The 164,426-nt window shown below is 64.0% G+C and carries 107 protein-coding genes (1 of these 107 only partly in view); 52 read left to right on the top strand and 55 right to left on the bottom strand.

Annotated features, from left to right (window positions below):
• The 6 genes from D7S89_RS02015 to D7S89_RS01990 form a co-directional block, all read right to left on the bottom strand.
• A partial coding sequence (locus D7S89_RS02015; protein WP_121275110.1) for a type VI secretion system Vgr family protein occupies nucleotides 1-1,889 on the bottom strand: 1,889 nt, incomplete at its 3' end.
• 71 nt (nucleotides 1,890-1,960) lie between these two features.
• Nucleotides 1,961-3,055, bottom strand: a complete 1,095-nt coding sequence (locus tag D7S89_RS02010; protein ID WP_121275108.1) for a type VI secretion system protein TssA — start codon at nucleotides 3,053-3,055, stop codon at nucleotides 1,961-1,963.
• A complete protein-coding gene (gene tssG / locus D7S89_RS02005; protein WP_121275106.1) occupies nucleotides 3,052-4,143 on the bottom strand; it encodes a type VI secretion system baseplate subunit TssG in 1,092 nt (363 codons plus the stop codon). The genes D7S89_RS02010 and tssG overlap by 4 nt, the downstream gene beginning before the upstream one ends.
• Nucleotides 4,143-6,032 (bottom strand): type VI secretion system baseplate subunit TssF, encoded by a 1,890-nt coding sequence (tssF, locus tag D7S89_RS02000; protein ID WP_121275105.1) that lies wholly within the window; start codon nucleotides 6,030-6,032, stop codon nucleotides 4,143-4,145. Before tssF ends, tssG begins: the two co-directional genes overlap by 1 nt.
• A 27-nt stretch (nucleotides 6,033-6,059) precedes the next feature.
• The gene (gene tssE, locus D7S89_RS01995) at nucleotides 6,060-6,572 is read right to left on the bottom strand and encodes a type VI secretion system baseplate subunit TssE (RefSeq protein WP_245982671.1); all 513 of its coding nucleotides are present in this window, start codon (nucleotides 6,570-6,572) and stop codon (nucleotides 6,060-6,062) included.
• 55 nt (nucleotides 6,573-6,627) lie between these two features.
• The gene (locus D7S89_RS01990) at nucleotides 6,628-7,380 is read right to left on the bottom strand and encodes a TagK domain-containing protein (RefSeq protein ID WP_121275101.1); all 753 of its coding nucleotides are present in this window, start codon (nucleotides 7,378-7,380) and stop codon (nucleotides 6,628-6,630) included.
• Nucleotides 7,381-8,099: 719 nt separating this feature from the next.
• Here D7S89_RS01990 and tssB point away from each other — a divergent pair.
• The 7 genes from tssB (at nucleotide 8,100) to tssM (ending at nucleotide 18,093) form a co-directional block, all read left to right on the top strand.
• Nucleotides 8,100-8,654, top strand: a complete 555-nt coding sequence (gene tssB / locus D7S89_RS01985; protein ID WP_121276009.1) for a type VI secretion system contractile sheath small subunit — start codon at nucleotides 8,100-8,102, stop codon at nucleotides 8,652-8,654.
• A 33-nt stretch (nucleotides 8,655-8,687) separates the two neighbouring features.
• Nucleotides 8,688-10,187: a type VI secretion system contractile sheath large subunit gene (gene tssC, locus D7S89_RS01980; RefSeq protein WP_121275099.1), complete on the top strand. Its 1,500-nt coding sequence runs from the start codon at nucleotides 8,688-8,690 to the stop codon at nucleotides 10,185-10,187.
• 115 nt (nucleotides 10,188-10,302) lie between these two features.
• On the top strand, nucleotides 10,303-10,788 hold the full coding sequence (locus D7S89_RS01975) for an Hcp family type VI secretion system effector (protein WP_121275098.1): 486 nt from the start codon (nucleotides 10,303-10,305) through the stop codon (nucleotides 10,786-10,788).
• A gap of 111 nt (nucleotides 10,789-10,899) precedes the next feature.
• Complete coding sequence (gene tssJ, locus D7S89_RS01970) at nucleotides 10,900-11,403, top strand: type VI secretion system lipoprotein TssJ (protein ID WP_121275096.1); 504 nt, start codon at nucleotides 10,900-10,902, stop codon at nucleotides 11,401-11,403.
• Between the two features lie 21 nt (nucleotides 11,404-11,424).
• On the top strand, nucleotides 11,425-12,771 hold the full coding sequence (gene tssK / locus D7S89_RS01965) for a type VI secretion system baseplate subunit TssK (protein ID WP_121275094.1): 1,347 nt from the start codon (nucleotides 11,425-11,427) through the stop codon (nucleotides 12,769-12,771).
• Between the two features lie 87 nt (nucleotides 12,772-12,858).
• On the top strand, nucleotides 12,859-14,130 hold the full coding sequence (gene tssL, locus D7S89_RS01960; RefSeq protein ID WP_425470729.1) for a type VI secretion system protein TssL, long form: 1,272 nt from the start codon (nucleotides 12,859-12,861) through the stop codon (nucleotides 14,128-14,130).
• Between the two features lie 27 nt (nucleotides 14,131-14,157).
• Nucleotides 14,158-18,093, top strand: a complete 3,936-nt coding sequence (gene tssM, locus D7S89_RS01955; protein ID WP_121275092.1) for a type VI secretion system membrane subunit TssM — start codon at nucleotides 14,158-14,160, stop codon at nucleotides 18,091-18,093.
• Between the two features lie 39 nt (nucleotides 18,094-18,132).
• Here the strand turns inward: tssM and bamE are convergent, their stop codons facing one another.
• On the bottom strand, nucleotides 18,133-18,438 hold the full coding sequence (gene bamE, locus D7S89_RS01950) for an outer membrane protein assembly factor BamE domain-containing protein (RefSeq protein WP_121275091.1): 306 nt from the start codon (nucleotides 18,436-18,438) through the stop codon (nucleotides 18,133-18,135).
• 154 nt (nucleotides 18,439-18,592) lie between these two features.
• Here bamE and D7S89_RS01945 point away from each other — a divergent pair, with 154 nt between their 5' ends.
• The 7 genes from D7S89_RS01945 to D7S89_RS01915 all read left to right on the top strand — a co-directional run bounded on the left by D7S89_RS01945 (nucleotide 18,593) and on the right by D7S89_RS01915 (nucleotide 64,805).
• Nucleotides 18,593-19,969: a TolC family outer membrane protein gene (locus tag D7S89_RS01945; RefSeq protein ID WP_183085073.1), complete on the top strand. Its 1,377-nt coding sequence runs from the start codon at nucleotides 18,593-18,595 to the stop codon at nucleotides 19,967-19,969.
• 248 nt (nucleotides 19,970-20,217) lie between these two features.
• Nucleotides 20,218-21,777, top strand: coding sequence for a GAF domain-containing protein (locus D7S89_RS01940; RefSeq protein WP_183085072.1), 1,560 nt, complete (start codon nucleotides 20,218-20,220; stop codon nucleotides 21,775-21,777).
• Nucleotide 21,778: 1 nt separating this feature from the next.
• Entirely contained in the window at nucleotides 21,779-23,923 is a 2,145-nt protein-coding gene (locus D7S89_RS01935; RefSeq protein ID WP_121275086.1) for a zinc metalloprotease, read from the top strand.
• Nucleotides 23,916-25,889, top strand: coding sequence for a preprotein translocase subunit SecA (locus D7S89_RS01930; protein ID WP_121275084.1), 1,974 nt, complete (start codon nucleotides 23,916-23,918; stop codon nucleotides 25,887-25,889). Before D7S89_RS01935 ends, D7S89_RS01930 begins: the two co-directional genes overlap by 8 nt.
• Nucleotides 25,890-26,150: 261 nt before the next feature.
• On the top strand, nucleotides 26,151-26,969 hold the full coding sequence (locus tag D7S89_RS01925; protein WP_121275083.1) for an efflux RND transporter periplasmic adaptor subunit: 819 nt from the start codon (nucleotides 26,151-26,153) through the stop codon (nucleotides 26,967-26,969).
• Nucleotides 26,970-27,112: 143 nt separating this feature from the next.
• Nucleotides 27,113-63,706 carry a pesticin C-terminus-like muramidase gene (locus D7S89_RS01920; protein WP_121275081.1) on the top strand — a complete coding sequence of 12,198 codons (36,594 nt, stop codon included), beginning with the start codon at nucleotides 27,113-27,115 and terminating at the stop codon, nucleotides 63,704-63,706.
• A 271-nt stretch (nucleotides 63,707-63,977) separates the two neighbouring features.
• Nucleotides 63,978-64,805 carry a hypothetical protein gene (locus tag D7S89_RS01915; protein ID WP_183085071.1) on the top strand — a complete coding sequence of 276 codons (828 nt, stop codon included), beginning with the start codon at nucleotides 63,978-63,980 and terminating at the stop codon, nucleotides 64,803-64,805.
• A 6-nt stretch (nucleotides 64,806-64,811) separates the two neighbouring features.
• On the opposite strand, the gene D7S89_RS01910 is transcribed toward D7S89_RS01915, so the two are convergent.
• A complete protein-coding gene (locus D7S89_RS01910) occupies nucleotides 64,812-65,549 on the bottom strand; it encodes a fascin domain-containing protein (RefSeq protein ID WP_147426578.1) in 738 nt (245 codons plus the stop codon).
• Between the two features lie 26 nt (nucleotides 65,550-65,575).
• Between D7S89_RS01910 and D7S89_RS01905 the strand changes: the two genes are divergently transcribed.
• The 13 genes from D7S89_RS01905 to D7S89_RS01845 all read left to right on the top strand — a co-directional run bounded on the left by D7S89_RS01905 (nucleotide 65,576) and on the right by D7S89_RS01845 (nucleotide 77,014).
• Nucleotides 65,576-66,298 (top strand): response regulator transcription factor, encoded by a 723-nt coding sequence (locus tag D7S89_RS01905; protein ID WP_220702114.1) that lies wholly within the window; start codon nucleotides 65,576-65,578, stop codon nucleotides 66,296-66,298.
• Between the two features lie 212 nt (nucleotides 66,299-66,510).
• Nucleotides 66,511-66,693, top strand: a complete 183-nt coding sequence (locus tag D7S89_RS01900; protein ID WP_121275076.1) for a Flp family type IVb pilin — start codon at nucleotides 66,511-66,513, stop codon at nucleotides 66,691-66,693.
• Nucleotides 66,694-66,796: 103 nt separating this feature from the next.
• On the top strand, nucleotides 66,797-67,270 hold the full coding sequence (locus D7S89_RS01895) for an A24 family peptidase (RefSeq protein WP_121275074.1): 474 nt from the start codon (nucleotides 66,797-66,799) through the stop codon (nucleotides 67,268-67,270).
• A gap of 19 nt (nucleotides 67,271-67,289) precedes the next feature.
• Nucleotides 67,290-68,285, top strand: a complete 996-nt coding sequence (cpaB, locus tag D7S89_RS01890) for a Flp pilus assembly protein CpaB (RefSeq protein WP_121275073.1) — start codon at nucleotides 67,290-67,292, stop codon at nucleotides 68,283-68,285.
• 110 nt (nucleotides 68,286-68,395) lie between these two features.
• Nucleotides 68,396-69,709 (top strand): type II and III secretion system protein family protein, encoded by a 1,314-nt coding sequence (locus D7S89_RS01885; protein WP_121276006.1) that lies wholly within the window; start codon nucleotides 68,396-68,398, stop codon nucleotides 69,707-69,709.
• A 25-nt stretch (nucleotides 69,710-69,734) separates the two neighbouring features.
• On the top strand, nucleotides 69,735-70,124 hold the full coding sequence (locus D7S89_RS01880; RefSeq protein ID WP_121275071.1) for a CpaD family pilus assembly lipoprotein: 390 nt from the start codon (nucleotides 69,735-69,737) through the stop codon (nucleotides 70,122-70,124).
• A gap of 27 nt (nucleotides 70,125-70,151) precedes the next feature.
• A complete protein-coding gene (locus D7S89_RS01875; protein WP_121275069.1) occupies nucleotides 70,152-71,357 on the top strand; it encodes a CpaE/TadZ family protein in 1,206 nt (401 codons plus the stop codon).
• A gap of 27 nt (nucleotides 71,358-71,384) precedes the next feature.
• Nucleotides 71,385-72,722, top strand: a complete 1,338-nt coding sequence (locus D7S89_RS01870) for a TadA family conjugal transfer-associated ATPase (RefSeq protein WP_425470728.1) — start codon at nucleotides 71,385-71,387, stop codon at nucleotides 72,720-72,722.
• On the top strand, nucleotides 72,719-73,693 hold the full coding sequence (locus tag D7S89_RS01865; protein ID WP_245982592.1) for a type II secretion system F family protein: 975 nt from the start codon (nucleotides 72,719-72,721) through the stop codon (nucleotides 73,691-73,693). The genes D7S89_RS01870 and D7S89_RS01865 overlap by 4 nt, the downstream gene beginning before the upstream one ends.
• A complete protein-coding gene (locus tag D7S89_RS01860; protein ID WP_183085069.1) occupies nucleotides 73,690-74,673 on the top strand; it encodes a type II secretion system F family protein in 984 nt (327 codons plus the stop codon). The genes D7S89_RS01865 and D7S89_RS01860 overlap by 4 nt, the downstream gene beginning before the upstream one ends.
• On the top strand, nucleotides 74,670-75,521 hold the full coding sequence (locus tag D7S89_RS01855) for a tetratricopeptide repeat protein (RefSeq protein WP_121275065.1): 852 nt from the start codon (nucleotides 74,670-74,672) through the stop codon (nucleotides 75,519-75,521). The genes D7S89_RS01860 and D7S89_RS01855 overlap by 4 nt, the downstream gene beginning before the upstream one ends.
• Nucleotide 75,522: 1 nt before the next feature.
• Nucleotides 75,523-75,951 (top strand): TadE/TadG family type IV pilus assembly protein, encoded by a 429-nt coding sequence (locus D7S89_RS01850; RefSeq protein WP_121275064.1) that lies wholly within the window; start codon nucleotides 75,523-75,525, stop codon nucleotides 75,949-75,951.
• A gap of 4 nt (nucleotides 75,952-75,955) precedes the next feature.
• Entirely contained in the window at nucleotides 75,956-77,014 is a 1,059-nt protein-coding gene (locus D7S89_RS01845; protein ID WP_121275062.1) for a TadG family pilus assembly protein, read from the top strand.
• Nucleotides 77,015-77,018: 4 nt separating this feature from the next.
• Here the strand turns inward: D7S89_RS01845 and D7S89_RS01840 are convergent, their stop codons facing one another.
• From D7S89_RS01840 to D7S89_RS01810, 7 genes are all read right to left on the bottom strand, one after another.
• Nucleotides 77,019-78,182, bottom strand: a complete 1,164-nt coding sequence (locus D7S89_RS01840; protein ID WP_245982590.1) for a glycosyltransferase family 87 protein — start codon at nucleotides 78,180-78,182, stop codon at nucleotides 77,019-77,021.
• A 68-nt stretch (nucleotides 78,183-78,250) separates the two neighbouring features.
• Nucleotides 78,251-79,324, bottom strand: a complete 1,074-nt coding sequence (locus tag D7S89_RS01835) for a glycosyltransferase family 2 protein (RefSeq protein ID WP_121275058.1) — start codon at nucleotides 79,322-79,324, stop codon at nucleotides 78,251-78,253.
• 125 nt (nucleotides 79,325-79,449) lie between these two features.
• Nucleotides 79,450-80,634, bottom strand: coding sequence for a thiolase family protein (locus D7S89_RS01830; protein WP_121276000.1), 1,185 nt, complete (start codon nucleotides 80,632-80,634; stop codon nucleotides 79,450-79,452).
• Between the two features lie 51 nt (nucleotides 80,635-80,685).
• Complete coding sequence (locus D7S89_RS01825; protein WP_121275057.1) at nucleotides 80,686-82,107, bottom strand: efflux transporter outer membrane subunit; 1,422 nt, start codon at nucleotides 82,105-82,107, stop codon at nucleotides 80,686-80,688.
• Nucleotides 82,108-82,119: 12 nt separating this feature from the next.
• The gene (locus tag D7S89_RS01820) at nucleotides 82,120-83,697 is read right to left on the bottom strand and encodes a DHA2 family efflux MFS transporter permease subunit (protein ID WP_121275055.1); all 1,578 of its coding nucleotides are present in this window, start codon (nucleotides 83,695-83,697) and stop codon (nucleotides 82,120-82,122) included.
• A gap of 17 nt (nucleotides 83,698-83,714) precedes the next feature.
• Nucleotides 83,715-84,794 carry an HlyD family secretion protein gene (locus D7S89_RS01815; RefSeq protein ID WP_121275053.1) on the bottom strand — a complete coding sequence of 360 codons (1,080 nt, stop codon included), beginning with the start codon at nucleotides 84,792-84,794 and terminating at the stop codon, nucleotides 83,715-83,717.
• Between the two features lie 184 nt (nucleotides 84,795-84,978).
• Entirely contained in the window at nucleotides 84,979-85,887 is a 909-nt protein-coding gene (locus tag D7S89_RS01810; protein WP_121275051.1) for a LysR family transcriptional regulator, read from the bottom strand.
• A gap of 88 nt (nucleotides 85,888-85,975) precedes the next feature.
• Between D7S89_RS01810 and D7S89_RS01805 the strand changes: the two genes are divergently transcribed.
• The gene (locus tag D7S89_RS01805) at nucleotides 85,976-86,404 is read left to right on the top strand and encodes a MarR family winged helix-turn-helix transcriptional regulator (RefSeq protein ID WP_121275049.1); all 429 of its coding nucleotides are present in this window, start codon (nucleotides 85,976-85,978) and stop codon (nucleotides 86,402-86,404) included.
• 313 nt (nucleotides 86,405-86,717) lie between these two features.
• Complete coding sequence (locus D7S89_RS01800; protein ID WP_121275047.1) at nucleotides 86,718-88,379, top strand: tannase/feruloyl esterase family alpha/beta hydrolase; 1,662 nt, start codon at nucleotides 86,718-86,720, stop codon at nucleotides 88,377-88,379.
• Nucleotides 88,380-88,461: 82 nt separating this feature from the next.
• On the opposite strand, the gene D7S89_RS01795 is transcribed toward D7S89_RS01800, so the two are convergent.
• Complete coding sequence (locus D7S89_RS01795; protein WP_121275045.1) at nucleotides 88,462-89,004, bottom strand: GNAT family N-acetyltransferase; 543 nt, start codon at nucleotides 89,002-89,004, stop codon at nucleotides 88,462-88,464.
• 312 nt (nucleotides 89,005-89,316) lie between these two features.
• Here D7S89_RS01795 and D7S89_RS01790 point away from each other — a divergent pair, with 312 nt between their 5' ends.
• The 3 genes from D7S89_RS01790 (at nucleotide 89,317) to D7S89_RS01780 (ending at nucleotide 94,237) form a co-directional block, all read left to right on the top strand.
• Nucleotides 89,317-90,543, top strand: a complete 1,227-nt coding sequence (locus tag D7S89_RS01790) for an MFS transporter (RefSeq protein WP_121275043.1) — start codon at nucleotides 89,317-89,319, stop codon at nucleotides 90,541-90,543.
• 207 nt (nucleotides 90,544-90,750) lie between these two features.
• A complete protein-coding gene (locus tag D7S89_RS01785; protein WP_245982588.1) occupies nucleotides 90,751-91,686 on the top strand; it encodes a TetR/AcrR family transcriptional regulator in 936 nt (311 codons plus the stop codon).
• A gap of 49 nt (nucleotides 91,687-91,735) precedes the next feature.
• Nucleotides 91,736-94,237, top strand: a complete 2,502-nt coding sequence (locus tag D7S89_RS01780; RefSeq protein ID WP_121275998.1) for an acyl-CoA dehydrogenase — start codon at nucleotides 91,736-91,738, stop codon at nucleotides 94,235-94,237.
• Nucleotides 94,238-94,251: 14 nt separating this feature from the next.
• On the opposite strand, the gene D7S89_RS01775 is transcribed toward D7S89_RS01780, so the two are convergent.
• The gene (locus D7S89_RS01775) at nucleotides 94,252-94,659 is read right to left on the bottom strand and encodes a hypothetical protein (protein WP_147426577.1); all 408 of its coding nucleotides are present in this window, start codon (nucleotides 94,657-94,659) and stop codon (nucleotides 94,252-94,254) included.
• A gap of 49 nt (nucleotides 94,660-94,708) precedes the next feature.
• On the bottom strand, nucleotides 94,709-96,286 hold the full coding sequence (locus D7S89_RS01770; RefSeq protein WP_121275996.1) for an FAD-binding oxidoreductase: 1,578 nt from the start codon (nucleotides 96,284-96,286) through the stop codon (nucleotides 94,709-94,711).
• Between the two features lie 233 nt (nucleotides 96,287-96,519).
• Between D7S89_RS01770 and hfq the strand changes: the two genes are divergently transcribed.
• Nucleotides 96,520-97,056, top strand: a complete 537-nt coding sequence (hfq, locus tag D7S89_RS01765) for an RNA chaperone Hfq (RefSeq protein ID WP_121275039.1) — start codon at nucleotides 96,520-96,522, stop codon at nucleotides 97,054-97,056.
• Between the two features lie 46 nt (nucleotides 97,057-97,102).
• Here hfq and D7S89_RS28220 read toward each other — a convergent pair whose 3' ends face one another.
• Complete coding sequence (locus tag D7S89_RS28220) at nucleotides 97,103-97,480, bottom strand: hypothetical protein (RefSeq protein WP_342766885.1); 378 nt, start codon at nucleotides 97,478-97,480, stop codon at nucleotides 97,103-97,105.
• 178 nt (nucleotides 97,481-97,658) lie between these two features.
• Nucleotides 97,659-97,982 (bottom strand): antibiotic biosynthesis monooxygenase family protein, encoded by a 324-nt coding sequence (locus D7S89_RS01755; RefSeq protein ID WP_121275035.1) that lies wholly within the window; start codon nucleotides 97,980-97,982, stop codon nucleotides 97,659-97,661.
• Between the two features lie 71 nt (nucleotides 97,983-98,053).
• Here D7S89_RS01755 and D7S89_RS01750 point away from each other — a divergent pair, with 71 nt between their 5' ends.
• Nucleotides 98,054-98,707 (top strand): GntR family transcriptional regulator, encoded by a 654-nt coding sequence (locus D7S89_RS01750; protein WP_121275033.1) that lies wholly within the window; start codon nucleotides 98,054-98,056, stop codon nucleotides 98,705-98,707.
• Nucleotides 98,708-99,007: 300 nt separating this feature from the next.
• Here the strand turns inward: D7S89_RS01750 and D7S89_RS01745 are convergent, their stop codons facing one another.
• Nucleotides 99,008-99,754: a DUF2968 domain-containing protein gene (locus D7S89_RS01745; RefSeq protein ID WP_121275032.1), complete on the bottom strand. Its 747-nt coding sequence runs from the start codon at nucleotides 99,752-99,754 to the stop codon at nucleotides 99,008-99,010.
• A gap of 224 nt (nucleotides 99,755-99,978) precedes the next feature.
• On the opposite strand from D7S89_RS01745, the gene D7S89_RS01740 reads away from it, so the two are divergent.
• Together D7S89_RS01740 and D7S89_RS01735 are read left to right on the top strand one after the other, a co-directional pair.
• Entirely contained in the window at nucleotides 99,979-100,698 is a 720-nt protein-coding gene (locus D7S89_RS01740) for an SDR family oxidoreductase (RefSeq protein ID WP_121275030.1), read from the top strand.
• Between the two features lie 253 nt (nucleotides 100,699-100,951).
• Nucleotides 100,952-101,464: a DUF2147 domain-containing protein gene (locus D7S89_RS01735; protein ID WP_121275028.1), complete on the top strand. Its 513-nt coding sequence runs from the start codon at nucleotides 100,952-100,954 to the stop codon at nucleotides 101,462-101,464.
• Between the two features lie 121 nt (nucleotides 101,465-101,585).
• Here D7S89_RS01735 and D7S89_RS01730 read toward each other — a convergent pair whose 3' ends face one another.
• From D7S89_RS01730 to typA, 8 genes are all read right to left on the bottom strand, one after another.
• Nucleotides 101,586-101,996, bottom strand: coding sequence for a transposase (locus tag D7S89_RS01730; protein WP_121275026.1), 411 nt, complete (start codon nucleotides 101,994-101,996; stop codon nucleotides 101,586-101,588).
• Between the two features lie 98 nt (nucleotides 101,997-102,094).
• Complete coding sequence (gene zapE, locus D7S89_RS01725) at nucleotides 102,095-103,192, bottom strand: cell division protein ZapE (protein WP_121275024.1); 1,098 nt, start codon at nucleotides 103,190-103,192, stop codon at nucleotides 102,095-102,097.
• Between the two features lie 96 nt (nucleotides 103,193-103,288).
• Nucleotides 103,289-104,719: a dihydrolipoyl dehydrogenase gene (gene lpdA, locus D7S89_RS01720; protein WP_121275022.1), complete on the bottom strand. Its 1,431-nt coding sequence runs from the start codon at nucleotides 104,717-104,719 to the stop codon at nucleotides 103,289-103,291.
• Between the two features lie 95 nt (nucleotides 104,720-104,814).
• Nucleotides 104,815-106,077 carry a 2-oxoglutarate dehydrogenase complex dihydrolipoyllysine-residue succinyltransferase gene (gene odhB / locus D7S89_RS01715; RefSeq protein ID WP_121275020.1) on the bottom strand — a complete coding sequence of 421 codons (1,263 nt, stop codon included), beginning with the start codon at nucleotides 106,075-106,077 and terminating at the stop codon, nucleotides 104,815-104,817.
• Between the two features lie 134 nt (nucleotides 106,078-106,211).
• Nucleotides 106,212-109,067, bottom strand: a complete 2,856-nt coding sequence (locus D7S89_RS01710) for a 2-oxoglutarate dehydrogenase E1 component (protein WP_121275018.1) — start codon at nucleotides 109,065-109,067, stop codon at nucleotides 106,212-106,214.
• Between the two features lie 283 nt (nucleotides 109,068-109,350).
• A complete protein-coding gene (locus tag D7S89_RS01705) occupies nucleotides 109,351-113,775 on the bottom strand; it encodes a two-partner secretion domain-containing protein (protein WP_183085068.1) in 4,425 nt (1,474 codons plus the stop codon).
• A gap of 317 nt (nucleotides 113,776-114,092) precedes the next feature.
• On the bottom strand, nucleotides 114,093-115,757 hold the full coding sequence (locus D7S89_RS01700; RefSeq protein WP_121275014.1) for a ShlB/FhaC/HecB family hemolysin secretion/activation protein: 1,665 nt from the start codon (nucleotides 115,755-115,757) through the stop codon (nucleotides 114,093-114,095).
• Between the two features lie 236 nt (nucleotides 115,758-115,993).
• The gene (gene typA / locus D7S89_RS01695) at nucleotides 115,994-117,820 is read right to left on the bottom strand and encodes a translational GTPase TypA (protein WP_121275012.1); all 1,827 of its coding nucleotides are present in this window, start codon (nucleotides 117,818-117,820) and stop codon (nucleotides 115,994-115,996) included.
• Between the two features lie 325 nt (nucleotides 117,821-118,145).
• Here typA and D7S89_RS01690 point away from each other — a divergent pair, with 325 nt between their 5' ends.
• From D7S89_RS01690 to D7S89_RS01675, 4 genes are all read left to right on the top strand, one after another.
• Nucleotides 118,146-118,637 carry a MarR family winged helix-turn-helix transcriptional regulator gene (locus D7S89_RS01690; protein WP_121275010.1) on the top strand — a complete coding sequence of 164 codons (492 nt, stop codon included), beginning with the start codon at nucleotides 118,146-118,148 and terminating at the stop codon, nucleotides 118,635-118,637.
• Between the two features lie 96 nt (nucleotides 118,638-118,733).
• A complete protein-coding gene (locus D7S89_RS01685) occupies nucleotides 118,734-120,245 on the top strand; it encodes an efflux transporter outer membrane subunit (RefSeq protein ID WP_121275995.1) in 1,512 nt (503 codons plus the stop codon).
• 91 nt (nucleotides 120,246-120,336) lie between these two features.
• Nucleotides 120,337-121,590, top strand: coding sequence for an HlyD/EmrA/EmrK family protein (locus D7S89_RS01680; RefSeq protein WP_121275008.1), 1,254 nt, complete (start codon nucleotides 120,337-120,339; stop codon nucleotides 121,588-121,590).
• 46 nt (nucleotides 121,591-121,636) lie between these two features.
• Entirely contained in the window at nucleotides 121,637-123,196 is a 1,560-nt protein-coding gene (locus tag D7S89_RS01675; RefSeq protein WP_121275006.1) for a DHA2 family efflux MFS transporter permease subunit, read from the top strand.
• A 135-nt stretch (nucleotides 123,197-123,331) separates the two neighbouring features.
• Here D7S89_RS01675 and truB read toward each other — a convergent pair whose 3' ends face one another.
• The 7 genes from truB to scpB all read right to left on the bottom strand — a co-directional run bounded on the left by truB (nucleotide 123,332) and on the right by scpB (nucleotide 132,872).
• Nucleotides 123,332-124,282, bottom strand: coding sequence for a tRNA pseudouridine(55) synthase TruB (gene truB, locus D7S89_RS01670; RefSeq protein WP_121275004.1), 951 nt, complete (start codon nucleotides 124,280-124,282; stop codon nucleotides 123,332-123,334).
• A 48-nt stretch (nucleotides 124,283-124,330) separates the two neighbouring features.
• A complete protein-coding gene (gene rbfA / locus D7S89_RS01665; protein WP_121275002.1) occupies nucleotides 124,331-124,699 on the bottom strand; it encodes a 30S ribosome-binding factor RbfA in 369 nt (122 codons plus the stop codon).
• Nucleotides 124,700-124,822: 123 nt separating this feature from the next.
• Nucleotides 124,823-127,768 carry a translation initiation factor IF-2 gene (infB, locus tag D7S89_RS01660; protein WP_121275000.1) on the bottom strand — a complete coding sequence of 982 codons (2,946 nt, stop codon included), beginning with the start codon at nucleotides 127,766-127,768 and terminating at the stop codon, nucleotides 124,823-124,825.
• A 94-nt stretch (nucleotides 127,769-127,862) separates the two neighbouring features.
• Entirely contained in the window at nucleotides 127,863-129,338 is a 1,476-nt protein-coding gene (gene nusA / locus D7S89_RS01655; RefSeq protein WP_121274998.1) for a transcription termination factor NusA, read from the bottom strand.
• Nucleotides 129,338-129,793 (bottom strand): ribosome maturation factor RimP, encoded by a 456-nt coding sequence (rimP, locus tag D7S89_RS01650; protein ID WP_121275993.1) that lies wholly within the window; start codon nucleotides 129,791-129,793, stop codon nucleotides 129,338-129,340. Before rimP ends, nusA begins: the two co-directional genes overlap by 1 nt.
• 315 nt (nucleotides 129,794-130,108) lie before the next feature.
• Nucleotides 130,109-131,866: a 23S rRNA pseudouridine(2605) synthase RluB gene (gene rluB, locus D7S89_RS01645; protein WP_121274996.1), complete on the bottom strand. Its 1,758-nt coding sequence runs from the start codon at nucleotides 131,864-131,866 to the stop codon at nucleotides 130,109-130,111.
• Between the two features lie 61 nt (nucleotides 131,867-131,927).
• The gene (gene scpB / locus D7S89_RS01640; RefSeq protein WP_121274994.1) at nucleotides 131,928-132,872 is read right to left on the bottom strand and encodes an SMC-Scp complex subunit ScpB; all 945 of its coding nucleotides are present in this window, start codon (nucleotides 132,870-132,872) and stop codon (nucleotides 131,928-131,930) included.
• Between the two features lie 747 nt (nucleotides 132,873-133,619).
• Here scpB and D7S89_RS01630 point away from each other — a divergent pair.
• Both D7S89_RS01630 and D7S89_RS01625 read left to right on the top strand, forming a co-directional pair.
• Nucleotides 133,620-134,018: a transposase gene (locus D7S89_RS01630; protein WP_121274990.1), complete on the top strand. Its 399-nt coding sequence runs from the start codon at nucleotides 133,620-133,622 to the stop codon at nucleotides 134,016-134,018.
• A gap of 276 nt (nucleotides 134,019-134,294) precedes the next feature.
• Complete coding sequence (locus D7S89_RS01625) at nucleotides 134,295-134,549, top strand: hypothetical protein (RefSeq protein ID WP_121274988.1); 255 nt, start codon at nucleotides 134,295-134,297, stop codon at nucleotides 134,547-134,549.
• A gap of 224 nt (nucleotides 134,550-134,773) precedes the next feature.
• Here D7S89_RS01625 and D7S89_RS01620 read toward each other — a convergent pair whose 3' ends face one another.
• Complete coding sequence (locus tag D7S89_RS01620; protein ID WP_121275991.1) at nucleotides 134,774-135,091, bottom strand: hypothetical protein; 318 nt, start codon at nucleotides 135,089-135,091, stop codon at nucleotides 134,774-134,776.
• Nucleotides 135,092-135,357: 266 nt separating this feature from the next.
• Here D7S89_RS01620 and D7S89_RS01615 point away from each other — a divergent pair, with 266 nt between their 5' ends.
• The 3 genes from D7S89_RS01615 (at nucleotide 135,358) to D7S89_RS01605 (ending at nucleotide 136,940) form a co-directional block, all read left to right on the top strand.
• On the top strand, nucleotides 135,358-136,077 hold the full coding sequence (locus D7S89_RS01615) for a YdcF family protein (RefSeq protein ID WP_245982585.1): 720 nt from the start codon (nucleotides 135,358-135,360) through the stop codon (nucleotides 136,075-136,077).
• A gap of 175 nt (nucleotides 136,078-136,252) precedes the next feature.
• Nucleotides 136,253-136,519: a hypothetical protein gene (locus D7S89_RS01610; protein ID WP_121274986.1), complete on the top strand. Its 267-nt coding sequence runs from the start codon at nucleotides 136,253-136,255 to the stop codon at nucleotides 136,517-136,519.
• A gap of 163 nt (nucleotides 136,520-136,682) precedes the next feature.
• On the top strand, nucleotides 136,683-136,940 hold the full coding sequence (locus D7S89_RS01605; protein ID WP_121274984.1) for a DNA-binding protein: 258 nt from the start codon (nucleotides 136,683-136,685) through the stop codon (nucleotides 136,938-136,940).
• An 86-nt stretch (nucleotides 136,941-137,026) separates the two neighbouring features.
• Here D7S89_RS01605 and D7S89_RS01600 read toward each other — a convergent pair whose 3' ends face one another.
• The 7 genes from D7S89_RS01600 to D7S89_RS01570 all read right to left on the bottom strand — a co-directional run bounded on the left by D7S89_RS01600 (nucleotide 137,027) and on the right by D7S89_RS01570 (nucleotide 142,479).
• Complete coding sequence (locus D7S89_RS01600) at nucleotides 137,027-137,308, bottom strand: ADP-ribosylglycohydrolase family protein (RefSeq protein WP_245982667.1); 282 nt, start codon at nucleotides 137,306-137,308, stop codon at nucleotides 137,027-137,029.
• Nucleotides 137,309-137,457: 149 nt separating this feature from the next.
• Nucleotides 137,458-138,675 carry an outer membrane protein assembly factor BamC gene (gene bamC, locus D7S89_RS01595; protein WP_121274981.1) on the bottom strand — a complete coding sequence of 406 codons (1,218 nt, stop codon included), beginning with the start codon at nucleotides 138,673-138,675 and terminating at the stop codon, nucleotides 137,458-137,460.
• A 154-nt stretch (nucleotides 138,676-138,829) separates the two neighbouring features.
• Entirely contained in the window at nucleotides 138,830-139,060 is a 231-nt protein-coding gene (locus D7S89_RS01590) for a hypothetical protein (RefSeq protein ID WP_121274979.1), read from the bottom strand.
• Between the two features lie 68 nt (nucleotides 139,061-139,128).
• Entirely contained in the window at nucleotides 139,129-139,539 is a 411-nt protein-coding gene (locus tag D7S89_RS01585; protein ID WP_121274977.1) for a hypothetical protein, read from the bottom strand.
• 204 nt (nucleotides 139,540-139,743) lie between these two features.
• Nucleotides 139,744-141,156 (bottom strand): flagellar filament capping protein FliD, encoded by a 1,413-nt coding sequence (gene fliD, locus D7S89_RS01580; RefSeq protein WP_121275987.1) that lies wholly within the window; start codon nucleotides 141,154-141,156, stop codon nucleotides 139,744-139,746.
• Between the two features lie 331 nt (nucleotides 141,157-141,487).
• Nucleotides 141,488-141,784, bottom strand: coding sequence for a cupin domain-containing protein (locus D7S89_RS01575; RefSeq protein ID WP_121274975.1), 297 nt, complete (start codon nucleotides 141,782-141,784; stop codon nucleotides 141,488-141,490).
• 293 nt (nucleotides 141,785-142,077) lie between these two features.
• On the bottom strand, nucleotides 142,078-142,479 hold the full coding sequence (locus tag D7S89_RS01570; RefSeq protein ID WP_183085067.1) for a GlcG/HbpS family heme-binding protein: 402 nt from the start codon (nucleotides 142,477-142,479) through the stop codon (nucleotides 142,078-142,080).
• A gap of 951 nt (nucleotides 142,480-143,430) precedes the next feature.
• Between D7S89_RS01570 and D7S89_RS01565 the strand changes: the two genes are divergently transcribed.
• A complete protein-coding gene (locus D7S89_RS01565) occupies nucleotides 143,431-144,891 on the top strand; it encodes an amidase (RefSeq protein ID WP_121274971.1) in 1,461 nt (486 codons plus the stop codon).
• Complete coding sequence (locus D7S89_RS01560) at nucleotides 144,876-145,517, top strand: TetR/AcrR family transcriptional regulator (RefSeq protein ID WP_121274970.1); 642 nt, start codon at nucleotides 144,876-144,878, stop codon at nucleotides 145,515-145,517. Before D7S89_RS01565 ends, D7S89_RS01560 begins: the two co-directional genes overlap by 16 nt.
• Nucleotides 145,518-145,558: 41 nt before the next feature.
• On the opposite strand, the gene D7S89_RS01555 is transcribed toward D7S89_RS01560, so the two are convergent.
• The 4 genes from D7S89_RS01555 to D7S89_RS01540 form a co-directional block, all read right to left on the bottom strand.
• Nucleotides 145,559-147,070, bottom strand: a complete 1,512-nt coding sequence (locus tag D7S89_RS01555; protein WP_121275985.1) for a trypsin-like peptidase domain-containing protein — start codon at nucleotides 147,068-147,070, stop codon at nucleotides 145,559-145,561.
• Between the two features lie 171 nt (nucleotides 147,071-147,241).
• Complete coding sequence (locus D7S89_RS01550; RefSeq protein ID WP_183085066.1) at nucleotides 147,242-148,639, bottom strand: FUSC family protein; 1,398 nt, start codon at nucleotides 148,637-148,639, stop codon at nucleotides 147,242-147,244.
• A gap of 84 nt (nucleotides 148,640-148,723) precedes the next feature.
• Nucleotides 148,724-149,740 (bottom strand): class A beta-lactamase, encoded by a 1,017-nt coding sequence (gene bla / locus D7S89_RS01545; RefSeq protein WP_121274966.1) that lies wholly within the window; start codon nucleotides 149,738-149,740, stop codon nucleotides 148,724-148,726.
• Nucleotides 149,741-149,798: 58 nt separating this feature from the next.
• The gene (locus D7S89_RS01540; protein ID WP_121274964.1) at nucleotides 149,799-150,686 is read right to left on the bottom strand and encodes a LysR family transcriptional regulator; all 888 of its coding nucleotides are present in this window, start codon (nucleotides 150,684-150,686) and stop codon (nucleotides 149,799-149,801) included.
• Between the two features lie 100 nt (nucleotides 150,687-150,786).
• Between D7S89_RS01540 and D7S89_RS01535 the strand changes: the two genes are divergently transcribed.
• The gene (locus D7S89_RS01535; protein ID WP_121274962.1) at nucleotides 150,787-151,767 is read left to right on the top strand and encodes a zinc-binding dehydrogenase; all 981 of its coding nucleotides are present in this window, start codon (nucleotides 150,787-150,789) and stop codon (nucleotides 151,765-151,767) included.
• A 74-nt stretch (nucleotides 151,768-151,841) separates the two neighbouring features.
• Nucleotides 151,842-152,150, top strand: coding sequence for a YciI family protein (locus tag D7S89_RS01530; protein WP_121275983.1), 309 nt, complete (start codon nucleotides 151,842-151,844; stop codon nucleotides 152,148-152,150).
• A 15-nt stretch (nucleotides 152,151-152,165) separates the two neighbouring features.
• Here D7S89_RS01530 and D7S89_RS01525 read toward each other — a convergent pair whose 3' ends face one another.
• From D7S89_RS01525 to D7S89_RS01495, 7 genes are all read right to left on the bottom strand, one after another.
• Nucleotides 152,166-152,813, bottom strand: coding sequence for an ABC transporter permease subunit (locus D7S89_RS01525; protein ID WP_121274960.1), 648 nt, complete (start codon nucleotides 152,811-152,813; stop codon nucleotides 152,166-152,168).
• Nucleotides 152,800-154,431 carry a transporter substrate-binding domain-containing protein gene (locus D7S89_RS01520; protein WP_220702113.1) on the bottom strand — a complete coding sequence of 544 codons (1,632 nt, stop codon included), beginning with the start codon at nucleotides 154,429-154,431 and terminating at the stop codon, nucleotides 152,800-152,802. The genes D7S89_RS01525 and D7S89_RS01520 overlap by 14 nt, the downstream gene beginning before the upstream one ends.
• Nucleotides 154,428-155,228 carry a class I SAM-dependent methyltransferase gene (locus D7S89_RS01515; protein ID WP_121275981.1) on the bottom strand — a complete coding sequence of 267 codons (801 nt, stop codon included), beginning with the start codon at nucleotides 155,226-155,228 and terminating at the stop codon, nucleotides 154,428-154,430. The genes D7S89_RS01520 and D7S89_RS01515 overlap by 4 nt, the downstream gene beginning before the upstream one ends.
• A 57-nt stretch (nucleotides 155,229-155,285) precedes the next feature.
• Nucleotides 155,286-156,530 (bottom strand): TAXI family TRAP transporter solute-binding subunit, encoded by a 1,245-nt coding sequence (locus tag D7S89_RS01510; protein ID WP_121274956.1) that lies wholly within the window; start codon nucleotides 156,528-156,530, stop codon nucleotides 155,286-155,288.
• A gap of 377 nt (nucleotides 156,531-156,907) precedes the next feature.
• On the bottom strand, nucleotides 156,908-158,023 hold the full coding sequence (gene ald / locus D7S89_RS01505) for an alanine dehydrogenase (RefSeq protein WP_121275979.1): 1,116 nt from the start codon (nucleotides 158,021-158,023) through the stop codon (nucleotides 156,908-156,910).
• Between the two features lie 389 nt (nucleotides 158,024-158,412).
• Nucleotides 158,413-158,811 (bottom strand): 2-oxoglutarate dehydrogenase, encoded by a 399-nt coding sequence (locus D7S89_RS01500; RefSeq protein WP_121274955.1) that lies wholly within the window; start codon nucleotides 158,809-158,811, stop codon nucleotides 158,413-158,415.
• 48 nt (nucleotides 158,812-158,859) lie between these two features.
• Nucleotides 158,860-160,647 carry a S10 family serine carboxypeptidase-like protein gene (locus D7S89_RS01495; protein ID WP_121274953.1) on the bottom strand — a complete coding sequence of 596 codons (1,788 nt, stop codon included), beginning with the start codon at nucleotides 160,645-160,647 and terminating at the stop codon, nucleotides 158,860-158,862.
• Nucleotides 160,648-161,371: 724 nt separating this feature from the next.
• Between D7S89_RS01495 and D7S89_RS01490 the strand changes: the two genes are divergently transcribed.
• The 3 genes in view from D7S89_RS01490 to D7S89_RS01480 are tightly spaced (each overlapping or abutting the next) and all read left to right on the top strand, a layout consistent with a single transcriptional unit that may run on beyond the window.
• Complete coding sequence (locus D7S89_RS01490) at nucleotides 161,372-161,884, top strand: putative pterin-binding protein (RefSeq protein WP_121274952.1); 513 nt, start codon at nucleotides 161,372-161,374, stop codon at nucleotides 161,882-161,884.
• On the top strand, nucleotides 161,881-163,707 hold the full coding sequence (locus D7S89_RS01485; protein WP_183085064.1) for an ATP-binding protein: 1,827 nt from the start codon (nucleotides 161,881-161,883) through the stop codon (nucleotides 163,705-163,707). The genes D7S89_RS01490 and D7S89_RS01485 overlap by 4 nt, the downstream gene beginning before the upstream one ends.
• Nucleotides 163,704-164,426 carry the 5' portion of an SDR family oxidoreductase gene (locus D7S89_RS01480; RefSeq protein ID WP_121274950.1) on the top strand. Its footprint extends 72 nt past the window's final position, so 723 of the gene's 795 nt are visible here — the first part of the coding sequence; it begins with the start codon at nucleotides 163,704-163,706; the stop codon falls past the right edge of the window. Before D7S89_RS01485 ends, D7S89_RS01480 begins: the two co-directional genes overlap by 4 nt.

Below are 164,426 nucleotides of genomic sequence, written 5' to 3'. Positions count from 1 at the left end.
CTCGCCGCAGCAGGACTCGCCGCAGCAGGACTCGCCGCAGCAGGACTCGCCGCAGCAGGACTCGCCGCAGCAGGACTCGCCGCAGCAGGGCTAGCCGCAGCAGGACTCGCCGCAGCAGGACTCGCCGCAGCGGGACTCGGCGCGCGCCCCCGCCGCAATAGCTGCGTCAGCCGCTTCAACGGCGACTGCGTGGACGGCACCGATAGCAGATCCAGTCCCACCAGGGTCAGGTGTTTGCCCTTGACGGCGATCGACGAGTCCTGCTCCACCGACACGTCGTAATTGCGCTCCGCGTGCAGCTTGACCTGCTCGGAGCCTGCCTTGTCTTCGAAGCGCAGCATGTTGGCGTTCTCGCCGCTGCCTGTCGGCGTGCGAGTCAACATCCCGCTTTGTGTTGCGTTGTCCGGCAGCGGCCACGGCGGCATGTGCAGCGCGTTGTAGACCTGCCCTGTCACGATCGGCCGGTCCGGATCACCGTTCTCGAAGTCGACGATGACCTCCGAACCCACGCGCGGGATGCTGACGCCCCCGTAATTGTTCCCCGACCACGGATACGACACCCGTACCCAGCACGACGAGTTCTGGTCGCGAATGGGTGAGCGATCCCAGTGAAACTTCACTTTGATCCGCCCGTATTGATCGGTCCAGATCGGCTGTCCTGGCGGACCGGTCACGATCGCCGTCTGCGGCCCGCGCGTGCGGGGTTTGCTTGCCGTGCGCGCAGGCCGGAACACCGTGGTGGCGGGCTGCACGACAAACGAGGCGCTGATCCGGTATGCCTCGGGCCCCGTCGCTCCGCTCGCTTCCGTCGCCGCGAATGACGCGCCGAGCACCAGGTACTCCCGGTTCGCGGCAGCGAGCGGATAGCCCTCCAACGCAAACGTCGTGCCGCATACGACGTTGCGCACATTGCCGCTGCCCGATGAGCGCTCCCCTTGTGCCCGCACCTCCTCCATCCGCACCTGGGCAAACTGTTCGCCGTGCTCCCGTTCCGTGTAGTCGCCAGGCCACTCGTATCGTTCGAGCCCGTTGTGCGCCGTGTCCTGCGGCAAGGCGTTCTCGACGCCGAGATCCGCTTTCGGCTTTTCGAAGTCGAAGTCGCTCGTGGTCCAGCGGCCCGGTTGGATGCGCTCCTCCGTCTTGAACCTGTCGATATATTCGATATCGATCTTGTGTCCGGGCGGGTAGTACCACAGCGTGTGGTACGCCATGCTGTCGACCGGCTTGTGCGCGCCCAGATGATCCACGAGCACCATCCGGTGCACCTTGTTCGAGTGCTCGAAGAACCAATAGATGCCGTGCTCCTGCATCAGCCGCTGGATGAAGGCAAAATCCGTCTCTCCGTACTGCACCTGGTAGACCCGCTTCGGATACCCGCCGCTGAGCCGCTTGTCGTACGAGTACGAGTACGCGTTCAGGACTTCGTCGATGATCTCTTCCACCGTCCTGTTCTGGAAAATCCGATAGTCCGAGCGCTGGTCGGCCAGATAGATCCACGGCTGTAGGGTCAGCCGGTATCGGCACTGCCGGTTCAACGGCCCCTCGAAGCTCGCACCGGTCACGATGCCGCTGATCTCGCGCTTGCCTTGCCCGATATTGGCGGCGCCGGACATCCCCGGCATGCTGGGCACGAACGAGCCCATCCCTTCGAGCTGGATGGTCACGGTCAACGCCTTGCCGATCATCGCCTTGAGATCGAGGTTGGCGGCCTGCTCGTCCGGTAGCGTCAGGTCCGGCGGCGTGAGGCAATCGAGCGTATAGGTGTAGATCTCCGACAACGCTTCGTTGCCATGGATGGCGCTCAGCGCAAGCGCAGGGTCGCCTGCGGGCGACATCGGCAACGCGGGACCGCTGATCGTGATGGTACGAGCGGTGAGAAAAGTAGCCATGACCGAATCCCTCGAGAAACTGCATCCATCGGTGAGTCGCACCGACCTGTGTTCGTCGCGCCCATTGGCGATCAGGGCGCTTCGCCGCCCCAAGCTGCCAGCAGTTCGACCGGAATCGCGTGCACGACTTCCGCATAGCGTCTTCCTACGAAATATTCTGCACGCCTAAGCAATAATGGAATCGGGCTGCTCGGCTCATGCTGCTCGAACCACTCGCGTGCTTCGCGGATCAACTCGCGTGCGGCGTAACGATCTTTCTGTGTCGCGACCGTTCCGCGCTCGATCGAGTCGGCAATCGGATCTGCGGCGCTTGCCTCCTGCGTCGGCAGCGATTCGTCTGCTCGCGTACCTGCCGCTTCCTGCGGCGGCGGCTCGTCGGTCCGCTCGGCCACCGGGTCGGCACCACCCGAGCGCTCGCTCCGGCCCGCCACATGCCGCAGCAGCCCTTCGAGCGCCGACAGATCAGGCGCATACTCACCGAGATGCTCGCGACTCCATCCGTCGATTGCGGCGAGGCTCGTGAGCGCTTCGCGCAAGCCAGCCAGGGTGGCCGGCTGCTGTGCTTGCAGATCCGCGAGCTGCCGCACGACCGAGTCCGGCGCAAGCGCATCGCTCGGGCGCGGTTGCGCCAATGCGCGCTCTACGTCGCGCACCTGCAAGCGCATCGCGGTCGACTTGGTCAGCTCGATCTCACGCACGTCCGCCATCAAGCCATCGTGATCGGTCAGCGCCTGCAGTGCGTTCTTCCGGATGTCCAATGCGGCGTCGCGATCCGGATCGACGTCGGCTTGCGGGTGGATCGCGTCCGGAAAGGCGGCCAGCCACGCGGCCAGCAGGCCGGTGCCTTCCGCCAGTCCCGCTGCGCCGCCGAGGCGCGTGCGGCACCGCGCGAACAGCACGGCAAGGCGCATGTCCTTGCTGCGCATCATCAGCCGCCGGCAGTCGCGCTCGACGTCGCTCCAGTTCGCCGGTTCCGGCGCGCCGACGAAGTTGCCATATTGGGCTTCCGTCCGAGGGGCGACCTTCGCCGACAGCAGCACGAATTCGGGATCGTATTCAAGATCCGCGCCGCACGGCGCAACGGGATCGACCGGCGCCATCCAGTCGTGCGTCTTTTGCGTCCGACCGGCCGAGGATTTGCCCGCTGATTTTCTGCTCTCGCTCATCGTCTCTCCCCCACGCCCGGTGACCGGGCAGATCGATCGGCATCGTGCGCGAATCGGTCCGCATACCGCTCGGGTTCGAAACGCATCCCCGTGACGGGCTCGCCTAGCGGCGAACAGCCCAGCCAACCGGACCAACCGAGCTGATGCGTCCCGCCCATCACCGCGGGCGGCGCGGCGTTCGGCTTGATGCGCAGTTCCAACTCCCATTCGAATTCATAGCCGACGAAGGCTCTCACCCACTCGACGAGCCGCGGCAAATCTTCGCCTTCAGGCGTGAAGCGCAGGTATGCGTCGATATCGAGCGGCCCGATCGAGAGGCGGAATTTGTGCTGCCGGTCCGGCACCAGCTCGCCGAGCATCGCGCCTTCGGCCATGGTCGAGGCAGCGCCCGGCTTGCCTAGATAGCTGTGTTCGAGCGGATCCACGGCAATCCAGTGGAACACGTTTTCCTCGATCGTCACCGGTACGCCGAAATACCGCTCGAGCGTCATGCGCAGGCCATCGGGGTTACGCGCCTCGCGCACCAGATGCGGGGACGCCGACAGGCGCGCATGCGCGGGCAACGGACGGCCGCCAATCTCGCCGACATCCTGCCCGGTGAGACTGGCGATATAGAAGGAAAAGCGTTCGTCGCCGGGCCTGTCGAGACCTGCCGCCGCCTGCGCCGAGGCCCAGGCGCGATACAGCAGCGTCAGATAGCGATGGTGGAACAGGTCGAGGAAATCGCCGAGCGTGGTGTCGCGCCGGCTCTCTTCGCGGTCGCGCGCGATCTCCGTGACGTGGATCGGCAATGGCCCGTTCGGCCCCAACATGCCCAAACCGAAGAGGCGCACTTTGAGCCGCCCGTTCGCTTCGCCGGCACTCGCGATCTCGCGCGGCGAGAACGCCAGGCTCGGCTGTTGTCCGAGTCGAAACGGCTCCGCCTGCGGGCGTCTCGCCGTGCCGACGGGATCGATGCGGGGGTCCGCGCCGATGCGCCGTACGAGCGCGAGGAACCCATAGCGCCACGGTTCGTCCCGCAGGCGCGCGAGCATCTGCGGAGAAAGCGCGGCGTCGCGCACGACGGCCTCGAGCGTGTCGCGTTCCATCAGGCCGCTCCCCGCACGCCCATGCGCACCGGCCAGCGAGCGATGCGCCCGCGCTGGATCGTATTGAGCTCGGTCTGCGTGAAGACGTTGATCGAGACATGCCGCGCCAGGTAATGTTCGAGCACCAATCCGAACAGGTACGGACTGACGCCGGAAAACCCCTGCTCGTCGACGGTCAACGAACATTCGATCCCGCGTCCGAAGACAAGCGGGCCCGCGCCGGGCAGCTTCCTCGTCACCGGCCGCGTCTTCACGCCGATCAGGCTTTCGATTCTCCGCCGGTTGTCGGCCTCGTCGCCGCTCAGGAACAGCCGCAGCAGATCGCGCAAGCCCTGGCCACCGGCACGGTGATCGAGTTCGTCGAGCGGCAGGTAATTGAAGTTCAACTGGCGAATCAGCCGCCAGGCCATCTCGCGCTCCGCATACGGCGCCTTCGGCATGGTCGGCGCACGGATCAGGCCGACGCTTTCGAGCGGTGCGGATTCGACCACCGTCAGGTCGCGCACGCCGTCGCGCGGCACGAGGCTCGGCAGATCGCGGTTCGTCACCAGCGCATCGACCGACAGGTAGCGAATGTCTTCGCCATAGGGCGCCTCGTTCTGATCGACCAGCGACACGAACATCTCCGTCCCGACATACGGCGTACGCGTGCCGTAACGGCGCGCCGAGTCCGAAACGAGCCGCTGCTCGCGCCGCGTCGAGAAATATCGGCCGTGATTGTGCTCATCGTTGTTCAGCGTCTGGTATAGCGGCCGGAACTCGACTTCCCTGGACGTGGCCGCGACCTGCCCAACCATCGCTTCGACCGAAAACACCTCGTAGTCGAGCGGCGACAGACGAGCAGGCACCAGGTGAAACTCGGTCTGTCGCGTCGACAGCTCGACCCGGTCCATGTGGCGCGGAAACAGGTTGATCACCGGCGTGCAGAACAGCGCAAAACGCGAGGCGTCGACGAGGTTCGCGAGCCGCTCAGGCGACTGGTCGAGCAATACGACGATCTCGACCTCCTGGCCCGTCACGCGATGCAGCCCCTCTTCAAGCCCGGTCAACGCGACGAAGTAGAACCGTGCCGGACAGGCGAAGTATTCATGCAACAGGTTGTGTCCATGGAACGTCGACCATGTGAGGGGCAGCAAGCCCTCGTCGACGCCAAGCCCTTCGTGTGCGATCGCATCGACCGTGACCGCGGAGAGCGGCCGTCCGGGTGTGGCGAATTCGCCGGGCGTGCCCGTGATCGTCGCGACACCGGCCACGTGCAACAGCTCGAACAAATGCGAGGCCACCTGGTCGTCGCCCGCCAGATACAGCGGCAACCGGTCGAGCCCCTTGAGATCGGCGATGCGGACGTTGCCGGTCGTACGCAGTCGCAGACGCAGCGCGCCACGCACCTGGGTGTTGGCCGGGACGTAGCGGTCGAGCGCCGGGATGTCGGGCGGAATGCCCGTCAGCCGTGCCTCGACGATCTCCAGCGGATAGAGCGTCACATCCTGGCCGCTGCGGAACTGACAAGCGGTCTTCTCGCCAGCTGGCACGCGCGCCGTAAAGGCCGTGCCGCGTGCGATGCGAAAGCCCTCTGCGAGATTGCCTTCCGTGCGGCTCGGATAAAGGCGTGCGACCGCCATCGACGGCGTGGGCGCCACGTAGTTCGGGTAGAGCACTTCCAGCAGCCGGCCCGTGAAGCGCGGAAACTCCGCGTCGAGCTTGATCTGCATGCGCGCGGCCATGAAGCAGAACGACTCGATCAGCCGTTCGACGTAGGGGTCCGCCACCTCACCCGCCTGCATGCCGAGGCGCCGTGCAATCTTCGGATGCGCCTGCGCGAACTCGGCAGCAAGCTCACGCATGTAGATCAGTTCCTGGTTGTAGTAGTCGAGCAGTCGCGGGTCCACTGGATATCCCCTTGGTCGGCCCGCGCGTCAACTCGCGCGCATGCCGGTAATGTTCACCTGGCTCGTTTCGAGATCGAGCGCGCTATGGACCATGAATTCGATCGGATAGGGGTCCATGCGGACCATGCCTCGCACCTCGAACGACAACACGTTGGCACGCTCGCCGGACTCGACATCCTTCGATGGCGCGACGACGAGCGTTTCCGCCATGAGACGCGGCTCGAAGTCGTGGATGACGCGGCGGATGATCCGCTCGATCTCGGCCCAATTGCGCGAGGCCATGAACGCGCCGGCGAGCGGCGGCGTGCCGAAGTTGACGGTCGACGCCGCCGCGTCCGGATACCGCTCCCGGTCGATGTGCTCTTCGATGTTCGTCGTATTCAACAGATACGCGAGATCGCGCTGAACGATGCCGCGCATTTGCATGCGCGTCACCGCGTATTCACCGGGTGCCTCTGTCTGGCGTTGGGGCGCATCGTCGCGCAGGCGGTCGAGCAGCGTGGGTAGCAGGTGCGTGTTCGGACGACGCGGCGGCCTCATGCCTTCGCTGCCCGGGCGCGTGCCGTTGCTGACGTCCGGCACCGGCGTCCCCTTCTTATGCCTGTCCATCGGCGTCCTCCTCATGCATCGGTTCATGCGTCACAGTGCCGATCGCGTCGACGGTGGCCAACGTGGAGCCCAACGCCGGCGCCGGGCTATCGATGGCAAGCGCCAGGTGTTCGCGCCGCGCGAGTTCAGGCGGCAAGTTGCTGGGGCGACGCGTCGTCGTTGCAAAGTATTCGGTCGGCGCAAAAAGCCGCAGGACCTCCGGAATCGGGTCCGCGGCTGCCGGATCAGGCATGTCGTCCGGTCCGAGCAAGTCGAAGACGTCGCCAAAAACGCGCGCATCGGATAGGAGTCCGTTGATCGAGTCCGTACTCTCAGCATCCTTGTGCCGCTCGTCGCGCTGATCCGGCAGCGGTCGGTATGACATCGCCGCATAGGCTGCCCCGTCGCTCTGCAGCGACGCCTGCGGATCTTCGAGTGCCCGGCAATACTGCTCATACAACGCTTGCATGAGGCTCCGGGCAGGGACCGAACCGTCGACGGTCGCCACACCCTCGTCAGTTGGCCCTTCCCCCCCGGGAGCGAACGCTTGTGCCGCTATCGCCGTGCCGATCAGGCCGAACACCGCGTTGTCGTCGCGCGTGCCGTCATGCAAGCCCGCTTCCGGGGAACGGGTCGGCAGCCACTCGAGGCGTGGCGCGCGCTCGTCGCGGGCAGCCGGGGGCAAAGCATCGGCGCGCGGCAGCGCCGCCGCGTATTTCGCGCCCGGTTCGTTTCGACGAAACAATTTAAAAGCACGCATGAGAACCCGATCGATAAAAGGGGTAGCGAGAAATCCATGTCGACGCATATCGCGCCGATTCACTCATTTCGATTCGAATACGGCACACCTACCAATTTTCGTAAAGCCAAGCACCACCCTCACGAAAACACATAACCGCTTAATCAAATCTTTTTAAGAATTCCATGATCCGGTTTTATTTTCATCTAGCGCCATGTGCTGCACGATGCGCCCCTGAAACATGAAACCAGTGTGTACCGGATGCTTGCGACTGTCCAGGATCGACCGAGGCGGCTTTGCAATTGTTAACACTTCCCCATTTCATCCACCACAAATGTCTTTTCAATTGTTAACACTTCCACATTTCCCCTCACATAAAAATAATTTGCATGCGAACGAATTACAGGAAAATGCGCGACGACTTGCACGCCTCCGCAATCAAGAGAATGCAAGAGCAGAAAGGGGAAAAATCATGGCGATTTCGTACCGGTGCACGGATGCCAATCGGCTTCATCGCGCGGCATGTGCTGCCGCGCCTCTCCGCGCTGTGGCTCGACGCGTTTTCCTCGAAAGAAGTGCTCGCGCGTATCGACATCGGCTTGGCAGATCAGGTCGCACCGGCTGCGGTGGGACTTGTCGTCCATCCCGGTCGCGCGAACCAGGCGCCGTCCCCGGCGACGCCATTTCCCGTGATGCAGGCCAAATCACCCTGCCCCCTTCCCACTCTCATGGAGTCAGGCATGTCCACATCCAGCAGTTCACAGAAATTCATTGCACGCAATCGCGCGCCGCGAGTGCAGATCGAATACGACGTCGAGGTTTACGGCTCGGAAAAGAAGGTCGAGCTGCCGTTCGTCATGGGCGTGCTAGCCGACCTTTCCGGCAAGCCCGAGGTGCCGCTGCCAGCCGTGGCCGACCGGCAATTTCTCGACATCGACATCGACAACTTCGACGAGCGCATGAAAGCCATCCGGCCGCGCGTCGGGTTTGCCGTCGAGAACACGCTCACGGGCGACGGACAACTGTTGGTCGACATGACCTTCGAGAGCATCGAGGACTTCTCGCCGGCCGCCATCGCCCGCATGGTGGAACCGCTGCGGCGGCTGCTCGAGGCGCGCACCCAGCTCGCCAACCTGCAAACGTACATGGACGGCAAATCGGGCGCCGAAGCGCTCGTGAACCACTTGCTGCAGGACCATGCGCTGCTCGAATCGCTCGCGGCTGCACCGAAACCCCAGCTCACGAGCGAGACGGACACGAACGACGCCGCGCATCGCGAGGACGACGCTAACTGATCGGCCGAACAGGGCAACCCTGAGGAAGGAATCATGAAAAAACAGCAAACGCAGACAGGCGGCGTTGAAATGCAACTGCAACCGCAATCGGACTTCGCACTCCTGCTCGCCCAGGAATTCAAACCGAAAACGGAGCAGGCCCGCGAGGCCGTCGAGTACGCGGTCCGCACGCTCGCCGAACAAGCCTTGCAGCAGTCGATCACGATCAGCGACGATGCCTACAAGAGCATCGCCGCGATCATCTCGCAGATCGATCACAAGCTCTCCGAGCAGATCAACCTGATCCTGCATCACGACGATTTCCAGAAGCTCGAGTCGGCGTGGCGCGGCCTGCATCACCTGGTGTCGAACACCGAAACCGACGAGCGCCAGAAGATCCGCTTCATGGACATCTCGAAGGAAGAGCTGCGCCGCTCGATGAGGCGCTACAAAGGTCAGTCGTGGGACCAGAGCCCGATCTTCAAGCAGATCTACGAAGAGGAATACGGCCAGCTCGGCGGCGAACCGTACGGTTGCCTCGTCGCCGACTACTACTTCGACCATACGCCGCCGGACGTCGACCTGCTCGGCTCGATCGCGAAGGTGGCCGCCTCCGCGCACACGCCCTTCATTTCCGGCTCGTCGCCGTCGGTGCTGCAGATGGAGTCGTGGCAGGAACTGGCGAACCCGCGTGATCTCACGAAAATCTTCACGCAGAACCTCGAATACGCATCGTGGAACTCGCTGCGCAGCATGGACGACGCGCGCTATATCGGGCTGGCGATGCCGCGCTTTCTGTCGCGTCTGCCGTATGGCGTGCAGACGAATCCGGTCGACGAGTTCGATTTCGAGGAGGACACGAACGGCGCCGATCACCGCCGCTATGCATGGACGAACGCAGCCTATGCGATGGGCGTGAACATCAACCGGTCGTTCACGCTGTACGGCTGGTGCTCGCTGATCCGGGGCGTCGAGTCCGGCGGTACGGTCGAGAACCTGCCGTGCCATACGTTTCCGACCGACGACGGCGGCGTCGATATGAAATGCCCGACCGAGATCGCGATTTCCGACCGGCGCGAGGCAGAGCTCTCGAAGAACGGCTTCATTCCGCTCGTGCACCGCAAGAACACCGATCACGCAACGTTCATCGGTGCGCAGTCACTGCACAAGCCGGCCGAATACGACGACTCCGCCGCGACGGCCAATGCGAATCTGTCGGCCCGCCTGCCGTATCTGTTCGCGTGCTCGCGCTTCGCGCACTACCTGAAGTGCATCGTGCGCGACAAGATCGGTGCCTTCAAGGAGCGCGAGGACATGCAGCGCTGGCTCAACGAATGGATCATGAACTACGTCGATGCCGATCCGGCCAACTCGTCGCAGGAGACGAAGGCCCGCCGACCGCTCGCCGCCGCCGAAGTCGTCGTCGAGGAAGCGGCAGGCAATCCCGGCTACTACCAGGCGAAGTTCTTCCTGCGGCCTCACTTCCAACTCGAAGGCCTGACCGTGTCGCTGCGTCTGGTGGCGAAGCTGCCGGCGATCAAGGAAGCCGCCTGAGCCGCTGCAATTGCTGGCGGGCCTCATCAAGCTGGCCGGAATCGCAGCTTTAATCCGCGCGTGGCGCTCCGCGAGACCGGCTGTTTTTTTGTCATCCCCATGAGAGAGCAACGAAATGGCTCAGGACATTTTTTTGAAGATCGACGGCATCAACGGCGAGTCGCTCGACGGCAGTCACAAGGACGAAATCGAAGTCCTGAACTGGGACTGGGAAATCGAGCAGGAATCGACGATGCATACCGGCAGCGGCGGCGGCGCAGGCAAGGCGACCGTCAAGGATCTCACCTTCGAACACGCGATCGACCGCGCGAGCCCGAACCTGATGAAGTACGCGCTGACCGGCAAGCATGTCGACCAGGCCGTGCTCGTCATGCGCAAGGCTGGCGGCAATCCGCTCGAGTACCTGAAGCTCACGATGAGCGACGTGATCGTCACGCGCGTGAAGCCTTCGGGCAGCCGGGTCGATACGGAGCGCAGCCGCGAAACGGTGTCGCTGTCGTTCGCGAAGATCAAGCAGGAGTATGTCGTGCAGAACGCGCAGGGCGGCAGCGGTGGCGCCGTGACCACCAGCTTCGACATCAAGGGCAACAAGGAAGCCTGAGCGGCGATGGCAATGGCGGTGGCGGTAGCGCGAACCCGGCGGACGTCGACGACTTCCGCCGGACAGCGCCCGCCTTCGATCGATTCTCTTTTCCACGAACGGTGTACCCGAATGCGCCCGATCACTCCCGTTGGTGTCCTTGCCTGCTCGCTCGTGCTCGCCGCCTGTGCGAGCGGCGCCCCCACGCAGCAGGAGGCGGCCTGGCTCGACCTGGGCGTGAACGCCGCGCCCACGGTCAATCCGGACGATCGAAACCGCGCGGCGCCGATCGTGGTGAGCCTCTACGAACTGAAGACCGACGGCGCGTTCAACGCCGCCGATTACTTCACGCTGCAGGACAAGGACAAGGCCGTGCTGGCCGACGACCTCGTGACGCGCGAGCAGTTCCAGCTGCGCCCGGGCGAGCACCGGACGATCCGGCGCAAGGCCGACAGCCAAGCCACCGCGCTCGGCATCGTCGCGGCCTACCGCGATCTGCCGAACTCGGTCTGGCGCGCGGTCTACCCGTTGCCGCCCGCACGGAACGCAGCGTGGTATCGCTTCTCGTCGCCGAAGCTGACGTTGACCATCGATCTCGACACCCACGCGATCCGCGTGACAGAAACCGGTAAATGACCCGAACGGCGGAACTACACCATGAGCTGGCATAACAAGGTTGTCTGGAGCGAGGGGCTGTTCATGCGTCCGCAGCTGTTCCAGCAGCAGGAGCGCTACCTCGAGCACTATGCGCACAAGCGCGCGGCCCCTCTCTCGCCGTTCTTCTTCGGCTTCAGCCACTACAGCCTCGATACCGAAGCGCCCGCGCTCGGCAAGATCATCGTCAAATCGGCCAGCGGCGTATTCGCCGACGGCACGCCGTTCGACGCGCCGGGCAGCACGCCCCCGCCCGCGCCGCTGACGATCCAGCCCGAGCATCTGGATCAGGTGATCTATCTCGCGGTGCCGATCCGTGTGCCCAACGGCGAGGAGACCGCGTTCGATCATGGCGCCGAGTCGCTGGCCCGCTATGGCGTGTTCGAAACCGATCTGCGCGACACGAACTCGATCGGGCAAGGGCCGAAGACCGTCCAGCTGTCGAGCCTGCGTCTACGGCTGCTTTCCGAGAAGGAGCTGACCGACGCATGGATCGGCCTCGCCTTGACGCGCGTCAAGGCGATCCGCGCCGATGCCAGCATCGAACTCGACGACACGCTGATTCCGCCGGTGGTCGGCTACGGCGCGAGCGATACGCTGGCGAGCTGGCTCGCGAAGATCCACGATCTCACGCGCCTGCGGGCGAACGCGCTCGCCGAACGCCTGACCGGTGCCGACGGCAAGGCCGGCACGACGGCCGAAGTGTCCGATTACCTGCTGCTGCAAACGCTCAACCGTTACGAGCCGCTGCTGCGGCATCTGCAGCGGGTGCCGACCACCTCGCCTGCCGATCTGTACGCGCTGCTCGTCAGCATGGCGGGCGAGCTGTCGACCTATGTGCGCACCGACACGCGCCGACCGCTCGACTCGCATCCACCGTATCAGCACGTCGCCCCGCACCTGTGCCTGAAGCCCGTCGTCGACGATACCCATCGGCTGCTGAACGCGGTGCTCGTGCGTAGCGCGCAGAGCATCGTGCTCGTCGATCAAGGACACGGGATGCGCAATGCCGTGGTCGACCCGACCGACATGCAGAGCTTCACCGCGGTCGTGCTCGCGGTGCATGCGCAGATGCCGCCCGACACGCTGCAGCAACAGTTTGCCGCGCAGGCCAAAGCCGGGCCGTCCGAGCGGCTCCCGGACCTCGTGCGCAGTCATCTGTCCGGCATCGCGCTACAGGCGCTACCGGTGCCGCCGCGGCAGATTCCGTTCAACGCGGGCTACGTCTATTACGAACTCGCGCGCACCGGGCCGCTGTGGGACGAAGTCGCGCGGCACGGCGGGCTGGCATTGCACGTCGCGGGCGAATTTCCGTCATTGAAGCTGGAGCTCTGGGGCATTCGCGGATAGCGGCCAGCACAGGCAGCGCTGACTCGCGCGTACGAATTGCCTCGATCAACCACACGAACCGGGGGACTACCCGTGACCACAGAAGCCCTGCATCGTCCGGACAGGTCCGTTCCGGAACCGATCGATCCCGCCGCCATGCCGTTTGCGCAGCGCGCGAGCGCGAGCCCCGCGGCCGCCGAACCACCCGCCGCCCGCCTCGCCTTGATCAAGGCCGCCCGCAACCCGCTGCTCGAAGCGGCCCGGCCTCTGCTGCGGGCGTTGGCCGACATGCCGGATCAGCTCGATCGCGAAGGCATCCAGCAGTTGCGCCTGCTGCTCGAACAGGAAGTGCGCGTGTTCCAGCGGCTCTGCGAGCAGGCGAACCTGCGCCGCGATCATATGCTGGGCGCGCGCTACTGCCTTTGCACCGCACTCGACGAAGCCGCCATGCAAACCTCGTGGGCCCACTCGGCCGACGGCCACCTCGGCGCCTGGATCAGTGACGGGCTCGCTACATCGTTCCATGAGGACAGGCAAGGTGGCGACAAGGTGTATCTGCTGATCGGGCGGCTCATGAGCTCGCCGCAGGAACACCTCGATCTGCTCGAAGTCGTGTACCGGCTCCTGAGCCTCGGCTTCGAGGGCCGCTATCGGTACGAAGCCGACGGCCAACGCAAGCACGAAACCGTGCGCCAACGGATCTACAACGAGCTTGCGTCTCAGCGCGGCCCGGTGTCCGTCGCCCTTTCACCGCATTGGCAAGCCAACACCAAAGGCCGGCATGCGTCGTTCTACGACTTCCCCGTCTGGATCACGGTCGTCGTGCTGTCGCTGATCCTGCTCGGCCTGTTCGGCTACTTCAAATTCGTGCTTTCGACGCGCGCCAGCGACGTGCAAACGAGCATCGCCGACATCGGCCGCATGACGCCACCGCCCACTCCGCCTGCGCCTCGTCTGCTGCGTCTCAAGACGCTGCTCGCGAGCGAGATTAGCGCCGGTACGGTCAGCGTCGATGAAGACGACCGCCACAGCTCGGTGACGTTTCGCGGCGACGCGATGTTCCATCCGGGCTCGGCAGCCGTGAACGCGTCGATGGCGCCGCTGATCGCGAAGATCGCGGGCGAAATCGCGAAGGTGCCGGGCAAGGTGACGGTGCTCGGCTACACCGACGACGAGCCGGTCAAGAGCCGGCAGTTCGCCTCGAACGAAGCGCTGTCCGAAGAGCGCGCCACCCAGGTCATGCAGATGCTGCAGAGCGCCGGCGTGCCTGCGAATCGCCTGGAGGCGATCGGCAAGGGCAAGGCGGACCCGATCGGCGACAACCGAACCGTGCAAGGCCGCGCGCTGAATCGCCGCGTCGCAATCACGGTTGCGCCCTAACCCTCACCCGACCATCGAGGCCCAGACGTGAACAAGTTCCTGTCCTTTCTGGTGTCGCGCCAGTTCCTTTCCTTCCTCGCGCTGCTGCTCGTCGCGCTGCTGATCTGGTTCGTGGGTCCGTTCGTCTCGTTCGGCGGCCTCAAGCCGCTCGCGAGCACCGGCATGCGAATCCTCGTGATCGCGCTACTGCTGGCGGGCGTCCTGCTATGGCTCGCGGGTTGGTCGACCAGCGCCGTGTTCGTCGCGCTACTGTGTCTGCTGATCTGGTACGCGTCACCGCTGCTTGCGTTCGGCAGCGCCACCCCCTTCGTGTCGGAATCCGTGCGCGCCATCGCGATCGCAGCCGTGCTCACCGTGTTCCTGATCTACCTGGCGCTCCGGCTCCTGCACAAGATGCGCACGGACCCGGATTTTCTGAAAAGCCTGCTCGAGTTCGGCGGCAAGCGGCAGCCATCGCCCGCAGCCAGCCAGCTGGCCAAGGTCCATGCGGTGGTCGCCGGCGCGCTGGCGCGCCTGAAGGCGATGCGCACGGGCGCCCACGGTCTCGCGCGTCTCTTCCAGGGCAAGCGCTATCTCTATGAATTGCCGTGGTACCTCACGCTCGGCTCGGGCGCCTCGGGCAAGACCAGCGCGCTGCTCAACGCCGGACTGTCATTCCCCGTGGCCGCGCAGATGCAACGGGCGACGAGCATCCTGGCGAACCAGAGCGAGTCCGTCGACTGGTGGCTGACCAACTCCGCGGTGCTGATCGACACGGCGGGCCATTACACGCGTCACGGCACGTCGCGGTATGCGTTACCGCAACCACCTGCGCAAGCCAAGGAGAGCCCCTGGCGGCAGATCGTCGACCAGGCCGAGTGGCTCGGCTTTCTGCGCATGCTGCGCAAGCACCGTCCTCGTTCGCCGATCAACGGCGCGCTGCTCACCGTCGACGTGGCCGTACTGACGAGCGCCGACGACGATGCGCGTCACGCCGAAGCCGCCGCATTGCGCGCGCGGCTTGCCGATCTGCGCACGGAGCTCGGCATCCGCTTCCCCATCTACCTGCTGATCACGAAGACGGACCGGTTGTCGGGCTTCAACGAATACTTCAGCTCGCTGACCACGGAAGGCCGCGCCCAGACATGGGGTTTCACGCTCCCATACAGCACGGAGACCATTGCAAGCGAAGGGATTCGTGCCCGCTGCGCCGAAGAACTGGGACAACTGACCGAGAGGCTCGCCGCCGGTGTCAATACGCGCCTGCTCGAGGAGCACGATACGCCGAAGCGCCGCACGCTGGCCGCCTTTGCCGAAGAGTTCCTCGTGCTGACGCACGCGCTCGTCGAACTGATCGACGATGTGTTTCTCGATTCGCGCTACGACGACACGCAGCGCCACTCGACGCTGCGCGGCGTGTATTTCACGAGCGCCGCCCAAACCGGAAGCGATGTCGTGGTGGAAAGACGCACCGTGGTGCAGCGCCTCGCGGCCGCCATCGGACACGTGCCGCTCGTGCCCGCGCTCGCGCCCCGGCACGAAGGCAACCATAGCTTCTTTCTCCACGACCTGTTGACGAAGATCGTGGTTCCGGACGCCTCGCTGGTACAGCCCAATCTGCGATGGGAGTACCGCTCGCGCACGCTCTCGCTGATCGGTCACGCGCTGGCGTTGTGGCTGTTCGTGTGGCTCGCGATCGGCTTGCGCGTCAGCATGGGCAACAACGGCGATTATCTGGACGCGATCGGGCACAAGAGCGCGGCGCTCGCCTCCCGGGTCGGTCAGCTGTACAAGACGCCCAAACCCGAAGCCGTGCCCGACACGCTGACCGAAGCGCGCTATCTGCCCACCTACCCGGGGCTCGACCTGTCGGCCCCGGACAGCGGCTGGCGCTTTGGCCTGTACACGCCGCCCGGCATCGTGGCCGAAAGCCGTCGCACCTACGATGCACTGGAAGACAACCTGCTGCTGCCGCAGATCGTGAAGCGCATTGAAACCGTCCTCTCGCAGGCGATCGCCAACAAGGATCCGAAGGCCGCCTACGATGCCCTGCGCGTCTACCTGATGCTGTACGACAAGGCAAAGTTCGACGCCCCGCAAGTCGAGGCGTGGGTGCTCGACGACTGGGCCCACACCGACAGCGCCGCGATCTTCGGTGGCCGCGCGTCGATGATCGCCCACCTCGAGCAGTTGTTCTCCGGCGAGCGTATCGTGCAGTCCCCGCTGATCCGCAATGACGCACTGATCCAGCAGGCACGTGATTTTCTCGGCGGCAGCAATGCCACTGAGCGGCTCTACGAACGTGCCAAGGCCGCCATGCAGAAAGAAGCGCCGGACGAGTTCACGCTCGAGCGCGCGGTCGGCCCGCAAGCCGGAACGGTCTTCACGCGCGCGAGCGGCGCGCCGCTTTCGCGCGGCGTGCCGGGCCTCTTCACGTTCGACGGCTATCGGCTCGTGTTCGACAAGCGCTTGAGCGAATTCGTGCAGGTCGCACGCATGGATGACGCGTGGGTCATGGGCCGCAGCTATCCGGGAGAGGCTCAAAAAAAAACGGCGGCCATGGCGAATGGGCTGACGGGTAGCATCGATCCCCTCAGTGAAGCCATCCGTCGGCGATACCTGATGGAATACGCGCAGCAATGGGATGACTTTCTCGGCGACATCCGCACGGTGACCGGCACGAGCCTCGCATTCAACTTGCTGGTGCTGCGCAGCTTCGCGGCACCCGATTCGCCGCTCGTCCGTCTCGCCCACGCAGCGGTGCGTGAAACGACACTCACGCAACCCGTCTCCGAGGAAGATCATTCGTTCCTGCAAAAGGCCTCTGACCGGTTGAGCCAGGCTGCGGACAAAACACTCGGCATTCGTGCCGAGGAGCGCGTCGAGCGCGAGCTCGTCGACGATCATTTCGCGGCGTTGCGCGAAGTGGTGACGGGCAGCGCGCAAGCGCAGACAGCGGCACAACCCGCCGCCCCGCAGGCGGGCAAGACCGGCCTCGACAGCGTGGCGAACCTGCTGAACGACTACTACACGGCACTGACCGTCGCGGACGATGCCCTTTCCAACAACAGCATGCCGCCGGCAAGCGATACGGCGGCGAAACTGAAGATGACGGCGGACACGATGCCGGTGCCTTTTCGCGCGGTGTTGCTCGACCTCGCGGCGCAGGGCTCGCGAGAGGTCAACCGAGGCATCGGCCAACTGCTGTCCCGGCAGCTGCAAGCGCAGGTCGGCGACGCCTGTCGTCTCACGATCGAAGGCAACTATCCGTTTGCCGCCGACAGCCAACGCGACATCGGCATCGACGACTTCACGCGGGTGTTCGCGCAGGGCGGCATCATCGACGACTTCTTCACCAAGTCACTGGCGCCGTTCGTCGACACCTCCACGAAACCATGGCGCTACAAGACGCTGCCCGGCGCGACGGAACCCGTGCAAGGCCCGGATCTCGAACCCTTCGAGCATGCCAAGGCGATCCGCGATATCTTCTTCGGCGATCCCGGACAGAAGCAGTTGGCGTGGAAGACCGACATCCGGATTCCCGAATTGGATCCTACGATCACGAGCCTGATGATCGATGTCGACGGACAGACGACGCTCTACCAGCACGGTCCCGTTGCTCCGTTCAAAGTGAGCTGGCCAGGGCCGCGCGGGGGCGCGCATGTGGAGATCACCGCGAATCCGCGTATCCGGCCTGACACGTCGACCGTGTCGAAGGACGGCCCCTGGGCGCTGCTGCGCCTGTTGCAGAAAGGGCACGTGATCGAAACGGCAACGCCCGGGCGCACCCGCGTCGCGCTCGACTTCGATGGCCGCAAAGCGGTACTCGACATCGACAGTACGGGCAGCGTCGCCAACCCACTGACCAGCGACGTGCTGAAGACGTTCAAGTGTCCCGGCTCGATGCCGATGTTCAATCTGGCGGACACGGGAGCCCCCCCAGGATTGCCGCCGGGATTGCCCCCTGCAAAACGAGAAAAATAAGGCGGCGAATCCGAAGCCGCCGCTATTTCTCCGAGCGGCTCAGCGCTCCACGGGCTGCGCGATCACCACGTTGTGCAGTCCTTCTCGCTGCGGGAGGCCCGGCCCGAATTCCACGACATGACCGTCCTTCAGGATCACCGTGTAATCGGTATTCCCGAGCGACAGACGCGTGCGCTTACGCGCGAGATAGGTAAAGGCCTCGAAATCGCCGACCGTGCGCATGGCATCGGGTCGACCGAGTACGTCGAGCACGGTGTCACGGCTACTGCCAGGATCGAGGCGGGTGATGAGTTGGCCGGTGGTTTGGCAGCCTGCGACTGCGGCCGCCAGTACGGCCGCTCCCATGATTCGTTTCATAAGTCCCTTTGAGACTGGAGACACCACGCCTGCGGCGCGGTTTCGGCGCGGGATCATAGCGCAAGTTTCCGGTCATGGAACGGGATAGCCCCGGGCGCCATGTAGAATATGGGGTCAAAATATAAAAAGACCACGTGCAATGATGGGGTACTCGAGAACGACAAGCGCGCTGGCCCTCTGCATCACCTCACTGCTTGCCCTGCCCGCCTACGCAACCACGCCGGTGACATCGCTCGGCGAGTTGTTCGCGATTGCGCACGAGAGTGAACCGGGCTATCTCGCGGCCATGGCCAATGTGGAAGCGTCCAACGCCCGGACACGCCAGGCGTTCGGCGCCATGCTGCCTCAGATCACGGCCACCGCCAGCACCAATGGCAATCGGCGTCGCTACGACACCGTGGGCGACGACACGCCCACGATGCACGATCGCTATCACGCCGACAGCAATCAACTGAGTCTTACCCAACCGATCTGGCACGCCGCCAACAACGCCGCGCTGCGCCAGGCGCACGAAGCCGCCCAACAAGCCGAGTACCAGCTCGAGGACACCGAGCAGCAGCTCTACGTCAAGCTCGCCACCGCGTGGTTCGACCTGATGCAGGCACGCGACGAAGTGGCCTTCACCACCGCACAGCGCGACGCGTTGCGTGCCCAATGGGAGATCGCGCAACGCGCGCAAGCGCTGGGCGTACAAGGCGAACCCCAGGCGGAGGAAGCGCATGCCAAATACGAAGAGGCCAGTGCCGACGAGGCTTCTGCCGAGCTGGACATGTCGACCAAGCTCGCCGCAGTGGAGCAATGGGTCGGGCCGGCCGAAGACCTGCAACAGCCTTACTACAAGGACGACGCCGAACTACCGGAGTTGATCGGCGACGATCTCGATGCGTGGCTGGCACAGATCACGACGCGCAGCCCTGCCGTGCTCGCCGCTGCACGCGCCATCACGGCCGCCGACGAAGAGATCGCCAAGCAGGAGGCCGGCCATCAGCCCACACTGGACCTGGTCGCGAGCTACGGCCAGAACGCGCAGGCGGTGGGCAATTTCCCCGGCCAGGCCGGCTACAACATTCGCACATCGACGATAGGTCTGCAATTGAACATCCCGCTTTATTCGGGCGGCACGCAATCGGCCAAGGTGACCGAAGCCTTGGCGATGCGCGACAAGGCGCGCGACGACATGGAAGCCGCCCGTCGCCAGGCGATCCTCAACGTCAAGGATGCGTTCTATGGCTGGCGTGCCGGCCAGGCCAAGGCGCGCGCGGCGCATATTGCGGTGGCGTCCGCCGAAAAGACGTTGGCCGCTGCAACTCAGGGCACCGAGAAAGGCTTGAAAACCGAAGCCGACATCCTCGCCGCGCGGCAGCAGATGGCCGGCGCACGCCGCGACATGTGGAAGGGCAACTATCAGCAGCTCGTGTCCTACCTCAAGCTGAAAGCCACGCTGGGCGAGCTCAGCATCACCGACGTCGACGAATTGGATGCCTGCTTCGTCGCGCAAAAGCAGGAAGCCAAGCGATGAGTGCCTTGCCTGCCGAAAACGCCGGCCCGTGGGAGCGTTTCGTCACAGCCAACAGCGCCGCGGCGTTCTGCGATGCATGGCTGGCGCTGCTCTGCGAAAAGTGCCCTGGCGTGACGCAAGCCGCGGTCCTGGTGGAATCCAACGACGGCAAGAGCTTCGTACCGATCGCCGTATGGCCCGAGGCGAAAACCGACATGGCGCGCATGGGCGATGCGGTACAGCGTGCGATCGGCGAAAAGCAAATCGTCGTGCAGCCGCTGAAGGACGAGCCGGAACTCCACCATATCGCCACGCCCGTCGCCGTCCACGAACGCATCGCCGGCGCCATTGTGCTGGAGACGCGTCTCGCCGACGGCACCTTGCCCAACCTGTTGCGCGAATTGCATTGGAGCACCGCCTGGCTCACCAACCTGCTCGGCAAACGCGAACACGATGCGGCACTGGAAGCCAGCGAGCGTTCGCTGAGCATCCTGGAAACCGTCGCCACCACGCTGCGGCATGCACGCTTTCAGCAGGCGCTGTTCGAGCTTTGCAACGAACTGCGCCGCCGCTTCGCGTGCACGCGCGTCGCGATCGGCCTGGTGCGCGACGCCAAGGTCACCCTCGCCGCCTTGTCCGAAGCGGCCATGTTCGAAACATCCTCGCCGCTGGTGCAGGCCTATCTGGCGGCGATGGGCGAAGCCTGCGATCTGGCGCAACCGATCGAAGCGCACGGCGAAGCGCCCGAAAGCTATCGCGCGCACACTGCACTGCTGCAGCGTACCGGCGCCAGCAGCGCGCTGTCGCTGCCGATAGCGCAGCAGGCGCAGTGCGTTGCCATGCTGACGCTGGAGCGCAGCGACGATCGACGCTTCACCGATGCCGAACGCCGCTGGCTGGAAACCTTTGCCGCCCTGCTCGCCCCCGTGGTGGCGCAGCGTCGCGATGCCGAACGCAATTCGCTGCAACGGCTGCGCGATGAAGCGCAGCGCTTTCTCGACGCACTGCTCGGTCCACGCCATCTGGTGTGGAAAGTCGCGGGTGCCGTGAGCCTCGCTGTGCTGGCAGTGCTGGTCTTGCTGCCGGTGTCGTATCGCGTCACCGCCAAGACGGTGACGGAAGGCGAAATCCAGCGTGTCGCCGCGGCACCGTTCGAGGGCTTTCTGGCGGCCGGATTCGTGCGCGCGGGCGATACCGTCACCAAGGGCGAGGTCTTGGCGCAACTGGACGACCACGACCTGCAGGTGGAGCGCGCCAAATGGGCCAGTGATCGCGATCAGTACGAGAACAAGCTGCGCGAAGCGATGGCAGAGCACGATCTGACCGCGATCCAGGTGGTCGGCGCGCAGCGTGACGAGGCGCAAGCCCAGCTCGACCTGCTCGACGACAAGCTGGCGCGGACGAAGGTCCGCGCCCCTTATGACGGCGTGGTCGTCAGCGGCGATCTCAGCCAACAGATCGGTGCGCCGGTCGAGGCCGGCAAGAAGCTGTTCGAGATTGCGCCCTTGCACAGCTATCGCCTGATTCTGCAGATCGACGAACGCGATATCAACGAGGTCCAGGCAGGACAGCCGGGCGTGCTGGTGATGAACGGACTCGCCGGCGAGCCGATGCCGTTCACCGTGGCGAAGATCATGCCGGTGGCTACCGTGCAGGATGGCAAGAATTTCTATCGCGTGGAGGCCAGGCGGCAGCACGAGTCACTGGCATTGCTGCCCGGCATGGAAGGCGTAGGCAAGGTCAGCGTCGGGCGGCGCAAGTTAGGTTGGGTGTTGCTGCATAGCCTGTTCGATTGGCTGCGTCTGAGCCTCTGGAATTGGGGGCTGTAAGGTGGCACGCAACCCGTTCAGTCCTTCCTGGCACAGCGTCGCCGCGCTCAAACCGCGGCTGATGCCTTACGCCACCGTGCAACGCGTGATCTTCCGCGGCCGCCCCTGGTACGTCGTGCAAGACCAGACCGGCGGCCGCGTCTATCGCCTCACCACGGCGGCCTACGCGCTGATCGCCGGCATGGACGGCCGCACCACGGTGCAAACGCTGTGGGAGCGCGCCAACGCCTCCGAATCGCGCGATGCCTGCACGCAGCCGGAAGTGGTGGACCTGCTCACCCAACTGCACGCGGCCGACCTGCTGCAAACCGACGTCGCGCCCGATTCGGCCGACACGCTCGACCGTCACCGCCGCAAGCGCCGGGAAATCATCAAGCAATGGCTGCTCAATCCGATGAGCCTGAAGCTGCCCTTGCTCAATCCCGATCGATTCCTGACGGCACTCAGTCCCTATGTGGCCTGGTGCTTCGGTCCAATCGGCGCCCTGCTCTGGCTGAGCGTGGTGCTGCCCGCCGCCGTACTCGCCGCGCAACATTGGAACGACCTGACGCACAACCTCTCCGACCGCGTGCTGTCGTCGAGCAATTTGCTGGTGATGCTCGCCGTCTATCCTGTCGTGAAGTTGCTGCACGAACTGGGACACGGCTTCGCGGTGAAGCGCTGGGGCGGCGCGGTGCGCGAACTGGGGCTGATGTTTCTGCTCTTCGCACCGGTGCCTTATGTGGAGGCCTCCGCGTCGGCCGCCTTTCCGTCCAAATACCGCCGAGCCCTCGTCGCGGCGGCCGGCATGCTGGTGGAAATAGGGCTCGCCGCCCTCGCCTTATACGTCTGGCTGCTGGCCGAACCCGGCGTCGTCCGCGCGCTGGCCTTCAACGTGATGGTGATCGGCGGCGTCTCCACCTTGGTCGTGAACGGCAATCCCCTGCTCCGCTACGACGGCTACTACATCCTCAGCGACCTGATCGAAATCCCCAACCTCGCGCAGCGCGGCCAGGCCTGGTGGACGTATCTGCTCGATCGCTACGCCTTCGGTTCCACCGATGCGGTGAAGCCCGAGGAAACACTCGCCGAACAGCGCTGGCTGACCGGGTATGCACCGCTGGCCTGGTGCTATCGCACGTCCGTCACGGTCTCCGTGATTTTTATGGTGGCGGGCAAGTTCTTCGTCTTCGGCGTGGCGATGGCCTGCTGGAGTGCGATCGGTCTGTTCGTCATGCCGTTACGCAAGGGTTGGAAGCATTTGCGCAGCGCCCCATCGCTGCAGCGCTGCCGCGAGCGCGCCATGAAGCGCACGTTCGTGGCGATCGGTGCATTGCTGCTGCTGGTGCTCTGCGTACCGGTGCCGCTGTACACGCAATCGCTCGGCGTGGTGTGGCTGCCCGACCAATCCTTGTTGCATGCACGCGAGAACGCTTTCTTCACGAAGTGGCTGGTGGCGCCGGAACACACCGTACAAGCGAATCAGGCCGTTTATCTGCTGAGCAATCCGCAGTTGCAAGCCGAACTGACGGTGGATCGCGCGAAATACGCGCAAGCGAAAGCGCGCTACGACGCCGAGCAATTCACCGATCCGGCCAAGGCCGCCGTCTCCGGCCGCCAGTTGCAGGAAGCGCAGGAGGTCTTGCAACGCGCTCAGGAGCGTGTGCAACGGCTCTTGGGCAGCGTGGAGAGCGACGGCCGCTTGATGGCCGCCACGCCGCAGGACATGCCGGGCCGCTATTACAAGAAAGGCGATCTGCTCGGCTATGTATTGAGCGAAAAAGCCTTGATCGTGCGCGTGGTGGTCCAGCAGGACGATATCGAACTGGTGCACGAACGCCTGACCGGTGTGAAGCTGCGGCTCAGCGATGCGCTCGATCGGGTTTATCCGTCGCGAGTCGTGCGCAGTTTTCCTGGCGGTGTCGAAGAGCTGCCCACCGCGGCGCTGGGGCTCAATGCCGGTGGCATGGTGCCGACGCAGCCCAATGACCCGAATGGACTCAAGACCTTGCAGCGCGTGTTCATCGTGGACCTCGCCTTGCCCGAAGGCGTGACGCCGGCATTCGGCGAGCGCGTGCACGTGCGGTTTGCCCATGGATCGGAGTCGTTGGCCAAGCAAGGATGGCGGCGGCTGCGGCAAGTGTTCTTGAGTCATTTCAATGTCTGACGTCCGCGCCCTGCTGGCCGGTCGCGACGCGGCGCTCGGCGACGGCCCCTATCTGGAACGGCTCGACCCCACACGCTCCGCGTGGGAAGAGCGCCTGCGCGGATGGTTCGGCCAACTGCCGCGGTTCGATCGCACCAGAACGTTCCTGGAGGCCACTGCCGCGTTGGAAAACGAAGCCCGCGCTTGCAGCGACCAAGCGCTACGCGAACGTCTCCATCAGATCGCGCAGCAGATGCATCGTCACGGCTTCACCGATCCGTTGCTGGCGCAGGCCTTCGCGCAGATTCGCGAAGCCTCGCGCCGTACGCTGGGCATGCGCCATCACGACGTGCAATTGCTGGCCGGCCGTGCCCTCATGCAAGGCCGTCTGGCGGAAATGGCCACCGGCGAAGGCAAGACCCTCGCCGCCACGCTCGCCGCCGTCACGGCGGCGATCACCGGCGCCGCGGTCCACGTCGTCACCGTCAATGACTACCTCGCCGAACGCGATGCCGAACACAACGCGCCGCTGTTCGCGTTCCTGGAGCTGAGCATCGGCGTCGTGCTGCAAGACATGGACATCGCCAAGCGCCGCGAAGCCTATGCCTGCCACATCACCTACGTCTCCAACAAAGAACTCACCTTCGATTACCTGAAGGACTGCATCGCGCTGGGCGAGGCCTCGCGCACGCAGCAGCAACTGCGCGAACTGGCTGGCGGCCGGCATGCGGAACCCCCGATCATGCGCGGCCTCCATATCGCGATCATCGACGAAGCCGACAGCGTGCTGATCGACGAGGCGAGCACGCCGCTGATCATTTCCGAGACCTTGCCCGACGATCTCGATCCGGCGATCTATACACAGGCGATCGACATCGCTCGCACGCTGCAGGCCGGCGCGGACTTCCAGCTCGGCACCCACCGCGACATCTGGCTTACCGCGACCGGCAAACAACGCGTGCGCGAACTCAGTCGCGACTACGGCGGCCTGTGGCGCTCCGCGCTTTGGCGTGACGAATTCGCGCAAAAAGCGCTGTCGGCGGTGTACTGCTTCGAGCGCGACCAGCATTACATCCTGGCCGAAGACAAAGTGCAGATCGTCGACGAATCGACCGGGCGCGTGATGCCCGACCGCACCTGGGAACGCGGCCTGCATCAGATGATCGAATCCAAGGAAGGCTGCGAGATCACCGGCCAGCGCCGCACGCTGGCGCAGATCACCTATCAGCGCTTCTTCGGGCGTTATCTGCATCTTTGCGGCATGACCGGCACCGCGCAGGAGGTCGCCGCGGAGATCAAGCGCAGCTACGACCTGTCCATCACGCGTATTCCCACGCACAAGCCGAGCAAGCGCAAACGCCTGACCGATTCGCTGTGCCGAGATACCGAAGAACGCTGGGCCGCGGTGGCCCGGCGTGCCGGTGAATGGGCGGCGCAAGGCCGTGCCGTGCTGGTGGGCACACGTTCCGTGGAAGCCTCGGAACGCCTGAGCGCGGAATTGGAGCACGTAGGCCTCGCGCACACGGTGCTCAACGCGCGCCAGGACAAGACCGAGGCGGAGGCGGTGGCGCATGCCGGGCAAGCCGGGCAGATTACGGTCGCCACCAACATGGCCGGACGCGGCACCGATATCAAATTGGTCGATGAAGTCAGAAACGCCGGCGGCCTGCACGTGATCCTTACCGAATTCCACGAATCCGCCCGGGTGGATCGCCAGCTGTTCGGCCGTTGCGCGCGTCAAGGCGATCCAGGCACGACCGAAGCTATCGTCAGCATCGACGATGAATTGTTCCGCCGCTTCGCCCCCGCCCCAGTGCGCGCTTTGTTGCGTGTCATGGCCGGCAAGCAGCAACGCAGCTTGCGCTGGATCGTGCCGTGGGTGCAGAACCGCGCGGAACGCCATTACCGCAAGCAGCGGCTGGATACGATGCAACGCGATGATCAATGGCGACGCGCATTGGGATTCGTCGGCAAGACGATGAAATAAATGTGAAATCAGCACCTGCTAATTCATGCGCATCGCTATTTAAGTGACGCCGCGCGCAATATTTACAAAAATCTTTCGAATAAAAAGCTAATTAGTACCCTCTCTCGGTTTCTCTCCTCGCATTTACACAGTAATACACAGTAATTTATTGCGCGCCATGAAAAAATCACATCGAATGGTTCGATGCTCATGATCGCGTGACACGGGGAGAAGTGGATGTTTCGGGGGTTGGCTTTTGCAGAACAAGAGAAACAAAGAAGGATGCGGTGGCTCATCACCGCAGCCGTATGGGGTAGCTGGCTCGCGGCCTCCCCTGCTTTGTCGCACGCAGCGGAAACTTACGAATGCCTGATCGAGCCGACCCAAACCGTGGAGCTCGGCACGCCGGTCGGTGGCCAGATCGAGCGCGTCACCGTCAAGCGCGGCGACAAGGTCACACACAATCAGGTACTGGCCACACTGGAATCGCACGCTGAACAAGCGGCAGCCGATCTCGCGCGCTACAAATCCCAATTGGCCGGCCCCACCCAATTGGCGCAAAGCAAGATCGACTTCTCGCAACGCAAATTCGCCCGTCGTCGCGAGATGGCCGACGCCCATTTAATGGCCAAGCAAGACAGTGACGACGCCGAGTCGGAATTGAAACAAGCCCAAGCCGAGCTGACCGAAGCCAAGGAAAATCGCGAAGTCTCACGGCTCGAATACGTTCACGAAACGAGCCAGCTCAATCTGCGCACCATCCGCAGTCCTTTCGACGGCGTCGTGGTGGATCAGATGATGTGGCCCGGCGAAATCGTCGAACCCGGCGCCACCAAGCACACAGTGCTGAAAGTCGCCCAATTGAATCCGCTGCGCGTCAGGATGGTGTTGCCCTTGCGCGCTTTCGGGACCACGCATATCGGCATGACCGCTTCGGTCATCTCCGAAGTCGAGCCGAACACGCCTTACTCCGCCAAGGTCATCAGCGTCGACCGCATCGTCGACGCGGCCAGCGGCACCTTCGTGGTCTTCCTGGATTTACCCAATCCGAAACTTGATTTGCCCGCGGGCGTCAAGTGCAAGGCCACGCTGCGCAACTGAACAACGAAAAAACGCATTGGGCGACGCACCCGCACTAGCGCTCGCCTGACCGTCATGCCGACCTTCGCCGGCATGACCGCAAGAAAACCAAGAACAAACCTTCCGCAGCCAACCCACACTGCGGCAACCAACGGGGAACCCCTATGGAAAACGGCATCATCGGCAACGAGCACAACGCCATCGAGAACAGCGCCGAGCGCGCGACGCCCGCGATCCGCTTCGAAGCACTCGAACCACGCGTGTTGATGTCCGGCGACGTCAACCCCGCCGCCCTCTCCATCACGGGAACCCTGAATCAGCCCGGCCAGCAGAACCACTATCAGTTCACGGTGCAGGGCGAGAAGCATGTCGTATTCGACAGCCTCACGAACCGCAACGACATCAACTGGACGCTGACCGGCCCCAACGGCGCGGTGGCTCAACACCAGTTCTCCGACGATAACCAGCCCTTCCTCGATCTCGCGGCCGGCACTTACACCCTCACCGTCAACGGCACCAAGGATGCGACCGGCAGCTACGCCATGCGCATCGTCGACGCCAGCGCCGCCGCACCACTGACGCTGGACCAGAAAGTGTCGGACACACTGGTACAAGGCAATGAAATCAGCGTCTACCGTTTCGATGCGTCCGCGGGAGAAAAGCTCTACTTCAGCGCGGGTGGCGTACAGGGCGGCAACGTCAACTGGCGACTGATCGATCCCTACGGCCGGCAAGTCGGCGACGTCAACAACCTCAGCAGCGATTTCGGCACCTTCACTGCCACGAGCAACGGTGAATACCTGTTGCTGGTGGAAGGCGCGCAAAACAACACCACGCCGGTCAACTACGCCTTCACGCTGAACCAGATCAAGGACACGCAGGGCACCTTGGCGCTGGATCAGGCCACCAACGGCGCCATCACCCAACCGGGCCAGACCGCCAATTACAGCTTCACCCTGAACACTGCGACGACCGCGATCTTCGATCGACTGAGCAACGCCAATTTCAATTGGTCGCTGACCGGCCCTTACGGCCAGATCGTGCAGGGCCGTCATCTCAACCAGGAACAAGGCGACGCGCTGCATCTGGCCGCCGGCAGCTATACCTTGTCGATCAACTTCGATCAGGGGAGCCAGGGCAATTACGCATTCCGTCTCCTCACCGCCACGCAAGCGCTGACGCCCAATACCGCCACCAGCGGCAGTCTCGACAACCCGGTCGGTTCGCACCTTTACAAGGTGTCGCTCACGGCAGGGCAGAAGCTGTATTTGAGCAGCCAGCCGCCAACGGGTGGCCCAATGACTTGGCGTTTGCTCGATCCGTATGGCGTGCAAGTCGCCACCAGCCCCTTGGGACAGAACAACCCTCCCTTCACGGTGGCCGCCGACGGCGATTATTGGCTGGTGCTCCAAGGCGCGAACGGCAATGCGCCGACGGCGACGGTGAGCTACGGCTTCCAGCTCAACATCGTGCCGGATATCACGGCCGCCTTGAGCCTGAACGCGACCACCAGCGGCACGATCGCATTGGCGGGCCAATCGACGGTCTACAGCTTTCATCTGGCTGCCGCCACCCACCTGGCCTTCGACAGTCAAAGCGCACTCGGCAACATCACATGGTCGCTCAGCGGTCCCGCAGGACAAGTGATCCAGAGCCGTCGATTGACCCAAAGCGACGGTGCCAACTACTACAGCGTGATCGACGCGCCAGCCGGCGATTACACGCTCACCGTGCAAGGTGACGGCAACGCCACCGGTGCCTATGCGTTCGCCTTGAACGATCTGGCCAATGCGACCGGCTTGACTCAGGGCAAAGCCGTCAGCGGCTCGCTGAGCCCCGGCAACGGCTCGGCTGCGTACCGTTTCACCGCCAACGCCGGCGACAACGTCAAGCTGCACAGCATCAGCGTCAGCGGTGGCACCGCAACGTGGCGCATCGTCGATCGCTTCGGCCGCGATGTGGCCGGTGCCGGCGCCAGTGCCGGCAATCTCGCCGGCGACAGCAATGTCATCAGCCTTACGGCGGGTGGCAGCTACACGCTGCTGATCGAAGGCGCCGTGGACAATACGGCCGCCGTGAATTACCAGGTGGAACTGGATACCACGGGCAACATCGCACCCGCGCCCCTGCCGGCCGGTGATGCCTTGTCGTTGGGCAGCGTCACGGCCGGCTCGCTGGCCACTTGGGATGCCACCAAGACCTACCGCTTCACGCTGAGCAACGCCAGTCAATTGCTGCTCGACGCCACGTCGCGCAGCAGCGCGGTGTGGACGCTGATCGGCCCGCGCGGCACCGAACTCAGTCAACAGCAGTTCTCCGGCGGCTCGATCCTGAGCTTGCCCGCCGGCGACTATGCGCTGACGCTGCAAGGCGCACAGGCATCGTGGTCCTACTCGGGCAACGGCGCCTACTCGTTCCGCGTGGTGGATGTCGCCACCCTGCCCTTGCTGTCATTGGGCCAGGCCACCACCGCGAGCCGCTCGCCGGCCAGCGCCACGCTGGCCTATCGCGTGCAAGCCAGCGCGGGCAGCAAGCTGGTGCTCAACGCCACGCAAGTCTGGAATTCGCACTGGGATTTGCTCGACGCCTACGGCCATGTCTTGCCCGCCCAGCAGGACGACACGACCGGCACCGTGTATGCCATCCCCGCCGACGGCACCTACATCCTGCGCAGCATCGGCAATCCCGGCGATGTCAGCGGCTCACGCACCGATACCTTCACGCTGAGCAAGGAGGACGTGACCACCGCGCCGCTCGGCCTCAACAACCTCGTCAGCGGCAGTTTGGCCGGCCGCCAGAGCCTGGCCGAATACAGCTTTACGCTGGACCAGCCGCAGGCCATCGTGTTCGATGCGGCGAAGAACGCAGGCATCGGCGTGCCACCGGGGAACTTGCAGTGGCAACTGCGTTTCAGTAACGGCCAAAACACGGGTTGGCAAGGTTTCGGCAGTAAGGTGCAGTCGCTGCCCGCCGGTCGCTACACCTTGCTCGTGCGCAACACGCTCGACCAGCTCACCAACTTCGCATTCCGTGTCAGCAACCGCGATACCGCGCAGCCGCTCACGCTCGATACGCAAACGCAGGCATCGGTGGCGAGCGATCGATCGACGCTCTACCGTTTCAGCGCTCATGCCGGCGACAACTGCTATATGCAGCTCGCCTCCGCCAATAGCCCGTTCAATACGCAATGGACGTTGGTCGGTCCGGACGGCAACGCCATCGCCGCGGGCAGCACGGCGTATTACGGCTCGCGTCCCAGCGTCGTGCTTCCCAGCACCGGCGAATACCTGCTGGTGCTCTCGCCGAGCAGTTGGTCTTCCAATGGCGTGCCATCCACGACGATTCCCTTCACCCTGGGCCATCGCGTGACCACCAACGCGCCACTGAGTCTGGGCGCGGACATCAGCGGCACGATCGCGCAGCCCGGCCAGACCATCCGATACAGCTTCACGCTCACTGCGCCGGCTAGCTTGCTGATGGATCCGGCAGCGGTCGGAAACAACATGGTGTGGAGCCTCAACGGTCCGAGTGGCGCGGTGGTCTCGTCCATGGCCTTCAGTAACGGCGTCATGCCGCTACAGCTGCCTGCCGGCACCTATGTGCTGAACGTGGGCTACAACGACCTGTCCACCGGCCAATTCGCTTTCGCGCTCAGCGACCTCGCCGCGATGTCGCCGTTGGCGTTCGATCAGCAGACCACGGCCTCGTTCGCGCCCGGCTCGAAGCAGCCGGCTTACCTGTTCACCGTTCCGGCCGACGGCGACTACCGCGTGGAATTGCCGCCGAATGCACCGGCCGTGCAATGGAACATCGAGTCCAGCCTGGGGCGCTACATCAACGGCTCCCAGAGCATGAACGACGCCACGGCGCCCCTGCATCTCGCCGCGGGCCAATACCTGCTGACTTGGACGTATCCCTTTTCCAATCAGATTGCCGTGCCGTTCACGTTGCGGCACGTCGTCACGAATACCCAGCCGCTGACCTTGGGCACGGTCGTCAATGGCAGCATTGCCAGCGTGGCGCAACGTCAGGAATACGACTTCAGCGTCACGGCGCCCATGCAAGTGCTGTTCAATAGCCTCAGCGCGCGCACCGATATCACCTGGCAGCTCATCGGTCCCGGGGGCAATGTCGTCAACGATACCGCCTTGGGCAAGGGATCGAGCGATCCCATCACGCTGAGCACCATCGGCAACTACCGCCTGGTGATCTCGCCGCTTGCACAGGCTACCGGCAACTTTGCCTTCAATCTTCTCGATCTCGCGCAAGCACCGGCTTTGCCGGCAGGCGCCGCGGGCACCACGCAATCGATCAAGCTCAGTCCCGGCAATGCCGCCGTCGCCTATGCGCTCGACGTGCATGCCGGCGATTACCTCAACCTGCACATCGGCAGCCTCAGCGGCGGCAAGGCCACGCTGCAGATCGTCGACGCGGCAGGCAACATCGTCCTCGCCACGACCTCGCTCACCGGCACCGATCGCTTCAGAATGACCTGGCCGCACGACGGACGCTACCGGTTGATCATCCGTGGTGATATCGCCAACACCACTGAAACGGACATCGGATTCGATGCCGTACAAGGCACGCCAAAGCGCGCCACGCTGAGCCTGGGCAGCGACGTGCAAGGCAGCACGAGCACGGTCGGGCTCCCTGATGTCTATCGCTTTACCGTCAACGCGCCAACCTCTGTCATCGTCGATGGCCTAAGCGGCCTCGACCAACATTGGACCCTTCGCGCCTCCGATGGCAGCGTCGTGGCTAGCGGCCAACTGGGCACGATCAATCTGCAACGGCTTGCCGCGGACGCCTATACGCTGGAGATCGAAGCCGGCAGCGCGAATGCACTTGGGGCCTATGGCTTGTGCGTGGTGGATCTCGCCAATGGCATCAACCTGCCATTGGCACAGGCCACGCAGGGCAGCATCGCCGACGGCCACGCGCTGATCTATCGCGTCGCGGCCAGCGCAGACCAGTCCGCCTTGCAATTGCAGGTAACCGCTTCCGCCAATGCGGGGGCATCGATTCGCGTGTTCGACGCAACCGGCAATCTGGTGGCATCGGGCAACAATGCGTTGGCGGCCACCACGATCGCCAACGGCATCAGCACCGGCATCGCACGCTACATCGTCATCGACGGCGGCAGCGCGGCCACTTATACGCTCACCGCCACGCAAACGATCGTGCCGCCGACGGCGCCGTTGAACCTCGGCGCGACGTTCAACGGCACGCTCGCCTCCACCGGCGACAGCAAGACTTATCGCATCACCGTGGGCTATGGCCAGTTGCTGCCCACCGCGCAACTGCTGCGCGATCTGGGCTCCACTTCGGTTCATTGGCGACTGACCGCTGCCAACGCGACGACACTGGCGCCGTGGCAGGACCAGAATCCCGCCTATTACCAAGCGCTCATCGGCGCCGGCGATTACGACCTCACCATCGCCGCCACCGCAGACCATGCCAGCTACGCCTTGCAGTCGGTCGACAGTGCGCAAGCGCCGTTCATCGGGGCCCCCGTCAGCGGCACGCTGGCCGCCGGGCAGCAAGCAGTCGTCTATCGCTACGCCCAGGATCTGCCCGGCGCCCTACACGTCAACCTCAGCGGCGCCGACAGCTGGACGCTTTATGACGCGCACGGCACGCAGCTGGCGAGCGGACCAGCCGGCACGCCGGCCGATACCTCATGGCTCAATACGGGCAGCTATATGCTGCTGGTGAATCGCGCTGCGTCCACCAGCAGCGTGAACTACACGCTCGACGTGCAACACGCGCCCTTGCCGCTCGCACCGCTGAACACGCCGATCAGCGGCAGCTTCAGCAGTAGCCAGACGCTCATCGCGTACCGCGTCGAACTGCCGATCGCCACGCAGATACAACTGCACAACGCCAGTTCCGATCCCGGTGTCCAATGGAGCATCACGGCGGTTGGCGACACGCCCAACTGGAACGCCGTCCCCACCATCGACCCTCAACCGCAGGCGTATGACGCGGGCGAATACCAGCTGTGGGTCAAGGGCGACGGCACCGCTGCGAAGAACTACGCGCTGCAGCTGTTGAATCTCAGCAGCGCCCCTGCGTTGTCGAGCACCGCCACCACAGGAAGCTTGAGCAGCGGACATACCGCTGCCGTCTACAGCGTCGTGCTCGCTCATGACGCGGCTTTGCATTTGAACTTCGGCGTCAGCAACAGCCAGTTGCTGCGCTGGAGCCTGCAAGATAGCAATGGGAACGCGGTAGCCCATAGCCTCAATGGCGCCAACGCCGACACGGCGCCGTTGCACAGTGGCCGCTATGCCCTGGTGCTCGACGGATTGGCATCCGCAGGCACCGCCAGCGATATCGCCTATGCGATCAGCGCCACGCCGTTTACCGCTCCTGCTTGCGCGCTGGGGCAAGCGCTGAACGGCAATCTGGATAGCGGCACCGGCCAAGGCGGCTACCATCTGAGCCTGCCCAATGGCGGGCGAGTCTTGCTGGTGCACGCCCCCTATGGCGGCGTGAATGCGTCCATCCTTCAGCCCGCGCGGCAATTGCATCGCGACTCGACCGGCACGCTATACCAACTGCCGGCAGGCGAATACGACATCGCCCTGAACGGGAACACCGGCGCCGCCTACCAATGCGCGCCGTTCGACTTCGACAACGCGCCGGCCTTGCCGGCAGGCACCTCGACGCCGGCACAGCTGGCCGCGGGACAGTTCGCCGCCTTGTACAGCTTCAGCAGCGACGGCGTAGCGCCGCTGACCTTCGGCGCAGCCACACCCTCCGGCGATGGTCTGTCTTGGGTGGTGTACGACGCCAATGGCAATCAAGTCGCCAACAGCAACGGCAACGCCTCTGCGACGAAGCTGCTCGCGTCCGGCAACTACCGGCTGATGGTGTATCGCTCCGGGCAGAGCATGGATGCCCTGCCCTACACGACTACGCTGAACCCGGTCAGCGTACCCAGTACCGCGCTGACGCTCGGTGCCACGCAGACGCTGAGCCTCGATCCGGCCACGGCCAATGTGGCCGATTACACCTTCACGCTAGCGACGGCGCACCGCCTGGTGCTCGTGGAGCCCGACGGCAATACGCCGCCTATCGGCTACACCATCGTAGATGCGCACGGCAACGTGGTCGCCGGCAGCGGAACGGGCGGTCAGTCTGCCAGCCCCCGCGACTTCGTCTTTGGTGGCCACAAGACCCTGTCGCTGCCTGCCGGCAGCTACACGCTGCGTTTCCAGGGGCGCGATAGTCGTCCCATGTTCGCGGCACGGCCATCGGGAGGCGGTGGCGGCTCATCGGGCGTGTCGACCCATTTCAGCCTGGTCGACATCGACGCCGGCGCGACGCTGGCCGTCGGCACGCCGGCTTCCGTGTCGCTCGCCTCGCGCAACGACGTGCAAAGCCTGCATCTGGCGGCACAAGCCGGCGACAGCTTGAATCTCACCTGCACGGCAAGCAACGGCAATACCGACACCCTCGGTCTGAGCTGGATGGTCGTCGATCAGGACGGCAACATCCTGACCCAAGGCCAGGGCAATCGAGCAGGACTGTCGGCTTCGATCACGCTGAAGCGAGCGGGCAGCTATACCGTCGTCGTCTTCAATGCCAACGAAGCGCTGACCGCATCGTTCAGCGCGGCGTTGCAGAGCCACACCGATATTGCGCCTATCGATACCGCCGCCCTCACGGTGGGGCAGGACACCAAGCTGACGCTCGCCGCCGGTGCCGCCAAGCGCTACACCTTCAGTCTGGCCAGTGCATCCTTGCTTGCCGTCAACGGCAGTGCCACGCAGCCTGGTACGCAATGGCAATTGCGTGATGCCAATGGTCTCGTCGCGAGCGGCGATTTCAACCTTGGCCAGAATTTCGTCAGCCAGGCACCGCTTGCGGCCGGTGATTACAGCCTGCTGCTCAGCGGCCCTCAAGCCCAAGGCAGCGCCTCGAGCGATCTCGATGTCGACGTCATCACCCAGGCACAAGCGACGACGCTTGCCAGCGGCACGGTGGATGTGCCGGCAACGCAAGGCATTTACGCGCTCCCGGTCAGCGCGGGGCAGGACTACTGCTTCAGCAGCGCCTTTGCGCTGAACTACTCGATCTACCGGCAGGATCTCACGCGTGTCGCCCTGAGCTTCGACCAAGGCGTCGCCACGGCTCACGCCGACGGCAGCGGCACCTGGTATGTGGTGTTCAACCAGAGCACAGCCAACGGCTTCCTGCACATCGTCACGCCGAGTACGTTGACACTGGGCCAGACGATCAACGGATCGATCGCGCATGGCGGCGCGGACGTTTACACCCTGCAGGTCAAGAGCGATCAATGGGTCTATTTGGCGGTGCCGCCAGCGCAGTCCGATGTGAGGCTGAGCCTGCACGGCCAAGGCATGGCGCCGATCACCGTGTCCAGCGGCGATGACCCCCGGCCTGTGTTGCTGCATGCAGGCAGCTATTCCGTAGTCATCGGCAATCCGGCCCAGAACACGCCCACCCGCCCCGCAGCGCTCATGGCTGCCGGGCCCGGCCACGACGCGCCGCCGGTCGCCTACACCCTGCTGTTGAACGCGCTGGACAGCACGACTCCCCAGCTCACGCTCGATACCGCCACCCCGCTGTCATTCAACGCATTGGGAACGGCCGCCTTCCGCTTCAACGGCAAGGCCGGACAACAGCTGTACTACGCATCGCTGGACGGTGTGGATAATCAGGCCAGCTGGGCTCTTTACGATGCCAATGGCCGCGTGGTCTACAGCGGCGCATCCAACGACACCGATAGGCTTGCGCCATTGCCGGCAGACGGCACGTATTACATGGTCTGGAGCATCGACCCGACCATTCCTACCAGCGGTTACGGTTTCCGCTTCAACACCACGCCGCCGCAGACCGTCGCCCCGATCACGCTGGGTACGCCGGTCACGCTCAATGCCGGTGCAACCGCCACCACCTCGCTTTACGGCTTCACGCTGAATGCACCGGCACGCCTGTTGTTGAACGCGTCCAGCAGCGCAGTAGGATACGGCTGGCAATTGACCGGCCCTGGCGTCACCCAAAGCGGAACGATCAACCCGGGCGATTCGCCGCTGCAATTCGTCGAACTGCCGGCGGGCACTTATCAGTTCAGCGCCCGCCCCAACAGCAACAGCAGCGGCTCGCTGTCCTTCCAGTTCATCGATACGGCGACCGCGAGTCCCATCGCGCTCGATACGCCGTTCAACGACAGCTTCGTGCCCGGCGCCACCAAGCTCTATCGCTTCGACGGCATCGGCGGCCAGACGCTGCATTTCGCACCGGGCAATATGGGCACGCTGAGCGGCAGCTGGACGCTGTACGCGCCGAACGGCCTGCTCGTCAACACCACCTCGTTCACCAATGGCGTATTCGGGAGTGTCCCCGACATCGGCTTGCCTAATACTGGCCGCTATCTGTGGGCCTGGACCAGCACGGCGACTTCGAGCACCGCACCGATCGCGGTGCAGTTCTCGCTCGGCAGCCAAACCCAAAGCCAAGGTCAGGCTTTCGGCACGCTGCACAATGTCTCTTGGACCGGCCAAAGCTACGCCTTCCATCTATCCGCGCCCACTCATCTGCTGATCAATATCAGTCAGCTGAACAACGGCCAGATGACCTGGTCTATCAGCAGCCACGGGCAGGAGATCACGCGCGGCTATGTTGGTTACGCACAAGACACCGTGGTCGAACTGCCCGCCGGCGATTACCAGTTCAACGCGCTCCCCGTCGACCACAACACGAACTGGAACGACTATTACAACGGCAGCTTGCGCCTGCTCGATCTCGGCACCGCCAATGCCTTGACCTTGGGCACGCCCGTCACCGGCAGCGACAGCCTCGGCAGCGCCGATCTCTATAGCTTCCATGCGAATGCCGGCGATACGGTGACGCTGGCCAGCAGCGACACCCCCTTCAGCTGGTCGATCTACGACGAATTCGGCCGGCTCGTGCAGCGGGTGCAGAACGCAGGCTCGATGAGCAATCTGCCGCGCACCGGTTTGTATTACCTGGTGCGTGACACCAGCCCCGACGGCACCACGACGGCTCATTCGTACGGCTTTACCGTCACCACGTCGCACGTGCTGACGCCAGTCGCGATCGGGCAGTCCGTCACGGCTACGCTTTCCAATGGCTATGCCAGTTACGGCCTGACCGTCCAGCAGGGCACCAAGCTGTGGCTCGACACGATCGATTTCAACCCGAGCGTGCGCGCCGATATCTACGATGCGCAGGGCTTGCTGGTCTACTCCGCCAATCCCACCGATCAGCACTGGCCGATCAACCTGCCTGCGGCCGGCACCTATACGCTGAAGTTCAGCGACACCTACGGTGCCACGCAGACACGCTCGTTCGGCTTCGTGTTGACCGATCTCGCGACGGCCGCGGCACTGACGCCGGACACGGTGATCCATGGCAGCGTCAGCGCCAGCAAGGGCGTGAGCGTGTACCAGCTGAACATGGCGCAGCCGGGCAACTTCGCGCTCAAGGGCCTGGGCGACTATTACGCCAACCGCAGCTTCTCCTGGTATCTGGTCACGAGCTACGGCAAGACCGTCGCGACGGGCCAGTTCAGCGACGGCATCGGCTCATTGCCGCTGGATGCGGGCAATTATTATCTGGTGGTCGCGGCGCCTTACAGCGGCGCCAGTACCCTCAATTACAGCTACGCCGTCGATACATCGCTGCTGCCTTTGTCCACGGACAAACTCATCAGCGGCACGTTGCCCGCTGGCCTCCCGGTGCGCTACACGCTGCATCTGGACGCGCCCGGCGTGTTGACCTTCCACAGCCCGGCCCAGTCCAACAACCAATGGCGATTGGACGGGCCTGGCGGCAAGGTGTTCGATCAGTCGATGTCGAACGACCAGTCGAATCAAACCGGCTTGTTCGCGGCCGGCGACTATGTCCTGACGATCTCGAACGGCAACGCCACCACGCCAGCCCCTTTCAGCTTCTGCGTCCTCGACCAGAATGCGGCGACTCCGCTGAGCGTCAACACGCCGGTGCATACCAGCGTGACCGACGCGCGCGGCATGCAGCTGTACACCATCGATGCCGTCGCAGGCACCCACTACTACCTCGACACCTTGCCCGGCACGCCCTCCGCGAACTTCGGCGCGGTGCCTAATTGGATGCTGCTCGATCCGCAAGGACGAGCCGTGTTCAATCTGCAATCGATGGGTGGCCTGCAAGGACCAGGCGGCCAGTACAGCTTCCAAGGCCAAGGTGGCTTCGACCTGGGCCAATTGGCACTAGGAGGCAAGTACACGCTGGTTCTGGTCAACCCCAACGGCAACACCGGCACGCCCGTCGATGTGGCCTTCAACCTGCTCACGGTGCAAGACCCGCCGACGGTGGTCTTGAATTCGCTCGTCGCCACGCCTGCGCCCGCGCTCTCGGTCACCTCGCTCAACGTCACGCCCAATACCGGCGTGCAGACGGGCCAGACGGTCAGCGTGCAGTGGGTGGACAACAACCGCGGCACGCTGGCGACGTCGGGCAACTGGAACGACCGCATCATCGTGCGCAACACCGCCACCGGCGTGATCGTGGCGGATATCACCGTGCCGTACAACGTGGCCGATAGCGGCAACGGTGCGATCGACATCAACGGCGCGCGCAGTCGCCAGCAGCAGATCCGTCTGCCCGATGGCACGAGCGCGGCGGGCACGCTCAGCGTGACCGTCGTCGCCGACTCGGACAACTTGTTCAAGGAAAACGGCGGCACCACCGCCACCGCTACGCTCGACGTCAAGCTCGCGCCCTACCCCGATCTCACGGTTCAGAACTTCACGCTGCAGCCGGCAAGCAATTTCCAGCCGGGACAGAGCGTCACTGCCACCTGGACCACGCTCAACAAGGGCAATGCCGACGTCACGGCACCCTGGAGCGAAACGCTGCAAGTCACCAACGTCACCACCGGCAAGGTGGTGGCATCGATGACCTTGCGCGATGCGCAAGGCACGCTCGCCGCGAACGGCACGCGCGCGCGCAGCACCACCTTCACCTGGCCGAGTGGGATCGATGCGTCGGGCAACTTCGCGATCAAACTGATCGCGGACAGCCTCAATGAAATTGCCGAAGCCAATGCGGTCAAGACCGACAACACGGCAGAGATCGATGAGGCGGTCGGTCCCGCGCTGCAGGTGAAGAATCTGCAAGTCACCAGCAGCACGATTCGCGCGGGCGGACTGGTCACCATCACCTGGGAAGACTGGAACATGGGCGGCAGCGCCACCGGTGCGCCGTTCAACGATCGCATCCAGGTGACGCGCGCCGACAACGGCATGGCGCTGCTCAACACGAGCGTCGTCTACGACCCTGCCGCCATCACCGGCGGTCAGCTCAACGGCGCGATCGCGGCGGGCGACCATCGTCTGCGCAGCTTCACCTTCCGTCTGCCCGACGGCCTGGCGGGTGCCGGCAATCTCGGCATCACCGTCACCGCCGACAGCAACGAGGCGGGCGTACAGCAGCTGTTCGAAACCAGCGTGCAGAACGGCACCGCGACGACGCCGGTGGTGTCGGCCACCACGCCTTATGCCGACCTGAAGATCGGCAACGTCAGCGTGCCGCCGACGGGCGTGGGCGGACAGCCGCTCACCATCGGCTGGACGGTCACCAACAACGGCCAGGCCTCGACCGGCGATGCGTGGAGCGACGTCATCATGCTCGGCACCGCCGCCACGCCGGGCAGCAACGACATCGTGCTCGGCACCGTGCGTCATAACGGCTCGCTCGCGGTCGGCCAGGGGTATACGCAAACGGCCGCGGTGAATCTGCCGCTGCTCAACGACGGTCACTATTACATCTACGTCGTCAGCGATGCGAAGAACGAGGTGCTGGAGCCCGACACCCGCGTCGATAGCACCAGCGCGATCAACCCGATAGCGATCGCAGCGGCGTATTCCGATCTCAGCCTCACCGACGTAAGCGTGCCCGCGGGCGTGCAGAGCGGCGACAGCATCAAGGTGAGCTGGACGGTGAAGAACACCGGCAACGCGCCAACCAGTTCGCCGATCTGGAACGATCGCATCGTGCTGGCGAAGAACAGCACGCCGTCGCCGGACGATATCGTGCTGGCCGGCGCCATCACGCACACGGGTACGCTCACCAATGGCGACAGCTATACCGGCACCGCGACGCTGACCCTGCCGCGCGATCTGATCGGCGATTACACCATCCTGGTCTACAGCAACAGCGACGGCTCCGTCGCCGAAAACGGCCACACCTCGGACAACCTGCGCGCCAGCAGCCTCATGCATATCGCGCTCTCGCCGGTGCCGAACCTTACCGTCACCAGTGTCTCCGGCCCGGCCGCAGTGCGACCGGGCGACGCGATCACCGTGAGCTATACCGCCAACAACACCGGCAACGCCGCCACGACCGGTGCCTGGCGCGATCGCATCTATCTGGATGCGGGCAACGGCCAGCTGATCGAAGTCGCCAACCAGCTTTACACCGACGGCATTGCAGCGAACGCCAGCGTCAATCGCAGCGTGACGTTCACGCTGCCGCCCGGCTTTGCCGAAGGCACGTACACCTTCGTCGTGCGCGCCAATGCCGACGGCACCGTCTACGAACGCGGCAGTACCGATCACGATATCGGTCGCGGCAACACGGTGACGGTGGCCAAGCCCTATCTCGCCGTCACCAACGTCACGGGCCCCGGTGCTACCGTGCAATCCGGCAGCAATCTGCACGTGCAGTGGAGCGTGACCAACAACGGCGCGATCGCCACGGGCAATTGGGTCGATCGCGTCTACCTGATCCACGACGGTCAGCAGCAACAGATCGCGGAAATCGCCCACAGCGGCCCGCTCGCCGCAAACGGCAACTACACCGCTTCCACCGATTACGCGCTGCCGCTCGACGCCCACGGTGAATACGAGATCCTCGTCGTCGCCGATGCGGCGCACGCCTTGGACGAGCATGCGTTCGACAAGAACAGCTCACAAGCGACGACGACTATCGCGCTGGCGCCGTATGCGGATCTCGCCGTCAGCGCCGTCACGGCACCCCCCCAGGTGATTGCCGATCCCGCCAGTATGGACGTGAGCTGGACGGTCACCAACACGGGTACTGGCGCGGGCACCAGCACGCACTGGGTCGATCGCGTGGTGCTGACCACGCACGACGCCCCCGGCAATAGCGACGACATCGTGCTGGGCGAGCTCGCGCATGACGGCGCGCTGGCGCAAGGTGCCAACTACACCGGTCAACTGCACGTCATGCTGCCGCCCGGCTTCAGCGGCCGCTATAAGCTGTTCGTGATCAGCGACGCCGCCAAGCAGGTGTTCCAGAACGGCCTGACCGCCGTCAACACGGCACAGGCCACGCACACCGTCGACGTGATGCCCAAGCCTTATGCCGATCTGCAAGTGCAAACGGTGACCACGCAAGGCAGCGCCAGCAGCGGTCAGCCGCTGACGGTGAACTGGACCGTGGTCAATCACGGCATCGGCATCACCGACAACGGCGAATGGTCCGACCAGGTGTGGCTGAGCAGCGATGCCGCCGGCAGCAACGTGATCGCGCAGCTCGGCAGCGCCGACCATATCGGCCAATTGCCTGCGAACGGCAGCTACGCGCGCAGCATGACGGTGATGGTGCCCAACGGGTTGCAAGGCACGTACTACGTCAACGTGCGCACCGCCGCATCGGGCATGCCGTACGAGTTCATTTACGGCAACGACAATGTAGGCCATGTCGCCGTGCCGGTGACGCTGTCGCCCTCGCCCGATCTCGCGGTGAAGTCGATCACGCTCCCGCCGAACGCGGTGGAAGGCTCGCTCATCGACGTATCGTGGACGGTCGTCAATCAAGGCCAGGCTGCGGCCACCGGCCCTTGGAACGATGCCTTGAAACTGGTGCCCATCGACGGCAAGGGCGCCGCGATCGATCTGGGCAGTTTCGCCTACGACCAGACCCTGGCCCCGGGCATCACCTACACGCACACGAAGCAAGTGCGTCTGCCCATGCATTTGATGGGTGAATACCGCCTCCAGGTCATCGCCAACGCCGATGGTTCGGTGTACGAAGATTCGGCTGTCCGCAACGACGCCACGCTCACGAGCAGCACCACCTGCACCGTCGCCCTGCAGCCGCGTCCGGATCTGATCGTCAGCAAGGTCACCCTGCCCGATCACGTGAAAGCCGGCACCCACGTCGGCATTCAATACACCGTGCAGAACACCGGCAGCGTGCCGGCCACGGGCCACTGGCAGGACAAGGTGTATCTGTCGCAGAGCGGCCAGCTGGACGCCACCGCGCAACTCGTCGGCGCGTTCGACAACGCCAGTGCGCTGGGCAGCACCGAGAGCTACAGCAACGTCACCGCCAGCATCGACGTACCGATCACCTTCGCCGGCGACTACTATCTGATCGTGGTGGCGAACGGCAACAGCGCCGTCGATACCTTCCCGAACCAGAGCAACAACACCAAGGCGGCGCATTTCACCGTCGACCCGGTACCGTTCGCGGATCTGTTCGCCAGCAATGTCACGGCGCCCGATCAGGTGGTGCACGGCGCCAGCATCAACGTCGGCTACAAAGTGACGAATCTGGGCAGCGCACCCACGCGCGGCTTGACCGCCGACGTCGACAGCTGGACCGATACGGTCTGGCTGGCGAAAGACCCGCGCCGTCCGGGCGCCTACAAGGGCGACGTGCTGCTCGGCTCCACCACGCACACGGGTAATCTCAATGTCGGCGACAGCTACCTGGGCAATCTGCAAGTCACGATTCCCGACGGCACGCTGAGCGGCCAGTATTACCTGACCGTCTGGAGCAACAGCTACGGCACCATCCTGCAAGACGAGCTGGCGACCAACAAGAATCCGGACGATCCCACCCAGCTCAACAACGACAACTACAAGGCACGCAAGATCAGCGTGCTGGGCGTCACGCCGCCCGATCTGGAAGTGACGCAAGTGACCGCACCGGCGAACGTCGACGCCGGCGGCAATGTGAGCTTCAGCTACACCGTGCAGAACCAGGGCGACGCGTTCACCGGCAACTGGACCGATACGGTCTACGTCGCCGACAACGCGGACCTCAGCCAGGCCCGCCATGTGTGGAAGCTGGGCGACTACACCCAGAGCAGCACGCTCAACAACGGCCAGAGCTACACGGTCAACCAGACCGTGCAGTTGGCGCCGGACATTACCGGCCGCTACGTGATCGTGCAGACCGACAGCGGCGGGCTGATGGCCCGTGCGCCCGAACCGATCCTCATGCGCAGCAAGGCCGCTGCCAGCAACGTCACGACGCATCCGGCGAATCTGCAAGTGAGCGCCGTGCAATGCCAGCCGCAGAACTATTCCGGCGAAACCACGCAAATCAGCTGGACCGTGACCAACAAGGGCGAAACAGTATGGCCGGGCAGCGCCGGCTGGGTGGATTCGGTGTACATCAGCGCCGATCCCACCTTCATCCCGAGCCGCGCGACGGCACTGGGCGCCTTCACCCACGCCAACACCAACGGCCTCGCCGCGGGCGCCGCCTACACCGCGACCGCCAACGTGCAACTGCCGCCGGGCACCGGCGGCACGTATTACATCTATGTGGTCGCCGACAGCAATTACAACGGCGACGGCCTGAGCGCTCCCGAACCGTTGTCGAGCCCGCACGCCGACGATCACAACAACACCGCCAATAGCGGCGAACTCGATTACTACAGCCGCCATGCCTATGAGGGCAGCAACACCACCGGGCGTATCGGTAGCCGCGCGTTGAACGTCACCTACCGCGAAGCCGATCTGCAGATCCAGAAGGTGACGATTTCCAACGCGACGCCGAAGTCGGGCGATCTCGTCACCCTGACCTGGACCGTCACCAACACCGGCACGCGTGCGACGCGCGCCACCGGCTGGAATGACGGCGTGTACCTGTCGACCGACAACTCGCTGGCAACGGGCGATTACCCGCTGATCGAAGGCAGCCTCTACGACAACCCCGCGCGTGTGCAACACATCGCGATCACCGACGCGAACGGTCAGCCGCGCTACCTGCAGCCGGGCGAGTCGTACACGCAAAGCGCCACGTTCCACATCCCGCAATCGATCAGCGGCAACTTCTACGTGCTGGTGAAAACCGACACCACGACGGTCAAGGACTGGAACGGTGGCTCGCCCAGCGCGATCCGCCAAGGGCTCGACGTGGTCAGCGGCAGCGGCCAAGGCGCGGTGCCGGTCTATCAAGGCACCGGCGCCAATCGCGTGTACTCCGTGCCGATCACCGTCACGCAGGTCACGCCGCCTTATCTGCAAGTGAGCGGCGTCACCGCACCGCAAGCGGTCACCGCGGGCCAAAGCTTTACCGTCAACTACCACGTCACCAACAACGGCGGCACGACGCCCGACGATCAGGGTCAGTGGTACGACATGGTCTACCTGTCGCGCGATCGCACGCTGGATCTGCAGCACGACCGTTACCTGGGCTATCTGAGCCATAGCGGCGGCTTGGCTGCCAATGCCGGTTACGACGGCCAGTTCGCCGTCACCGCGCCGAAGGATCTCGATGGTCCTTACTACGTGTTCGTCGTCACGGATCCCGCCAACGTGTTCGGCAGCGGCCCGAACGGGCACGTGCTGGAATTCCGCAGCGACAAGAACAACGAAACCGCCGCTGCGCAGCCGATGCTGATCAACGCGCCGCCGCCCGCGAATCTGGTGGTGGGCAACGTCACCGTGCCGCCGACGGCGAAGGTGGGCGACCCCATCACCGTCACCTACAACGTCAGCAACAACTCGACCAACCCCGCCACAGGCGGCTGGACCGATGCGGTCTATCTCTCGCAGAACAACACCTGGAGCGTGGGCGACATCCTGCTCGGCAAGGTGGTGCACAACGGGGACGTCGCCGCGCAAGCCGGCTACACCGGCACGCTCACTGCGCAGTTGCCGCCGCTGAAGGACGGCAACTGGCGCATCATCGTGCGTCCGGACATCTACGAAGAAACCGGCACGCCGAAGTCGCTGACCGCTTCCGCAGCCACCGTCCAGACGCAAGTGCCCGCACTCGCGGTCGCGAGCCCGTTGCAAACCACGCTCTCCAACGGCGACGTGCAGCTGTACAAGGTCAGTGTCGCGGCCGGCCAGACGCTGCGCGTGATGCTGGGTGCGCAGGAAGACAGCGGCGACAACGAGCTGTACATCCGCTACGGCGACGTGCCCACGACATTCGCCTACGACGCGGCGTACAGCAACGCCTCCGCCGCCAACCAGCAAGTGGTGATCCCCAGCACGCAAGCGGGCGATTACTACATCCTGGTGCGCTCGCGCAGCGGCAAGAACGTGCCGACCACCTTGCGCGCCGACCTGCTGCCGCTGTCGATCACGCAAGTGACGCCCGACACCGGCGGCGTCAGCGACGATGCGCATCGCTGGGTGACGCTGGACATCTACGGCGCCAGCTTCCAGCCCGGCGCGATCGTGAAGCTCTCGCGCCCCGGCGTGTTCGAAGCCGAACCCGCTCGTTGGCAGGTGCTCGACGCCACGCACATCCGCGCCATCTTCGACACGCGCCAGTTCCCGCTGGGCCTGTACGACGTCAGCGTCACCAATCCGGACGGCAAGAGCGTCACCGAAGCGAACCGCTACCTGGTGCAGCGTGGCATCGAAGACGACGTCACCATCGGCATCGGCGGTCCGCGCTCGCTCAATCCGGGCGATGCCGGCACCTATAGCGTGACGCTGCAAAGCCTCACCAACGTCGACACGCCGTACGTGCGCTTCGACATCGGTGCGGTGGAGATGGGCTACAACAAGTATTTGCTGGACAGCCTCAGCCTGCCTTATGCGGTGTTCGGCTCGAACGTGGGCGGCATGCCGTTCGGCAATATCGACAACGCACCGGCCAATACGCAGGGCTACGGCCAGACGCCGGGCACACAGGCTAGAGCGGATATTCCGTGGGCCTCGCTCGACGGCAGCGAAAATACGTCGGGTTACAACCTCGCACCGGGCTATGCCTTCGACGTCGCCGCCAAGGGCAACGTCGGCATGAGCTTCCGCCTGCAGACCTATCCGGGCTTGAGCGCGTGGCTGAACCACGACTTCGATGCCCTGCGCGATGCGCTGTACGCAACGCATCCGGACTGGAAGGCCAAGGGCCTGCTCGATGGCGGCGTGGGCGATCTGGACAAGGTCGCTCCGGGCCTCGCCGCGCGCTTCAACGATCCGGAGCAGCGCAAGCTCTCCAAGCTGGAGGCGATGTCCGAATCGTTCGAGACGAACGTGGTCGGCGCCGCCACCGCACTGACGCGCGATGAATTCATCGCCGAGCAGACCGCGTATGCGATGAAACTGCGCAGCGCGATCCTCGCCGATCAAAACGCGCCGAGCAGCCTGAGCGTGCTGGCCGCCGACGGGCAACAATGGGTGAACGGTTATCTGGCCGCGCTGGAAAAGGCGGGCCTGTTGCAGCCGGCCGATCAGGCGCCGCCGATCGCGACGAATCCGCAGGTGCTCAGCCTCAACGCCACCTTGGCGGCAGGCATCCTATTGTCGAAGGGCGGCGACAACTATCGCACGCAAGCCGACCTGCTCGGCTTCTTCGGCAAGGTGCAGCAGTGGTACGGCAACACCGCGACCTATGCGGGCGATCCCAACGCCGCCAAGGGTGCGATCGACCATTTCGAAACCCGCCAGGATGACGAGGGCGACACCGTCGACGTGCCGGTGCCGAAGCTCGCCAACGCCGCGGATTACGACCAGCATGCCGGACGCACGCTGCAGTTCGAAAACTTCCGCATCTTCGTGGGCGGCCAGGCCGAGTTGGAATACCTGCGCGCGCAAGGCCTGCTCGATCAGCAGTTCAATCCGCTGCCCGGCAAGAGCCTGAACCTCGCGCAATACCTGCAACTCGTCGCGCAGCAAAAGGGCGCGACCCAGGCGGCCATCAGCGTGCAAGGACCGCAAGGCAATGCGGTGGCAAGCGACGGCAGCGTCTACGTGCCGGCCGCGACGCCCCTGCCCTACAGCTTCGCTTTCAGCAATCCCGGTGCACAAGGCGTGGGCCAGATCCGCATCGTCACCCAGCTCGACGCGAACCTCGATCCGCGTTCGCTGCGCTTGGGCGACCTCAAGATCGGCGACATCAACATCCATCTGCCGGCCGATCGCGCGAACTTCCAGAGCGATTTCGATTTCACCGCGACCAAGGGCTACATCCTGCGCGTCAGCGCGGGCATCGACGTCGCTTCGCATATCGCCACCTGGCTGTTGCAGGCGATCGACCCCGCTACCGGCGACGTGATGCAGGACGTCACGCATGCGCTGCTCGCGCCGGTCGCCGGCCAGAGCGCTGCGCAAGGCGGTTTCGTCAGCTTCACGGTGGCGGCAATGGCCGGCGCCACCAGCGGCGCGAAGATCACCAGCCAGGCGCGCATCCTCTTCGACGACGCCCCGCCGATCGACAGCACGCCGGTGACCACCACGCTCGATGCGAAGGCGCCGACCACCACCGTCACGGTCACGTCGCTGAGCAATAACGGCTACGACGTGAAGTGGAACGCGCAAAGCGACGCCAGCGGCGTTCGCTTCGTCACGGTCTATGTCGCCACCAATGGCGGCGACTTCAAGATCTGGCAGCGCCAGGTGGATCCGAGCATCAATGAGGCCGTCTTTACCGGCGTTGCAGGCAACCACTACGAGTTCCTCGCTGTCGCCACCGACAACGCGGGCAACCGTGAAGCGGCCAATGTCACCAACGCCGTGCTGCCCGATGATGGCGCGCGACAGAAGGTGCTCGATGGTCTGGGCGTCACGCCGACGCTCGATCAAACCGCGCAAACGCCGCAGGCACCGCAGGATCGCCAGTACAACAGCAACGCGCTGTTCCAGCAGGCAGCGCAGTTGTTGCCGGGCAATGTCGCCCCCAACAACGCGGGCGATCTCACCAACGTACTGGCGCCGTTCAGCGCACGCGGCTTTGCCGATGGTTTCGGCACCGGCAACGCCGATATTGGCGCGATGGCTTTGGTGCAGCTATCGGATGGATCGCTCTTGGTCAGCGCGGGTACGCAGCGCAATGCCGTGTACCGCTACGCCAAGGACGGCGGCCACAGCGCGACGCCCTTGTTCACACTGGACAGTCCGGTGCTGGATATGGCCATCGACAAGCTGGGTCAGCTGTGGGTAATGACCGGCAACGAACTGCTGCAAGTGGACGCGAACAGCGGCGCGGTGCTGCGCCGCCTGCAAGGTCCGAGCGGCCAGCCTTTGACGCATGCCCTGGCGATTCAACCGACCACCGGCGACATTTACGTCTCCGACGGCAGCGGTATCGAGGTGTTCCATCCCAACGCCACCGATCCCGCCCAGCAATGGCAGCACTTCAGCAACACACGCGTGTCGTCGCTGGCCTTCGGGCCGGATGGACGCCTATGGGGCGTGAAGTGGAGCGGCAGCGACATCACCGCCGCCGATCCGAACGGCACGACGGACATCGTCAGCTTCCCGATGAGCGGCGCCACCTTGGGTGGCGCTGAGCTGGAATACCGCATCAACGGCGTGGTCGACCACCTTGCCTTCGGCCAAAGCGGCTCGTTGCTCGACGGCCTGTTGATCGCGACGGGCGGCTTAAGCCAGCACGTGCAAATCAACGGCGTCGCCGACACCACGCACGGCTCCGCCGTGTGGATGATCGAGCTGCAATCGCGCCGCGTACTGCAGGTGGCGAGCGGCGGCACGCAAGGCGAAGGTGTGATCACCACGGCCGATGGCCGCATCCTCGTCGCACAGACCAACCACGTCGACGAACTTGCACCCGCGCGCGCACCCAAGGTGCTCGCCACCAGCGTGCCTGACGGTTCGCTGGTGCCGCTGCCGCTCAACCAGATCGCGGTGCAGTTCGATCAGGACATGTGGCAAGGCACGGCGCCGGATGGCTCGAGCGTGCTCGATCCGTCCAACTACGTGCTGCAGTCCAGCGATGCGGGCGCGAAAGCGATCGCGCCCAACGGCATCCGCTGGGATGCCGCCACGCACACCGCCTACCTCGACGTCGGCGGCCTGCCGGCAGGCCACTACCAGCTCACCATCAGCGGCAACCTGCGCAGTGCGACGTCTTTGCGCATCGGCCAGGACAGCATCACCGGCTTCACCGCCCTGCTCGACCTGAGCACGCACGTGCAGCTGCATTTCAGCAACACCCGAGCCGACGACAGCACAGGCGCGGTGAGCTACGACGTCAGCGTCACCAATACCGGCGCCGACGATCTGCACGGACCGTTGATGTTGCTGCTGGATCCGGGCGCTTATTTCGGCAGCACGATTGCCGGCGCCAAGCCAGGCACAGGCGATCAGTCCGATCTGTGGGTGCTCGATCTGACCGGCGCGTTGAGCAACGGCAAGCTTGCCGCGGGCGCGACGCTCACGAACCAGACGATCACCGTAGTGCCTGCCAGCCACTTCGGCGCGAGCGGATTGGCGGACCTGGCGAAGTTCAACCTCGGCCACGGCATTTATGCCGTGCCGACGGCCGATCTGCCTCCGGCCATCACGCCGGTGGGCAGCAGCGATACGCCGACCACGTTTGCACAAGCCGCCACGATCGGCCAAGCGTGGACGACGCAAGTCGAAGCGATCGACAACAACAGCAGCGCGATCTACTGGCAGGTCGTGCAAGCGCCGGCAGGCTTGACGCTGATTGCGCCGAGCAGCGTGACGGTCGACGCGGCCGGCAAACATCACGCTGTCGCCACGCTGAACTGGACGCCGGGAGCAAACGCCGCAGCCGATAGCACGGTGGTGCTGCGCGTGGTCAATGCCAGCGGCAGCGTGACCTTGCAAACGCTGCATATCACGGTGAGCAACGGCAGCCATACGCCGGTGATCGCGCCGCTAGGCTTGCAGACGATCGACGAAGGCAAAGCCTGGTCGTTGCCGATCAGCGCGTCGGATGCCGACGGCGCTCCGCTCACCCTCAGCATCGGCAACCTGCCGCCGGGCGCATCGTTCGATGCGCGCACCGGTACGCTCAACTGGACGCCCACCTACGATCAAGCGGGCACCTACAAGAACGTCACGATCACGGTCAGCGACGGCAAGACCACGACGAGCGAAAGCTTCGACATCGTGGTGAACACGGCCTGGGCGCAACCGGTACTGACGGCGATTCCGGCGCAGACGGTCCGCGAAGGCGACACCTTCGGCCTGCAATTGAGCGGCAGCATGCCGGGCGGCCTGAAGCACGCCGACGGCACCACGGTGAAACTGAGCTACGGTGCGGCGTTCCTGCCCGCCGGCATGACGCTGAACAGCGATACCGGCTGGCTCGGCTGGACGCCGGGTTACGACGTCCAGGGCGCGGTCAATGTGCCGATTACCCTGACGGCCACGTTCACCCTGCCCGACGGCAGTACGCAGCGGACCAGCGTGCAGCAAACGCTGCAGTTCAACGTGCTGCACGCGAACGGCGCCTTGCATTTCGACAGCAACCTCGCTCAGCCGTGGACCACGCTGGAAGGTCAGCCGCTCGCGATCAGCGTTGTTGCTTTCGACCCCAACAATCCGCTGTTTGCGCCCAAGGTGCGTCCGGCATCGGGTGCGCCAGCCGTCGATGAAACCGGCAACGCCATTGCGTCGACCGTCACCTACAACGTGACGGGTCTGCCGCAGGGCGCGACCTTCGATCCCGACACGCTGCAGATCCTCTGGACGCCGGGCTACAGTCAGGCCGGCCAGTACAGCGTCACCGTAGTCGCCAGCAAGGCGGGCGATACGGCGGCGACGCCGATCACCAGCACCGTGGTGATTCCGGTCACCGTGGTGAAGGTCAATCGCGCGCCGGCCATCGCGCCGATCGGCGATGTCAGTCTCGACAAGGGCAGCACGCTCGATATCCCTGTCGCCATCGACGCGGATGCGGGCGACGCCGTCAAGGTGACGATCGACGGTCTGCCGCGCTTCGCCACCTTTACGCAAAACGCGCCGAGCGCCGATGGCCACATCACCGGCACCATTCACCTCGCGCCCGGCGACAACGATCGCGGCGACTACACGCTCACCGTCACTGCGCAAAACACCGCCACCGGCATGGCCGCCGCGCAACGCTTCGTCGTCACGGCGAAGAGCCTCACCGAGCCGCCGGTGTTCACCTTGCCGCAGCAAGTCGTGGCGATCATCGGTCAGCCGTTGAGCTTGCCGATCGCCATCAGCGATGCGGATCAGGATGGACTGCATCTGACCAGCAATGGTCTGCCCATCGGCGCCAAGCTCACGATGGGCGATCAGTACGGTCAGGCACGGCTCAGCTGGACGCCGACCGCCAATGACGTCGGTCCGCACGACATCGCGATCACGGTCACGGACAGCGGTCTGCCGCCGCAGAACCAGGGCTTCGTCAATCCGGCCAACCCGGTTCCGAACGTGGTGACCCACACGGTCCGCGTCATCGTCGTCGCGAGCGATACGCCGCCGCAGCTGCTCGGCATGCAGGTCAACGGCCAAACCGTTACCGACACCGGCAACGCCAACACCAACACGCCGGTGGTCATCAACACCAACGAAGGCAACCCCTTCGGCGTCGCCCTGTTCGCCAACGACGCAGCCGGCCATCTGATCAACTGGACCGCGACCGGCCTGCCGCAAGGCATGACGTTCAACGTACCTGCAGCGGCCAACGGCAATCAGGCGACGCTCAACTGGACACCGGACCTGTTCGCCTCGCAGAACGGCAACAACGGCGTCTATCGCTTCACCGTCACCGGCAGCGACGGCGCGATGAGCTTCACCCGCACGTTCGAAGTGCACGTCGCCCACGTGGCGCAAGCGCCGCAGATCCTGCCGCTACCGCTGCAACTGGTGAACGAAGGCAATACGCTCTCGTTCAATCTGCAAAGCGTCGACGCCGACAGCAAGCCGGTGCACCTGAGCCTGATCTACGACGCCAACACGCCAGCCGGCATCAACTTCGACGGCAGCACCGGCACGTTCGAATGGACGCCGGGCTACGACACGGTGGACAAGGGCAATACCGCAAGCCGAGATTTCACCTTCACGTTCCAGGCGACGGACGGCGCACTCACCAGCATGCAGACGGTTCAAGTCCGCGTCCTCGGTGTGTACCGGGCGCCGGTGCTGTCGGTCAGCAGTCATGCCGTCGTGGTGGGTAAGACACTGAGTCTGCCGATCCAGTTGGGCGGCACTGACACGCATCAAGGCATCTACGCCAACGACCCGGACGGCAACGCGCTGACGCAGGCGCTCGCGGTGAGCTTCACCCACCTGCCGCAAGGCGCGAGCTACGACGCTACCAAGCATCAGCTCAATTGGACGCCGGGCCCCGGCCAGGTCGGCGACTTCGTGGTTACCGCGAACGTCGACGATGGCCACGGCAACACCGTGCAGCAGAGCTTCACGGTGCACGTGGTGGCCGATGCATCGGCCAACAGCCCGAAGATCCTGATCGACAGTGTTCCCAGCACGCCTGCCCTGCCCGGCCAGGACATCATGGTCACCGTGCGCGCCAGCAGCTTCAGCGCGATCACCGCGTTGGCCATTCAAGTGCGCGGCACCGGTTTGGGCAGCGATCAATGGCAGACGGTCGCCCTGGACAGCAGCGGCCGCTTCCACCTGAAGGCCACGCAACCGGGCACCATCGACGTACGCGTCACCGCCACCGATGCGGATGGCTTCAGCGGCACACAAGACAGCAGCGTGCTGATCAAGGATCCGGCCGCACTTGCACCGGTGATCACGTGGGGCGGCGCGTTGAGCGGCGCCACGCTTGACGGCAAGCCGGTAGAGATCGATGCACTGACCAACCTGCAGGCCAACCTGCAAGAGTTGCAGTTGATGGGCTATCGCCTGGAAATCGCACCGATCGGCAGCAGCACGTGGCAAACGCTGGGCACGCAGCTTTACGATGCAAGCGCTTTCAATCAAGCCTTGACGGTCGCCTCGCTCGATCCGGCCGCCTTGCGCAACGGCGTTTATCAGCTGCGCCTCACTGCATGGGATCTGCAAGGCCGCACGGCGGAAGTCGACGCGCGCGTGATCATCAATGCTGCACAGAAGAGCGCTGCGCAGAACAACGTGGCCGACGTGACCTACCAGCTCGGCGGACACGCGTTTACGGTGAACCGCACTTTCGTGGGCGGCAGCGGCAATGCGTTCGGCAACTGGGCCATTGCGGGCTTCGATACCGGTCTCACCACGGATCAGTCCGCCGCCACCACCAGTGGTGCCACGGCGGCATGGACAACGGGCGCCCGCGTATGGCTGTCGATTCCCAACAACCTCGGTGATGCGAATGCAGCGCTGCAAAACCTGAGCTTCACCTTGGGTGCCGACGGCGTTGCGATGCAAGGCAGCGCCAATGCGCCGATGACTTACCACGCCGATTTCGGCAGCAGCCAGGGCTGGACGCTCGCGGCCGTCAACGGCAATGCGTTGCAGCGTCAAGGCGGTCATCTCTACGACGAAACCACCGGCCTGCCTTGGGTGCCGAGCGGCTACGTGCTAACCGCACCCGATGGCACGCACTACAGCCTCGACACCAACGGCAAGATCACCGGCGTCACGTTTGCCGACGGCAAGCAATGGCTCGTGTCCGACGCAGGCATCGCCCTCGTCGGCGGGACGGCCAGCGACCGCATCGACATCGTGCGCGCGGCGAACGGCAACATCGCCCGCATCACCGGCCCGCTCGATGCGAACGGCAACGTCCGCAGCTTCTTCTATGGCTACGACGCGCAAAACCGCCTGGTTCTGGCACGCGCGCTCGACGGCACCAGCATGGGGACGCCTTACGGCTACGACAGCAACGGCGCGTTGCTGACCGACACCGTCACGGCCAACCTCGGCACGGCCGCGAACTGGCTGGGCAACAGCACGGCCAATAGCTGGAACGGCACGCTGCAAGCCAACCAGACCACCAGCCTCGCGTTCGCCATTCGCGATAGCGAGCTGGCTTCGACGATCAAGGTGCCTGGCGGCAGCGGTGCTTTGATCGTGGCGATCAGCGCGAGCTTCAGCGATCCGAACAGCACGCTGCAGGTGGTCGGCGGCGACGTGTTGGGCAACACGCTGTCCAACGGCGTGCACACGGTCCTCGTGCGCGTCACCGAAGCCGGCATGAAACTGCTGCGACTCAACGGCACCGGCACGGCGAAGATCAGCGTGTCGATCGCCGGCGATCTGAACCATCACGGCAAGGTCGACGGCAGCGATGCCGCGGCACTCGATCAAGACATCGCCAGCAAGAACCTCGCGGGCGACATCAATGGCGATGGCGTGGTCGATCAAACCGACCGCCAGATCCTCGATGCGAACTACGGCTTCCAGGCTGCGCTGCCGCCGCAAGCGGCCAGCAACTTGCCGACGACGCTGACGCACGTGGGCCTGGGTGCCACGATTTCGCTGGATCAAGCCGCCACGGCCTCTGCCGGCGAATCGATCTTCTGGCGCGTGCTGGGCGCAACGAACGGCACGGCGAAGTTGAGCGCTGACGGGCATTCGGTGATCTTCACGCCGAACGCCGGCTATAGCGGTGCCGCCACGATCAACGTGCAAGCGGACGATGGCTTTGCCGCGAGTGCGCCGATCACGCTACAGGTGAATGTCAGCGCAGCCGCGTTGACTGCGATCCATTTGCAGCCTGTCGGCGATCTCATGCCTGGACAGAACGCCCCGCTGAAAGCCACGGTGGACTTCCAGGATCAGCTCGGCGTCGATGTCAGCGCCGACCCGTCCTATCTCAGCCTGACGGCCACGGATTTGAGCAGCGTCGGCTTGAGCGGCCCCGCACCCGTCGTAGTGGATGGCAGCCGCCACCTCGTTCAATGCAATGGCGTCGGCCCCGCGTTGATCGTGGCCTCGCACACCGACGGCAGCGGTCACGTCGTCCAGGCGGTGCAAGCCATCAACACGTCGCCGGCGGCACTGCCGCCGCAGCAAAGCGAGGATGATCAAAGCGATGCCGAGACGCCTTCGGTAAAACCCGACGTCTATCCGGTTAGCATCACGCTAGTACCGGGCGGAACCCGTCAATTGAAGGTGCATGTGGTCGAACCGGGCGGCGACCCTGCTGCGCCGATCGACATCAGCCAGGCCAGCCCGACGCCGAACAGCGCCACACGCTATTTCGTCAGCGACAACAGCGTGGCGACGATCGATGCCAACGGCCTGATCACCGCATTGAAGGCCGGCCGCATCACGGTATCGGTGGTCTACTTCGAAAGCGTCAAGGATGCGAACGATCACGTGATCCAGCAGCTGATCGGTCAAACCGATGTGCCGCTGAACGTTCAGCCGGCCGTCGTGGAAGACGCGACGACCAACGCTGGTGTCGTCGTCGACCACAACCTGGGCGGCGCCGTCGCGGCGGCCACCGGTGAAACGGTCATGATCGGCGCGGGTGCGCTGCCTGCCGATGCCACGGTGTCGATCAGCCGCATCCCAGTGAGCGCCATCGGCGATACCACCGGCATGAATCCGCCGCTGCCGGACATGCTCGATACGCTCGCGGCCTTCCATCTGGACATCGGTGCGAACCTGTCCAAGCTGCCGATGCAGCTGGCCATTCCGCTGCAGGTCAACTCGGGCTTCAACGCAGGCGACGAGGTGCTGTTCCTCGAGCGCAGCGTGATCACCGACGCGATCGGCTGTCCGCACGACGTGTGGTCGGTAGTGGACAACGGCCATATCGGCGCCGATGGCGTCGCGCGGACGGCCTCGCCGCCTTATACCGGCATAAGCTTGAGCGGCAACTTCATCATCGTTAAGAGCAAAACGGCCGATAAGAAGACCGGCTCGGTGACGGTTCAGGGCGCCGGCGTGAACGTGATTGCGCTATGGGCGGGCCCGATGCTCTTTGCCGGTGGCATGGGGTCCATGAGCGCCGCCGGCGGCATCGCCGGGGCGGCGACGATGATGAGTGTCCTGGGCATACTCTCCACCCAAGGCATACCGATTTACCGAGTCAATTGGTCGTCCTCGGCCGCCTACAACGACATCGGACAAATCGCGACCAATGTCGATTCCAGCGGCAACGTGACGCTGAACCTCGATTCGCAAGTCGGCACCGGAGGATCGGGAGGCTCGGGCTCCGGCAACACGGGGCCGGACAGTGGGCTCAAGGTCGATCTGAAGTTCATCTATGACGCGGAAAACGCGAACGGTGATCCCAACGCCACCGTGCCGAATGCCGGTCAGAGCGGCGTGACCGTGGCGCATGGCTTCGATGTCGGCCAAATCACGCTGGACGGCCTGAACAGCATGCAGCTGGGCCAGACGCTGACCGACGAACTCAAGTGGTACGTCGCGACAGCTCCCGGTCATCCGCTGGCTGGCAGCGCTGCGCTAGCAGCGCTCGCCGCTCACCCCATGAATCCGCTGACACCTGACCAGGAAACGACCATCGACAACGCCGTGTTGAAGATGATCGACACGCAGCTCGAGCAGCATTTCAATCCTGCGAGTTCGACGGCATTCCGGGATCTTCCGGCCAATACGCAGACGGCGATCATGAGTGCCGCGTACCAGTACGGAAACGCGCTGTGGAGCAATCCGCACAACAACCACCAGCCGATGAACTACTGGGTCGACCTCACGCAGGGCAAGTGGGATGCCGCGGTGGCGGAGTTGCGTAACTTCGGCGACAGTTATCCGACACGCCGTAACAAAGAAGCGAATCTGATCCAGGCGGACATCGATTCCGGCGCCTTGCCCGGCACCAAGAGCAATTCGAACGCCACCCAGGTTCCGATCACGCCCCCCGCTGCGCCCGACGGCACCTTGCAGATCACCGGCATGCAGATGATCGGAAACAAGTTGCGCGTTTCGTTCAAGGGCCTGCGCCTGCCCCCAGACAGTATGCAACTGCCCGAGCGGCTGCGCATCTGGATCAGCCCCGAAGATCTCAAGGTCGACAGCGACGGTCATGCCACGTCCAACCAATGGAATGGCAAGGCCGCGCAACAGCGCGATATGCGTCTGTGGAAGCAGTTCGTCGATGTCGACGTCACCGGCGACACGCAGTCGATCGATCTGGACCTGCCCGCGAATATCGCCCTGAGCCTGCACGAAATCACGGCTCAGCGCTTCGTGAAGACGACCGTCGACGTCGTGCCTTGGGCTCCTAGAGACCCTCAGTGGACGACCTACGGTGGCACAGCGACGGCCAGCATCAATCCGCAAAATGGGTTCAGCGTGATGACCACTGCGACCGACATCGACATCGTCGAGAACGGCGCGATCGTCAACAAGCTGAAGTACGCCGACGTGGCGGGAAGCCCGCAGTTCGTCGGCGGCGCCAAGACCCATCAAATTGCCTACAACGAAGATCGTTCGCTGATGTTCGTCGCCGGCAACCAGGGGCAGGTCTATGTCGTCGATACGGCGACGATGAAGCTCGTCTCCAGCGTGACGGTCGCAGGATCCACCGATAACCTCTCGAGCCTCGCCGTCTCGGGCGACTGGCTGTATATCGCCGAAGGCGGCGCGTACACCGGCAACGGTCAGCATCGCCTGCTGCGGATGAATATCGATGAGGAGTCGGCGCAGTTCCTCACGGCGCAGCAGATCCATCTGCCCGATGCGGTCAGCGGCATGAATGCGGCCTTCGGCTATGTCGATCTGGCCGTGGTCGAGGGAACCCATTCGTATCTGGCCGTCACCGCCGCCAATAGCAACGAGGGCATCGCCAGCACCAGCTTGCATTCGGGCGCGATGTTCGTGCTCGATCTCGATCTGCTGGACGCTAGCGACACGACGGGAGGCACGCTCACGGCTTCCGGAAGCGCCATCCAGATGGTGAACTTCCCGTCCAACCGAGGCCGAGGCGCCCAATTCCTGACGGCCGCATCGAGTATCACGAGCGGTGGGAAGGTGACGACGATCCGCTTCCTGGTGTCGAGTGCGTTCGATTACGACAACGGCTTGGGCACGGTGACGATCGGCGTCGACGCGCACGGCGTGATGCAGTCGCCGGCGTTCCAGTCGATTTCCATGCCTGGCGAAAGACCCGGCGTGCCTTTGATGGCACGCTACAGCGACAAGTACCAGTTGGATATCCAGCGCGCGCAAAGCCCGGTGTTCGTCAAGGTGGGCGGCATCGAATACGCGCTGGTCGCCGACTACGACGTGCCGTTCAAGGATCCGGGATTCATGAACGGCCTGCTGAACAACAAGCAAATCGGCGGCAAGATCGGCATCATCCGGGATCCGTTCGGCGCGGCCGAATACCTCGGTGCGACCACGCCGATCGTCGATGCGTCGATCAATTCGCTGTCTTACAACGCCGCCAATGGCGTCCTGTGGGCCGACGTCCGTTATTGGGGCATGCCGGGGCAACCCTCGTTGCCGGACGGCATTCTGGTCTGGAACATGCAGGACCTGATCACCCAGGCCACGGCGCACTCCTTGGCTGTACAGGGCGGTAACCGGCCGGTGCCGATCGACCAGCTAGGCGGCGTGCTGCCGACCAAGGTCGACACCGGCGTGCTGTTCGGCATGTCCAGCAGTCAGACGCTCAAAGCGAACGCGCCGACCGATGAAAAGATGCGCTATGGCGACATCAGCCTGATCGACCTGGCTGCATTGATCCGGAAGGAATACCCGGATTACGCAAAGGTGACCAACGACGCGATTACCGGCATCAACAAGGACACGGTGTGCGTGGACACCGCTTCGAGCCAGTACGCCAAGATCGTCACGACCTGCTACAAGAGCGACGGCAGCGCCACGGATGTCCCGTATGTCTTGTCCACCACGGCGAATACGGGCCATGGCATCTCGGCCGCCAGCGCGGCGGACTACGCCGGTTTGTACGATCCGGATACCTTCGCTGCCAGCCACACGTTGTTCCTGCAAACGCTGTTCACCAGCGCTGACATGGATGCGCTGCGCCTTGGCAAGCGCCTGCCCGATCGCACCATCGAGATCGTGCTGAGCAATATCACCATCGCCGGCAAGACGATCGATAAGCTCGTGCTGGACGTTCCGCTTTCCGACTTCGCCGGAGATTCTACGAAGAGCGGCTTTATCGGCGATCGCTCGTCATCGAATCCCGGATATACGCCGTTCACGCTCAGCACCGGAGGCACGGTGGGCAAAGGCGCTGTTTCCCAGACGCATAACCGTCCGCTCGACGTGCTTCGTGTCGAGCAACGGCTGAAGTATTTGGGATTCCCCGCTTACGGCACGACCACGGCCGAATTCGATGTGAGCGAAAAATGGACCCCTCAGGTCGCCCGCGCTGCATGGCTGTTCGATCGGGTGGTCAACTACAACAAGCCCACGCAATATACCCCGGCCGCGACCGGGCCCGACATGACGCGACTGGTCATTGGTGGTAATCCAGGCCAGCTGGACAACGCCGCCGCGACGTTGAAGATTGCACAAGACAGCACGGCGAGCGATGGCAACTTCCTGGCCTACCTCCAGGCTTGGGATGCACCGCATTGGATGAACGTTTGGAAATCGCTTGGCGGCCTCAACGACACCCCGCAAGGCCCCTTCCACAGCAACGTCCCGAGCGCAGCTGGACAAGCATGGCTGGCAGAAGGAACCAAGGACATCGTCGAGCATTACGGAACGAGTTGGGCCCGCGACCTCCTCGCAGCGTGGGCTGAGACGGCACAAGCAAGAGCATCCATCGGCCTCGGAAATGCCAGTCTGACCTTGACTGCCGTCACCAGACTCAACTACGTGGACACCGACAACCACTCGTCTCACGACCTCGGCATGGCGGATGATATTGGACTTCCCCACGACGATGCTGCGCGAAGCGACGCCGGCGAGCACCTCAATACGCCTCCTGCCACCGCGACGACGGCAGATGCGCTTGCCGCCTGGTGGGCGTCTCCTCAGAGCGGAATACCACAGGCGAAACAGAGCACATTGCAATCGATTCTCGCCATGTTGATGCTGACGCATCCGGCTAGCGGAAATTCGCTCTATAACGCCATCCCGCTCAGCGACAGCGTCCGTCAGACGTTGTTTAACGGCCTTGTCAATTTCATGTACTACGGGGCGACATTCAACCAGTACTCCGATGTAAAACAAGCGATTCGTTCGGTCGCTGGTGCATTGGGCGTGCCCCTCGGCAACGTCACAACCCAAAATGGTCAGACCGGATGGCTACGTTTCTGGTCAGGTCACAATACTCACTTCCACCTCACGCTGACGCCGCCCCCCGCACTGCTGGCCCAGCCTCAGCTGGCCGCAGATGATGCGAGCACCCAGACACAAACGCCGCCCGCAGCGGACGTGTCTCTGAGCGCTCTGCTGGGTCTTGCCCAGCATCTGTGGGGAGCCAAGCCCTCCGATCTGGGCATGCCTGCGAACGGCGATTCCATTGCTTTCGGCAATCTCGGCAATGGAGAACTCGGCGAAACGCAGGGCACGTCGGTGGTGATCGATCGCACGGCCAACGGTGTCGGCTGGTACGTGAACAAGGACGCATTGTCGAACGACGATTTCGTCCCCACCGCCGATCCTGGCGTATGGGTTGCGAAGGCAGGCAGCGCTGCCGCAGGCAAGTACGATCTGCTGACCGTGGTACTGCACGAGTACGGCCATTTGCTCGGTCTGCCGGATATCGCCAATGCCGCGGACGACCTGATGTCGGTATCGCTCGAGCCGGGCGTGCGTCGTCTGCCGGCAGGTGTGTCCATGCAGCAGATCCAGTCGCTGCTGGCACAGTTCGCCCGCTCGCAAGCCCCCGCTTCGACGAGCAACGCCAGCACGCGCATCGAGCAGACGATCGCAGCACCTACCGCCAATCTCGCCAGCGTTGCGCAGCAGTACCAGGCTGCCATCAATCCGAGCTTCGTCGGCCTCGGCACCAACGGCAACCAGGGCTGGTCGTCCGAAGGAAACATCAGCGGCACCGGTGCTTCGGTCACATTGAGCGAAGGCAGTCAGACGCAGACGCGACTGAGCCAGGGCTTCGTGCTGGGTACGAACGATCGCTTCCTGCGCTTCACGCTCAGCAACGTCACGTTGCAGAGCCTCGGCGATCGCCCGGAAGACGCATTCCAAGTGGCGCTGCTCGATGCAAAGAGCGGGGCCTCGCTGGGCGGCAAGATCGACCTCAGCCTGACCGATGCTCTGCTCAATCTGCAAGGCGACGGCAGTGCGCATCAAGCGTCGGGCGTCACGGTGATCACCAACGCCGATGGCAGCCGCACTTACATCGTCGATTTGCGCAGCGTGCCAGCCGGCACGGCGGTCAATCTGTCCTTCGACTTGATCGGCTTTGCCGCATCGGGCAGTCACGTCACGATCAGCGACGTGACGACGATGGGCATGCCGCAAGCCAAGGATGCGGCGTTCACCGGTCTCGAAAACGGCAGCATCAGCGCCAACGTACTCGCCAACGATGGTGACGTCTACGGCGCCACGCCGGTGATCATCCATGGTCCCGCGCACGGCACGGTCACGCTCAACAAGGACGGCAGCTTTGTCTATACGCCGAATTACCTGTACTACGGCACGGACAGCTTCAGCTATGCCTTGAGCAATGCTGGCGTGCAATCGAACACGGCGACGGTCAGCCTCGCGATTCAATATGTGAACCAGCCGCCGGTGGCAACGGACCTGGCGCTGAGTCTGCAGGAAAACGGCAACGTCATCGTCAACCTGCCCTCGGCCATATCCGACGTGGACGGCGACAAGCTCACGGTTCGCATCGTCACGGCGCCGCAGCACGGCAAACTGACGCAGAACGCGGACGGCACGTTCACCTATACACCGGACCATTTGTTCTACGGCAACGACAGCTTCACCTACGTCGCCAACGACGGACAACTGGATTCGAACGTCGCCAAGGTCAGCCTCGGCGTCGCTTATGTGAACCAGCCACCGGTGGCAACGGACCTGGCGCTGAGTCTGCAGGAAAACGGCAACGTCATCGTCAACCTGCCCTCGGCCATATCCGACGTGGACGGCGACAAGCTCACGGTTCGCATCGTCACGGCGCCGCAGCACGGCAAACTGACGCAGAACGCGGACGGCACATTCACCTATACACCGGACCATTTGTTCTACGGCAACGACAGCTTTACCTACGTCGCCAACGACGGACAACTGGATTCGAACGTCGCCAAGGTCAGCCTCGGCGTCGCCTATGTGAATCAGCCGCCGGTCGCGGGCAACGTCAGCTTCTGGCTGCACGACAACCAGACCAAGGTGCTCAACCTGCTGGCCAACGCCAGCGACGCGGATGGCGACAAGCTCACCGTGCGCATCATCAGCGCGCCGCAGCACGGCAAGCTGGTGCGCAACGACGACGGTACCTACACCTATGAGCCGGATCATTGCTACGTCGGCGCCGACAGCTTCACCTATGTCGCGAACGATGGTCAGCTCGATTCCAAGGTCGCCACCGTCAGCATCGACGTCAAGGGACGCAATCACCGGCCGCATGCGCATAGCCACGAAATGGCCGTGGCGGAGAACGGCACTTCGCCGATCGACCTGCTGGCCTATTCCAAGGATCCGGATGGCGACCCGCTGACGACGCGCATTGTCTGCGGACCGCACCATGGCTCGCTGACGCAGAATGCGGACGGCACGTATGTCTATACGCCGAATGCAGGCTGGACCGGTATGGACGGCTTTGTCTTCGTCGCCAACGACGGCCAATACGATTCCAACCATGCGACCGTGTGGCTGGACGTGGACCGGCCGCCGGTAGCGCACGATGAAAGCTTTACCGTCCGCGCCGGCACGCCGAAGCGGCTGGACATCCTAGCCGGCGACGATCCGGGCGAAGAAGACGCGGACGATCTGCGCGCCAAGCTGGTGAACAAGCCGCAACACGGCAGGCTGACCGAAAACTGCGACGGCACGTTCAGCTACACCGCCGACGCGAACTTCGTAGGCACCGATACGTTCACCTACATCGCTGATAACGGTGAGCTGGGCTCGAAGCCGGCGACCGTCACCCTGACCGTGCTGGCACCCAAACGCCCGCCGGTAGCGGTGGACGACAACGTCATCACCAACGACAACACGCCGGTGCGGATCGACGTGTTGTCCAATGACAGCGATCCGGATGGCGAGGCCCTGAACGCGCGCATCGTGTGCCGTCCCGAACACGGCAGGCTGACGCACAACGCCGATGGCAGCTTCACTTACACGCCTGATCGCAATTGGACCGGCACGGACAGCTTCGCTTATCGCGCAGTCGACGATGAAGCGCAGTCCGCGATCGCCATGGTGCACATCACCGTCGTGCCGGTTCCGAGCGCGCGCGATGCGAGCTTCGAGGTCGAACGCAACGGTAAGGTCCACATCGATCTGAACTGCCTGATCGATGATCCGGATGCCACCGCCGCGAAGCGCCTCGACCTCACCGTCGGCAAGCCCGCTCATGGCCGGCTCGTTCAGAAGGATGACGGCAGCTATGTGTATCGCCCCGCGCACGGCTTCATCGGCACGGATACGTTTACGTATAGCGTCAGCGACGGCACACACACTGCCACCGCGACCGTTACCTTGAACGTCGTCCGTGACGAGGATGATGACGATGACCGCTGCGATTCGAGCCAGACGGTGATCATCATCGCCGGCGATGCTTGCTCGGACGATGAGGGCCGAGGTGGCTACATCATCATCAACCAGGGCCTGGGCGATGACTGGCGCCATGAGCGGCACCGTCCTTCCCTGGATTGGGATCGCGCCGATGCCGCCGATCTGGGCATCTCCGGATGCATCGGGGACAGCTGGTGGAATGTGGGCATCGAGCAGCCGCTGCTCGCCTCCGAGGATCTACTGAAGCGGAGTGGATTGGTGGTAAGGCGGACGGACTGATGTAGTGGCTACGGGAGGGCTTCCGTTGAAGCGGAAGCCCTCCCCGTTCGTGGAGGAAGCTTTATAGCGTTATCGATTTATTCCAGAATCCTTATTTAATCGAGGTGCACTGGATTTACTGGGGAGGGTAATGAGAAGAATCTGTTGGGCTGGCTTTCCACTCGCGCTCCTATTGGCAACGAGTAGCCCTGCTCAATCGAGTGCGGGCAGCTGCGGGCGCGCTGTTGCGGTTGAGGCTCCACTACATGGCCCACAGGTATCAACGGCCCAAGTGGCGGGCGCCAAGGATCGACACCTGACGCTTTTCTGCAGCCGCGCCAATGTTGAGTCGGAAACACCCTGTGGAGACAAGCGTTACCTTCTGGGTGGCGATCGAGTCGTGCTCGTTGCCGACTGCGGAACCTCGGCGTATGTCGCCTATGCAGGGAAAACGGGCGTGTCCACCGGCTGGGTGCGGCGTGATGAGCTCAAAGTCACGGGACACGACACCGAATCGTTGGAGTGGATCAAGCGTGCCGCCCACCCGACGCCGACGTTTCAGATCAGTTTCTCGCCGCAGTACGACCGCTTTCTGCAAAACCACGTTCCCGTCGTGCACGCATACCTCGGCATGAGCAAGCGCGGATCATCGCCGAGTCTGCTCAGCGCGGTGAATGAAGTCATAGCGGTCGCGTTTCCCAAGCTCGTTGATAACCGCTACGTCGTGCTCGAGTCCTGCCGGCCACACTCCTGCGATGAAAAAGGTTTGCTCTGGGTCGATACGCAGACACACACAGTCATCGGCGCCCTGGTGCATTTCGTCTACGGCCAGTCATCCCCTGACACGCCCCTGCAGCGCTTTCTACTGATCTGGTCTGCCGATGCCGACCCAGAACATTTGCCCGGGGCTTTTCTCAATGAGCTGGAGCAATGGAACGAAGGCGAGATCACGCTCGGCGCCCGGATCGATGATGCCTTGACCTTTCGAGTCGGCGCGCCGTTCGTCTCCGTACGGTTCGCCGGCCGGGACGGAAGCATCACGGCGATCTCGCCCACGCTACTGCGTCCGAGCGCCCCCAGGATTGCCCCAGCGAACCCGAGCGGCGCCGCGAAACACTGAATCACCTTAGCGGAATTGCTCCCAAGGACCGACGACAGCAGCCCGTGCGCGCAGCATCCCAACTTGATCGCCCGTGTAGCCGAGCTCTGCGGAGACGAACTTTCCGTTGGCCAGCGATCGAATCACCGTGCAGTCGACGCCGCAGGACCCGAAGGTGTACTTCTCCCAGGGACCTACGACGGTAGCCCGCGCGCGCAACATGCCGTATTGCGCCCCCGCGTCGCCGAGCTCCGCGGAGACGTACAACCCGTTGGCCTCCGATTGAATCGTCCAATATCCCCCGGTGGGGACGTTGCAGACCGTGTATTTCTCCCAGGGCCCTTCTACCGTGGCCCGGGCGCGCAACATCGCATATTCGTCCCCTGCGTATCCAAGCTCTGCAGAGACGAAGTCGCTGTTGGCGATCGACGTGATGGCCACACTTTGCGTGCAGAGGGGGCTCGTCGTCGTGCTCGTCGCGACGGAATCCGCGATCACGCTGGACAAATACCGGGTTCCGGATTCGGCTCGCTCGTCCGCGGAAACGAGCGCCGGGACCAGCGCGACACCGAGCGCCAATGCCATCGACATGCCGAGACCTGCACGACGTTTCAAAAACGTTGCATTCACTTTGTGACCTCCAAATGAGGGATCTATTTCGAATAAAGAGGAAATGCGCGGCTTGAAAGCGACACGATTGTGCATAGACCTGGCTAACGCATTGCGAACCAATTGCGAACCATGGTTCAATTTTCGCTTCGTCATGGCACGCTCATCGAAGGGGGTACGTCGTGCTCGACTCTCGCGAGCAACTGCTGATCGTGGAAGACGATCCCGTTATGCGCGGCGCATTGGCAACGTACCTGCAAGACGCTGGATTTCGGGTATTGGAAGCCGACTGTGGGGCAGCTTGCCGCAGACAGCTGCAACGCTACGCGATCGGCCTGGTCTTTCTGAACATCGGCTTACCGGACTGCGACAGCATGCAGCTGGCTCGCGACATTCTCGGCAACAGCTCGGTTGCGCTGATCTTCCTCACCTGCCGATTGGATGAAACCGACCGTATCGTCGCGCTGGAAATGGGCGGCGACGATTACCTCGTGAAGCCGTTTTCGCTGCGTGAGGCGCTGGCACGGGTGCGTACGGTGCTGCGCCGGCGCGCGGCCGGTCGAGCGGCTTCGCATCAGACGCTGCTCGGTTTCGGCGAATGGACCGTCGATCTGGTGCGGCGCGAATTGATGGACCGCGCCATGCAGGCGGTCCCCCTGACCCGTGGCGAATTCGACCTGCTCGCCGCGCTGGTGCAAGCGCGTGGCCGGCCACTGACGCGAGCCTATCTCAGTGAGGTCGTCAGTCAATCCGGGGAGAAGGAAAGCAACGAGCGAAGCGTCGATGTCCTGGTGGCACGACTGCGCCGCAAGATGCATGGTAACGAAGCGACACGTACACGAAGCACGATCGTGACCATGCGCGGAATCGGCTACAAACTGGGCCTGAACGTGCAGGGCCAGTAAAGCGCGCACGCCCTCCCCGCCAGCGTTCTGCCCCCTTCAACACGTTACCCGCTCGGTATGCATATTGCAGCGCGTCGTCTGCCATTGCATTTGAAAAGAAATTCCCATTCGCCTATAAATGAACGGCGAATCATCAGACAAGGAATCCGTCCGATCCGAGATGATTGGCGAAGGCTCGACATCGGTGCTCATTGCATATCAGGGAGAGGCTCATGCTGAAATTTCTGAAGGCTTTGGCTCGTGATGAACGCGGCGTCAGCGCGCTGGAATACGCTGTGCTCGCGGGTATCGTGGTGGTCGCGGTTGCTGCAGTCGGCACCATTCTCAGCAGCACGAGCAGCGGCCTTCCATCGATATTCACGAGCTTGATGACGAAAATCGCCGGATTGATTTGAACGTACCGCTGCAATCCTTGCTGCGCACGTCGCCGAAGGGCGAAGCGAATCCGTAAGGGACAGCGATGTCCCGCGGCAGCGTGCTGCTCACGGGAGGCATTCCATGCTTCACCTGGTGCAGTTGGCGACTTCGCTCGTCTTCGTATTGCTCGCAGCATACGATCTGCGCTTCAGGCGGCTGCCCAATCCATTCGTGGTGGCCGTCGTCGTGCTGTACGTCGTTGCGGCGCCGCTCGCCCACACGAGCCTGGTTTCGTTCGCGCAGCATCTGGCCACGGCCGCACTCGCTTTCGTGTTGTCGGCCCTGATGTTCCGTCTGGGCTGGATCGGCGCAGGCGACGCCAAGCTTGCAGCCGCCGTTTTTCTTTGGGCGGGCCCATCCTTTGCCGTTTCGGCATTGTTGCTGACCGGTGTGGGTGGATTCGTCCTCGCCCTGGCTGTCCTGGCACACCGCCACACGCTGCTCGTCCGGCCATCCCGGGCAGGCGAAGTCCCCTATGGAATTGCACTTGCACTGGCCGGCACCGCGGCGGTCTGGGCATCGTTCGCCGCGCCCGCGCCGGCCCCCGTGTTATGAACACTCTCCGGTCGCCGCCATGCCGAACGCACTGAGAATCGCCCTGCTGCTGATCAGCGCCATCATCGCGGCGCTCGTCGTGCGCGTGCTTTATGTCGCCGCATCGACACCGAAGCCGCCCGCCGCGACCGTCTATGACCGCGTCCCCGTTGCGGCCGCGAATCTGCCGCAAGGGCTGTTGTTGCGTGCGAGCGACCTGAAGTGGCAAAACGTGCCGCATGGGCAGGTCCCGTCCGACGTGCTCACCATCGGCCCAAGCGGCGGCAGCGACCTCAAGGGCGCCCTCCTGCGCAAAGCCGTGAGCGAGGGCGCGTTGCTTCGCACCGCCGACGTGATTCCCGCGGACGCACCCGACTTTCTCGCCGCGGCGCTGAACCCCGGCATGCGCGCGATCTCGGTCGCCATCGACGAAGTATCCGGCAACGCCGGGTTGATCCAGCCCGGCGACTACGTCGATGTGCTGCTCACGCAGCAATTGAGCGGTACACGCGATACCCCTGCCCCAACCGAGCACGCCGTCGAGTCGGAGACGATTGCCCAGCGGGTCCGCGTACTGGCGGTCGGGTCGACACTGCAGCGAGGCAAGGCGGCCGGTAACAACGACCCCGCTTCCCATGCACGCACGATCACATTGGAAGTCTCGCCCCATACGGCCCAGGTCGTCGCAGTGGCAACGCATTTAGGTGCGCTGTCCCTCGCCCTGCGCAGCTTCGCCACGAACGACCGCCAGGACCAGACGGCGGCAGGCGAACTCGAGACCAACGCGCCGCCGGTGTGGGCAGGCGATGTGTCGCGCGCGCTTAGAACGTCTGTGCCGCGCGGCGCGACCGCGCCGGTCGGCAATGCTGTCGGAGACGAAGCGCAGCCTGTCGTCATCTATCGCGGTTCGAAGGTCGACCAAGGCGACACGTCGGCCAGCATCGGCATGCCGGGTTTGCCGCCGCTGCCCTCCGTGTCGTCTGGCGACAGCGCGGCGACGGTGGCGGCCGAGGCCCCTGCCTCAACGAAACGCTAGAAGCCGGAAGACTGAGACCGCGTCACCTTCCTTGAGCGAGGAGTCAGATGGTGAGCATGGCTGGTTCGATCGTTCGCTCCTGCTGCATCTGGGCGCTCCTGCTCGGCGGCATGCCGATCCAGGAGACAGCCGCCGAGCCCGTCGCGGGCGTCCTGGCTGTCGCCAGCGGCAGCGGCAAGTTGGTGCAACTGCCCGAGCCGGCCACGACGGTATTCGTCGCCGACCCGAGCGTAGCGGACGTGCACGTTCCGACGCCACGAACGATTCTCGTGCTCGGCAAGAAGGCCGGCACGACGACGCTGATGGCACTGGGCAAGGACAACCGCCCGATCCTGCAAGAAACCGTCGCCGTGAACCTCGACACGCAATCGCTCCAGCGCATCATCGATGCCCGCTTTCCCCAACTCAAGCTCACCGTCACCAGTGCGCCGGGCTCGCTGATGGTGGAGGGACGCGTCCCGAGCGCGGCCGATGCCGATGCGGTGGTGCAATCGCTCAAGCCTTACCTGCACGATCAGGAAACGCTCGTCAATCGCTTGACCCTGTCGCGCCCGCTCCAGGTCAATCTGCGCGTGCGCGTGACGGAGGTCGATCGCAACGTCACGCAGCAGCTCGGCATCAATTGGAGCTCGCTCGGTCACGTCGGCAATTTCATGGGTGGACTGTTCAACGGCCGGCAACTGCTCGATCCGACCACGAATCTCTTCAACCTCTCGTCGACTGGCGCCTTTTCCGTACAGGGCGGCTTCCATACCTCCAAATGGTCCATCGACGTCGTGCTCGACGCGCTCGATCAGGAAGGCCTCACGACCACGCTCGCCGAGCCGAACCTCACGGCGATGTCGGGCGAGACCGCCAGCTTTCTGGCCGGCGGCGAGATTCCGATCCCCGTCGCGCAGGACACGACCGGCGCGATCACGATCGAATACAAGCCTTTCGGCGTGTCGCTCGACTTCACCCCGACCGTCCTGGCCGACAACCGGATCAGCCTCAAGGTGCGCCCCGAGGTCAGCGAGCTCGACCCGAGCAACAGCGTCACCACGGCCGGCGTGAAGGTCCCCGCGCTCACGGTGCGCCGCGTCGAAACGACGGTCGAGCTGTCCAGCGGACAAAGCTTCGCGATCGGCGGGCTGCTGCAAAGCCAGACGAGCGATGTGGTGTCCCAGTTGCCGGGCTTGGGCAGGCTGCCGGTCATCGGGCGGCTCTTTTCCTCGAAGAACTTTCTCGACGACAAGTCGGAAGTCGTCGTCATCGTCACGCCCTATATCGTGCAGCCGGCGAACCCCGGACAGCTGAGCCAGGCGATCGACACGGTCACGAAACCGAGCAGCGACCTGGAGTTCGTTCTGCAACACGAATTCGGTCTCGATCCGCTTGCCGGCGACATGCCGCGGCTCGCCGGCCCGGCCGGATTCGTTTATTGATCCCCATCGACGAGGAGCGCCGCCCATGTCCCTTCGCGCTTGCGCCCTGACCGCTACGCTCGCGTCGCTGATCCCGCTCGCGTTGAGCGGCTGTTTGACCAAGCCGCCGCTCAATCTTCCCGATGCGTCGGTGATCCGATTCGAAGACGGGCGGGCCGTGCCGCCCGATTGCGCGACGCTCGTCGAGCCCCCGGCCCTCGTGGACGCAGGCTATCGCCGCCCCGGCGTCGCGTTCGGCTGCGCGACGTACAAGAATTTGGCCGCCATGCTCGCGCGCCCCGAGGATCTCGTCGCACCGCTGCCGTATGCGGGTGCGGACGCCAACGTCGCGACATCGGCCGTACGACGCCTCGAAGAAGACCGCCTCAAGCAACCGGTCACCCCCACCTCGACGACAACGCGAACCGGTCACTGACCCGCGCATGCTCGGAGCCCGACCATCATGAAAGTCGCGACATCGTTTTCCGGCAAACCCGACTCCGTCAAAACGGCGGACTTCGTCGCGATCGTCTCCGACCCAGGCAGCCGCGACGTGATCGGCAATCTGTTGCGGGACCAGGGCCTCTCGAACGCTCATCTGCAACTGGGCACGTTCGAAGACACGATCCGCCTGCTGCAACAAGTCGAGCGCTCACCCAAGCAGTTGATCGTCGACGTGTCCCATCTGACCATGCCGCTCTCGGACCTCACGCGCCTTTCCCAGGTCTGCGAGCCCTCGATCAAGGTCGTCGCGATCGGGGATAAAAACGACGTCGGGCTCTTTCGCAATCTGCTTCGGATCGGTGTGCAGGACTATCTCGTCAAGCCGCTGACCGTCGACCTGTTGCGCCGCTCGCTGGCGTCGAACGAGCCGGTGCTTCAAGTGCGCACCGGCAAAGTGCTCAGTTTCATCGGCGCGCGCGGCGGCGTGGGCGTCACCACCATTGCGGTATGCCTGGCCCGTCATCTGTCGAGCGAGACGCGTCGCCGCATTGCGTATGTCGACCTGAACCTGAACGGCGGTGCGGCCGGTGCGCAGCTCGGCATCTCGAGCAACAACGGGTTGACCGAACTGCTGCAACTGCCCCGACGCCCGGATGCCTCGTTCATCGACCGCGCGCTCGTGACCAAGACGGACCGCCTCTTTCTGCTATCGGCGGAGCTCCCCTATGGGACCGATCCGTCGCCCCGGGCCGGCGCGGTCGGTGAGCTCGTCGATGCGCTCAAGCAGGACTTTCACTACATCCTGCTCGATGTCCCGCGTGTCGCGGGTCGGGTCACGGAAGAAGCGCTCGACGCCTCGAATTTCGTCTACCTCGTCTCCGATCGGTCGGTGCATGCCGCACGCGAATGTGCGCGCCTGATTCGGCTGACTCAGGAGCTGGCCGGCGAGCGCGTCACCTCGGTCCTGCTCAACAATCCGCTCGAGCCCGTGGACGGCCGGGTCGAGCCCGCCGATTTCGAGCAGGTGTTCGGTCGCACGATCGCGCACGAGCTGCCTTATGCACCCAAGGCGCTCGCGCTCGCGGAGAACCTCGGCGAGCCCATCGGCACCGCACGCGATGGCGGCTTCCTGAGCCAGGTCGCCGCGTTGGCGCGCGACATCACCGGGGAAGGCGCGCCAGCTGCCACCCGTTGGTACGCGCGGCTCACCAGACGATGGGGGTAAATCGTGAAGTTCGGCACGAAGGATCGTATTGCGCCCCCACCGGCCCCGATCTCCACCGGCCGCCTGCCGACGCGCGGACCGGCGCCGCTCGATAGCCACGAAGAGCTGATCCGCTCCGAGAAGTTCGAGGCTGTCCGCTCTGCGGTCTTCACCTCGATGAATCTATCTGCCGCGCTGATGAAATCGCGCAGCGAGGTGCGCGCCGGCATCGACGAAATCGCGCGGCATGTCATCGAACGCGAACAACTGAAGATCACCGCGGGCGAGCAGGTCCTGATCGTCGAAGCCATCCTGAACGACATGTTCGGCGTCGGTCCGATCGAACCGCTGCTGGCTGACGAAAGCGTCACGGACATCCTCGTCAACGGTGCCGATCAGGTCTACGTCGAGCGCCAGGGGAAGCTCGAACTGACGTCCCTCAAGTTTCGCGACGACGCGCACGTCGTCAACGTCGCGCAACGCATCGCCGCCGCGGTGGGTCGCCGCGTCGACGAAAGCTCGCCGATGGTCGATGCGCGGCTCGCAGACGGAAGCCGGGTCAACGTCGTCCTGCCGCCGATCTCGATGCGGGGGCCGACCATCTCGATCCGCAAGTTCGCCAAGCGCGACATCACGCTCGCGCGCATGGCGCAGCAAGGCAACCTGTCGCCCGCGATCCTGCAGGTGCTCAAGCTCGCCTGCGTCAGCCGGCTCAACGTCGTGATTTCGGGCGGGACCGGCTCGGGCAAGACGACGTTGCTCAACGCGATGTCGCAGCATATCGAGGAGCATGAACGGATCGTCACGATCGAAGATGCCGCGGAGCTGCAGTTGCAGCAACCCCATGTGGTGAGCCTCGAAACACGCCCGGAAAACACCGAGGGTTTGGGCGGCGTGTCGCAGCGCGACCTCGTCAGGAACGCGCTGCGCATGCGGCCCGACCGCATCATTCTCGGCGAGATTCGCGGCCCCGAAGCGTTCGACGTTCTGCAGGCGATGAACACCGGGCATGACGGATCCATGACGACCGTCCACGCGAATACGCCACGCGATGCGATCAGCCGCCTCGAAAGCATGGTCATGATGGCCAACGCCAATCTGCAGCTGTTGTCGATCCGACGCCAGATTACGAGCGCCGTACACCTCATCGTTCAAATCGAGCGGATGCGTGACGGCATGCGCCGCGTCACCCGTGTGACGGAAATCACCGGCATGGAGGGCGACGTCGTCATCACGCAGGACCTGTTCGTGTTTCAACAGAATGCCGGTGCGTCTCGCGACGACGTGAGCGGGGTGTTCGCTTCGACCTCGGTGCGGCCCGCATTCGCGGCACGCGCCGCTCACTACGGTGTCGAAGACGCGCTGCTCGAGGCGATGCGATCGTGAACGCCACCGATCTCGTCACCTTTGGCGCTTTCGTGGTGGCCGCCGCCCTAGGCGGTGCGTTGCCCAGGCTCCCCGTGCTGGCGAATCGGCAGGCCCGCAAACGCATCCATCAACGCATGCACGACATCCCCTTGCGGGCAGGCAGCCCTCGCGCGGATCGTGCGGCCGCGGGCGTCGCACTGCTGAGCCTCGAGCGCAAGCGGGGGCCACTTCTCGCCGCGTTCCACCGACAGCTCACGCACGTCCGTGCGGTGGGCGGCGCGGCGGGACTACGCTTGATTTACGTGAGTGCCCTCGGCGGTCTCGTGGCGGCCATCGTCGGTGCCAGCCTGCTGGCACCACCCGCGCTCGTGCGTGTCTTCGCTTATGTCGCGGCCCCGTTGTTGGGGGCGAGATTCAGCTACCGGTTCATCGTGGCGCGCTTTCGCGCACGCTTTCTCAGCGCGTTTCCCGATGCGATCGATCTGATCGTGCGCGCGGTTCGAGCCGGCGTTCCCGTCGTCCAGGCCATCAACGCGGCGGGCAACGATGCCGACGAGCCCGTTCGTTCGACCTTTCGCGTCATGGGGGACAGTCTGTTACTCGGGGTGGACATCAAGGACGTCCTGACTCAGGCCGCCGAGCGCCTCCAAATCGCGGACTTCTCCTTCTTCACCGTCTACTTGCTGCTGCAACGGGAAACCGGCGGGAGCCTCGGCGAGACACTCGAGGCGCTGGCCGAAATCATTCGCACACGCCGCGATATCCGGTTGAAGAGCCGAGCCCTGACCGCGGAGGGACGCATCACGACCAAGGTCATCGCCGCGGTGCCGTTCACCGTCGCCGGATTCCTGTTCCTCGTCAATCGGCCCTACATCGAGCTGCTGTTTACGACCAGAGCCGGTCACAAGATGCTGACTGTGGCCGCTGTCCTGCTCGCGATCGGTTTGTTCACGATCACGCGCCTGTCCAAGCTGGATACCTCGCGATGAGCAACCTCCACTCCACGATACTCGGCGGCACAGGCTCGGGCCTGATTGCGCTGCTGGCGCTGGTGCTGTTGATCTGGGTCGCGGCATGGTTGATGGCGGGGCCCCGTTCGCGTACGCGTGCGCAAATCACGGAGCGCATGCGCGAGGCGACCTTGCTCGATAGCGAGACCTCGACTGCCTACGCAGCGGCGCGGCTGCGTGCGAATCTCAAGAAAGGGCTGTCTCGTCGTATCGCCGCGCTCGGCGAGCGCGTGCCGATCCTCAATCCGGGGCAGCGGGCCGAGCTGCATGTGAAGCTCACGCATGCGGGATTTCGGGACCAGCGCGCCATCTCCACGATGGTCGGGATCAAGCTCGTCGCGGGAACGGCGGCCGGGTTCAGCGCGTTGGCTCTGGCGCCCGCCATTCCGCGTTTCGGCGACTACCTGGTCATCCGGCTATTGGCGCTGGCAGGCGCGTTCGTGCTCGGCCTGATCGTTCCCGAGTATGCGCTCGGCGCGCTAGTGCGCCGGCGCCAAAAGAAGATATTGGCGTGCCTGCCCGACGCGCTCGATCTGCTCGTCATCTGCACGAATGCCGGCAACAGCCTGCCGGTGAGCATCAAGCGCGTGGCCTATGAGCTTCGAGCCATCTGCCCGCCTCTCGCCGACGAACTCTCCGTGACGGCCGATGAATTGCATGTCGGCTCGAACAGCGCCACGGCATTGCGCAACCTGGCCGCACGCGTGGACGTGCCGTCCGTGCAGGCGCTCGTGACGACGCTCATTCAGTCTCAAGAGTACGGCACGCCGATTTCGCAGGCACTTCGCACGCTTTCGCGAGCCGAACGAAACGACCAGATGACGGCGCTCGAAGAAAAAGCCGCCAAGCTCGCGACGAAGATCACGCTGCCGATGATGCTGTTCATTCTCCCGACCGTGGCCGTGATCGCGGGCGGGCCTGCCGTGATTCGATTGATGTCCGTGTTCACCTCCCAATGAAAACCGCTAGAGCAAAAACGATTGCGCTCGCCGGCGTGCTGTCGATTCTCGTCGGGTCGAGCGGATGCGCCGATGGCCGGCTCGACGTGAGGCCCGTGCAGACCAGTCATGGCGACAATTCGGAGTCCGATCTGAAGATCGCGGATAGCGCGCTATCAGGCGAGAACACCGATCTCGCCGGTACGCTGTACGAACGCGTGTTGACCGCCCATCCGGATTCGATCAGGGCGCGCCTCGGTCTCGCGGATGTCGCGTATCAGTCCGGCGATCTGAATCGCGCCCAGGTGCTCTACTCGCAGGCTGCCTCGCAAGCGCCGAATCAACCGGGCGCCCAGCTCGGACTGGCGCGCGTCGCGCTGCGGCAACGCCGGCTCGACGATGCGGCCATGCTGTATCGAGCGCTGCTGGCGGCCCAACCCGACAATGTGCTCGCGGCCGAAGGGCTCGGCACCGTGCTCGATCTTCAGCAGCATCATGAGCAAGCACAAGCGGTCTATCGCCGGGCGCTGCAAGCGCACCCCGATGCCCAGGGCATTCGTATCGACCTGGGCCTTTCACTGGTCTTGAGCAACCGCGCGCGCGAGGGCGTCAACACGCTGCTCGATGTCGCCGGTCTGTCCGACGCGCCGTGGCAAGCCCGGCAGAACCTGGCGTTCGGCTATGGCGTGCTCGGCAAGCCCGACTCGGCCAGGAAGGTGCTTCAATTCGATCTCCCGCCATCGGCCGTGGACGACAACTTGCGCGTCTATCAAACGGTACGGGCCAAGCTCGCGGTGCGGACACCGTCCGCCGTGCCGCCGCCACGCGCGGCGAACGAGGAAGGCCCCACGTCGACGAGGAAGCAATGACATGAGGCGATTGCCCACCTCGCCGCGAAACGAAGATGGCGTCGTCGCCCTGGAATTCGCTCTCGTGCTTCCGTTCCTGATGATGGTGTTGTTCGGCATCGTCGACGTGAGCCTGATGTTGTGCGACAAGGCGGTCATTACCAACGCGAGTCGAGAAGCGGCGCGCGCCGGCGTGGTCGTGCATGTCCCGCGCCTGACGTCCACGCAAATCACCAACGTCGCGCTTACCTATACGCAGAACAGCCTCATCTCGGGAGGCACCCCGGCGTCGCCGACGGTCACGGTCAACCAGTCGAGCGGGACCTTGTCCGGCGATCCGTTGACGGTGACCGTCAGTTATACGTACCAGGGTCTGTTCGTCGGCTCGGCGCTCAGTTCGCTCACCGGGCCGGTGACGCTGAGCGCGACGACCGTCATGAACTACGAGTGACCGTATGCGGCACCCGGCGCGGACGCGACCTATTGCCCAGAGCCGCCTCATTGCGAAGGCCCGGCAAGACGGCTCCGTCGTGCTGTTCTTCCTGTTGTTCCTGATCCCGTTACTGGCCTTCGGCGCATTCGCCATCGACATCGCGCGCATCGCCGTCGCCCGGAACGAGTTGCAGAATGCGGCCGACGCAGCCGCGCTCGCCGGCGCCGGCTCATTGATGGCATCCGCCAGTTCAGGGCCGAACTGGTCGCAAGCGCAAACCGCCGCGACCAGCGCGATCGCACTGAATGCGGCGGACGGGAAAAAATTCTCGACGGGCACGATCGGCACCGGATATTGGAATCTGACCGGAACGCCTGCCGGCATGGAGGCGTCGACGATCACGCCGGGAACGTACGACGCGCCCGCGGTGCAGGTCACGATCACTCGCGCGACGAACGTCAATGGCGGGCCGATCCCGTTGTTGCTCGCCGGCGTCATGAACATCGCAAGCGTCTCGGGCAGCGCGACGGCCGTTGCCGTCGTCACCTCGCCGGGAACGATCGGCGCCGGCGGACTATTTCCGGTCGCACTCGATCAGTGCGTCTACAACCAGTACTGGGACTCGACCCACAATACGCCGAAGATCGATCCGACAACCGGCGCGCCCTACGAATTGCAGATCTCCAACAGCAAGACATACGGCTCATCCTGTTCCGCGGGCCAGTGGACGTCGTTCCTGACCAATGCCAGCGACGTCCCCACTTTGCAGGCCCTCATGTCGTCGGGTAATCCGACCGCTGTGAACATCGGCGACAGCATCTATCTCCAACCCGGCTCCAAGACCGCGCTCTACGGCTCAGTCCCGACTGCGACCACCGTATTGATGCCTGTTACGACGCAAACGCTCAACGGCACCTATGAATCGGTCGTCGCGTTCGCGCCCTTCTACATCGATGCGTCGGTGGGCGGCAGCGGCAAGTACATCCAGGGACATTTCGTCGCCGGCTATCAGGTTCCGGTGCCTACGGGCGGCGCAGGTCCGAACTACGGCGCCTACTCCGCGCCCCAATTGGCGTCGTGATCGATCACGCGATGCATTGCACGCGTCGTACGAGCGCCCACAGCAAGGCGAGCAAAACAAGTGGACCGATCTGCGGCAGCATCACCCCAGGGTTGAAGAACTCATAGAGCGGTAACAGCCAGGCCATCGCAAGCAGCAGCTGCTCGCCGCGCCGCCACCCTTGGCTCAAGCCGATCGCGGCCATACAGGCAAGGGCGACACCCAGCCAGGCGAGCTCGTAGTGCCACAGATACGGATTGGCCAGCAACGTCGCCGTCACCAACGCAGCCGCTCGCAAGCTCGCTTCTTGCGAGCGTCTCCAAACCAGGCATGCGGCGACAATCGCGACGACGGCGACGAATCCTTGCCCCAGGTAGGCGAAAGTCAGCGGCACGTTAGCGAGGCGCAGCGCCGCGAACGCCGTGGGCGAGGCCAAATGAAACCGCACGCTATGCTCGAGAATATGTTCGCGCGCGAACCGCGTGTTGACCAGGAACCCCTGGATGGAGCGTATGCCGCCCCCCACCAGTACGCTGACCAGCGCGAACGCCCCACTGCCGAGCGCCGCTACCGTGAAGACGCGCCAGGCCCCCACCGCCATCAAGACGAACGGGAACGCGATGCCCATCTGAGGCTTCACTGTCAGAAATGCGATGCATAACCCGGCCCATACGGGGCGTGCATGGAGCCAGCGCACGGCGAATGCGGCGGCCGTTGCGGTCAGTAGTGCATTCTGACCGAACACACTCGTCACGAAGACGCACGGGCATGCCGCCACCAGAAAGGCGGCCACGCGCGATCCGCCCGCCACGCTCGCGAGGCCCGAGACGCGCAGCGTGCCGAGCACGAACACGACGATGCTGCCGGTGACGAACATCACATGCGAGACGGCAAACGGCAGTAAGGCCAGCGGCGTCACGACCAGCAGGTACGTCGGCGGATACAGCCATGGCAGAAAGTCGGCCTTCCCGAAATGAGCGAAGAGCGTCTGCTCCGCGGTCGCGAACGCGACGTGATCGTAGGCTTGCCAAGGCGAACCATGGAGCATCAGATACGAGGCGGCCCAGAAAACCGAAAAATCCACGCCGGGTCTCGCGATAGGCTCGGAGGTAAAGCCGCGGCTCGCGCCTACCCAGGCCAGCAGGAAAAGCGCATACAGCACGAGTATCGTGCCGCTGTATATCACCATGCGCTGCTTCGTGAGCCATCCTGCTGCATGCTGCTCATGCGTGTCGACGGAGCGCTCGCATACGGCCATCACATCACCGTCTGCCGGTGGTTGCGAGACGCCCGGGACGGGACGCGCCTGCGAGTGGCAACGATCTTCGGCAGACGGCGCTCCGACACGATGCCCTCCCTGATCGACGTGACCTTGGGCGCAACGACCTGGCGATAGCGTCGGCGCACGAGATAGACAGGACGTCCCTTCGACTCGTAATAGATGCGCCCGATGTATTCGCCGATCATGCCGATGCCGATCAATTGCACCCCACCGAGGAACAACAAAACCGACAGCAGCGAGCTGTAGCCCGGCACGGGATTACCGAAGAGCAGTGTTCGGATCACGACGAAACCGGCGTACAAGAACGCCCCGATAGCGATGGGCACACCCAGGTAAGTCCAGCATCGCAATGGAACGGTACTGAAGCCCGTGATGCCTTCGAGCGCGAGATTCCACAGTTGCCACCCCGAAAACTTCGAGGCGCCAGCGCTGCGCGGCGCACGTTCGTATTCGACGACCACGGTCCGGTACCCGACCCACGAGAACAGCCCCTTCATGAAGCGACGGCGTTCGGGCAACCGGCGTAGCGCGTCGACGACCTCGCGGTCCATCAGCCGAAAATCGCCGACATTGTCGATCAGCTTGATGTCGGACAGCAGGTTGTGGACACGATAGTAAAGCGCGGCGGCGGTTCGCTTGGCGAACGAGTCGTCCGCGCGATTCGTTCGCTTTGCGGCCACCACACTGGCACCGTGACGCCAGTGCTCGATCATGACCGGAATCAGGCCTGGCGGGTCTTGCAAGTCCGCGTCGATCGGAATGACGGCGTCGCCCTCCGCGGCCTCGATCCCTGCGGTCAAGGCGGCCTCTTTGCCGAAATGTCGCGTGAGGTCGATGACGCTGACGCGCGCCTCGCGCTCGGTGACGGCTATCAGCCGATCGAGTGTCGCATCGCTGCTGCCGTCGTTGACGCAAACGACTTCGAAGCGAATGCCAGCGATCCTGGAGAGAATCGGCAGCGTGCCGGCAAAAAAGGCATCCACTGCATCCTGCTCGTTATAGAACGGCACCACCAGCGAAATCAACGGCTTGTTGGCTTGCGCGGACATGGCCCCTCCCGGCGCGTCGATCGCTCCCACCGATCGGCGCGCAAAACACCCTGTTTTACGTTGCACTACTGGGTCAGGATAGGTGATTTTGTCGGTTGTTCAATCGCCAGCCAGCCGCCTTCACTTCAAAGCGCCTCCAACGCCAGCGCAATACCCTGCCCGCCACCGATGCAAAGCGTGACGATGCCGCGCTTGATGCCATCCCGACGCATCGAATACGCGAGACGGGTCGTCAGCACGGCGCCTGTCGCGCCGATGGGGTGCCCATGCGCAATCGCTCCGCCCTCGACGTTCACGAGCTCTTCGTCGATACCGAGTTGCTGGGCAACGACGATCGGCACCGCTGCGAACGCCTCGTTGATTTCGAATCGCTCCACGTCCTTCAACGACCAGCCCGCTCGTGCCAGCGCCATGTGCACGGCCGGAATCGGCCCCAGTCCGAACATGCCCGGTTCGACCGCCGCAACGCCATACGACACGAGCTTGGCAATCGGCTCGATGCCTCGGCTTTCGGCAAAAGAACGCTCAGTCACCAGCATCGCCGCCGCGCCGCTGTTCAGGCCAGGCGCGTTGCCGGCCGTAATCGTGCCGTCCGGCCGAAACGCCGGCCGCAACTTGGCGAGCGTCTCGACCGTCGTATCGGGACGCGGCTGCTCGTCGCGCTCGAACTTGACCGGCTGCTTGCGTCCCGCGACGTCGACTGCGATCAGTTCGGCGTCGAACAAGCCCCGCACCTGCGCCGTGACGAATCGCTGGTGCGAGCGCTCCGCCCAGCGATCCTGCCGCTCGCGCGTAATCTCGAACTTCGCCACCAGATCCTCGGTATGCCAGCCCGAATGCTCGCCCGAGAACGCGTCGACCAATCCATCCATGAGCATGCTGTCGAAAACGGGTGCATCGCCCATGCGACTCCCCCAGCGGCCGCTCGCCAGCAGATACGGGGCACGGTCCATATTCTCCATGCCACCCGCTACGGCCACCTCCCCGAACCCAAGCCAAATCTCCTGAGCCGCGTTCGCGATCGCCTGCGCGCCCGACCCGCAGACGCGATTCACCGTCAGGGCGGGAACGGCGACAGGCACCCCACCGCCAATCGCCGCCTGACGAGCCGGATTCATCCGATTGCCGGCCTGGATCACATTGCCGAGCACCACCGAGGCGAGTTCGTTCGGGTCCAGGCCGCTGCGGCGCAGCGTTTCCCGCACCGCCAGCGCACCCAGCGTCGTCGCCGGCACCTCCTTCAACGTCCCGCCGAACGCGCCGATCGGCGTCCTGACCGGGTTGCAAATTACGACTTCTCGAGTATTCATCATCACCGCTCCTATCGAAATCACCGCACTGAGTTAGTCCCCCTTGTCACTTCACTCCCTGCTCGCTACGGCCGCCGCTCCGTTCTGACTCCAGCCTCCGCCCAGCGAGCGGTACAACGCGACGGCCGCCAGCGCATGTTCGCGCTGCCCCTGATTCAACGCATCCGAGTCATGTAGATAGGTCTCCTGCGCGGACAGCACGTCGAGAAAGTCGGTCGCGCCACCTTTGTAAAGCTCGTTGGCTAATGCCAAAGACTTGTCCGATGCGATCAAAGCGTGCTCGAGCCGCTGTGTTTCCTGCGTCGTGCTGACCAGATCGGCCCGCGAGTCTTCGACCTCGCGCAGCGCCTGCAGCATCGCTTGATGCAGATTGAGCTCCGATTCGCGCATCTTGCTCTCGCTTTGCTCGATGCCCGCCGTGATGCGGCCAGCATTGAAGATCGGGCTCGTCGCGCTCAACGCCGCGCTGAAGAGGTTGTCCGTCAGCGTCGGCAGACCGAGGAACGACGCGGCCAGCAACCCGTCGGTCAGGTTCAGCGAGAATTTCGGATACCGTTCCGCTTGCGCCACGCCCACTTGCGCCGCTCTCGCTTCGACTTGCGCATAGGCGGTCAACACGTCGGGGCGTCGTAGCAACGCCTCCGACGGCAACGTCTGCGGCACGGTGATCGGTGGTGTGGGAATCGGCGCCGGCGTCGCGAGCACCAGCTTGTCGATCGACTCCGGCGTTCTGCCCAGATACACCGCGATCAGATTCAATTGGTGCTGAATCGTCGCCTGCGTCGGCGGAATCCTCGCTGTGAGCGCATCCAGCTGGTTTTGCGCGCGCGCAACGTCTAGCTGGGTCGAGAGCCCGTACTTGAGCCGTGCCTGCGTCAACTCGAGTGCGCGTTCGCGGATTCGCTCGTTATCCTGCAATAGCTTGAGCTCAGCCTGCGCCCAGCGAAGGTCCACATAAGCCGAGGCTGTGTTGGCCGCCAATGCGAGCCGAACGGCGTCTTGCGCATGCTTTTCGCCCACGAGTTGCGCCTGGGCTGCCAGCAGGTCCAGGCGCTCTCCACCAAAGACATCCGGCGACCAGCTCAACGCAAGCCCCACGCCTGCTTCCTTGACATAGCCCAACGGCGGCGGCGTGTTCTGGCGCGTATCGGCGGCATGCGCAGTCGCGTCGAGCTCGGGCAGCAACACCGCGCGCTTCTGGACCGTCAGCGACTGCGCTTGCTTCACGCGCTCCGCTGCAGCTTGCAGGTCGAGGTTGTCGGTCAAGGCCATGTCGACGAGTTGATTCAGTATCGGGTCCTCGAACTGAGCCCACCACGTCCTGGCATCGACATCCGCCTGCGGCCCTTCGATGCTCCAGCTTTCCGGTGCGATGTGCTTCACCGTCTCCGGCAAGTCACGGTGAGCCGCGGGCTGGACCGCACAGGCGGACACCAACACGCTTGCGGCGACGGCGATCAGTAGCTTCTTCATGATGTGATGACCTCAATGCGCGTCCGGCGGCGGCGCGGCGTTCGAAATGGGGTTGGAGAACAAGGCGGTGACGATCGCCACAAGAAAGCACAGCGACAGCACGTAGAAGGTGTCCGCGTAGGTCAACGTCAGCGCTTCGCGGTAAATCAGCGCGTGCAGGTTCGCCAGCCCCGATTGCGCGGCATTGAGCACATCGCCGGCGACACTCGCCCAGTGAGCCGATTGGTCGTCGAGCATCGACTCGACCTGTGGGCGGCCCGCCGTCACGCTCTCGTTCAGGCGAAGGTAGTGAAAGTTGAGCCGATCGTTGAGCATCGTCGCGCTGACCGCGATGCCGATCGCCCCGCCGAGATTTCTCATCAGGTTGAACAGCCCGCTCGCCGACTTCAGACGCGACGGCGGCAGCGACCCCAGCGCCATCGTCACGATCGGCGGTATCGAAAACTGCTGGCCGATGCCGCGCAGCGCCTGCGGCAACAGCAGTTGCTGCCAACCCCAGTCATGCGTAAGCGGCGTGTAGAGATAGCAGCCGAGACCAAAGCAGATCAGCCCGAACATCATCAGCACCCACATGCTGACGTACCGCGTGGCAATGGCATAAACGACCAGCGCCAGCAACTGGAAGACCCCCACCGACAGCAACGCAATGCCGATCTGCAGCGAGTTCAAGCCGCGCACCTGGGCAAGAAACAGCGGCGTCAGGAACACGGCCACGAAGATGCCAGTCCCCGTGATGAACGACAACAGGCTGCCGATCCCGAAGTTCCTCACCCGCAAGGCGCGAATGTCGACGATGGGGTCTCGCGCGGTCAGCGCGTGGACCACGAACAGAAAACCGCAGATGGCCGAGATCCATGTACAGGTGACGATGACAGGGTCACCGAACCAGTTCTTGCGCGGCCCCTCCTCGAGGACATACTCCAGGCAGCCGAGGAAGCCCGACATCAGCAGAATGCCGAGGTAGTCCCCTTTCTTGAGGAGGGCGAGATCGGGATCGTCGACGTGCACGTACTTGGGCACTAGCGCGGCCACGGCGAGCCCCGGCACGAGGTTCAGATAGAACAGCCAGTGCCACGACCATTGGTCGGTAATCCATCCGCCGATCACCGGGCCGATGGTGGGCGCGAGCGACGCCAATGCGCCGATCGTCGTCGAGGCGACGATGCGCTGCTTGCCCGGGAACAGGACGAATGCGGTCGTGAACACGGTCGGGATCATCGCGGCCCCCAACGCGCCTTGCAGGCCTCGGAACACGATCATCGAGTTGATGTCCCAAGCCACGCCGCACAACATGCTCGTCGCGGTGAATCCGACCGCCGAGGCGACGAACAGCCACCGCGTCGAAAAGACCTTCGAGAGCCATCCTGACATCGGGATGACGAGAATCTCGGCGATCAGGTATGCCGTCTGAACCCACGACAACTCGTCTTGACTGGCTGACAGCCCACCACCGATGTCACGCAGCGACGACGCCACGATCTGAATATCCAGGGTCGCCATGAAGAAACCCACGCACATCAGCGCGAACGCGAACACCCGTTGCTTCATCGGCTGCGAGGCCGGGTCGGCGGAATGAAGATTCGATTCCATGCTGCGCTCCTGTCGCGTCACTTGTCCGTGTGAACCGTCACGACCGCCGACAGGCCGGGACGCAACACATGGTCGAGTCCGGACTGGGCGTCGACGTGGATGCGCACCGGCACGCGCTGCACGATCTTCGTGAAGTTGCCCGTCGCATTCTCGGGTGGCAGCACGCTGAACGTCGCCCCCGTGGCCGGCGCGAGGCTTTCGACGTGACCGCGGAACGATTGGCTCGACGCGTCGAGCGTAAAGTCGACCGCGTCGCCGCCGCGCACCTTCTTGAGCTGGTCCTCCTTGAAGTTCGCATCGATCCAGAGGCCGTTATCGGGCACGACGGTCAGCAGCGGCACGCCCACCTTCGCCAGCATGCCCACACGTGCGGAGCGGTTGCCGATGTAGCCGTCGACGGGGGAGCGGATCGTCGTGTATTCGACGTTCAGTTCCGCGACACGCTGCGCAGCCTGAGCCGTGTCGACGCGCGCTCTGGCGTCGGCGAGCTGCGCGGCGATGACGTCGAGGTCACGCCTGGCGGCGGCCACGCCTGCGTCGGTCCGCTGCACCGCTGCCTGGGCCTTCGCGTAGTCGGCGTCGGCGCGTTCGACGATCTGATTCGACACCGCATCGATCTTGACCAGTTCGCGATAGCGCGTCTTGTCGGACGCCGCACGGGTCAGTTCGGCAAGCGACCCATTCTTTTCCGCATCCTGCTGGGCAATGACTGCCGCTTGAAGCGTCTGCTGGGCCTGCAGTTCGTCGACCACCGCTCTTGCGCGCTCGACTTCCGCCCTCGCCTGGGCGAGCTGCGCGTCGTAGTCGCGCGCGTCGAGGCGGATGAGGACCTGCCCCGCTTTCACATGCTCGTTGTCCGTCACCCGGATATCGTCGACGAAACCCGTGACCTTGGGCGCCATGACGGTTACGTCGCCGCCAACGTACGCGTCGTCGGTGGTCTGCTCGAAGCGCAGGACCGTGTACCAATACGTGCCCGCGGCCGCAAGCACGACGGCGACGGCCGACACGGCCAGCTTCATCCACGGAGTCTGACGGGGCTTTGCCTTGACGGCAGGATCTGCTACCGCGGTTTTCTCAGCGGCGGAGGTATTCATGTGGTCACCTGTGTATATGCACTATTTATTCAAAAGAGAGAGGCGAATCGCGAAACAATCGTCGCTCTACAAAGCCTCGGTGGTCGTTATGTGCATACACACATTAGCAATTCACGCGATGCGAATCGATCCCTTCTAAACCATCAGATTGGTATCCCGAACGATACCAATCGCATCCTGTCGTCTACTGCGAGGGGGGAGTCGACGCAAAGAAGCTCGTCGCATACTCGACGAAGGCCCGCACTTTCGCCGGCAGCAGCGTGCGACTGCTATAGGCGAGCCTCAATTCGACATGGCCGTCGATCAGCTCGAATTCGCTCAACAGACGGACCAGCTTGCCGGAGGCGAGTTCCTGCTCGACCAACGGAGCCGGCACCAGACCGATGCCCAATCCCCGCAGCACCATCTCCCGGTTGAACACCGGATTGTTCGACGACACCTCGAACCTGAGCGGGATGGACAACTCGTCGTTCCCGATGCGGAAGGCGATGTTGGGGCGGCGAATCGAGGGGGACATCGCGACAAAAAGGTGACTGGCAAGCTCCGACGGGTGCGTCGGCGTCGACGATCGATCCAGATAGTCGGGCGTGGCGACGATCACGAACGGCATGCGCGTGAGCAGGCGCACCACCGTCGTCTCGGCCGTCAACATATAGGGCACGACGATGCCGAGGTCGTAGCCTTCCGCCACCAGGTCGATCGGACGCTCGGTCAGGGTCACATCCAGGCGCACGTGGCGATGAGCCTGCTTGAAGCCGGCGATCAACGGGACCAGTCGATTGAGCGTGGCCGAAGTATGGGCAGCCAGGCGCAACAGCCCTTCGGGTTCGCGCGTTTGTGTCTGCACGTCCGCTTCGAGCGCGTCGAGCTCATCCAGGATATGCGTGCATCGCTCGTAGATGCGCTCGGCTGCCTCGGTCAGGGATACCTGTCGCGTCGTCCGGTGCAGCAGCCGGCTGCCAAGCTGCTCCTCCAGCTCGGCAATCGCCCTTGAAACGGCAGGACGCGGCAGTCCGTGCATGTCGGCTGCGCGGGTAAAGCTCTTCGCTTCGACTACCGAGCGAAAAACGCGGAGCTTGTCGAAATAGTCCATGAGCACCACCTATGGTCCCGACCAGGCGGCGTGCCGCTGCCCACCTGTCATGGTTGACAGTATGCATATGCACACATAGATTGGAAGTATGAACGAAATCGACATCGGCAGCGCGTGCAACTGTTTCGCCATGCGTCAAGCAGCGCGCTTCGTCACACAAATCTATGAGCGCCATTTTGCGCCGCTCGGCGTCACTGCGACGCAATACTCGATCATGGTCGCGTTATCGCGCCGACGCGACCTCCTCATGAGCGAGCTCGCCGACGCATTGGTCATGGACAGAACGACGCTGCTTCGCGCGCTCAAGCCGTTGCAGCGCGACGATATCGTCTCGATCGCACGCGCGGAACACGACGCGCGGGCCTATTCACTGAATTTGACGCGCGACGGTCTTCGCCTGTTCAAGCAAGCGACGAAGGCTTGGCAAGCGGCGCAAACGGAATTCGAAGACAAGTTTGGCCAGTCGCGTGCTCGAGCACTGCGTCAGGAATTGTTCAGCTTGACGACGGTGGATTAAGCCTGCTTTGTTCTGCGCGCGGCATACCTTCAAATCGACTGAGCCGCCCCCCCACCTGACATTGCGCTCGCCTGGCCTCGCCACGCGAGCGTTCTTTTTCTATCATTGCGTTCGGTCCCTACGTCACGCGCCCGCCGCCCTCCTCCAGCGCAACCCTGCCGGGCCGTCCGTTTGGCAAGCGTGCTTACCCGTTTCCGATGTTGCTTGCGTTTGACGCATCAAGAAATCGACGAACCAAGGAGCCGCAGTGAAAACAACCGTCCCGAGCCAACACGTCATACGCACGACAGCCGCCCGACTGGCCGCGGCTGCCATGCTGCTGCCGCTTTACTCCGTCTGCCACGCGCTCGAAGCATCCGCGCGCGTCCATCCCGTCATCGATTGCCCGCAAATGAACGGCATGCGCATCGCACCAGCCATGATCGGCTTGCCCACGACCGGCGCCATCGTCACGGCCGCCGTGTGGGTCGACACATCGAGCACCGCCCCGGAGAGCACAGGCCAACACTGCCGTCTGTCGGGCGAGATCGGCCCCGTCGATCCTGCTGCGCCGCCGATCAAGTTCCAGGTCGACCTGCCGAGCCTTTGGAACCAGAAGATTCTGATGCTCGGCGGCGGCGGTTACGACGGCACGATCCCGGACACCGCGGGCAACGTTCCCGCCGGCCCGGTCGATTCACCGGTGCCGCTCGCGCGCGGTTACGCGGTATTCGCCAGCGACTCGGGCCACCAGGCGGGCGCGCTCGGCAGCAAGGACGGCTCGTTCGGCATGAACGACGAATCGCTGGCCAACTATGCGAGTGACGCGCTGAAGAAGACGCGCGACATCGCGGTCCATTTGATCGACACGTATTACGGCGCGACCGCCCCCAGACACGCCTACTTTGCAGGCGGCTCCACGGGCGGGCGCGAAGCGCTGGCGGCCGTGCAACGCTGGCCGCACGACTGGGACGGCGCCATCGTGCTCTACCCGGCCTGGAATGGCGCCACGCTCGACTTGCAATTCGGCCGGATCACGCGTGCGTTCGCGCTGCCGGGCGCGTATTTGAATCAAGCCAAACGCAAAGCGCTCTACGATGCAGCGATGCAGGCCTGCGATGCGCTGGACGGCGTACGCGACGGACTCATCAGCAACGTGACGGCGTGCAACGCCCGCTTCGATCCCGCGACGGCCACGCTCAATGGTGCGCCGCTGCGCTGCCCCGACGGTGCCGATACGGGCGATACCTGCCTGTCGGATGCGCAGATCGCGGCGCTGAAAGTCTACGAAACGCCGATCAGGATCAACTACGGCCTGGCGAGCGGCGAGACGCAGTACCCGGGCTTCAACGTGTGGGGCACCGACCTCGGCATGGCGGGCTCCTCGCCTTTGCAGCCCACGGTGATTGCGCTGGCGATGGGCACGTCGCAGCCGGCCAGCCCGATGCCGGATACGGCGCCCTACATGAGCGTGTTCTGGGATCAGTGGATTCGCTTCTTCGTGACGCGCGACCCCAGTGCGAACTCGCTGAACGTCGATCCGCAGCACCCTGGCCCACTTGCGGCGCGCATCAGCTACCTGACGAGCCTTCAGGATCAAAACAAGACGGACCTCACCGCGTTCGCCGCCAGAGGCGGCAAGATCCTGATGGCGCATGGCACCGCCGATGCGCTCGTGAGTCCACGCTCGACCGAGCAATACTATCGTCGCTTGCAGATCACGATGGGTGCGACGGCCGTGCGCCACTTCGTGCGCTACTACGAGATTCCCGGCTATGGCCACGCCGTCAGCAGCGTGTTCAACGCGGCGTGGGATTCGCTGACGACGCTCGAGAATTGGGTCGAACACGGCAACGCGCCGCCGCCTCAAATCGTTGGCGATACCGCCGGCGTGCCCGGGCGTACGCGACCGCTATGCGAGTACCCGGCCTGGCCCAAGTACAAGGGCACGGGCGATATCAACGACGCGGCGAGTTTCTCGTGCGCGCAGCAATAGCGCCCCTCACCTTCGCTGATGCTCGGCTCGCCGATTCGCTAGGACGAGGCATCTACACCGTTTCGGCTAGCCGGCTACGTCTTCAGCCTGCCCGCAAGTCGTCGCGCTCGAGCCGGTAGCGGTCGTAGGGGGCTCCGTCGCTATCGACGTGGCCGACGAACCGCATGCCGAGCTTTTGCGCGATGCGCAGCGACGCCGTATTGGCCGCCTGAATATCGGCCACGACCCGCGGCAGCCGAACCGTGTCGAACGCATGCCGCACGAGCGCCTGGGCCGCTTCGCTGGCGATGCCTCGCCCCCACGCATCGCGTACGAGCCGCCAGCCGATCTCGACTTCGGGGCCGGCGCCGTGATCGGGAATCAACAGCACCCAGCCGAGGAAGCGATCGGGCGCGCTCGCTTCGCGGATGCTCCAGTAACCGAGCCCCGGCGGATAAGCACGCACGATACGGTGCTCGACGAACTGGCGATGCGCGACAGGATCGTGCCACGGCCCTGCGATGTAGCGCGTGACTTCGGGGTCGCGGTCCATCGCGAGACACGCCTCGAGATCGTCGAGCTTACGCTGGCGCAGTAACAGACGCGGCGTATCGAGCGCAGGCAACATGGAAGCGACGGAAGGCATGGTGATGAATCGCGTGGGAACAAAGCGGTTAATTAAACATGAAACGTCGGAGAGCCGTCCTGATCCGCGCATTACATTTTCATGACGAAACGGACGTTTCATCGGCTCGAGCTTTCGATTTTCTGACGGTTATACACCGACGCCCCTGTGTCGTCCGTCATGTAGTGGCTAGGGATTACTACGGATGCACCCGCGTCATGCCACGCGTCGGCTTAGAGTGCGCCTACACTCAATTTTGCCTACCCTCGGGGTGCCCGCACCGGCCTGGTGTTTCGCCGATGTGGAACGTGACGGAGACAGGAGAATTACAAAATGAAATGGACCAGCGAACAAAGGAACGTAACGATCGCCGCCTATCTGGGCTGGACGCTCGATGCGTTCGATTTCTTTTTGATGGTCTTCGTGTTCAAGGATATTGCCACCGAATTCCACACGAAGATTCCCGAAGTGGCGTTCGCGCTCACGCTGACGCTCGCCATGCGTCCCGTCGGCGCGTTGCTGTTCGGTCGGCTGGCCGACAAATTCGGTCGGCGCCCGACGCTGATGGTCAACATCGCTTGCTATTCGGTGCTCGAACTGCTGTCGGGCTTGGCACCGAACCTGTTCACGCTGCTCGTGCTGCGCGCCCTGTTCGGCATCGCGATGGGCGGCGAATGGGGGGTGGGCTCGGCCCTGACGATGGAGACCATCCCGGCCCGCGCACGCGGCTCGGTCTCCGGCCTGCTGCAAGCCGGCTACCCGAGCGGCTATCTGCTCGCCTCGATCGTGTTCGGCGTGCTGTACCAGTACGTCGGCTGGCGCGGCATGTTCTTCGTCGGCGTCGTCCCCGCGCTGCTCGTGCTGTACATCCGCAGAAGCGTGCCCGAATCGCCGGCCTGGAAGACGATGGAACAACGGCGGCAGGCTCGGCCCGGGTTGCTCGCCACCTTGCAGAAAAACTGGACGCTGTCGATCTACGCGATCATCCTGATGACGGCCTTCAACTTTTTCTCACACGGCACACAAGACCTCTATCCGACGTTCCTGCGCGAACAGCATCACTTCGATCCGCATACCGTGTCGCTGATCACGATCACGCTGAACATCGGCGCGATCCTCGGCGGCCTGTTCTTCGGCACGATCTCGGAACGCATCGGCCGGCGGCGTGCCATCTGCATCGCAGCGCTCATCGCCTTGCCGGTGCTGCCGCTGTGGGCATTCTCGAGCGGCGCGGTCTTGCTCGCGCTCGGCGCCTTCCTCATGCAGATTTCCGTGCAAGGCGCATGGGGGGTCGTTCCTGTCTATCTGAACGAGATCTCGCCCGACGAAATTCGCGCGACGTTCCCGGGCTTCGTCTATCAACTCGGCAATCTCATCGCATCGGTCAACGCGACGACGCAGGCCTCGTTCGCGGCGAGCCACGACAACAACTACGCGCTCGCGCTGGCCGTCGTCTGCGGTACGGCGTCGGTCGTCATCGCGATCCTCATCCTGTTCGGCCGTGAGCGTCGCGGCATCGACATGACACGCTCGGCCGAAGAGATCTCGACGACGGCCTGAGCAGACGCGCGCGTCTGTTGCTATTGTTCGGTATGCGGCTGCGATGCCTGATCGAAGCCGCATACGCGACTAGAGGAGTCCATCGATAAACAACGCTTGCTGCGGTACGCTGTCGTTTTTATCGTTCTACCCAGCCACAAACTATAAGTTTCAATCACCGAGTTGAATCGCTTGTTCGCGGCCGGGTAACCGGCATGGGAGGCGCACATGGCAGTTCGCACATCGAGCCGGGGAACCGGCGATACAAAGGCACGCATACTCGACGCCGCCGAAGACATCTTCATCGAATGCGGCTACGAAGCGATGTCGCTGCGGCAGATCACGTCGCGGGCCGACGTCAATCTCGCTGCGGTCAATTACCACTTCGGCAGCAAGGAAGCACTGATCCACGCGATGCTGTCGCGGCGGCTCGACAAACTCAACGAAGAGCGCTTGAAGCTGCTCGAGCGCTTCGATGCCCACCTTGGTGAACGGCTCACGTGCGAGCACGTGCTCGGCGCCATGTTCATTCCGGCGCTGCGGCTGTCACGCGATCCGCGCGCAGGCGGCCGCGCGTTCCTGCGGCTGCTGGGCCGAGCGTATACGGACCCTTCCGCGTTCATTCACGATTTCCTGAACGCCCACTACGCATCCGTGTCCGAGCGCTTCTTCGATGCGTTTCAGCGCGCCTTGCCGCATCTGCCGCGCGAGGAACTCGGATGGCGTCTGCACTTCGCGATCGGCGCACTCTCGGGCGTGCTGGCGGGCACCGACACCGACAACCTCATCGCCGAATTCGCGCAAGGCCAGTCGATCACCGATCTGCAACTGATCGCGCGCCTCGCCTCGCTGATGGTCGCCGCGCTCAAAGCACCCATGCCCGATACGGCGCAACTGGCCGCGTTCGCAGCGGTGCTCGGCGATGCAAGCGACTCGGCCGACGCCCACGATGCCGCCGCCGGTATTACGGCATGCGGCTCGCTCAACGGTCAAACGCTGGACGCCGCCGCGGCAAACCCGGTCGGCGCCGACGAAGTGCGCCCGCCGCAGCCCGAGGCGGAACGCGAGGCGGCTCAAGCACATGGGAGCGCACGCAACGCGTTGCCGCTGTCGCAAGCGCCGCAGGCATCGCAGTTGCAAGAGGCATCACGCCCCGTGCTTTGACGGCATGCGGCGCCACGCGCCGCGCCTGACGATGCAAGGAGGAACGGTCATGGGATGGCTCGTGGTGGTCCTTGTCGTCGCCGGCGCGGTGCTGGTCCTGCGCGAAGCGGTCGCATACGCATGGCTCATGGTGCTGTCGCTCTGGTGGGTCGCGGCCGTCACGACGGGCGCAGCGGGCCCCGTTGCCAGCGTGTTGCTGGCGCTCGTGCTGCTTGTGCCGGCATGCATTTGCGCGGTGAGGCCGCTGCGGCGCCGCTGGGTATCCGGGCCTGCGCTGACCGCATTTCGCCGCGCGCTGCCCGAGATATCGACGACCGAGCGCGATGCGATCGAAGCGGGTACGGTGTGGTGGGAAGCGCAACTGTTCTCCGGCCGCCCAAGCTGGGACACGCTGCTCGCGCATGGCGCGCCGACGTTGAGCGCCGAGGAATCCGCGTTCGTCGCTGAAGACTGCGCCCGCCTCGCCGATCTCGCTGACGAATGGGAAACGGCCACGCACTGGCAGGATCTCTCGCCGCAAGCGTGGCGGTACGTGAAAGAGCGCGGCTTTCTCGGCATGATCATCGACAAGCGCTACGGCGGCAAAGCGTTCAGCGCCTATGCCCATTCGCAGGTCGTCATGAAGCTCGCCTCGCGTTCGTCGGCCGCCACAGTTTCCGTCATGGTGCCGAACTCGCTGGGCCCCGCCGAATTACTGTTGCACTACGGCACCGACGCGCAAAAGGCTTACTACCTGCCGCGGCTCGCGCGTGGCGACGAAATCCCGTGCTTTGCCCTGACGAGCCCCTATGCGGGCTCCGACGCCGCCGCGCTTCCCGATGTCGGCATCGCCTGCCGAGGCACGTTCGAAGGACGCGAAACGCTCGGCTTTCGCGTCACGTGGGACAAGCGCTACATCACGCTTGGGCCGATCGCGACGGTGCTCGGGCTCGCGTTTCGAGCACGCGATCCCGAACGCTTGCTCGGTGGCGACCCGGAGCCGGGCATCACCTGCGCCTTGATTCCGACGTCGCACCCGGGTGTGAACATCGGGCGCCGGCATTGGCCGCTTAATGCCGTCTTCCAGAACGGCCCGAACTCGGGCAACGACGTGTTCATCCCGATCGATTGGGTCATCGGTGGCCCCGCGCAAGTCGGCAAAGGCTGGCGCATGCTGATGGAATGCCTGGCCGCGGGCCGCGCGATCTCGCTGCCGTCCTCGAGCGTCGGCATGGCCAAGACGGCCGTGCGCGGCACGAGCGCCTATGCTGCGCTGCGGCGCCAGTTCAAAGTACCGATCGGCAAGTTCGAGGGCATCCATGAGCCGCTCGCGCGCATGGGCGGTCACCTGTACGTCATGGACGCGATGCGGCGCTTGAGTGCGCAGGCCGTCGATCTGGGCGAAAAGCCGGCCGTGCTGTCGGCCATCGCGAAGTACCACGTCACTGAACGTGCGCGACGGGTGGTCAACGACGGCATGGACGTGCTCGGCGGCAAGGGCATTTGCCTCGGGCCATCGAATTTCCTTGGGCGGGCTTATGAACAGTTGCCGATTTCGATCACCGTCGAGGGCGCCAACATCCTCACGCGTTCGCTGATCGTATTCGGCCAGGGCTCGATCCGCTGTCATCCGTATTTGCTGACGGAAATGGCTGCGGCCCGCGAGACCGACCCGGCCCAGGCGCTTGCCGCATTCGACGACGCGCTGTTCAAGCACATGGCCTTCATCGCCGGCAATGCGCTGCGCAGCTTCCTGCACGCAATCACGGGCGGCCGCTTCATCGCCAAGCCCACGCTCGCGAACGCGGCGCTCGCGCCTTACTATCGCGCCGCCACCCGATTGAGCGTGGCGTTCGCGCTGATCGCCGACTGTTCGATGCTGCTGCTCGGCGGTGCGCTGAAACGCCGTGAACGGCTGTCCGCGCGGCTCGGCGATGTGCTCTCGCAACTCGCGCTGATCTCGGCAACGCTCAAGCGTTTCGAAGACGATGGTGCGCACCGTGAAGACCTGCCGCTCGTGAGATGGGGCGTCGAGGATGCGTTCGATGCGGCACGCAGCGCGCTCGAAGGGCTCTTCGCGAACTACCCGAACCGCTTTGCGGCAGCATGCCTGCGCGTGCTCGCATTCCCGTTCGGGATGCCATGGCATGCGCCGGCCGATGCGCTCGCGAGCGAGGTCGCCGAACTGCTGCAAACGCCCTCGCCTGCGCGCGAACGCCTGCTGGCCGATTCGTATGTCCCGGTAGGCGAAGACGACCCGATCGGTCTCGGCGAGCGGCTGCTCGCGCTCGTGCCGCGCCTGGCTGCGATCGAGGCGAAGGTCCGCGAGGCCGTGCGCGAGACACGTATCGCACCGATACCGCAAAGCTTGGCCGAGCTGGCGGCATGGGCAGAGCAAGCCACGACGCTCGGACTCATCGACGCGAGCGAGCGCGAGGTGCTGGCCGCGTTCGCGCACGATGGCGCGCTACTCGTGAAGGTCGACGATTTTTCGCCCGACCTCGGTCCATCCGACGCGCCTGCCGGTGCGCCCAATACTGCGCCGATGCAGGCGGCCGAGCCTGCCGCCTGATCGACCGTCAGCCGCTATCCGCTCGGCTCCCCGGGCCGCGCGCCGATGCGCACGACGACCGCACGTGCCGCACGCATCGGCAGAGCACGGACCGTACGTCCTGCGCTCGAGGCAAGGCCGCGCAGCACGAACCCATCAGCGGGACGCAGGACACCGATCAGCGGCTCCCGCGTGCCCACGAGCCGCACATGCCACAGCATGCCGACGTCATCGCCGATTTCGACGATCTCGGCGATGTACGTCGCGTGACGCACGGCTTGCTCGGCCCAGGCGCAGCTGGCGGGCAGCGCGCGATCGACGAGCAATATCGCCGCATCGCCCGCGCTTACGCGCCTCTCCCCCCATACGCCGGCGAACGGCAGAGCCAGCACGCTGCCGGTAGCCAGATGCACCGCCCCCGCCAGGAATCTGCGTCGGCTCACGTCCATCGCCATGCCCTCTCGTTCGCCGCAGCCATGGGTATGCTCCACGTCAGGTGTAACCGCGCGCCGAGCGCCAGGCCTTGGGCCAGATGCCCGATTTGCCGGGCGCAAGAATGCCCTGCGGATCGAGCGCGTCCTTGATTTGCTCCGACAAGCGCAGCAGCGCGCCTTCATTGAAGTCGTACTGCGCAGCCGCGAAATCCATGTACGCGAGGTGCGCGCGGTATTCGCCGTATCCGGCCGCGCGCGCATCGCTCATCAGCACGCGTAGGAGATCGCTGGCCGCATCGACCTGCCCGGGCCGGCTGCGGTCGAAGATGGCCGCAACGATATGGTGCAGATGGCGCGTGCCGGCTGTGAAGCCGCCGTAGTAGTCGAAGCCATATTCGGCCATGCGCGCCTTGGCCATCGTGTACTGGCGCATCGCGTCACGCCCCGTGAACGGACAGATCGGCGAGAAATCGACATGCGCGCCACTGCCCCCGACCCAATCGAGCATGCGAAACGCACTCATCGCCGGCACGCCCCCAAGATTGCGATCCTCGCCGCCGCTCGGCACTTCGTCGCCGGCATAGCGCTTGGCTTCGATCGACATCCCATGCACGCGCGAGAAGGCGCGCGAGACGATCGCATAGCGCGCATCGTTGAGTTCGGGCTCACCGTAAAGGCCGAAATGCAGGTTCCATCGACCGATGCCGAGCCGCGCGATCATCGCCTCGATGGCGGCCTCGGGCATCGGGCCCTGGCCGTCATACCAATCGCTGCGCGACGACAGACCGGCCGCGTGGCGCACTGCGCCTTCGATCACGGCGTGGTTGCGGATCGTCTCGTCGAGCTTGAGCGGCCGAAGAATCTCGACGATGGCCTCGAGGTCGGCCTCGCGCAAAAAGCGCGCATGGGCGAGCAGATAGGCACTCGGCTGCGGCATCAGCCAGAGGCCGAGCTTCGTGACGATGCCGAAATTCGACTGCATGAACATCGCGTCGTACGAGGGACCGAAGCCGGGCTTGAAAAGCTGCCACGTGTGGCCGATCTCGATGCCGCCCATGCCCGTGCGCACGACGTCGCCGTTCGCGAGCACGACCTCCATGCCGCACTGCATGGCCGCATGATCGCCGTAGGGCGTGTAGCCGAAGCCGCGCTCGAGCGTATTGCCGACGACGCTGCCCCACCCGGCCGCGGGCGGATCGATCCACAGCTTCGCGCCGCGCTCGCGCAGGTGCGCATAGAGATCGAAGTAGGTGACGCCGGGCTCGACGAGCGCATAAGCGTGCGTTTCATCGACTTCGAGTACCCGCTTCATCCGCTTCAGATCGAGCACGACCGAACCGGACAGACGTGGCGCGCCGCCGCCGTAGGCGAAGTTACGGCCCGTCGAAACGGGCCAGATCGGCATGCGGTAGGCGCGCGCCACGCGCAGCACCTCGCGAATCTGCTCGACCGAATCGGGCAGCACGGCTGCGGACGCGAAAAACGACGCGGCGGCGGGCGCGGGAGTAAACGGATCGGCGTAGTCGGCCAGGCGCTCGGCCGAGGTGACGACGTTCGCGGCACCCACGATCGTCGCGCACTCGTCCAGCGCCTTGCGCAGACGCGCATCAGGAACAGGCAGGGCTGCGTCGGTCATCGCGGTGGCCCCCGTGTGCGAGGCTTGCCGCCCACGCGGCAAGCGGCGCGCATATCGCGCGCGCTCGATCGAATCATAGTCGCCAATGGCGCCATTTTCGCGAGCGAGTATAGTGAACGTGGGCTAAACGCATACACGTCCAGCGCACGCGGGGTAAAATCCCGCCCAAGACACGCGCATCGTCCCGCGCACCACCAACCAACCTTGGAGCAGCCACCGCTGCCATCCTTGCAATGCCGAATCCCGCAGAATCGCATCCGCAAAACGACTTCATGAACGCCGCGCGCAAAGAGCGCAAGCGCGTCGAAATCTACCTCGTCAACGGCATTCGCTTGACGGGATGCATCGAATCGTTCGATCAGTATCTGGTGATGTTGCGCACGCCCGTCGGGCTGCAAGGCATCTACAAGCGCGCCATTTCGACGATCCAGATCGATACGGGCACCCGCCCCGGCGGCCCGCGTGGCCCGCGCACGGGCGGCTACGGCGAGCGCCACGGTCCGCGCGAAGGCGCTGGCCCGCGTGAACCGCGTGAACACTCCGGCCCGCGTGAGCACTCTGGCCCCCGCGAGTACTCCGGCCCGCGTGACTACTCCGGCCCGCGCGAGGCTCGCGAACCCCGTGAGCCGCGTGAATCGTACGGCGCACCAGCCGCCCCCGAGCGCACGACGGACGGGCCCGTCGTCGTCACGCGCCGCCGCCGGCCGTACAGCCCCGTACCGGGCAGCAACGAATCGGGCAGCAACGAATCGGGCGGTCAGGAAGAGTAAAACGGCGCGGCGCATCGCACGATGCGCCGCTCACCATGGGGCCACATTAGGCGGCGCAATCGTCGAGCCGCTGAAGAATGGCTTCGGCACGCGCGCCCTGTTCGTGCGTCAATTCGAACTGATGTTGCATCGACAGCACGCGGCGGCGCCAGTACTGCGCGGTCAGCATGCGGTTCGCCGGGCGCGATATCACTCGCTCCAGATGATCGAGATCCGCATCGACAAGATGCAGGGCGAGCCCGCCGCACGCACGTTCCGTCTGATGAATTGACATGCCGTAATTCCATAAAGAGAAGCCTCTAAACCGTCCGCAAGTTCGGTGCCAGCGGCGCTCTTCATATTCAAAACACATAGAAAACAAGGCTTCGCGGCAAAAATCAGACAAAACGCCAGCACCGGCCGGCTCCGATGTGCCTTGCACCAATTACAAGCACGTGGGCAGTTTCTTCATGGGAGAAAGCGTCCGATGCGGTACGCGGCTCGATGCACCCGACAAGATGTCTGTTGAGAATGCCAAAACCGCGGCGCAGAACGACGACGTAGCGGCCTTGGCATAAAGAGCAGGCATCGCCATCGCCGCGCGACGCGACGATGCCATGCGCTCACTGCTTCGAAAAATCGTATTCGCGCTCGACCTTGCAAATACGCGTCTTGTATTCCTGATACCAGCGTTCGCGGCCGAGCTTCTGCGCCATTTGATGTGCCGCATTGGCTTTCCAGGCGGCAATCGCCTCGAGGCTCTCCCAGTACGACACCGTGATACCGACGTCCTCGCGCGCCGACTCGACGCCCAGGAAGCCCGGTTGCTTCGCAGCCGACTCCGACATTGCCTCCGACATCTTGTCGTAGCCGTTGTCGCCTGGCGTGCGGATCGACGTGAAAATGACCGCGTAGTAAGGGGGAGTTTTGGTCTTGGCAATCGTCATGGCTGAGCCTCCATTTGGTAGTTTGGTATACCATTATGCCAAATCACAAAGACTTGAGCAGGTTAGCGAACATGCAAGAACGAATCGACTCGACGGCCGACGGCATCGCCGCCGAACTGCGTCAATGGATTGCATCCGGCACCCTGAGCGACGGCGCCAGGCTCGTCGAGCGCGAACTGGCCGAGCGTTTCGCCGTGAGCCGCATTCCGCTACGCGAAGCGTTGCGCAAGCTCGAGGCGCAAGGCCTCATCGCGATTCATCCCAATCGAGGCGCCGTCGTGCGTACGCTGACCCTGGCCGACGTCGACGAGATCTACAGCCTGCGCATGCTGCTCGAAGGCGATGCGATCTTTCAGGCCGTCAAGCGCATGGACGAGGAAACGCTGGTGCGGGCGAGCCTCGTGCATCGCCTGCTCGGCAAGGCCGAGACACAGGAAAAGCAAGGCGCGCTGAACCGCGAGTTCCACGAGCTGCTGTATGCGCCGTGCGGCAACCTACGGCAACTGAATGCGATTCGCGATTTGCGCGCCCAGGTCGAGCGCTACGAGCGCCTGCAAGCGACGCTTCTAGCCGATACGCCCGCGTTCCAGCACGAGCACGCGAGCATTTTGAAGGCGTGTCGTGAACGCGACGCGCGGCTCGCCAAATCGATGACGGTTACGCATCTGGCGACGGCCAAGCGCATCGTCGGAAAGGTGGTGACTCAGGCGCTGACGCCGCGCTAGATAGAAGACAGCTGCCCCGGTCTGGCTATCGCCCGAGCAACGATCTGACGCGACGCAAACAGCGCGCGTGTTGGTGCCGCGCAACGCCCGCAGCCAGGTAGACCGTCGTCTATGCGCAACATGCCCGCCGTGGGGGACGCAGATGACTCGACGGCTGAGTCGTACAGCTCAGCTGAAGCAGCGCGGGAACGAGGGAAAACGGTGGACACGGTGCGGCGATCGCCCGCACCGGGAGGAAGACAACGCCGCAGGCCAGCAGAGGCTGCGCGCGGCGCTTGTCGTGGTGAATGCCCTACGAGGTCAGTGCGTATGGCGGCGCGGCAGCCCCTGCTCCGTCTCGCGCTGAAGCTGATGCACTTGACGCTGCAGCTCACGCAGTTGGTCCTGCGCCGCCTGCTTCTGCGTCGCGAGTGCGGCTGCTTCGTCGCGAGCCTGTTTCTGACGCGCTGCCACCGCTGCCTGTTGTTGACGCGCCACATTCAGGTCCGCCTGCAAGCGATCGGCATGCTCCTGCGTCAGTGCGATCAAGCGCTCGGTGTAGGCCTTCTGCGCGGCCAGCTTCGCGCGGCGCAGTTCGATGTCGGCCAGTTGCGCGCTCTTGTGCACGAAGTCGGCATAGACCGCTTCGGCACGCCCTTGATCCTGCGTCTTGATCACACGCCAGAAGTTCTTCTGCTGGAACAGCACGACGTAGTACGTCATCTCCTTACCGTACAGCAGCAGGCTCGCGCCATAGGTCCCGTTGTAGGCGGTACGCAGCTCGGTGAGCTCGTTGCCGTGAATCATGCTTTGAAGCTCGGCGACGTTCCCTTCTGCCTCTTTCGTGTCGGCCGGCGCAGCGGGCATGGCCGTTTGGTCGCCAGCCGCCGGTACCAGCGGTGCGGCTTCGGCCACCGGAGCCACGACGGCCGGCGCCGATGCGGCGCCTAGCGGTGCGGCGGCGTTCGAAGCGCTATCCGCAACGGTTTGCGCATACGCGCCCCCGATTCCCCCGATCATGACTAGCGCTGCAAGCGCGGTCCCCCGCATACGCGAAATGTGGCTCATGTTCTATTTCCTGCGCGAGTAGTTCTAGCGACTGATTCTATTTCTGAGACGACTGTCTCAAGCGCGACATTATTACTCAGTTTCGCGTGCTTCGGGCTCCTCTTCTAACCTCTGGTCACGGGGCATTTTTTCGAGTAGGAGCTGACGACCGGAGAGGTGGTCGCGAGGGCGGAAGATCTCTATAGTGGCGAACCTGGACGGCCTTTGAGGGTGAACCGAGTCTCATGAATTCCCGCACTTTCCTCGTTACCGGCGCATCACGTGGCATCGGCCATGCGATCAGTGCCGCACTGAGCAACAGCGGACACCAGGTCGTGGGTATCGCTCGACACGTCGAGGGGGTGGCGTTTCCAGGAACACTGCTGGCATGCGACCTTTCCGACCTCGACCAGACGGCCGAGGTCACCCGACGCATCAGCGAACAGTACGACATCGCCGGCATCGTCAACAATGCCGGCATCGCATTGCCTGAGCCGCTGGGCAAGATCGACTTGTCTTCGCTACAGAGTGTGTTCGATTTGAACGTGCGGGCGGCGATCCAGATCACCCAACACTTCGTGGATGCGATGAAGCAGCGCCGTGATGGCCGCATCGTCAATATCTGCAGCCGCGCGATATTCGGCAGCGTCGACCGGACGGCCTATTCGGCCGCGAAGAGCGCGCTGGTCGGCTGCACGCGAACGTGGGCATTGGAACTGGCCGAGTACGGCATCACGGTGAATGCCGTGGCACCCGGCCCGATCGAAACCGAGCTGTTTCGCAAGACGCGGCCGGTTGGTAGCGATGCAGAGCGCAAAGTGCTCGATACGATCCCGATGCAGCGCCTGGGCACCCCACATGAAGTGGCCGCAGTCGTGTGTTTCCTTCTATCAGGCGAGGCCAGCTACATGACTGGCCAAGTCTTGGCCGTCGACGGCGGCGGCAGTCTTGGCGGCCGCGCGTAGTCGGCCCATGCCGATCTGTACGCCTAACGATTACAATGCGCGGCGATGCTTTGACGCCCTGCTTTGATGCCCTCAGATCGGCTCGTTTGAACCCGTGACCGTGGGTGCGTCTGATTAGAGCTTCCACTATCAACCGTTGGTTCCATATTCGCGCTTATCCTGACTTTATTCCTAAAAGACGCGGCGCGTGCCAGCCAACACGCCACTGCGCAACGAACGTAAACGACAGACGGTTTCTTCCAAGGAGGATGACATGACGCACTTCTCGCAACGCGCCAGGACGATGGCGCTCACCGCCGCAAAACGCGCAGCACTGGCTGGCGCCTTGTTCGCCGGCGCAGCCATGGCGTTCGCCCAGGGCACGAGCACGCCCGTGGGCACGTGGAAAACGATCGACGACAGCACTCATCAGCCCAAGGCGCTGGTACGGATTACGCAAGACAGCGACGGTACGCTGAGCGGCAAGGTCGTCAAGGGCCTGAATCCGAACGAGAAACCTGGCCGCCTCTGCACCGCATGCACGGACGAGCGCAAGGATCAACCGATGCTCGGCATGACGATCATCAAGAGCATGAAGCAGGACGGCGACACATGGGACGACGGCAACATCCTCGACCCCGAGAACGGCAAGGTCTACAAATGCAAGATGCACCTCGAAGACGGTGGCAACAAGCTCATCGTGCGCGGCTACATCGGGGTTTCACTGCTCGGCCGCTCGCAAACGTGGATTCGTGAGGCAGACGACGCGGCTCAAGCCAAGAACTGACCCATCTTCCGGTGCGTGACGATTGTCGTCACGCAGATCGCGCTTGTATACGCAAACGGCCGGCGCCACAACGCCGGCCGTTTTTATTGTTGGCTATCGATCGTGCACGAGGCCGGCGTCGTCAAGCCGCCTGCCGCAGAGAAGCGAGATAAGCCAGCATCGGCGCATCGACGCTCACGAATGCAGGCATGGGCGGCATGCCGCTGATCGGCTCCGTCTTCATCCGCATCCGCAGCTTGATCGAGTCGCTCAATGCATTGGCGCCCTCGCCGTACAACTGCCTGAGCACTTCCTTGAATACGCCTGAGGCGTGCCAACCCTTGAAGCGCCGATGGCATGTTTGATACGACGGGTAGCGGCGCGGCATCGACGACCATGCCGCGCCGCTATAGATCACCCACAGCACGCCGTTGAGGACGGCTCGCGTGTCGGTCAAAGGACGCCCACGCGACTGCGCGCGCGGCTGCAGCTCAGGAAACAGCGACCCGACGCACTGCCATTGTTCGTCGGTGATATCACGGTACGGGGTCATGGCGCCTCCTTCGTCAGAATGAGGAAAGCACGATATGCCCCTGCCCCTTCGGCGGATATCAGAATAATCCGATTATGTTGCCGCGGACGGGGTGGCGATCAAGTCAGCGACGTGTCGACGATCCTGCGCGGCGCCTCGAGGTATTCCTGCGACTGCATTTCGATGATCCGCGAGACCGTGCGGCTGAATTCGTTGGCCATCGGCCCTTCGACATACAACTGTTCGGCCGGCACGGCAGCCGACATCAACAGCTTGACCTTGTGGTCGTAGAAGACGTCGACGAGCCAGGTGAAACGCCGCGCCTCGGATGCCATACGCGGCGACATCTGCGGCACGTCGGACAGGATCACCGTATGGAAACGGCTTGCCAGTTCGAGATAATCGTTCTGCGAGCGCGGGCCGCCACATAGCGTCGCGAAATCGAACCACACGATGCCGTCGGCGCGGCGCAGCGCCTTCAGTTCGCGCTTCTCGATATGGAGCAAAGGGCTTTCGTCCGGCACGGCCGCCAGGCTCGCATACGCTTCGCGCAGGGCATGATCGGCCTGTGCGCCGAGCGGCGTGTGGTAGGCGGCAACCTGCGCCAGCGTACGCCGCCGATAGTCGATGCCCGCGTCGACGTTGAGTACGTCGAGCTTGGCCTTCACGAGCTCGATCGCCGGCAGCACGCGATCGCGGTGCAGCCCGTCCGGATACAGCGTGCCGGGCTCGTAATTGGAGGTCATCACGAACTGCACGCCGTTCGCAAATAGCGCGTTGAGCAGTCGATAAAGAATCATCGCGTCCGCGATATCGGACACGTGGAATTCGTCGAAGCAGATGAGCCGGTAGCGCTTCGCGATGCGGCGCGCGAGCTCGTCGAGCGGATCGGCCCGCCCTTTGAGCTCCTCGAGCTCCCGATGCACCTCGCGCATGAATTCGTGAAAATGCAGGCGCGTCTTGCGTTGCACGGGCACCACGGCATAGAAGCTGTCCATCAGGAAGCTCTTGCCGCGCCCCACTCCGCCCCAAAGATAAACGCCACGCGGCAGTTCGGGGTGCACGATGAGCTTGCGCAGCGCGTTCGAACGTCGTGCCTTGTAGGCAACCCACTCGGCGTAGCAACGCTGCAGCCGATCGACGGCGGCGCGCTGTGCGTCGTCGGACTGATAGCCGCGGGTCTTCAGCTCGTTTTCGTAGTATTCGATGACGTTCATCGTGCCAATACAAAAAGCGAAGGCGGACGGGACATGCCCCGCCCGCCTTCGGCGTCACGCTCGGGGCCAGCCCATTTCGAGGCCGGCACGCGCGTGTTACTTGTTGAGCGAGCGCTTGTCGACGTCGAGCGCCGCTTCGCGCATCACTTCGGACAGCGACGGGTGCGGATGGCAGATACGGCCGAGGTCTTCCGACGCCGCCTTGAACTCCATCGCCACGACCGCTTCGGCGATCAGATCCGACGCGTTCGCCGAGATCACGTGCACGCCGAGCAGTTCGTCGGTCTTGGCATCGGCGATCATCTTCACGAAGCCGTCGGTCTTGCCCACGCCGAGCGCACGGCCGTTGATCGAGAACGGGAACTGGCCCTTCTTGATCTCGCGGCCTTCGGCCTTCAGCTGCTGCTCCGTCTTGCCGACCCATGCGATCTCGGGTTCGGTGTAGATGACCCAAGGAATGCAGTTGTAGTCGATGTGCGGCTTCTGGCCGTCGATGATTTCAGCCACCAGCACGCCTTCGTCCTCGGCCTTGTGCGCGAGCATCGGGCCACGCACGACGTCGCCGATCGCGTAGACGTTCGGCACGCTCGTGCGGCAGTGATCGTCGACGTCGATGAAGCCGCGCTCGTTCGCCTTCAGGCCGATCGACTCGAGACCGAGGTTATCGGTGTTCGGCACGCGACCGACCGAGACGATCAGGCGATCGGCTTCGAGCGTCTGCGCGTTGCCATCCTTGTCGGTGTAAGCGATCGTGACGCCGTTCGCGGTCGTCTTCACTTCACCGATGCTCACGCCCAGATGAATGTCGAGGCCCTGCTTCTTGAACTGCTTGGCCGCTTCCTTGGCCAGACCTTCGTCCGCAGCCCCGAGGAATTGCGGCAGCGCTTCGAGCACCGTCACTTGCGCGCCGAGACGACGCCACACCGAGCCGAGCTCGAGGCCGATCACGCCGGCGCCGATGACGGCCAGCTTCTTCGGCACCGACTCGAACGTCAGCGCGCCTTCGTTGTCGGCGACGATCTTGTTGTCGACCGGCACGTTCGGCAGATGACGCGCCTTCGAGCCCGTCGCGATGATCACGTTACGCGCGGTCACGACTTCGGTCTCGCCTTCGCCGCTCACTTCGATCTGCACGCCGGCATCGGTCTTGCCGGTGAACTTGCCGTGACCCTTGAGCCACGTGATCTTGTTCTTCTTGAACAGGAATTCGATGCCGCCCGTCATCTTTTCGACGATCGCGTCCTTGCGACCCAGCATCTTCGCCACATCGATCTTCACGTCGCTGACCGAAATGCCGTGATCGGCCAGGTGGTGCGACGCGTTTTCGAACTCTTCCGACGACGCCAGCAGCGCCTTCGACGGAATGCAGCCGACGTTCAGGCAGGTACCGCCGAGCTTCAGCGCGCCGGCCGGGTTCTTCCACTTTTCGATACAGGCGACGGTCTTGCCGAGCTGCGCGGCACGAATCGCGGCAATGTAGCCACCGGGGCCGGCGCCGATCACGACGACGTCAAATTCTTGGGACATGACTATCCTTCCGAGAACGCAGCGGCGCGCGGGCCATGCCGCGCGGCGCTGCGATTGCAATCAAGGCTGATGCGCCCTCGCGGGCGCAAGGGGAATTACAGATCGAGCAGCAGACGCGCCGGGTCCTCGAGCGCATCCTTCATCGCGACCAGCGACAGCACGGCTTCGCGGCCGTCGATGATGCGGTGGTCGTACGACAGCGCGAGGTAGTTGATCGGGCGAATCACGATCTGACCGTTCTCGACGACCGGACGCTCCTTCGTCGCGTGCACGCCGAGGATCGCCGATTGCGGCGGGTTGATGATCGGCGTCGACAGCATCGAGCCGAACACACCGCCGTTCGAGATCGAGAACGTACCGCCCGTCATTTCGTCGATCGACAGCTTGCCGTCCTTGGCCTTCTGACCGAATTCGGCGATCTTCTTCTCGATGTCGGCAAGGCTCATCTGATCGGCGTTGCGCAGGATCGGCACGACGAGGCCACGCGGCGAACCGACAGCGATACCGATGTCGAAGTAGCCGTGATAGACGATGTCGTTACCGTCGATCGATGCGTTCACGAGCGGGAACTTCTTCAGCGCATGCACGGCCGCCTTCACGAAGAACGACATGAAGCCGAGCTTCACGCCATGTTCCTTCTCGAACTTGTCCTTGTACTTGTTGCGCAGATCCATCACCGGCGCCATGTTCACTTCGTTGAACGTGGTCAGGATCGCGTTCGTTTGTTGCGACTCGAGCAGACGCTCGGCGATACGCGCACGCAGACGCGACATCGGCACACGCTGCTCGGGGCGGTTGTTGAGCCACGTGTCGGCCGATGCCGGTGCCTTGACGTCGGGCAGCGACGGCTTCGCAGCGCGAGCCGGTGCAGCGGCCGGCGCGGCAGCGGGTGCCTTCGGTGCGCCCGCGCCCAGCACGTCGCCCTTCGTGATACGGCCATCGCGGCCCGTACCTGCGACCTGATCGGCCGACAGGCTCTTCTCGGCCATCAGCTTGGTCGCTGCCGGCGAAGCGGCGACGTTTGCCGTTGCCGCAGCGGCGGCAGCCGGTGCAGCAGCGGCAGGCGCAGCGGCCGGAGCGGCAGCCGCGGCGGCCGGTGCAGCGGCGCCAGCCTTCGCTTCCGTGTCGATCTTGGCGATGAGTTGCTCGGAGATCACGATTTCGCCGTCGGCCACGACGACTTCAGCCAGCACGCCCGATGCCGGGGCCGGCACTTCGAGCACGACCTTATCGGTTTCGATTTCGATCAGCGTTTCGTCCTGCGAGACTGCTTCGCCGGGCTTCTTCTTCCACTGCAGCATCGTGCCTTCCGAAACCGACTCCGAAAAGACCGGAACCTTGACTTCTACAATAGCCATTTGATTTTCCTAAACTCGTATCTTGGGTGGTTGCGAACCGTGTGTGCCGTATCGATGCTCGCGCGGCTTATGCGTCACGCGCGGCGGGCGGCACGGGAAGACGCTTGCCTGCGCCCTCCCGGTTCGTCATCTAGTTATTTCGCAATCGAACCGCTCTTCAACCGGCCGAACGCGCCTTCGATCAGCGCCTTCTGCTGCTCGTAGTGCTTCGCGTAGTAGCCGACCGCAGGCGAGGCCGAAGCCGGACGTCCGCTGTAAGCGAGTTTCTGCCCTTCCTTCATGCCTTCCTTCAGGTGGTGTTCGATGTAGAACCACGGACCTTGGTTTTGCGGTTCGTCTTGCACCCAGACCACTTCCGTCGCGTTCTCGTACTTCTTCAGCTCGGTTTCGAACTGCTTGTGCGCGAACGGATACAGCTGCTCGATACGCACGATCGCAACATCGTTCGCCTTCGCTTCGCGGCGATGCGCGACGAGGTCGTAGTACACACGGCCCGAGCAGGCGAGCACGCGCTTGACCTTCTTCGCGTCGATCGTCTCGTCGACTTCGCCCAGCACCGGCTGGAACGAGCCCTTCGCGAGTTCCGACAGATCCGACACGGCTTCCTTGTGACGCAGCAGCGACTTCGGCGTGAAGACGATGAGCGGCTTGCGGAACAGGCGGATCATCTGGCGACGCAGCAGATGGAAGATCTGCGCGGGCGTCGTCGGCTGCACGACCTGCATGTTGTGCTCGCCGCACAATTGCAGGAAACGCTCGATGCGCGCCGACGAGTGCTCGGGACCCTGGCCTTCGTAGCCGTGCGGCAGCAGCATCGTGAGACCCGAGACGCGGCCCCACTTGACTTCGCCCGACGAGATGAACTGGTCGATCACGACTTGCGCGCCGTTCACGAAGTCGCCGAATTGCGCTTCCCAGGCCACGAACGTGTTCGGCTCGGCCGTCGAGTAGCCGTATTCGAAACCCAGCACGGCTTCTTCGGACAGCACCGAGTCGATCACCGTAAACTTGGCCTGACCTTCCGCCACGTTTTGCAGCGGGATATAGGTGCCGTCGTTCCAGCGCTCACGATTCTGATCGTGCAGCACGGCGTGACGGTGCGTGAACGTGCCGCGGCCCGAATCCTGGCCCGTCAGACGCACGGCATAGCCCGACGCGACGAGCGAGGCGAATGCGAGGTGCTCGCCCATGCCCCAGTCGAGCGGCGCATCGCCGCGCGCCATCGCACGGCGGTCGTTGATGACGCGCTCGACGAGCGGGTGCACCTTGAAGCTTTCGGGAATCGTCGTGATGCGTTCGCCGAGGCGCTTCAGTTCGGCCAGCGGCACAGCCGTGTCGGCCGCGTCCGTCCACTTGCGGTTCAGGAACGGCACCCAGTCGACCGCGTACTTGCTCTTGTAGTTCGAGAGCACCGGATCGACGGTGTGCTGGCCCGCGTCCATCGCCTGACGATAGGCCTTGACGTAGCCTTCCGCGTCTTCGGCCGTGATCACGCCTTGCTGCACGAGCTTTTCCGCGTACAGCGCACGCGTGCCCGGATGCTGGGCGATCTTCTTGTACATCAGCGGCTGCGTGACAGCCGGCGTGTCCTGCTCGTTGTGGCCGAGCTTACGGAAGCAGACGATGTCGATCACGACATCCTTGTGGAACTGCATCCGGAAGTCGATCGCGAGCTGCGTCGCGAGCACCACGGCTTCGGGATCGTCGCCGTTCACGTGCAGCACGGGCGCCTCGATCATCTTGACGACGTCCGAGCAGTACAGCGTCGAGCGCATGTCGCGCGGGTCGGACGTGGTAAAGCCGATCTGGTTGTTGATGACGATGTGCAGCGTGCCGTGCGTGCCGTAGCCGCGCGTTTGCGCGAGGTTCAGCGTTTCCATCACGACGCCCTGACCCGCGAACGCGGCGTCGCCGTGAATCTGCACCGGCAGCACTTGCGTGCCGAGATCGTCGCCGCGGCGGTCCATACGGGCCTTCGCCGAGCCTTCGACGACCGGGTTCACGATTTCGAGGTGCGACGGGTTGAACGCGAGCGACAGGTGCACCGGACCGCCTTCGGTCGCGACGTCGGACGAGAAGCCCTTGTGGTACTTCACGTCGCCGGCCGGCAGGTCGTCGACATGCTTGCCTTCGAATTCGGCGAACAGATCGCCCGGCATCTTGCCGAGCGTGTTCACGAGCACGTTCAGACGGCCACGGTGAGCCATGCCGATGACGATTTCCTGCACGCCCTTGGCGCCGCCGTGGCGCACGACTTCGTCCATCGCCGCGATGAAGCTTTCGCCGCCTTCGAGCGAGAAGCGCTTCTGGCCGACGTAACGGGTGTGCAGATAGCGCTCGAGGCCTTCGGAGGCCGTCAAGCGGTTCAGAATGTGTTTCTTCTTGTCAGCCGTGAAGTTCGGCGTGGCGCGGACCGATTCGAGCCGCTCCTGCCACCAGCGCTTTTGCTCGGGATCGCTGACGTACATGAACTCGGCGCCGATCGTGCCGCAGTACGTGTCGCGCAGACCCTTGACGATATCGCGCAGCGAAGCCTGCTCGAACCCGAAGTACAGGTTGCTGGCGCTGAACGTCTGGTCCATATCGGCTTCGGTGAAGTCGTAGAACGCAGGTTCGAGTTCGGGAATGGCGGGACGTTCGCGACGCTTCAGCGGGTCCAGATTGGCCCATTGCGAGCCGAGAAAGCGATACGCGCCGATCAGGGACTGGACGTGGACTTGCTTGCGCGCGGTGCCGAGGTTTTCACCGGCTTCACGCGGGATGAAGGCATTGGCCTTGGCGCGCTGCGCGAACGATTCGACGATCGGGCCGTGGGCTACGTCGCTGACGGCCGAGCCGTCCGTGGCGGGAACGTTTTGCAGCGCGTCGAAATACTCGCGCCAGTTGTCCGGCACCGATGCGGGGTTGTCCAGATACTGCTCGTACAGTTCTTCAACGTACGGAGCATTGCCGCCGAACAGATACGAGTTCAGCTGGAATTGCTTCATCATGTTTACGCTCACCTTTCTTCGAGTTTCTCGAGAAATAGCGGGTTACTCAACCTTCCGCGACACGGCCTGACCGTTTAGCGGATTGCGCGAATCAAGTCTTGCTTGGAAGGACCTAAAACTTTGCAACGGGAGCATAGCACAGAACGAATAGTCTAGCCCCCGCAATTGCACGCCGGATAAGTGGTACAGCCGCCACAGATCGCTAATGCGCGCCTGCATAAATTAGACGAATTGCCCGGAGCACACCGGCCCCGGGCAATCGACCAGACAACTATTCAGCAGGCTATTTCACGTTCACCGAAGCGTTGACCTCACTGTCCGTCCAGGTCACCTGGTGGCTGGTGCTGACCGGCCACGGGAACGGACTGCCATTGGCAGGCTGGCCGCCAGCCGGAGCGCTGGGAATAGCCGACACCGAGCCGCTGAAATCCACGTGGTGAACATAGTCGTGGTTGCTCGTCGTCGTGACCGCAGCGGAGCCAAAGCTGCCACTATCGCCACTGACGTTCGCCCCGCTGACGGTCACCTGCCCCCCTCCCGCGTTCACATTGATGCTCCCAGCGTGAACGGTGTTGACCTGGGTTTTCACGGAATCATCGAAGTGCAGATTCACGTTGGCGCTGGGCTTGAGCGCAGCAAGCCCCCCCTTTTGCACATCGCTGCCGACGGCTTTGACGAAATCGCTCGCGCTCGTCTTGTCGGTGGGAATCACCGCGTCTTGCGCACTGGCGCCGAGATCGAGCTGGACAGTGCTCGTCCGGTTTTGAGCGGATGACACGGAGACGTTGCCGCCTGCCTGGACATTCAATGCATCGGCCTTCAAGCCGGTCTGCAAGGCGACATCCTGGCCTGCCGCGACACTGACGTTCTTGACATTGAGCTGCCCCGATTGATAAGCGGTGCTGTTCTCCACGTCGATGGCAAGGCGACCGTCAGCCCCCACGTTCACGGAGTTCTTGTCGCCCAGCGCGGCTTTCACGTTGCCGCCCACGCTCCAGTTGCCCTTATGGGTGTCGCTCGCGACGGCCATGACCGAAACGTTGCCGGACTGGTTGGCAAGTGTCAGGGTGTTGGCGTCGATGTTCGTGCCGACCGTCCGCAGCCCATCGCCCAGGCTGTTGCCGCTCAAGCGCACGTTCTCGGCCACGATGCTGCCCCCATGCCCCTGGGAAGCATTTTCGCTGACCACGCCCAGGTTGCCGCCCAACCCACCGCCGTGCAACGCCGTGCCTCCGTTACCGACAGGAGCGAGGCTGGCCGCCACGTTGCCGTCCGCGTTGACGCCAAACGCAACATGGTGGTCATAAGCGGCGTCGAATGTCACGTTGTCGGCCTGCATGGAGAAATCGCCGGCTTTCACGTTGGCGCCCTGCGCGACGGCGGAATGGCCGCCCACCACCGAGACGCGCTGACCGGAAATGCTCGCGGCCACCGCTTGGCTGTCTTGGCTGGCGAGATAGTTCACCCCGGCGTTGATCCCAAAAGACGAAGGCGTGATGACCCCGGCAGCAGGAATAACGGTGGCACCCAAGCTGCCGCCGGCATTGAACCCACCCTGCGTCTGCCATTGGCGGTTATCGGCCTGGGCAATCGTGACGTCCTGTCCCGCGGTCAAGCTGACACGGTCGGCCGCGGCGATGTTCATCGCCGACGAAAGCGTGTTGTCGGCCTGGATGTCGACGTTTTGCCCCTTGATGTTGCCTAACACGGCCTGACCCTTGCCGGTTTGCTGATACGCGTACGCACCGTTGGCCCCCGCCTGCAGGTTCCAGTCTTGAAACGTGGCGGTCGCCATATCGGCGTTCACGCCCGCGCTGCCGCTATGGGTGGTCGTGACCTGCGTGTTTTCAGCCGCCTTGCCGACATACGTCGGCGCGTGAATGCTCACGTCGCCGGTCGCGGCATACTGGGTGCCGGAGTCGGTCACGCTGTTTTGCCCCGTGACGACGATCTTGCCCCCGGAAAGACTGCTGACGACCGCGGTGCTGTTGACCGTGGTGGTGCCGACACCTTGTCCGCTCAGCCCCAATGCGATGTCCACCGGCGGTGCAAATCCCGCCGCGGAAAGGCCCGCCGCGCTCGCCGTCAGCGTTGCCGCTCCGCTGCCCTTCACCACCGTGTTGGTGGCGACATCGGCCGCCGCCTCGGTGACGACGTCACGCCCCGTCAGCGCGATCTGGCCCGGCGTGCTGACGACAGTCCCCGCATTGCGCAGCGTCTGGTCGGCTTGCATGACGACATTGCCCGTTGCCGATACACGCGACCCAACCGCTTGATGCGTCTCATTGTGGACGTTGGTCTGCTGGGTGCCGACCTGGGCACCCGCATTGACCTTGCCGATGCCGATGTTGCTGAGGTTGCTGAGCGTGCCGAGGAGGTTGCTGGTGTCGACATGGGTCAGGGTGGCACTGACGTACACGCCTGCGCTCGTGACATTGGTGTCGTCGTCGGTGCTGCTCGCCTTGCTGTCGCCGGCGGCCAGCGTCACGTTCTTGCCCGTCAGTTTCACGTCGCCTGCCTTGGCGGTGATCTGGCTGCCTTTGAGCGCGATGGCCTCGTCGCCCTGGAGCGTCACCGTGCCGGCGGTCAGCGTGCTCGCGGTCACCTGCCCGCTGGTGTTGCTCACGGTATGGGTGACGCCTTGCAGCCCGAGACCCAACGTCACTTGCAGATCGGCGCCTGAAGCACTGTGCTGGAAATTAGGCGTGCCGCCGAGCGTGAAATCCTGCGTCGTGCTGGATGTCTGGGCATCGGCGATGTCGCTGCGAACCGTGCCGGCGGCATGCACGTCGAGCGCTTGCCCCGCGGTAAGGCTGCTGCCCGTCAACTGGATGTCTTTGGCACCGCTCACGCGCACGTTGCCTTGTGCGGACACCGTCGATGCCAGCGTGGTATCGGCCTCGCTCTGCACCGTCCGGCTCTTGTCGGTGATATTGAACGCCGTGCCGTGCCGATCGTTTTGCAGCGTCTCGACGTGGTTGAACCCGTGGCCGATGCTGACGCTGCCGTTCGCCGAAGCAAGCGTCAGATCGCCACTGCCCGTCAGCGAACTACCGGTGACGTTCACGCCGCCGTCGCCGTTCACGGTGATGTTACGGGCATGAACCGCACTGCCGTTCAGCGAGGTCGCGGTGGTCTGCGTGCCATGTGTTTCGCCGCCGCCGATGCCGCCCCAGTACACGAAATCCTCTTCCTGTGCTTTCACGTTCTGGCTGGTCTGCGTGCCGATCGTGGTGGCGCCCTGGCTCGCGATCGCAACCTGTCCTGCATCGATCTTGGCGCCGAGCAGATTCACGTTCCCCGCGCTGCTGATGCTGCTGTCCTGGCCGGCCTGAATGCTCGTGGCGTGGTACGCCTGCTGCATGTCGCTGATCACCTTCTTGCCGGTCTTGAGCGCAGCAGTTTCGTTGGCATAGCGATTGGTGCTGACCGCCCCGCTTTGCGTGGTGGCGCCTTCGAGCGTCACGCCTTTAGCGCCGTCGATGGTCACCGAACCGCCCGCGACGATCGTGGCAGCTTCTGCATTGACCGCCCCATGCGTGGCATGAACGTCCACGTTCTGGCCGACTTGCCACGTGTTGCCGTACAACGTCTGGACCTGCTCGTCTTGCTGGGTCGTATTGTTCCAAAGGAATTTGCTGCGACCGTCGCTGTTGGTGCGGGAACTGGTCGTCACGGTGTTGCCCAGATCGACGCTGTCGCCGGTCACATGCACGTTTTGCGCGTCGATTTTCACGGCGTTCAGATTGACCGCGCCGCCTGCCGTCAGGCTGACGTCGTCACCATGAATTTGTGCTGCCGTGAATGTCTCGGTATGGCTGCTGCCGGACGTGCGGTGGGTCACCCCATCCCACCACGAATAGCTGGAAACCGGGGCGGAGGCGACATCGGTGCTCTGCACCTGGCCCTGCACGGAGAGATTGCCCGCGACCTGCACGTCCACCGCTTTGCTCGCCTCCAGGTCAGCCTGGAGGCGGGTGTTGCCTTGCGGATCGCTGGCGTGAATGCGGATGGTGCCCGCTGCGATGCTGCCGATGACGGAGCCGTCGAGTACGGGAACGGGTTGATTCGCCTTCTGCTCTTCTGCAGTCAAGTCGTGCAGACCCAGTCCGGCATAGTCGACCCGCTGACGGCCCGCAATGATGTTGACGCTGTCGCGAGCCTGGATCATGCCGTTGGCGTCGACCTTCGGCGCGATCAGATCGAGCACGGTCGCACCGGACACGCTGCCGGATACGGTCAGGCCATTGCTACCGCCATGAGCCCCGACGACGAAGCTGCTGATTTGCCCATTGGCCAGTTCGGGCGTCCCCACCACCAGCGAAGCACGCGGCGTGTTGATGAAGCCGCAGCCTGCGCAGGTGATGCCGTTCGGATTCGCGAGCACGTAATCTGCCGCCATGCCGAACACTTCCTGCTTGCCAAGCAACAGCGAAGGATTGCTGCCGACCACTTGATTGAGGATGACGCTGGCTGCCTGCCCCCGCAGTTGAGCGTTCGCGCCCAGTTGCCCCGCCAGTTGCGACTGCCCTGCGACGGTCGAGTTGTTCAGCACCGCGCCCTGAGTCCCCACGTTGTACTGCTTGAACTGGTTGAGGGACAGGCCGCTGGCGTTAGGCGCCACGATGTTGACTACGTCGACGCCGTTGTGTTGGCCGACCGTTGCTTGCCCGGCTGAGACGATGTTCTGCGCGTGGGCCAGGTTCATGCTCAGAACGGCCAGTCCTACATGAACGGAAAACTTTCCCGCCGCAGAAAGTCTGCATTGCTTCATCGGGTGCCTGGACATAAGTTTATTTTTCATAGGTCAAATGAAACAGATGGTTATAAGCGTTTTATGCCGCGCAATGGCGGCCTCTATTTGCCTCATTCTTGATAAGCCAGCATCACGTCACCCCCACGTCTCGCCCCGTCTGTTGCGGGGTTGTTCTCTCCTCGATATTCGGCCCTCTATCGGCGCTCTCCCACGCCGGCATGACGCACGCTCCAACACCCCGATCGGATGTCAAACGTTTGCCTTCAACTTCAAAAAAAAGCACGCACCTGAGCCATGCATTCCGTATCCCACGCATCGCTGCCGATACCTTGTGCGAAGGCCTTGCCTCGACTGAGCGCGATATTGGCCGACCAGGGTTTCCTATCGAATGTGATCCCGACCGACCCGCTCACGGCGCTTTGCCACTGACCTCCATGCTGGCGAGTCCGGCCCGCATCGATCCCGAGGTACGGACTGAAAACGCTATTGCCGACAGGCCAAGGGCTGGTCACGGTCTGGCGCAGGTAATACCCGTAATCGCCCGTCAAGTAGAGGTCGCGAAAGCCGCGTACGGCACTGCGGTCCGTCACCCCGATCTGCTCGAGCGATGGAAGACTATCGGCGCTGTATTGCCCGACCAGCACGTGATCGAAGCGGACGGTGTGCGCGCCCAGCCGATACGCGTGCGACCAGGAAAAGGACGCAGCGAGCTTCTTGAATTGCGCGGCAGGTAGATCGCTTTCCGGCCCATCCTTATCGGCGCCGAGCCAATGCAGGCCTTGCTTGTATTCCACGTTGGCGCCAAGCGCGTTCCCACCCAACAGCGCCGTGTGGTTCAGGCCGATCGAAAACGTGGCAAGAGAAGGGCTCTGTATATCGAGCGTAGTGCCCATGAAGCGGCTCTTCACCGCCGCGCGCGTCAGTTGCCCGTATATCGAGCTGATATGAGCCGCGTCACGGGAAAAGACATACTCCGCACGCAAGCCGGCAAACCATGAGTCGCCATCCTGCCGCACCGTGTTATAGATCAGTTGAGTCTGCGTGCGATATACCGAAGCACCACCCAAGGCCGAGAACGTCCAATAGCCGTATGGGATGCTGTAAAAGAAGCCCGCGTTGCGGCTGTAGTGAGACGAATCGGTGTGAATCGTGCTGGCCGCATTGACTCCCAGGTTATCGGCGAGCCCCACCAGGTTATCCACGCTCAGTTGCGCGTCGACTTGCGCGCGCCCGGTGCTGTCCTGCCCGAAGTCATTCCAGCCGATCGAACCGTGCACGGCCCCCTGGGCTTCGTCGGTCAGGGCAATGGCCACATTGCCCTGCTCGTCAGGATAGACATCCATCGTCACGTGGTGGCCGCCGAGCCGGTTGGCTTGCTCGAGCCCTTCGTCGAGATCGTGGACGTTCACGGGCTTGCCGATGAGTCCCGGAAACAGGTTGCCACTGCTCAACGCGGTTGAATTGCGAATGGCCGTCACCTTCGCGGGCCGCACGGTCCAGGTCAATTGTCGGTCGGCTTGGGATGGGTCCAAGTCGATACGGAAATAGCCCTCTTGCAAGAACATGTCGGTAATCAGGCGGCTCAATTCCCCGAGCCCACGTGCGGTAATGCACCCACTGGGCACTGCCGCCAGTACCGCATTCCTTCGCGCCTCGCTCAGAAGATCGAGCCCCTGCACGCGCATCGTTTGCCACGGCAGGCACGCCGTGCCCTGCTCGGGGGCGAGCATCGGCTCAGCAACGGCGGGAGATGACTCCTGCAACGATTTGCGGCGCGACTCCTGTTGTTGGGTCCGCCATCTATCCTGCATGTCCTGCCATTGCTGACGTGGTGTTTGGTCGATCTCCGGCAACGGGGGCGCCGCGTGGGCGCTCCGTAAGGCCGCACCCAGCAACACGCCTGTGCCGATCAGACGCATGCTATTCATAGTCATTTACGAGATATCGGCACAGCCGAATGGTCAATTCAATCGCAATTCGAATATCGAAAAAGAACTCTAGTCATCTCAACTTCGATGACAATTTCGCGCAGATAAGAAAACACCCTACGGCGTAACACGCTCGTAGGGTGCGGGTGAATCTCATCGGTACTGCCAATTGAGCCGCGCGAACTTGACAGGCAGTTGCGCGCTGCTCCATCGGCCCGGCCATCGGGGGCCGGCCGGCGCAATCAGTCGACTGCGCCTTCGCGGCTCGCGCGGCGACGCTCATGCTCCTTCAGGTGACGCTTGCGCAGACGGATCGACTGCGGCGTGACCTCGACGAGCTCGTCGTCGTCAATGAACTCGACGGCATATTCGAGCGACATCTGGATCGGCGGTACGAGGCGCACCGCTTCATCCGTACCCGACGCACGCACGTTCGTCAGCTGCTTGCCCTTGATCGGGTTCACGACGAGGTCGTTGTCGCGGCTATGGATGCCGATGATCATGCCTTCATAGAGCGCATCGCCCGGCTTCACGAACATGCGGCCGCGATCCTGCAGCTTCCACAGGGCGTACGCAACCGCCGCGCCGTCGTCCTGCGAAATCAGCACGCCATTGCGGCGCTCGCCGACCGAGCCTTCCTTGACCGGTGCGTACGAATCGAAGATGTGGCTCATCAGGCCCGTGCCGCGCGTCAGCGTCAGGAATTCGCTCTGGAAGCCGATCAGGCCACGCGCCGAAATCTTGTATTCCAGACGCGTGCGGCCGCGGCCGTCCGACGCCATGTCGAGCATCTCGCCCTTACGGCGGCCCAGCTCTTCCATCACGCCACCCTGGTGCTCGTCTTCGAGGTCGACCGTCAGCAGCTCGTACGGCTCGTGCTTCACGCCGTCGATTTCCTGCATCACGACGCGCGGACGCGACACGGCGAGCTCGTAGCCTTCGCGGCGCATATTCTCGACCAGGATCGTCAGGTGCAGTTCGCCACGACCCGACACCTCGAACACCGTCTCGTCGCCCGTGTCCTTCACGCGCAGCGCCACATTGTGGTTGAGCTCCTTCGTCAGGCGGTCGCGAATCTGGCGGCTCGTCACGAACTTGCCCTCGCGGCCCGCGAGCGGCGATGAGTTGACGAGGAAGTTCATCGTCAGCGTCGGCTCGTCGACGGTGATCATCGGCAGCGCCTCAGGCGTATCCACCGCGCAGATCGTCGCACCGATACCGACGTCCTCGATGCCGTTGATCAGCACGATGTCGCCCGCTTCCGCCGACTCGACCTGCACGCGCTCGAGCCCCTTGAACGACAGCACCTGGTTGATCTTGCGGTTCAGCACCTCGCCTTCCGGGCCGAAGCGCATCACGACCGGCTGGCCAGGCTTGATGCGGCCGCGCGTGATGCGGCCCACGCCGATTCGGCCGACGTACGTCGAGTAGTCGAGCGAGGTGATCTGCAGCTGCAGCGGCGCTTCCGGATCGGCCGGACGCACCGGCACGTGCTGGAGGATCGCCTCGAACAGCGGACGCATGTCGCCTTCGCGCGTGGCCGGGTCGAGCGACGCATAGCCGTTCAGGCCCGATGCATAGACGATCGGGAAATCGAGCTGTTCTTCGGTCGCACCGAGCTTGTCGAACAGATCGAACGTCTGGTTGATGACCCAGTCGATGCGCGCGCCCGGACGGTCGATCTTGTTGACGACGACGATCGGCTTCAAGCCCAGCGCGAGTGCCTTCTTCGTAACGAAGCGCGTCTGCGGCATCGGGCCCTCGACCGCGTCGACGAGCAGCAACACCGAGTCGACCATCGACAGCACGCGCTCGACCTCGCCGCCGAAGTCGGCGTGCCCCGGGGTGTCGACGATGTTGATGTGCGTGCCCTCGTATTCGACGGCACAGTTCTTGGCCAGGATCGTGATCCCGCGCTCTCGTTCGATGTCGTTCGAATCCATCACGCGTTCCGCGATCTGCTGGTTCTCTCGGAACGTGCCCGACTGGCGGAGCAGTTGGTCGACGAGCGTGGTCTTGCCGTGGTCGACGTGGGCAATGATGGCGATGTTGCGTAGGGCGCGAGTCATAGGAATCAGGGACGGTTGCGTGCGCGTGCTATCGGAGCGCCCTGGCGGGCGAATACAAAAAGCGCACTTTGGGAAGCCCGTGATTGTACCACGTCGCCATGACGCAAGACGTGCCGCGCGACATACGCCCGGCTCAACCGAGCTTGGCCCCCACCCCACGTCGGCGCCCGACCGGAGCGGTTCCAAGCGCGATTTCGCATAACCAGCGATAATTTCGAGATGAATTACTAAGGATTTGCTTAATTACCTCGAGCGATGCTTGCCGGGTAGCCGATTGGCACCTATAATCGTGCCTAGTCAACTATTGCAACCGCACTAAATTGCCATGACTAAACCGTCCAGCGCGCTGCCCCCGGAAGTCAGCGACTATCAGCTCGATGAGAGCGTCGGCTATCTGCTCTCGCGCTGCAAATCGAGCCTGTCGAATCTCGTCACGCAGCGCACGATGAGCGAGTTGGGCATCACGAGCACCCAAGCCAGCATGTTGTTCATGATCGGCAGCGGCCGCTGTCAGCTCGCGGCCGAGCTCGCGCGCGACTACGGCATCGATGCGAGCGCCGTCACGCGCCTGATCGACCGGCTGGAAAAGCGCAGCCTGCTCTCGCGCGTACGCAGCAGCGAAGACCGGCGCGCGGTGCATCTGGAGCTCACGCCCGAGGGCTACAAGCTCGCCGCGTGCATGCCGGCCATCTTCGGCGGCGTCGTCGACAAGGCACTAGGGGGCTTCACGCCCGAGGAGGTCGGTTTCCTGAAAAACATGCTCCGGCGCATCCTCACGAATACCGGCGACTCGTCGACGGACTCGCGTGAGCGCTGACTCGACAAATCGATGTAACGGCAACAAATTTCGGTCCTCAATCGTCAAGAATAAGTTGCAATGTCCATGATCACTTTCTCACCGGAAGGGCCCGCGATGACCTCTCCCACTCGGCCGACGCGTGCATCGATGCGCCGCGGCGCCATCGCGGCCGCTGTCGCCGCATTCGTGCTTGCAGGCTGCGTCAATTACGCGGGCATCAAGAGCGACAAGCAACTGACCTCGGCTGGCGCACTCGAGACGAAGCAAAGCCTGCCTGGCGAAGGCGGCCAATGGCCCTCGCTCGATTGGGCGAGCCAGTTCGGCGACCCGCAATTGCCCAAGCTCGTCGCCGAAGCCATCGAAGGCAACCCGACGATCGCGCAGGCGCAGGCCCGGATCGCGAAGGCGCAGTCGTTCACCGAGAGCTCGCGCTCGAACCTCCTGCCGAAGGCCGAAGGCAGCTATTCATGGACGCGCGAGCGCCTCTCGGCGACGAGCCTGTATCCGCCCCCCTTCGGCGGCACCTGGCTCAACGAGAACACCGTGCTCGCCAGCGTCTCGTGGGACCTCGACCTCTGGGGCAAGAACCGCGCGCGCCTGAACTCCGCGCTCTCGCAGCAGAAGGTTGCCGCGGCCGACCTGCAGCAGGCCCGCACGGCGCTGGCCTCGTCGGTCGCCCGCACCTACAACGCGCTCGCGCAGCTGTACGCGCTGCGCGACATCGCCTCGCGTGAAATCGCCAACCGCAAGGACGTCAGCACGATCACGAACGGCCGCGTCACCGCAGGGCTCGATACGAACGTCGAGAAGCAGACGGCGCTCGGCAACATCGCGACGAGCCAGGCCAATCTCTCCGACCTGGACGGGCAGATCACGGCCGTGCGCTATCAGCTCGCCGCCCTGCTCGGCAAGGGCCCGGACCGTGGCCTGCAGATCGCCGACCCGGTGCTCGCGCCCGGCGGCAATGTCACGCTGCCCGACAATGTGCCGGCGGACCTCGTGTCGCGCCGGCCCGACATCGTCGCGGCACGCTGGCAGGTCGAAGCGGCGATGCACGACGTCAAGGAAGCGAAGGCCGAGTTCTTCCCCGACGTCAACCTCGCCGCCGCCATCGGCTTCGACGCGTTCGGCTGGGGCCGCTTCCTGACCGCCGCGAGCCGTCAGGTGCAGGCCGGCCCGGCCATCCATCTGCCGATCTTCGATGCCGGCGCGCTGCGTGCGCAGCTCAAGGGCCGCTACGCCGACTTCGATCTCGACGTCGCGAACTACAACGAGACGCTCATCAATGCGCTGTCGGACGTCGCGACGCAAGTGGCGTCGATCCGCGCGATCGACCGCGAGATGAGCGACGCGCAGCGCGCGCTCGATGCCTCGACCGAAGCCTATCGGCTTGCCGTGATCCGCTACAAGGCCGGCTTGTCGCAGCAATTGCAGGTCCTGACCGCCGACAACAACCGGCTCGCGGCCGAGCAGACGGTCACGAACCTGAAGATGAAACGACGCGACTTGCAGTTCGCGCTGATTCACGCGCTGGGCGGCGGCTTCGATGCGCAGGCGGCCGGCCTCGCCACGCCGGGCGATGCATCGAACGCGGCAAACGCACAGGCCGCGCACGCGTCGAGCTGAACCGGCGAGCCGCACGCGAACCAAGAACACCAAGACGCAAGCAACGACTGACATTCGAACGACTGAGATTCGAGAAACGGAGAGTATTTCCATGAGCGACACTCAACATACCGCCGCGAATACGCAAACGCCGGCCACGAACGGCAAGCGCAAGCGGCTCATGACGCTGCTGGTCGGCGTCATTCTGATCGCGGCCGTCGCGTACGGCCTCTACTACTTCCTCGACGCGCGCTATCACGAGGACACTGACGACGCCTATGTGAACGGCAACGTCGTGCAGATCACGCCGCAAGTGACGGGCACGGTCGTCGCCGTGAACGCCGACGACACGCAGACCGTCAAGGCTGGCGATCCGCTCGTCGTGCTCGACGGCGCCGACGCGCGCGTCGCGCTCCAGCAGTCGGAGGCGAACCTTGCGCAGACCGTCCGCCAAGTGCGCGGCCTGTTCGTCAACAACGATCAGTATCTGGCTCAGGTCGCCCAGCGCGAATCCGACCTGTCGCGCACGCAGGACGATTTGCGTCGCCGGCTGACGGTCGCACAAACCGGCGCCGTGTCGCAAGAAGAGATCTCGCACGCGCGTGACGCCGTCAAGGCCGCGCAGGCCGCGCTCGACGCCGCGCAGCAGCAGCTCGCGTCGAACCGCGCACTGACGTCCAACACGACGATCGCGACACATCCGAACGTGCTGGCAGCCGCCGCCAGGGTGCGTGATGCCTATCTGGGCAACGCACGCAACACGCTGCCCGCTCCCGTGAACGGCTACGTCGCCAAGCGCGCGGTGCAGGTCGGTCAACGCGTGTCGCCGGGCACCCCGCTGATGGCGATCGTGCCGCTCGACGGCGTGTGGGTCGACGCGAACTTCAAGGAAGTGCAGCTCAAGCACATGCGGATCGGCCAGCCTGTGGAACTGACGGCGGACGTCTACGGCTCGTCGGTCGTCTATCACGGCAAGGTCGTGGGCTTCTCGGCCGGCACGGGCGCCGCGTTCTCGCTGCTGCCCGCGCAAAACGCGACCGGCAACTGGATCAAGGTCGTGCAGCGCCTGCCGGTGCGTATCGCGCTCGATGCGCAGGAACTGCGCGCGCATCCGCTGCGCGTCGGCCTGTCGATGCAAGCCGACGTGAACATCAAGAACGACACGGGCTCGCAGCTCGGCGACGCGCAGAACACCGTCTATCAGACCAATGTGTTCGACAAGTACGGCGCCGAAGCCGATGCCGAAATCGCTCGCATCATTACAGCCAACGCGGGTTCCGCAGCGTCGAACGTCGTCGAGCAAAAGCCGGCCGCGCACGGTGCTGGCGCTGCGAAGGTCGCCAGCGGCGCCGCCAAGCTGATGTAAGCGTAGCAAAAGCGCCAACCGAAGCATTTCGAGGACCCCAAGCGTCATGGCTCAACCGCAAGCCCCTCACCCGCCGCTCACCGGCACACAGCTCGCGATCGGCACTGTCGCCGTATCGCTCGCCGTGTTCATGAACGTGCTCGATACGTCGATCGCCAACGTGTCGATCCCGACGATCTCGGGCGACCTTGGCGTATCGGCGGATCAGGGCACCTGGGTCATCACGTCGTTCGCCGTGGCCAATGCGATCTCGGTGCCGCTCACGGGCTGGCTGACCGACCGCATCGGCCAGGTGCGCCTGTTTCTCGCGTCGATCGTGCTGTTCGTGATCTCGTCGTGGATGTGCGGGCTCGCACCGACGCTGCCGTTCCTGTTGCTCTCGCGCGTCATTCAAGGTGCTGTCGCGGGACCGATGATTCCGCTGTCGCAAACGCTGTTGCTCGCAAGCTACCCGCGTGCGAAGGCACCGCTGGCGCTCTCGATGTGGTCGATGACGACGCTGATCGCGCCCGTGGCGGGCCCGATTCTCGGCGGCTGGATCTCCGACAACATCTCGTGGCCGTGGATCTTCTACGTCAACATTCCCGTCGGCATCGTGGCGGCCGGCGCAACGTGGGCGATCTTCCGCAATCGCGAGTCGTCCATCAAGAAAGCGCCGATCGACACGGTCGGTCTGGCGTTGCTGATGATCTGGGTCGGATCGCTGCAGGTCATGCTCGATAAAGGCAAGGACCTCGACTGGTTCTCGTCGACGACGATCGTCGTGCTCGCGCTCACGGCCATCATCGGCTTCGCGTTCTTCGTCGTCTGGGAGCTGACCGCCGAGCATCCCGTCGTCGACCTGTCGCTGTTCAAGAAGCGCAACTTCACGGGCGGCACGATCGCGCTGTCGATCGGCTATGGGCTCTACTTCGGCAATCTCGTGCTGCTGCCGTTGTGGCTGCAGACCAACATCGGCTACACGGCCACCGATGCGGGTCTCGTGATGGCGCCCGTCGGCGTGTTCGCGGTCCTGCTCTCGCCGGTGACGGGCAAGTTGTTGCCGCGCACCGACCCGCGCAAGATCGCCACGGCCGCATTCGCCGTGTTCGCGCTGTGTTTCTGGATGCGCTCACGCTACACAACGGGCGTCGATACGTGGTCGCTCGCGGTGCCGACGCTCATTCAGGGTATCGCGATGGCGGGCTTCTTCATCCCGCTCGTGTCGATCACGCTGTCGGGCCTGCCTGGTCAGCGCATTCCGGCTGCTTCCGGGCTGTCGAACTTCGTGCGGATCATGTGCGGCGGCATCGGCACATCGATCTTCACGACCGCGTGGGACCATCGCACGAGCTTTCACCATGCGCAGTTGACCGAACGCGCGAGCGCGCTCGACCCGACGTTCGGCCAATCGATGGCGCAGCTCGGCGCCACGGGGCTCGACGCCTCGCAGCGCTATAGCATGTTCGATCGGCTCGTCACGCAGCAAGCCGCGCAGCTCGGCGTGAACGATCTGTTCTACCTGTCGTCGGTCATCTTCATCGTGCTGATCGCGCTGATCTGGATCACACGACCGGAGCGCGCAGGCGCAAGTGATGCGGGCGCGGCGGCATCGGCCGCGCATTGATGCGTACGACGTATTGAGCGCCGATCGCACAGACGAAACGCGCGAAGCAAACGAAAACGCCCGGCATCGACCGGGCGTTTCTTTGTGCGGCGGACACACCATGGCGCGTCCGCCGTATCTCTGCGAGCCGTCTGCTTAGTCCGACGCGCCACTCACGACAAGCCGCTCGGGCGCCAGCACGCCGTTCTCGGCACGCGCCACACCAAGCAAGGCGCCGTCTGCGTCGCGATAGACGCGGACACGCGCCCCCGGCGCACAAGCCGTCGCATCGAACGCCGGCAAGTCGGCAAGCCGCAGCCGCTGCCCTTGCTGAAAACGCCGGGCCTCGTCTTGGCCGAGGCGCACCGGCGCGAACGTCGACAGCAGTGCATCGACAGGCTGCAGTCGCGTATCGCGCTCAGCCGCGTCCATTTGCGCCAACGCATCGAGCGTCACGGCGTGTTCGAGCGTCAGCACGCCGACCCCTGTGCGCCGCAGGGCGACCAGATGCGCGCCACAGCCCAGCGCTTCGCCGATGTCCTCGGCTAGCGTGCGCACGTAGGTGCCCTTGCTGCACGTCACGCGGAACGTCACGTCGGGCAACGCGTGATGCAGGATCTCGAGCAAGTGAATCGTCACCTGCCGCCCTTCCCGCTCCACTACCTGCCCGGCGCGCGCATATTCATAAAGCGGTTTGCCGTCGCGCTTGAGCGCCGAATACATCGGCGGTATCTGCACGATCTCGCCACGAAAGCGCGCGAAGGCATCCTCCAACGCGGCGGCGTCTAGTTTGCCGACTTCGCGCGTCTCGAGCGCTTCGCCTTCCGCATCGCCGGTCGTCGTGCGGATACCCAGACGCATCGTCGCTTCGTAGGTCTTGTCGGCATCGAGCAGGTCTTGCGAGAACTTCGTCGCTTCGCCGAAACAGAGCGGCAGCAGGCCCGAGGCGAGCGGATCGAGCGTACCCGTATGGCCCGCTTTCTTGGCAAGGTAGAGGCGCTTGGCGCCGATCAGCGCATCGTTGCTCGACATGCCGATGGGCTTGTCGAGCAGCAATACGCCGTCGAGCGTGCGACGCGGCACGCGAGGACGTTGGGCTGGCTTCATCGAATGCAAAATGGCGAGACGAACGGCGGGCGAAAGGTGCGGCGGAACTCAGTCGTCCTTGGCGCGCGACGCGTTCGCTGCGTCGATGAGGCGGGACATCTCGACCGCCTTCTCGATCGTCTTGTCGTAATGGAAATGCAGCGTCGGCACCGTGTGGATGTGCAGGCGCTTGAACAGCAGATTGTGCAGATGGCCGGCCGCATGATTGAGCGCGACCTGTGTCGCGTCGGCATCGCCGGTCAGCGTCGTGAAGTAGACCTTCGCGTGCGCGTAGTCAGGCGTGAGCTCGACGCTCTGGATCGTGACGAGCCCGATGCGCGGGTCCTTGACCTCGCGCATGATGAGTTCAGACAAATCGCGCTGAATCTGGTCGGCGATCTGCACGTTGCGATTCGGAGAGCTGCGTTTCTTCGACATGGTCAATCCGTGATGCGATAACTGGCGCCGGCCCGGCACGTTGCACTTGCACCGGGTTGCCACAAAAAACAACGGGCGGAGCAGGCTACATGCCCGCTCCGCCCCCGAGCCGCGCGCGTTGCGTTACAGCGTACGCGCGACTTCCGTGACTTCGAACACCTCGAACTGATCGCCTTCAACGATGTCGTTGAAGTTCTTGACCGACATACCGCATTCGAAGCCCTGCTTCACTTCCTTCACGTCATCCTTGAAGCGCTTGAGCGAATCGAGCTCGCCCGTGTGGATGACCACGTTGTTGCGCAGCACGCGCACGGACGACGAGCGCTTGACGACACCGTCGGTGACCATACAGCCCGCCACCGCGCCGACCTTCGGCACGCGGAAGACCTGGCGCACCTCGACCATCCCCGTGATGACCTCGCGCTTCTCGGGCGCGAGCATGCCCGACATCGCCGCCTTCACTTCATCTACAGCGTCATAGATGATGTTGTAGTAGCGGATGTCGACTTCGTTCGTCTCGGCGAGCTTGCGGGCCTGAGCATCGGCACGCGTATTGAAGCCGATGATGACCGCCTTGGACGCCGTCGCCAGGTTGACGTCCGACTCGCTGATGCCGCCGACCGCGCTGTGCACGATCTGCACGCGCACTTCGTCCGTCGACAGCTTCTGCAGCGATTGCACGAGTGCTTCCTGCGAGCCTTGCACGTCGGCCTTGACGATGAGCGGCAGGTTCTGCACTTCGCCCTCGCCCATCTGCTCGAGCATGCTTTCGAGCTTGGCGGCCTGCTGCTTCGCGAGCTTCACGTCGCGGAACTTGCCTTGACGGAACAGCGCGATTTCACGCGCCTTGCGCTCGTCCGGCAACACGATGACTTCCTCGCCAGCCGCCGGCACTTCGGACAGACCTTGAATCTCGACCGGGATCGACGGACCAGCCGCCTTCGTCGGCTTGCCCGTCTCGTCAAGCATCGCACGCACGCGGCCGTAAGCCGAGCCAGCCAGCACGACGTCGCCGCGCGACAGCGTGCCCGATTGCACGAGCACCGTCGCGACCGGGCCCTTGCCCTTGTCGAGCTTCGCTTCGATCACGAGGCCCTTGGCCGGCGCTTCGACCGGCGACTTCAGTTCGAGCACTTCGGCTTGCAGCAGCACGTTCTCGAGCAGATCGTCGATACCCGTGCCCGTCTTGGCCGACACCGGCACGAACGGCGAGTCGCCGCCGTACTCTTCCGGCACCACGCCTTCGGTCACGAGCTCTTGCTTCACGCGCTCGGGATTGGCTTCGGGCTTGTCGATCTTGTTGATCGCCACGACGATCGGCACACCGCCCGCTTTCGCGTGCGCGATGGCTTCCTTCGTCTGCGGCATCACGCCGTCGTCGGCCGCAACCACGAGAATCACGATGTCGGTTGCTTTCGCACCGCGCGCACGCATTGCAGTAAACGCTTCGTGACCCGGCGTATCGAGGAACGTGATGACACCGCGCGGCGTGTCGACGTGATAAGCGCCGATGTGCTGCGTAATGCCGCCCGCTTCGCCAGCCGCCACCTTCGCACGGCGGATGTAGTCGAGCAGCGAGGTCTTGCCGTGGTCGACGTGGCCCATGACCGTCACGACCGGCGGACGCGGCAGTTGCTCGGCGTCGGTCACTTCGCCTTCGACCAGCAGCGCTTCCGGATCGTCGAGCTTGGCCGCCACAGCGCGGTGGCCGAGTTCCTCGACGATGATCATCGCCGTTTCCTGGTCGAGCATCTGGTTGATCGTGACCATCTGGCCCAGCTTCATCATCACCTTGATGACTTCCGAAGCCTTCACCGACATCTTGTGCGCCAGATCGGCAACCGTGATCGTCTCGGGCACGTGCACTTCGCGCACGATCGGCTCGGTCGGCGCCTGGAACGACGTCGCATCCTGATGCTTGCCGCGACCCTTCGGGCCGCCGCGCCAGCCGCGATCCACGCCACCGCTCGAGTCACCGCGCGTCTTGATGCCGCGGCGCTTGGCGGCATCGTCCTGCCAGCCGCCCTTACCGCCGCCAGGCTTCTTCTTGTCGGCACCCGCGGGGGCCGACGACGGCGCAGCCGCCGGTGCCGCCGTTGCGGGCTTGCGTGCACCCGGGCCCGGCCGCGCCGCCTCGCCGGCCGGACGTGCCGGCTTGTGCAGCGTACCCTTCGCCTCGGCCGCCTTCGCCGGTGCTTCGGCCGGCTTCGGAGCAGGCGCCGGCTCGGGCGCCTTCACCTGCGCACGGCGCGGCGTGTTCATCATTTCGCGGATGGCGCGTGCTTCGGCTTCGGCCTTCTCGCGGCGCTTGCGGATATCTTCCTGCTCGACACGCGCCTTCTCGGCAGCCTCGCGTGCAGCGTCCTCGGCCTTCTTCGCCGCTTCACGCTGCGCCGCACGCTCGGCAGCGGCGCGCTCGTCCTCGGCCGCAGTACGTTCGGCCTGTTCGCGTGCAGCAGCCTCGGCGTCTTTTTGGGCCGCGTGCTTTTGCGCTTCGACGTGCTTTTGAGCTTCGGCGTGCTTTTGAGCCTCTTCTTCCTCGGCACGGCGGCGCTCGGCTTCGAGCGCGCGCTCGCGCGCCTGGCGCTCGGCCTCTTCACGCTCGAGACGTTCCTGACGCTCCTTGAGCTCCTGAGCCTGCTGCGCGAGCAGCTCGGCCTCGCGGCGAGCCTCTTCCTCGCGTCGTTGCAGCTCGGCGCTTTCCGCTGCTGCGGCGGCTTCGGCCGCAGCCTGGTCCGCTGCATCGGCCACACCCGCTTCGGCGGCTTCGTCACGCTTGACGAAGACACGCTTCTTGCGCACCTCGACCTGAATGGTACGAGCCTTGCCCGTCGCGTCGGATTGTTTGATCTCCGACGTGTGCCGGCGGGTCAGCGTGATCTTGCGCTTGTCCGTGTCGGACGCGCCATGCGACTTGCGCAAGTGATCGAGCAGACGCGCCTTGTCCGATTCCGACAAGGCATCGTCCTCACTCGCTTTCTGGACACCCGCAGCCTGGAGCTGTTCGAGCAGCACTCCGGCAGGCATTTTCAGTTCCGCGGCAAATTGGGCTACGTTGTTACTCGCCATTCATTCCTCTTAATGCAAGGACCGATTCCTTGCGGTTAGCATCGGGTCAGGCGGCCAGCGGCCGCTGTGGGGTCAGTGCGTCATGGTTGTTCACTCACTGGAACCAGTGTTCACGTGCTTTCATGATCAATGCCTTCGCGGCATCCTCATTCATTCCGGTCATTTCGACCAATTCATCCACCGCCAGTTCGGCCAGATCGTCGCGCGTCTGGATCTGATGTTCGGCGAGCTTCGCGAGCAGGTCGGCGTCGATGCCATCGAGACTCTTCAAGTCCAAGGCGGCGTTCTCGACCTTCTCCTCGTTCGCGATCGCCATCGTGAGCAGCGCATCACGTGCGCGGTTGCGCAGTTCGTGGACGGTGTCCTCGTCGAACGCTTCGATCTCGAGCATTTCGTTGAGCGGCACGTAGGCGATCTCTTCGAGGCTCGTGAAGCCTTCGTCGATCAGGATGTCGGCGACTTCCTCGTCGACATCGAGTCGCGCCATGAACAAGTCGCGCAGTACGCCGCGCTCCTGATCCTGCTTCTGCGCCGATTCGTCCGGCGTCATGATGTTGATTTGCCAGCCCGTCAGTTCGCTGGCAAGACGCACGTTCTGGCCGCTGCGGCCGATCGCGACCGCGAGCTCGTTTTCGTCCACGACGACGTCCATCGAGTGCTTTTCTTCATCGACGACGATCGACTGGACCGCAGCCGGCGCGAGCGCGCCGATCACGAACTGGGCCGGGTCTTCGGACCATAGCACGATGTCGACGTTCTCGCCACCGAGCTCGTTGCGCACCGCCTGCACGCGCGAACCGCGAATGCCGACACAGGTGCCGATCGGATCGATACGCTTGTCGTACGCGACGACGCCGATCTTCGCGCGCACGCCAGGATCGCGCGCCGCAGCCTTGATTTCGAGCAGGCCCTGTTCGATCTCGGGCACTTCCATCTCGAACAGCTTCATGAGGAATTCGGGTGCCGTGCGCGACAGCTCGATCTGCGGGCCGCGCGCCGTACGATCGACCTTGCCGATGTAGGCGCGCACGCGGTCGCCCACGCGCAGGTTTTCCTTCGGAATCAGCTGATCGCGACGCAGCAGCGCTTCCACGCGCCCTGATTCGACGATGAAGTTACCCTTGTCGAGACGCTTGACCGTGCCGGTCATGATCTTTTCGCCGCGCTCGAGGAAGTCGTTCAGGATCTGCTCGCGCTCGGCATCGCGCACCTTTTGCAGAATCACCTGCTTGGCGGCCTGCGCGCCGATACGGCCGAATTCGATCGAGGGGATCGGTTCCTCGATGAACTGATCGATCTCGATCTCGGGCTGATCCTCGCGAGCCTCGAACAGCAGGATTTCCTGATCCGGCTGTTGCAAACCTGCTTCGTCCGGCACGACGCGCCAGCGGCGATACGTTTCATGCTCGCCGCTTTCACGATCGATGTGGACGCGAATATCCACGTCTTCTTCGAAGAGCTTCTTGGTGGCTGAAGCAAGGGCGGCTTCGAGCGCAGCGAACACGACATCCTTATTGACGTTCTTCTCGCGCGCCAGCGCATCCACCAGCATCAATACTTCGCGACTCATTATTTACGGCTCCTAAAGTCAACGTGCGGGACAAGGCGTGCGCGATCAATATCCGCGAGCGTGAAATCAAGCATCGCGGTGCCTTCCTTCCCTTCAAATTCCAAACCGATCGTTTCCCCGTTCGGCGCATGCAGGATGCCCCGATACGATTTGCGCCCGTCCAACGGTTTTTTTAACGTCACAACGGCCTCGCTGCCCGCGAAGCGGACGAAATCCGCGAGTTTCTTCAGCGGACGGTCCAGCCCCGGCGACGACACTTCGAGCCGTTCGTAGTCAATATTTTCAACCGTCAGAACGTGCTGGAGCTGACGCGTGACCTTTTCGCAATCTTCAATCGCGATGCCGGCCGGCTGGTCGATGTAGATACACAGCATGCCGCGCCCGGTCCGCTCGAGGTCGACTAATTCGTAGCCCAGACCCGTGACCGTGGTTTCTATCAGTTCCGTCAGTTGCACAATGCCCTCTAAGGTGTTCACGCGCGCCACGCGACACACCTCACGGGCCGCGCGCCTTGCCTCGCGCGCGGAAAGAGAGCGCTACTCGAGATGCCGAACCGTTACCGCAAAAAAAAATGGGCTTCACGCCCATCTTCTTACCGGTGGTCGCACCTGAGCCGCACAGAGAGAAAGCCGCACGCCCAGCGACTTCGAGAGTCTAGCATTTTTCGAGACGCTTGCAAAGCAAGCATCCCAGCGTCAAACCGCCGGGACGTCGAAAGCAGGCTGTTTGGGTGTCGCGGGACCGCCGTTCGACGGTCCCGTCAGCATCGCTCAGCGTCCGCGCGACCGGTTGCGCTGCGTCGTCGGCCGCGGCGACTGCGCGCCGCGATTGCCGCCACCCGTGCGGTTACCGCCGGCGCCGGGTGCACGATTGCCATTGGCGTTGCCGCCCTGCGCACGCTTGGCGCCCGTCGTCGGCGCACGGTTGCCGTCCACGTCGCGATTACCGCCACCGCCGCGTGGTTTGCCGCCACGGCCAGCGCCGGCGCCGCCAGTGCGGTTACCGTAGCCGCCCGAACCCTCGCCGAAACCGACCCCGGCACCGAAGCCCCCTGCCGCGCCGCGCCGGCCGCCACGCGGCTGCTCGAAGCGGCCGTGAGCCGTCAGCACGGGTTCGCGGCTGATGAAGCCCATCGAGGTCTGCATCGGGTCGGGCTGTCGACGCTCAGGCGCCGCCCGCTTGCCGCCCTTCTCCTCGGTCGGCGCTTTCAGACCCACCGCAGCCATCAGGCTACGCACCTGGTTGTCTTCGAGCTCCTCCCAGCGGCCACGGCGCAAACCGCGAGGCAACGAGATCGGGCCGTGACGCGTACGGATCAGACGGCTCACCATCAGGCCGACCGCCTCGAACATGCGTCGCACTTCGCGATTACGCCCTTCCGCGAGCGCAACGTGATACCAATGATTGGTGCCTTCGCCGCCGCCATCGCGAATGCGCAGGAAATTGGCGGGGCCATCGTCGAGCTCGATGCCGTGCAACAGCTTTTGCCGCGAGGCTTCGCTGAGCTCGCCGACGACACGCACCGCGTACTCGCGCTCGACGCTGTAGCGCGGGTGCATGAAGCGGTTCGCGAGATCGCCCGAGGTGGTCAGCATCAGCAACCCCTCGGTGTTGAAGTCGAGCCGGCCCACGGCCAGCCACTTCGCCGTCTTCATCGGCGGGAGCTTGTCGAACACCGACGGCCGCCCTTCGGGATCGGCATGACTGACGATTTCGCCCGTCGGCTTGTGGTAGAGCAGCACGCGCGGCGGCTTCGCCTGAAGCCTGCGCTTCACGGGCTTGCCGTTGATGCGGACCTGGTCGGTCGGCATGATGCGCTGGCCGATATGAGCCGGCTCGCCGTTGACCGACACACGCCCCGCGACGATCAGCTCTTCCATTTCGCGGCGCGAGCCCATGCCAGCCTCGGCCAGCACTTTGTGCAGCTTCGGCGCATCGTCGTCCGGCGCCAGCACGCGCTTTTGCTGAACCTGGCGGCCGCGCCGCAGCATCGGGGCGCGCACGCCGCCAGTCGTGTTGTTGTCGGCGTCGAACGCAGGCGACGTCACATAGGAGAACAAATCGTCTTGCGACGGCTGCGCGACATCGGCGCGCTTGTCGTCACGCTGCTCGTCACGTTTGTTGCTGCCCTCGCGCTTGCCCTGGCCTTTGTCCTGGCCCTGGCCGCCTTCGCGTCGCCCGCCGCCAGCCTGCTTGCGCGGCCCCTTGGCGCCCGCCTGCTTGCGCGCCGGCCGTGCTTGCGACGGCACCTCGCCTTCGGGCTGCGCTTGCGGCTCGGCCGACGGCGCCGCATCGGACTGAGGCTGCGTCGCCTCGCCCTTCGTCTTGCCCGCCGCGCGACGGCGCGCAATCAAGCTACGCGGCCCGCGCCGCAAACCACGGCGCGGACGATCCTGATCGCCCGCTTCCGCAGCGCCGGCCGGATGCTCCGTGTCGCCCGGCGTCCGAGCCTTGCGCGCGTCGTCGTGCCCCGCAGCGTCTGCGGCACGCCCGGACGCGGACAAATCGGTGTCGTGGGTATCTGTCAAAACAACCTCAAAATGTCAGGTCGCGCGCCCGTTGCGGGCGCGACAAAAAGGTTCGATTACGTCAAGCGCTGCGCGACGCGGGTTCGTCGTCGATCAGCTCGTTTGCGTCATCCGCTGCGTCGTCATGCGCGCCGTCGTCGTGCGTCGCATGGGCCGTCGAATCCAGTTCGACGGCGTGCCGTACCTCCGGCAGCGAATGCAGGTGCGTCTCGTGCGCCTCGCCTGCCGGCGAAGCCTCGTGCAAGACGTCCAAATCTGCGGCTTGCGTTTGAGCCGCGGGTTGCTCACTCAGCCCGCCTGCGGCGTCGGCCGTTGCAACGTTTGCCTCGTCATGCGAAGCGTGAGCGGCGTCGGCCTCGACCGGCCCATCTTGCGGCGCCTCGCTGGCGACCGCTGCGCCGAGCTTGTCGTCGGGCGTTGCCACCTCACTCTCGGCCGCAGCCGCATCGAGAAACTCGATCGCATGCTGAGCAAGCGCGCTGCCTTCCGGCATCGCCGGATCTTCGAGCGGTGGCAGCTCATCGAGCGCCTTCAGGCCGAGATCGTCGAGAAACTGCTTGGTCGTCGCATACAACGCCGGACGGCCCGGCACGTCGCGATGACCGATCACCTCGATCCAATTGCGGTCCTCGAGCTGCTTGACGACCTGCGTATTGACCGTGACTCCGCGGATTTCCTCGATATCGCCGCGCGTGACCGGTTGCCGATAGGCAATGATTGCGAGCGTCTCGAGCACGGCACGCGAATACTTCGGCGGCTTCTCGGGATGCAGGCGATCGAGATGGACGCGCATGGCCGGCTTGCTCTGAAAGCGCCAGCCGGAGGCCAGTCCGACGAGCTCGACGCCACGCCCGGACCAATCCTTCTTCAAATCCTCAAGTAATGCACGGACTGTATCCGCCGATACGCTGTCGGCGAAAAGCTTGCGCAAATCACCGACTCTCAGCGGTTCTTGCGCGCAAATCAAAGCAGTCTCGAGGACGATCTTCGCCTCTTGGGTATTCATGCAGCTAGATCAGACCCTGTGGTCAACGAACCGGATCAAACAGACGATATGGAACTGAAGACGCGCTCGCCCGATTTTGATCGGTCATATTGATGGGAGCACGAACCGGGGGGTGGCGAATTGAACAGCCATCAAGCCTAACCCAGCCGGACGAAGCAGCGGTATTCCGGAGAAGACGCCGCGTGACTTGACGCCATCTTACGCAAAAAGGCCGGGTGCGTAAACAACGACGATATTGAGGCCAGGCCGGTGCGCGAGTGCAACGGCCATTGCCAAATCGATTGCGCCATCATGCGGCAACATCGCCGCGCCATCGGGCGGTAGATGCTGCGTTAGCAAACCGAAAATCAGACTGGCAACATCCCGAAACATCAGCATTGGACCCAGGTCTCGCATCGCTTGCCGACGTTATTTTCCGCATCGCAATAATCGGGCGCGAACGCACCCGCCCTGCGCCGAATTGCACAAGATTGGTGATTGCCCTGATTTTCTGCCCTCTCGATTTGGCGTCTTATACGCCCCTAGCTGACATCCCTGCGAGCCTGCTGCGACAGGGCTTTGCGGCATCCGCGACCAACGTGGCACGCTTCATGCGTTGCCGGGCGCGGCGACGTTGGCGCTGCCGGTAAAACGAACGAGATCGTTCGCGGCAGCCCGATATGGCTCGCTCGACACCCTGTCTCCGGGTGTCGCAAGAGTGCGCGGCGCGGGGCTGCGCACCGGGGTTAGTTTCGCTGAGGTGAGGACATGATGTTCGACGATTTGAGGGATAACGAGTGGGTGCTGGTCGAGGCGCTGTTCTGTGCGGAGCCCGCACGCAGCGAGCGACGCGGACGCCCTCGCGTGGAAGCGCGTGCAGTTGTCAACGCGGTGCTGTGGGTGCTTTCGACCGGCGAAGGCTGGTCGAAGCTGCCGGGCCGTTATCCATCCCCGCCGACTTGCCGGCGCCGCTTCGACGAGTGGCAAGCGGACGGTACGCTCACTGAAATCGTCAACCGCCTGAGCGGTTGCGGCCGCGAGATCTCGCTGCGCGGGCGCATCGGCACCACCGCAGTCAAGCCGCCAGCGCCGCCGAGCCGCGATCGCTTGCGCGGCGCGTTCTGGACCAATCCCGAATCCTGGCGCGCACCCGCCAAGATGGCGTAACGTTCCCGTTCTCGCGACGACTCGCATCGCACATCGCATCCACCTCGCGAGTCGCCATCGTCGCCGGCCACCCCGAGCCGGCGCTCCCCCTGATCGAATCCTGATGGCAAAGCGCGAATCCCGCGCTTCGCGGCATCCAATCCCCTTTCGCTCGCACTTCCGATTGGGGCGAAACATCCATTTACCAATATTTACAGCGCGCTTTCGCTCGCGCATTTAATTTGTCGGTTATGGACAAGCCGCATTTGAGCGGCGTGCCGGGAGCCACGATTGATCATGTTGCGAGCGCCTTTGCTGTTGGGTGGCGCAGCGGTGTCGCTGCTTGCCTTGGCCGCAATCGTACGGCCGGCCGCTGGCGACGACACGCGTGCCGCCGATCCTCCCGTCGAGATCAGAGCCCCGCACGCCGAGCCCGTGCGCGAGATGACGCCGGCGTCGGCGCCGCGCGGCAACCTGCGCGGGGATATCGTCAACAACGCACGCTCACATCCTGAGCCGCCGCACGCCCCGAGCGCGCGGAAAAGCCGCTAACCGCACCAGCCGCGCCTCGCTCGTGGTGTCGCCAATGCAAATCGCAACCGTATGCGGGAACCACTCGCGCGGCAATCAGTCCGAATCATTGCCATGAACACAGCGTGGCAGCAGCAGAAATATCCGGTAGCCCGTATCCTCGCGATACGGGCTTTTTTCTGGTCGACCGGCAATCGAGCGAAAAAAGAATCAGCGAATGGAACGAGATGGGGATGTGCGGTGCGTTACGACCTCAGATCCACTGCGTCGGCAGCACGCGCTTCGCCGAGCACGTAACCGTCCGTGCGCAGCCCTGCCCAATTGAGCGAGCGCTCCTGGCGCGCGAGCCGTGTAAACTCGGCTCGGCCCCGTTCGGTCAGCACGGCGATGTCCACAGGCGCGTGAAAACCCGCCCCGGGTGCGACGGTGCGCTGTCGCACCGTCTCCATCAAGCCGAGCCCGCGTAAATACTCGAAGACGCCCGGGCGCTTGGCCCACGGAACCTGGCGATATTGCACTCTCCGGAGTGCCTCGAGTACCGCTTCGTTCGAATACGTCGTCATCTCGACTCTTTCGTAAAGTCCAGCCATCGCGCGGCTCTCACGGCGCAAAGCCGTGCGGCGAACGACACCTCGCGGCGCCGGTTGCCGGGTCGGGGCGATGGGCCGGTCATGCTCCGGCGTCGCCGTGTCATCGGTACGGTACTGCCTATAATTTGAGCCCTTCGTACCGATCAAAATGCGCTTGCATCGTTTTTGACGATGCATCGTTGCCCAACGCGATGGGCAACTTGCGGTTTACCCCGAAACCATACGTTACCCCAACTCAATTGATCATATTCACTTTATTCGCAGCATTTTTCGTAGTTTTCATACTTTGGCGTCCCGCGCGCCTGCCCGTCACCATCGCTGCCGCGACCCTGTTCTGGCTGCTCGCGGCCGGCTGGCTGACCGCCCCGCTGCTCGACCAGGTACAACTGGGCACACCCGACACCTCCGCCCCTCGCTTCGGCGAGCGCACCGTCATCGTCCTGCTCGGCGGCGGAACCGAGTACGACTCGAACGACGTGCTCGTCCCCAAAGCCGACGCGCGCTGGCGTATCGTCAAAACAGCCACGGTGTACGCCGCCTGCCGCCAAGCGGCCAGGCGCTGCGAAGTGATCGTGAGCGGCGGCAATCCCCAACATCATCGGGCCACCGAAGCCGATACTTATGCACCGTATCTATTGCGGGAGCATGTCGAACGCGACGATTTGCGTCTCGAAAACAAGAGCTACAACACTTACGAGAACGCCGCCAACGTCGCGGGCATGTTGCGCCACGAACATTACGATTCGTTGATCCTAATTACGTCGAAGTACCACCTGCATCGCTCGCTGCTCGACTTCGCGCGCTTCGGGCTCGCACCGCAGCCGGTCTCGTCGAACACGCGCCGCGCGCAGGTTGGGCTCACGCCGCGCTGGACGAACCTCATCGGCGCCAATATTGCGCTGCATGAACTATTCGGTCTCGCGCAATTTCATCTCTATCGGGCACTTGGATGGTTTTGACGAGCAAGCCTAAGATTGGCTAAGGGTGGCGGCGATCTGTAACGAGACGTTACGGACCGTCGCTTTTGCTACACATAGACCGCAGGCAACGGCTTATGGTGGCTAGAATGCAGTGTCCAGCCGGACGGGCAGCATCTGGGCCATAACCCATCCACTTTTCCGCATGGAGGCAATAATGAAGAAAGCGTCCCTGACTGTCTTGGTTTCCCTTGCGATGTTGGCCGGTGCCGCATATGCGCAGGAAGATAGTGCTATCAAGATGAGCACCGATCCGGCCACGGCAGCCGACGTCGAGCAACGCGCCCAGGCACTGCAATCGCAGCAGGAGATGATGCCGCAGCAAACGGAGATGCCGGCCATGAAGCATCACAAGCCGATGCAACACCACAAGAAGGCGGCCAACAGCATGAAGGCGGCTCCGGCCGCTGGCGCGAGCGAGTAAGCGACGCTCGCGGTCTGCGCCAACTGCCGCGTCTGCCAGATACGAGCCGAACCCGGTCCTGCCGGTTTCGGCTTTTTTATCGCCGAACGGGCGCAACCGGTATGCTAAAGTCGCGCACCGAACATTTGACGCAACCCGTGCGCACCCTGGTGCGGAGGACAGAATGAGCAACATCCAGCTGGATATCGAGTGGACAGAAGCGGCGTCCCGCAAAATCGAAAAACTGATGCCGCGCGGCTCACAAGAGGCCTTTCTCGCGCTGCCCCCCGTCGAATGCCTGCCGATGGAAGGCGACGTGCTGTTCCTCGGGCCGGCTGGCAAGCAGCAGCCGTTTATCGTCGCCGAACGGCAATATCACCACGAGGGCGATGCCGACTGGACCATCATCCTCATTCTCGACGTGCCCAGCGCCGGGCACTGAGACCATACGAAGTCCTAAAGACACCGTCACGGTTCGATAGGCAACGACATGCCCGCGTTCCTCAGAACGCGGGTTGGATCGCCCCCCTACAAGGACAGACGCCGCAGCAGCCGCTCCTCGGCTGAGGCGACCAGATCGGCACCAGCAAGGCGGTCCAGCCAGACAGACGGGATGCCCTCGATCCCATGGACGATGCCCGCGAGGCCGCCAGCCACGGCCGCGGTCGTATCGGTATCGTTCCCTAGCGCAATAGCCGCGCGCACCACGGCAGCGTAGTCGAGCTGCTGCAGAGTCCACAAAGCGCCCGCCAGCGTATCCACCACGTAGCCGCCGCCTGACGGCGTGCACGTTTGCAGCTCCGTCAACACGAGCGTCAACTGGTGCTCATACTCGCCCCGATAGTGCGACCGTATGCGCGGCCACGATGGATCGTCGCCCGCTAACAAAAAGGCGCCACAGTGGGCGCCTTTCGTTCCCCTCGATCATCACCAGCCGAGGGGGCCTTCGTCAATCATGCTTACCGCAACTGATCGATGACGAGCGCCATGATCTGCTTCGCCGGCGCAGACGTGTCGACATTGCCCTTCTCGTCGACGACGGCCACGCGCGTCTGGTTCTCGGTGACGGCACGCACGTTGATGCGGTATTGCTTCGCGATCTTCTCCGTCTTGCCATGGAAGACCTGGCTCCAGAAGCCCTGCTCGTCCGCGCTCGTATCCTTCGGATCAACGTAGCGGATGAAGTACAGGCCCTGGTTGTGATCGCGGTCGTCGACGGTAAAGCTGCTGCGGTCGAGCGCGATGCCGACGCGCAGCCAAGCGCGCTCATACGGCTCATCGAGCGTGATCTCGGGCTGCGCCACCACCGGCGTCTCGAGCGTGGCAACCTTCGCGCCCTGAGCCTGCCCGGCCGCGGCGACATTTTGCGCGGCGACCGTCGCCGCCTTGCTGTCGGCCTTCGATGCCGCGCCGGACGCAGCATGAGGCGCAGTTGCCGACTGATCGGCAGCGGTGTCGTGTGCATTGCCCGACACGTCGGCACGAGCGAGCACGGCCATGAGCCGCTTCAGATATTCGGTCTCGAGGGCGGGATCGTTCGGCTTGGGCTCCCACTTGGTCGACTCGTTGTTCGCCCCGGTCAGCGCCTCGCGCATGCCCTTTTGGCTGATGAACAGATAGGTACCGCCGTTCGGCGCGACTTCAAGGCGCGTACGGAACTTGTTGCGCTCTGCCGCGACGTACGAATTGCCCATCGCCTTCGAGAGCGTATTGCGAATCAGGCCCTCGTTGATCTGCGCGCGCGTTTCGTTCCAATCGGTTTCCATCACGTGCTTGTCGCGCTGGTCGACGACGAGCAGGAAGCCCTGCTCCTGCCAGAAGCGGCGCACTTTCGCCCACACGTCGTCGGGCGACTTGCCGTCGATGACGAGCCAGCTTTCGCTGCCGTCACGCTGCAGGTGCATGCCGGCAACGGGAGGCACGACGGCGTTCTCGGGCGGCGCCACTTGTTGAACCTGCTCGAGACCGGAGAGCGAAGCCTGGCCGCCCTGCGGCGGCAACGAGCGCTGATCGGACGTTTCCTCGATCATGTTGGGCGGAACGGCAAGCGACACTTCTTTCGACTTCGAATCGCTTTTGTAGTCGACCTGGGTGGGCGACGGCGAACTACAGCCGGCAACGAAGCCGCCGGCGAGAAGCAGAGCTGCGAACCGCGAGGTAATACGAAGATCAGTCATGTTCGGGGAATCCTTGCGCTTTCGCCACGGCGATATTTCCGTGGATCAACCGCGCATTTTACCGGTCCCGGCCGACTGTGCAAAACCTGCATGGCCGGACGCGCTCGCAAATGATCGAACGCCCGGCCCTGCACTCCCTATGACAGCCCCTGGTTCATGACGAACCATGCGCCAGAATGCGCACGAGGGCCTCTGATTTGGCGGCCTCCTCGGCCGCCTGCTGACTCGAAAATGGGCCATGCGTGACGTGCACGGCATCATGCCAATCGGGCTCGCGTGCGCCGCCGACGAGCCTGAACCGCGCGGTAAAACCGCGTGGCGCCGCCGGAACCACTTCGATGTCGACCGACACGCCCTCTATTCGATGCCTGACGAAGCCGTCCATATCCGCCTCCCTCGACTTGTCGACACAAATCGTAGCACCGTCGGCGTGCGCCGACAGCGCGCCAGCGCTCAGTTTTGAGCGTCGTGCGGCGCGTCTTGCGGGTCGTCCTGCTTATCACTGTGCGGTTCGGCGAGTTCCTGCGGCGAAAGCCAGCGCAACGCCGTCAACGACGCGCCGTCGAACGTGCATTCTGCGGCAGCCGCCTTGACCGTCTTCGATGGTTTACCCGCCGCGGCGGAGGCCGGCGCGCTGCTCGATGCGGCGGCCGGCGCCTCGATCGAGCCTTCGACGACGACACGCGAACCGCGAATACCGACGCCCACATGCGACACCGACAGTTTCGCCGCCGGCGACGCTTGTGCGAGTTCGCTGCGCATCTGCTGTTTGCACAGGGTGGGGTTCTGATAGAGCGTGCAGGCCGTCGGCAAAGCGAGCACGAACGGCAGGGAGGCGAGCAACGAGAGGCGGATTTTCTTCATGACTGGGCGAATATTCGAGCGGGGGCCATTGTAGCCCGCCCCCCGCGCTCGCACCTGCCAGTGCAAAAAATTGCGATCCCTCGACGCTAAAACAATAGCGCCCCGGGCGAGGTATCGCGTTTCGCTCTCTCCGCAGTTCGCTGGCGTGCTCGACGTTTCCCGTCTCCGCCCGGATGACGATTGCGGAAGATATTGAGCGGCCGGTTAGGCCGATTTGTTCATGGTGCCCGGGGAGCCGTTGCCGCCGAACAACTGATTCAGATAGTTCCTGTTGTTGTTCACCCTGGTCAGCAGCCGGTTCAGAGCAGTGAACTGTGCGTTGTACTGCGTCGTGAGCGTCTGCTGATAGGCAACCAACTCGTTCTGTTGCTTCGAGACGGTCAACAGGCTCGAGTTGATCGACGCCGTACGCTTATCCACCTGTCCGATGGTCGTTTGCGTATACGCATCGAGAAACTTGTTCATCTGCTGGCCGATACCGTTCGTACCGTTGAACACCGACGACACCAACGTCGGATTGGCCGAAAGCGTCGATTGCAGTTTGGCCTGATCGAACCCCAGCGTGCCGTCGTGTTTCAAATCGAGACCGATCTGCGCGAGACTGTACGTCTTGCCACCTTGCGCGACGCCGCTCGCCATGATGCCGCCGATGCCGTTGACGGCCGAATTGAGCATCGCGTCGCCAAGCAACGGGCCCGCCTGGGCGGTCGACGGGTCATACGACGACAGCGACTTATGCTGAGCTACCCAGGCGTTGTACGCTTTCTGGAAGCCTTGAACGGCCAACGCGATGGCCGACGGATCGGCCGCCACGCTGATCGTCTGCGGCGAGCCGACCGCAGCCGACGTCAGGTTGAGCGTGACACCCGTGAGCGCATCCTTGACCGTGTTGCTGGCGCTCGTCACCGCGCTGCCGCTGATCGTGAGCTTCGCGTCTTGCGCGGCCTCGACCTGCGTGAAGTTCGCCGTCGCCATATTCGAGTCGACGCCGGCACCCGCCGAGACCGAGACGATGTTCGCAGCGCCGGTTTGCGCCGATGTGAGCACGAGGTGCTGGCCGTCGGTGCCCGTGACGACCGCCGCCGTTACGCCGGGATTGTTCGCCGCTCCGTTGATCGCCGATGCGATGCCCGCGAGCGTGTTGTTCTTCGAATCGAGATTCAGCGTCATCGAGGCGCTACCGATGCCGATCGTCAGCGTGCCCGTGCCAAGCGTCGCTTTCGCCGCGAACGCTTTCGAGGAAATCTGGTTTGCGGTGGCGAGCTGTTGCACATTGACCGCGTACGAACCGGCGGCGGCGCCCCCCGTCGTCGTCGCGGTGATGCCTTTGCCGCTGGCGGTGGCGGCGAATTGCGTGAAAATGCTGCCGTCCGACAAGCCTGCCAGCGACGTTTGCAGCGTCCCCAACGAGGATTTCATCATGCCCAGCGCCGACAACATCGTGTTGCCGCTCTTCTGCTGATTGGCGATCGCCGATGCGCGTCCGGCAATCTTCGCCATCACGATGGCTGAGACCAACGTATTCACATCGAGCGACGAGCCGGTGGCGCCGCTCACAATGGATTGCGCCGCTTGCTGCAGCAGCGTCGTGTTCGAAGACGGAGAAACCGTTCCCATGCTTGGCTCCATGGCTTGACTGCGGAATCAGCTTAAGCCCAACCCGATGCTGGGACGCTGACAACGAATCGACAGGAGACCAAAGCCCCCCATTAATCGCCTATAGGAACGACTCTCGCACCGAACGGCGAAATAAACAGCCAATCGGACACGTCGAGCATTGAATCCGAGCGGGAATCATTCCTTCGTGGACGGATTGTAAGGGAGTGTTGTAATACTTCGCAACATTTGTAACGCACGCAGAAATTTTGAGATTGAGCGCTCGCTCGCGCCGTGAATGGCTCACGCCCCTCGCGGCCAAAGCGCGCGGGCTCGGGCGAATTGACGCGCCTTACACGTCGATAATGACCAGCGTACCGTGGCTGCCTGGCAAGACCGCGTGCGGCGTACCTGCCAGTGCAAGATACATTTGCCCGGCTTCCACCACGACCTGTTCTTGTTCGACCTGCAAAAGCAGCTTTCCATCGACTACGAGCAACCCTTCGTTGTAGTCGTGCGTTTCTTCTTCATAGGGCTGCTCATCCATTCTGAGCGTTTTGATTTTCGCTGCTCCAATCTGACCGACAACCGACGACTTCCAGGCGGTAGTCAAATCATCGGCAACGGCTTTGAAATTGACCAAAGGCATAGGTTCGGCTCTGAAAAAAAAGGACATTAGCAGCAAAGAGGCCTCCGTGCTCCCGATCCGCACAGGACGCCTTTGGGCTGGGCGGCAACGTTGAGGACGCAAAGGCGTCCATGCTGCATCCCGTACGGGACTCAGGGGCGGCGCAGGTCTCTGCCTCAGGGGCGGCGAGAGACCTGCCCTTCAGCGCGGGCGAATCACTGCCGGACCTTGGCGGCCCCTGCTTCGGCACAGACTTCGTCATCGCTGCTCAATGGTGCACCGCTGACACCGATGGCACCGATCGCCCGCCCATCCTATTTCAGCAGCACGGCACCCGGCAGGAACAGGAGATCGGGAGAGGCGGCGCCCACCGTGGCGGTTCCAGCGGGATTCTTGCTGTTGATGAATTGAATGACGCCGCTCGAACTGTCCCCTCCAACCATCGGCCCCATGCTCATCACGGTGAAGGCTTTGCGAAAAGAGAATTGCCGGGAATGGATCGGACTGTCGTCGCCGCGCGCCTGCAGTTTGATCACCCCATCGGGATCGACGACGGTGACTGCAACCTTATAGCCTTTAGCCGCACAAGCGTGAAGCGCTTCGGTCGTGGCATCGATCGCCTGTTGAAGCGTCAAAGTGGATTCCACGCCAGCAATCGCGGAGGAAGACAGCGCGGCGGCAGCGACGGCGAATGCGAAAGTAAAGACCTTCTTCATCGGGGATCTCCAATCACGCGTTGAATTGCGTCGGTACGAGCGCCACACACCGCAGGAGCCGCCGATGCGAGGCATCACCGACATGACGAGCGTCATCAAGAATCAATGACGTAACAGCCGTCATCTTGTCGAAAGAAGATTACAACCCGTTATCAAAGAGCCGGCATCCGATATCGCAGCGCATTCGCAAAAAAATGCCGTTTTAACGTCGGAGAGACAGGATGACGGCTGGGTAATATAGGCCAATCCCGGTGATCAGGACATGGCATCCGGTGCGCCGGATGATTGATGCATGGGGCGTGGTTGCCGCCGCGAGGGCCGTTCAAGCGCGTCAGCGCCTCGCTTGCTGTGGCCACAGGTAGAAGTGGTGCCCGGGACCGGACTCGAACCGGCAGGCCGTTAGGCGGCGGATTTTCGTCACACTGCATCTTTCGATGCCGGCGCGGCGCGAAGCGTTGCCGTTCGTGCGCTGGACTATGCCTTCGCCTTGGCGGCCGGCCACGCTGTGCGCGTCGCATGCCGCTTTAGGCGCCCCCCGTCTAGTCTCTACACCTTCCGCGAAGCGGGCCGTGACGACCGCACTATCGGGCTTGGCTCGGTGTTGCCTCGGCGCGTGTACGCACCAGGGGATTCGCCGAATTTGAAGGGTTCTGCACCGACCGTTTCCAGCCGGGCACTCAATTGCTTAAGTCCGCTATGTTTACCAATTTCATCACCCGGGCAGGGCGGACGCGATTCTACCACCAGCGCCGCCGTTCGCAGTGCAGTCGCTCGATATGCCCTGCTTTCGCGAACGTCACCGTAAAACGTGCATGCGTCAAGAGGTAAGCAAAACCCTCCGCCACATCGACGCAGGGGCCACGGTTCATGCGCCCTCCTCTCATCGTCGAACGCTTGACAACGAAAAGAGAATAATTAATTCTCTTTTAAACGTCATTGAGGAGATACCGCATGGCACCGCAAAGCAGGCCCGAGGGTTTTCCGTTTCTCGACATGGATGCGACAGCTCAGGCCTCGCTCGTCAAGAACGGCGAAGCCCGGGCAATCGATTTGATCGACGCCGCCATCGAGCGGATCGAGCGGCTGCAACCGCGGCTCAATGCCTTGGCTTCGTTCGATTTCGACTTGGCGCGGAAACAGGCGCTCGCCGCGCCCGTAACCGGCGCAACCAGCGTCTTTGCAGGCGTGCCCACGCTCGTGAAAGACCTTCTGGCCTACCCCGGCCATCCCACGAGCTCAGGGTCACGGCTCTTCCAAGGGCAACGCCCCCCCGCCGTTTCGCCTTATGCGCAGGCGCTCGAACAATCGGGCCTCGTCGTGCTCGGCAAGAGCGCGACCTCCGAGTTCGGGCTCCTGGGCACCACCGAGCCGCTGCTCAACGGCGCTACCCACAACCCGTGGCGCCTCGACCTTTCCCCCGGCGGCTCCTCGGGCGGCGCGGTGGCGGCGGTCGCATCCGGCATGGTGCCCGTTGCCCATGCGTCCGATGGCGGCGGCTCGATCCGCGGCCCCGCGTCCTTTACCGGCTTGTTCGGATTCAAGCCCAGCCGCGGCAGAACCGTCGCGACGGATATGCCGCCGGACATGCCCACGGCCTCCCTCATCAGCGATCATTGCGTCAGCCGTTCGGTCCGCGACAGCGCGGCATGGCTGAAGGCGGTCGAAACGCCGGGACACGCCTCGCCGCTGCCTGCCGTGCAAGCGTTGCAGGAGCATCGCGTGCCTCGGCTTCGCATCGGCGTCTATCGTCGGGACGCGTTCGGCGAATTGCCCACCCCACAAGCGCTCGAAGCGCTCGACGCATGCGCGAAGCTGTGCGCGGACCTCGGACACGAGGTCGTCGACGCTCAGGGGCCTCAGTTCGATGCGCCCGCCGCCAGCCAGGCATTCTTCGACCTGACGGGCGCCACGCTAGCCGGCTTGTTCGACTATGTCTCGTCGTTGATGGGGCCGGCTTTCGACACGGCGCTCATCGAGCCGTACACGCTCGAGATCGTGAGGCGCGCCCGCTCGCTCGCGCCGGCCCGGATGCACGAGGCGATCGCCGCGCTGACCACCGCCGGCAACGCGGTGCACGCAGCCCTCGCCCCGGTCGATCTGCTGCTGAGCCCCACCGTGCCGTTCACCGCTTTCCCGCTCGGCCAGTTCGGCCCGACCGAAGATCCCGCGACGCTGATGAGCCACACCAACCGGCTCGCCGGCTATACCGTCCCGGCCTCGCTGGCGGGCTGCCCGGCCATGTCGGTCCCGCTTTACTGGTCCGCCGATGGGCTTCCTCTCGGCTGCCATTTCGTGGGCCGGCTCGACCACGACGCGCGCTTGCTCCGCCTCGCGTTCGAACTCGAGGAAGCGGCGCCGTGGGCACCCCAGCTGTTGCGACTGCAGGAGAAACTGCTATGGCCCAGCGTTTGAAGGCCGACGTTCGCGACCGGATTCTGGCGGCCGCCGCCACGACGTTCGCCGCCAGCGGCTACACGCGCGCAACGGTGGCCGAGATCGCGGAACAGGCCGATGTCACTGCAAGCAACATCTACAAGTACTTCGAGAACAAGCAAGTCCTGTTCGATGCGGTCGTCTCGCCGTCGCACGCCGGCCGGCTGATGCGGCTGCTGCGCACGAGAATGCGCGAACTGTCCTCGATAGGCATGTGGTCGAGCGCGACCGCAGAAGGCTCCGAACACGCCAAGGCCTTGCTGTCGTTCTGGGTCGAGCAGCGGCTGCCCGTGCTGATCCTGCTCAACGGCGCGCAAGGCACACGCTACGAAAACGTACGCGCACGCATGACACGCGAGATGGCGCGCCAAGCCGAACATTTCGTGCACAAGCACGCGCCAGGCGAAGCCGATCCTCACTTCAGCATGGTGCTGCAGCAGATCTTCGCCAATACGGTGACCATGATCGCGGCCATTCTCGAGCGCTACGAGTCGGGGGCCGATATTCAGCATGCCTTCGCCTTGTTCTGGAGCTATCAGCTCGCAGGCCTCGAAGCGTTGATCAAAGGCAGAACGCCGCTCGCGCATCGCGCCGAACCGCACTGACCCACCACGGCCCGAGCACCGTCTTCACGTCGCAGCGGCCGTCATCTGAGCTTGATCGACACGAAGCTGCGCACATGGTCGCGCTGGATCAGCACCGCGACCGTCTTGCCCGCCTTCGTCTCCAACGCAGCCGCTTGCTCGGGCGACTCGACCAGCGTGTCGTTGAGCGACAACACGATGTCGCCCGGACGAATGCCGGCATTCGCGGCCGGGCCGCTCACGCTGTCGACCATCATGCCGATCGGAAGGTCGCTCATGCGCCGCTCGTCTTCGTTGAGCGCGTGCATGATCAAGCCCAGCCGGTCACCCGACACGGCCTCGTCTTGCGGCGTGCCGAAGCCGGAACCCGCGCTTTGCGGGGCCTCGCCTGCCGCGGCCGCCGCTGTGATGCGTATCGTCATCGGCTTTCTGTTGCGGATCAGCTTGACAGCGATATCGGCCCCGGCCGGCAAGGTGGCCATGTCGTCGACGAAATCGGCTGCGCTGTCGACGTTCCGCTCGCCGAACTGCACGATGACGTCGCCGGGCTTGACACCACGCGCGGCAAGCAGCGTCCCGGGCTCGACCGCGTTGACGAGCGCACCGGCCGGACGCGGCAATCCCAGGGCCACCGCCACGCCAGGGCTCACGTCTTGCACGTGCACGCCGGGCGCGCTCTGCGTTGCATTGCGCGAGGCCTGCAAGCGCGTGCGCACTTCGATGGCCTCATTGATCGGGATCGCGAAAGCGAGGCTGGTGGCCCTATCCGCGCCCGCATAGATCTGCACGTCGATGCCGATCACTTCCCCGGCGCGGTTGAATACGGGGCCGCCCGAGTTGTCGGGATTGCGCGAGACGTCGGTCTGGAAGAACGCGAACTTGCTGCCGTCCGGCAACGTGCGCGCCGTGGCCGTCACGATGCCGGCCGTGACCGTATGTTCGAAGCGCTCGGGCGCACCGACGGTCAGCACGGACTCGCCAACGCGCACGCGCGAGGAATCCCCGAGCTTGACGGTCGGCAGCTTCGTCGCATCGATCTTGATCAGCGCGACATCGGTCTGCGGGTCGACCGTCAGCACCTTGCCTTTGAATTCGCGTCGATCGGGCAGGCTGACCGTGACCTCCTCCATCTGATCCACGATATGCGCGGTACTCAGCACGAGCCCGTCCGCGCTGATGATGAAACCGGAGCCCGTCCCCCCCACCGCACCCGGCGCATTGGCCATCGGCTGCGATCCCTGCTCGGGCCGCTCCGGCTGCTGGGGCGCAATACGATTGAAGAACGCCGCGAACGGATCGTCGGTATCGATGGTCCTCAGGGCTGGCGCCGACGAAGGTTGATCAGGGGGGGCCGCGCTGATGCTGACGACCGCGGGCCCATATCGTTCGGCGATCGTCGGGAAGTCGATCGGCGCGGCGGCGGCGTCGGTATGGACGATGTGCTTGTCCTTCGGGAGGTGTGCGGCGGCGGTGGCACTCGCAGCCGTCGCGGCGGACGGCAGACAGAAACCGCCACCGAGAACCGCGACCACGGCAGCGCGAAGCAGGATGCGGGCAAATGGCCGGCGGAGCATGTCGCCCTCCAGAAAGGTCGTCATACGTGCATGCCCTGCAAACATGCGCAGGGGCCGACAACTATGCGGAACTATGCTGGATAGTATTGCGCAAATGCCGATCGATGGCTGTGATAAAACGCACGAACGAGGTCGGCCGGCGACGAGGCCGAACTCCCTCGCGCAAGCGCGTCAGGTATCGAGTTCCGGTGAAGCGGCCCCGCGCGCGGTGGCGTTCATCTGCGCCTGAGCGCGACCGAGCGCGGCCTCGACATTGCGCAGCGCCGCCAGCAGCGCGGGTGGTTCGCCAAGCGCCTTGCGCGCCGCGCCGACCGCACGGCGTACCTCGGGCGAGGTAAACCGGCGTTCGATCAACCTCTGAGCCGGCCCTCTGCAAGCAAGCAGCGTATCGATCCAGTCCGCCGGCTGCATCGGCATCACGTGACGCAACACGCGCCGGCTCGCTCGAAACGCCGGCGCCACCTGTTCGAGCGCGGTCAACGCGGCCAAAAATTCGTCGGCCGCCACGGGTGTCGCTGGATCTAACGCGGCGGCCAACGTCGCCAGGGCATCCGCGACGCGCCTGCGCAACACCAACCTCGACCGGACGGGCAGCACGAACCACGCGGCGGCCACGCCGATGACGGCCCCGATCGCAATCGACTCCAAGCGTGGCCACAGCAGCGCGGACAGCGGCAACCCGGCAAAGCCCTGCAGTAGCGCGAACACCACCGTGACGCAGAGCGCCCACCACACGTAGCCGAATGGCCGCAGCCAGATTCCCACGAACAACGCGACCAGTATCGCCACGGCCATCGCTGCATGGTGTGTGCCGGCATGCAGGCCGATGGTCAGCGCAAGGAGCGTTCCGGCCGCAGCGCCAACCAGACGCAACACACTCTTGTAAGCGACGTCGAGTCGACCGCGACTGCCGCTGTTGACGATGAACGCCGTCAACACGACCCACGACCCATGCGCCGGAAAGAACACGTGCCCGACCGCGAAGGACAGCGCCAACGCCGTCGCCATCTGAATCGCCATCCGTGTGGACGGTATCGGCCGCAACGAACTCGTCTGCTGGGAAACGAGCACTGGCATTCTGCCGCCGCCCGCCGGCAACATGTCGAGCCGACGACCGATTGCATGAAATACGGTGACCCACAGCAACGCCAGCAGTGCGACAAGGATCGGCAGACAGGCGGCCCAGAGGGCGTTCGGATGTTCCCGGGGCGCAATATGCGGAACGATCAGCAAGGCGACGAACGGCAAGCCGACCAGCGCACCCGCGCGACGCGCCATCGGACCGAAACGCCGCAACCAGATCGACACGAACATGCCTGTGGTGAAGACGGCGGCGCCGGCCACCGGCATGTGTTGCAACAAGAAACCGACGCCCGATGCGGCAACACCGACGACGGGCAACACGAACGCGGCTTCGATGCGGCCACGTCGATCGCGATCGAGCTGGCTGCGCGACAGCGACACGCAAAGCACGACCGCCAGCACGCCGACGGCCGGCGCCGGGTCGAGCGCCAACGCGCAGAGCAGCGTGGCGATCGCGGCGAGCATGGTGAGGGTGGCTTCGGCCAACGCCCTCATGAGCTGCGCACCGACGGGCGGGGAATGGGATAGGTGAGGCGCGCGAGCGTCAGGCTGCATAACCAGAGCTATCGTCTAGCGTGCGACGAACTCGCCGACCTGACGGCCCAGCTCGGCAAACCACGCCTCGCGCTCCGCCTGCGTCGCCTGCGACGCCGTCAGGAACGCGGCCACGATCGCCGTATGGCCGTTGGGGCCCGTCACGATGCCGATGTCGTTGTAGGCGGCCGTCAAGCCTTCGAAACTCTCCGACGTGCCGCATTTGTCGGCCAGTCGCACGCCCGCTGGCATGCCCTTGCGTAAGCGGCTCGGCGTGGTCTGGGCATACAGGAGGTTCAGCAGCGCCTGTGTCTCGCGAGGCGGCAACAGCTCCCCGGCCCACAGCTTGCGCAGAAACGCGGCCGCCGCCCGCGGCGTGCTGCGATTGCGCGGATCGGCCAGATAAGCCGCGTAGCCGCGGCGCAGGCGCTGCAATTGCTCGCCTTCAGTCTCGCCCGCCGGCGGCGCGTTCGCCGTGCCCAGATCGTTGAAGATGTGCGAGACGGTGCCTTCGTCCATCTCGACCCGCATGCCCTCGACGCCATGCGCCTGCAGGAAGCGCGTCACGACCAGCGGGCCGCCTACGAGCCGCACCAACGCATCGGCCGCGCTGTTGTCGCTCTGGCTGATGCCATAGTCGAGCAATTGGCGCACCGTGAAATCCATCTTGTCGCCGACGAAGTGTTCGCGAATCGGGCTCGTGCCGTTGCGCAGGTCCGCGCGCGTCAGCGTGACAACCTGGTCTAGCCCGATGCTTCCTTTCTCTACTTGATCGAGCACCGTCACGCCAAGCGGCGCCTTGAACACGCTCATCATCGGGTACGGACGATCCAGATTGACGCCCGTCACGGCGCCACTGCCAAGATCGATGACGGCGATGCCGAAGCTTCCGGTCGTCGCACTTCGTCCGGCATCCTCAACCGATCGTTCGACTCGTGCCCAGCTGTCGGGTGTCGACGTGTCCGCTGCAAGCGCCGGGCCCGCAGTCCACGAGCCCAACAGGGTGGCAACGACGAGCGCGACGGCTCTTGACGATGACAAACACTGCTTCATTCTTGTTCCCTTCTTTCGGTGAAGTGTGCAGTCGCTAAGGATACCGGGTAGCGGGCCGCTATGCGCCGATCGAGGCCTCGCCAAAGTAGCGCCACAGCGCAGTGGCCACGGGTCCGGCCGGCCGGCCGCGCAGACGAGCCGCGACGATGTCGAGCTTAGAGCGCTTGAAATGCCGCCCTTCCAGCGAAACGAGCTTGCCGCTGCGCAACTCCCGCTGAACCAGATACAGCGGCATATGCCCCCATCCCATGCCTTGCACGATCAGCGCCTTCTTCGTGTGCTGATCGGCAACGGTCCAGCTCGGCGCGTCCTTGATGACGAAATAGTCACGCATGGGGTGCCGGGCTGAATCCCGGATAATGATCTGCACGTACGCCCGCATCTGTTCAGGCGTGAGCTGCCGCGTCACGGGAACGTCCAGATAGCCGCGCGCCGCCACCGGCACCAGCGTGACGTTCGTGAGATCGATCCATTCGAAACGCGTGTCGGCCTTGTCCACGTGATGAATGATGAGATCGGCCTCCTCCGCCAGCAATCGCTCCCACGGCCCGCCGATCGACTCGAAGTGCAGATGCAGGCGCGTTTGCGGCCACCCCTTGAAAAAGCGCTTCAAATGCGGCAGCACGTCGGCTGCCGGCGTCAGGTCGCCCACGACGACGCGCAGATCGGTTTCCTCGCCGCGGCTCAACTGCTCGCAAAACGTTTCGAGCGCCGCGGCCTGCCTCAAGATGGCCTCGCCTTGCCGATAAAACGCCTGCCCCTGCTGCGTCAGGCTCACCCTGTATTGCGATCGATCGAGCAACGCGACGCCCAACCGCTGCTCGAGATTCCTGACCGCAGTATGAACAGCCGGATGCGTGCGGTTCAGCTTTTTCGCAGCGGCTTGGAAGGTGCCTTCGGTGACGACGGCATCGAGGCAGGCGAGCTCATGCAACGTAAAGTCCATTGTTCATCAACCTTACATTTGTCGACCAATTTTTCAAATTTTCTTTATACGGCACGCGGCCTAGTCTGTCGATTCATCCGACAGCCAGGAGGCAACTGCCATGAAAGCGATCGTAAGACAGCAATACGGCGGTCCCGAGCATCTCGTAATCCGCGACGTTCCCGATCCGATCGTGCAACCCGGTGAGGTGTTGCTTCGTGTCAAGGCGTTCGGCATCAATCAGGCCGAGCGGTATTTCCGCAAAGGTCTGTGGGGTGAGGTCGCGGCGATCTCCGGGATCGAGTGTGCGGGCGAAGTCGTCGACGATCCCAGCAGGCGGCTGCTGTCCGGGCAGCGCGTACTGGCCTTGATGGGCGGCATGGGCCGCACGCGCAGCGGCAGCTATGCGCAGCTCGTCGCCGTGCCGGCCGCGAACGTCGTGCCTGTGCGCACTGCGCTCGACTGGACCGACCTGGCCGCCCTGCCCACGTCGTACGCGACGGCGTGGAGTTGTCTGCACGACAACCTCGGCGTGCGGCGCGGCGATACGGTGCTGATTCGCGGCGCGACCTCGGCGCTCGGTCTGGCGGCGCTCAATCTGGCCCGGCAGGCAAAGGCGCATGTCGTAGCGACGGTGCGGCGGGCCGAACGCGCCGATTGTGCGCGAGAGAACGGCGCCGACGACGTGCTGCTCGAAAGCGAACTGCCCGACGTGTGGCCGCGTATCGCCGCATCGGGAGCCGATTGCGTGCTCGACCTCATCGGCACCGCGACCCTGCTTTCGTCGCTGCGCATGACGCGGCGCGGCGGCCACGTTTGCATGGCGGGTTTTCTGGGAGGACATGAGCCACTCGACACGTTCGATCCGTTGGCCCACCTGCCGAGCGGCCGACACCTTAGCTTCTTCGGCAGCGCGTTCGTCTACGGCACGCCGGACTATCCACTCGCCGAGATTCCATTTCAGCAAATGATCGAATGGGTCGAGCAAGGCGTGCTGCGCGCGAAGCCGGCGCGCGTATTCGCGTTCGACGAAATCCAGACTGCGCACCGGATGCTCGACGAGGGTGGCGGTGCAGGAAAGATGGTCGTCACGTGTCATTGACGCCACCGGTCGCATCCTATTCATCCGGCGCGTCTTGGCGCCCTCTTCTCACCGCAACCAGGAGCATGTCGAACATGCAGCATTTCTTGTTGGAAGGTCAGCATCTCGTGCCGTTCGAGTCGCTCGGGGATCTCGTCGAGCAGCACCATGCATTCTTACAGCGCGGCTACGATGCCGGCCACTTCCTGTTTTCAGGCCCCCAGATTCCGGCCCATGGCGGCTTTCTGGTCGCCCGCGCTCAGTCGCGCGAGGCGCTCGACGCACTTCTCGCGGAGGAACCGTTCGTCAAGGCGAACAAGATGCGCTTCGTCCGCATCACGCAATTCGATGCGGCACAGTATCAGCCGTCGTTGAGCACTTGGTTCGGCCAAGCAGCCGATTGATACGGAGAGGGCGTCTCAATCGTCGCCCCTACGGCGATCGAGACGCCTCGACGCGCCCCGCACGAGCATCGACATCGCGCTGCAGAACAAGAAGAACCATGCCATCGCATACAGATAGACCCACAGCATCGCGCTCGATGTGCCGATCACATTGATCACGGTATTGCACCGGCTGACGAGTTCGGGCACGCCGATGACGGAAGCCGTCGACGACGCCATCACGATGATCACGAAGTAATTCGCGCAGCTGGACACGAAGAGCCGCACGTCCTCGCGCCGACCTTGCCGCCAGGCCCGTAGCGTGCGCAGCAGGCTATCGGAGACGAACGCGGCTACCGCCAGCGCGAGCGCCAGGGCAGCCTTGAGCCACGGCGGCAGCGGCACACGCGCGGCCGTGCACGGTAGCGGCAATGCGTCCGGCAGCATGAACACCAGATAGAACTGAAACACGTAGGTCGGCACGTTGCGCATCAGCTCGGTCGCAGTACCGCCGGCACGCCGCGCGACGCCCACCCTCGAGAGGCGCAAGCGCACCATCATGTACCCGAGCGCCGTTCCCAGTGCGAACGCCACGAGCGAAATCACGATATTCCATAGGAAGCCTGCGGCGAGGAACGGCGTCCAGGCGCTCAGCTCCGTCACGACATGGTCAATGGCCGGCATCGCGCATGCTCCTCTCGACCACCCTCAGCAGACGCAACACGATGAACACGAGCAGCAGGAAGCACAGCATCAATGTATTCATCATCGTGGCGACGTTGCCGTGATCGGCGATGATCGACGTCGACACCGACAACAGTTCGGGCACCGCCACCGCGCTTGCCATCATCGTCGCCTTCGTCACGTTCACGAGCAGCGCCACGATAGCGGGCGACGCACGTCGCATCACCGCGCCGAGCGTCGTCGTGTTCAGGACAAAGCGCGGCGCTGACTCGCGACTATGCCGCACGGCATCGTCGAGCGCACGCATGATGCCCGCCCCGGTATACAAGCTCAAGGCCAGCACGACGATGCCGAACACGTTGACGCACACGCCCCAGCGCGCGGCGAGCACGCCACCGACGCCGAACGTCAGCACGTATATCTGCAACAGCGGCGGGGTCATGCGGGCGAATGACGCAAGCCACACCAGCACGGCACTGATCACGGGGATGCCGCGCGCCGCGAGGAGCGCCAGCGCAATGCCGCAGGCGAGGCTGCCGACGATGCAACAGACGGTCAACGCCATCGTCAGCCACAGCGCGTGCAGAAATTCGCCACGCTCGTAGTCGTCGTAGACGTAGGTCAGATCGATGCCGGTGCGCTCGAGCACACCGAGCCCCCAACCGCGCAAGCCCGTCACGTCAGTGGAGGTCACGAACGCCGGATTGCGGCACGCGACCGGCCATCGTCCGTCGGGGCCGCGCGTACAGACGTAGCGGCCGCTACGATCCGTGCGACTCCATAGCGCGTGCATGTCGGCCAGAAACGACGACGGACGCAATCCCCACTTGCGCTCGAGTTCGATCAACATGCCGCTGCGATGCCATTGCGCGACGGTATCGCCGATAAAACGTTCCAGCTCACCGCCCTGCTCGGAGCGCGCGACGGCGATCGCCCACGGCGTCTCCATCTGCAACGGAAGATCGACGTGATAGTCGCGCCATTGGGGCGAACGCAAATCGCTCGCAATCGCGGTGTTGTCGAACAGCCATCCGACGCAACGTCCGTCGCGCACGCCGAGCTTCGCGTCGCGATTGTTCGCGTAGGTCTGCAAATTGAGCTGGTAGCGCAGCGCCATCGGTCGATTGAAGTAGCTGCCGAGCGTCGCGCAGACGGTGTTACCGCGCAGCTCGTCCCATCTGCTCACGGCGGTGCCGGGGCGCGTCATCAAGGTCACGCCCGACGAGTAATAGTCAGGCTCGACGAGCGTGGCGATTCTCCGCCGCTGCGCGGTATCGCCGAGCGTAGCGATCATCACGTCGACGCGTCCTTCGTTGAGCACCTGCACGCGATCGGCCGATTTCACGCCGATCGTGCGCAGCGCCACGCCTAGCCTGCGCGCCAGATCGGTTGCCAGATCGTGCTCGAATCCCTCGTGCGTCATGTCGCCCGCGAGCATGCCGAACGGCGGATAGTCATTCTTCACGCCGACCACGAGCACGCCGCGCGCGCGAATCGCATCGAGCCGTCCGCTCGCCAGCGCGCTCGATGCGAGCAGCGTCCAAAGGAGCGCCGCGCACATGCACCGCACGCACCACTCGTGTGCCCCCTCTCGCGCGCATGGTCTGGCTGCCGTCATATCGGGGTCGCCAGCACGCGCATGCCGTAGCCGAGCGATGGCATCAAGCACGCGGCGAGACATCGGTCGAGCTGGCCGACGAACGACGATTGCGTGACCCATCGCTCGGGCAGCACGCTCTCGGCCTCGGAGCGACGCACCGCGAAGCCGGCCGTCGCGAGTTCGGCACGCAGTTCGTCCAGCGTGTACAGGTGATAGAAGAACGTCATCCGATCGCCGTTCGCCGAGCGCGTATAGAAGATGTTGCCGGCTTCGTCGAGCGGTGCATGGGCGGTGCGCAAGCATCGCGCGAGCGCATGACGCAGCAGCACGCCCGGATATCGGCGCAAGCGGCTCGGCACCGACAGGACGAGGCGCCCGTCGGCGCGCATCATGCCGCGCAGACGTTTGAGCATGTCGATGCGCGTCGCGCGGTCACCGAGATGAGACAGCACGCCGAACAGCATCAGAATGACGTCGTATTGGCCGAGGCGCGCGAGCGTATCGAGATCGTCGTGGACGAAGCGTACGCGCGACCTATAAGGCGTGTCCCTGAGCCGGCTCTCGAACTCGGCCAGCGACAGCGCCGAGATGTCATACGCGGTCACGCAGTCATGCGAACGCTGGAGCAGCGGGAACGCATAGCGCCCGTTGCCGCAGCCGAAGTCGAGCACGTGCTCGATCTCGCGCACCCGGCTCCTCAAGACGAAGTCGAGCGTGGCCTCGTTGGGCCGTGGGTATCGCTGTCGATAGAGGCTGCTCATGAAGTACCGGTCGTAGGTCTTGCGCATCTGCTGAACGATTTCGTGAGGTTGCATCGCCTGGTTCCCCGTAGTGGACGGCTCGATCGAACCGTGTGTGTCGTGCGCCTACGCCTACCGCTCGTCGCGCAATTCGGCCAGCAGCGCGTGCAGGCCGCGCCCCTGCCGGGTCATGCCTGCTTCGATTCTTTCGATGAAGGCGCGCTCCCAGCTCGAGAGCGCGAGGCCCTGCTTGGCGCTGCGGCGCATCCGCCACAGCGCGCCACGGGCACAGAGGATGAGCACGAACTCACGCATGCGCTCGATCTCGGACATTGCACGCGGCACGCTCGTCATGAACCACAGCGTGAGCAGCGGTGTCAGATAGGCATCGATGATGCTGGCGAGCTCGATCGGCAAATGCGAATAGGTCCACGGCACGCCGTTGCGATAGAAATCGACGACGCGATCTTCCACGCGATCCGGGCTGCCGGAATAGCGCGGGAATTCTCCGGGAGCGTTGAGGTAGCCGCCTTGCCCATGCACCTCTCGCATCGCCTCGAGCACGGCATAGCTGGTCGCGGGCCGCAGATCGCGACGGGCGCCGACGATGATGGTCGCGGCCAGCATGCCGATATCGTGATCGGGAACGTTCGCAGCGAAGTCATAAATGCCGGCCGGCAGCTGCACCTCCCGCAGATACGAGAACTTCTTGGCCATAGCGGCACGCTGCGAGACCTGCACCATCGCGAGGTCAGGGTCTTTCGCGAGCGTCGCCATCGCTTCGTTATCGGCGGCGAGGATGAACAGCCCCACGTCGAACTGGCCCTGCCGCAAGTGCCTGAAGGCATCGCCCAATGATTGAAATTCGATGTGCGTGTTGCGCTCGGTCACCCCGCTCTGCTCGAAGATGCTCATCAAGCGGTGGCTCGTCACGCTGCGCCGCGGCAGCATCACGAGCCGCAAACCGCGCAGATCGGTGAACGACGCGATCGGCCGCGAGGCGGCCAAGCGCCGGTTCTCGAAGATGAAGATCGGCTGCGCCTGGATCTCGCCCAGAGACATCAAGGCCGAGCGGCCGGCAACGTTCGGACCTTCGGCCACGAAGCCGATGTCGAACCCCGAGTGCGGATCGGCCAACTTGGCCGCGATTTCATCGGTGTCGTCGAACGGAACGACGTCGACGTGGTAGAAGCCCTTCTGCTCGATCAGCTTCTTGTATTGCTGCGCCGTCGCGAAGAAGCTGCCGTTCGCCGGCCCCGCCGCGATGCGGATGTGGCGCGGCGGCATGACGCTGACCACCGCATAGATCAGCGCACCCACGGTGGCGATGCCGAGCAGCAGCTTCGGTCGCGTTATCTTTTTTAGGATCAGGTCCATGTCGATGAGAACAAGTGACCTGCATGCCGGCTCGCGCGCATTCGCTATCGCGGGCCGGCCAACGAGCACTCGCTCGATCGAGCAGGACTGCGATGCATTTTCCGGACGGCATCCGGATGCGCCTATAGAGCAAGCGTCACGGAACGGATGGCCCGACGAGGCCGGACGGATCGCTTCGAACCAGAAGGAGAAGAGAAAGGAAGGCGCGGCGCACGACGCGCGACGAGGCACCGGAAGGATGGTGTCGATGCGAGTCGGGCTCGCTCGGCGAGCCCGGTTAGCGGCGGCGCAGATAAGAGAACGCGGCCTGAAGCAGGCCGCGTCGTGGCGTCATGTGATGTTCTCATGCACGCCAGTGCGGGCGTGCCCGCTTCGACTCAGTTCAGCAGTTGCTCAGCCGGCACGTACGGCAGATGCAGCGCCTGGGCGACGGCCTCGTAGGTGACCTTGCCTTTGCAGACGTTCAAGCCGGCCCGTAGATGCTTGTCTTCGCTGATCGCACGCTCCCACCCTTTGTCGGCTAGGGCGATCGCGTGCCCGATCGTCGCGTTGTTCAGCGCAAACGTCGAAGTGCGCGCCACCGCGCCAGGCATGTTCGCCACGCAGTAATGCACGACGCCGTCGACGATGTAGGTCGGCGCCGTATGGGTGGTCGCATGCGATGTTTCGAAGCAGCCCCCCTGATCGATCGCGACGTCGACGACGACCGAGCCAGGCTGCATGTCCGCGATCATCTTGCGCGTGACGAGCTTGGGGGCCGCCGCGCCCGGAATCAGCACCGCACCGATGACGACGTCGGCGCTGCGCACCGCCTCCTCGAGACTGTTCGTATTCGAATACAGCGTCGTGATGCGGCTGCCGAACACGAGGTCGAGCTGGCGCAGACGCTCGAGGCTCTTGTCGAGCACGGTGACGCGCGCGCCCATGCCGACCGCCATTTGCAGCGCATGCGAGCCCACCACCCCGGCGCCGACCACGACGACGTGCGCAGCCGCGACGCCCGGCACACCGGCCAACAGCAGGCCCATGCCGCCTGCGGTCTTCTCCAGATTCGCGGCCGCGACCTGGATGGACATGCGCCCCGCCACCTCGCTCATCGGCGCGAGCAACGGCAATCCGCCGCCGGGCCCCGTGACGGTCTCGTAGCCGAAACACACTGCGCCCGACTCGATCAGATCCGACGTTTGCGCGGGATCGGGAGCAAGGTGCAGATAGGTGTAGAGAATCTGTCCTGGCCGCAGCATCGCGCGTTCGCGCGCCTGCGGCTCCTTGACTTTGACGATCATGTCCGCGCGTGCGAACACTTGTTGCGCGTCGGGGCAAATGGTTGCGCCTGCGGCGACATAGGCGTCGTCGGGTAACCCGATGGCGGCGCCCGCCGCGGTCTCGACCAGCACTGCATGGCCGCGGCTAGTGAGTTCGCGCGTGCTTGCCGGGGTCAAGCCGACCCGGTACTCGTTGTCTTTGATTTCCTTCGGCACGCCAATCAGCATTGTGATACCTCCGTGGATCGACACTGAGCAGAATGAATGGGCCGCACCGTGATCGACGGCAGGGCCGCGGCAAGCGGCTGCATCGACTGTCGTCGACGTGCCGCATCTTGCAGGGCGAGGCTTCTTGAGCGGTACGCTGTCGAACGTTTCGCCGCACATGACACTGCTCAGGATACTTGGTGTCGATTCGCTGATCCAGTTCGTCAGCATGCCGAACGATATGGCGCGCGCACAAAATCGGCGACGCATGCATCGGCCGCACCGGCGTGCCGCAGCGCACAAATGGCTCCGACACAGTGGCTGCGGCAGAAAAATGAAATCCGCCGGGCGCGGCATGATGCAATGCCGCGCCCGGCGGATCGGGCGTAAGGAACCCTACGCCCGCAGCGTTACTGCCGCTGCTGCTTTTGCTGCAGATACTGCCGCACGTCGTTCATCGTCACGCGGCCCGTATGAGCCGAGTCGATTTCCGCGAAGTGCTGCGCAACATAGCCGAGGCCGTTGCTTTTCGCCTGAGTCTTCGTGATGGCGGCGCCGTTGCTGAGCGCCGCGTTCGCACCAAGCTGCGCTTCGACCCGCTGCTGCGCCTGCTGCTGCAGGGCATTACCGATCGAAGGCGCGACGGGCGCGACCAGCGTCTTGGGGAAGTACGGGCCATCCACGCCGGCGCCGCCATGCGGCAGCTTCACGGGTGCAACGGCCTGGAAGCCCGCTGCATAGGCGCTGCCGGCCAGTGCGCCGAGGACGACCACCGCAGACGTGCGCCGCACGATTTTGATAAGGGACATGATTCACTCGCAATAAATGGGTAGCTGGAGGAACCTCGGGTCACAAGGTCAACGTGTCGACTGCGCCGTGAGGGTCGGCGTGCCCGCCGGGCTCTCGTCCGCCCAGGCGGCCGGCAACGTGCTCAACGTCAACGCGGACTGAATCGGCGTACCCCCGAAGTAGTTCACGAGGTCGGCCTTCAGCTGCGGACGTGCGCCGTCATCCAGATACGTCATGTGGCCGCCCGGATAGAACGTGACCTGCAGGTTCGGGTTCAGGTTCGGCACCGTTTGCAGCCGCGCCAGCTGTTTCTCGGTATTGAAGAACGGCGTGGCCAGGTCGTGATAACCGTTCACCGACAACACCTTCAGTTGCGGGTTCAGCTGCAACGCGCCGAGCAGATCGGGGATCGTGTCCGGCAACTGCTGACCGTTGTGCGAGAAGTCCCACGACCCGATGATGGCGTCGTTGAGCGGCATGAACGTCGCGTTCGGCGCCGAATAGCCGAGATAGTTGGGCATCTGCGTTTGCAGCGTCGTCGTGAACGGCTGCGACAGCAGGATGTCCGAAGGATCCCCATCGCTTTGCAGACGCGAATCCGAGTTCGGCAGCGAAACGCGCCCGTCGTAGCGGCCGATCGTCGTGCCCGGCAGCAGCGTCGTCTGGAACGGCGTCGTGCTGAAGTAGCCCTTCAGCGCCTGATACGTGAGGCTCGAGCCCGATTCCCACGAACGCAGCGTCGTCGCGCTCGGCAGCTTCGACGAGCCCAGCCCGTTCGGATCGCCGATCTGGCTCATCGTCCACGACTGCGAATAGTTCTGGAAGCCGCTGTAGTTCTTCGTCACGAAGTTGGCCATCTGCTGCGCGTACTGCGCCTGGCTCGCGGGCGCCGGCGACACCTGGTTGAAGTACATCGCCACTTCCGCATAGCCGGGGAAGTAGCCGGTCAGCGTGTCGGTGGCGAGCGCCAGGCCTGCCGTCGACTGCATCACCGCCGTCGCTTCCGTCGAGTCGGCGAAGTAGTTGAGAATCGCCGATTGCAGCACGATGCCCGTCAACGGAACACCAGCCGATTCGAGCGACAACGCGAGCATGTCGGTGCGTGGCGTGCCGTACGACTCGCCGTACAGGTAGATCGGCGAATTGGTGATGTTGTTCGCGGCCAGATAGCGACGGATGAAATCGCGCATCACGTTCACGTCCTGATCGCAGCCCCAGTACGACTGGTTCGTGTTCGGCGAGATCGCTTCGGATAGGCCCGTGCCCGGCGGATCGATGAAGACCATGTCGGTCGTATCGATAAGACTCTGCGCGTTGTTCACGAGCGGGAAGTTCGGCCAGTTCGTCATCAGCGGATCAGGCGTGGCCACGCGCGTCGGCGCGAACGAGCCCAGACGCAGCCAGATCGACGACGAGCCGGGGCCGCCGTTGTAGAAGAACGTGACGGGCCGCGGCTGGCCGTTCGTGCTGGGCGCCGTGTAGGCCACGTACGACATCGAGGCTTCGGGGTTGCCGTTCGCATCCGAGGCGGTCAAATGCCCCGTGGTGGTCGTGTAGTTGACGGTCGTCGAACCCGAGCTCCACTGGTAATGCATGATCGCGGCGCCCTCGTTCACTTGCGAGATGTCGAGGCTGTCGTTCGCGTTCTGAGAGTAGGCGACCTGGTCGGTATAGGGCTGATTCGTGTCCTGCGGCGTCGCGCTCTGCGCCTTCGCCGCGCCCGAAGCAACCGACGAGGCGCCGTCGCCGGCGCCGCATGCGGCGAGGATCATCGTTCCAATCGTCAATGCACCTAGCCAGGCAAGCCGGCCTTGATAGCCGGGACGGCTGCCGATACTGCTACGGTCTGGTTTCATTTTTTTCCTTGGTGGTTGATGGAGTTGCCATTTCGCAAAGCCCGCGGCTGCCGTTCAGGCGCGTCGATAAAAATGCACGCGCCAAGCCGACCGCGGACAACGGCTTGCATCAAGCTTTCTTTCCAATAGAACTCGAATTGCCACGCAGTTGTGGACTTGCGGAAAACAACTGCTCCCCCTCTAAGAGCACCTGCTTTTTTATAATTGACGCCGATTTGCTACGAATTTACGGGGAATTTATCTCGCCTCGATATCGGCGCTACACACCGTAGTGGGCCAATTTCCGTTTAGCAAGACGCGGCACCGCAAAGGATGCGCGCCACGAATGCGAGGAATTCATCTAAACCGCTTCTTACCGAATGCGAGTAAAACGGAGCGCTCATCGGGCGAAGGCTTGCAAAGCCGGCTATCTTCCGCATCGCTGCTAGTGCTTTACGAAAAACCGTAGCGGTAAAAAATGGCGAACGAAATGGTCATTCCACGCCATCCGCCATGCCCTTTAAAGCCGATTTGCCTTTTAAAAAAATTGAATTACCCAATGAGCATGAATCGCCCGCCGCGCACCTTGATCAGGATGCCAAACGAATCGGCGTACCTGTCGGCCAAGCGCCCTGCGTGCTTGCGCCTTCTGCGGCCAGCCGTGCGGGTTTCCCCCATAATCTCGCCTTGCACGCTGCGCGGCCATCGGCGCGCCGCCCACCCGCACCTTGCTGGAGAAAACATCATGGGGTATCCGAGGACATCGGCCCGTCTCGCCGGCAGACTCGTCCTGCTGCTTCTGCTCACGCTGACCGCCGTGGCCGTACGCGCTGAAAGCTTCACGCTGACGGTCAGCGGCAACATCGGTCAGTTCACCGACGAGCAAAAGCACGTGTACGTCTTGACGGAAAAGGACTTGCTCGCGATGCCGCAATACACGATCGACACGTCGACGAGCTGGACGAAGAAGGCGCAGTTCGCCGGCCCGCGGCTCTCGGACGTCCTCAAGCGTGTCGGCGCGCGCGGCAACGCGCTCGAGTTTCATAGCCTCGACGACTACGCGTACACGATTCCGGCCGACGACGCGACGCGCTATGGCGTGATCCTCGCACGCACGATGAATGGCAAGCCGCTGCAAGTCAAAGACTTCGGCCCCCTCTTTCTGATCTATCCGCGCGATCGCTATCCGGACGAATTGCGTACCCCCGTCGCCGAGGCGAAGTTCATATGGCAGGTCACGAAGATCGTCGTCAAATGATGCGCAGCACCTGGCTACCGAGCCACGTCGCGGTCGCGCTCGTCTGCCTGATGATCCTGCTGACGGCCACGCTCACGCATTTCCTGCGCGATCTGCTGCTGGCGCCCGAGCGCGTCTCGGCCATCACGGGACCGCAGGAAGGCTACTACTGGACCGCGGCGCAATACCAGATTGCGCTGTTGCAGCTCGAAAATCAGGCGCTGGTCTACGCGAGCGGCAAGGAGCACGATGCCGACGCGCTGCGCATGCGCTACGAGATCCTGCAATCGAAGTTCAGGATTCTCGCGTCGCCCTCGGAGCTCAATCGCTTCTTCCGCGAAGTGCCCGATTACGAGGCGTCGCGCACGGCGCTCGAGACCCTCATGGACAGGCTCGATGCCGACATCGCCACGATCACGTCGAACCCCAGGGCCATCGACGCACTGCTCGCGGACATCCAGGGCGCGCGCCCGATCGTCAATACGTTCGCCAGCAACACGCGCGCGGTCGAGATCAAACGGCGCGAAATCGCGTTCGCCGATTTCCATGCGAAACGCCGGGCCATCTTCGTCAACGGCGCGGTGCTGCTGTGCCTGTTCGCCGTGGCCGTACTGCTGTTGATCGTGGCGTTCAGGCGCTACCGCGACGTGATCCGGCAGCAGCGCATCGCGCTCGAGGCCGAGCATCGCGCCACCGACGCGGCACGCAGCACGATCCGCGCGAAGAACGCGTTTCTCGCGATGGTCAGCCATGAGCTGAGAACCCCGTTGCAGTCGATCACGGCGGCCGTCGACGTGTTGGCCGACTCGCTGCAAGGCACGCACGAGACGCGGGTGCTCAAGCGCCTCGAGAGCGCGTCGCTGCAGCTCACCACGCAAATGAAGGATTTGACCGACTACGTGCGCCTCGAAGTGGGCAGCCTCGAGCTGCGCCACGTCCCGTTCTTCGTGGCTGCGCTGATCGAGCGTGCGCTCAACGACGCGTTGCCGCTCGCCGAACGCAAGGGGCTCGTGCTGCGCAGCAGCAACGAGGCTGCCAGCGTCGGCTACCTGTCGGACCCGGAGCGTATCAGCCAGATCCTCGCCAATCTGCTGACCAACGCGATCAAGTACACCGAGCGCGGCGAGATCCTGCTGCGCGTATTCACGACGCGGCGCGATGCGCAGTCCGATACGCTCACGATCGAGGTGACCGATACGGGCGCCGGCATCGCTAGCGACAAGCTCGAGCAAATCTTCGAGCCATTCACGCGTCTCGATCAATCGAGCACACGCCTGCACGACGGCTTCGGCATGGGCCTGTCGATCGTGAAAGGCCTCGTCGCGTTGCTGCAAGGCGAAGTGGCGGCCACGAGCCGCATCGGCGAAGGTTCGTCGTTTCGCGTTACCATTGCCCTCACCCGCGACGCGACGCACGCCAGCGATGACCTGGCCGAATCGGTCGCCGTTGCACAGCCGGCCCGGTGCCGCGTGTTAGTCGTCGACGACAACGAAGCGGCCCGGGAAGCATTCGGCGATCTGTTGGGCAAGCTCGACGTCGTGCACGAGTCGGCATCGAACGCCGACGAAGCCTTGGCGCGGCTCGCATCGACCCGCTTCGATCTGGTGCTGCTCGACATCGAGATGCCGGGCAAGGATGGCAGGGCCGTCGCCCGCGAAGTCAAGCGCCGCCCCGGGCCGAACCGCGAGACGCGGATCGTGGCCATCAGCGCGCACGCGCCCGAGCTCGCCGACGCAGATTCCGAGGCACGCCACCTCTTTAACGAATATCTGCTCAAGCCGGTGCGACTGCACACGTTGCGCGCGCTGCTGGCCGATATCGCGAACACGAAGGAACCACGATGAGCAAGGTCGCTTTGGTGACTGGTGCGGCCAAGCGCACTGGCAGAAGCATTGCCGAGTATTTCGGCCGCAAGGGCTATGACGTGGCGGTCCACTATGGAACGTCGCAAGCCGACGCGCACGAGGTGACGAGCGCGATCGAGGCAATGGGGCAGCGCGCGATCGCGTTGCATGCCGATCTCGCGAACGCCGACGACCTGCGCCGGCTCGTCGACGCGACGTACGAGCAGTTGGGCCGCCTCGACGTGCTCGTGAACAACGCGTCGTTCTTCGCGCAAGATCACTTCCCCGACTTCTCCGAAGCGCGGCTCGATCTCGCGCTGGCCGTCAACTATCGCGCGCCGATCCTGCTGACGAAGGCCTACTACGAGCGCGCCAGGGCGCTCGGCACACAAGGCGTCGTCATCAACGTGGTCGATCAGAAGGTCAAGGGCAACTTCCACCGCGACCACTTCTGCTACACGGTCGGCAAAGTCGGACTCGGCAACCTCACGTCGATGCTGGCGACTTCGACGCATCCGGTACTGCGCGTCAATGCCGTCTATCCGGGCCTCATGCTGCCGAGCGACGATCAGACGGAGGAAGACTTCCTTTACGCCTGTCAGCGCTCGACGCCGCTGGGCCGCATTGCGGCACCCGAGGACGTGGCCGAAGCGATCGAGCTGTTGACGGGCCCGGCCTACAACGGCGTCGACTTCGTGGTCGATGGCGGACAGAACCTG

The organism is Trinickia fusca (genome assembly GCF_003628145.1).
Lineage (GTDB): Bacteria > Pseudomonadota > Gammaproteobacteria > Burkholderiales > Burkholderiaceae > Trinickia > Trinickia fusca.
This window is presented reverse-complemented; position numbering and strand designations above follow the sequence as displayed.

Excerpts from the sequence above, each read along its gene's own strand:
- D7S89_RS02010 (WP_121275108.1), bottom strand. The coding sequence starts at position 3,055 with ATGAGCGAGAGCAGAAAATCAGCGGGCAAATCCTCGGCCGGTCGGACG.
- tssG (WP_121275106.1), bottom strand. The coding sequence starts at position 4,143 with ATGGAACGCGACACGCTCGAGGCCGTCGTGCGCGACGCCGCGCTTTCT.
- tssE (WP_245982671.1), bottom strand. The coding sequence starts at position 6,572 with ATGAGGCCGCCGCGTCGTCCGAACACGCACCTGCTACCCACGCTGCTC.
- D7S89_RS01990 (WP_121275101.1), bottom strand. The coding sequence starts at position 7,380 with ATGCGTGCTTTTAAATTGTTTCGTCGAAACGAACCGGGCGCGAAATAC.
- tssB (WP_121276009.1), top strand. The coding sequence starts at position 8,100 with ATGTCCACATCCAGCAGTTCACAGAAATTCATTGCACGCAATCGCGCG.
- tssC (WP_121275099.1), top strand. The coding sequence starts at position 8,688 with ATGAAAAAACAGCAAACGCAGACAGGCGGCGTTGAAATGCAACTGCAA.
- D7S89_RS01975 (WP_121275098.1), top strand. The coding sequence starts at position 10,303 with ATGGCTCAGGACATTTTTTTGAAGATCGACGGCATCAACGGCGAGTCG.
- tssJ (WP_121275096.1), top strand. The coding sequence starts at position 10,900 with ATGCGCCCGATCACTCCCGTTGGTGTCCTTGCCTGCTCGCTCGTGCTC.
- tssK (WP_121275094.1), top strand. The coding sequence starts at position 11,425 with ATGAGCTGGCATAACAAGGTTGTCTGGAGCGAGGGGCTGTTCATGCGT.
- bamE (WP_121275091.1), bottom strand. The coding sequence starts at position 18,438 with ATGGGAGCGGCCGTACTGGCGGCCGCAGTCGCAGGCTGCCAAACCACC.
- D7S89_RS01945 (WP_183085073.1), top strand. The coding sequence starts at position 18,593 with ATGGGGTACTCGAGAACGACAAGCGCGCTGGCCCTCTGCATCACCTCA.
- D7S89_RS01930 (WP_121275084.1), top strand. The coding sequence starts at position 23,916 with ATGTCTGACGTCCGCGCCCTGCTGGCCGGTCGCGACGCGGCGCTCGGC.
- D7S89_RS01925 (WP_121275083.1), top strand. The coding sequence starts at position 26,151 with ATGCGGTGGCTCATCACCGCAGCCGTATGGGGTAGCTGGCTCGCGGCC.
- D7S89_RS01920 (WP_121275081.1), top strand. The coding sequence starts at position 27,113 with ATGGAAAACGGCATCATCGGCAACGAGCACAACGCCATCGAGAACAGC.
- D7S89_RS01910 (WP_147426578.1), bottom strand. The coding sequence starts at position 65,549 with ATGACGAAGCGAAAATTGAACCATGGTTCGCAATTGGTTCGCAATGCG.
- D7S89_RS01900 (WP_121275076.1), top strand. The coding sequence starts at position 66,511 with ATGCTGAAATTTCTGAAGGCTTTGGCTCGTGATGAACGCGGCGTCAGC.
- D7S89_RS01895 (WP_121275074.1), top strand. The coding sequence starts at position 66,797 with ATGCTTCACCTGGTGCAGTTGGCGACTTCGCTCGTCTTCGTATTGCTC.
- cpaB (WP_121275073.1), top strand. The coding sequence starts at position 67,290 with ATGCCGAACGCACTGAGAATCGCCCTGCTGCTGATCAGCGCCATCATC.
- D7S89_RS01885 (WP_121276006.1), top strand. The coding sequence starts at position 68,396 with ATGCCGATCCAGGAGACAGCCGCCGAGCCCGTCGCGGGCGTCCTGGCT.
- D7S89_RS01880 (WP_121275071.1), top strand. The coding sequence starts at position 69,735 with ATGTCCCTTCGCGCTTGCGCCCTGACCGCTACGCTCGCGTCGCTGATC.
- D7S89_RS01875 (WP_121275069.1), top strand. The coding sequence starts at position 70,152 with ATGAAAGTCGCGACATCGTTTTCCGGCAAACCCGACTCCGTCAAAACG.
- D7S89_RS01860 (WP_183085069.1), top strand. The coding sequence starts at position 73,690 with ATGAGCAACCTCCACTCCACGATACTCGGCGGCACAGGCTCGGGCCTG.
- D7S89_RS01855 (WP_121275065.1), top strand. The coding sequence starts at position 74,670 with ATGAAAACCGCTAGAGCAAAAACGATTGCGCTCGCCGGCGTGCTGTCG.
- D7S89_RS01850 (WP_121275064.1), top strand. The coding sequence starts at position 75,523 with ATGAGGCGATTGCCCACCTCGCCGCGAAACGAAGATGGCGTCGTCGCC.
- D7S89_RS01845 (WP_121275062.1), top strand. The coding sequence starts at position 75,956 with ATGCGGCACCCGGCGCGGACGCGACCTATTGCCCAGAGCCGCCTCATT.
- D7S89_RS01840 (WP_245982590.1), bottom strand. The coding sequence starts at position 78,182 with ATGGTGATATACAGCGGCACGATACTCGTGCTGTATGCGCTTTTCCTG.
- D7S89_RS01835 (WP_121275058.1), bottom strand. The coding sequence starts at position 79,324 with ATGTCCGCGCAAGCCAACAAGCCGTTGATTTCGCTGGTGGTGCCGTTC.
- D7S89_RS01830 (WP_121276000.1), bottom strand. The coding sequence starts at position 80,634 with ATGAATACTCGAGAAGTCGTAATTTGCAACCCGGTCAGGACGCCGATC.
- D7S89_RS01825 (WP_121275057.1), bottom strand. The coding sequence starts at position 82,107 with ATGAAGAAGCTACTGATCGCCGTCGCCGCAAGCGTGTTGGTGTCCGCC.
- D7S89_RS01820 (WP_121275055.1), bottom strand. The coding sequence starts at position 83,697 with ATGGAATCGAATCTTCATTCCGCCGACCCGGCCTCGCAGCCGATGAAG.
- D7S89_RS01815 (WP_121275053.1), bottom strand. The coding sequence starts at position 84,794 with ATGAATACCTCCGCCGCTGAGAAAACCGCGGTAGCAGATCCTGCCGTC.
- D7S89_RS01810 (WP_121275051.1), bottom strand. The coding sequence starts at position 85,887 with ATGGACTATTTCGACAAGCTCCGCGTTTTTCGCTCGGTAGTCGAAGCG.
- D7S89_RS01805 (WP_121275049.1), top strand. The coding sequence starts at position 85,976 with ATGAACGAAATCGACATCGGCAGCGCGTGCAACTGTTTCGCCATGCGT.
- D7S89_RS01800 (WP_121275047.1), top strand. The coding sequence starts at position 86,718 with ATGCTGCTGCCGCTTTACTCCGTCTGCCACGCGCTCGAAGCATCCGCG.
- D7S89_RS01795 (WP_121275045.1), bottom strand. The coding sequence starts at position 89,004 with ATGCCTTCCGTCGCTTCCATGTTGCCTGCGCTCGATACGCCGCGTCTG.
- D7S89_RS01790 (WP_121275043.1), top strand. The coding sequence starts at position 89,317 with ATGAAATGGACCAGCGAACAAAGGAACGTAACGATCGCCGCCTATCTG.
- D7S89_RS01785 (WP_245982588.1), top strand. The coding sequence starts at position 90,751 with ATGGCAGTTCGCACATCGAGCCGGGGAACCGGCGATACAAAGGCACGC.
- D7S89_RS01780 (WP_121275998.1), top strand. The coding sequence starts at position 91,736 with ATGGGATGGCTCGTGGTGGTCCTTGTCGTCGCCGGCGCGGTGCTGGTC.
- D7S89_RS01770 (WP_121275996.1), bottom strand. The coding sequence starts at position 96,286 with ATGACCGACGCAGCCCTGCCTGTTCCTGATGCGCGTCTGCGCAAGGCG.
- hfq (WP_121275039.1), top strand. The coding sequence starts at position 96,520 with ATGCCGAATCCCGCAGAATCGCATCCGCAAAACGACTTCATGAACGCC.
- D7S89_RS01755 (WP_121275035.1), bottom strand. The coding sequence starts at position 97,982 with ATGACGATTGCCAAGACCAAAACTCCCCCTTACTACGCGGTCATTTTC.
- D7S89_RS01750 (WP_121275033.1), top strand. The coding sequence starts at position 98,054 with ATGCAAGAACGAATCGACTCGACGGCCGACGGCATCGCCGCCGAACTG.
- D7S89_RS01745 (WP_121275032.1), bottom strand. The coding sequence starts at position 99,754 with ATGAGCCACATTTCGCGTATGCGGGGGACCGCGCTTGCAGCGCTAGTC.
- D7S89_RS01740 (WP_121275030.1), top strand. The coding sequence starts at position 99,979 with ATGAATTCCCGCACTTTCCTCGTTACCGGCGCATCACGTGGCATCGGC.
- D7S89_RS01735 (WP_121275028.1), top strand. The coding sequence starts at position 100,952 with ATGACGCACTTCTCGCAACGCGCCAGGACGATGGCGCTCACCGCCGCA.
- D7S89_RS01730 (WP_121275026.1), bottom strand. The coding sequence starts at position 101,996 with ATGACCCCGTACCGTGATATCACCGACGAACAATGGCAGTGCGTCGGG.
- zapE (WP_121275024.1), bottom strand. The coding sequence starts at position 103,192 with ATGAACGTCATCGAATACTACGAAAACGAGCTGAAGACCCGCGGCTAT.
- lpdA (WP_121275022.1), bottom strand. The coding sequence starts at position 104,719 with ATGTCCCAAGAATTTGACGTCGTCGTGATCGGCGCCGGCCCCGGTGGC.
- odhB (WP_121275020.1), bottom strand. The coding sequence starts at position 106,077 with ATGGCTATTGTAGAAGTCAAGGTTCCGGTCTTTTCGGAGTCGGTTTCG.
- D7S89_RS01710 (WP_121275018.1), bottom strand. The coding sequence starts at position 109,067 with ATGATGAAGCAATTCCAGCTGAACTCGTATCTGTTCGGCGGCAATGCT.
- D7S89_RS01705 (WP_183085068.1), bottom strand. The coding sequence starts at position 113,775 with ATGAACCTGGCCCACGCGCAGAACATCGTCTCAGCCGGGCAAGCAACG.
- D7S89_RS01700 (WP_121275014.1), bottom strand. The coding sequence starts at position 115,757 with ATGACTATGAATAGCATGCGTCTGATCGGCACAGGCGTGTTGCTGGGT.
- typA (WP_121275012.1), bottom strand. The coding sequence starts at position 117,820 with ATGACTCGCGCCCTACGCAACATCGCCATCATTGCCCACGTCGACCAC.
- D7S89_RS01690 (WP_121275010.1), top strand. The coding sequence starts at position 118,146 with ATGACTAAACCGTCCAGCGCGCTGCCCCCGGAAGTCAGCGACTATCAG.
- D7S89_RS01685 (WP_121275995.1), top strand. The coding sequence starts at position 118,734 with ATGACCTCTCCCACTCGGCCGACGCGTGCATCGATGCGCCGCGGCGCC.
- D7S89_RS01680 (WP_121275008.1), top strand. The coding sequence starts at position 120,337 with ATGAGCGACACTCAACATACCGCCGCGAATACGCAAACGCCGGCCACG.
- D7S89_RS01675 (WP_121275006.1), top strand. The coding sequence starts at position 121,637 with ATGGCTCAACCGCAAGCCCCTCACCCGCCGCTCACCGGCACACAGCTC.
- truB (WP_121275004.1), bottom strand. The coding sequence starts at position 124,282 with ATGAAGCCAGCCCAACGTCCTCGCGTGCCGCGTCGCACGCTCGACGGC.
- rbfA (WP_121275002.1), bottom strand. The coding sequence starts at position 124,699 with ATGTCGAAGAAACGCAGCTCTCCGAATCGCAACGTGCAGATCGCCGAC.
- infB (WP_121275000.1), bottom strand. The coding sequence starts at position 127,768 with ATGGCGAGTAACAACGTAGCCCAATTTGCCGCGGAACTGAAAATGCCT.
- nusA (WP_121274998.1), bottom strand. The coding sequence starts at position 129,338 with ATGAGTCGCGAAGTATTGATGCTGGTGGATGCGCTGGCGCGCGAGAAG.
- scpB (WP_121274994.1), bottom strand. The coding sequence starts at position 132,872 with ATGAATACCCAAGAGGCGAAGATCGTCCTCGAGACTGCTTTGATTTGC.
- D7S89_RS01630 (WP_121274990.1), top strand. The coding sequence starts at position 133,620 with ATGATGTTCGACGATTTGAGGGATAACGAGTGGGTGCTGGTCGAGGCG.
- D7S89_RS01625 (WP_121274988.1), top strand. The coding sequence starts at position 134,295 with ATGTTGCGAGCGCCTTTGCTGTTGGGTGGCGCAGCGGTGTCGCTGCTT.
- D7S89_RS01620 (WP_121275991.1), bottom strand. The coding sequence starts at position 135,091 with ATGACGACGTATTCGAACGAAGCGGTACTCGAGGCACTCCGGAGAGTG.
- D7S89_RS01610 (WP_121274986.1), top strand. The coding sequence starts at position 136,253 with ATGAAGAAAGCGTCCCTGACTGTCTTGGTTTCCCTTGCGATGTTGGCC.
- D7S89_RS01605 (WP_121274984.1), top strand. The coding sequence starts at position 136,683 with ATGAGCAACATCCAGCTGGATATCGAGTGGACAGAAGCGGCGTCCCGC.
- bamC (WP_121274981.1), bottom strand. The coding sequence starts at position 138,675 with ATGACTGATCTTCGTATTACCTCGCGGTTCGCAGCTCTGCTTCTCGCC.
- D7S89_RS01590 (WP_121274979.1), bottom strand. The coding sequence starts at position 139,060 with ATGGACGGCTTCGTCAGGCATCGAATAGAGGGCGTGTCGGTCGACATC.
- D7S89_RS01585 (WP_121274977.1), bottom strand. The coding sequence starts at position 139,539 with ATGAAGAAAATCCGCCTCTCGTTGCTCGCCTCCCTGCCGTTCGTGCTC.
- fliD (WP_121275987.1), bottom strand. The coding sequence starts at position 141,156 with ATGGGAACGGTTTCTCCGTCTTCGAACACGACGCTGCTGCAGCAAGCG.
- D7S89_RS01575 (WP_121274975.1), bottom strand. The coding sequence starts at position 141,784 with ATGCCTTTGGTCAATTTCAAAGCCGTTGCCGATGATTTGACTACCGCC.
- D7S89_RS01570 (WP_183085067.1), bottom strand. The coding sequence starts at position 142,479 with ATGAAGAAGGTCTTTACTTTCGCATTCGCCGTCGCTGCCGCCGCGCTG.
- D7S89_RS01565 (WP_121274971.1), top strand. The coding sequence starts at position 143,431 with ATGGCACCGCAAAGCAGGCCCGAGGGTTTTCCGTTTCTCGACATGGAT.
- D7S89_RS01560 (WP_121274970.1), top strand. The coding sequence starts at position 144,876 with ATGGCCCAGCGTTTGAAGGCCGACGTTCGCGACCGGATTCTGGCGGCC.
- D7S89_RS01555 (WP_121275985.1), bottom strand. The coding sequence starts at position 147,070 with ATGCTCCGCCGGCCATTTGCCCGCATCCTGCTTCGCGCTGCCGTGGTC.
- bla (WP_121274966.1), bottom strand. The coding sequence starts at position 149,740 with ATGAAGCAGTGTTTGTCATCGTCAAGAGCCGTCGCGCTCGTCGTTGCC.
- D7S89_RS01540 (WP_121274964.1), bottom strand. The coding sequence starts at position 150,686 with ATGGACTTTACGTTGCATGAGCTCGCCTGCCTCGATGCCGTCGTCACC.
- D7S89_RS01535 (WP_121274962.1), top strand. The coding sequence starts at position 150,787 with ATGAAAGCGATCGTAAGACAGCAATACGGCGGTCCCGAGCATCTCGTA.
- D7S89_RS01530 (WP_121275983.1), top strand. The coding sequence starts at position 151,842 with ATGCAGCATTTCTTGTTGGAAGGTCAGCATCTCGTGCCGTTCGAGTCG.
- D7S89_RS01525 (WP_121274960.1), bottom strand. The coding sequence starts at position 152,813 with ATGCCGGCCATTGACCATGTCGTGACGGAGCTGAGCGCCTGGACGCCG.
- D7S89_RS01520 (WP_220702113.1), bottom strand. The coding sequence starts at position 154,431 with ATGACGGCAGCCAGACCATGCGCGCGAGAGGGGGCACACGAGTGGTGC.
- D7S89_RS01515 (WP_121275981.1), bottom strand. The coding sequence starts at position 155,228 with ATGCAACCTCACGAAATCGTTCAGCAGATGCGCAAGACCTACGACCGG.
- D7S89_RS01510 (WP_121274956.1), bottom strand. The coding sequence starts at position 156,530 with ATGGACCTGATCCTAAAAAAGATAACGCGACCGAAGCTGCTGCTCGGC.
- ald (WP_121275979.1), bottom strand. The coding sequence starts at position 158,023 with ATGCTGATTGGCGTGCCGAAGGAAATCAAAGACAACGAGTACCGGGTC.
- D7S89_RS01500 (WP_121274955.1), bottom strand. The coding sequence starts at position 158,811 with ATGTCCCTTATCAAAATCGTGCGGCGCACGTCTGCGGTGGTCGTCCTC.
- D7S89_RS01495 (WP_121274953.1), bottom strand. The coding sequence starts at position 160,647 with ATGAAACCAGACCGTAGCAGTATCGGCAGCCGTCCCGGCTATCAAGGC.
- D7S89_RS01490 (WP_121274952.1), top strand. The coding sequence starts at position 161,372 with ATGGGGTATCCGAGGACATCGGCCCGTCTCGCCGGCAGACTCGTCCTG.
- D7S89_RS01485 (WP_183085064.1), top strand. The coding sequence starts at position 161,881 with ATGATGCGCAGCACCTGGCTACCGAGCCACGTCGCGGTCGCGCTCGTC.